General features: G+C 70.2%; 209 protein-coding genes, 4 tRNA genes and 4 pseudogenes (2 of these 217 only partly in view). 131 read left to right on the forward strand and 86 right to left on the reverse strand.

The genetic code is table 11. From position 1 onward, the window contains the following. Together RT2_RS00535 and RT2_RS00540 are read left to right on the forward strand one after the other, a co-directional pair. Positions 1-720, forward strand: partial view of an ESX secretion-associated protein EspG gene (locus tag RT2_RS00535; protein ID WP_072842568.1) — the 3' portion only. It extends 45 nt beyond the left edge of the window; the window shows 720 of its 765 coding nt (coding positions 46-765); the start codon falls outside the window, past its left edge; it ends in the stop codon at positions 718-720. A gap of 5 nt (positions 721-725) precedes the next feature. Continuing rightward, positions 726-1406, forward strand: coding sequence for a helix-turn-helix domain-containing protein (locus tag RT2_RS00540; protein WP_072842569.1), 681 nt, complete (start codon positions 726-728; stop codon positions 1404-1406). A gap of 37 nt (positions 1407-1443) precedes the next feature. Here RT2_RS00540 and RT2_RS00545 read toward each other — a convergent pair whose 3' ends face one another. The 6 genes from RT2_RS00545 to RT2_RS00570 all read right to left on the reverse strand — a co-directional run bounded on the left by RT2_RS00545 (position 1444) and on the right by RT2_RS00570 (position 9011). Then, entirely contained in the window at positions 1444-1836 is a 393-nt protein-coding gene (locus RT2_RS00545; RefSeq protein ID WP_072842570.1) for a VOC family protein, read from the reverse strand. Positions 1837-1928: 92 nt separating this feature from the next. Continuing rightward, positions 1929-2984, reverse strand: coding sequence for a DUF2804 domain-containing protein (locus RT2_RS00550; RefSeq protein WP_072842571.1), 1056 nt, complete (start codon positions 2982-2984; stop codon positions 1929-1931). Continuing rightward, the gene (locus RT2_RS00555; protein WP_072842572.1) at positions 2984-3733 is read right to left on the reverse strand and encodes an SDR family NAD(P)-dependent oxidoreductase; all 750 of its coding nucleotides are present in this window, start codon (positions 3731-3733) and stop codon (positions 2984-2986) included. The genes RT2_RS00550 and RT2_RS00555 overlap by 1 nt, the downstream gene beginning before the upstream one ends. A gap of 109 nt (positions 3734-3842) precedes the next feature. Beyond that, positions 3843-5018, reverse strand: a complete 1176-nt coding sequence (locus tag RT2_RS00560) for an Ig-like domain-containing protein (RefSeq protein WP_169888092.1) — start codon at positions 5016-5018, stop codon at positions 3843-3845. 724 nt (positions 5019-5742) lie between these two features. Further along, entirely contained in the window at positions 5743-8055 is a 2313-nt protein-coding gene (locus tag RT2_RS00565) for an arylsulfatase (protein WP_072842574.1), read from the reverse strand. Further along, positions 8055-9011: a TauD/TfdA dioxygenase family protein gene (locus RT2_RS00570; protein ID WP_072842575.1), complete on the reverse strand. Its 957-nt coding sequence runs from the start codon at positions 9009-9011 to the stop codon at positions 8055-8057. The genes RT2_RS00565 and RT2_RS00570 overlap by 1 nt, the downstream gene beginning before the upstream one ends. 588 nt (positions 9012-9599) lie before the next feature. On the opposite strand from RT2_RS00570, the gene RT2_RS00575 reads away from it, so the two are divergent. From RT2_RS00575 to RT2_RS00595, 5 genes are read left to right on the forward strand one after another with little or no spacing between them, the layout of a single operon-like run. After that, positions 9600-10793, forward strand: a complete 1194-nt coding sequence (locus RT2_RS00575; protein WP_245709337.1) for an ROK family transcriptional regulator — start codon at positions 9600-9602, stop codon at positions 10791-10793. Then, positions 10790-12388 carry an ABC transporter substrate-binding protein gene (locus RT2_RS00580; protein WP_072842576.1) on the forward strand — a complete coding sequence of 533 codons (1599 nt, stop codon included), beginning with the start codon at positions 10790-10792 and terminating at the stop codon, positions 12386-12388. Before RT2_RS00575 ends, RT2_RS00580 begins: the two co-directional genes overlap by 4 nt. A 25-nt stretch (positions 12389-12413) precedes the next feature. Then, positions 12414-13373 carry an ABC transporter permease gene (locus RT2_RS00585; protein ID WP_072842577.1) on the forward strand — a complete coding sequence of 320 codons (960 nt, stop codon included), beginning with the start codon at positions 12414-12416 and terminating at the stop codon, positions 13371-13373. After that, the gene (locus RT2_RS00590; protein ID WP_083576982.1) at positions 13370-14299 is read left to right on the forward strand and encodes an ABC transporter permease; all 930 of its coding nucleotides are present in this window, start codon (positions 13370-13372) and stop codon (positions 14297-14299) included. Before RT2_RS00585 ends, RT2_RS00590 begins: the two co-directional genes overlap by 4 nt. A gap of 28 nt (positions 14300-14327) precedes the next feature. Continuing rightward, positions 14328-16001 (forward strand): dipeptide ABC transporter ATP-binding protein, encoded by a 1674-nt coding sequence (locus RT2_RS00595; RefSeq protein ID WP_072842578.1) that lies wholly within the window; start codon positions 14328-14330, stop codon positions 15999-16001. Positions 16002-16294: 293 nt separating this feature from the next. On the opposite strand, the gene RT2_RS00600 is transcribed toward RT2_RS00595, so the two are convergent. From RT2_RS00600 to RT2_RS00625, 5 genes are all read right to left on the reverse strand, one after another. Continuing rightward, entirely contained in the window at positions 16295-17155 is an 861-nt protein-coding gene (locus RT2_RS00600) for an Ig-like domain-containing protein (RefSeq protein WP_169888095.1), read from the reverse strand. 104 nt (positions 17156-17259) lie between these two features. Further along, positions 17260-18132, reverse strand: a complete 873-nt coding sequence (locus RT2_RS00605) for an Ig-like domain-containing protein (protein WP_072842580.1) — start codon at positions 18130-18132, stop codon at positions 17260-17262. Between the two features lie 116 nt (positions 18133-18248). Beyond that, positions 18249-18833, reverse strand: coding sequence for a hypothetical protein (locus RT2_RS00610; RefSeq protein WP_072842581.1), 585 nt, complete (start codon positions 18831-18833; stop codon positions 18249-18251). Positions 18834-18939: 106 nt separating this feature from the next. After that, positions 18940-19662, reverse strand: coding sequence for a hypothetical protein (locus RT2_RS00615; protein WP_072842582.1), 723 nt, complete (start codon positions 19660-19662; stop codon positions 18940-18942). A gap of 1955 nt (positions 19663-21617) precedes the next feature. After that, positions 21618-22574 (reverse strand): LysR family transcriptional regulator, encoded by a 957-nt coding sequence (locus RT2_RS00625; RefSeq protein ID WP_072842584.1) that lies wholly within the window; start codon positions 22572-22574, stop codon positions 21618-21620. Between the two features lie 98 nt (positions 22575-22672). Between RT2_RS00625 and RT2_RS00630 the strand changes: the two are divergent. Next, positions 22673-22963, forward strand: a pseudogene (locus RT2_RS00630) (RNA polymerase subunit sigma-24); the annotation flags it as partial. An 86-nt stretch (positions 22964-23049) separates the two neighbouring features. Here the strand turns inward: RT2_RS00630 and RT2_RS00635 are convergent. From RT2_RS00635 to RT2_RS00670, 9 genes and pseudogenes are all read right to left on the reverse strand, one after another. Further along, positions 23050-24516 (reverse strand): Ig-like domain-containing protein, encoded by a 1467-nt coding sequence (locus RT2_RS00635; protein ID WP_072842585.1) that lies wholly within the window; start codon positions 24514-24516, stop codon positions 23050-23052. Between the two features lie 163 nt (positions 24517-24679). Continuing rightward, on the reverse strand, positions 24680-25561 hold the full coding sequence (locus tag RT2_RS00640) for an Ig-like domain-containing protein (RefSeq protein ID WP_072842586.1): 882 nt from the start codon (positions 25559-25561) through the stop codon (positions 24680-24682). A gap of 161 nt (positions 25562-25722) precedes the next feature. Continuing rightward, positions 25723-26325 (reverse strand): hypothetical protein, encoded by a 603-nt coding sequence (locus RT2_RS00645; RefSeq protein ID WP_072842587.1) that lies wholly within the window; start codon positions 26323-26325, stop codon positions 25723-25725. 143 nt (positions 26326-26468) lie between these two features. Further along, a complete protein-coding gene (locus RT2_RS00650; protein WP_072842588.1) occupies positions 26469-27182 on the reverse strand; it encodes a hypothetical protein in 714 nt (237 codons plus the stop codon). Positions 27183-27836: 654 nt separating this feature from the next. Continuing rightward, the gene (locus RT2_RS00655) at positions 27837-28058 is read right to left on the reverse strand and encodes a LysR substrate-binding domain-containing protein (protein WP_072842589.1); all 222 of its coding nucleotides are present in this window, start codon (positions 28056-28058) and stop codon (positions 27837-27839) included. Between the two features lie 24 nt (positions 28059-28082). Continuing rightward, positions 28083-28148: pseudogene (locus RT2_RS26775) on the reverse strand (hypothetical protein); the annotation flags it as partial. A gap of 33 nt (positions 28149-28181) precedes the next feature. Then, the gene (locus RT2_RS00660; RefSeq protein WP_072842590.1) at positions 28182-29225 is read right to left on the reverse strand and encodes a tocopherol cyclase family protein; all 1044 of its coding nucleotides are present in this window, start codon (positions 29223-29225) and stop codon (positions 28182-28184) included. Positions 29226-29330: 105 nt separating this feature from the next. Beyond that, a complete protein-coding gene (locus tag RT2_RS00665; RefSeq protein ID WP_072842591.1) occupies positions 29331-29738 on the reverse strand; it encodes a PaaI family thioesterase in 408 nt (135 codons plus the stop codon). 60 nt (positions 29739-29798) lie between these two features. Continuing rightward, on the reverse strand, positions 29799-30200 hold the full coding sequence (locus tag RT2_RS00670; RefSeq protein ID WP_072842592.1) for a PaaI family thioesterase: 402 nt from the start codon (positions 30198-30200) through the stop codon (positions 29799-29801). Positions 30201-30253: 53 nt separating this feature from the next. On the opposite strand from RT2_RS00670, the gene RT2_RS00675 reads away from it, so the two are divergent. The 3 genes from RT2_RS00675 (at position 30254) to RT2_RS00685 (ending at position 32461) form a co-directional block, all read left to right on the forward strand. Next, positions 30254-30895 (forward strand): cysteine hydrolase family protein, encoded by a 642-nt coding sequence (locus RT2_RS00675; protein ID WP_072842593.1) that lies wholly within the window; start codon positions 30254-30256, stop codon positions 30893-30895. A gap of 227 nt (positions 30896-31122) precedes the next feature. Beyond that, complete coding sequence (locus RT2_RS00680) at positions 31123-31497, forward strand: VOC family protein (protein ID WP_072842594.1); 375 nt, start codon at positions 31123-31125, stop codon at positions 31495-31497. A gap of 136 nt (positions 31498-31633) precedes the next feature. Beyond that, positions 31634-32461 carry an alpha/beta fold hydrolase gene (locus RT2_RS00685; RefSeq protein WP_072842595.1) on the forward strand — a complete coding sequence of 276 codons (828 nt, stop codon included), beginning with the start codon at positions 31634-31636 and terminating at the stop codon, positions 32459-32461. 84 nt (positions 32462-32545) lie between these two features. On the opposite strand, the gene RT2_RS00690 is transcribed toward RT2_RS00685, so the two are convergent. After that, the gene (locus tag RT2_RS00690; protein ID WP_072842596.1) at positions 32546-33421 is read right to left on the reverse strand and encodes an RNA polymerase sigma-70 factor; all 876 of its coding nucleotides are present in this window, start codon (positions 33419-33421) and stop codon (positions 32546-32548) included. Continuing rightward, positions 33418-34608 (reverse strand): NAD(P)/FAD-dependent oxidoreductase, encoded by a 1191-nt coding sequence (locus RT2_RS00695; protein WP_072842597.1) that lies wholly within the window; start codon positions 34606-34608, stop codon positions 33418-33420. The genes RT2_RS00690 and RT2_RS00695 overlap by 4 nt, the downstream gene beginning before the upstream one ends. Before the next feature lie 175 nt (positions 34609-34783). Between RT2_RS00695 and mshA the strand changes: the two genes are divergently transcribed. Further along, a complete protein-coding gene (gene mshA / locus RT2_RS00700; protein ID WP_072842598.1) occupies positions 34784-36109 on the forward strand; it encodes a D-inositol-3-phosphate glycosyltransferase in 1326 nt (441 codons plus the stop codon). Next, positions 36106-36663, forward strand: a complete 558-nt coding sequence (locus RT2_RS00705) for a type III secretion system chaperone family protein (protein WP_083576984.1) — start codon at positions 36106-36108, stop codon at positions 36661-36663. The genes mshA and RT2_RS00705 overlap by 4 nt, the downstream gene beginning before the upstream one ends. A 32-nt stretch (positions 36664-36695) precedes the next feature. Here the strand turns inward: RT2_RS00705 and RT2_RS00710 are convergent, their stop codons facing one another. The 3 genes from RT2_RS00710 to RT2_RS00720 form a co-directional block, all read right to left on the reverse strand. Further along, the gene (locus tag RT2_RS00710; protein ID WP_072842599.1) at positions 36696-37763 is read right to left on the reverse strand and encodes a DNA polymerase IV; all 1068 of its coding nucleotides are present in this window, start codon (positions 37761-37763) and stop codon (positions 36696-36698) included. A 76-nt stretch (positions 37764-37839) separates the two neighbouring features. Next, positions 37840-39522 carry a 3-oxosteroid 1-dehydrogenase gene (gene kstD, locus RT2_RS00715; RefSeq protein ID WP_072842600.1) on the reverse strand — a complete coding sequence of 561 codons (1683 nt, stop codon included), beginning with the start codon at positions 39520-39522 and terminating at the stop codon, positions 37840-37842. Positions 39523-39592: 70 nt separating this feature from the next. Then, positions 39593-40219: a TetR/AcrR family transcriptional regulator gene (locus RT2_RS00720; protein WP_072842601.1), complete on the reverse strand. Its 627-nt coding sequence runs from the start codon at positions 40217-40219 to the stop codon at positions 39593-39595. Positions 40220-40438: 219 nt separating this feature from the next. Between RT2_RS00720 and RT2_RS00725 the strand changes: the two genes are divergently transcribed. From RT2_RS00725 to RT2_RS00745, 5 genes are all read left to right on the forward strand, one after another. Further along, the gene (locus RT2_RS00725) at positions 40439-41185 is read left to right on the forward strand and encodes a phosphoglyceromutase (protein ID WP_072842602.1); all 747 of its coding nucleotides are present in this window, start codon (positions 40439-40441) and stop codon (positions 41183-41185) included. Between the two features lie 157 nt (positions 41186-41342). Further along, the gene (locus RT2_RS00730) at positions 41343-42617 is read left to right on the forward strand and encodes a sensor histidine kinase (RefSeq protein WP_083576985.1); all 1275 of its coding nucleotides are present in this window, start codon (positions 41343-41345) and stop codon (positions 42615-42617) included. Next, on the forward strand, positions 42614-43303 hold the full coding sequence (locus RT2_RS00735) for a winged helix-turn-helix domain-containing protein (protein ID WP_072842603.1): 690 nt from the start codon (positions 42614-42616) through the stop codon (positions 43301-43303). Before RT2_RS00730 ends, RT2_RS00735 begins: the two co-directional genes overlap by 4 nt. 167 nt (positions 43304-43470) lie before the next feature. After that, positions 43471-44802: an MFS transporter gene (locus RT2_RS00740; protein WP_072842604.1), complete on the forward strand. Its 1332-nt coding sequence runs from the start codon at positions 43471-43473 to the stop codon at positions 44800-44802. A gap of 82 nt (positions 44803-44884) precedes the next feature. Then, positions 44885-46570 carry a class I adenylate-forming enzyme family protein gene (locus RT2_RS00745; protein WP_072842605.1) on the forward strand — a complete coding sequence of 562 codons (1686 nt, stop codon included), beginning with the start codon at positions 44885-44887 and terminating at the stop codon, positions 46568-46570. A gap of 46 nt (positions 46571-46616) precedes the next feature. Here the strand turns inward: RT2_RS00745 and RT2_RS00750 are convergent, their stop codons facing one another. Further along, positions 46617-47513: a LysR family transcriptional regulator gene (locus tag RT2_RS00750; protein ID WP_072842606.1), complete on the reverse strand. Its 897-nt coding sequence runs from the start codon at positions 47511-47513 to the stop codon at positions 46617-46619. Between the two features lies 1 nt (position 47514). Further along, positions 47515-48390, reverse strand: coding sequence for a LysR family transcriptional regulator (locus RT2_RS00755; RefSeq protein ID WP_072842607.1), 876 nt, complete (start codon positions 48388-48390; stop codon positions 47515-47517). Between the two features lie 397 nt (positions 48391-48787). Here RT2_RS00755 and RT2_RS00760 point away from each other — a divergent pair, with 397 nt between their 5' ends. Further along, positions 48788-65452 carry a non-ribosomal peptide synthetase gene (locus RT2_RS00760; protein ID WP_425439069.1) on the forward strand — a complete coding sequence of 5555 codons (16665 nt, stop codon included), beginning with the start codon at positions 48788-48790 and terminating at the stop codon, positions 65450-65452. A 136-nt stretch (positions 65453-65588) separates the two neighbouring features. On the opposite strand, the gene RT2_RS00765 is transcribed toward RT2_RS00760, so the two are convergent. Both RT2_RS00765 and RT2_RS00770 read right to left on the reverse strand, forming a co-directional pair. Next, positions 65589-65948 (reverse strand): hypothetical protein, encoded by a 360-nt coding sequence (locus RT2_RS00765; RefSeq protein WP_072842609.1) that lies wholly within the window; start codon positions 65946-65948, stop codon positions 65589-65591. Between the two features lie 105 nt (positions 65949-66053). Then, entirely contained in the window at positions 66054-66839 is a 786-nt protein-coding gene (locus RT2_RS00770; protein WP_072842610.1) for a DUF3109 family protein, read from the reverse strand. Between the two features lie 66 nt (positions 66840-66905). Between RT2_RS00770 and RT2_RS00775 the strand changes: the two genes are divergently transcribed. The 3 genes from RT2_RS00775 to RT2_RS00785 are packed head-to-tail and all read left to right on the forward strand — an operon-like array spanning position 66906 to position 70088. Continuing rightward, on the forward strand, positions 66906-67856 hold the full coding sequence (locus RT2_RS00775) for a Ppx/GppA family phosphatase (protein ID WP_072842611.1): 951 nt from the start codon (positions 66906-66908) through the stop codon (positions 67854-67856). Continuing rightward, positions 67853-69196, forward strand: a complete 1344-nt coding sequence (locus tag RT2_RS00780) for an Rv0497 family membrane protein (RefSeq protein ID WP_072842612.1) — start codon at positions 67853-67855, stop codon at positions 69194-69196. Before RT2_RS00775 ends, RT2_RS00780 begins: the two co-directional genes overlap by 4 nt. 10 nt (positions 69197-69206) lie before the next feature. Continuing rightward, on the forward strand, positions 69207-70088 hold the full coding sequence (locus RT2_RS00785; RefSeq protein WP_072842613.1) for a sugar phosphate isomerase/epimerase family protein: 882 nt from the start codon (positions 69207-69209) through the stop codon (positions 70086-70088). Positions 70089-70201: 113 nt separating this feature from the next. Here RT2_RS00785 and RT2_RS00790 read toward each other — a convergent pair whose 3' ends face one another. Beyond that, positions 70202-70621: a hypothetical protein gene (locus RT2_RS00790; RefSeq protein WP_072842614.1), complete on the reverse strand. Its 420-nt coding sequence runs from the start codon at positions 70619-70621 to the stop codon at positions 70202-70204. 132 nt (positions 70622-70753) lie between these two features. On the opposite strand from RT2_RS00790, the gene RT2_RS00795 reads away from it, so the two are divergent. The 7 genes from RT2_RS00795 (at position 70754) to RT2_RS00825 (ending at position 76372) form a co-directional block, all read left to right on the forward strand. Next, a complete protein-coding gene (locus RT2_RS00795; protein WP_072842615.1) occupies positions 70754-71401 on the forward strand; it encodes a MerR family transcriptional regulator in 648 nt (215 codons plus the stop codon). Continuing rightward, a complete protein-coding gene (locus RT2_RS00800; protein ID WP_072842616.1) occupies positions 71398-72258 on the forward strand; it encodes a thioesterase family protein in 861 nt (286 codons plus the stop codon). The genes RT2_RS00795 and RT2_RS00800 overlap by 4 nt, the downstream gene beginning before the upstream one ends. A gap of 51 nt (positions 72259-72309) precedes the next feature. Then, positions 72310-73146: a pyrroline-5-carboxylate reductase gene (gene proC / locus RT2_RS00805; RefSeq protein WP_072842617.1), complete on the forward strand. Its 837-nt coding sequence runs from the start codon at positions 72310-72312 to the stop codon at positions 73144-73146. 190 nt (positions 73147-73336) lie between these two features. Further along, complete coding sequence (locus RT2_RS00810) at positions 73337-73570, forward strand: helix-turn-helix domain-containing protein (protein WP_072842822.1); 234 nt, start codon at positions 73337-73339, stop codon at positions 73568-73570. A gap of 186 nt (positions 73571-73756) precedes the next feature. Continuing rightward, positions 73757-73858: a 30S ribosomal protein bS22 gene (locus tag RT2_RS00815; RefSeq protein ID WP_003402602.1), complete on the forward strand. Its 102-nt coding sequence runs from the start codon at positions 73757-73759 to the stop codon at positions 73856-73858. A gap of 403 nt (positions 73859-74261) precedes the next feature. Continuing rightward, positions 74262-75332, forward strand: coding sequence for an NAD-dependent epimerase/dehydratase family protein (locus tag RT2_RS00820; protein WP_371851131.1), 1071 nt, complete (start codon positions 74262-74264; stop codon positions 75330-75332). Continuing rightward, positions 75329-76372: a lysophospholipid acyltransferase family protein gene (locus RT2_RS00825; RefSeq protein WP_072842619.1), complete on the forward strand. Its 1044-nt coding sequence runs from the start codon at positions 75329-75331 to the stop codon at positions 76370-76372. Before RT2_RS00820 ends, RT2_RS00825 begins: the two co-directional genes overlap by 4 nt. A 60-nt stretch (positions 76373-76432) precedes the next feature. Here RT2_RS00825 and RT2_RS00830 read toward each other — a convergent pair whose 3' ends face one another. Then, positions 76433-77434, reverse strand: coding sequence for an HAD family hydrolase (locus tag RT2_RS00830; RefSeq protein WP_072842620.1), 1002 nt, complete (start codon positions 77432-77434; stop codon positions 76433-76435). 149 nt (positions 77435-77583) lie between these two features. Between RT2_RS00830 and RT2_RS00835 the strand changes: the two genes are divergently transcribed. The 13 genes from RT2_RS00835 (at position 77584) to RT2_RS00895 (ending at position 86960) form a co-directional block, all read left to right on the forward strand. Beyond that, positions 77584-77844 (forward strand): glutaredoxin family protein, encoded by a 261-nt coding sequence (locus tag RT2_RS00835; RefSeq protein WP_072842621.1) that lies wholly within the window; start codon positions 77584-77586, stop codon positions 77842-77844. Between the two features lie 168 nt (positions 77845-78012). Beyond that, on the forward strand, positions 78013-78819 hold the full coding sequence (locus RT2_RS00840; RefSeq protein ID WP_371851126.1) for a redox-sensing transcriptional repressor Rex: 807 nt from the start codon (positions 78013-78015) through the stop codon (positions 78817-78819). After that, entirely contained in the window at positions 78816-80219 is a 1404-nt protein-coding gene (locus RT2_RS00845; protein WP_072842623.1) for a glutamyl-tRNA reductase, read from the forward strand. The genes RT2_RS00840 and RT2_RS00845 overlap by 4 nt, the downstream gene beginning before the upstream one ends. Further along, positions 80216-81187 (forward strand): hydroxymethylbilane synthase, encoded by a 972-nt coding sequence (gene hemC, locus RT2_RS00850; protein WP_072842624.1) that lies wholly within the window; start codon positions 80216-80218, stop codon positions 81185-81187. Before RT2_RS00845 ends, hemC begins: the two co-directional genes overlap by 4 nt. Positions 81188-81301: 114 nt before the next feature. Beyond that, a complete protein-coding gene (locus tag RT2_RS00855) occupies positions 81302-82873 on the forward strand; it encodes a bifunctional uroporphyrinogen-III C-methyltransferase/uroporphyrinogen-III synthase (RefSeq protein ID WP_072842625.1) in 1572 nt (523 codons plus the stop codon). Positions 82874-82949: 76 nt separating this feature from the next. Continuing rightward, positions 82950-83924, forward strand: coding sequence for a porphobilinogen synthase (gene hemB, locus RT2_RS00860; protein ID WP_072842823.1), 975 nt, complete (start codon positions 82950-82952; stop codon positions 83922-83924). Next, positions 83921-84577, forward strand: a complete 657-nt coding sequence (locus tag RT2_RS00865; protein WP_245709323.1) for a hypothetical protein — start codon at positions 83921-83923, stop codon at positions 84575-84577. Before hemB ends, RT2_RS00865 begins: the two co-directional genes overlap by 4 nt. Then, the gene (locus RT2_RS00870) at positions 84574-85005 is read left to right on the forward strand and encodes a hypothetical protein (protein WP_072842626.1); all 432 of its coding nucleotides are present in this window, start codon (positions 84574-84576) and stop codon (positions 85003-85005) included. The genes RT2_RS00865 and RT2_RS00870 overlap by 4 nt, the downstream gene beginning before the upstream one ends. Next, complete coding sequence (gene mce1N / locus RT2_RS00875; RefSeq protein WP_072842627.1) at positions 84998-85483, forward strand: transport-regulating membrane protein Mce1N; 486 nt, start codon at positions 84998-85000, stop codon at positions 85481-85483. The genes RT2_RS00870 and mce1N overlap by 8 nt, the downstream gene beginning before the upstream one ends. Continuing rightward, on the forward strand, positions 85480-85707 hold the full coding sequence (locus RT2_RS00880) for a hypothetical protein (RefSeq protein WP_245709324.1): 228 nt from the start codon (positions 85480-85482) through the stop codon (positions 85705-85707). Before mce1N ends, RT2_RS00880 begins: the two co-directional genes overlap by 4 nt. A gap of 32 nt (positions 85708-85739) precedes the next feature. Further along, complete coding sequence (locus RT2_RS00885) at positions 85740-86021, forward strand: metal-sensitive transcriptional regulator (RefSeq protein ID WP_072842629.1); 282 nt, start codon at positions 85740-85742, stop codon at positions 86019-86021. 13 nt (positions 86022-86034) lie between these two features. After that, complete coding sequence (locus tag RT2_RS00890; RefSeq protein ID WP_072842825.1) at positions 86035-86238, forward strand: heavy-metal-associated domain-containing protein; 204 nt, start codon at positions 86035-86037, stop codon at positions 86236-86238. A 239-nt stretch (positions 86239-86477) separates the two neighbouring features. Then, on the forward strand, positions 86478-86960 hold the full coding sequence (locus RT2_RS00895) for a His/Gly/Thr/Pro-type tRNA ligase C-terminal domain-containing protein (RefSeq protein WP_245709326.1): 483 nt from the start codon (positions 86478-86480) through the stop codon (positions 86958-86960). 28 nt (positions 86961-86988) lie between these two features. Here the strand turns inward: RT2_RS00895 and RT2_RS00900 are convergent, their stop codons facing one another. Continuing rightward, positions 86989-88908 (reverse strand): acyl-CoA dehydrogenase family protein, encoded by a 1920-nt coding sequence (locus RT2_RS00900; RefSeq protein WP_072842631.1) that lies wholly within the window; start codon positions 88906-88908, stop codon positions 86989-86991. 145 nt (positions 88909-89053) lie between these two features. On the opposite strand from RT2_RS00900, the gene RT2_RS00905 reads away from it, so the two are divergent. Next, positions 89054-90532, forward strand: a complete 1479-nt coding sequence (locus RT2_RS00905; protein WP_072842632.1) for a flavin-containing monooxygenase — start codon at positions 89054-89056, stop codon at positions 90530-90532. 13 nt (positions 90533-90545) lie between these two features. Here RT2_RS00905 and RT2_RS00910 read toward each other — a convergent pair whose 3' ends face one another. Genes RT2_RS00910 through RT2_RS00925 form a run of 4 tightly spaced genes read right to left on the reverse strand, consistent with a single transcriptional unit; the run spans position 90546 to position 93678 of the window. After that, the gene (locus tag RT2_RS00910) at positions 90546-91646 is read right to left on the reverse strand and encodes a sulfate/molybdate ABC transporter ATP-binding protein (RefSeq protein ID WP_072842633.1); all 1101 of its coding nucleotides are present in this window, start codon (positions 91644-91646) and stop codon (positions 90546-90548) included. A 10-nt stretch (positions 91647-91656) separates the two neighbouring features. Further along, entirely contained in the window at positions 91657-92469 is an 813-nt protein-coding gene (locus RT2_RS00915) for an ABC transporter permease (protein ID WP_072842634.1), read from the reverse strand. 25 nt (positions 92470-92494) lie between these two features. Next, positions 92495-93280 (reverse strand): molybdate ABC transporter substrate-binding protein, encoded by a 786-nt coding sequence (gene modA, locus RT2_RS00920; RefSeq protein ID WP_174556644.1) that lies wholly within the window; start codon positions 93278-93280, stop codon positions 92495-92497. After that, positions 93277-93678: a TOBE domain-containing protein gene (locus tag RT2_RS00925; protein WP_072842635.1), complete on the reverse strand. Its 402-nt coding sequence runs from the start codon at positions 93676-93678 to the stop codon at positions 93277-93279. The genes modA and RT2_RS00925 overlap by 4 nt, the downstream gene beginning before the upstream one ends. A 265-nt stretch (positions 93679-93943) precedes the next feature. On the opposite strand from RT2_RS00925, the gene RT2_RS00930 reads away from it, so the two are divergent. Then, complete coding sequence (locus RT2_RS00930) at positions 93944-95266, forward strand: class I SAM-dependent methyltransferase (protein WP_245709327.1); 1323 nt, start codon at positions 93944-93946, stop codon at positions 95264-95266. A gap of 170 nt (positions 95267-95436) precedes the next feature. Here RT2_RS00930 and RT2_RS00935 read toward each other — a convergent pair whose 3' ends face one another. Further along, on the reverse strand, positions 95437-95916 hold the full coding sequence (locus tag RT2_RS00935; protein WP_072842827.1) for an Lrp/AsnC family transcriptional regulator: 480 nt from the start codon (positions 95914-95916) through the stop codon (positions 95437-95439). A 141-nt stretch (positions 95917-96057) separates the two neighbouring features. Between RT2_RS00935 and hppD the strand changes: the two genes are divergently transcribed. From hppD to RT2_RS00980, 9 genes are all read left to right on the forward strand, one after another. Further along, positions 96058-97266 (forward strand): 4-hydroxyphenylpyruvate dioxygenase, encoded by a 1209-nt coding sequence (gene hppD, locus RT2_RS00940; protein ID WP_072842637.1) that lies wholly within the window; start codon positions 96058-96060, stop codon positions 97264-97266. A 140-nt stretch (positions 97267-97406) separates the two neighbouring features. Next, positions 97407-97760, forward strand: coding sequence for a hypothetical protein (locus RT2_RS00945; RefSeq protein ID WP_072842638.1), 354 nt, complete (start codon positions 97407-97409; stop codon positions 97758-97760). 157 nt (positions 97761-97917) lie between these two features. Further along, positions 97918-99243, forward strand: coding sequence for a glutamate-1-semialdehyde 2,1-aminomutase (gene hemL, locus RT2_RS00950; protein WP_072842639.1), 1326 nt, complete (start codon positions 97918-97920; stop codon positions 99241-99243). Positions 99244-99325: 82 nt separating this feature from the next. Beyond that, a complete protein-coding gene (locus RT2_RS00955) occupies positions 99326-99994 on the forward strand; it encodes a histidine phosphatase family protein (protein WP_072842640.1) in 669 nt (222 codons plus the stop codon). Continuing rightward, positions 99991-100596 carry a TlpA disulfide reductase family protein gene (locus RT2_RS00960; protein ID WP_072842641.1) on the forward strand — a complete coding sequence of 202 codons (606 nt, stop codon included), beginning with the start codon at positions 99991-99993 and terminating at the stop codon, positions 100594-100596. The genes RT2_RS00955 and RT2_RS00960 overlap by 4 nt, the downstream gene beginning before the upstream one ends. Before the next feature lie 2 nt (positions 100597-100598). Next, positions 100599-101456 (forward strand): cytochrome c biogenesis CcdA family protein, encoded by an 858-nt coding sequence (locus tag RT2_RS00965; protein ID WP_072842642.1) that lies wholly within the window; start codon positions 100599-100601, stop codon positions 101454-101456. Between the two features lie 20 nt (positions 101457-101476). Further along, positions 101477-103156, forward strand: coding sequence for a cytochrome c biogenesis protein ResB (gene resB, locus RT2_RS00970; RefSeq protein WP_371851127.1), 1680 nt, complete (start codon positions 101477-101479; stop codon positions 103154-103156). Positions 103157-103172: 16 nt separating this feature from the next. Next, complete coding sequence (ccsB, locus tag RT2_RS00975; RefSeq protein WP_072842644.1) at positions 103173-104156, forward strand: c-type cytochrome biogenesis protein CcsB; 984 nt, start codon at positions 103173-103175, stop codon at positions 104154-104156. A 169-nt stretch (positions 104157-104325) separates the two neighbouring features. Then, on the forward strand, positions 104326-105972 hold the full coding sequence (locus tag RT2_RS00980) for an NTF2-like N-terminal transpeptidase domain-containing protein (protein ID WP_072842645.1): 1647 nt from the start codon (positions 104326-104328) through the stop codon (positions 105970-105972). Between the two features lie 57 nt (positions 105973-106029). Here the strand turns inward: RT2_RS00980 and RT2_RS00985 are convergent, their stop codons facing one another. From RT2_RS00985 to RT2_RS01000, 4 genes are all read right to left on the reverse strand, one after another. Continuing rightward, a complete protein-coding gene (locus tag RT2_RS00985) occupies positions 106030-106230 on the reverse strand; it encodes a hypothetical protein (RefSeq protein ID WP_072842646.1) in 201 nt (66 codons plus the stop codon). 104 nt (positions 106231-106334) lie between these two features. Next, positions 106335-107525 carry a lipid-transfer protein gene (locus RT2_RS00990; RefSeq protein WP_072842647.1) on the reverse strand — a complete coding sequence of 397 codons (1191 nt, stop codon included), beginning with the start codon at positions 107523-107525 and terminating at the stop codon, positions 106335-106337. After that, positions 107522-107995 (reverse strand): Zn-ribbon domain-containing OB-fold protein, encoded by a 474-nt coding sequence (locus tag RT2_RS00995; RefSeq protein ID WP_072842648.1) that lies wholly within the window; start codon positions 107993-107995, stop codon positions 107522-107524. The genes RT2_RS00990 and RT2_RS00995 overlap by 4 nt, the downstream gene beginning before the upstream one ends. A 208-nt stretch (positions 107996-108203) precedes the next feature. Next, positions 108204-108422, reverse strand: a complete 219-nt coding sequence (locus tag RT2_RS01000) for a BldC family transcriptional regulator (RefSeq protein WP_072842649.1) — start codon at positions 108420-108422, stop codon at positions 108204-108206. Positions 108423-108594: 172 nt separating this feature from the next. On the opposite strand from RT2_RS01000, the gene RT2_RS01005 reads away from it, so the two are divergent. Both RT2_RS01005 and cds1 read left to right on the forward strand, forming a co-directional pair. Then, positions 108595-108915 carry a DUF4229 domain-containing protein gene (locus RT2_RS01005; protein WP_072842650.1) on the forward strand — a complete coding sequence of 107 codons (321 nt, stop codon included), beginning with the start codon at positions 108595-108597 and terminating at the stop codon, positions 108913-108915. Continuing rightward, positions 108912-110003, forward strand: a complete 1092-nt coding sequence (gene cds1, locus RT2_RS01010) for an L-cysteine desulfhydrase Cds1 (protein ID WP_072842651.1) — start codon at positions 108912-108914, stop codon at positions 110001-110003. The genes RT2_RS01005 and cds1 overlap by 4 nt, the downstream gene beginning before the upstream one ends. Positions 110004-110115: 112 nt before the next feature. Here cds1 and RT2_RS01015 read toward each other — a convergent pair whose 3' ends face one another. The 3 genes from RT2_RS01015 to RT2_RS01020 all read right to left on the reverse strand — a co-directional run bounded on the left by RT2_RS01015 (position 110116) and on the right by RT2_RS01020 (position 112848). Then, entirely contained in the window at positions 110116-112005 is a 1890-nt protein-coding gene (locus tag RT2_RS01015) for an ABC transporter ATP-binding protein (RefSeq protein WP_072842652.1), read from the reverse strand. 108 nt (positions 112006-112113) lie between these two features. Then, the gene (locus RT2_RS26250; RefSeq protein ID WP_255312487.1) at positions 112114-112248 is read right to left on the reverse strand and encodes a hypothetical protein; all 135 of its coding nucleotides are present in this window, start codon (positions 112246-112248) and stop codon (positions 112114-112116) included. A gap of 129 nt (positions 112249-112377) precedes the next feature. Further along, complete coding sequence (locus RT2_RS01020) at positions 112378-112848, reverse strand: cupin domain-containing protein (RefSeq protein ID WP_083576988.1); 471 nt, start codon at positions 112846-112848, stop codon at positions 112378-112380. A gap of 243 nt (positions 112849-113091) precedes the next feature. Between RT2_RS01020 and RT2_RS01025 the strand changes: the two genes are divergently transcribed. Beyond that, positions 113092-113580 carry a DUF8021 domain-containing protein gene (locus tag RT2_RS01025; RefSeq protein WP_072842654.1) on the forward strand — a complete coding sequence of 163 codons (489 nt, stop codon included), beginning with the start codon at positions 113092-113094 and terminating at the stop codon, positions 113578-113580. 18 nt (positions 113581-113598) lie between these two features. On the opposite strand, the gene RT2_RS01030 is transcribed toward RT2_RS01025, so the two are convergent. Beyond that, complete coding sequence (locus RT2_RS01030) at positions 113599-113916, reverse strand: hypothetical protein (RefSeq protein ID WP_072842655.1); 318 nt, start codon at positions 113914-113916, stop codon at positions 113599-113601. Between the two features lie 118 nt (positions 113917-114034). On the opposite strand from RT2_RS01030, the gene RT2_RS01035 reads away from it, so the two are divergent. Both RT2_RS01035 and RT2_RS01040 read left to right on the forward strand, forming a co-directional pair. Next, a complete protein-coding gene (locus RT2_RS01035; RefSeq protein ID WP_072842656.1) occupies positions 114035-114250 on the forward strand; it encodes a helix-turn-helix domain-containing protein in 216 nt (71 codons plus the stop codon). Between the two features lie 4 nt (positions 114251-114254). Then, a complete protein-coding gene (locus RT2_RS01040; RefSeq protein WP_072842657.1) occupies positions 114255-114839 on the forward strand; it encodes a Clp protease N-terminal domain-containing protein in 585 nt (194 codons plus the stop codon). Between the two features lie 17 nt (positions 114840-114856). Here RT2_RS01040 and RT2_RS01045 read toward each other — a convergent pair whose 3' ends face one another. The 9 genes from RT2_RS01045 to RT2_RS01085 form a co-directional block, all read right to left on the reverse strand. Further along, on the reverse strand, positions 114857-115162 hold the full coding sequence (locus RT2_RS01045; RefSeq protein WP_139191196.1) for a hypothetical protein: 306 nt from the start codon (positions 115160-115162) through the stop codon (positions 114857-114859). A 125-nt stretch (positions 115163-115287) separates the two neighbouring features. Continuing rightward, positions 115288-115806 (reverse strand): GNAT family N-acetyltransferase, encoded by a 519-nt coding sequence (locus RT2_RS01050; RefSeq protein ID WP_072842659.1) that lies wholly within the window; start codon positions 115804-115806, stop codon positions 115288-115290. Between the two features lie 249 nt (positions 115807-116055). Further along, a complete protein-coding gene (locus tag RT2_RS01055) occupies positions 116056-117144 on the reverse strand; it encodes an ABC transporter ATP-binding protein (protein ID WP_072842660.1) in 1089 nt (362 codons plus the stop codon). Beyond that, entirely contained in the window at positions 117141-118103 is a 963-nt protein-coding gene (locus tag RT2_RS01060; protein ID WP_139191197.1) for an ABC transporter permease, read from the reverse strand. The genes RT2_RS01055 and RT2_RS01060 overlap by 4 nt, the downstream gene beginning before the upstream one ends. Next, positions 118091-118969, reverse strand: coding sequence for an ABC transporter permease (locus tag RT2_RS01065; protein WP_072842662.1), 879 nt, complete (start codon positions 118967-118969; stop codon positions 118091-118093). Before RT2_RS01065 ends, RT2_RS01060 begins: the two co-directional genes overlap by 13 nt. Then, entirely contained in the window at positions 118966-120102 is a 1137-nt protein-coding gene (locus tag RT2_RS01070; RefSeq protein ID WP_072842663.1) for an ABC transporter substrate-binding protein, read from the reverse strand. Before RT2_RS01070 ends, RT2_RS01065 begins: the two co-directional genes overlap by 4 nt. 39 nt (positions 120103-120141) lie before the next feature. Continuing rightward, entirely contained in the window at positions 120142-121269 is a 1128-nt protein-coding gene (locus tag RT2_RS01075; protein ID WP_072842664.1) for a TIGR03364 family FAD-dependent oxidoreductase, read from the reverse strand. Positions 121270-121313: 44 nt separating this feature from the next. Beyond that, entirely contained in the window at positions 121314-121997 is a 684-nt protein-coding gene (locus RT2_RS01080) for a phosphonatase-like hydrolase (protein WP_083576990.1), read from the reverse strand. Between the two features lie 146 nt (positions 121998-122143). Beyond that, positions 122144-122953 (reverse strand): alkaline phosphatase family protein, encoded by an 810-nt coding sequence (locus RT2_RS01085; protein WP_072842828.1) that lies wholly within the window; start codon positions 122951-122953, stop codon positions 122144-122146. 231 nt (positions 122954-123184) lie between these two features. Between RT2_RS01085 and RT2_RS01090 the strand changes: the two genes are divergently transcribed. Together RT2_RS01090 and RT2_RS01095 are read left to right on the forward strand one after the other, a co-directional pair. Further along, positions 123185-123565, forward strand: a complete 381-nt coding sequence (locus RT2_RS01090) for a phage holin family protein (RefSeq protein WP_072842666.1) — start codon at positions 123185-123187, stop codon at positions 123563-123565. Positions 123566-123620: 55 nt separating this feature from the next. After that, on the forward strand, positions 123621-124064 hold the full coding sequence (locus RT2_RS01095) for a hypothetical protein (RefSeq protein WP_139191198.1): 444 nt from the start codon (positions 123621-123623) through the stop codon (positions 124062-124064). A 13-nt stretch (positions 124065-124077) separates the two neighbouring features. Here RT2_RS01095 and RT2_RS01100 read toward each other — a convergent pair whose 3' ends face one another. Continuing rightward, positions 124078-124947, reverse strand: a complete 870-nt coding sequence (locus tag RT2_RS01100; protein WP_072842668.1) for a 1,4-dihydroxy-2-naphthoate polyprenyltransferase — start codon at positions 124945-124947, stop codon at positions 124078-124080. 92 nt (positions 124948-125039) lie between these two features. On the opposite strand from RT2_RS01100, the gene RT2_RS01105 reads away from it, so the two are divergent. Then, positions 125040-128375: an AfsR/SARP family transcriptional regulator gene (locus tag RT2_RS01105; protein ID WP_072842669.1), complete on the forward strand. Its 3336-nt coding sequence runs from the start codon at positions 125040-125042 to the stop codon at positions 128373-128375. Positions 128376-128429: 54 nt separating this feature from the next. On the opposite strand, the gene RT2_RS01110 is transcribed toward RT2_RS01105, so the two are convergent. The 8 genes from RT2_RS01110 to RT2_RS01145 form a co-directional block, all read right to left on the reverse strand. Then, on the reverse strand, positions 128430-129266 hold the full coding sequence (locus tag RT2_RS01110) for an ABC transporter permease (RefSeq protein ID WP_072842670.1): 837 nt from the start codon (positions 129264-129266) through the stop codon (positions 128430-128432). Continuing rightward, positions 129263-130258, reverse strand: a complete 996-nt coding sequence (locus RT2_RS01115; protein ID WP_072842671.1) for an ATP-binding cassette domain-containing protein — start codon at positions 130256-130258, stop codon at positions 129263-129265. Before RT2_RS01115 ends, RT2_RS01110 begins: the two co-directional genes overlap by 4 nt. A gap of 112 nt (positions 130259-130370) precedes the next feature. Beyond that, the gene (menE, locus tag RT2_RS01120) at positions 130371-131522 is read right to left on the reverse strand and encodes an o-succinylbenzoate--CoA ligase (protein ID WP_072842672.1); all 1152 of its coding nucleotides are present in this window, start codon (positions 131520-131522) and stop codon (positions 130371-130373) included. 67 nt (positions 131523-131589) lie between these two features. Next, positions 131590-132963 carry an NAD(P)/FAD-dependent oxidoreductase gene (locus RT2_RS01125; protein WP_072842673.1) on the reverse strand — a complete coding sequence of 458 codons (1374 nt, stop codon included), beginning with the start codon at positions 132961-132963 and terminating at the stop codon, positions 131590-131592. 149 nt (positions 132964-133112) lie between these two features. Then, on the reverse strand, positions 133113-133418 hold the full coding sequence (locus tag RT2_RS01130; protein ID WP_072842674.1) for a DUF3349 domain-containing protein: 306 nt from the start codon (positions 133416-133418) through the stop codon (positions 133113-133115). Further along, positions 133415-133834 (reverse strand): DUF3349 domain-containing protein, encoded by a 420-nt coding sequence (locus RT2_RS01135; protein WP_072842675.1) that lies wholly within the window; start codon positions 133832-133834, stop codon positions 133415-133417. The genes RT2_RS01130 and RT2_RS01135 overlap by 4 nt, the downstream gene beginning before the upstream one ends. 34 nt (positions 133835-133868) lie before the next feature. Beyond that, positions 133869-134141 carry a hypothetical protein gene (locus tag RT2_RS01140; protein WP_072842676.1) on the reverse strand — a complete coding sequence of 91 codons (273 nt, stop codon included), beginning with the start codon at positions 134139-134141 and terminating at the stop codon, positions 133869-133871. Position 134142: 1 nt separating this feature from the next. Continuing rightward, positions 134143-135432 carry an inorganic phosphate transporter gene (locus RT2_RS01145; RefSeq protein WP_083576991.1) on the reverse strand — a complete coding sequence of 430 codons (1290 nt, stop codon included), beginning with the start codon at positions 135430-135432 and terminating at the stop codon, positions 134143-134145. A gap of 396 nt (positions 135433-135828) precedes the next feature. Here RT2_RS01145 and RT2_RS01150 point away from each other — a divergent pair, with 396 nt between their 5' ends. From RT2_RS01150 to RT2_RS01170, 5 genes are all read left to right on the forward strand, one after another. Then, complete coding sequence (locus RT2_RS01150) at positions 135829-137223, forward strand: ABC transporter substrate-binding protein (protein WP_072842829.1); 1395 nt, start codon at positions 135829-135831, stop codon at positions 137221-137223. 71 nt (positions 137224-137294) lie between these two features. Then, positions 137295-139619: a branched-chain amino acid ABC transporter permease gene (locus tag RT2_RS01155; protein WP_083576992.1), complete on the forward strand. Its 2325-nt coding sequence runs from the start codon at positions 137295-137297 to the stop codon at positions 139617-139619. Next, positions 139606-140367, forward strand: coding sequence for an ABC transporter ATP-binding protein (locus RT2_RS01160; protein ID WP_072842677.1), 762 nt, complete (start codon positions 139606-139608; stop codon positions 140365-140367). The genes RT2_RS01155 and RT2_RS01160 overlap by 14 nt, the downstream gene beginning before the upstream one ends. Beyond that, entirely contained in the window at positions 140364-141107 is a 744-nt protein-coding gene (locus RT2_RS01165; RefSeq protein ID WP_072842678.1) for an ABC transporter ATP-binding protein, read from the forward strand. The genes RT2_RS01160 and RT2_RS01165 overlap by 4 nt, the downstream gene beginning before the upstream one ends. A gap of 2 nt (positions 141108-141109) precedes the next feature. Continuing rightward, entirely contained in the window at positions 141110-141463 is a 354-nt protein-coding gene (locus RT2_RS01170) for a hypothetical protein (RefSeq protein WP_072842830.1), read from the forward strand. A gap of 62 nt (positions 141464-141525) precedes the next feature. Here RT2_RS01170 and RT2_RS01175 read toward each other — a convergent pair whose 3' ends face one another. Further along, positions 141526-143127, reverse strand: coding sequence for an MFS transporter (locus tag RT2_RS01175; protein ID WP_072842679.1), 1602 nt, complete (start codon positions 143125-143127; stop codon positions 141526-141528). 233 nt (positions 143128-143360) lie between these two features. Between RT2_RS01175 and gad the strand changes: the two genes are divergently transcribed. Further along, complete coding sequence (gene gad / locus RT2_RS01180; RefSeq protein WP_072842680.1) at positions 143361-144746, forward strand: glutamate decarboxylase; 1386 nt, start codon at positions 143361-143363, stop codon at positions 144744-144746. 17 nt (positions 144747-144763) lie between these two features. Here gad and RT2_RS01185 read toward each other — a convergent pair whose 3' ends face one another. After that, positions 144764-145144, reverse strand: a complete 381-nt coding sequence (locus tag RT2_RS01185; RefSeq protein WP_072842831.1) for a VOC family protein — start codon at positions 145142-145144, stop codon at positions 144764-144766. Between the two features lie 2 nt (positions 145145-145146). Continuing rightward, the gene (locus RT2_RS01190) at positions 145147-145596 is read right to left on the reverse strand and encodes a hypothetical protein (RefSeq protein WP_092776118.1); all 450 of its coding nucleotides are present in this window, start codon (positions 145594-145596) and stop codon (positions 145147-145149) included. A 75-nt stretch (positions 145597-145671) separates the two neighbouring features. Between RT2_RS01190 and RT2_RS01195 the strand changes: the two genes are divergently transcribed. After that, positions 145672-147996, forward strand: a complete 2325-nt coding sequence (locus RT2_RS01195; RefSeq protein WP_072842682.1) for an arylsulfatase — start codon at positions 145672-145674, stop codon at positions 147994-147996. Between the two features lie 162 nt (positions 147997-148158). On the opposite strand, the pseudogene RT2_RS01200 reads toward RT2_RS01195, so the two are convergent. Then, positions 148159-148646: pseudogene (locus RT2_RS01200) on the reverse strand (FBP domain-containing protein). 438 nt (positions 148647-149084) lie between these two features. Between RT2_RS01200 and RT2_RS01205 the strand changes: the two are divergent. From RT2_RS01205 to RT2_RS01215, 3 genes and pseudogenes are all read left to right on the forward strand, one after another. Next, positions 149085-150592, forward strand: a pseudogene (locus RT2_RS01205) (HNH endonuclease signature motif containing protein). 118 nt (positions 150593-150710) lie between these two features. Continuing rightward, positions 150711-152180 (forward strand): FAD-dependent oxidoreductase, encoded by a 1470-nt coding sequence (locus RT2_RS01210; protein ID WP_072842684.1) that lies wholly within the window; start codon positions 150711-150713, stop codon positions 152178-152180. A gap of 98 nt (positions 152181-152278) precedes the next feature. After that, positions 152279-153073 carry an IclR family transcriptional regulator gene (locus tag RT2_RS01215; protein ID WP_139191234.1) on the forward strand — a complete coding sequence of 265 codons (795 nt, stop codon included), beginning with the start codon at positions 152279-152281 and terminating at the stop codon, positions 153071-153073. Positions 153074-153169: 96 nt separating this feature from the next. On the opposite strand, the gene RT2_RS01220 is transcribed toward RT2_RS01215, so the two are convergent. Then, complete coding sequence (locus RT2_RS01220; protein WP_072842832.1) at positions 153170-154063, reverse strand: 1,4-dihydroxy-2-naphthoyl-CoA synthase; 894 nt, start codon at positions 154061-154063, stop codon at positions 153170-153172. A 116-nt stretch (positions 154064-154179) separates the two neighbouring features. On the opposite strand from RT2_RS01220, the gene RT2_RS01225 reads away from it, so the two are divergent. From RT2_RS01225 to RT2_RS01240, 4 genes are all read left to right on the forward strand, one after another. After that, entirely contained in the window at positions 154180-154818 is a 639-nt protein-coding gene (locus tag RT2_RS01225) for a PaaI family thioesterase (protein WP_072842686.1), read from the forward strand. Positions 154819-154894: 76 nt separating this feature from the next. Beyond that, a complete protein-coding gene (locus RT2_RS01230) occupies positions 154895-155653 on the forward strand; it encodes a 2-phosphosulfolactate phosphatase (protein ID WP_072842687.1) in 759 nt (252 codons plus the stop codon). Next, a complete protein-coding gene (locus RT2_RS01235) occupies positions 155650-156687 on the forward strand; it encodes an o-succinylbenzoate synthase (RefSeq protein ID WP_072842688.1) in 1038 nt (345 codons plus the stop codon). Before RT2_RS01230 ends, RT2_RS01235 begins: the two co-directional genes overlap by 4 nt. Positions 156688-156758: 71 nt before the next feature. After that, the gene (locus RT2_RS01240; protein WP_072842689.1) at positions 156759-157205 is read left to right on the forward strand and encodes a DUF6918 family protein; all 447 of its coding nucleotides are present in this window, start codon (positions 156759-156761) and stop codon (positions 157203-157205) included. Positions 157206-157276: 71 nt separating this feature from the next. Here the strand turns inward: RT2_RS01240 and RT2_RS01245 are convergent, their stop codons facing one another. Further along, positions 157277-158167, reverse strand: coding sequence for a siderophore-interacting protein (locus RT2_RS01245; RefSeq protein WP_072842833.1), 891 nt, complete (start codon positions 158165-158167; stop codon positions 157277-157279). 102 nt (positions 158168-158269) lie between these two features. Further along, positions 158270-158875, reverse strand: coding sequence for a flavin reductase family protein (locus tag RT2_RS01250; RefSeq protein WP_371851128.1), 606 nt, complete (start codon positions 158873-158875; stop codon positions 158270-158272). A gap of 49 nt (positions 158876-158924) precedes the next feature. Between RT2_RS01250 and menD the strand changes: the two genes are divergently transcribed. The 7 genes from menD (at position 158925) to RT2_RS01285 (ending at position 167083) form a co-directional block, all read left to right on the forward strand. Continuing rightward, positions 158925-160604, forward strand: coding sequence for a 2-succinyl-5-enolpyruvyl-6-hydroxy-3-cyclohexene-1-carboxylic-acid synthase (gene menD, locus RT2_RS01255; protein ID WP_072842690.1), 1680 nt, complete (start codon positions 158925-158927; stop codon positions 160602-160604). Positions 160605-160666: 62 nt separating this feature from the next. Beyond that, positions 160667-161098, forward strand: coding sequence for a DUF3592 domain-containing protein (locus RT2_RS01260; protein WP_072842691.1), 432 nt, complete (start codon positions 160667-160669; stop codon positions 161096-161098). Between the two features lie 89 nt (positions 161099-161187). Further along, complete coding sequence (locus RT2_RS01265; RefSeq protein ID WP_174556645.1) at positions 161188-162348, forward strand: glycosyltransferase family 4 protein; 1161 nt, start codon at positions 161188-161190, stop codon at positions 162346-162348. Between the two features lie 35 nt (positions 162349-162383). Continuing rightward, positions 162384-163082, forward strand: a complete 699-nt coding sequence (locus tag RT2_RS01270) for a demethylmenaquinone methyltransferase (RefSeq protein WP_072842692.1) — start codon at positions 162384-162386, stop codon at positions 163080-163082. Positions 163083-163211: 129 nt separating this feature from the next. After that, the gene (locus RT2_RS01275; protein ID WP_072842693.1) at positions 163212-165569 is read left to right on the forward strand and encodes an ATP-binding protein; all 2358 of its coding nucleotides are present in this window, start codon (positions 163212-163214) and stop codon (positions 165567-165569) included. A 309-nt stretch (positions 165570-165878) separates the two neighbouring features. Then, entirely contained in the window at positions 165879-166715 is an 837-nt protein-coding gene (locus RT2_RS01280; RefSeq protein ID WP_072842836.1) for an alpha/beta fold hydrolase, read from the forward strand. Then, positions 166712-167083: a Zn-ribbon domain-containing OB-fold protein gene (locus RT2_RS01285; protein WP_139191232.1), complete on the forward strand. Its 372-nt coding sequence runs from the start codon at positions 166712-166714 to the stop codon at positions 167081-167083. Before RT2_RS01280 ends, RT2_RS01285 begins: the two co-directional genes overlap by 4 nt. Before the next feature lie 54 nt (positions 167084-167137). Here RT2_RS01285 and RT2_RS01290 read toward each other — a convergent pair whose 3' ends face one another. Next, on the reverse strand, positions 167138-168364 hold the full coding sequence (locus tag RT2_RS01290) for a geranylgeranyl reductase family protein (RefSeq protein WP_072842837.1): 1227 nt from the start codon (positions 168362-168364) through the stop codon (positions 167138-167140). Between the two features lie 222 nt (positions 168365-168586). Here RT2_RS01290 and RT2_RS01295 point away from each other — a divergent pair, with 222 nt between their 5' ends. Continuing rightward, positions 168587-169618, forward strand: coding sequence for a polyprenyl synthetase family protein (locus RT2_RS01295; RefSeq protein WP_072842695.1), 1032 nt, complete (start codon positions 168587-168589; stop codon positions 169616-169618). Between the two features lie 99 nt (positions 169619-169717). Next, entirely contained in the window at positions 169718-170590 is an 873-nt protein-coding gene (gene htpX, locus RT2_RS01300; protein WP_072842696.1) for a zinc metalloprotease HtpX, read from the forward strand. An 84-nt stretch (positions 170591-170674) separates the two neighbouring features. Here htpX and RT2_RS01305 read toward each other — a convergent pair whose 3' ends face one another. Beyond that, positions 170675-171166, reverse strand: a complete 492-nt coding sequence (locus RT2_RS01305) for a YajQ family cyclic di-GMP-binding protein (protein WP_072842697.1) — start codon at positions 171164-171166, stop codon at positions 170675-170677. Between the two features lie 168 nt (positions 171167-171334). Between RT2_RS01305 and RT2_RS01310 the strand changes: the two genes are divergently transcribed. From RT2_RS01310 to RT2_RS01445, 28 genes are all read left to right on the forward strand, one after another. After that, positions 171335-171417: transfer RNA gene (locus RT2_RS01310), tRNA-Tyr, on the forward strand. 147 nt (positions 171418-171564) lie between these two features. Beyond that, positions 171565-171637 (forward strand) — tRNA-Thr (locus tag RT2_RS01315). Between the two features lie 41 nt (positions 171638-171678). Further along, a tRNA-Met gene (locus RT2_RS01320) sits at positions 171679-171751 on the forward strand. Positions 171752-171817: 66 nt separating this feature from the next. Next, a complete protein-coding gene (rpmG, locus tag RT2_RS01325; RefSeq protein WP_072842698.1) occupies positions 171818-171982 on the forward strand; it encodes a 50S ribosomal protein L33 in 165 nt (54 codons plus the stop codon). A gap of 159 nt (positions 171983-172141) precedes the next feature. Next, positions 172142-172597: a (3R)-hydroxyacyl-ACP dehydratase subunit HadA gene (gene hadA / locus RT2_RS01330; RefSeq protein WP_072842699.1), complete on the forward strand. Its 456-nt coding sequence runs from the start codon at positions 172142-172144 to the stop codon at positions 172595-172597. Then, entirely contained in the window at positions 172597-173025 is a 429-nt protein-coding gene (gene hadB, locus RT2_RS01335; protein WP_072842700.1) for a (3R)-hydroxyacyl-ACP dehydratase subunit HadB, read from the forward strand. Before hadA ends, hadB begins: the two co-directional genes overlap by 1 nt. A 197-nt stretch (positions 173026-173222) precedes the next feature. Continuing rightward, positions 173223-173295 (forward strand) — tRNA-Trp (locus RT2_RS01340). Between the two features lie 32 nt (positions 173296-173327). Beyond that, positions 173328-173747 (forward strand): preprotein translocase subunit SecE, encoded by a 420-nt coding sequence (secE, locus tag RT2_RS01345; RefSeq protein ID WP_072842701.1) that lies wholly within the window; start codon positions 173328-173330, stop codon positions 173745-173747. 41 nt (positions 173748-173788) lie between these two features. Then, positions 173789-174625, forward strand: coding sequence for a transcription termination/antitermination protein NusG (gene nusG / locus RT2_RS01350; RefSeq protein WP_072842702.1), 837 nt, complete (start codon positions 173789-173791; stop codon positions 174623-174625). A 73-nt stretch (positions 174626-174698) separates the two neighbouring features. Continuing rightward, a complete protein-coding gene (gene rplK, locus RT2_RS01355; RefSeq protein WP_072842703.1) occupies positions 174699-175133 on the forward strand; it encodes a 50S ribosomal protein L11 in 435 nt (144 codons plus the stop codon). A 104-nt stretch (positions 175134-175237) separates the two neighbouring features. Then, complete coding sequence (rplA, locus tag RT2_RS01360) at positions 175238-175954, forward strand: 50S ribosomal protein L1 (RefSeq protein ID WP_072842704.1); 717 nt, start codon at positions 175238-175240, stop codon at positions 175952-175954. 519 nt (positions 175955-176473) lie between these two features. Beyond that, positions 176474-177034 (forward strand): 50S ribosomal protein L10, encoded by a 561-nt coding sequence (rplJ, locus tag RT2_RS01365; RefSeq protein ID WP_072842705.1) that lies wholly within the window; start codon positions 176474-176476, stop codon positions 177032-177034. A gap of 78 nt (positions 177035-177112) precedes the next feature. Then, positions 177113-177502, forward strand: coding sequence for a 50S ribosomal protein L7/L12 (gene rplL / locus RT2_RS01370; protein WP_072842706.1), 390 nt, complete (start codon positions 177113-177115; stop codon positions 177500-177502). A 281-nt stretch (positions 177503-177783) separates the two neighbouring features. Next, positions 177784-178827 carry an ABC transporter ATP-binding protein gene (locus RT2_RS01375; protein ID WP_072842707.1) on the forward strand — a complete coding sequence of 348 codons (1044 nt, stop codon included), beginning with the start codon at positions 177784-177786 and terminating at the stop codon, positions 178825-178827. Positions 178828-178836: 9 nt separating this feature from the next. Next, the gene (locus RT2_RS01380; protein ID WP_072842708.1) at positions 178837-179631 is read left to right on the forward strand and encodes an MlaE family ABC transporter permease; all 795 of its coding nucleotides are present in this window, start codon (positions 178837-178839) and stop codon (positions 179629-179631) included. Between the two features lie 3 nt (positions 179632-179634). Beyond that, positions 179635-180495: an MlaE family ABC transporter permease gene (locus RT2_RS01385; protein WP_072842709.1), complete on the forward strand. Its 861-nt coding sequence runs from the start codon at positions 179635-179637 to the stop codon at positions 180493-180495. Then, positions 180492-181853, forward strand: coding sequence for an MCE family protein (locus RT2_RS01390; protein ID WP_072842710.1), 1362 nt, complete (start codon positions 180492-180494; stop codon positions 181851-181853). The genes RT2_RS01385 and RT2_RS01390 overlap by 4 nt, the downstream gene beginning before the upstream one ends. Next, positions 181850-182917 (forward strand): MCE family protein, encoded by a 1068-nt coding sequence (locus RT2_RS01395; RefSeq protein WP_072842711.1) that lies wholly within the window; start codon positions 181850-181852, stop codon positions 182915-182917. Before RT2_RS01390 ends, RT2_RS01395 begins: the two co-directional genes overlap by 4 nt. Beyond that, positions 182914-183909 carry an MCE family protein gene (locus RT2_RS01400; RefSeq protein WP_072842712.1) on the forward strand — a complete coding sequence of 332 codons (996 nt, stop codon included), beginning with the start codon at positions 182914-182916 and terminating at the stop codon, positions 183907-183909. The genes RT2_RS01395 and RT2_RS01400 overlap by 4 nt, the downstream gene beginning before the upstream one ends. Beyond that, complete coding sequence (locus RT2_RS01405; RefSeq protein ID WP_072842713.1) at positions 183909-185195, forward strand: MCE family protein; 1287 nt, start codon at positions 183909-183911, stop codon at positions 185193-185195. Before RT2_RS01400 ends, RT2_RS01405 begins: the two co-directional genes overlap by 1 nt. 32 nt (positions 185196-185227) lie before the next feature. Next, a complete protein-coding gene (locus tag RT2_RS01410; RefSeq protein WP_174556646.1) occupies positions 185228-186499 on the forward strand; it encodes an MCE family protein in 1272 nt (423 codons plus the stop codon). Continuing rightward, positions 186496-187743: an MCE family protein gene (locus RT2_RS01415; RefSeq protein WP_072842715.1), complete on the forward strand. Its 1248-nt coding sequence runs from the start codon at positions 186496-186498 to the stop codon at positions 187741-187743. Before RT2_RS01410 ends, RT2_RS01415 begins: the two co-directional genes overlap by 4 nt. 56 nt (positions 187744-187799) lie before the next feature. Continuing rightward, complete coding sequence (locus RT2_RS01420; protein ID WP_072842716.1) at positions 187800-188390, forward strand: hypothetical protein; 591 nt, start codon at positions 187800-187802, stop codon at positions 188388-188390. Positions 188391-188465: 75 nt separating this feature from the next. Beyond that, positions 188466-189332, forward strand: coding sequence for a hypothetical protein (locus RT2_RS01425; protein ID WP_083576994.1), 867 nt, complete (start codon positions 188466-188468; stop codon positions 189330-189332). 404 nt (positions 189333-189736) lie between these two features. Beyond that, positions 189737-193237, forward strand: coding sequence for a DNA-directed RNA polymerase subunit beta (gene rpoB, locus RT2_RS01430; protein WP_072842718.1), 3501 nt, complete (start codon positions 189737-189739; stop codon positions 193235-193237). A gap of 117 nt (positions 193238-193354) precedes the next feature. After that, complete coding sequence (locus RT2_RS01435; RefSeq protein ID WP_072842719.1) at positions 193355-197311, forward strand: DNA-directed RNA polymerase subunit beta'; 3957 nt, start codon at positions 193355-193357, stop codon at positions 197309-197311. Positions 197312-197470: 159 nt separating this feature from the next. After that, positions 197471-197674, forward strand: coding sequence for a hypothetical protein (locus RT2_RS01440; RefSeq protein ID WP_072842720.1), 204 nt, complete (start codon positions 197471-197473; stop codon positions 197672-197674). A gap of 126 nt (positions 197675-197800) precedes the next feature. Further along, positions 197801-199474: a 4Fe-4S binding protein gene (locus tag RT2_RS01445; protein ID WP_072842721.1), complete on the forward strand. Its 1674-nt coding sequence runs from the start codon at positions 197801-197803 to the stop codon at positions 199472-199474. Here the strand turns inward: RT2_RS01445 and RT2_RS01450 are convergent. Further along, positions 199455-200348 (reverse strand): acyl-[acyl-carrier-protein] thioesterase, encoded by an 894-nt coding sequence (locus tag RT2_RS01450; protein ID WP_072842722.1) that lies wholly within the window; start codon positions 200346-200348, stop codon positions 199455-199457. The two genes, RT2_RS01445 and RT2_RS01450, sit on opposite strands and share 20 nt — an antisense overlap. Before the next feature lie 199 nt (positions 200349-200547). Here RT2_RS01450 and RT2_RS01455 point away from each other — a divergent pair, with 199 nt between their 5' ends. Further along, on the forward strand, positions 200548-201513 hold the full coding sequence (locus RT2_RS01455) for an NADPH:quinone oxidoreductase family protein (RefSeq protein ID WP_072842838.1): 966 nt from the start codon (positions 200548-200550) through the stop codon (positions 201511-201513). 75 nt (positions 201514-201588) lie between these two features. Here the strand turns inward: RT2_RS01455 and RT2_RS01460 are convergent, their stop codons facing one another. Next, positions 201589-202095, reverse strand: coding sequence for a SixA phosphatase family protein (locus RT2_RS01460; protein WP_072842839.1), 507 nt, complete (start codon positions 202093-202095; stop codon positions 201589-201591). Between the two features lie 203 nt (positions 202096-202298). Here RT2_RS01460 and RT2_RS01465 point away from each other — a divergent pair, with 203 nt between their 5' ends. Both RT2_RS01465 and RT2_RS01470 read left to right on the forward strand, forming a co-directional pair. Continuing rightward, a complete protein-coding gene (locus RT2_RS01465; RefSeq protein ID WP_072842840.1) occupies positions 202299-202715 on the forward strand; it encodes a MarR family winged helix-turn-helix transcriptional regulator in 417 nt (138 codons plus the stop codon). Then, on the forward strand, positions 202712-204247 hold the full coding sequence (locus RT2_RS01470; RefSeq protein WP_072842723.1) for a DHA2 family efflux MFS transporter permease subunit: 1536 nt from the start codon (positions 202712-202714) through the stop codon (positions 204245-204247). The genes RT2_RS01465 and RT2_RS01470 overlap by 4 nt, the downstream gene beginning before the upstream one ends. A 73-nt stretch (positions 204248-204320) precedes the next feature. Here the strand turns inward: RT2_RS01470 and RT2_RS01475 are convergent, their stop codons facing one another. The 3 genes from RT2_RS01475 to RT2_RS01485 are packed head-to-tail and all read right to left on the reverse strand — an operon-like array spanning position 204321 to position 206125. Then, on the reverse strand, positions 204321-205328 hold the full coding sequence (locus RT2_RS01475; protein ID WP_072842841.1) for an FAD-dependent oxidoreductase: 1008 nt from the start codon (positions 205326-205328) through the stop codon (positions 204321-204323). Then, complete coding sequence (locus tag RT2_RS01480; protein WP_072842842.1) at positions 205256-205468, reverse strand: PLDc N-terminal domain-containing protein; 213 nt, start codon at positions 205466-205468, stop codon at positions 205256-205258. Before RT2_RS01480 ends, RT2_RS01475 begins: the two co-directional genes overlap by 73 nt. Positions 205469-205489: 21 nt before the next feature. After that, positions 205490-206125, reverse strand: a complete 636-nt coding sequence (locus RT2_RS01485; protein ID WP_072842724.1) for a class I SAM-dependent methyltransferase — start codon at positions 206123-206125, stop codon at positions 205490-205492. 145 nt (positions 206126-206270) lie between these two features. Between RT2_RS01485 and RT2_RS01490 the strand changes: the two genes are divergently transcribed. After that, entirely contained in the window at positions 206271-207512 is a 1242-nt protein-coding gene (locus RT2_RS01490) for an acyl-CoA dehydrogenase family protein (protein ID WP_072842725.1), read from the forward strand. Between the two features lie 73 nt (positions 207513-207585). Here the strand turns inward: RT2_RS01490 and RT2_RS01495 are convergent, their stop codons facing one another. Next, positions 207586-208038: an SRPBCC family protein gene (locus RT2_RS01495; protein WP_072842726.1), complete on the reverse strand. Its 453-nt coding sequence runs from the start codon at positions 208036-208038 to the stop codon at positions 207586-207588. 113 nt (positions 208039-208151) lie between these two features. Between RT2_RS01495 and RT2_RS01500 the strand changes: the two genes are divergently transcribed. Continuing rightward, positions 208152-208640, forward strand: a complete 489-nt coding sequence (locus tag RT2_RS01500) for a DUF309 domain-containing protein (protein ID WP_072842727.1) — start codon at positions 208152-208154, stop codon at positions 208638-208640. Positions 208641-209093: 453 nt separating this feature from the next. Here the strand turns inward: RT2_RS01500 and RT2_RS25720 are convergent, their stop codons facing one another. Both RT2_RS25720 and RT2_RS25725 read right to left on the reverse strand, forming a co-directional pair. Further along, a complete protein-coding gene (locus RT2_RS25720; protein WP_169888103.1) occupies positions 209094-209231 on the reverse strand; it encodes a hypothetical protein in 138 nt (45 codons plus the stop codon). 185 nt (positions 209232-209416) lie between these two features. Continuing rightward, on the reverse strand, positions 209417-209560 hold the full coding sequence (locus tag RT2_RS25725; protein ID WP_169888107.1) for a hypothetical protein: 144 nt from the start codon (positions 209558-209560) through the stop codon (positions 209417-209419). Positions 209561-209973: 413 nt separating this feature from the next. On the opposite strand from RT2_RS25725, the gene RT2_RS01505 reads away from it, so the two are divergent. From RT2_RS01505 to RT2_RS01540, 8 genes are all read left to right on the forward strand, one after another. After that, the gene (locus RT2_RS01505; RefSeq protein WP_072842728.1) at positions 209974-210768 is read left to right on the forward strand and encodes a TIGR03084 family metal-binding protein; all 795 of its coding nucleotides are present in this window, start codon (positions 209974-209976) and stop codon (positions 210766-210768) included. Further along, a complete protein-coding gene (locus tag RT2_RS01510; RefSeq protein ID WP_072842729.1) occupies positions 210765-212483 on the forward strand; it encodes an acyclic terpene utilization AtuA family protein in 1719 nt (572 codons plus the stop codon). Before RT2_RS01505 ends, RT2_RS01510 begins: the two co-directional genes overlap by 4 nt. After that, positions 212480-213628, forward strand: coding sequence for an acyl-CoA dehydrogenase family protein (locus tag RT2_RS01515; protein WP_072842730.1), 1149 nt, complete (start codon positions 212480-212482; stop codon positions 213626-213628). Before RT2_RS01510 ends, RT2_RS01515 begins: the two co-directional genes overlap by 4 nt. Beyond that, a complete protein-coding gene (locus RT2_RS01520) occupies positions 213625-215223 on the forward strand; it encodes an acyl-CoA carboxylase subunit beta (protein WP_072842731.1) in 1599 nt (532 codons plus the stop codon). The genes RT2_RS01515 and RT2_RS01520 overlap by 4 nt, the downstream gene beginning before the upstream one ends. 7 nt (positions 215224-215230) lie before the next feature. Further along, the gene (locus RT2_RS01525) at positions 215231-217222 is read left to right on the forward strand and encodes an ATP-binding protein (protein ID WP_371851129.1); all 1992 of its coding nucleotides are present in this window, start codon (positions 215231-215233) and stop codon (positions 217220-217222) included. Next, positions 217223-218398, forward strand: coding sequence for an acyl-CoA dehydrogenase family protein (locus tag RT2_RS01530; RefSeq protein ID WP_072842732.1), 1176 nt, complete (start codon positions 217223-217225; stop codon positions 218396-218398). 2 nt (positions 218399-218400) lie between these two features. Further along, positions 218401-219198, forward strand: a complete 798-nt coding sequence (locus RT2_RS01535) for an enoyl-CoA hydratase family protein (RefSeq protein ID WP_072842733.1) — start codon at positions 218401-218403, stop codon at positions 219196-219198. A gap of 372 nt (positions 219199-219570) precedes the next feature. Then, positions 219571-220188 carry a TetR/AcrR family transcriptional regulator gene (locus RT2_RS01540; RefSeq protein ID WP_072842734.1) on the forward strand — a complete coding sequence of 206 codons (618 nt, stop codon included), beginning with the start codon at positions 219571-219573 and terminating at the stop codon, positions 220186-220188. Positions 220189-220313: 125 nt separating this feature from the next. Here the strand turns inward: RT2_RS01540 and RT2_RS26255 are convergent, their stop codons facing one another. Next, positions 220314-220442, reverse strand: a complete 129-nt coding sequence (locus tag RT2_RS26255; RefSeq protein WP_255312488.1) for a hypothetical protein — start codon at positions 220440-220442, stop codon at positions 220314-220316. A 789-nt stretch (positions 220443-221231) separates the two neighbouring features. Here RT2_RS26255 and RT2_RS01545 point away from each other — a divergent pair. From RT2_RS01545 to tuf, 5 genes are all read left to right on the forward strand, one after another. Continuing rightward, entirely contained in the window at positions 221232-222770 is a 1539-nt protein-coding gene (locus RT2_RS01545; RefSeq protein ID WP_245709450.1) for a sulfatase family protein, read from the forward strand. A 335-nt stretch (positions 222771-223105) separates the two neighbouring features. Continuing rightward, entirely contained in the window at positions 223106-223480 is a 375-nt protein-coding gene (gene rpsL / locus RT2_RS01550) for a 30S ribosomal protein S12 (protein WP_072842735.1), read from the forward strand. Beyond that, the gene (rpsG, locus tag RT2_RS01555) at positions 223480-223950 is read left to right on the forward strand and encodes a 30S ribosomal protein S7 (protein WP_003941856.1); all 471 of its coding nucleotides are present in this window, start codon (positions 223480-223482) and stop codon (positions 223948-223950) included. Before rpsL ends, rpsG begins: the two co-directional genes overlap by 1 nt. Positions 223951-224083: 133 nt before the next feature. After that, positions 224084-226186: an elongation factor G gene (fusA, locus tag RT2_RS01560; RefSeq protein WP_072842736.1), complete on the forward strand. Its 2103-nt coding sequence runs from the start codon at positions 224084-224086 to the stop codon at positions 226184-226186. Between the two features lie 112 nt (positions 226187-226298). Beyond that, a complete protein-coding gene (gene tuf, locus RT2_RS01565) occupies positions 226299-227489 on the forward strand; it encodes an elongation factor Tu (protein ID WP_072842737.1) in 1191 nt (396 codons plus the stop codon). 147 nt (positions 227490-227636) lie between these two features. On the opposite strand, the gene RT2_RS01570 is transcribed toward tuf, so the two are convergent. From RT2_RS01570 to RT2_RS01590, 5 genes are read right to left on the reverse strand one after another with little or no spacing between them, the layout of a single operon-like run. After that, the gene (locus RT2_RS01570; protein ID WP_072842738.1) at positions 227637-228215 is read right to left on the reverse strand and encodes an Asp23/Gls24 family envelope stress response protein; all 579 of its coding nucleotides are present in this window, start codon (positions 228213-228215) and stop codon (positions 227637-227639) included. Continuing rightward, the gene (locus RT2_RS01575) at positions 228212-229219 is read right to left on the reverse strand and encodes a DUF6286 domain-containing Asp23/Gls24 family envelope stress response protein (RefSeq protein ID WP_083576996.1); all 1008 of its coding nucleotides are present in this window, start codon (positions 229217-229219) and stop codon (positions 228212-228214) included. The genes RT2_RS01570 and RT2_RS01575 overlap by 4 nt, the downstream gene beginning before the upstream one ends. Next, complete coding sequence (locus tag RT2_RS01580; RefSeq protein WP_072842739.1) at positions 229212-229391, reverse strand: DUF2273 domain-containing protein; 180 nt, start codon at positions 229389-229391, stop codon at positions 229212-229214. The genes RT2_RS01575 and RT2_RS01580 overlap by 8 nt, the downstream gene beginning before the upstream one ends. After that, the gene (locus RT2_RS01585; protein ID WP_072842740.1) at positions 229388-229684 is read right to left on the reverse strand and encodes a hypothetical protein; all 297 of its coding nucleotides are present in this window, start codon (positions 229682-229684) and stop codon (positions 229388-229390) included. The genes RT2_RS01580 and RT2_RS01585 overlap by 4 nt, the downstream gene beginning before the upstream one ends. Beyond that, positions 229681-230169, reverse strand: coding sequence for an Asp23/Gls24 family envelope stress response protein (locus RT2_RS01590; RefSeq protein ID WP_072842741.1), 489 nt, complete (start codon positions 230167-230169; stop codon positions 229681-229683). Before RT2_RS01590 ends, RT2_RS01585 begins: the two co-directional genes overlap by 4 nt. 95 nt (positions 230170-230264) lie before the next feature. Between RT2_RS01590 and RT2_RS01595 the strand changes: the two genes are divergently transcribed. Beyond that, a protein-coding gene (locus RT2_RS01595; RefSeq protein ID WP_072842742.1) for an Rv1363c family protein crosses the window boundary here: on the forward strand, positions 230265-230686 show its 5' portion. 121 nt of this gene lie beyond the right edge of the window; 422 of the gene's 543 nt are visible here — the first part of the coding sequence; its start codon is at positions 230265-230267; its stop codon lies off the right edge, out of view.

The following is a 230686-nucleotide window of genomic DNA, read 5'->3' on the forward strand; positions in this document are numbered from 1 at the left end:
TTGTGGGAGCGACTCGGCCGGGACCGGTTGCCGTACCCGTTCGGGTTCCGGGGCACCGCCGAGACGGACGCGCAGTTCCGCACCCAGTGCGCCGACGCCGCGCGGCGGGTGCTGGCCCAGGTCGACGCGCCGATGTACGAGGCGCTCGCCGCGCTCGCCGAGCCCGCCGTGCGGATCGAACTGTGCGGCCTCCACCGAGTCGGCCCCGGCAGCTCGATGGTCAGGGTGCATGCCGGAATCCGTCATGCCCGCGCCACGGTCGCGGTCCAACAACCGGGCGCCGACCTGTACACGGGTGCCGACGTGGTGCTGACCGCGGTGGCGCCGGCGGAGGTGGGAGCGGCCCTGGCCCAGGCGATCCCGCAGGTCGAGGCCGGGCGAGGTCGCGGGGTGTCGGTACCGCGGTCGACCGTTCCCGGGGCCTCCGTCATGCGGCCCGCGGGTCGCAGACGGGCGAGCGAGCAGCGGGACGAGTTCTTCGCCCGCCCGCGGACCGGTTTCGGTGAGGTCGGTGTCGTCGCGGGTCCGGCGTACGACAGCACGCCCCGCGGCGAGGACCGGGGCTTCCACTGGGTCGACTTCGCCGGGGACGGGCGCTATCTGGTGCGGGGCGCGGGGACCGTCCACGCGCGGCCCGCCGACGGGGCGGACATCGCGTCGCAGGTGCAGCGGCTCGTCGCCGAGGCCGACACGACGCGGGCGGTCCAGCTGCCACACTGAACGGCGTGTATCGGGAGCGGGCGTCGAGGATCTCCGGGGCGGTGCTGTGGACCAGCGAGTCCGTGGCCGACGCCGAGCACCGGATCCTGCCCGACGGCAGCATGGACGTGATCTGGCTCGGTGGCCGGCTGGTGGTGGCCGGACCCGACACCATCGCGCACATGTCGACGCCGGCGGAGACCGCGCGCATCGTGGGGCTTCGGTTCGCCCCCGGCCAGGGGCCGGCGGCGCTTGGTGCGCCCGCCGACGGGCTGGTGAACACGCGGGTCCCGCTCGCCGAGTTGTGGAATCCCGTACGGGTCCGGCGGTGGGAATCGAGGCTGTCCGGATCGCCCGCGCCCGGCCGACTGCTCGAGCAGCTGGCCGGGGAACGGCTCGACGAGGCCGCCCCGGACCTCCGGCTGCTGGCGACGGCGACCGGGCTGCTGCGGGCGGGCGCCCCCGTCGCGTCGGTCGGCGCCCGGGTGGGACTGAGCGAACGGCAACTGCACCGCCGGTCCGTGCGGGCCTACGGCTACGGGCCGAAGACCCTGAGTCGGATCCTGCGGTTCGGGCGTGCGGTGGAGATGGTGCGCGCGGGGACGTCCCCGGCCGCGGTGGCCGCGCGGCTGGCATACGCCGACCAGGCCCACCTCGCCCGCGAGGTGAGGCAACTGGCCGGCGTCCCACTGGGCGCGCTCGGCTGAACCGGACGGACCGGACTGGTCTGGCCGGCCCACGGGGTCAGGTCAGGGTGGCGAACAGGTCCACGGAGTTGCCGTCGGGGTCGTGGACGGTGGCGTACCGCTGCCCCCAGAATGCGTCCCAGGGGGCCAGCTTCCCCTCGTACCCGGCGGCGACCAGTCCGGCGTAGCAGGAGTCGACCTCTGTGGGGTCGGCGCAGGCGAACGCCATGCTCAGGCGCTGGCCGCCGGACCCCGGCGTCCAGTCCGGGTCGAAGGACCGGATGGTGGCCTCGGTGTCCCAGGCCACCCGCAGCCCCTGCGGCAGGACCGCCTCCACGTGCGGTTCGGTGTCCGCGGCGGCGGGCAGGTCGAAGCCCAGTCGCCGGTAGAAGGCCAGCGAGCGAGCCATGTCGGCGACAACGATTCCCACGAGATCAAGGCGAGGTGTCATGGGTTCACCCTAGGAAGCGCGGGTCCCGTCCGTCTTGTACAAATCGGACGGGTCCCGCGCGCCGACCCCGGTCCCACCCGCCGGCCGCCGTGTCACCAGCGGTTCTTCACCTGCTCCGCGAACCCCAGCAGGTCCCGGACGGCGAGGCGGCTGCCGTCGTCGAGTACCACGTGGCCCGAGTACCGGCCGAACACCTGGTGCTGAATCGAGCGGAGCGCGACCAGGTCCGTCGCGGCGGCGCGGTCGAGGATCGGCTCGAAGGTCATCTCGAACCGGCCGTCGTTGCTGGTGAAGGTCCACGGCGCGGCGTCGAACGGGCCCGGCGGCCGGCCGGAGGTGCCGTCGGGCAGGTGGAAGGTGACCTCGTCGAGTTTGTGCGCGCGACCGTCGACGAAGACCATGTTCTCGGTGCCGGCCGAGGTGTCGCCGAAGCCGTGGCCGATGTTGAACCCGAACGGCCTGCCGTCGAGGGTGCCCGACGCAGAACCCCAGTACCAGGTGTTGTCGTAGGTCCACACGCCGCGGCCCCAGTCGAAGACGCCGAATGCGCTCGCCGGGTCGAACGCGAACGACTCGCCGCCGACCACCACCTCACCGCGCGCGGGCAGGCAGTTGATCTTCTGGTTGTAATAGAAGGCCTTGGGGGCCTTGGGGAACGGTGTGGCGACCACCATCCGGTCCATCTCCGGCTGGTCGAGCAGCAGCTCGCCGCGCAGGCCGCGGCCACCGTCGAATCCCGGGTGGTCGACGGTGAGCAGTCGGCCGCCGTCGGTGTGCCGGAACTCGATCCGCAGCTCACGTCCCCGCCCCGCCCGTCGGGAGACCAGCACGTCGCCGGCGTCGGCGCTGGCCGGCAGGCCCATCGAACCCATCGGGAACGGCAGCATGACGTTCTCGGTCACCTCGGTGCGCGCGGTGAGGTCCAGCCAGGACACCCCGAGCAGTCCCATGTAGCCGTTGTCCGCCACCGTCAGCGCGAGCCCGACCTCCTCGGTGAGCACGCAGTAGTAGTCCCACTCCTTGACCCGGAGCCGGGACGCGGCGACGGCGGCGCGGTCGTAGCGTCGCAGTTCCGCTGTGGCCCAGCCGGGCTCGGCCAGGCGACCGTGCCCGTCGAGCAGGTCGCCGGGGGTCAGGCGGTGGCGCATCAGTCCTGCTTGCGGGCGAACCGGCCCGGGCTCGCCTGGTCGCGGGGCTTGATGATGATCTGGTCGAGGTTCACGTGCGAGGGCCGTGACGCGACGAAACCGATCACCTCCGCGACGTCGGCGGCCACCAGCGGGCTGATGCCCTCGTACACCTTGGCCGCGCGCTCCTCGTCGCCGTCGAAGCGCACCAGGGAGAACTCGGTCTCCACCGCGCCCGGCGCGATCTCGGTGAGCCGGACGGGCTGCCCGAGCAGTTCGCCGCGCAGGGTCCGGTGCAGCACGGCCTGCGCGTGCTTGGCGCTGGTGTAGCCCGAGCCGTTGTCGTAGGCCTCGAACGCGGCCACCGAGGTGATGGTGACGATCAGGCCGTTGCCCGAATCGATCAGCTTGGGCAGCAGGGCCTTGGTCACCCGCAACGTGCCGAGGACGTTGGTCTCCCACATCCAGCGCCAGTCGTCCAGGTCGGCCTCCATCACGGTTGCCAGGCCCTTGGCCCCGCCGGCGTTGTTCACCAGCACGTCCACCCTCGGCAGCACCGCGGCGAACGCGTCCACCGAATCCTCGTCGGTGACGTCGAGTTCGAGCGCGGTGCCGCCGATGTCGCGGGCCAGGTGCTCGAGGCGGTCCAGGCGGCGGGCGCCGACCACCACGTGGAACCCCTGCGCGGCGAGGGTTCGTGCGGTGGCCTCCCCGATGCCGGAGCTCGCTCCGGTGACGACGGCAACATGTTCATCAGGCGAGATGGTCATGGCCTCAGCCTAGGCGCAGACGCCCCGGCCCGGCAGCAGGGTTGAGTGCCGGAAAGGGTCTGTCCCCGGCCGATCTGGCCGGGGACAGACCTTCACGGCGAGCTGGCTGTCAGTTGCTGGAGCCGAATCCGCCGAGGCTGCCGAGACTGCCGGTTCCGCCTTCGTCGGCGGGTGCGACGGTCACCGATTCCTGGACGGAGGATGCGGTGACGGTGCCGTTGCCCGAGTACTCGGCGGTGATCGTGCTCTGCCCCGCTGCCGCCGGGGTCCACTCGGTGGTGGCGGTGCCGTCGGCCCCGACCTGCGCGGTGCCGATGACGATGTCGCCGTCCTTGAAGGTCACGGTGCCACCTGCTCCGGCCGGGGTCACCGTGACCGTGATGGTGGAGGCGCGGCCGACCTGGGCATCGGTGACCGGGGCCAGGGCGATCGTGGAGGGGGTGTTCCGCGCGGCGACCTGCACCGTGACCGTCGAGGACTGGGACGCCGCGGCGAACCCGGTGCCGACGAAGTGCGCGGTGACGGCGCGGCTGCCCGCGGTGGCGGGGGTCCAGGCGAGGGTCGCCCTTCCGCTGCCGTCGAGCGCGGCCTGGCCGACCTTGGTTCCGGCGTCGCGGAATTCGACGGTGTTGCCCGCCTCGCCGCCGGTGACGGTGGCGGTCAGGGTGCTCGGCACGCCGACGCGGGCACCGGTGACGGCGGCGAGGGCGGTGGCGGTGCCGGTCTTGCTCATGGTGATGGACGGGCCCCGGAGGGAGTTGGTGCCGCCCAGTGATCCGCCGTACTCCATGCCGGTGAGCAGGGCGGTGTCACGGGCGCAGTTCTTGCCCGCCGTGTAACTGACGCTGAAGACCGGGGTCTGGACGAAGCCGGGGCGATTCTGGATGACCCAGTCGGTGACGCCCCAGGCGCCGCGGACGTAGCCTCTCCCGTTGCCCTCGTCGACGACGACCTCGGGGTTGGCGACAGGCTGGGCCGCGCCGTTGCCGGTCATCTTCGCCGAGCCGGGGATGTAGGTCAGGCAGGACGGGTGACGGTCCTTGACGTTGTAGATGAACTCGTCCACCCAGCTGGTCCGGTCGAACTTCGTTGTCACGGTAACCGTTTCGCCGACCGCAGGAGTGGTGTTGCTGACTGTCCGGGTGAAACGGGCAGCTCCTTCGTCCCAGGTGACCGAGCCCGAGGCGGCGCCGGCGATGCCGGTGCCGAGGAGGGCGAGTGCTCCGACCGCGAGGGTGGTGGCCGCGCCGGCGGCGATGCCGCGTGTCATCGCATCTTTTGTCATGGTGCTCCTTGTTCGCTGTGGTGCGACCGTCGACATCGAGGCCGCAGGGTGAACCCGGCGGTCGCAGGGTCGCCGGAGTTGACGAACCAACAGGTGCTGCCCGAGTTCCACCTGTAACTCGCCACCTGTGGCGCGGCGACAAACCGCGACCGAACAGCGCCGGGCCGATGCATGTCGACTGTGCACCAGCCCGGATCCGTCAATTGGGGGACTGCAGCAACTTCGCCTTCGCCGCGGAGCGGCCGTCCTCGATGGTGTCGAGGGCCGAGGTCTACGGCAGACAGCGCGGGCCCATTCTCTCGGTATCTGTTGTGGGAGAATGGGTCCGCGGATCTGTGAGGTTCTGTTGTGTGCGTTAGTACTATCACGCAGACCCCGGACTGCGGACGCGGAATTCGAAAATTCGGCGGCCCGCTGTGCGGGGGCCGCCGAGCGCCGAAACATGTTTGGCGAAAATGGTATTCGAATGCCGGTCGGCCGGTGTTCGGATCAGCTCACACGCAGGTTCTATGACTATGTATTCACCAGCCGACTGCCCCGGCCGAAGGCGCGCCGCCACGCCAGTGCCGCAAGGTCGCCAGCTCTCGCGGTCGCGGGCCGCATCGGATGCCGATGTGGCACAGACCGTTACGTGTGAGGTGGTCAATCCATGTGCACAGTTCTCCGAGGACGGCCTTCGGCCGGGCCACCTGAGACGTGGCCTCGGGTCAGGCGCCACGGCCGCCTAGTCGGCGGCGTACTCGGCCTCGAGCTCGATCTGCGCCACGGCGACTCCCGGCACCCGTACGGCGCCCGGCGTGTAGGTGACCGCATGCAGCTCGCCGGTGTATCGGAACGGCCCGCGACGCCGGCGCAGATCCCACGAGACCGGGCCGCGGGCGTCCACCCCCACCGAGATGCCGGTCCAGGGGGCCATGCCGACCAGCTGTACCTGGTCGGGCAGCTTCGCGGCGGGAGCGCCATCGACCCGGAGTTCGAAGTCCCAGCGCAGGCCGGGGCGCACGCTCGCGGACACCTCGATCCGGCGGGCGCCTGTCGGCAACGGCCCGGCGTCGACATGGAGGTAGCGGCCGTAGGCGTTGAAGCCGAACACCAGGTGCCCGTCCTCGATGTAGAGCAGGTAGCCGCCCTGGACGTCGCCGTGTGCCACCAGGACGCCCTCGCCCTGGGCGTAGCCGGATCCGCCCAGGTCCACACCGATCTCGAAGTCGCGGAACGCGATCAGCTTCGAGGACCGGTAACGCTCCAGGGTGGGTGTGCCCGCGAGGATCCGGACCGGCCGCGACAGCTTCTCCTCCGCGGGCCGGCGGACGGCGAGGGCGTTCCCGGTGGCCAGGGGGAAGACGGTGTTCGCCCATGCCGCGTCGTCCCACGCCCGCGCCAGTTCGCGCACCTTCTCCGGGTACCGGTCGGCGACGTCGCGCAGTTCGGTGGGGTCCTCGCGCACGTCGAACAGCTGCCAACGGGGCGCGTCCACGTCGGTCTCGGGGCGGTGCGCGAGCAGCTTCCAACCGTCCCGGTAGTAGCCGCGGTTGCCGGTCATCTCGGTGTACTGCTCGGTGTGGGCGGACTCCGCGGTCGCGTCGAGCAGCAGCGCGGTCGCGTCCACGCCGTCGAACGTCTTGGCGGGCAGTCCGTTCCGTGTGCCGGGTGGCTGAATTCCGGCCAGCGCGAGCAGGGTGGGGGCGAGGTCGGTGACGTAGGTGAACTGATTGCGGACACCGTTGTCCTCCTGCGTCTTTCGGAGACCGGCCGGCCAGGACAGGACGAACGGCACCCGGATGCCACCCGCGAAGGACTGGCCCTTGTAGAACCGGAACGGGGTGTTGGACGCCTGTCCCCAGCCGCGCGGGTAGTGCACTCCCAGCGCGGCGGTGCCGATCAGGTCCTCGTCGTGCGGCACGTCGCCGACCCAGTCCGGGCCCCCTACACGGGCGAACTGCGCGAAGTAGCTGCGGGTGCCCTCCGGTCCGCCCTCCGCGGTGCCGCCGTTGTCGGAGGTGAACACCACGATGGTGTTGTCCAGTTCGCCCAGTTCGGCGACGGTGTCCAGGACCCGGCCGACGCTCTGGTCGACGCTGTCGACCATCGCCGCGTACACCTCCATGTATCGGGCGTACCGGCGCTGTTCCTGCGGCGTGAGCGAGTCCCATTCGGGTACATCGAATCCCGGCTCGCTGTTGCGGGGCGCCTGCTCGGTGCCGGCCGGGAACAGACCCTGCTCGAGCTGGGCGGCGAACCTGCGTTCGCGCATCACGTCCCAGCCCTGCGCGTACTTCCCGCGGTACTTGTCGATGTCCTCGTCCTTGGCCTGCAGGGGGCCGTGCATCGCCACGTGCGCGAAGTACAGGAAGAACGGCTTGTCCTGATCGTGCGCCCGCAGTTCCTCGAGGTACCCGACGGCCTTGTCGGTGAGGTCATCTGTGAGGTAGTAGTTTTCGGGGTACTCCTCGACGTCGACCACCGAGTTGTCCGAGACAAGCTGGTTCGGGTGGAAGAAGGAGTTCAGGCCCTCCAGGGACCCGTAGTAGCGGTCGAATCCGCGTTGGGTGGGCCAGGAGTCGCGGACGGCACCCGGACGGAGGTTGGCGTCGCGCACCAGGTGCCACTTGCCCACGCCGTAGGTGGCGTAGCCGCCCTTCCTCAGGATCTCCGGCAGCGTGAGCACGTCCTCGGCGAGCTCGAGGCGCAGGCCCGGGAAACCGGGATCCGCGTTGGCGACGAAGCCGTATCCCGCACGATGTGGGTTGATGCCGGTGAGCAGCGCCGCGCGCGACGGCGAGCAGAGCGGCGTGGTGTGGTAGTTGGTGAGCCGCACGCCGGAGGCGGCGAGCCGGTCGAGGTTGGGGGTGTCGATCTCCGAACCGAACGGCCCGATGTCGCTGAACCCCATGTCGTCGACCAGCACCACGACGATGTTCGGCGAACCCGGCGCGGCCGTCGGAGCGGTCGTCCAGGCGGGGGTCGAGTCGTCGGTGGTCCTGCCGATGTGGCCGGCGAAACCGTCGTAGCCCCTGGCGTGCGGCGGCAGCGTCATCAGCTCGCGGCCCGGACCGGCTCGTCGATGGGGGAGTAGTGCGACGCGTCGCCCGCGACGACGCGGCTGCGCTCGCCGCGGATGCTGACGGGGACGTCGCCGGCCAGGGTGACCCGGCCGAGGCGTCGCCGCTGGCCGTCGTAGTCGTCGACGGCGTAGTGCTGGGTGGCGCGGTTGTCCCAGATGGCGACGTCGCCGTCCTCCCAGTTCCAGCGGGTGGTGTGCTCGAGCTTGGTCACCCGCGCCTGCAGCAGGTTGAGCAGGGCGTGCGACTCGTTGGTGCCCAGGCCGACGAAGCCCTTGACGAAGTGGCCCAGCAGCAGTGCACGCTCCCCGGTCTCGGGGTGCACCCGCACCACGGGGTGCTCGGTCTCGTAGTACGTGGACTGGAACTCCTTGCGGTACTCCTCGGAGTTGGCGTCGAGGTGGGCGGCACTGGTGGCCGCGTAGTCGTAGACGTTGGTGTGGGTGGCCCACAGGTTCTCCACCAGCGTCTTGAGCGGGTCGGGCAGCGTGGCGTAGGCGGCCACCGTCGACGCCCAGGTGGTGGAGCCGCCGTAGCTGGGCAGCACCTCCGCACGCAGGATCGACGCCTTGGGGATCCGGTCGACGAAGCTGACGTCGGTGTGCCAGCTGTTGGCCCGGCCGTACTCGGAGTCGATGGGCAGGATGCGCTCCCCGCGCGAGGTGACGGTGGGGTGTGCGGTGGTGGGCTCGCCGAGCAGCTGCGCGAACGCGTACTGGCCGGCGTCGTCGAGCTGGTGCTGGCCGCGGAAGAAGATCACCTTGTGCTCGAGCAGGGCCTGACGGATCAGGCCTACGGTCGCCGGGTCGAGCTCGGCGCCGAGGGTGACGCCGTCGATGCGGGCGCCGATGTGCGAGCCGAGACGGACCACCGCGGGTGCGGCGTCTGTGACGGTTGCGTCGGCCCGGTCGGTAGCGAAATCGATGGACATGGAAGGCCTTTCGTCGAAGTCGTGCCGAATCTGACGGGACCGAGATTTCCACCGGCGGTGCTGCGGGCCAAGGGTTTCCGTCACCGTGATCGCAAGGCCGCCACGGTATGTCCGATTGGACAAATGCCCGGGAGGTGCTAGTTTTCTGCCCATGTCTTCCGGCCGGCTCACCGCCCTGCGGGTCACCTACGTGACCTCCGCGCTGGGCTCCCGCCTGCCCCTGGCGCGCGAACTCTGTTGTTCGCCTCGCGGTCTCTCTCGCTAACTCGCGCTGCTTCCTCCCACACGTCGACGTTTCGCCTCGCCATGGCCCTTCTGGCCGTGTCGCCGGGTGACGTCTCGACGTCTCTGCAGGTCAGCGCGCTTCCATCCGCCGTGTAGGTCTGTCCCGCCAGGGACGAAGCGCAAGGAAACCACGTGCTCACCTCTGCTGTGCCGGCCTCGGCCGGCCGGACCAGGTCACCCCTGAGTCCCTCCAACCGTCCCAGTCCCGCGAACCACTTCAGTCCCTCGAGTCATCCCGGTCCCTCGAATCGGCCCCGTGCCTTCGGCGCGCCGAACCGTCCGTCCTCCAGGGGCCACGTCCAGATCGTCCCGCCCGACCTCCGGGTCGTCGACACCCCGGTCGCCGCGGTGCTCCGCGTCGCCTGCGAGCGTGGACCCATCGCCCGAGACGCGGCGGCGAAGGCCACCGGCCTGAGTGTCGCCACGGTGAACCGCCAGGTCACCGCGCTGCTCGGGGATGGACTGCTGCGCGAGCGCGCCGATCTCACCGCGTCCGGCGCGGTGGGCAGGCCCCGGGTCCCGTTCGAGGTCAACCACGAGCCCTACCTCACCGTCGGCATCCACATCGGTGCGGTGGTCACCGGCATTGTCGCCGTCGACCTCCGCGGCAGAGTGCTTGGCGCGGTGGAGATCCCGACTCCGGCGACCGACCAGGCCGCGGCCCTGGCGCAGATCGCGCGGAGCGCGAGGCAGTTCGCCTCGCGCTGGCACCGTCGGCGGGCGCTGTGGGTGGGGGTGGCCATCGGCGGGCGGGTCGACGCCGCCACCGGCCGCGCGGACCACCCGCGGCTCGGCTGGCGGGAGGCTCCCGTCGGCGAGATCGTCGGGGAGGGTCTCGGACTCCCGGTCTCGGTCGCCGCCCACGTCGAGGCGATGGCGGCCTCGGAACTGTTGCTCGCCTCGCAGCGTCCGGGTGCCGCGGGCACCGCCGGGACCAGCCTGTACTTCTACGCCCGGGAGACCGCCGGGGTCGCGGTCACCATCGACGGGCGAGTGCACACGCCGTCGAGCGGTCCCGGCTCGATCGTGCACCTGCCCACCGGCTCCTCGGCGCGTTGCTCCTGCGGAGCCCTCGGATGCCTCGAGGCCACCGTCAGCGACCGTGCGGTGATCACGGCCGCGACGGCTGCAGGAATCCTCTCCGGCACTGACGAGCGGCCCTCCGTCGCGGCCGTGTACCGGGCCGCGCAGTCGGGATCGATTCCGGCACACGAACTTCTGGTGGAGCGGGCGCAGGTGCTCGGCCGGACCGTGGCCGTGCTCCGGGACCTGTTCAACCCCGACCGGGTGATCCTGGGCGGCCAGGCCTTCACCGAGTACCCGGCCGGTATCCCGCACGTCGCGGAGGCCTTCGCCCAGGCCTCGACGCTGGCGCGCAAGGACATCCGGATCACCGGATTCGGCAACCGCGTCCAGGAGCACGCCGCCGCCGTCGTCTCGCTCAGCTCCCTCTACTCCGATCCGCTCACCTCCATTCGAAGGGCAACCTCCCGATGAGCTCCTCCTCTGTCACCAGCCTCGACCGCCGGACGTTCTTCCGGGGCGCCGGACTGACCGCCGCGGCGATTCTCGGGACCGGGCTGCTGGGTGCGTGCTCCTCGGCGGTGCAGGCCCAGAAGTCCGGGCCGGACGGGGCGTCGGGCACTCCGGTGCGCGGCGGCACCCTGAAGACCGGCATCACCGCCGACGTCATCCCGGCGACCTTCCTGACCAACACCGCCGGGTCCACCACGGTGATCGGCCTGGCCTACGACAGCCTCGTCCGGTACCCGCACGACAAGGTGGAACCCACACCGCGACTGGCGAAGTCGTGGGCCCTGGCCCCGGACGGCCGGTCGTTGACGCTTGACCTGCGCGACGACGTCACCTTCCACAGCGGCCGGCCGTTCACCTCCAAGGACGCGGAGTTCTCGATCCGCACCTACGCGGACCCGAAGTGGACCGCGCAGTTGCGGAGCACGGCGGCGGCCGTCACCGGGTTCGACACCAGCGACCCGCACCGGTTGGTGCTCACCTTCGCGCATCCGCTCGGCAACATCTTCGACCTGCTCGACACGGTCCCGATCCTCGACAGTGAGTCGATCGACAAGCTCACCGCCGGTGAGGCGTTCGTCGGGACCGGGCCGTTCAAGCTGGTCTCCCGGACCCCCAACAGCTCGCTGACCTTCGAGCGCAACGAGCGGTACTGGATCCCGGAGCGGCCGTACCTGGACCGCGTGGAGGTGTCGATCATCCCGGACGCGCAGGCGCTGCTGAGCTCGCTGCGGTCCGGTCAGGTCTCCCTGGTCAGCGGGCTGAGCTACCGGGACAACGAGGTGCTCGGCAACACCTCCGGCTTCCAGTCGATCGCGCTGGACGGCGCCGAGCTGCAGGTGTACGTCGGCACCAATGTCACCCATCCGGCGCTGGCCGACGTGCGGGTGCGCCAGGCGATCGCGTACGCGCTGGACCGGGACCGCATCATTGCCGAGGTGTTCCGGGGCTCCGGCTACCCGGTGAACCTGCCGTGGCCGAAGACCTCGCCCGCCTACGACGAGGCGCGGAACCGGACCTTCGGCCTCGACCCGGCCCGGGCCCGCTCGATCCTCGCCGACGCCGGCGTGGCCGTGCCGACGCTGCCCCTGACGTACCAGGCCGGGAACCCCTTCTTCGAGGCGTCCGCGCAGATCGTGCAGGCCAACCTCGCGACCGTCGGGATCGAGGTCAAGTTGGACCCGCAGGAGGGCGCGACCTTCGTGAAGTCGCTGATCGGCGCGCAGTTGCCGGGGCTGTGGCTGACCTTCCACTCGTGGGCGCAGTACGTGCCGTCGACGCTGAACGTCAGCGCCTATCCCTTCAACGCGCTCAAGAACTCCTCACACTTCGAGAGCCCGGCGTACATCGCCGCCGCCGACGCGGCGTGGCAGGTCACCGACGGCACCGGCGCGGAGGCGGTGGCCCGGTACCGGGCGGTGAGCGACCAGCTCCTCGAGAGCCTGTTCCTGATCGAGATCGGCGTGGTCCTGAATGAACTGGGCGCCGCGCAGCAGGTGCGCGGCGTCGACTGGACCAAGCGTTCGGAGATCCTGCACACCGACACCTACCTGGCCTGACGGTGAAGACGAGAGGAGTCTCGCGATGGTGAAGTACCTCGCGCGCCGGCTGCCGTCCGCGGTGGTGGTGCTGTTCCTGGCCTCGCTGCTGATCTTCTTCGTGCTGCGGCTGGTTCCCGGCGACCCGGCAACCAGCCTGGCCGGACCGGATGCGAGCGCGGAATCGGTTGCCGCGATCAGACATTCGCTCGGCCTGGACCGATCGGTGCCGGCGCAGTACCTGAGCTGGATCACCGATGTGGCGACCCTGGACCTCGGGCGGTCGTACGTGATCGGCGGCCAGATCTCGGACCTGGTCGCCGACGGGTTGGTCAACACCGTGGTGCTGGCGTCCGCCGCACTGCTGCTCGCGGTGGTGGTGAGCGTGGCGCTCAGCGTGGCCGTGGTGGTCTGGCCGAAGCGGTGGCTGACCGGGCTGGTGGCCGGCGCGAACACGCTCGCGGTCGCGTTGCCGCCGTTCGTCACCGGTGTCCTGCTGGTGCTGGTGTTCTCGGTGCTGCTGCCGGTGCTGCCGTCCGGCGGGGTGCCGCCGGACGGGTTCTGGGCGCGGCCGGACATCTCCGTGCAGTACCTGCTGCTGCCCGCCGTGTGCCTGGCCCTGCCGGTGGCGGCGGCCCTGACCCGGTTCCTCACCGAGTCGCTGCGCACCCAGATGGAACAGCCGTACGTGCTCACCGCCCGTGCCCTCGGCGTCTCACGGTGGAACCTGGTGAGCCGCAGCGCATTGCGCAATGCGCTGCCGTCGATGCTGACGGCGCTGGGACTGCAGGCCGGGCAGCTGCTCGGCGGCGCGGTGCTGGTGGAGGCGATCTTCGCGTGGCCGGGGATCGGGCAGCTGATCGAGCAGGGCATCAGCCGCCGCGACTACCCGGTGGTGCAGGTGCTGCTGTTGATCTCGGTGTCGGTGTTCGTGATCGTCCAGCTGCTCACTGACGTCGCGCACGCCTACCTGGACCCGCGCATCCGGATCGGGGGCGCGGCATGAGCGCCCCGCGCACGGGAGGGACGGCCACTCGGGCGCCGGGTGTGGCGTCGGTCCTGGAGATCGAGGACCCGGCGATCGCGGGCCGGGCGCCGGCGCAGCCGGACCCGCCGCGGCGTCGGCCGGTGCTGCGGGCGCTGACGCACGGTCAGGGCCTGGTCGGGGTGGTGCTGCTGGCGGTCGTGCTGCTCGCCGGCCTGCTGGCGCCGTGGCTGGCGCCCTTCGACCCCACCGCCCAGATTCCGGGGGCGAACCTGTCGGGGCCCGGCGCCGAGCACTGGTTCGGCACCGACCAGGTGAACCGGGACGTGTATTCCCGAGTGCTGCACGGCATCCGGATCAACCTGGAGATCATCGCGATCGCGGTCCCGATCGGGGCGGTGGTCGGGTCACTGGCCGGGCTGCTGTCGAGCCTGCACCCGGTGGCCGACGTGATCGCCCAGCGGGTGTTCGACGTGGTGCTGGCGTTCCCCGCGCTGATCCTGGCGATCGCGCTGGCGGCCATTGTCGGGCCGGGAGCGTCGACGGTGATCCTGGTGATCGTCGCGGCGGAGATCCCGATCTTCGGCCGGATGGTGCGGGGGCAGGTGCTGGCCGTCCGGGAACTGCCGTACGTGGAGTCGGCGCAGGTGATCGGCGCCGGTCCGTGGTGGGTGCTGCGCACCCACGTGCTGCCGAATGCGCTCGAGCCGCTCGGCGTGCAGGTCGCGCTGTCCATGTCGGTCGCGGTGTTCGTCGAGAGCGCCATGAGTTTCGTGGGCATCGGGGTGCGGCCACCCGAGCCGTCGCTGGGGTCGATCATCGCCGACGCCGTCCCGAACCTGGACGCCAACCCGGCCTTCGCGATCGGCCCGCTGGTCGTGGTCGCGGCGCTGGTGCTGGGCTTCCTGCTCGTCGCCCAGGCGCTTGGCCGGGCCCGCCGGTCCTGACCGCCCCGACAACCGTGAAGAGGAAGAGATGACCGAAACGATTCTCGAGATCGACGCGCTCTCCGTCAGTTTCGGCGCCGGCGCGTCCGGCGTGCAGGATGTCGTGTCCGACCTCGAGCTGACCGTGGCCCGAGGCGAGATCGTCGCGCTGGTCGGCGAATCCGGATCCGGCAAGTCGATGACCGCCAAGGCGGTCCTGGGCCTGCTGCCCGACGGGGCCCGCGCCCGCGGCTCGATCCGGCTCGGCGGCGAGGAGGTGGTGGGCGCCGACGAGCAGACGCTGGCGCGGCTGCGCGGCACCCGGGCCGCCATGGTGTTCCAGGAGCCGCAGACCGCGCTGAACCCGGTGCAGACGGTGGGATGGCAGCTGGCGCAGGCGCTCCGGGCGCACGGCAGGATCGGCCGCGCCGCTGCCCGGGGTCGGGCGGTGGAGTTGCTCCGGCTGGTCGAGATCCCGGAACCCGAGCGCCGGGTGGACTGGTACCCGCACCAGCTCTCCGGCGGGCAGAAGCAGCGGGTGGTGATCGCGCTCGCGCTCTCGGGCGCGCCGGACCTGCTGATCGCGGACGAGCCGACGACCGCTCTGGACGTGACGGTGCAGGCGGAGATCCTGGACCTGCTGCGGTTGCTGCGCGACCGCGACGGCACCGCGATCCTGCTGATCACCCACAACATGGGGGTGGTGGCCGACGTCGCGGACCGGGTCGCGGTGCTGCGCCGGGGCGTCCTGGTCGAGCAGCGGGGGGTGCTCGAACTGTTCGCCGCGCCGCAGGCCCGGTACACCGCCCAGTTGCTGTCCGCGGTGCCGCGGCTGCCCGAAGTCGGCCAGGGCTCGGACGGATCCCCGACACAGCCGGATGTCGTTGCCGCCGAACCGGTCCTGTCGGTACGCGGCCTGGACGTGGTGTACCCGGCCCGCCACGGCAACGCGGCATTTGCCGCGCTGCGCGGGATCACGCTGGGTGTCGAGGCGGGCGAGGTGCTGGGGCTGGTCGGCGAGTCCGGGTCCGGCAAGACGACGCTGGGCCGCACTGCGCTCGGGGTGATCCGGCCCAGCGCCGGGTCCGTGGTGTTCGACGGGGTCGACCTCGGCACGGTCTCGGGGCGGGAGTTGCGCGGCCTGCGCAAGGGGGTCGCGCTGGTCCATCAGGACCCGGCGGCGTCGCTGGACCCGCGGCGGAGCGTCGGCGAGAGCGTGGGCGAGCCGCTGCGGGTGCACCGGGTGGCGTCCGGGGCGCTGCTCCGGTCCCGGGTGGGGGACCTGCTCGACTCGGTGCGACTGCCTCGCTCGTTCGCGGACCGGAGGCCGGGTGAACTGTCGGGCGGCCAGCGGCAGCGGGTCGCCCTGGCGCGGGCGTTGGTGTTGGCGCCGCGGCTGCTGGTCGCCGACGAGCCGACCAGCGCCCTGGACGTGTCGGTCCAGGCCGAGGTGCTGGATCTGTTCGCGGACCTGCGCGAGGAGTACCGCTTCGCCTGCCTGTTCATCAGCCACGACCTGGCGGTGGTGCACCAGGTCGCGGACCGGGTCGCGGTGCTGCGAGGCGGGGAGCTCGTCGAGACAGGTTCCACCGCAGCGGTGTTCGGGGACCCGCGCGCCGACTACACCCGCGCGTTGCTCGCCGCGGTCCCGGTCCCGGATCCTGTCGAGCAGCGGTTGCGGCGCGACGACCGGCCCGAGGCATGGTTGGCCGCGGTCGGCTGACGGGAGGGCGGGCGTTGCCCGGCGGGGCGCGCAATCGGCGGGTGCCACTCGCCCGGCCGCGCGGCGTCGAGGAAGTTGCGGAAGCTCGTGCGGCGGCGTGCCCGTGCAATGAAGTCGGCCCACGATTCGATGCCGCCGGCTGCTGCCGGTTGACGGTCACCTGGTAGCTGGTGACCGTGAAGTCGCCGGCGGCTCGTTGCGGCCATCAGCGTCGCCGGGGGCTGTGGGACCGGGGCTTCGGCGCCCGCGAGGGCTGGACGCCGAAGCCCGGTGTCAGGGGTGGGTTTTGCCGTCTAGGAGCCGAAGCCGAAGAGGGAGCCGATGCTGCCGGCGCCGCCGGGGTTGGTGCCGCCTTCGGGTGCGACGGTCACGGTGGCGGTCGTGGTGGAAGCGCTGGCGTCCGCCGAGCCGGAGAAGTCGGCGATGATGGTGCGCTGGCCGTGGGCGGCGGGGGCCCACTGGGCGGTGGCGGTGCCGTCGGCGCCGACGTAGACGGTGCCGATTACCTTCTTGTCGTCCTTGAAGGTGATGGTGCCGCCGGCCGCTGCAGGGGTGACCTTCGCGGTCAGCGTCGTGGTCTTGCCGACGGTGGCTCCGGTGATCGGGCTCAGGGCGATGCTGCTGGCGGCCTTGGCGACGGTGAGGGAGGGGCCGTTGGTGGTGTAGGTTCCGGTGCCGAGGGATCCGCTGTAGCTCATGCCGGTCTGGAGGGCGATGCCGCGGGAGCAGTCCGCGCCGACCTGGTACTGGGCGGTGAAGACTGCGGGTTTGCCTTCATTGACGATCACCTTGTCGCTGGTGAAGGCGCCCGCGTTGAGGTCGCCCGCGATGTAGTCGGGCTTGATGTCGAGGTGGGGCTCGACCGGTTTGCCGTTCATCTTGGCCGAGTCGTAGACGTAGGTCAGGCAGGTGGGGTGGTGGTCCTTGACCCAGTCGAGTTTTTCCTCGCTGCCTCGTTCGAACTTGGTGGTGACGGTGAGGGTCTCGCCGACGGCGGGGGTTTCGTTGCTGATGGTGCGGGTGAAGTGGGAGTTTCCGTCCCACCAGTCGAGTGTCCTGGGGTCAGCGTTGGCGGTGCCGGCGCTCAGCAGGGCAAGTGTTCCGACCGCGAGTGCGGTTGCGGCGACGGTGCGGGTGGTTGCTCGATGTGTCATGGGTGTTCCTTTGATCTGTGCGGCCATGAGCATCGCCGCGGGCGGTGGGACCGGGCTTCGGCGCCCGCGAGGGCTGGGCGCCGAAGCCCGGTGTCATGGGTGTTCTAGGAGCCGAAGCCGCCGAGGAGGGAGCCGAGGCTGCCGGTGCCGCCGGGGTTGGTGCCGTCGGCGGGCGCGACGGTCACGGTGGCGGTGGTGGTGGATCCGCTGGCGCCTGCCCGTCCGGAGAAGTCGGCGGTGAGGGTGCGCTGGCCGGCGGTGGCCGGGGTCCAGGCGACGGTGGCGGTGCCGTCGGCGCCGACCTGCCCGGTGCCGATGACGGTGGTGCCGTCCTTGAAGGTGATGGTGCCGCCGGCCGCTGCCGGGTTGACCTTCGCCTTCAGCGTGCTGGCCGCGCCCACCTTGGCGCCGGTGACCGGGTCGAGGGTGGTGGTGGTGCTGATGTTGGCGCTGACGGTGATCGCGGGGCCCTTGCCGGCGAAGTTGGCGGCCCCGAGGTTGCTGAGGTAGCTCATTCCGCTGTTCAGTGCTGTTCCGAGGGCGCAGTCGGCGCCGACCTTGTACTGCGCGGTGAGGGTGGCAGATGCGGTCTTCGTGACGGTCACCCCGTAGCTGGTGGCCATGAAGTCGCCGGCGATGAAGTCGGGCTTGATCTCGAGGTAGGGCTCGACGGCGTTGCCGTTCATCTTGGCCGAGTCGAAGACGTAGGTCAGGCAGGCGTCGTGGTGGTCCTTCACCACGTTGATCGTCTCGTCACTGGCGTTGGGGCGCTCGAACTTGGTGGTGACCGTGATGGTCTCGCCCACGGCGGGGGTCGCGTTGCTCACGGTGCGGGTGAATCTGGAGCCGGAATCCTCCCAGGTGGAGGAGGCGGGGGCGGCGCCGGCGATGCCGGCGCCGAGGAGGGCCAGCGCGCCGATCGCGAGTGTGGTTGCGGCGCCGGCAGCGGCGCCGCGGGTGGTTGCTCGATGTGCCATGAGTCTTCCTTCGATCGGTGCGGCGGTCACTGTCGCCGCAGGCTGTGGGGGTCGGGCTTCGGCGCCCGCGAGGCTGGGCGCCGAAGCCGGGAATCGTGCCTCTGTCGGGAAACGGCTCAGGAGCCGAACAGGGAGCCGAGGCTGCCTGCACCCGGATCTCCGCCCCCGAGATAGCCGACCGTGACCTGGGGACCCTTGTCGGCGTAGTTGCCGGAGCCGCGGGATCCGAGGTAGTCCATGCCGGCGGTGAGATTGGCGCCGCGCAGGCAGTTTTCGCCGACTTTGTACTGGACGCTGAAGATGGGGGTCTGGGTCTGCGTGACCCACACCCGGTAGCTGGTGGACATGAAGTCGCCGACGACGTATCCGGGTTTGATTTCGAGGTAGGGCTCGACGGCCTGGTCGTTCACCTTGGCCGAGTCGGGCACGTAGGTCAGGCAGGTGTTGTGGAAGTCCCTGACCCAGTTGAGCCGTTCCTCGGTCGAGTTGGTTCGCTCGAACTTCGTGGTGACCGTGATGGTGTCGCCCGCGTTGGGGGTGGCGTTGCTGGAGGTGCGGGTGAAGCGGGTGGCCCCGTCGTCCCAGGTGACCGACGCGGTGGCAGCGCCGGCGACGCCGCCACCGAAGAGGGCCAATGCGCCTGCCGCGAATACGGTTGCCGCGCCGGCGGCGACGCCGCGCGTGAGTGCTCGATGTGCCATGGGTGTTCCCTTTCGGTGGCGCGGCGCGATCACGCCTACGCCTTTGGGTTTCAGGGTGGTACTCCGGCGCCGCGTTCGACTGCGGCGCCGGAGCGGGAGAGCGGCGCTAGCTGCCGCCGAGGTTCTTGATGATCTTGGTGATGGTGTCGGCGGTGAAGTCCGACAGCGAACCGGTGGAGCTGAGCTGGCCCTCGGTGGAGCCGAGGCCGGCGCCGTCAGCGCTGCCGAGGGTGGACTCGCCCGTGTTCTTCTCCCGCACGGTGAAGCAGGCGCTCAGTTCGGGAATGGTTGTCCCGACGCCGACGGTGCCGCCGAAAGCAGCACCGCCACTGAGGATGGACACGCCGGTCTGGGCCCGGTCCGGGACACGGTAGGTGAACTCGGCGGTCACCGGGTTGCCCGAGTTGACGAACCATCCGGTGCTGCTCACCCGCCAGCTGCCGTCCTCGTTCGGCTCCGGGGTGACGTCCTCGGTCTTCTGTCCCCCCGGGAAGTGGTAGGCGGTGACCTTCGCCGAGACGGGCTTGCCGAAGCCGACCGGCGGGTAGTCCCAGATGGTGTTGACGTACGGGTTCCCGATGCTGGTGGTCCCGACGACAACCTTGTAGGTGATGTTGGTCCCGGCGGCGGCCTCGGCCACCGTGCTCTTGTCGTAGGTGTGGCTGATCCCGACGGTGCTCCAGTCGTTCTTCTCCCAGTGCATGGACTGCTTGCAGTCCGGGTTGGCGGCGTTCGCGGCACCGGCGCCGACGCCGACGCCGAGGAGGGTGGAGGGCAGTGCGGCGACCGCAGCGAGAGCTGCGATACGACGGGCGGTTTTCGGCTGCATGGGGTTTCCTGACTTCTTCTGGTGGGTCGAGCCGGCGGCCGACCGGGGTGGTTGTCACGGCGGCCCGGGCGGTCCAGGCCACCGTGTTCAACGGGTTCTCGACCGCTCCGTGTCGCCCATGGAGGCGATGGCGATCGATCAAGAGAGGGGATGGCGGGCGCCGGTGCACCTCGGGGTGGCGCCGGCGCCGAACCGTCAGCTGAGGGACTGCAGCGTCTTGAATATCTCGAGAACGGTGGCGATCGTGTTGATCGTCGCGGACAACGTGGCCATGGTCTCTCCTTGGATTTGCCGATTGGACTTTCGTGGCGGGCGATTCACCCCGGCGGGCTAATTCCTATCATGATTCTCCCGCACTATGGGGGCAGGATTGAAAAGTCGGATGCATCATGGGGGATCCCGAAAGGCGTTGTAACGTATTTATGGCGAACGGCTCGTCGACGGTTTGTCCGACTCGCGTGCTGGTTCAAAAAGACCAGGTAGACGCATGGTTTTGGTCAAATTGCGCCGCGGATCACCGCCCCGGATGGGCTCCGAAATTCGCGCCACGGGTCGGTTCGGCCGCCGAGTGAAGAATCTACTCGCGGTGAATGTTGCCCTGTGGAATTTATTGCAAATGATGCAATTGTGCCCTGCGGTCGGGCGTGGGTCTTTTGTATCTTCTTTCGGCGTCGGTCGAAGATTGATTTTCAGGAGAGTGTGCGAGTTCCTGTCTATTGAATGGGTGGGTGGTTTTTTTGAATCTGCTGTCTCGCTGCCGGGTGATTGCGCTCAGTGCTGCTGCATTCGGTAGACACCTGCCGTGTCGCCGGTCAGCCGCAGCCGCCCTGGATTCGGGTCGGGGTGACGTCGGAGACGTTGGTGGTGTCGAGGTGTGGGCGGTCGGGTCGCAGAACCCGACGTCGGTGATGTTGGGCGGCTGTTGCGGCGAACAGCAGCGCGACTGCAGCGAGGCGGGTGAGGACTCGGCCTCGTGACGACATGGTGAACCTCTCGGCGGGCGACTGCCTGGACGTGATCCGCGGGTGGGGCTGTGGCTGTGGTTCGGTGGACGGCGTCCGGGCTGGGTGTGGGCCGGGTCGGTTCGGTCGGCAACGCGCGATTCGCGCGGGTCAACGCGCGTCCGCCGGCGCCGGTCTGGTGTGACCGGCACGTACATCGGTGTGGCGCGTCGGGGGACGGCCATGTGCAGGAAAGCCTAGGGCGGAGCGGATCGGAACAGAAACATCCGTTTCCGGATGAATTGACAAGGTTCTGTTGTCAGTGGGGGATCAGGGTGGGCATCGTCGAGCATCGTGATCGCCAAACGCAGTGCCAAGCACCTGAATCGGCGACGCAGGTCACGTGCAGGCGCCTTCGCCTCGCGTGAACCGTCGCTTCGACGACCGAGTTTGCCCGCGGAGGCCTGAGACCGCTTGGCGCTTACGGCGATCGCCCGCGAAAGTGGATCGCCGGTGCCTGTGTCTGTGCCTGGGCGGGCATGAACAATATGAACGCACCACCATCGTCACGATGGGCCTGTCATGTTCTAGCGGGGAGTTTCGACGCGCGAATCCGTCTAAGCGAGAAAGACGTTCGATGGCGACCGTCCTGAAGGGCCACCCCGGAGAACCTGCCGGTGGAGCTGACTCGGGCTACCAGGTCAGCCGGGCCGTTCGTCGTCTCATCTGCTGGTCGATCACCTCGCCGCCAGGCATACGTTGGTGGTGCTGGATGGTTGCGAGCACCTGCTCAGGGCCGCCGATCCACAGCGGGGCAACTCAATTCAGGTGGGTGGGTGGGTGGGTGCGCACCAGCCGCTCGCCGACCGTGCTCGGAGAGTCCTTCACCGTCACCCAGTTCGAAAGTCCGAGCGGGATGGCGGCGCAGCACGCCGGGACGTCAGGCCCTCGTCGTCCGCGCGGTAGGACGTGCGACGGTGACGTCCGTTTCCGGATGATCGACAAGATTGTCTGTCAGTAGGGGATCAGGGTTGGCATCGTGCGTTCGTTGAGGTCCGGCTCCTGCAGCCTCTTGACCAGGTCCGGGCGCGCGTCGCGGACGCGGCGCGCGGCGTCGATGAACGAGCGCACCAATACCGAGTCGTTCTCTCGGGGCCACGCCACCGTGACCTCGTTGGGCTCGGCGTCGGTGATCGGCAGCAGCGTGACACCGGGGTAGGGGACCCAGCGCGAGCAGGCCACCGTCACCCCGATGCCGACCCCGGCCGCGACCTTCTGATACTCCTCGAGCAGCGTGGTCGAACGGGACACGATCGGCGCACGCGTTCCGCTGCGGTGCTCGTCGAGTTCCCAGTACTCGTTCCATGCCGAGTCGGTGCAGGCCGCGCCGAACATCGGCTCCTCGAGCAGCTCCGCGGCGCGCACCGACTCTTTGCGTGCGAGGGGGTGATCGGCCCGCACCATCGCCACGAGCGGCTCGTTGAACAAATGCTCGAATTCGACACCGTCGGTCGTGAGCGGGCGCCGGACGAACGCCACGTCCACCGACCGATCGTTCAGCCCGGCGGACGGATTGTCGTAGTTGAACTGACGCATCTCGATCGTGACGCCGGGGTGGCGGTCGCGGAAGGCCGACATGATCGGCTCGGTGAGGATCAGTGCCGCACCCTCGGTGAAGCCCAGCACCAGCCGTTCGTTCTCGCTGCGGTCCATCGAGCGGGCGCGCTCGGCTGCGTCGTCCAGGGCGGCAAGCAGTGCACTCGTGTCGTCGAGGAAGGCGGCGCCGGCCGGCGTCAGGGTCACGCTGCGCGTGGTGCGGGTCAACAGCACCACGCCGAGGCTCTGTTCCAACTGCTTGATCTGCGCGCTCAGCGCCTGCTGCGCGATATGCAGCCGCTGTGCGGCGCGGGTGAAGCTCAGCTCCTCGGCGACGGCGACGAAATAGCGAAGTTGACGGGTCTGGAGCTCCATGGCGCGAGTGTATGTCGACAGAGTGCCTCGGGGTGGGGGTCCGAGGGGATCACTGCGGCCAGGGCGGCAGGGGTGGGGCGTCAGCGGCATCGGGCGGCGCGCCGTCGCCGGTGGTCGAGCTCAACCGGGCGGTCGCGGTGTCGATGGCACAGGGGCCGGCGGCGGCGCTGCGGATCGTGGACGAGCTGGCGGCCGCGGGTGCGCTGTCGACCTCGCACCTGCTGCCGACGGTCCGCGGCGAGCTGCTCACCCGAGTGGGGCGCACGGACGAGGCGCGCACGGAGCTGGAGCGGTCAGTTAGGTTGTGCGGCAACGAACGCGAGCGGGTGGTGCTGGTCAGCAAGCTTGCAGTCAGCGACTCGCCCTCGAGGCCGTGGCGGCCGAGCTGATCCCGACTGCCGGAGATCGAGTGCTGAAAGGGGTCTGTCCCCGGCCGCGGTGGCCGGGGACAGACCCCTTCACGGTGCGTCAGTTGTCAGCTGCTGGAGCCGAAGCCGTCGAGGCTGCCGTTTCCGCCGGTTCCGCCGTCACCGTCGGCGGGCGCGACGATCACCGATTCCCGGTCGGAGGAGGCGTTGACGGTGCCGTTGCCCGAGTACTCGGCGGTGACGGTGATCTGGCCCGCCGTCGCCGGGGTCCACTCGGTGGTGGCGGTGCCGTCGGCTCCGACCTGCGCGGTGCCGACGACGGTGTTGCCGTCCTTGAAGGTGACGGTGCCGCCGGCGTCGGCGGGGGTGACCTTCGCCGTCAGGGTGGTGGCCTGGCCGACGGTGGCGCCGCCGACCGGACTGAGGGTGGTGGTCGAGTCGGTGTTCGACGCGGGTGCCTCGGCCACGGTCACCTGCCCGGTGGTGGTCGACCCGATGACGCCGTCACGGCCGGAGAAGGTGGCGGTGAGCGTGTGGGCGCCGGCCGCGGCGGGGACCCACTGGTAGGTGACCTTCCCGTCGTTGCCGACCGGCAGCGTCGCCAGTGAGACGGCGCCGTCGCGGAGTTCGACGGTGCCACCTGCCGCGGCCGGGCTGACCGTGGCGGTGACGGTGGAGGCGCGGCCGACCTGGGCATCGGTGACCGGTGCGAGCGCGATCGTCGAGGTGCCGTTCTGCTCGGCGACCTGCACGGTGATCACCGCAGACTGGGACGTGGTGGCGAATGCGGTCCCGGCGAACTGCGCGGAGAGGGCGTGGCTGCCCCGGATGGAGGGGGTCCAGGGGAGGGTCGCGGTCCCGCCGGCATCGAGGGTGGCCTGGCCGATCGGGGTTGCGGCGTCGAGGAATTCGACGGTGTCGCCCGGCGCGCCGCCGGTGACGGTGGCGGTCAGGGTGCTCGGCACGCCGACGCGGGCGCCGGTGACGTCGGCGAGGGTGGTGGTGGTACCGGTCTTGGCCATGGTGATCGACGGACCCTTGGTGCCGTAGCCGCCGCTGCCGAGCGACCCGCCGTAGTCCATGCCGGTGGCCAGGGCGGTGCCGCGGGGGCAGTTCTGGCCGACCTTGTAGCTGACGCTGAAGGTGGGGGACCGGTGGAAGCCGGGCCGATTCTGGACCACCCAGTCGGTGACGCCCCAGGAGGCGCGGACGTAGCCGGTCCCGTTGCCCTCGTCGGCGACCACCTCGGGGTTGGAGACGGGGTATTCGCTCTGACCGATCATCTTGGCGGAGCCGGGGACGTAGGTCAGGCAGGACGGGTGGCGGTCCTTGACGTTGTAGATGAACTCGTCCACCCAGCTGGTCCGGTCGAAATTCGTTGTCACGGTGACGGTGTCGCCGACCGCGGGGGCGGTGTTGCTGACGGTCCGGGTGAAGCGGGAGCTGCCGTCGTCCCAGGTGATCGAGCCGGGGGCGGCGCCGGCGACGCCGGCGCCCAGGAATGCGAGTGCTCCGACCGCGAGTGTGGTGGCCGCGGTGGCGGCGACGCCGCGTGTGGTTGCTCGTTGTGTCATCGGTGTCTCCCGTGTGATCGGTGCGGCCGTGGGTGTCGCCGCAGTCTTTGCGTGTGACCGGGGTCCGGGGCCGCGAGGGCGCGGCCCCGGAGGTTCGAGTGCGGGGAGGGCCCGTCCCGGGCGCGTCGGCCCGGGAGAAGCCCCCTCGTCGTGCGGTGGGTTGCTAGCTGGAGCCGAAGAGGGAGCCGAGGCTGCCGGCGCCGTCGTTGCCGCCACCGGTGCCTTCGGGTGCGACCGACACCGACGCCTGGTTGGAGGATGCGGTGACGGTGGCGGTGCCGGAGTAGTCGGCGATGATGGTGCGCGTGCCCGCGGTGGCGGGGGACCACTGGGCGGTGGCGGTGCCGTCGGCGCCGACGGGGGCAGTGCCTACGACATCGGCCCCGTCCTTGAAGGTGACGGTGCCGCCCGCGTTGGCGGGGGTGACGTTCGCCGTCAGGATGGTGGTCTTGCCGATGGCGGCACCGGTGATCGGGGCCAGGGTGGTGGTGGAGGTGGCCTTGGCGACCGTGACGGCGGGGCCCTGGGTGTAGTAGCCGCCGAATCCGAGTGATCCGTTGTAGTCCATGCCGGTGGCGAGGGCCGCGCCCTGGGCGCAGTCGGCGCCGACCGTGTAGCTGATGCTCAGGACGGGATTGAACGCGGGCTGGTTCTTGACGATCCAGTCGTTGGGACCGAAGTCGACGCTGACGAGAGGATCGCGGCTCGGGTCCGAGCCGTCGTCGACCTGCGGGTTGAGCGGGGTGTTGTTCATCTTGGCCGAGCCGGGGACGTAGGTCAGGCAGGCCGGGTGCCGGTCCTTGATGTTGTAGAGGTGTTCCTCGGTGCCGTTGGTTCGTTCGAACTTCGTGGTGATCGTGATGGTTTCGCCCACCGCGGGGGTGGAGTTGCTGACGGTGCGGGTGAAGTGGGAGTAGTAGTCGTCCCAGGTGACCGTGGCGGTGGCGGCGCCGGCGGTGCCGGTGCCGAGGAGGGCGAGTGCTCCGGCCGCGAGTGCGGTGGCCGCGGTGGCGGCGACGCCGCGGGTGGTTGCTCGTCGTGTCATGGTGGTCCTTCGGTCGCGGAAGGTGCGACCATCGACAGCGCGGTCGCAGCTTCGGGTTGGTGGTCGTGCCGCGGCGGCCGCGGCGGTCGGACGTCGAGCGCTGGAAGGGCCTGCCCCCGGCCGGTTGCCCGGGGAACCGGCCCTTCACCGTGCGGTGGCTACTAGCTGGAGCCGAAGAGCGAGCCGATGCTGCCGCCGGCGCCACCACCACCGCCGAGGTAGCTGACCGTGACGGCGGGGCCCTGGGTGTAGTAGCCGCCGAAGCCGAGTGATCCGTTGTAGTCCATGCCCGTGGCGAGGGCGGCGCCACGGGTGCAGTCGGCGCCGACCTTGTAGCTGACGCTGAAGATTGGGGAAAAGCCGGGCTGGTTCTTGACGATCCAGTCGTTGGGACCGAAGTCGACGCTGACGAGCGGATCGCGGCCGTTGATCGAGCCGTCGTCGACCTGCGGGTTGAGCGGGGTGTTGTTCATCTTGGCCGAGCCGGGGACGTAGGTCAGGCAGGCCGGGTGCCGGTCCTTGATGTTGAGGAGGTGTTCCTCGGTGCCGTTGGTTCGTTCGAACTTCGTGGTGATCGTGATGACTTCGTCCGCCGCCGGGGTGGAATTGCTCACGGTGCGGGTGAAGTGGGAGTAGTAGTCGTCCCAGGTGATCGAGGCGGTGGCGGCGCCAGCGGTGCCGGTGCCGAGGAGGGCGAGTGCTCCGGCCGCGAGTGCGGTGGCCGCGGTGGCGGCGACGCCGCGGGTGGTTGCTCGTTTTGCCATGGTGGTCCTTCGGTCGCGGAAAGTGCGACCATCGGCATCGAGGTCGCAGCTTTGGGTTGGTGGCCGTGTGCTCGCCCCTTCGCGGCAGTCGCGACGGGCGAGCACAGCGCCCGGCCGCCGGTGTCGGCGGCCGGGCGCTGGGTCTAGCTGCCGTTCTGGAGGACTCGGGTGATGGTGTCGCCGAGGACGTCGCTGACCGAGCCGGTGGAGCTCATCTGGCCCTCGGCGGAGCCGAGGCCGTTGTCGTCGAGGCTGCCGAGGGCGGCCTCACCCGGGTTCTGGCCCCGAACGGTGAAGCACGCGGTGAGATTCGGTCGGTAGGCCCCGACGCCGACGGTGCCGCTGACGTCGATGCCGCCGCTGGTGATGGTCACGCCGGGCGCGGCGCGGTCCGGGACCCGGTAGGTGAACTCGGCGGTCACCGTGTTGCCGGCGTTGACGAACCAGCCGGTGCCGCTCACGCGCCAGGCGCCGTCGCCGTTCGGCACGGCCTGCACTTCCTCGGTGACCTGTCCCTGACCGAAGTGGTAGGCGGTGATCTTCGTGGACACGGGGGCGCCGAAGCCGGCGGGGGCGTAGTCACGGAAGGTGTTGACGTACGGGTTACCGATGCCGGTGGTACCGACCACGATCTTGTAGGTGACGTTTGTCCCGGCGGCGGCCTCGGCCACCGTGACGCTCTTGTCGTAGGTGTGGGTCACCCACACGGTGCTGGCGTCGTTCTTGGTGGTGTGGCTGGACTGTTCGCAGGGGGCGGCGTTCGCGACGCCGGCTCCGACTCCGGCCACGAGCAGGGCTGCGGGGAGAGCGGACACTGCCGCGAGAGCGGCGATGCGGCGGACTGTGTTCGAAGACATGTGTTCCTAACTGTTCGCTGTTGCGGTCACGCCGGAGTGCTGACCGCGTACTCGCCGCGTGACAGGGTCGGATCCCCTGTCAGCGTTCGAACCTGTCACCCGACGCCTGTGGCGCGGCGACAAACCACGACCGAACAGAGCCGGGCGGATGCACGCCGTCTGTGCACCAGCCCGGACCAGTCAGCTGGGGACTGCAGTGATTTCGCCGCCGAGGACGGCCCCCGATGGTGCCGGGGATCGAGACGACGGCGGACAGCGCGGCCGTATTTCTCCTGGCATCTGTTTTGGGAGAAATGGCTCGCGGGGAGGAGTGATTCCGTTGTGTGGGTCAGTCCTATCACGCACACTCCGCTTCTTGGACGCGAAACTGGAAATCCCGGCGCCCTGCCGGACGGAGATCGTTACGTGCCGCAGCGTATTTGACCAGAATGGCATTCGGGTGGCATTCGGCCGGAATTCACCCAAAGTTCGAACCTGCTCGAATTCATGGGCATATGGCCAGGTAGTCGCTGGTTTTCGACATTCGAATTCGGGCTGCGTGTGCCGAGGTCGATCGCGTCCGGGGCAGGTTTCATTTCCGGCCCCAGGAAGCTTGGGTGCGGGCAGATCGGAACAGAGACGCTTTGTTCCGGACTGATTTACAAGGTTCCGTTGTCAGTAGGGGATCCAGCGGCGGAGCATCACCACGCGGGGCTCGGTGAACAGGGTCTCGAACTCGACGCCGTCCGTCGTGAGCGGACGCCGCACGAACGCCACCTCCACCGATCGGTCGGTCAGCCCGGCCGAGGAGTCGTCGTAGTTGAACTGGCACATCTCCACCGTCACGCCGGGGTGACGATCGCGGAAGGCCGACAGGATCGGCTCGGTCAGCAGCATCACGCCGAGGGCCTGCTCGAGCTGCTTGACCTGCGCGCTCAGTGCCTGCTGCGCGATGTGTAGCCGCGGGCGGCGCGGGTGAAGCTCAATTCCTCGGCCACCGCAACGAAGTAGCGAAGCTGGTCACCGCGGCCGGGGCGGCAGGGGAGCGGCATCGGTCGCGTTCGGCGACCCGCCCCGCCGGTCGGTCTCGGCCCTCGCCAGGCCGAGGCCGCCGTGCTCGAGCGCGGCGAGCGTGGACTGTCCCGACCAGACCTCCCGGCCGCGTCGGCGCACCGAGACGCGCATCCGGGCGCCCAGGTGCTCGATCGCGCCCGCGATGTTGCGACGCTCGGTGGGCAGCGGCACCGGCAGCACGTGCGCGTCGCCGACGGGGCCGTGGCCCTCGATGTCCACGCTCCAGTTCGGACTGCGCCCTCGCAGGATCCAGTGCTCGTCGGTGACGGCGGCGCGGACCGGCGAGAGTGCCGGGTGGACGAGCCGCAGCAGCCGGCCGTCCGGCAGGCGCACCACCACGGCGGTGACCTCGGTGCGCAGCGGTCCGGCGCTCACCTGCCCGCCCGCGAACGCCACGCAGGCCTCGGGTTCGGCGAAACCCTGCGCCTGGCCCCACCACCACGATTCCGGGAATCCGCCTCGGCCCCAGTTCTTCTCGGCGTACACCTGGGCTCCGTTGAGGTCCCACTCCTCGCCGTCCAGCACGGCGTGGCCCTCGGCCCGGCCGCCGAGCAACCAGGGGTGCCAGTACTGGTTGAGACCCGGAACCGACTGGAAGACACCGGAACCACCGAACCCTCGGCGCGGCCAGGGCGTCGGATTCGTTATCCGCACGTCGAGTCGGGCGTCGGGCCCGAGGTCCACCCGCAGGCCGCCGCGTTCGCCGTGGAACTTCTCGCCCGCATGCGCGCCGAGACGGTGCGGATCGGCCCACCCGGTGGGGTGGGCGGCGGTGCGCAGGAAGCGGTTCGGATGGCCGGCCAGCCCGAGGGTGGCCCACCCGCCGTCGGCCGCGCGGTTGACCCCGCACAGGGCGATCACCACCCGGCCGGACTCGGGGAGAGTGAACCGCCAGAAGTAGCCCTCCATGGCGACGCCGTGTGCGGGCAGGAGGTCCCCGAAGGGCAGGTCGGCGCCGGTGGCGCGATATCTGTCGAGCAGACGCGACATCGCCCCACGGTAGTCCGCGGCGCGGCGATCGGCAGGGCGTCGAGCGCGAACCGACCCCCGCCGGTCAGTTTCCCGATGTCACACATCGGGTACCGCCCGAGGCACTCACTGTGACATCGGGGAACCGGCGAGGACGGCCTGCGACTGGGTGACCTGGGCGACCAGTCGGTCCTCGTCGTCACGGACCTCGATGACGATCGCGACCGTGCTGCGGCCCACGTGCAGCGGGCGGGCAGTGGCGGTGACGGTGCCCTTGCGGACGCCGCGGGTGAAGACAGTGTTCGAACTGGTCGTGGAGGTGGCGGCGCCCGCCGGGAGGTTGAGGAAGGCGCAGACGGCGCCGACGGTGTCCGCGAGGGTCATCAGCGCGCCGCCGTGCATGCCGGGCCCCGCGGTGGTCCGGTGCTCGCTCCAGTCGAGCGTGCCGACCGTCTCGGCGGGCGTGGCCGCGGTCAGCGTGACGCCGGTGTGCAGCGCGAAGGGCATGGTGGCGAGCAGTTCGTCGGGTGTCATGGTCGCAGGCTACGTCGGATGTCGATGTGGCACAGCCTGTTACACGCGACGTAAGGGAATCTACGGCCCCAGTTCGCCGAGGACGGCGTGCGACTGGGTCACCTGCGAGACCAGCCGGCCTTCCTCGTCCATGATGTCGATCGACACCAGCACGGTCTTGCGGCCGACGTGCAGCGGTCGCGCGGTGCCGGTCACGACGCCGCGGCGCACCTGGCGTGCGAACACGGCATTGGACGCCGTCGTCACCCGGGACGCCCCCGACGGAATGTTGAGGTATGCGGAGACGGCGCCGACCGTGTCGGCGAGGGTGGTGAGGGCGCCGCCGTGCATGATTCGATCCGTCGTGGTGACGTCCTCGCTCCAGGCGAGTCGGCCGACCACCTCGCCGGCGTTCGCCGACACCAGTTCGACTCCGGATTTCGCCGCAAACGGCATGGTCGCCAAGATCTCTTGCAGGTCCATGATTCGATGCTAGACCGGCGCGGATTGCAACCCCGGGTAATACGCTCGATGCCGTGAGTCGCCTGACGCGAGACCTCGACCGCTGGACAGCTCCGCATCTCGAGCGGTCGGCGTTGCTGGTGATCGACACCCAACGTGACTTCGTCGACGGCAGGGCGAGTCCGATCGACGGGACCACCGCGGTCGTGCCCGCGATCGTCCGGCTGGTGACGGCCTACCGCGCCGCGTCGCGCCCGATCGTCCACGTGGTGCGGCTGTACGCGGGCGAAGACGTGGACCTGGTCCGGCGCACCGCGCTGGCGGTGGGTGCGGGATTCGCCCGACCAGGCACGGCGGGGTCACAGGTGGTACCGGAGTTGACGGTGCCGGACCTGGATCCCGCACTGCTGCTCGCCGGCGGTCTGCAGGTGGTTTCGCCGACCGAGTCCGTCCTGTTCAAGCCGCGGTGGAGCGCCTTCCACCGGACCCGCCTCGAGGAGCATCTCGCCGGGCTCGGCATCGACACGGTGGTGGTCGCCGGCTGCAACTACCCGAACTGTCCGCGCGCGACGATCTTCGGGGCGAGCGAGCGCGACCTGCGGGTGCTGATCGCCGCCGACGCTGTCTCTGGCGTCGACGACCGGCACCTCGAGGAGTCCGGGCGGATCGGCGCGGTGCACGCCGACGTGGACGAGATCGTCGCGATGCTCGGCTGAGTTCCACGCTGCCGAAGGTGCCCGAATCACCTTGCCCGCCACCTCTTCGCACTGAGGCCGCGCCGGGCTATCGTTCACTCGTGATGACCGGTCAGGCTTCGAGCCGTACACAGACGGGCGAACCGGTCGATCCCTGACGGCGCAATCGGCGCAGCAGCGCCGATCCCGGGCACCTCCGAAGCGCGTGGATTTCCCTCCGTCCACTGCTCACTGACTTTGGAGACCCCATGCCTGCACGCTTCAACCACACGATCATCGCGGCCAAGAACGCTTCCGAATCGGCCGCCTACTACAAGCACCTGCTCGAGGCCGCGGACGCGCCCTCCTGGGGAGTGTTCACGAATCTGACCATCGCCGACGGCGTGCTGCTTCAGTTCGCGCAGCCGCCGATCGACTTCCCGCCGCAGCACTACGCGTTCCTCGTGACCGACCGTCATTTCGCCGAGGCGCGAGAGTGGCTGGTGGACGCTGATCGGGACTACTGGGCGGACCCCTGGCGCACCAGGGCCAACGAGATCAGCGACGAGGACGGCGGCCAGCGGCTCTACACGCTCGACCCCGCCGGCCATTTCCTGGAGTTGCTGACCAAGCCCTACCTGTGACGTCTTGACGAGGGACCGCGCCGCGTCTCCAGGCACCGCATCGACGGGCCGAGCCCGGTGTCCGATTTGCGACGAATCTGCCCCACGCGCGTGCCGCGTGCCGGGTCTGCCCGCCGACACTCGTAGTGTGCAACGCATGAGCATCCGAGAGGCAGCCGGCATCGACGGCACGTCCATCGTCTACCGCGTCACCGGATCCGAAGACGCCCGCCCGCTCGTGCTGCTGCACGGCTGGGCGCAGTCCCTGGACTGCTGGGGCGACAGGGTCCTCGACGCCCTCGCCCAGCGTTACCGGGTGATCGCCGTCGACCTGCGCGGTCACGGCTACTCGGGCGCGCCCGAGACAGGCTACGACGACTCGAAGGTCTGGGCAGGCGACGTCGCCGCCGTGCTCGCCGCCGAGTCGGTGGACTCCGGCGCGGTCCTGCTCGGCTGGTCGTACGGCGGGCTGGTGATCTGCGACTACCTCGCCGAGTGCGGTGTCGACGCGGTTGCGGGGCTGGTCCTGGTCGGCGCGATCACCAGCATCGGTCCCGGTCAGAAGGGTGGACGCGTCGGGTCGGCGATGCGCGAGGCCATCCCCGCCGCGATGTCTGAGGAGGCAGGGGAGGCCATCCGCGCGCTCGGCAGCTTCGGCACCGCGCTGACCGGCCAGGCCGACGGCAAGGGCGCGCAGTCGCAGGCCCTGTTCGGTGCGAGCCTGTCCACTCGGCCGCGCGTGCGGGCCGCCATGTTCGACCGCGCGGTCGGTCACGACGAACTGCTGGCCGGGCTGGACCTGCCGGTACTGGTCCTGCACGGCACCTCGGACACGGTGGTCGACGTGTCCGCGGCCCGCCACGCCGTCGACCTGCTGCCCCGTGCCACCGCGTCGTTCTGGGAGGGCTGCAACCACGGCCCCTTCGTCGAGGACCCGGAGCGGTTCGTCTCCGAGGTCGGCGCGTTCATCGACGCGTTGGGCTGATCCGCACCCCGGGCGTACGCGTCGCACCCGCAATTGCCGGTGCGACGCGTACAGCCCGGGTGCGGATGCTAGCCCGGGCGGTCCTCAGCGGGTCAGGGCTCGTGACTGCGCCACCCCCGCCAGCTTGTCGGGGTTGCGCACCAGGTAGATCCCCGAGATCAGCGCGTCGGTGACCTCGAACATGGCCACGGTGTCCAGGTGCTCGCCCGAGTAGATCAGCACCGACGGCAGGGAGTTGAACAGTCCCACCTCGAACCTCAGGTCGGCCGGGCCGGTCCGGGCGAGACCGGCCATGAAGCGGGCCACCCGCTCCCGGCCCACGACGGGCCGGCGCGCGGCACTGACCTTCCCGCCGCCGTCCGAGATCTCGACGACGTCCGGTGCCATCAGGTCCATCAGGGCCTGGATGTCGCCGGTGACCGCGGCACTGAGGAACTGACCGGCCACCTCCTGGGCCGCCGTGGAACTCGGCTCGAATCGCCTGCGCCTGGAGTGGACGTGGGACCGGGCGCGGTGCGAGGTCTGTCGCACCGCCGCCTCCGACTTCCCGACCGCCTCGGCCACCTCGCGATGGCTGAACCCGAACACCTCCCGCAGCACGAACACCGCGCGTTCGTCGGGGCTGAGCGTCTCGAGCACCAGCAGCATCGCCATCGACACCGATTCGGCGAGGAGTACGTCCTCGGCGGCGTCGGGCTCGGTGCGGATCGGTTCCGGCAGCCAGCTCCCCACGTAGTCCTCGCGCCGGCGTCCCGCCGACCGCAGCTGGTTCAGCGCCTGCCGGGTGACGACCTGCGCGAGGTAGGCGCGCGGACTGTCGATGCCGGCCCGGTCCACCTCCGACCACCGGAGGTAGCTGTCCTGCAACGCGTCCTCCGCGTCCGCGGCGCTGCCGAGGATCTCGTAGGCGATGGTGAACAGCAGCGGCCGGTACTCGGTGAACTCGTCGGCGGGGCTCACGCCGACGTGTCCTGGGTCTGCCGGGTCGGCGTGGGACCGGGCACCGGCCAACGGACGGCGGACCCGCGGGTGCCCACCCCCCAGCGGGCGGAACGGCAGATCAGTTCCTTGACCACCGCCGCGGTGCGCCCGCCGAGCGCGATGCGGCGGGGGCTGTCGTCGGCGCGGACGAGCTGGACCACGCCCGCCCGCCGGCCCAGGCTGATGCACTGCGACGCGAAGCCGATGGACAGCGGCCGCGGCGCCCGCCCGTCGAGCAGGGCGAGCGCGGTGTCGGCGCCGTGCGCGCCGAGCGGGATGGCGGCCTGGCAGCTCATCCGGATGTGCCCGGCGACCCGCTCCGGCGGTGCGACGGCATCGCCGACGCCGATCACGTTCGGGTGCCCGAGGCACACCAGGTTCTCGTCGGTCTGCAGCCGGCCGGCGCCGTCGACCGGCAGACCGCTGCGCCGGGCCAGGTCCGGCACCCCGAGGGCGCCCGCCCAGATCGTGCAGTCGCTGGCCAGGACCGTGCCGTCCGCCAGCACCACGCGGCCGGGCTCGGCGCGGAGCATCCGGCTGCCCGCGTGCACCTCGACGCCGAGTCGGGCGAGCGTGCGGGTGACGCCGCGTCGGCCGCGCTCGGACAGGCCCTCGGCCACCGGACCCGCGGACACCAGGCGCACCGTCCGGCCGGGGAGCCGTTCGGCGATCTCGGCGGAGGTCTCGATGCCGGTCAGCCCGCCGCCCACGACCACGACGCTCGAGTCGTCGGCCAGTTCCCGCAGCCGTGACCGGAGCCGGTCGGCGTCCTCGAGGTCTCCGACCGTGTGCGTGTGCTCGGCGCCGACCCCGCGGTCGGACCGGCTTCCCACCGCGTAGACGAGGAGGTCGAAGTCGAGCGATCCGCCGTCGTCGAGGACCACCGCGGCGTCGGTGATCCGGTCGACGGTCGCGACCCGGACCCGCACGGCGGGGTCCAGCAGTCCGGAGAGCGCGGTGGTGGCGTCCGCGCCGTCCGCCGCGTGCTGGTGCAGCCGGACGCGTTCGACGAACTCGGACCGCGGGTTGACCACGGTGACGGTGACGCCGGGTCGGCGCGCGGCCTGGATCCGGTTCGCGGCGATCACGCCCGCGTATCCCGCACCGACCACCACGACGTTCCTGGGCGGGACTTCGCTGGATCGGGTTCCTTGTGACGCGTTCATGGCGCTTCCTCCCTCGACGAGTGGCTCTTCACCAACTAGACACCGCAGGGACCGGGAGTGTGACAGCCCCGGCGGAGACCTGGGTCACAGTCGTTCGGCCGGTGCGGCCGCGCCCCGCGCGTGGTCGTGCGGTGCTGGGTGTGGCGGCGCCGCCTGCAGAGGGCAAGATGGGGTCGTGACGCCAGCGCATAACCATCGGTTGAGGAGGGTGGCCGTTCTGTCGGTCCACACCTCCCCATTGGCTCAACCGGGGACCGGGGACGCGGGCGGGATGAACGTCTACGTCCTGCAGAGCGCCCTGCGACTCGCCGAGCGAGGCGTCGAGGTGGAGATCTTCACCCGGGCCACGTCCTCCGCGGACGCCCCGGTGGTCGAGGCCGCGCCCGGCGTCCTGGTGCGCAACGTGGTCGCCGGACCGTTCGAGGGCCTCGACAAGCACGACCTGCCCACGCAGCTGTGCGCGTTCACGGCCGGGGTGCTGCGCGAGGAGGCGCACCACCCGCCGGGCTACTACGACCTGGTGCACTCGCACTACTGGCTCTCCGGGCAGGTGGGCTGGCTCGCCCGCGACCGGTGGGGAGTGCCGCTGGTGCACACCGCGCACACCCTGGCCGCGGTCAAGAACGCGGCGCTCGCCGAGGGCGACACCCCGGAACCGGCCGCCCGGCAGATCGGCGAGCAGCAGGTGGTCGCGGAGGCCGACCGGCTGATCACCAACACCGCCGACGAGGCCGACAAACTGGTCGAGGTCTACGGCGCCGACCCCGGCCGGATCGACGTGGTGGCGCCCGGCGCCGACCTCTCGCGCTACCAGCCGGGCGACCGCGCCGCGGCCCGCGCCGAGGTCGGCCTGGACCCGGACGAGTTGATCGTCACCTTCGTCGGCCGGATCCAGCCGCTGAAGGCTCCCGACGTGCTGCTGCGCGCCGCCGCGGAGCTGATGGCCCGTCAACCGGGGCTGCCGGTGCGGGTGGTGGTGGTCGGCGGGCCGTCGGGCACCGGGCTCGACCGCCCCGACTCGCTGATCGAGCTCGCGGCCACGCTCGGCATCGCCCCACGGGTGACGTTCCTGCCGCCGCAGCCGCCCGACCGGCTCGCGCAGGTCTACCGGGCCTCGGACCTCGTCGCGGTGCCCAGCTACTCGGAGTCCTTCGGTCTGGTGGCCCTCGAGGCCCAGGCCTGTGGGACCCCGGTGGTGGCGGCCGACGTCGGCGGTCTCGGCGTCGCGGTCCGCGGCGGGGAGACCGGACTGCTGGTGCCCGGGCACCGCACCGACGACTGGGCCGACGCGTTGCAGTCGCTGCTAACCGATCCGAGCCGGCTGACGGAGATGGCGCGCCGGGCGCCGCTGCACGCCGCGAACTTCTCCTGGGAGCACACCGCGGACGGGCTGCTGGAGAGCTACCGGCGGGCCGTCGCCGGCTACCGCCCGCAGCCGGACCTCGCGCCGCGCCGCGGCCGCGGACTGTGGAAGCTGCGACGACTGGGAGTGCGCGCGTGAACGAGACCGTCAGCCTGATCGAGGCCGCCCTGGCCGAGCGGGAAATGGACTACACCCGGCAGGGCGAGAACCAGTTCGTCGTCGAACTGCCGGGGGAGCGCAAGCTCAAGACGGCCTGCCTGCTCAGCGTCGGCAACCACGGTGTGCGGGTCGAGGCGTTCGTCTGCCGCAACCCCGACGAGAACTTCGAGGGTGTCTACAAGTACCTGCTGCGGCGCAACCGCCGGCTCTACGGCGTGCACTACACGATCGACCGGTCCGGCGACATCTACCTGGTCGGCCGGATCTCCACCCACGCCGTCACCGGTGACGAACTCGACCGGGTGCTCGGCCAGGTCCTCGAGGCCGCCGACGGCGACTTCAACATCCTGCTCGAGCTGGGGTTCGCCTCCTCGATCCGGCGCGAGTGGGCCTGGCGGGTCTCGCGCGGCGAGTCGCTGGCCAACCTGAAGCCGTTCGAGCACCTGATCGGCGACGGCGTCCAGCCCGACGGCGCACCCGCGGGCGAGGACGCACCTGAACGCGTGCCCGGCACCGTTCCCGGCCTCGACTGACGGCCGCTCCCCGGCTGCCACCGAACGCCCGCTCAGCCGGGTGCGTCGGGCGGCGTCATGTCGAGTCGTACGCCCAGCAGGCGGACCTCGCGGTCGTGGTCCAGCCGCTCGGTCAGCGCGGCGGCGGCGTCCGCAATCACCGCCGGGTCCAGTGTCGGCTCGGCCAGCGGGCGGCCGGTGGTGTGCGTGTCGAACGGCGCGTACCGGACCTTCAGCGTCACCCGCACCGCCGCTCGCCCCTCGGCCCGCAGGTCCTCGGTGACCCGCCCGGCCAGCGAGCGCACCTCGGCCGTCACCTGATCGGGGTCGGTGAGATTGTGCTGAAAGGTCGTCTCCCGGCCGTGGCCGCGGGCCACCCATGGCTCGGCGGTGACCACCTCGCCGCCGATCCCGCGGCCGAGCCGGTGCAGCCACGGCCCGATGGTGGGGCCGAGCGCGTCGGCGAGCTCGCCGTCGGCGGCGTCGGCCAGCTCGCGAACGGTGTGTATGCCGAGGGCGGCAAGCTTCTTCGCCGTCTTGTCGCCGATGCCCCACAGTGCGTCCGTGTCGCGCTCGCCCATCACCTCGAACCAGTTGTCCGCGGTCAGCAGGTACACCCCCCGGGGCTTGCCGAAACCGGTTGCGATCTTGGCGCGCAGCTTGTTGTCGCCGATGCCCACCGAACAGTGCAGCGAGGTCGCCGCGAGCACCGCGGCCTGGGCTTCGCGGGCGAACGCCACCGGGTCCGCGGTGGCGACGCCGAGAAACGCCTCGTCCCAGCCCAGCACCTCGACCACCGCGTCGAGTTCGCGGAGGGTGTCCATCACCAACCGCGACGCCGCCGTGTACGCCTCGCCGTCGACGGGCAGGAACACCGCATCGGTGACGCCGCGGGTGACGAGCCGGCGGGCGGCGACCCGCAGCGGCATCCCCGACCCGATCCCGAACTCGCGGGCCTCGTACGACGCCGTCGAGACCACGCCGCGCTCGGTGGGGTCACCCCGCCCGCCGACGATCACCGGCCGGCCGCGTAGTTCGGGGTGGCGCAGCACCTCGACCGCGGCGACGAACTGGTCGAGGTCGACGTGCAGCACCCAGCGGTCGCGCGGCGAGGCACCCATCCACCCAGTGTGCGGTGCGGGATGGTCGCCGGCCAGCAGGGCGACTCGCCCCGCCTGCCGGCAGCCCGCCCGGCGTCTAGTGCCCCGCGGCGTCGAGGGCGGCGAGATATCCGAAGACGATCGCGGGACCGATGGTCGCTCCGGGGCCGGCGTAGGTGTGGCCCATGACCGGTGAGCTGGTGTTGCCCGCGGCGTACAGACCGGCGATGACGGTGCCGTCCGCACGCAACGCCCGACCCGTGCTGTCGGTGTCGACTCCGCCCTTGGTGCCGAGGTCGCCGGGAACCATCTGCGCGGCATAGAACGGCGCCTTGGTGAGTTCGCCGAGGCTGGGGTTGGGCTTGTTCGAGATGTCCCCGTAGTAGTGCTCGTACCTGCTCTCGCCACGGTGGAAGTCGGGGTCGGTGCCGGCGCGCGCGTGCGCGTTGAACCGTTCGACGGTGGCGGTGAGGGAGTCGGCCGGAACGCCGATCCGCTCGGCGAGTTCGGCGACTGTCCCGGCGGACGTGATGGCCCCGGATCGCATCCAGGAACGGGGGAGCGGTCGACGGGCGGTGACACCGGCGAACAGGTAGCGGTCGCGGTAGGTCTGGTCGAAGATCAGCCACGCGGGGACGTTCTCGGCGGGGCCGTCGCCCTGCCCGTGCGGGCCGCCGAGCATGCGGTGGGTCGCCTCGACGTACGGGAGCGACTCGTTCATGAAGCGGACCCCGCGGTCGTTGACCATCAGGCTGCGGGGCAGCGAGCGTTCGGCGAGGGCGAACCACGGGCCCTTGGGCAGGGGGATGGACGGAGCCCACCAGGCGTCGTCCATGTAGGAGACGGTGGCCCCGACGCGCTGTGCGGCGGTGATCCCGTCGCCGGTGTTGCTCGGGGCGCCGAGGGTCCACGACGCCGAGACCGGCTCGCGCTGGTACTTCTGCCGCATCTCTGGGTTGCTCTCGAATCCGCCGCAGGCCAGCACCACGCCGCGGCGGGCACGGAGGGTGGTTCGGGTTCCGCCACTTTCGAGGACCACACCGACCACCCGGTCACCCTCGGTGACCAGGTCGGTCATCGCGGTGCCCAGCCGAACCGGAACCCCGGCGGCGCGCACACCGAGCAGCAGCTCGGCCATCAACGCGGAGCCCATGCCGATCAGCTTCCTGCCACGGACCCGGCCCGCCATGGTCCGCGCACCGACCTGCAACATTCGCACCGGGCCGCGCCAGGTCCGCAGCCCGGTGCTCAGCCACCGGTAGTCGGACTGCTTGACGACGACACCGAGCGGGGCCTTCGTATAGGACGGGTGCAGGGTGGCGAGATCGTCTCCCAATGCGCGAGCGTCGAACGGCAACGGCTCACACGATCGCCCGGTCGCCCGCCCACCGGGAGCCTCCGGGAAGTAGTCCGAGTAGCCCTTCACCCACTCCAGCTTCAACGGCGAGTTCTCGATCAGGAAATCCAGGGCCTCGGCGCCACGGTCGATGTAGGCGTCGATCCGATCGGCATCGGCGTCCTCGCCGACGATGCTGGTGAGATAGGTTCTCGCGGCCTCGATGTCGTCAGCGGGCGCTTGCCGCCGCAGCACCGAGTTCCCGGGGATCCACACCCCTCCGCCGGAGCGGGCGGACGACCCGCCCCAGTACTGCGACTTCTCGACGATGACGACGGTCAGGCCGTTCCTGGCGGCGGTGATGGCCGCTGCCATCCCGGCGGCGCCGGATCCGACCACGACCAGATCGACGGTGTCGTCGGATCCGCTGGGGTGCTGTGTCACTTCTCGAACCTCCGTGTTGTTCTCTGTCGTCGTTGTTCTCGGTCGTCGACTGGTGTCGTGAATCGGTGGGTCAGTCTTGGGAGTTCGGTTCTCCCGGCGGGACGGCCGTGCCGGCACGCCAGCGGTCGTGGAGGACCGCGCTGACGGCGCCTTCGACGCAGACGGGGAGCGAGCCACCCCGGTTCTGCGAGCCGCGCAGCCACTGCCGGTAGCCGAACTCGGCGGCGGCGAGCATCAGGTGCACCAGCAGTCCCGGGTTGCTGTCGGTGTCGGGATCACACGCCATGCGTCGCGCGACGAGTTCGATCAGCCTGGACCGGTGTTCCGGCGTGATCAGCGCGACGCGGTCCATCAGGTGCGGCGCGGTGCAGAACGCAGTGCGCCACTGCTCGGTCTCGGTGGCCGCGAGCGTGGTGGAGCGCTCGAGGATCGCCCGCGCGAGCGCCACGTCGGCCGGTTCCGACACCGGCCGCTCCTCGACCAGCGCGACGATGCCCGCGCCGCCCTCGCGCACCGGATCCAGCAGCAGGTCGTCCTTGCTGCGCACGTGCCGGAAGTACGTGCTCGGCGAGATGCCCGCGGCGTCCGCGATCTGCTCCGTCGTCACCGCGTCGTAGCCGTCGCGGGCGAACAGGGTGAAGGCGGCGCGCTGAATGTCCGCGCGGACCTGACGTCGTTGCCGTTCACGAAGGGACATCCCGGGCTCCTCCCGATGGTGTGGGTCTGCGACGACGGACGCGCCGCGCTCTCCACCCGATTTGGTGAGAGTATCTCCACACTTGATAGTCACTGTCAATATTCGAGTTAATGTCACCTTCGGGTCCGCAGACTCTGGTCGGCGGCTCGGATAGTGCGTCGGGTCGGCTCCGGCCGACGCTCGTCGCGGGGGCGTCGGCGGGCGTGTCAGGATTGACACATGAGTACTGGAACACTTGTGCTGCTCCGCCACGGCGAGAGCGAATGGAACGCCCTCAACCTGTTCACCGGCTGGGTGGACGTTCACCTCACCGACAAGGGCATCGGGGAGGGCAAGCGGGCCGGCGAGCTCCTCAAGGAGCACGACCTGCTGCCGGACGTGCTGTACACGTCGCTGCTGCGTCGCGCGATCAACACCGCCAACCTGGCCCTCGACGCCGCCGACCGGCACTGGATCCCGGTCGTTCGCGACTGGCGTCTGAACGAGCGGCACTACGGCGCCCTGCAGGGCAAGAACAAGGCCCAGACCAAGGCGGAGTACGGCGACGACCAGTTCATGCTCTGGCGTCGCAGCTACGACACCCCGCCGCCGGCCATCGAGGCCGGCAGCGAGTACAGCCAGGACACCGACCCGCAGTACGCCGACATCGGCGAGGTCCCGCTGACCGAGTGCCTGCTCGACGTGGTCAAGCGGCTCATCCCGTACTGGGAGGACACCATCTCCCAGGACCTCAGGGCCGGTAAGACCGTCCTGGTCACCGCCCACGGCAACTCGCTGCGCGCGCTGGTCAAGCACCTGGACGGCATCTCCGACGAGGACATCGCCAGCGTGAACATCCCCACCGGGATCCCGCTGCGCTACGACCTCGACGAGAACCTGAAGCCGATCAACAAGGGCGGCACCTACCTCGATCCCGAGGCCGCCGCGGCCGGTGCCGCGGCCGTCGCCAGCCAGGGCGCGAAGTAGCCGACGATGTTGCTGACCCGGACCCTCCCGTCACGGCGGAGGGTCCGGGCGAACGCCAGGTGAACAGCCGGGAAACGGGGCTCGGCATGCCCGTGACGTGCGGAGAAATGCCCGCACCCGGGTTCGGTGGGGGTTCACCGAACCGTACGATTCAATTGTGAACATCGTTCAGGCCGTGTTGCTGGCCGTGGCCGCCGCTGTCGGTGGCTATCTGGTCGGTGGCGTCCTGGTCCCGTGGCTGCGGCGGCGCTTCGCCCGCCGGGAGGCGGAACAGTCCGGCCTCACCATGTCCCAGGTGCTCGACCTGATCGTCCTCGCCTCCCACAGCGGCATCGCGGTGGTCGACGCCTTCCAGGACGTGGTCCTGTTCAACCCGCGTGCCGAGGAACTCGGACTGGTCCGCAACCGGCTGGTCGACGAGCGGGCCTGGGTCGCCGCGAACCGGGTCCTCGACACCGGCGAGACCGTGGAGATCGACCTGAGCCTGCGCGGTTCCGGCCGTGGACGCGGCAAGATCGCCGTCCGCGGGATCGCGCGCCTGCTCAGCGAGGAGGACCGCCGCTTCGTGGTGCTCTTCGCCGACGACGACTCCGAGCAGGTCCGGATGGAGGCCACCCGCCGCGATTTCGTGGCGAACGTCAGCCACGAACTGAAGACCCCGGTCGGGGCGATGGGCCTGTTGGCCGAGGCGCTGCTCGAGTCCGCCGACGATCCCGAGTCGGTGCGACACTTCGGCGAGCGCGTCCTCACCGAGTCGAAGCGGCTCGGCAACATGGTCGGCGAACTGATCGCGCTGTCCCGGCTGCAGGGCGCCGAGAAGCTGCCGGACCTCGACGTCGTCGACGTCGACGAGGTGGTCGAGGAGGCGATGCGCCGCTCGCGGGTGACGGCCGAGGCCGCCGGCATCGAGGTGACCGCGGACCGGCCGAGCGGGCTCGAGGTGCTGGGCGATCGCACCCTGCTGATCACCGCGCTGTCGAACCTGGTGGAGAACGCCATCGCCTACTCGCCCAAGGGATCCCCGGTGTCGGTCAGCCGCACCCGCCGCGGCGACGAGGTGGCGATCGCCGTCACCGACCGCGGCATCGGCATCGCCAAGGAGGACCAGGAGCGGGTCTTCGAACGCTTCTTCCGGGTGGACAAGGCGCGGGCCCGGGCCACCGGCGGCACCGGTCTGGGCCTGGCGATCGCCAAGCACGTCGCGGCCAACCACAACGGCTCGATCACGCTGTGGAGCAAGCCGGGCACCGGTTCCACGTTCACCCTGTTCATCCCGGGCCACCAGGAGACCGCTGTCGACGACGAACTCCTCGACGACGAGCCGCCGGTGCATCCCGCGATCCCCGAACCCACCGTTACACCAGGCAAGACCGTATCGATCGACAACACTGTGCGGCCGCAGGCCGCAACGAATTTGGAGGCCAACCGGTGACGAACGTGCTGATTGTGGAGGACGAGGAGTCGCTGGCCGACCCGTTGGCGTTCCTGCTCCGGCGGGAGGGCTTCGAGGCGACGGTGGTCGGCGACGGCCCGTCCGCGCTGGCCGAGTTCGACCGGGCCGGTGCCGACATCGTCCTGCTCGACCTGATGCTGCCGGGCATGAGCGGCACCGACGTCTGCAAGCAGTTGCGGGCCCGGTCCGGGGTGCCGGTCATCATGGTCACCGCCCGCGACAGCGAGATCGACAAGGTGGTCGGGCTGGAGCTGGGCGCCGACGACTACGTCACCAAGCCCTACTCGGCGCGCGAGCTGATCGCGCGGATCCGTGCGGTGCTGCGCCGCGGCGCCGACAACGACGTGGACGGGGCGCTCGCCGACGGCGTGCTCGAGGCCGGTCCGGTGCGGATGGACGTGGACCGGCACACCGTGCTGGTCAACGGGGACGCCGTCACCCTGCCGCTCAAGGAGTTCGACCTGCTCGAGTACCTGCTGCGCAACTCCGGCCGGGTGCTCACCCGTGGTCAGCTGATCGACCGGGTGTGGGGCTCGGACTACGTGGGCGACACCAAGACCCTCGACGTGCACGTCAAGCGCCTGCGCTCGAAGATCGAGGCGGACCCCGCCAAGCCGGAACACCTGGTCACGGTGCGCGGGCTGGGGTACAAGCTCGAGGGCTGATCCGACGGAGCCGTCCGCCGCGGATCCATAGGCAGACGTGTTCGGTCGCTTCGTCGACTGCGTATTGATCGGGCGTGAAACGGGCCGTTGAATGGAACGTGATGTGATCCACGGCACTACGGGGTGGGTCGGGCGATTGGCTCACCCCGCGACCGAAGAGGGGCAACATGACGTCTATCCCGGCGCTCGACAAGTCGGAGGCAACTCCGGCCGAGCAGGACTTCCGGCCAGGTAAGGCCGGTGGCCTGTTCACACGACGCCGGGCCTGGGGCCTGACCGGGCTCCTGGTCACGCTCGGCACGATCAACAACGCCGACAAGGCGGTGCTGGGCATCATCGCGCAGCCGCTGGCGAAGGACCTGGGCCTCACCGCGTCCCAGATCGGCCTCGCCGGCAGCCTCTTCTTCCTGACCTTCGCCATCGGCGGGTTCTTCGCGGGTACCGTCAATCGCCTTGTCTCGCTGCGCTGGGCGCTGGTGATCCTCGCGCTGGGCTGGTCCCTGACGGTACTGCCCCTGATCGTCTCCGCTTCGTTCGCGGTTCTCATCGTCAGTCGGCTGGTGCTGGGACTGTTCGAGGGTCCTGCCGCCGCGCTGAGCCTCACCGCGGCGTACTCCTGGCACGAGCCGTCCAAGCGTGGCCTGCCGGGCGCGCTGATCGCGGGGGCGCAGTCCATCGCGAAGATCGCGATCGCGCCGGCGCTGGCCGTGGTCACCGCGACATTGGGGTGGCGCGCCGCGCTGAGCGTCCTGGCCGTGGCCGGCCTGATCTGGTGCGTCGTGTGGATATTCACCTGGCGCGAGGGTCCGTACATCCGACGGGAGTCGGCGAAGGCCGAGCCGGTGGGGACCGAGGCGAGCGAACCCACCGTCCCGTGGCGCAAGATCTTCCTCAACCGGACGTTCATCTCTGCGGCGGTCCTCATCACCAGTTGCTACGCAATGGTCGCGGTGGTCCTCACCTGGCTGCCGTCGTACTTCGAGCTGGGTCTCGGTTTCAGCCGGCTGCAGGCGGGCCTGATGTTCGCGATCCCGAGCGCCGTCGGCCTGGTCCTGATGCTCTCGATCTCCACGATCAGCGACCGGCTGCTGGTCCGCGGCGCCTCCCTCCGCACGGTTCGCATCGTGATGCCCGTCGTCGGCGTCTTCATCTGCGGACTGCTGCTGTTCCTGTTGCCCTCGATCGGTTCGGCGCCGCTGGCGGTTCTTGTGGTCTCCGTCGGGTACGGCTTCTGCACCCCGGTGATGCCGCTGTTCAGCGCGATGATCTCGGACCTGTGCCCGCCGCGCCAGACGGCAGGCACGCTCGGCTTCTTCCTGGCGATCATGGCGACCGGTGGCCTGGTTGCGCCGTACGCCACCGGCGTCATCGTCGACCACGCCCCGACCGCGGCACAGGGGTACGCCCTCTCGTTCCAGATCCTCGGCGCGATCGCCGCGGCCTGTGCGGTGCTCGTCCTGATCCTGGCGAATCCGGCCCGGGACCGCCAGCGCGCCTGACCGGTTCGCCGCGGCGGCCGCCGACGTGCGGCGGCCGCGGCCGCCGTGTTCGCCGAGTTCCCCGGGTGATTGGAGAGCAACAATGCTGATTACGAGATCCGACTTCTTCGCCGGGTCCATCGACTACCCGGAGCTCACCACGGCCCGGCTGCCGGAGACCGCGGCCCGGCGCTACGGGGACCGGGTCGCATTCGTGCTCGGCGACACGACCCTGACCTACGCGGAGTTCGGTTCGCGTACCGGATGTTTCGCCGCCGCGTTGCACGGCGCCGGGATCGGCCGAGGCGACGTGGTGCTGATCCACCTGACCAACGGCATCGAGTTCGTCGTCGCGTACTACGGCTCGCTGCGGGCCGGCGCGACGGTGTCCCTGGTCAACCCGATCCAGCCGGTCGCCGGGCTGCGGCACCAGCTGTGCGACACCGCCGCCCGCGCCGTGGTGACGCAGGCCGCGCAGTACGAGGACGCCGCCGCGGCCGCCGCGGGCACCGCGGTGGAGTTGACGATCGTGCATCGGCCGGCCGGTGCGTCCGCGGCCCGGTCCCCGCATTCGGGCGGCGTCGTCGACTACGACGAGTTCGTGTCCGGGGCGCCTGTGGAGTACACCTGCCTCGACGTGACGGGCGACGAGGTCGCGCACCTCGCCTACACCGGCGGCACCACCGGCGTCTCGAAGGGCGTGCGGGTGCTGCATCGCAACATCGTCGCGAACCTGGCCCAGACGATGATGGCGAGGTCGGGTCTGACACTGGTGCGTGAGCCCGACGGGCTGATCGGGTTCGCGGACCGGGTTCGCGAACCGTCCTGGGACTTCGGCCTCGGTACCGACGTGTCGATCGTGGTGTCCCCGCTCTTCCACGCGCATGCGCTGATCGGGATGAACACCCAGTTGCTGGCGGGGGCCACCAACGTCTTCGCCGGCAGGTTCACCCCTGCCGGGATGCTCGAGCTGATCGAGCGGCACCGGGTCACTGCGATCGCCGGCAGCCCGGCGATGTGGCACGCGCTGACCGCACATCCGGACGCCGTCCGCCGCGACCTGACCTCCGTGCGGCTGGTCACCTCCGGAGCGGCACCGATCGACCTGTCGACTCTCGCGGCGCTGCGTGCCACCTTCCCCCGGGCTCGGGTGGGCGAGGGGTACGGGATGACCGAGGCGACCGCGCTGGTGACGGGGTCGCCGATGATCGGGCGGTACCCGGCCAAGGACGGCAGCGTCGGGGTCCCGATGTTCGACACCGAGGTCCGGGTCCGGGCCCTGGACGGCTCGGGAGCGGTGCTGGGCGCGAACGAGCCTGGCACGCTGTGGGTCCGGGGACCACAGGTGGCCGCCGGCTACCTGAACCGGCCGGACGAGACCGCCCAGCAGTTCGTGGACGGCTGGCTCGACACCGGCGACGTCGGGCACATCGACGAGGACGGATTCGTCTTCATCTCCGACCGGATCAAGGACATGCTGATCTACAAGGGGTACAACGTCTATCCCCGCGAGATCGAAGAGGTGCTTCTCGCCCATCCGGGTGTGCACTCGGTCGCTGTGGTGGGCCGCGCGACGGCAGGGGTCGGGGAAGAGCCGGTCGGCTTCGTCGTACCGGCACCCGGCTCACGGGTGGCACCCGAAGAGCTGATGGACTTTATTGCCGCACAGGTGCTTCCGTACAAGAAGCTCCGCGAGGTGGTGCTGCTGGACGAGCTTCCGATCACGCCCACGGGCAAGATCGTCAAGGCTGCGCTGCGCGAGCGACTGCGCGAGCAGGTCGCGGTCTGACCCGGGGGCCGTCCGGCCGGCAGCAACCGGCGGCCGGGGGCGCCGGCTAACCGGGTGGGCCGGAGAACGGCGAACGCTCCCGGACCACCGTCAGGAACTCTCGGGCGACGACGGAGAGTCGGTCCGGGTCGAACGTGAGGCCCATGGCCCGGTTCAGCGGCGGCGCGATGGGCCGCACGACCGCCTGCTCGGCCATCGACTCGGCGGTCGACCGTTCGACCACGGCGCCACCGACTCCCGCGACGACAAGGGGAAGCCGGGACTCGCGGTGCTCGACCATCGCGGCGCTCGGCGGCGCCTCACCGACCTTCTGGATCTCGTGCTGGACCCGTCGGGCGACGACGGTACGGTCGTCCGACAGCCAGACCATCGGGATCCGGGGGAGCACCGCGAGTGGAACCGGGCCCGGCGGCAGCACGGTGCCGGGCGGGTACGCCAACCAGTACTCGTGCACGGTCAACGTGAGGGACTGCAGGGCCTCGGCCTCGGGCAGCGGGATGTGGCTCGCAACGAACTCGCAGTGGCCGTCCCGGATCAGTTCGACCGGCGCGGTGTCGTCGCGAAATTCCTTGATGTGCACGATGACCCGCGGGTGCAGGGCGCGGAACGCGGCGATCGCCTCGGCCAGCGCGGTCAGGCCCAGCATCGGCATCGCCATGATGTCGAGGCGTCCGACCAGCGACGCACTGGTCGAGGCGAGGTTGTACTTGGCCGCGGCCGTGTCACGCAGGATCTGTCGCCCGGGTCCGAGCAGCGCACGACCGGCGGAGCTGAGGACCATGCCCCGGCCCAGTCGGTGAAACAGCGGGACGCCGAGGGCCCGCTCGAGGCTCCGGATGCCGGTCGAGATCGTCGGCTGTGCGACGCCCAGGGTCAGCGCCGCGCCCGCGATCCCGCCGTGGTCGACGACGGCCAGGAAGTACTCGATCTGTTTCAGGTCCACGTCATTCGCCCCAGTCCTGGGCGCCGGCCAGTTGCAGGAACGCCTCCGCGGCCGGCGACAGCGGCGGTTTGCGCGTCAGCAGTGCGACCGTCTGGGTCAGCGGAGGGTCCACGGATCGCACTGTGACGGCGGGCAACTGGCTGGCGGCCACCGCGCGCGAGACGATGGTGGCGCCGGCGCCGAGGCGGACCAGGTCCCAGGTCAGGCTGGGGCGGGTGGAGTCCACCACGACGTTCTCCGCGTTCTCGGCCAGCAGGTCGGGGGTGACTCCGTTGCCGGGCACGCTGCCCAGGTCGACGATCAGGGGTACCGACCGGACCGCTTCTCGCGAAACGGGATCCGGCAGTGTTGCGGCGAGGGCCTCGGGCAGTGCGAGCATCAGTTCCTGTTCGCCGAGCGACACCGCGTGCAGGGGGCTGTGGTCGCCGACGAGGCTGCTGATGCCGACCTCGGCCCGCCCCTGTCGGAGCGCGGTGAACACGCCCTCGGGCCCGGCGGTGTCGAAGATGGTCACTGTGATGCGGGGATGCCGCTCGCGGAAGCGTCGCACCAGGTCCACCGTCGGGTCGATGGCGAAGGTCGAGTACGTCACCAGTTCCAGTGAACCCGCACGCAATTCGCGGACGGCGTCGACCTTGTCGCGGGCGGCACCGAGGTCGGCGAGCAGGCGGCGGGCGGCGGCGTCGAAGTCCCGGCCCGCGGGAGTGAGCACGAGCCGCCTGCCGACCCGTTCGAAGAGGGGGCTGCCGAGGTTCCTCTCCAGGGTGCGGATGGCCTGCGAGAGCGACGGCTGCGTGATGTAGAGCGACCGCGCCGCCGCGGTGACGCTGCCATGGTCTACCACCGCTACGAAGTAGTTGACCAGGTGAAGTTCCACCGGTCGAGCATAGTGCGGCGGGCGGTCCGCCCGGCCCTGCCCGGCCCCCGCCCGACCCGATTCGGGCGAGCGCTACGAGGGGCCGCAGGGCAGTACCGTTTGACGTTACGTGAGTGTTATGTAACCCTACCCTAATCCAGGGGAAGTTTGTCTGGTGTTGGAGCTGTGAGTGTCGGACCCGGTGTCTGCATGAACCACCGGACCCGATCATGCGAGTGGGGGTTCGCGCGCCAACGGTTGTCCGCTCCGCATGGTGACTCGCGTTCGACGTGACGTCGGCATGCGTGCCCCACACGTGAGGACTGAGATCTTGGAATCGTCACCGCTGCAGGCTGCCGTCGACGGCAGCGCCGCCGACCTCCTCCCTTCCGAGATCCAGCCTTCCGAGATCGCGGCCATGTCCGCCACCCGGGCGTTCCCGCTCTCCGCGGCCCAGCGTGGGATGTGGTTCGCCCAGCACCTCACGTCCGACGTGCCGCTCACGATCGCCCAGTACGTGGAGGTGCGCGGCGCACTCGACGTCGACGCGCTGCGCCGCGCGGGCCTGGCAGCGGCCCACGAGTTCGGCACCGGCATGTTGCGGATCGTCGAACTCGACGGTGAGCCGCACCAGGTCGTCGACCTCACCCTCGGCGACGAGGTCGGGTACCTGGACTTCGCCGCGGACCCGGACCCGGAACGGGCCGCCCACGATTGGATGCGCGCCGAGCACACGGCGCCCCTGAACCTGCTCACGGACCGGCTGATCAACGCCGTCGTCCTGCGCGTGGGGCCGGACCTGCACTACTGGTACAGCCGTATCCACCACATCGCCCTCGACGGTTTCGGCGCGATGACCTTCATGAACCGGGCGGCCGAGCTGTACACGGCCGCGGTGCTCGCCGCCGAGCCGCCGAAGGCCCTGGCCGGCGATCTGACGGCGGTCTACGACGCCGAGCTGCAGTACCGCGGCTCCACCCGATTCGCCGCCGACCGTGACTACTGGGCGGCCAAGACCGGCGCCCTGCCGCCGGCGCGGAGCCTCGCCGGGCGGTCCGCGCCCGTCGCCGCGTGTTCGAGGGTGGTCGGCGGTGTGCTGCCGGGGGAGTCTCCGGACCCGCGGTTCACTCCCGCCGCGGTCGCCGCGATGGCGGCCTACCTCGCCCACCTCACCGGCGAGACGGACATCGTGCTGAGCCTGCCGGTGTCCGCGCGCACCAACGCCGTGCTCCGACGTTCGGGCGGCATGGTGTCGAACGTGGTGCCGCTCCGGGTGTCGATCACCCCCGAGACCACCGTCGCCGAGCTCGTCGCGGCGATGTCGCTCGAGCTGACGGGGGCGCTGCGCCACCAGCGCTACCGGCACGAGGACATCCGCCGTGACGCGGGCGCCGCCGCCGAACGCGGCTTCTTCGGGCCGGCGGTCAACGTCATGAACTTCCACTCCGAGATCCGGCTCGGCGAGCTGACCGGCCACTTCCACGTGCTGAGCACCGGGCCCGTGGAGGACCTCTCGGTCAACATCTACCCGGCCGTCGCGGGCCGCAGCTCGCGGATCGACTTCGAGGCCAACCCGAACCTCTACGGCGAGGCCGAGCTGGCCGCGCACCGGGACCGCTTCGTCGGCCTGCTCGCCGAGTTCCGGGCCGGCGACCCCGACCGGCCGGTGTTCGGCCTGAGCGTGCTGACCGCGGCCGAGCGGGCCGCACTGGTGCCCGCACGCGGCCCGGCGGCGCTCGCTCCCCGGCTGCTGCCCGACCTGCTGGCCGCGGGGGTGAGGGCGAATCCGGACGGCGCCGCGCTGCTCGACGGATTCGGGTCGCCGGCGGGGGAGACCGAGACCAGTTACCGAGAACTCGACGCCCGAGCCAACCGGCTGGCCCGCGTGCTGCTGGCCCGCGGCGTCGGGCCAGGGACGTTCGTCGGGGTGTCGCTGCCCCGGTCGGCGGAGTCGGTGCTGGCGGTCTGGGCGGTCGCGAAGGCGGGCGGCGCCTTCGTCCCGGTAGACCCGGCCTACCCCGCCCAGCGAATCGCCCACATGGTCGACGACTCCGGGGTCGCGCTGGGCCTGACCGACCTGGCGCACCGGGCGGGTCTGCCCGCCGGCACGCATTGGCTCGCACTCGACGATCCCGAGTTCGCACGCGCCTGCGCGGGGTTCTCGGACGCACCGGTGACGCCGGCCGAGCGTGGCGGCGCACTGACCCCGGCGCACCCGGCCTACATGATCTACACCTCCGGTTCGACGGGCCTGCCCAAGGGCGTGGTGGTGACCCACACGGGCCTGGCCGACTTCGCCGCCGAGGCCCGTCCCGAACTGGGCGTGAGCGCGCAGTCGCGGGTACTGCGCTTCTCCTCGTCGAGTTTCGACGCGTCCGTGTTCGAGATGGTGCAGGCCTTCAGCGCGGGCGCCGCGATGGTGATCGCCCCGCCCGAGGTGCACGTCGGCGCCGACCTGACCGCGCTGCTGCGGACCGCACGGGTCACCCACATCCTCTGCGCGCCGGCGTTGCTCGGCACCGTGGACCCGAGTGCGCTCGACCACCTCGAGGCCGTCGTCGTCGGCGGCGACGTGTGCCCGCCGGACCTGGTCGCACGCTTCGGCGACCGCTGCCGGTTCGTCAACAGCTACGGCCCCACCGAGACCACCATCGTCATCACCGCGACGCCGCCGCTGACCGCGGCCTCGCTCGGTCTCGGTGCGTCGGCGTCGGGCACCGTCGGCATCGGTGCGCCGATCCAGGGCGCCCGTGCACTGGTGCTGGACCGGTGGCTGCGGCCGGTGCCCGTGGGTACCACGGGTGAGCTGTACCTCGGCGGCCCGGGACTGGCCCGCGGCTACCACCGGCGGCCCGCTCTGACGGCATCCCGCTTCGTCGCGGACCCGCACGGCGGCCCGGGCGAACTGCTGTACCGGACCGGCGACCTGGTGCGCTGGCAGCGTGACGAGCGCGGTGGCCACGCCCTGGAGTACGTGGGGCGCAGCGACTTCCAGGTGCAAGTCCGCGGCTTCCGGATCGAACTCGGCGAGATCGATGCGGTGCTGTCCGGGCACCCGGGCGTCGAGTTCGCGGTCACCACGGCACACCGGATGCCGGACGGTGGGACGGTGCCGGCGGCGTACGTGCTGCCCCGAGCCCCGGGGCGCGACGGCGCCGACGCCGGTGGACTCGACAGTCTCACCACGTACCTCGCCGCGCGGCTGCCGTCGTACATGGTGCCCGCGTCGATCACCGTGCTGGACGCGGTCCCGACCACCCCGGCGGGCAAGCTGGACCGGCGCGCGCTGCCCGCGCCGGTGTTCGCGACCGCCGAGTTCGTGGCTCCGTCGTCGGCGCTCGAACTGCTGGTCGCGGAGGTCTTCGCCGAGGTCCTCGGGACGGTGGAACCGGTCGGGGCGGGCGACAACTTCTTCGGCCTCGGTGGCACCTCGCTCAGCGCCACCCGGGTGATCGGCCGGCTCAACGAGGCCGCCGGTGTCTCGCTGGCGGTGCGGGCACTGTTCGAGGCGCCGACCGTCGTCGGCCTGGCCTCCGCGGTCGAGTCCGCCGAGCGGTCCGACCGTCCCGCTCTGGACGCGGGGTCGCGACCGGATCGGATCCCGTTGTCCCCGGCCCAGACCCGGGTGTGGTTCCTCAACTCCTTCGACCCGGAGTCCGCCGCCGACAACCTGCCGCTGGCACTGCGGCTGACCGGCGCCCTCGACGTCGCGGCGCTGGCCGCCGCGCTCTCGGACGTGGTGGCGCGACACGAGTCGCTGCGCACCGTGTACCCGGATTCGGCCGACGGCCCGCACCAGGTGGTGCTGCCGGCGTCGGAGGCGGCTCCGGCGCTGGCCCCGGTCCGGGTTCCTGCGGCCGACGCGGCCGCCCGGGTGGCGGCCCTGGCCACCACGGGATTCGACGTCTCGGGCGAGGTACCGCTGCGGGCGGCACTGTTCGAAGTCGGCTCAGACGACCACGTGCTGGCGGTGGTGGTGCACCACATCGCGGCCGACGGCTACTCGCTCGGCCCGCTCGCGCGGGACGTGATGCTCGCCTACGCCGCGCGCGCCGCGGGCGAAGCCCCCGGGTGGCCCGCGCTGGCCGTCCACTATGCCGACTACAGCCTGTGGCACCGCGCGCTGCTCGGCAGCGAGACGGACGCCCGTTCGCTCGTCACCCGCCAGATCGACTACTGGCGAGGCGTTCTCGCGGACCTTCCGGATCAGCTCTCGCTGCCCACCGACCGTCCCCGGCCGACCCGGCAGAGCCATCGCGGCGGCGAGGTGGCCTTCACCATCGACGCCGACACCCATCGTCGGTTGCACGAGTTTGCGTCCGCGCACGGCGCCAGCCTGTTCATGGCCGTCCACGCGGCATACGCGGTGCTGCTCGGCCGGCTCGCCGGAACCGGTGACGTCGCGATCGGTGCACCGGTCGCCGGGCGCGGCGAGCGGGCGCTCGACGACGTCGTCGGGATGTTCGTCAACACCCTGGTGCTGCGTACCCGGTTCACGGCGTCGGACACCTTCGAGGACCTGCTGCTGCGCACTCGCGGTAGCGATCTCGATGCGTTCTCGCACGCGGACCTGCCGTTCGAGCGACTGGTGGAGATCCTCAACCCGAACCGGTCCAACGCGCGGCACCCGCTCTTCCAGGTGGCGCTCTCGTTCCAGAACCTCACGCCCACCGCGTTCACGCTGCCCGGGCTGGAGGTCTCGCAACTCGACGCCGCCGCGACGGTCGCGAAGTTCGACCTGCACCTGACCCTGGTGCACCGTGCCGACGGGGCCGTCGACGCGACCTTCACCTACGCGGCCGACCTTTTCGACGAGGCCACGGTCGTCTCGTTCGGCGACCGTCTCCTCCGGATCATGCGGGCCGCGGTACTCGACCCCACCACGCCGGTCGGGGACCTGGACATGCTTTCCGGTGCCGAGCGGCGCGAGCTGGTGCGGGCCCGGGGCCAGGCAGAGCGATTCGTCGCGGACGAGTACCTGTTCGACGGCTTCGCCGACCGCGTTCGCCGCGCCCCGGACGCGGTGGCCCTGGTGTTCGAACGCGAGTCGTTGACGTACGCGGAGTTCGCCGCCCGGGTGAACCGGTTGGCCCGGTTCCTGATCGGCGAGGGTGTCGGCCCGGAGTCGTTGGTGGCGTTGGGGATGCGCCGTTCGCTGGACCTGGTGGTGGGCATGTACGCGGTGCTGACCGCCGGCGGCGGCTACGTCCCCGTGGACCCGGACCACCCGGCCGAACGGATCGGATACATCCTTCGTGCGTCCGATCCGGTGTGCGTGCTCACCACCGAGCGCGACGGCTTCGAGGCCGCGGGGGAGAGGTCTGTCCTCCGGATCGACACCCTCGACCTCTCCGCGATGTCGGACGCGCCGGTGACGGACGTCGATCGGTTGTCTGCACTTCGCTCGGACGATGTGGCGTACGTGATCTTCACGTCCGGTTCCACGGGCCGCCCGAAGGGCGTCACGGTCTCGCACCGGGCGATCGTCAACCAGATGGCCTGGATGGCCCACGAATACGGTCTCGGCCCCTCGGACGTGTACCTGCAGAAGACCGCGACGACATTCGACGTGTCGCTGTGGGGCTACTTTCTGCCGCTGCGCGTCGGCGCGACGCTGATCCTCGCGACCGCCGACGGGCATGGTGACCCGGGGTACCTCGCCGACATCATTCGCGAGCACTCGGTGACGGCGACGGACTTCGTGCCGTCGATGCTGTCGGTGTTCGCCGCGGCCGTCTCCCACGCGGACCTCGCCACGCTGCGGCACCTGTTCGTCATCGGCGAGGCACTGCCGTCGGCCACGGTGGGCGAGTTCACTCGCGTCTCGGGTGCCCGCGTGCACAACCTGTACGGCCCGACGGAGGCGGCGGTGTCGATCACCTACGCCGACGTCACCGACACCGCCACGGATGGTTCGGTGTCGATCGGTGTGCCGGAGTGGAACTCGCGGGTTCACGTGCTGGACTCGCGGCTGCACCCGGTGCCCGCCGGGGTGCCCGGCGAGCTGTACCTGGCGGGGGTGCAGCTGGCCCGCGGCTACCTCGGCCGGGTGGATCTGACGAGCGACCGGTTCGTGGCGGACCCGTTCTCCGTGTCCGGTGAGCGGATGTACCGCACCGGTGACCTGGCGCGCCGGAGCGGTGACGGGTCGCTCGAGTACCTGGGCCGCACCGACTTCCAGGTGAAGTTCCGCGGCCAGCGGATCGAGCTCGGCGAGATCGAGACGGCGCTGCTCTCGCACGAGGGGGTGCTCGGCGCCGCGGTCCTGGTGGTCCCGACGGCGACCGGCGACCGGCTGGTCGCGTACGTGGTTCCCGTGCCGGGCGCGGACCTCGACACCGAGGCTCTGCGTACCTTCGGGGGCGGGCTGTTGCCGAGCTACATGCTGCCCGAGGCGATCGTCGCGCTCGACGCGTTCCCACTGAACACCTCCGGCAAGTTGGACCGGAAGGCGTTGCCGGCGCCGGAGTTCGAGGCAAAGGTGTTCCGTGCGCCCGCCACCTCGACCGAGCGGGTCGTGGCGACGGTGTTCGCTGAGGTCCTGGGCGTCGAGCGGGTCGGCGCCGACGACGACTTCTTCGCACTCGGCGGCAACTCGCTGGTCGCGACGCAGGTCGCCGCGAGGCTGGGCCGGGCCCTCGACACCCGGATCCCGGTCCGGGAGCTGTTCGACGCACCGACGGTGACGGCCCTGGCCGCCCGGGTGGCCGGGCTCGCCGGAACCGGCGGCCGGGTTGTGCTGGCACCGCAGCCCCGACCCGACCGGGTCCCGTTGTCCCCGGCGCAGTCCCGCATGTGGTTCCTCAACCGGTTCGACCCCGAGTCCGACGCCTACCACCTCCCCGCGGTGCTCCGACTGTCCGGCGAACTCGACACGGCGGCGCTGCAGGCCGCCGTCGGCGACGTGCTGGCCCGCCACGAGGTGCTGCGCACGGTGTACCCCGAGGCCGACGGCGCTCCGCACCAGCAGGTGCTCGATCCGCAGGCGAGCGTGCCGGACCTCGGGCCCGTCGACATCGACGAGGCGCACCTGCACGGCGCCGTGACCGAGCTGGTCCTGACACCGTTCGACGTGACCGTCGAGGTGCCGCTGCGCGCGCGCCTGCTGCGACTCGGAGACGCCGACTTCGTCCTGGCCATGGTGGTACACCACATTGCGGCGGACGGGTTCTCGCTCGGACCGCTGACTCGGGACGTGATGCTCGCCTACGCCGCCCGGGTCAACGGCCAGGCACCGTCCTGGGCGCCGCTGCCGGTGCAGTACGCCGACTACACGATCTGGCAGCGAGCCGTCCTGGGTTCCGAGACCGACCCGTCGAGCGTGGCGGCCGGCCAGCTCGCGTACTGGCGCACCGAGCTCGACGGCCTGCCCGCGGTGCTCGACCTGCCGCTGGACCGGCCGCGTCCCGCGGTGGCGTCGAACCGAGGTGGCAGTGAGTCGTTCACCATCGACGCGCGGCTGCACGCCGCCGTCGAGGCACTGGCCGCGGCCCACGGCGCCAGCCCGTTCATGGTGGTGCACACCGCGCTCGCGGTGCTGCTGTCGAGGTTCGGCGGCGGCGACGACATCGCGATCGGAACCCCCGTCGCGGGCCGCGGCGAGCAGGCACTCGACGACCTCGTGGGCATGTTCGTCGGCACCCTGGTGCTGCGCACCCGCACAGACCGGCAGGACAGCTTCGCCGATCTCCTCGGCCGGGTCCGGGAGACGGACCTGCGGGCCTTCGGCAATGCCGACCTGCCGTTCGAGCGGATCGTGGAGGCCGTGGATCCCGTTCGCTCGCAGTCGTACTCGCCGCTGTTCCAGGTGAGCCTGGCATTCCAGAACCTGGCGCAGCGGGGCCTGGAACTGGGTGGCCTGCGGATCGAGCCGGTGACTCTGCCGGTCACCACCACACAGTTCGACCTCGACTTCGTGTGCGTCGACCACCACGACGAGTCCGGCGCAGCCGCCGGCATCGAGGTGCAGCTCACCTACGCCGCCGACCTCTTCGACACCGCCACCGCGCACCGGTTGGCGGACGGACTGGCGCGGATCCTGGCCGACGCCGTCGCCGAGCCCGCGTCCGCGGTCGCCGACCTCGCGGTGGCCGCGCCCGCGGAACGTCGCGCGATGCTGGAGTCCTGGAACGAGACCGGGCGCGCGGTCGAGTCGGCGACCCTCGCCGACCTGCTCGCCGCACAGGCCGCCGTCCGCCCCGACGACGTCGCCGTGGTGTTCGAGGGACGCTCCCTGACGTACCGGGAGTTCGACGGCCGGGTGAGCCGGCTGGCACGGCTGCTGATCGCGGCCGGCGTCGGGCCGGAGACCCTGGTCGCGGTGGCCCTCGAGAGGTCCTTCGAGATGCTCGTTGCGATGCAGGCGGTTGTCCGGGCGGGCGGCGCCTACGTGCCGATCGACCCCGAACATCCCGCCGAACGCATTGCCTACGTGCTGGACTCGGCCGCTCCCGAGCTGGTGCTGGCCACCGCGGCCGTCGCCACGGAGCTACCTGGCGACGCCCGTGTGGTCGAGGTCGACACCGTCGACCTCGACGGCTTCTCCGACGCGCCGGTCACAGACGCGGAGCGGCCGTGTCCGCTGCGGCCGGCGAACACGGCCTACGTGATCTACACGTCCGGCTCGACCGGGCGTCCCAAGGGCGTCGCCGTCGACCACGCGGCGATCGTGAACCAGTTGCGCTGGCTGGCAGCCGAGTACGGCGTCGACGCCGCCGACCGGATCATGCAGCGGGCCCCGATCACCTTCGACGTGTCCGTCTGGGAGTGCTTCCTGCCTGCCGCCGTCGGCGCCCGGCTGGTGATCACCCGGCCGGGCGGGCACCGGGAACTGGACTACCTCGCCGCCGTGATGCGCGAGCACCGGATCACCGTGGCCGAGTTCGTCCCGTCCGTCCTGGCGGCGCTGCTGGCGGAGGGGCACGCGGACGCGCTCGGGTCGCTGCGGCACCTGTTCGCCGGCGGCGAGGAACTCACTGCGGAGCTGGCGCAGTCGCTGCGCGGGGGCTGCGCGGGCGCGATCCACAACACCTACGGTCCCACCGAGGCCGCGATCACCACCACGTTCCACGAGCTGACCGACGCGCAGGACGCCGGCGTGCCGATCGGCAGGCCGGTGTGGAACACCCGCGCCTACGTGCTCGACCCGCAGCTGCGCCCGGTCCCGGTCGGCGTCGCCGGTGAGCTGTACCTGGCCGGCGACCAGCTGGCCCGCGGATACCAGGGGCGGGTGGACCTGACCGCGGACCGGTTCGTGGCCAACCCGTTCACCCCGGGCACCCGGATGTACCGCACCGGCGACCTGGTGAGGTGGGCCACGGCGGCCGGACCGGACGCCGCGGGTGAGCTGGTCTACCTGGGGCGCACCGACTTCCAGGTGAAGATCCGCGGCCTGCGGATCGAGCTGGGCGAGATCGAGTCCGCGTTGACCGCCCAACCGGGCGTCAGTCAGGCGGTCGTCCTCGAGTCCCGCGGCCGCCTGGTGGCGTACGTGGTGGGCGCCGGTCTGGTGGCGAGCGAGCTGCAGGCCGCGTTGGCCAGGCTGCTGCCGTCGTACATGGTGCCGACCGCGATCGTCGAACTCGCGGAGTTCCCACTGAGCTCGGCGGGCAAGCTGGACCGCCGCGCGCTGCCGGACCCGGAACCGGCGGCGCGCGAGTTCCGCGCACCGGCGACGCCGACGGAGGTCCTCGTCGCCGGGGTGTACGCGGACGTGCTCGGCGCGGACCGCGTCGGCGCCGACGACAGCTTCTTCGACCTCGGTGGCAACTCGCTCAGCGCGACCCGGGTGCTCGGCCGCCTCAACGAGGCCGCGGGCACGGCGGTCGCGCTCCGGTCGCTGTTCGAGACGCCCGCCGTCTCGGAGCTGGCCGCTGCCCTCGACTCGGCCGAACGCCGGAACCGGACGGCCCTGGTTGGCCGGCCGCGACCGGAGCGGATTCCGTTGTCGTTGGCCCAGAACCGGGTCTGGTTCCTCAACCAGTTCGACCCGGAGTCGGCCGCCTACAACATCCCGCTGGCGATCCGGCTGTCCGGTGAGCTCGACGCGGCGTCGCTGAGCGCGGCGGTCCACGACGTGCTGGAACGGCACGAGTCGCTGCGCACCGTGTTCCCGGACGACGGCGACGGCCCCGTGCAGGTGGTGCTCCCGGCACGCGAGGTGGAACTCGACCTGACACCGGTCGAGGTGACGGAGCAGGAACTGCCCGCCCGGGTGCAGGAGATCCTCGGCGGCGGCTTCGACGTCACCGCGTCGGTGCCGATCCGCGGCCGGTTGTTGCGCACCGGTGCGGCCGAGTACGCACTGGTGCTGGCGGTCCACCACATCAGTGCCGACGGCGTCTCGATGGGGCCGCTGGCGCGAGACGTGATGGCGGCGTACGCCTCCCGCAGTGCGGGGCAGGTGCCGGTGTGGGAGCCGTTGGCCGTGCAGTACGCGGACTTCGCGTTGTGGCAGCGGGAGGCGCTGGGGTCCGAGGAGGATCCGGAGTCGGTGGCGTCGGGGCAGATTCGGTACTGGCGCGACGCGCTCGACGGGCTGCCGGACGTGCTGGCGTTGCCGACGGACCGGCCGCGGCCGGCGGTGGCCTCGCAGCGCGGGGACACGGTGCGTTTCGAGTTGGACGCGCAGACGGTGGTGCGGCTGGAGCGGACGGCCCGCGAGCACGGGGCGTCGGTGTTCATGGTGCTGCACGCGGCGTTCGCGGTGGTGCTGGCGCGGCTGGCGTCGACGGCGGATGTGGCCGTGGGTACGCCGGTGGGCGGTCGTGGGGAGGCGGCGCTCGACGATCTGGTCGGCATGTTCGTCAACACCCTCGTCCTGCGTACCAGGGTGAGTGCGGCGGAATCCTTCGGCGACCTGCTCGGCCGTGTCCGGGAGACCGACCTCGCCGCCTTCGGTCACGCAGACGTCCCGTTCGAGGGGCTGGTCGACGTGCTCGAACCGACACGCTCGCAGTCGTACTCGCCGCTGTTCCAGGTGGCGCTGGCGCTCGAGCATCGCGGCGACACCACCTTCGAGCTGCCGGGTCTGACGGTGTCCGAGTTCCCCTTCGACGCCCAGGTCAGCCACTTCGACCTGGCGATGACCCTGGCGGAGAGCGACGACCCGGACGCCGGGATGGGCGGTGCGCTGCGCTACGCGAGCGACCTGTTCGACCGGTCGTCCGCGCAGGCGATCGCCGACCGGTTCGTCCGGGTACTCGGCGTCGTGGCCTCGGACCCGGCCGTCACCGTCGGGGACATCGACCTGCTCGACGAGTCCGAGACCGCGGCACTCGCCCCGGTCCGGGGCCTCCCCACCGCCGAACCGACAACCCTTGCCGCACTGATCGACTCGGCCGTCTCCGCGAACCCCGACGGGGTCGCCCTGGTGTGGAACGAGCGCGAGTACTCCTACCGCGACGCCGATGCCCGCGCCGCCCTCCTGGCCCGGATGCTGCTCGGTCACGGCGTCGGGCCGGAGGACTTCGTCGCCCTCGCGCTGCCGCGTTCCCTCGACTCGGTGCTGGCGGTGTGGGCGGTCGCGAAGACCGGTGCCGCGTACCTGCCGGTGGACCCGACGTACCCGACCGATCGCATCGAGCACATGCTCGGCGATTCCGGGGCGGTCATCGGGGTGACGGTGTCCGCGGAGCGGGACTCGTTGCCGGACAACGTGAACTGGCTCGTCCTCGACGCGACCTCCACCGTTGCCGCCGAGGGTGCCGCCACCCCGGTCACCGCCGCCGACCGTCACGGCACGGTCCGCGTCGACAACCCCGCCTACATGATCTACACCTCGGGTTCGACGGGCCTGCCGAAGGGCGTCGTCGTCACCAACAGCGGCATCGCGAACCTGGCAGCGGAGCGGCGCGAGCACTACCGCATCGATGCCGCCGCCCGGTTCCTGCACAAGGCGTCGCCGAGCTTCGACATGGCGGTCGGCGAGATGGTCTCGGCCCTCAGCGCCGCGGCCACCCTGGTGATCGCCCCGACCACGGTGGTCGCCGGCGAGGAACTCGCGGACCTGCTGGACCGCCAACGCGTCACCCACGCGCTGATCACCCCCGCGGTGCTCGCGACGATGGATCCCGGCGGGCATCCGCTGCTGCGCGTCCTCGGCGTGGGCGGCGAGGCCTGCACCTCGGAACTGGTCGCCCGCTGGCAACCCGGTCGCGTCATGCTCAACGGCTACGGGCCGACCGAGGCCACCGACATCTCGACGGTCGGGGACCTCGTCGCGGGCGCTCCGATCACCATCGGGGTGCCGGTGCGCGGATTCGAGGTCGTGGTGCTCGACACCCGGCTGCGGCCGGTGCCCGCCGGGGTGACGGGTGAGCTGTACGTCGCGGGTCCGGCCCTCGCCCGTGGCTACCACGCGAGGCACGCGCTGACCGCCGACCGCTTCGTCGCGAATCCGTACGGCGGCCCCGGCGACCGCATGTACCGAACCGGCGACGTGGTCCGGTGGAACGCGGCCGGGGAACTCGAGTACTTCGGCCGCGGCGACAGCCAGGTCAAGTTGCGCGGCAACCGGATCGAGCTCGGCGAGATCGAGGCCGCCGCGATGCACTGCGACGGCGTCGGGCAGGCCGCCGCCGTCGTCGTCGACACCCCGGCCGGGCAGCGGCTGGCGGCGTACCTGGCGCCGGCGGCCGGCCACACGGTCATCGCCGCGGAGGTCGCGGCCGCGCTGGCCGCCGCGCTGCCGGGTCCGATGGTCCCGGACGCCTACGTGGTGGTCGAGTCGTTGCCGGTGACGGTGAACGGGAAGCTCGACCGGCGAGCCCTGCCCGAACCAGTGTTCGTGGCACGCCGCTCCGAGTACCGGGAACCGTCCGGCGAACTGGAGGTTCTGGTCGCGTCGGTGTTCGAGGAGGTGCTCGGCGTCGACACCGTCGGCGCGGACGATCACTTCTTCGACCTCGGTGGCAACTCGCTGTCCGCGACGAGGGTCGTCTCCCGGGTGAACCGGGTCGCCGGCACGTCGCTGACGGTGCGCGCGCTGTTCCAGGACCCGACGGTCGCCGGGGTGGCGGCGTGGGCCGCCGCCGGTGCGCAACGCGCCGGGCGCCCGGCGCTGCCCGAACTCGTGGCCGGCCCGCGTCCGGAGCGGATTCCGTTGTCGTTGGCCCAGAACCGAATGTGGTTCCTGAACCAGATGGTGCCGGACTCGGCGGCCTACAACATCCCGCTGGCCATCGGACTGTCCGGTGACCTCGACGTCGCGGCGCTGCAGGAGGCCGTCCGGGACGTGCTGGAACGGCACGAGTCGCTGCGCACCGCCTACCCGGACGACGGCGACGGACCGGTGCAGACGATCCTGCCCGCCGACCTCGTCGACCTGGACCTGTCCCCGATCGCGGTGACCGCCGACGAGCTTCCCGGGCTGGTCCTCGAGACGTTGAGCCGGGGCTTCGACGTCACCACGGGCCCGCCGGTCCGGGGTCGGCTGCTTCGCGCGGAGCCTGGGTCCACCGGCTCCGACGAACACGTGCTGGTCATGGTCATCCACCACATTGCCGGCGACGGCGTCTCGATGGGGCCGCTGGCGCGAGACGTGATGGCGGCGTACGCCTCCCGCAGTGCGGGGCAGGTGCCGGTGTGGGAGCCGTTGGCCGTGCAGTACGCGGACTTCGCGTTGTGGCAGCGGGAGGCGCTGGGGTCCGAGGAGGATCCGGAGTCGGTGGCGTCGGGGCAGATTCGGTACTGGCGCGACGCGCTCGACGGGCTGCCGGACGTGCTGGCGTTGCCGACGGACCGGCCGCGGCCGGCGGTGGCCTCGCAGCGCGGGGACACGGTGCGTTTCGAGTTGGACGCGCAGACGGTGGTGCGGCTGGAGCGGACGGCCCGCGAGCACGGGGCGTCGGTGTTCATGGTGCTGCACGCGGCGTTCGCGGTGGTGCTGGCGCGGCTGGCGTCGACGGCGGATGTGGCCGTGGGTACGCCGGTGGGCGGTCGTGGGGAGGCGGCGCTCGACGATCTGGTCGGCATGTTCGTCAACACGTTGGTGCTCCGGACCCGGATCGATCCCGGTGCGAGTTTCGCCACGCTCCTCGGCGAGGTCCGGGACGCCGATCTGGGTGCATTCAGCCACGCCGACCTGCCGTTCGAGCGGCTGGTCGACGTGCTCGAACCGACACGCTCGCAGTCGTATTCGCCGTTGTTCCAGGTTGCCCTGGCCTTCGAGCATCGGGGTGACACCGAGTTCGCACTGCCCGGGCTCACGGTCTCCGCGTTGCCGTTCGAGCCGGCCGTCGCGCAGTTCGACCTCGCGCTGACCGTTGCCGAGGCCCCGGGAGATGCGGACGCGCCGACCACCATGTCCGCGAGCCTCAACTACGCGAGCGACCTCTTCGACCGGTCGTCCGCCCAGACGATCGCCGACCGCTTCGTTCGGGTCCTCGCAGCCGCGGTGGCCGAGCCGACGGCGACCGTCGGAGACCTCGACCTCCTCGATGCCGCCGAACAGGCGGAGCTGGCGCCGGTACGCGGGCTGCCCGCCGCCGGGCCGACCACCCTGGCGGGCCTGATCGAGGCGGCGGTCGCGTCGAACCCCGACGGGCTCGCGTTGTGGTGGCAGGGACGTTCCTGGACGTACCGGGAGGCCGACGAGCACTCCACCCGTCTCGCCCGGGTGCTGCTCGGTCGCGGCGTCGGACCCGAGGACTTCGTCGCGGTCGCGCTGACCCGTTCCGCGGAGTCGGTGCTCACGGTGTGGGCGGTCGCCAAGACCGGTGCCGCGTACGTGCCGGTCGACCCGAACTACCCGGCCGACCGGATCGCGCACATGGTGTCCGATTCCGGTGCCGCGCTGGGGATCACCCGGGTGGGGGAGCGGTCCGGACTGCCGGACTCCCTCGACTGGCTGACGCTGGACGAGTTGGACGTCGACGCGAGCCAGGCCGCACCGATCACCGATGCCGAGCGAGATCGGCCGCTGCGGGTGGCCAACCCGGCGTACGTGATCTACACGTCCGGCTCGACCGGGAGGCCGAAGGGCGTCGTGGTCACCCATGGTGGGCTGGCGAATCTGGCGGCGGAGCGCCGCGAGCACTACCGGGTCACCCCGGACGCGCGGTTCCTGCACAACACGTCGCCGAGCTTCGACATGGCGGTCGGCGAGATGGTCTCGGCGTTGTCGGCGGCGGCGACGCTGGTGATCACCCCGCCGTCGGTGCTCGGCGGCGAGGACCTGGCAGAACTTCTTGTCGCGCAGCGGGTCACGCATGCGCTGATCACCCCGGCGATGCTGTCGTCCGTGGATCCGGCCGGGCTCGACGATCTGCGGGTCCTCGGTGTCGGCGGCGAGGCGTGCACCGCGGAGTTGGTGGCGCGGTGGGCGCCGGGCCGGACGATGCTCAACGGCTACGGTCCGACGGAGGCCACCGACATCTCGACCGTCGGCGACCTGGCGGCGGGGGCACCGGTCACGATCGGCGGACCGGTGCGCGGGTTCGAGGTGATGGTCCTCGACGCTCGCCTGCGGCCGGTGCCGGTCGGGGTGGCGGGCGAGCTGTACGTGGCGGGTCCGGCGTTGGCACGGGGATACCACGCCCGGTTCGGGTTGACAGCGGAGCGTTTCGTGGCGAATCCGTTTGGCGGCCCGGGTGATCGGATGTACCGGACGGGTGACGTGGTCCGGTGGCGCGCCCTCGGGCAGTTGGAGTACAGCGGTCGCAGCGACCATCAGGTGAAGGTCCGGGGCCACCGGATCGAGCTCGGCGAGATCGACGCTGCGGTGGCGAACCATCCCGACGTCGAGTTCGCGGTGACCCTGGGCCGGCAGACGCCGGCGGGGGAGACCGCGCTGGTCTCGTACGTGGTGCCCGTCGCCGGAGCCGAGCCGCAGGCCGCGAAGGTCGTGGCCTTCGTCTCCGAGTTCCTGCCCCGGCACATGGTGCCCGCCGCGGTCGTCGTCATCGAGGCCCTGCCGATGACCCCGACCGGCAAGCTGGACGAGAAGGCACTGCCGACACCGGCATTCCAGGCACGCCGGACCGAGTACCGGGCCCCGGGCACGGACTCGGAGCGCCTGGTCGCGGCGGTGTTCGCGGAGGTCCTCGGCGTCGACGCCGTCGGCGCGGACGACCACTTCTTCGACCTCGGCGGCAACTCGCTGTCCGCGATGCGGGCACTGTCCAGGCTGCGGGCGGGCGCCGACGTGCCGGTGTCGTTGCAGTGGCTGATGACCGATCCCACCCCGGCGTCCATCGCCGCCCGAATGGATTCGGCGGGTGTGGACGGTGACTCGGCGCTCGAGGTGGTGCTGCCCATTCGTACGGCGGGACGCGCGCACCCCGTCTTCTTCGTCCACCCGATCGTCGGGCTGTCCTGGTGCTACACCGGATTCGCGGCGTACCTGGACCGGGACCGGCCCGTGTACGGCATCCAGTCCCCGGCGGCGGTGGGCGGGGAGGAGCCTGCCGGTTCGATCGACGAACTCGCCGCCCGGTACCTGCGCGAGATCCGCCGGATCCAGCCGGAAGGGCCGTACCACCTGGTCGGCTGGTCGCTGGGCGGGGTGATCGCGCACGCCATGGCCGTTCAGTTGCAGGAGGCCGGCCAGCAGGTCGGTGCCCTGGCGCTGCTCGACAGCTACGCGACGCCGCAGGAGCAGGACACAGCGGACGAGTTGCCAGTCGACGACCTGCTGGCCGGGTTCGGCGTGGAAGCAGCGCTCGGGGAGCTGAGGGACTTGGGCGATCTGGGGGACCCGGGGAACCCGGACCCGCTGGCGATGTTCGACGACCTCGCGGCGCTCGGCGGTCCGCTGTCGGTACTCACCCGGGAGCGGGCGCAGCGCCTGCTCGACGCGGCCACCCACAACGGGGATCTGATGGCGCGGCACCGGCCGGGTGTCTTCGACGGGGACGTCCTGTTCTTCAGCGCCGTGGTCGAGGATCCTGCGCTGACGCGGGCAGTGGGTACCTGGCAGCCCTTCGTCGCCGGCCGCATCGCCAACCACGCGGTCGAGAGCACCCACTGGCAGATGACCTCGCCCGCGGCGCTCGAGGTGGCGGGCCCGGTGCTCGGCGACTACCTCGACGCCGCGGCGGGCGAGGCGACACGGCTCACCGACAGGACGGAGGCCGACCGATGAAGCTCTCGACGCGAGCGTGGCGACCTTTCCGGCGTCGCGTGGTCGGCCGCGGCCGGCAAAACCCCATGCCGCGCACCACCGTCACGGCCGGTCGGGGCCCACGCGCTGGGTCTGGCGGGCCAGGACCGGCAGGCGGTCAGCTGCTGGGGGCGCCGAACGGGTTGTAGACCCACACCGCGCGCATCGGGGCCTTCATCACCGGGACCAGGTCGTGTTGGACGCCGGCGGGGTCCGACTGCCGGCAGGCGACGCCCACGTAGTGGCCGTCGCCCTTGCACTCGATGGTCCGGGTGGTGCCGAACGGGCTCAGCACGATCGCCTTGTCTGCCTTGTCGGTGAAGGCACCGGGATCCAGCGGCGCGACGAAGGCGCTGGTCTTGTCGTTGTAGGTGTTCCAGCCGTACGGGTCGTCCGGACTGGCCGCGGAGGCGGCGGGCACCAGCGTCAGTGCGGCGCCTGCGGCCAGGGCCGCGACGGCGACTACGTGCTTGAACATGATGTCCCCTCACCGGGAACACCGGCGTGCCCCTCGCAGGGTATGTCGGACGGGGACGAGGTGGGCGTTACCGGCTCGGTGCCGGCTGCGCGCGGGTCTGCCGGCTCAGCGACCGCGGGCCTCGCGGGCGGCCGTCGTCGCGGGGTGCACCGCGATCAACCCGAGGCCGGCCCGGCGGCGGCAGTGCTTGGCCAGTTCCTGGTACACCTCGTCGCCGAGCAGTTCGGTCAGCTCCGGGGCGTAGGACTGCCACACCGGCTTCGCGCCCACGTGTGCGTCGGGCGAACCGGAGCAGTACCAGCTCAGGTCCTCGCCGCCCTCGCCCCAGCCGCGTCGGTCGTACTCCGTGATGGTGGTCTTGAGCACCTGCTCGCCGTTCGGCCGGTCCACCCACTCCTGGGTGCGGCGGATCGGGAGCTGCCAGCACACGTCCGGCTTCACCTCGAGCGGCTCGATGCCCTTGCGCAGCGCCATCGAGTGCAGCGCGCAGCCGATACCGCCGTCGAAGCCGGGTCGGTTGAGGAAGATGCAGGCGCCCTTGTAGCGCCGGGTCCGCACGGCCGGCTCGTCGTCGAGGTCGTCCTCTTCGACGTAGCCCTTCTTGCCCAGGCCCTTGTCGATGAGCTGCCAGTCCTGCGCGGTGAGCAACTTCACTGACTTGTCGAGCTTGTCCCGGTCCTCGGCGTCGGAGAGGAAGGCGCCGTGCGAGCAGCAACCGTCGTCCGGCCGGTCGGCCACCGTGCCCTGGCACGCGGGGGTGCCGAAGACGCAGGTCCAGCGGGAAAGTAGCCAGGTCAGGTCCGCGACGACGACGTGCTCCGCGTTCGACGGGTCGACGAACTCGATCCACTCGCGGGGGAAGTCGAGGTCGACTTCGGGGGTCGGCACCATCTTGTCCGAGGGCGCGGTATTGCCTGCTGTCACAGTGCCCGACGGTAGACCCAGTACCGTGGTCACGTGCGTTTAGGGGTGCTCGACGTCGGAAGCAACACAGTTCACCTGCTCGTGGTGGATGCCCACAGGGGCGCCCATCCCACGCCGATGAGCTCAACCAAGTCCACGCTGCGGCTCGCGGAGAACACCGACGACCGCGGCGACATCACCGAGGCCGGTGCCGACCGCCTGGTCGCCGCGGTCGGCGACTTCGCCAGCATCGCGTCCACCTCGGGGTGCGGCGAGCTGATGGCCTTTGCCACCTCGGCGGTGCGGGACGCGAACAACTCGGAGGCCGTGCTGGCGCGGGTCCGGGAGGAAACCGGGGTGCGGCTCGAGGTGCTCTCGGGCGTCGACGAGGCCCGGTTGACCTTCCTCGCGGTGCGCCGCTGGTACGGCTGGAGCGCCGGCCGGATCATGAACTTCGACATCGGCGGCGGTTCGCTCGAGCTCACCAGCGGCGGCGACGAGGACCCGGACGTCGCCTTCTCGCTGCAGCTCGGTGCCGGCCGGCTGACCCGGGACTGGCTGTCCGCCGACCCGCCGGGCAAGCGTCGGATCGCGGTGCTGCGGGACTGGCTGGACGCGGAACTGGTGGAGCCGGCGAAGGTGCTGCGGGCCGCGGGGACGCCGGACCGCGTGGTCGGGACGTCCAAGACCTTCCGGTCGCTGGCCCGACTCACCGGCGCCGCGCCCTCCGCCGCCGGACCGCGTGTGCGTAGGACACTGACTTCGAGTGGTTTGCGGCAGCTGATCGCGTTCATCTCGCGGATGACGACCGCCGACCGCGCCGAACTGGAGGGAGTGAGCGCCGACAGGTCGCAGCAGATCGTGGCCGGCGCACTGATCGCGGAGGCGAGCATGCGGGCACTGTCGGTGGACGAACTGGAGATTTGTCCGTGGGCGCTGCGCGAAGGACTGATCCTGCGCAAACTGGATACTGAGATGGGCGGCGAACTGGTGGTGGCGCGATGAGCGAGGGTTCGGAGAACACGGGCCAGATCTCCGTTGCGGAACTTCTTGCCCGCAACGGACAGCAGGTCGAGTCTCGTGGCGGTCGGCGGCGTCGAGGCGTCGCCGGTGGCATCACTGTGGCGGAACTGACCGGCGAGATCCCGGTGGTGCGGGACCGCCCGGAGCCTCCCGAACCGCCGGCCCCCGCGCCCGTGCCGGAGCCGGCTCCCGCGCCGGCAGTGGTCGAGCCTGCCTCGCCGGTCGCGGTCGAGTTGCCGGCCACGCCCGAGGCGGCCCCGAAGCCGGTGGCGGCCCCGAAGTCCGAGTCGGCTCTGAAGTTCGAGGCGGCGCTGAGGTCCGGCGCGGCCCCGAAAGCGGAGCCGACGGCGCCCGCGGTGCCGGCCCCGCCCGTGGCGGCCCCGAAGCCGGAGGTGGTCGCGAAGCCGGTGGCGGCCCCGAAGTCCGAGTCGGCCCTGAAGTTCGAAGCGGCGCTGAACTCGAAGGCGGCGCCCAAGGTCGAGACGCCGGCCAAGACCGAGACGGCGGCCAGGCGCGAGGCGGCGGCCAGGCCCGAGACGGCGGCCATGCCGCTGACGGCGGCCATGCCGCAGATGCGGACGATCACGCCCGCGGCGTCCCGCGCGGCCGCCCCGACGGCGCCGGCCGAGGAAGACCACACGCAGGCGATCCCGGCTCTGGACAAGGCGGTACTGGCCAAGGCTGATGCCGCGCGCAAGTCCGGCCCGGCCAAGAGCGGGGCGGCGACAGAGAAGCCGGCGGCGAAGGCGCTCGGGAACTCCGCCCGCACGGCGGGCGCGTTCACGCCGTTCGCCGGCAGCGAGCCGGCCCTGCTGTCCGGGGCCTCGCCCCAGGACGAACCGCTGCGGAAATCCGGGGCAGGGCGCACCGCGCGCAACGAGACGCTCGACGACGCCCGGGCGCAGGTCCACACCACCGGCGAGTTCCCGCGAATCACCGACGCGGACGGGGGCCGCAGGTCACGACGCGGCAAGTCTGCCGACGACGCCGCACCGGAGGCCGAAGCGGACAGCGCGGCGGACGACCCCGGGTTCGACGACAGCGAGGCGGCCGAGGGCAGCCCGGCTCGCCAGTGGGCGGTGCTGGCCGGGCAGGCGCTGGTCGCGGTCGTCGCGGGCGGACTGCTGTTCAAGGGCTTCGAGACGCTGTGGGAGATGCTGCCCTGGGTGGCGCTGGTGCTCGCAGTGCTGGTGATCGCAGGACTGGTCGCGGTGGTCCGGATCCTGCGCCAGACCGACGACATGGTGAGCCTGCTCATCGCGGTGATCGTCGGGGTGTTCGTGACGATCGGCCCACTGGCCTTCGTACTCAGCTCGAGTTGACGGGGTAGACATGGCGACAGACGGCAGCCGGAACGGTAACAGGCAAATTCTGGTGGGGCTGTCGACCGCCTCTGCCTACCCGCAGAACACCGAGGCCGCCTTCGAGTTCGCGGCCGAGCTCGGCTACGACGGTATCGAGCTGATGGTCTGGGCGGAGTCCGTCAGCCAGGACATGAACGCGGTCAAGCGACTGGTCCGCAAGTACGCGGTCCCGGTGCAGGCCATCCACGCGCCCTGCCTGCTCATCTCGCAGCGGGTGTGGGGAGCGGACCCGGTCGCCAAGCTCGAGCGTTCGGTGCGGGCAGCGGAGGCGCTCGGCGCGCGGACCGTGGTGGTGCACCCGCCGTTCCGGTGGCAGCGGCGTTACGCGGACGGCTTCGCGGACCAGGTGCGTGACCTGGAGGAGCGCAGCGACGTGGTGGTCGCGGTGGAGAACATGTTCCCGATGCGCACGGACCGGTTCTGGGGCACCAAGACGGCCTCGGCGCAGCGTCTGGAGAAGCGCGGCGGCCCCGGTCGCGGGGTGTCCGCCTTCGCGCCGTCGTACGACCCCACCGACACCGGGCACGCCCACTACACGCTGGACCTCTCGCACACCGCGACCGCGGGCATGGACGCGCTGGAGTTGGCCGGGCGGATGGGGAGCGGCCTCAAGCACCTGCACCTCGCCGACGGTCGCGGCGCGTCAGCGGACGAACACCTCATCCCAGGGCACGGGACCCAGCCGTGCGCACAGGTGTGCCGGCACCTGACCGAGAGCGGGTTCGACGGTCAGGTGGTGCTCGAGATCAACACCCAGAACGCGCGGACCCGCGCCGAGCGGGCGTCCATGCTGGGTCAGTCGTTGAGCTTCGCCCGCGAACACCTTGCGGTGCGGCCCGCCACCGCCTGACGCACCCTCGCGGTACCCCGGTCTCGCGTCGGCCCCGCCTCGGTCAGTCGTGCGGGGAGGCCATTCGGTCAACCCTGCGCGAGGGCCTACGGTCGACCCGGCGGGGTATCGGCTCAACCCAGTGCGCTGACGCCGGCGACGGTTGTCGCGACGCCCGCGACGACCAGTCCCGCCACCAGCACCGCGAATCCGGCCCACACCGAGCGGATCCACGCGTTGGGGCGCTGCGGGTCCTCGCCGAGCACGGACAGGAAGAACCCCGCCGGCACCAGGATCGCGGCGGAGAGCACCAGGATCGAGCCGACGGCGGACCACGTCGCGGCCACGCCGGCGGCCTGGGTGAGCAGTGCGACCACCAGGCCGAGGGTCACCAGCACACCCGCGTGCGCGTGGCCGGCCCGGAACATCGTCTTCTGCAGGGCGTTCGCGCCCCGGCTTCCGGTGACGATGCGGAGCATGAACGTGCCGCCGAAGGCGATGCCCACGACGGTGAGGACGGTGACACCCGCGACGACGGTGAGAACGGGATCCATGACAGGGCTCCTCGATCGGTGGCAGATTGACCCGGGGTGGAAATGGATAGCTCCGGTATCTAGTATTGGATACTAGAACTGTCCAATAGGGTCGTCAACGGCCGACGATCCGACCACCCGTCCGGAGGTTCGATGCGTGTATCCGAGCTGGTCGAGCGGTCCGGACTGCCGCTCGCGACGATCAAGTACTACCTCCGCGAGGGCGTCCTGATGCCCGGCGAGGCGACCAGCGTGACCCAGTCCCGGTACGACGAGAGGCACTTGCGCCGCCTGGCGCTGATCAAGGCGCTGGCCGGCGCCGGTCTGCCGATCCACAAGATCCGCGTCATCGTCCGGCTGACCGAGAATCCGGGAGACGACCTGTTCGAGACGCTCGGCCGGGCCGTCGCGGCGCTTCCGCCGTACCCCGACCCGGACGTCCCGGCCCCGCGAGAGAACCCCCGGGCGCAGTGGGCGCTCGAGCACCTCGGCCAGGTCTACGACCCGCGCTTCCCGGCAGTCGGGCAGCTCGACCGGGCGCTCGAGGCGGTCGAGGCGGTCGGCATCCCGATGACCGTCGAACGTCTCGACAACTACGGCCGGCACGTTCAGGCGATCGCCGAGTTCGACCTCGCGCACATGCCGGTCGGGTCCACGGAGGCCGCGGTCGAGTACGCGGTGCTCGGGACCGCGGTCTACGAACCCGTGCTCGCCGCCATGCGCCGCCTCGCCCACCAGGACATCGCGTCCCGAACCCTGACGGCTGAGCCGTCGCAACAGCTCCGAGAGGACACCCCATGAGCGCTCCCTCCATCCTCACCTCCACCCGGCCGTTCGCGGACCTGACCACGCTCACCGACCTCGGGGAGGGCAACTTCGGCGCCGTCGTCGACGCGGTCTGGACGATCGGCCCCAAGGTCCACGGCGGCTGCATGATGGCCGTGTGCGCCGCCGCCGCCCGCGACGCGATCCGTGCGTCGGGCGACGACGCCGGCGCGATGCAGCCGATCTCGGTCAGCGCCAGCTACGTCAGCGCGCCGGACCCGGGCGAGGTGCGCCTGGCCACCACCGTCCGCAAGCGCGGCCGGCAGGTCTGCCTGGTCGACGTGGACCTGTACCAGGGGGACCGACTCGCGGTCTCGGCCGCCGTGACCCTCGGCGTCCTGGACGTCGGTGAGCCCCGGCACCAGGTGCCGCTCGCGGTGGCGGACCTGTCCGCCGAGCCGCCCGCCGACGCCGTCCACATCGTCCCGGACCACCCGATGGGTCAGATCGTGCACGTGGCCAAGGGATGCGACCTGCGGGTGGACCCGTCCGCCGCGCGGTTCCTGGCGGGCGAGCAGGGCGACCCGGTGAACCGGATGTGGGTCCGGCCCTTCGCCGAGGACGAGGCCGATCCCGACGTCGCGCTGCTGTTCGCGCTGATGACCGGCGACATCAGCGCCCCGGTGACGATGAACCGGGGCATGTTCGGCTGGGCGCCGACCGTCCAGCTCACCACCTACCTGCGCCGGCGCCCGGCACCCGGATGGCTGCGGGTGATGGCCAGCGCCACCGTCCTCGGCGACACCTGGTTCGAGGAGGACCACGTGGTGCTCGACCAGACCGGGCAGACCGTCGTTCAGAGCCGTCAGCTCGCGATGATCCCGAAGGGCTGACGGGCGGACCTGCGTGGCCACACCCGTGGGTGGGCTGGCAGGCTGGCGGGCATGACGAGAATTGCAGTGATCGGTGGCGGCCGGATCGGCGAGGCGCTGATCTCGGGGCTGTTGAAGGCCGGGCGCGCGGCTCGGGACCTGGTTGTCGCGGAGTCGTTCCCGGCCCGCGCAGCCGAGCTGGCGGAGCAGTACGCGATCCGGGTGACGACCGTCGCGGACGCGGCCGAGGGCGCCGACGTGGTGGTCATCGCGGTCAAGCCGGGCGACGTCGACCCGGTGGTCGCGCAGCTGGCGGCTGGTGATCTCGACGGCGAGCGCGAGCAGCTCATCGTGACGCTGGCCGCCGGCCTGCCGACCTGGCGGTACGAGAACAAGCTGCCCGCCGGCGTCCCGGTGGTCCGGGTGATGCCGAATACCCCAATGTTGGTGGGTGAGGGTGTCAGTGCGATCGCCGCGGGCCGCTTCGCCAAGGCCGAGCACCTGGAGACAGTGCGGGAGCTGCTCGGGTCCGTGGGCAAGGTGGTCACCGTGTCGGAGGCGCAGATCGACGCCGTCACCGCGGTCTCGGGTTCCGGCCCGGCCTACTTCTTCCTGGTCGCGGAGGCGATGGTCGACGCGGGCGTGAGCCTCGGACTCACCCGGGCGACGGCGTCCGAGCTCGTGGTGCAGACGATGGTGGGCTCGGCGGCCATGCTGGCGGAGTCCGGGGAGTCGGCGACCGAGCTGCGCGCGGCGGTCACCTCGCCCGGCGGCACCACCGCCGCCGCGGTGCGTGAACTCGAGCGGGGTGGGCTGCGTACGGCGTTCTACGACGCGCTCACGGCCGCGAAGGTGAAGTCGGCGGCCCTGGGTGCCCCGACGGAGAAGGCGGGCGTGTCGGCCGAATAGGGCCGCGGCCTCCCGTGGCTCGCCGAGATGCGGGAGGCCGGCCGGTGTCGAATCCGGAATTCACACCCGTTTTCGCTCACACCCGTCGCATCAACACCATCTGTCCCGGTAAACTGCGGTTAGCACGTGCGTGTCTGTACCGCCGGAGGGGAAGCCGGCGGCGCGACATGTGCCGGAGGTATACAAGTTAATGGTGTCTACAAGTAAGTCGAAGGGATCGGCCGGAGACGGTCAGCCTGTCCTCGGTGGCACGCAGTTCCTCACGGTCGCCGAGGTGGCGACCCTGATGCGGGTTTCGAAGATGACGGTGTATAGGTTGGTGCACAGCGGCGAACTGCCTGCGGTTCGGGTCGGTCGCTCGTTTCGGGTACATGCGAAGGCAGTGCACGACTACCTGCAGACGTCGTATTTCGACGCGGGCTGAAGTCTCGTAAGCCACGCTCGGTTTCGGCGGAGCAGGGCGACACCGGTACGATGACTAATCGTCGTGCCAGCCGGTGTCGTCAGGCGCTGGGCTAGTGGATAGTGGCTACAGCGCCAGATTCGTAACGCACGCGTACGTAACCGGCGTGCGCAGGAACGCTAGAGAAGAACGTGAGGGACACCCGCCATGGGTTCAGTTATCAAGAAGCGACGCAAGCGCATGTCGAAGAAGAAGCACCGCAAGCTGCTTCGTAGGACGCGAGTGCAGCGTAGGAAGCTCGGTAAGTAGTTCGCCGAGCTGCAGGCACGCCGATCCGGCGTGTGGGCCGAGTGCCCAATCGATGCCCGTCACCGTAAGGTGGCGGGCATCGCTGCGTTCGGGGTGCGGCGTTTCTGCGGTACTGCGTTTTCTGGGGTACTGGGTTTCTGGGCTCCTGCGTTTCGGGGGTGCCCGGCCGCGGTGTGACGGGTCTCGGGGTGGGTCTGCCGGAATCGTCGTATTCGTCTCGATCGAATTTGACCGGCCTTGGAAATAATGCGTCTTCGTCAGTAAAACAGCAGGTGGATGGCGTGTTTCAGTAGCGTTAATCTTTCTCGGACCCGGCGTTGTCGGGGTTAGGCTCGCAGGGGAGCGGGTGAGCGGGTCGTGGCGTCAGCCACAGTTGGTCGATCACGAACGGGGTGTGGGAGTGGTGGCAGGCGGCGATCGAGGGGTGCAGCCCCCCGGGGTAGTGCTGGTGACAGGGGCGAGCAGGTTCTTCGGCGGCTACCTGGTGACCAGGCTCGCGCAGGATCCGAGCATCGAACGAGTCATCGCGGTCGACGCCGTCTCCCCGAGCAAGGACATGCTCCGCCGGATGGGGCGCGCCGAGTTCGTCCGCGCGGACATTCGCAACCCGCTCATCGGCAAGGTGATCCGCGGCGCCAAGGTCGACACCGTCGTCCACGCGGCGACCATCGACAAGGCGCCCAAGTCCGGCAACCGGACCGCGATGAAGGACATGAACGTCCTCGGCGCCATGCAGCTGTTCGCGGTGTGCCAGAAGTCCCCGGACGTCCGCAAGGTGGTGGTGCGGTCCTCGAGCGCGGTCTACGGCTGCAGCGCGAAGGACCCCGCCAGGTTCACCGAGGAGATGAGCGCCCGGACGCCGCCGCGGGGTGCCTTCGCCCAGGACACCATCGAGATCGAGGGGTACGCGCGCGGGCTGGGCCGGCGGCGCCCGGAGATCGCGGTGTCACTGTTGCGGATGGCACCGCTGGTGGGCCCGCGACTGCACGGCGCGGTCTCGCAGTTCCTGAACTCGCCGGTCGTCCCGATCATCATGGGGCGCGACGCCCGGATGCAGTTGCTGCACGAGGAGGATGCGCTGGCGGCCCTGGAACGGGCCACGGTGGCCGGGCCGGCCGGCACCTTCAACGTGGCCGCCGACGGCGTGGTGATGCTCTCCCAGGCGATCCGCCGCGCGGGCGGCGTCGCGGTGCCGGTGCCGTACCCGCTGTTCCGGACCCTCGGCCGCGCGATGATGGGATCGGTGATGCGCGACTTCACCAACGAGCAGCTGGACTACTACCACTTCGGCTGTGGCCTCGACACCCACCGGATGCGTGCGGAGCTGGGATTCGAGCCGCGCTGGACGTCGCTGCAGGCGATGGACGACACGATCCGGGGCGCAGGCTTCAGTCCCGTCATCAGCAAGGAATGGCTGCGCTCGGTGGAATCCGGCGTGGGCCGGCTGGTCGGGGCTACGGGGGCGACGCGATGAGTGACGCGGCGAACGAGGCGAACGAGGTGGCGAAGGTCATCCCGCTGCACAGCGAGTCCGGGCCGCGTCGGGTGCGTGCCCGGCACAGCGGCGGACCGGTCATCCCCTCCGAGCCGACCGAACTGTTCACGGTTCCGCCGGCGTCGGCCGACACGGATGCACCGGGGCTGGCCGGCGCGCTGCTCGACTCCGCGCGGGGGATGGTCGCGGACCAGGTGGTGGCGACGGCCGAGTTCATCCGCCGCCGGCTCACCGGCGACTACCAGGTCGACGAGTTCGGTTTCGACCCGCACTTCACGGAGAACGTGTGGCTGCCGCTGCTGCGCCCACTGTTCGACTCGTGGTTCCGGGTGGAGGTCCGCGGCATCGAGAACGTGCCCGCCGAGGGCGGCGCGCTGGTGGTGGCCAACCACGCGGGCGTGGTGCCGATCGACGGGTTGATGACTTCGGTGGCGATGTTCGACCACCACCCGGCGCACCGGCCGTTGCGGATGCTGGCCGCGGACATGGCCTTCGAGATGCCGGTGGTCGGCAACATCGCCCGCAAGGCTGGCCACACCCTGGCCTGCAACCCGGACGCCGAGCGACTGCTGCGCGGCGGCGAGGTGGCGGCGGTGTTCCCGGAGGGTTTCAAGGGGATCGGGAAGCCGTTCAGCGAGCGCTACAAGCTGCAGCGCTTCGGCCGGGGCGGCTTCGTCAGCGCCGCGATCCGGACCGGCGCCCCGATCATCCCCTGCTCCATCGTCGGGTCGGAGGAGATCTACCCGAAGATCGGCGACATCAAGTCGCTGGCCCGGCTGCTGGGGATGCCGTACTTCCCGGTGACGCCGTTCTTCCCGCACCTCGGTCCGCTCGGGCTGATCCCGCTGCCGTCGAAGTGGTACATCGAGTTCGGTGAGCCGATCGTCACGGACTCCTACGACACGGTCGCCGCGGAGGACCCGATGGTGCTCTTCGAGGTCACCGACCACGTCCGCGAGAACATCCAGCAGACGCTGTACAGGTTGCTCGCCAAGCGTCGCAACGTGTTCATGGGCTGACCCGGCCACGCCGCCCGTGGCGACCCCGCCCTGCGGGGGAGGGATCGCCACGGGTCCAGGTCAGTGCTTGCGACGACCGATCACCGAGGCCAGGGCTCCGCCGAGCGCACCGAGTGCCAGCGCGGTCGGCACGCCGACCTTCGCGGCCTTGCGTCCGGTGCGGTAGTCCCGGATCTCCCAGCCGCGGGTCTTGGCGACTTCCTTGAGATCGGTGTCGGGATTGATGGCGACCGCGGTGCCGACCAGCGAGAGCATCGGCACGTCGTTGTGACTGTCCGAGTAGGCCGTGCACCGCTTGAGGTTCAGGCCCTCGCGCACGGCCAGGGTGCGCACGGCGTGCGCCTTGCCGGGTCCGTGCAGGATGTCGCCGACCAGGCGGCCGGTGAACTTGCCCTGCTCGCTCTCGACGACGGTGCCCAGCGCGCCTGTCAGGCCGAGTCGCTTCGCGATCACCTGCGCCAACTCGACCGGGGTGGCGGTGACCAGCCAGACCTGCTGCCCGGCGTCGAGGTGCATCTGGGCCAGCGCCCGGGTGCCCGGCCAGATCTTGTCGGCGATCAGTTCGTCGTAGATGTCCTCGCCGAGCCGGGTGAACTCCGCGGTCTCGCGTCCGGCGATGAAGGCCAGCGCCTTCTCCTTGCCGCTCGCGACGTCGCCGCTGTTCTCCTTGCCGGTGACCCGGAACTTGACCTGCTGCCAGCCGAACCGGGCCATGTCGCCGTAGGAGATGTACTTGCGGGCGGCCAGGCCGCGGGCGAAGTGGATGATCGACGCGCCCTGGACCATGGTGTTGTCGACGTCGAAGAATGCGGCGGCGGTCAGGTCCAGCGGCACCGCGGGCGCGGTGTCCGGGGTCCCGGCGCCCGCCTCGGCGGCGACGGCCTCGGTCTCGGCGGCGTGCAGCGCGATCGCGGCGTCCGCGCTCGCCTCGCCGGCTCGGTTGGCCCTTAGTTGTGCGTCGCTGGGACCGAGCGGGAGCCTGCCGCGCTTGCGGAACGGCACCGCTCCGCCGAGCCAGCCGGCGCTCACCCCCGATCCCGTCGGCCGTGATAGCCCAGGCACTCGCACCTCCTGTGATCGCCGATTCTGCGGTAACCCTATCCCCAGCACCGAGGGTGCACCGGGCGGAACGCACCGGCAACCGACGGCTGTGATATCCGTCTCCGCAGATCGGTGCAGGAGGTGCCCGCGGCCGGTGGCACAGTGGACGCATGACCGCCGTGGCACACACCATCACTCTGCTCACCCGGGCCGGTTGCGGCTCCTGCGAGACCGCGCGGGAGCAACTGCTGCCGTTGTGTGAGGAATTCGGCATTGTCCTCGAATCCGTCGACGTCGACGAGGCGGCCGCGACGGATCCCGAGCTGCGGGCGGAGTACGGGGATCGGCTGCCGGTGGTGCTGCTCGACGATCGGGAGCACAGCTACTGGGAGGTCGACGAGGTCAGGCTCCGCTCGGATTTGACAATCTGAGGCCGACCTGCGAACCCCGGTGGGCGGTCGCTGCGCAGGTCGCAGCGGGTGTTGCCGGGATCCGGCGACTTTGTGCAGAGCTTCACAAGCAGTTACCGTGGTGTCACCAGTCCCCCCGGATCAACCTGATGACCGGCCGTGTGCATGGCCGGACGAGGAGCCATCGAAGTGACCGAACAGCACCAGCCGCATGGGTTCGCTGCCCGTGGTGTCGCGGGAGCTGACGGTGGCACTCGACTCGGTGCCGACAGGGCGGCCCGGCCGGCCGACGCGGCACGCTCGGACGCCACTGTGCGCGACCTGCCGCAGGCCACCGTCACCAGGCTCGCGACCTACCTCCGGGTGCTCGGCCAGATGGCCGACGACGGCACGCTGATCGTCTCCAGCGAAGAACTCTCGACGGCCGCGGGCGTCGGTTCGGCGAAGCTGCGCAAGGACCTTTCCTTCCTGGGCCCCAACGGGGTCCGCGGAGTCGGCTACGACGTGTCCCGGCTGCGTGCCCGCATCGAGGAAGCACTCGGGCTCGACCGCGGCCACCGGGTGGTGCTCGTCGGCGTCGGCAGTCTCGGTCAGGCGCTGGCCCGGTACGGCGGATTCGGACGCCGCGGTTTCACGATGGCGGGCCTGTTCGACCGGGATCCGGAGCGGATCGGCAGTACCGTCGACGGACTCGTCGTGCGCGACGTCGCCGAACTGGAGTCGGCGTGCCGCGCCCTCGGCGCGACGATCGGGGTCATCGCGACCCCGGACGACTCGGCCCAGGAGGTGTGCGACCAGCTGGTGAAGGCCGGTCTGCGATGCATCCTCAGCTTCGCCTCGTCGCCGCTGGAGGTGCCCCGACACGTCGAGATCCGTCGGGTGGACCTGGCCGTCGAGATGCAGGTTCTCTCGTTCCACAGCGCCCGCAACGCCGAGACGGACCCGGACGCGACAAGCTCGACTTCGACAACGAATGGATCGGTGGCTGCTCCGTGAGTGTTCTCCTGGTCGGGATTTCGCATAGAAGCGCTCCCGTGTCCGTCCTCGAGCGGGTTGCAATCGGCGACACGGATCGGCCCAAGCTGATCGACAAGATGCTCGAGTCGTCGCACGTCTCCGAGGTGATGATCGTCTCGACCTGCAACCGGGTCGAGGTCTACGCGGTGGTCGACGCGTTCCACGGAGCCCTCGGCGCCGTCGGCGAACTGCTGGCCGAGCACGCCGGACTGGACCTGACGGACCTGACCAAGCACGCCTACGTCCGCTACAGCGAGGCCGCGGCCGAGCACCTGTTCGCGGTTGCCAGCGGCCTGGACTCGATGGTGATCGGCGAGCAGCAGATCCTCGGCCAGATCCGCACGGCCTACGCCACTTCCGACGGCCAGCAGGCCGCGGGCCGCACGCTGCACGAGCTGGCCCAGCAGGCGCTGCGCGTCGGCAAGCGGGTGCACTCCGAGACCGGTATCGACCGGGCCGGCGCGTCGGTGGTGTCGGTGGCGCTGGACCGGGCCGCCGAGCTGCTCGGCGGCGCGCTGACCGGCCGGACCGCGGTCGTGCTCGGCGCGGGCGCGATGGGCGGGCTGTCCGTCGCGCACCTGACCCGGGCCGGCATCGGACGCATCCTCGTGGTCAACCGCACCCGCGACCGCGCCGAGCGCCTCGCCGAGACCGCCCGCGGAAACGGCATCGAGGCGGAGACGGTGGAGCTGAGCGAGCTGCCGTCGGCGATGGCGCAGTCGGACGTGCTGGTGACCTGTACCGGCGCGGTCGGCGCCGTGGTGACCCTCGCGGACACCCACCGCGCGCTGGCCCAGCTCGGCCGCGAGGCGGACCGCCCGCTGGTGATCTGCGACCTCGGCCTGCCGCGCGATGTGGAGTCACCCGTGGCCGGGCTGCCGGGCGTCACCGTGTTCGACATGGAGTCGCTGCAGCGGGACCCGGCCGCCGGGGCCGCGGCCTCCGACGCCGACGCCGCACGCGAGATCGTCGCGGGCGAGCTCGCCACCTACCTGGCCGGTCAGCGGCTCGCGGAGGTCACCCCGACGGTGACGGCGCTGCGTCAGCGCGCTGCCGACGTCGTCGAGGCGGAGCTGCTCCGGCTCGAGTCCCGGCTGCCGGGCCTCGACGACCCGCAGCGCGACGAGGTCGCGCGCACCGTGCGGCGCGTCGTGGACAAGCTGCTGCACGCCCCGACAGTGCGAGTCAAGCAGCTCGCCGCCGCGCCCGGCGGAGACCAGTACGCGGCCGCGCTGCGGGAGCTGTTCGAGCTGGCGCCGGGTTCGGCGGAGGCCGTGGCCGCGCCGATGGAGATCCGGGCCGTCGAGCTCGCGGACGATTTCACCGCCGGCCACGAGGCCGACAGTGCAGAGATTTGGCGTAAGGGGATGCAGGCATGACCGCGACCGCCCAGCCGGCCGGCGAGACCAGGGTGCGGACCCTGCGCATCGGCACCCGCGGCAGCCTGCTCGCGACCACCCAGGCGGGCACCGTCCGGGACGCGCTGATCGCCGCCGGCCATCCCGCCGAACTGGTGATCGTCAAGACCAAGGGCGACGTCACGCCGGGTCCGGTGCAGCGCATCGGCGTCGGCGTGTTCACCGCGGAACTGCGCGAGGAGCTCGCCGCCGGTCGCGTGGATGTCGCCGTGCACTCGTACAAGGACCTGCCCACCGCGCCCGACGAGCGGCTGGTCATCGCCGCGGTGCCGGGCCGCGAGGACCCGCGCGACGCGCTGGTGGCCCGCGACGGTCTGGTGCTCGGTGAGCTGCCCGCCGGCTCGAAGGTGGGGACGTCGGCGCCGCGCCGTCGGGCCCAGCTGCGCGCGCTCGGGCTGGGACTCGACATCCAGGAGTTGCGCGGCAACATCGACACCCGCATCGGCAAGGTCCAGTCCGGCGAACTCGACGCGATCGTCATCGCGCGTGCCGGGCTGTCCCGGATCGGTCGCCTCGACGTGATCACCGAGACGCTCGACCCGGTGCAGATGCTGCCGGCTCCGTCCCAGGGCGCGCTGGCCGTCGAGTGCCGGGCGGACAACCCGGAACTGATCGCGATCCTGGCCCGGCTCGACGACGCCCATGCCCGTGCGGCCGTCGTCGCCGAGCGCAGCCTGCTCGCCGAACTCGAGGCAGGCTGCACCGCGCCGGTCGGCGCGATCGCCGAGGTCGTCGAGTCCATCGACGACGACGGCCGGGTCTTCGACGAGTTGTCGGTCCGCGGCTGCGCGGCCGCACTGGACGGCTCGGACTCGATCCGGGCATCGGTGGTGGGCCCGCCCGACCGTGCCGAGGAGCTGGGCCGGGCCTTGGCCCGCGAACTGCTCGACCTCGGCGCCCGCGAGTTGATGGGTGTCGCCGATGTGTAGATCGTCGAAACCCAGGCGGGCCAGGTACCACCCCGGTCCGCAGCACCCCGTCACAGCACCTGACATCGCACGACCCCACACTGCTCGACACTTGAACGCACTGGAGAACAACCGATGAGCCGAGTCCGAAAGAACACTCCCGGACGGATCCTGTTCGTGGGCTCCGGGCCCGGCGATCCCGCGCTGCTCACCGTCCGCGCCAGGGACGTCCTGGCCAACGCGACGCTCGCGTTCACCGATCCCGACGTCGACAAGGGCGTCGCCGCGCTGGTCGGCACGGCGCTGCTGGTCAAGGGCGTCGAGGTCGATCCGGAGCACCCCCTCTCCGAGGTGCGGCCCGCCCTCGGCGAGCCCGCCGAGGTCGCGAAGACCCTGGTCGCCGAGGCCAAGAACGGCCACGACGTGGTCCGCCTGGTCTCCGGCGATCCGCTGACCACCGACTCGGTGATCGCCGAGGTCACCGCGGTGGCCCGCACCCAGGTGGTCTTCGAGGTGCTGCCCGGGCTGCCCGCCGGTTCGGCGGTGCCCAGCTACGCCGGCATGGCGCTGGGCTCCGGCCACACCGAGGCCGACGTCCGCGGTGAGGTCGACTGGGCGGCGCTGGCCGCCGCGCCCGGCCCGCTGGTGCTGCACGCCGGTGCCGCCCACCTCGCGGAGACCGCGAGCGCACTGGTCGAGCACGGCCTGGCACCGCAGACCCCGGCCGCGATCACCGTCCGCGGCACCACCCGCCAGCAGCGCACCGTCGAGGCCACCCTTGCCACCCTGAACGAGGCGGGCTCCGAACTGGTCGGCTCGCTGATCGTCACGGTCGGCAAGGTCGTCGCGCAGCGCAACAAGATGTCCTGGTGGGAGTCGCGGGCGCTGTACGGCTGGACCGTGCTGGTGCCGCGCACCAAGGACCAGGCCGGCGAGATGAGCGAGCGGCTGGTCACCCACGGTGCCATCCCGATCGAGGTGCCGACCATCGCCGTCGAGCCGCCGCGCAGCCCCGCGCAGATGGAGCGCTCGGTCAAGGGCCTGGTGGACGGCCGCTACCAGTGGGTGGTGTTCACCTCCACCAACGCGGTCCGCGCGGTGTGGGAGAAGTTCGAGGAGTTCGGTCTCGACGCCCGCGCCTTCTCCGGCGTGAAGATCGCCTGTGTCGGCCAGGCCACCGCCGACAAGGTGCGCTCGTTCGGCATCAACCCCGAGCTGGTGCCGTCCGGTGAGCAGTCCAGCGAGGGCCTGCTGGCCGAGTTCGCCCCGTACGACGACGTTTTCGACCCGGTCAACCGGGTGCTGCTGCCGCGCGCGGACATCGCCACCGAGACCCTCGCCGAGGGCCTGCGTCAGCGCGGCTGGGAGATCGACGACGTCACGGCCTACCGGACCGTCCGGGCGGCGCCGCCGCCGGCCGAGACCCGCGAGATGATCAAGACCGGCGGGTTCGACGCGGTGTGCTTCACCTCGTCGTCCACCGTCCGGAACCTGGTCGGTATCGCGGGCAAGCCGCACGCGCGCACCCTGGTGGCGTGCATCGGGCCGAAGACCGCGGAGACCGCGATCGAGTTCGGCCTGCGGGTGGACGTGCAGCCGGAGACCGCCCAGGCGGGACCGCTGGTGGAGGCCCTCGCGGAGCACGCGGCCCGGCTGCGCGCCGAGGGTGCACTGCCGCCCCCGCGCAAGAAGTCCCGCAGGCGCTAGGCGCTGACGCGCTCGTGCGCGGTTGACGGGTCGGTTGACTCGTCAACCGCGCACGAGCCCGACGAAGGAGGGCATGATCTTTCCCGCCGAGCGGCCCCGCCGCCTGCGCAGCACCGCGGCGATGCGCCGCCTGGTTGCCGAAACCTCGCTGGAGCCACGGCATCTGGTACTGCCGATGTTCGTCGCCGACGGCATCGACGCGCCGCGTGAGATCTCCTCGATGCCCGGCGTCTTCCAGCACACGCTGGACTCGCTGCGCGTCGCCGCCACCGAGGCGGTGGCCGCGGGCGTCGGCGGTCTGATGCTGTTCGGTGTGCCGCGGCCCGAGGACAAGGACGCGACCGGGTCCGGGGCCAGCGATCCCGACGGCATCCTCAACCGCGGTCTGCGGGCGCTGCGCACCGAACTCGGTGACGACACCGTCATCATGGCCGACACCTGCCTCGACGAGTTCACCGCGCACGGCCACTGCGGGGTCCTCACCGCGGACGGCGCCGTGGACAACGACGCGACCCTGGTCCGCTACGTCGACATGGCGCTGTCGCAGGCCGAGGCGGGCGCGCACCTGCTCGGCCCGAGCGGGATGATGGATGGCCAGATCGCGACGATCCGTGCGGGACTCGACGCCGCGGGCCACCTCGACACCGGCATGCTCGCGTACGCGGCGAAGTACGCCTCCGCCTTCTACGGCCCGTTCCGGGAGGCCGTCGGGTCGTCGTTGAGCGGCGACCGGCGCACCTACCAGCAGGACGCCGCGAACCGCCGCGAGTCGCTTCGCGAGGTGGACCTGGACCTGGCCGAGGGCGCGGACATGGTGATGGTCAAGCCGGCCATGTCCTACCTCGACGTGCTGCGGGAGACTGCCGACCGTTCCGCGGTTCCCGTTGCGGCGTACCAGATCTCGGGGGAGTACTCGATGATCACCGCGGCGGCGCAGAACGGCTGGATCGACCGGGACGCCGCCATCGACGAGTCGCTGCTGTGCATCCGCCGGGCCGGGGCGGACATCGTGCTCACCTACTGGGCCGCCGAAGTGGCGGCCCGGTTGTGACGACGCCCTCGCCGCAGGACCCGCAGCAGTCGCCGCGGCCGTCGCAGGATCCGCAGCCGCCGTACCCGGCGCAGCAGCCGTACCCGGCGCAGCAGCCGTACCCGCAGCAGCAGTACCCGTATCCCCAGTCGCCGCCGGTGCCGCCGAAGCCGCAGCCGCCCGTGGACGTGGTCACCGCATTCCAGTTGCTCTGTGGCGTCGCCGGTCTCGGCGTGGTGAACCTCTTCGCGACGCTGGCGACCGCGCTGGGTGACCGGGCGAACTTCGCCGACCAGTTGGTGCGCGACGTCCGTGCCCAGGACGAGACGGTGGAGATCACCCGTTCGACCGCGGAGGGCCTGCTGCTGATCGGTTTCGGGCTGACCGCGGTGCTCGGGCTGATCCTGACCGGGGTCTACCTGCTCTTCGTGTTCAAGATGCGCGCCGGCCGAAACTGGGCGAGGATGCTCGTCACCATGATCGGTGTGATGACGGTGTTCGTCGCGATCCCGACGGTGTTCGGGCTCGGCGCGGTGGGCGGCGCGGCCGCCGTCGTCGCGGGCGGCGCCGGCATCCTGCAGGCGGTGCTGTCGGTGGGCGCGGTGGTGCTGATGCACCGGGCCGACTCCAACCGGTACTTCATGCCGGGTGTGAAGGCGCAGCAGCAGCGGTGACCGACGAGCGCACCCGGCCGCGGCCGGTCACCGTGGCGTACTGGCTGTGGCTGGCCTGCTCGGCGCTGCTGGTGCTCTTCGGGTTGCTGGCCGTCACCAGTTCCGGTGCGGCGCTGCGCGATCAGCTGCTCGGAAACGGCGCGGCGCCCGGCGACCTCGACTCGCTGGTCCTGCTGCTGCGCGGCTCCGGGGCGGTCGCGCTGCTGGTGGGCCTCGCGGTCGGGCTGATGGCCGGTCCCGCCCGCGCAGGCGACGGACGCTTCCGCCGGGCGCTGGTGGCGCTGTCGGCGGTGTTCACGGTCCTCGAACTCGCGCTGCTGCCCACCGGGGTGGGCCAGGCGCCGGTGCTGCTGGTGGCGGTGGTGACGCTGGCGGCGGGCATGCTGGTGTACCTGCCGTCGGCGACCGCGTGGTTCGACCGTGGCTGAGCCGGCGGTGTTCGCCGAGCCCGGCGGGAGTTGGCGGCTGGTCGCGGTCGGGCCCGTGCTGTGCCTGGTGGTCCTGATCGGCGACCTCTTCTTCGGTGCCGGGGTGCACTGGCTGGCACTGACGGTGTGCGCGGCGCTGCTCGCGGGTCTGGTCGCGCTGCAGGTGGCCGCGGCCCGGCAGCACGCGAGCGTCACGCTGACCGACACCGACCTGCGGTGCGGGACCGAGACGTTGGCGCTCGCCGAGATCGAGGAGATCCTGCCCGCGGGTGACCCGTTTGCCGCGGACCTGGAACCCTGGGAGACAGCGCGCGCGCTCGGCGAGCTGTCCGGGGTGCCCAAGCGGCGGACCGGGATCGGGCTGCGACTACGCGACGGCGGAATCGTCCGGGCCTGGGCCCGGGACGGCGACGGGTTGCGGGCGGCGCTGGAGCGTGCGGTGCCTGGCGCCGCCGCGGACGAGGGGAGCGGACGGTGACCGGACGCATGCTGCGGGTCGCGGAGGGGTTCCTGGCCGTGCTGGCGCTGGCGCTGGCGGTGTGGTGCTGGACCCGGGGGGTGAGCACCACGGAGTTCGGGCCGCTGGTCGAGGGGGCGCCCGCGTTCACGGGCACCCGCTATTCCGGGTCGTGGATCGGCGGCGCGACGGCGCTGGTGATCGCCGCGGGACTGCTGGTCCTCGACGTGGTCCGCCGCCGGTAGCGGACAATACCCTTGGGGGGTACCCTGGGGGAATGAACGGTTACTCCCCCGAGAAGGACGACCTCCTCAAGCGACTGCGTCGCATCGAGGGGCAGGTCGCCGGGATCTCGCGCATGGTCGACGACGACCGGTACTGCATCGACATCCTCACCCAGGTGTCGGCGGCAACCAAGGCGCTGCAGTCGGTTTCGCTGAAGCTGATGGATGCGCACCTGGCCGGCTGCGTCGTCGAGGCCGCCAAGAAGGGTGGGCCCGAGGCCGACGCCAAGGTCAAGGAGGCGTCCGACGCCATCGCCCGGCTGGTCCGGTCGTAGGGGAGGGGTGACGATGCAGAGCACTTTCGCCGTCGTCGGCATGACCTGTGGGCACTGCGTCGCCGCGGTCACCGAGGAGGTCGGCGCGATCGCCGGCGTCACCGACGTCCGGGTGGACCTGGCGTCTGGTGCGCTCGAGGTGACCAGTGACTCGCCGGTTGCACGGCAGGCGGTCGCCGAGGCGGTCGAGGAGGCGGGCTACCAGCTGGCCCCCTGAGTCGGGATTTCCTCCCTGTTGTCACCTGAACAGCCGTATCGACTCGCATCAAAGCGGGTGATGCGGCTGTTTTTGTAATCTCGACGGGAGTCATGGCGCAGGAGTTGTTCACCGCGGACGAGGTCGCCGACCGGCTGGGGTCTGCACGTGCGGACGGTCCGCGGATACATCCGGGACGGCGGCCTCGGTGCCGTCCGGATCGGCAAGCAGGCCAGGGCCGCGAGGAGACCCTGTCGACGGTGCAACTCGACTTCAACCAACCCGATCGTTTCCGGCTCGAGTACACCGGCGAGGACGGCGCCAGGCACCGCCCGGTCATGATCCATCGGGGCCTGCTCGGGTCCATGGAGCGGATGGTGGCGCTGCTGGTCGAGCGCTTCGAGGGCCGGATGCCGCCGTGGCTGGCGCCCAGACAGGTGGTCGTCCTGCCGGTGTCCGAGCGGCACCGTGACGAAGCGGACAAGCTGCGGGTCGAGTTGCGGGAGAACGAGATCCGCGCCGAGGTCCTCGGTGCGGGCTCGCTGGGCGCGCGCATCCGCGAGTCTCGTAGACGCCGCGACCCGTACACAGCGGTCGTCGGCGACGCGGAACTGGAGAACCGCACGGTCAGTGCCGTGGTCCCCGCGTCCGGACAGCGGGGCAGCGTCGACCGGGAGGTGTTCGTCCGGTGCGTGCTCTTCGACGTCCGGACCCGGGCGCTGCGGCCGGGCGAGCTTGGGTGAACCCCGCCCGCGCCCGGCCGGTCCACGGTCAGCCCTCGAGCATCGCCGCGCCCAGCGTGGACTCCGGCACCGCGAACCCCTCGACCAGTTCCAGCGCGTGCGGGCGCAGGGTGCGGCAGCGCTCGTTGACGCCGCGGGTGACGGCCTTGGCCCGCTCGACGGACAGGTGCCGGTGCTCCATGAACCAGGCCTTGTCCTCCTCGATCACCGTCAGGGCGTAGAGGTCGCACAGCTCGCCGAGCAGGTCCGCCGCGGCCTCGTCGGGGCACGAGTCGATGCCCGCCACGAACGCCTCGAGCACCACCCGGTCGATGTGCGCCTCGGCGGCCCGGAGCACGTGGTCCTGGACGAAGTTGAACGCGTCGAACGGGTCGCCCTCGCGCTTCTGAGCGCCCTGCAGTCGCTTAGCGGCGGTGGAGAGCAGGTACTCCTCGCGGTCGGAGAACATCCTCAGCTGGGTGCCGCGGTTGAACAGGCTGCCGTCCTCCTCGTTGTCCTGCCGGGTGTCGAGGATGGTCTGGATGATCTGTTGCGCCGCGGTGCGCTTCTTGACCACGTCGCCGACGGTGGTGGCGGCGAACCGCATCCAGTCCACCGGACCCATCCCGCGCACCTCGTCGGCGTAGGCGGTGAGCAGTTCCTTCGCCACCAGCTGCGTGAGCACGTGGTTGTCGCCCTCGAAGGTGGTGAACACGTCGGTGTCGGCCTTGAGCGCGACGAGCCGGTTCTCGGTGAGGTAGCCGGCGCCGCCGCAGGCCTCGCGGCACTCCTGGATCGCCCGGGTGGCGTGCCAGGTGTTCGCGGCCTTGAGCCCGGCGGCGCGGGCCTCGAGCTCGCGCTGTTCCTGCGGGTCCACCTCCCGCGCGCTCTGGATCTCGTGCAGCCTGGTGACCAACTCGTTCTGCGCGAAGTGCAGGGCGTAGGACTTCGCGATCAGCGGCAGCAGTCGGCGTTGGTGTACGAGGTAGTCCATGATGAGGACCTCCTCGCTACTATTGGGTTTGTCGAACTGCCTGCGCTGCAACGCATACCGGGTGGCGATGGACAGGGCGACGCGGGCCGCCGCGCCGGCCGCCCCGCCGACGGTGACGCGGCCCCGCACCAGGGTGCCGACCATGGTGAAGAACCGCCGGTTCGGGTGCTCGATCGGCGAGCTGTAGCTGCCGTCCGCGGCGACGTCGCCGTACCGGTTGAGCAGGTTCGCCCGCGGTACCCGCACCCGGTCGAAGACGATCCGGCCGTTGTCGACGCCGGGCAGGCCGCCCTTGTGCCCGCAGTCCGAGGTGGTGATGCCGGGCAGGTCGTCGCCCCGCTCGTCCCGGATCGGGACCAGGAAGCAGTGCACGCCCTTCGATTCCGGTTCCTCGCCGGGGCCGGCGGTGACGAGCTGCGCGAACACGGCCGCCATCCGGGCGTGCCGGGCCGCGCCACCGATGTAGTCCTTGCGGGCCGACGGGGTGGGGGAGTCGATCACGAACTCCCCGGACGCGGCGTCGTAGGTGGCGGTGGTCTCGAGTTCCTGCACGTCGCTGCCGTGCCCGGTCTCGGTCATCGCGAAGCAGCCGAGCAGGTCCAGGTCGATCAGCGGCCGGACGTACGCCTCGTGGTGGGCGGCGGTGCCCAGGTTCTCGACGGCGCCACCGAACAGGCCCCACTGCACCCCGGCCTTGACCATCAGCGACAGGTCCGACATCGCGAGCATCTCGATGCTTGTGACCGCCGCGCCAACGTCGCCGGTGCCGCCGTGCTCGACGCTGAAACCGTTGGCAGCGTAACCGGATTCGGCGAGAAACTGCATCTGCTCGAGCGTCTTGGCTCGGGCGGCGTCGAGGTCCGGCGTGAAGTGCGGCGCGAACTCGGGGCGGGTGAGGTCCACCCGGACCTTCTCCCGCACCTCTCGCCACCGGCCGTCGAGGGCGGTCCGCAGGTGATCCGCTGTGGTTGCCATGCCTCGACGGTAGCGACCTCGCGGTGCGCCTGCCGGGTACGGCGCGGTCGCCCGCTCCGCCGTCACCTCTGCGAACAGGGCAATTTGCGTTAAACGGTACCCAACTTGAACACTGTTCAAGTTGGTGGGTGAGAGGTGGAGTTCGATGACACAGGCAGACGAGGCAGGGCTCGGCGCGGGGACGGTCCGGCACACCCGGGTGCTGGTCATCGGTGCGGGATTCGCCGGGCTCGGCATGGCGGTGGGCCTGGCCCGAGCCGGTGAGGGCGACTTCGTGGTGCTCGAGAAGGCCGCCGAGGTCGGTGGCACCTGGCGGGAGAACACCTATCCGGGCTGCGAGTGCGACGTGCCGTCGGTCCTGTACTCGTACTCGTTCGCGCCGCACCGTCGCCGCGGCGGCGACCGGGCCTCACAGCCCGAGATCCTGGACTACCTCCGGCGGGTGAGCGACGAGTACGGCGTCCGCGCGAAGATCGAATTCGGCGCCGAGGTCGGCGGCGGACGATGGGACGAGGCCGCCCGGCGTTGGCACGTCCGGACCGTGGACGGCCGCGAGTACGTCGCGCAGTTCCTGGTCGTCGGGACGGGCGCCCTGCACCAGCCCGCGCTGCCCCGGATCTCCGGCGCCGGGACCTTCGGCGGACCTTCCTTCCACTCGGCGCAGTGGGACCACACCGTCGACCTCACCGGCAAGACGGTGGCGGTGATCGGCACCGGCGCGAGCGCGGTCCAGCTGGTGCCCGAGCTCGCCGCTCGCGCCGGCGCGCTGCAGCTCTACCAGCGCACGCCGCCGTGGGTGCTGCCGCGACGCAGGTCCCGCCTGTCAGCCGTGCGGGTGCCTGCGACCGGGCGGATCGCCCGAGCACTGACCTACTGGAACGCGGAGCTGCTGGCGCTCGGGCTCAACGGACCGCCCGCGCTGACCCGGCCCCTCGAACGTCGGGCACGGGGGCATCTGCGCCGTCAGGTCCCGGACCCCGAACTCCGACGGGCGCTGACGCCGGACTACCGCATCGGCTGCAAGCGGATCCTCCGGTCCGACGACTACTACCCGGCCCTGAGCCGGCCGGGCACGGAGGTGGTCACCGACCCGATCGCCGAGATCCGCCCGGACGCCGTCGTGACCGCCGACGGGACGGTGCGCCCGGTGGACGTGATCGTCTACGCCACCGGATTCCGGGTGGCGGGCCCGCTGGCCCGGCTGCCGCTCGCCGGGCGGGGCGGCGTCACCCTGCAGGAGCTGTGGTGGCGGGACGGGATCGCGACGCACCTCGGCATCACGGTCTCGGGCCTGCCCAACGCGTTCCTGCTCACCGGGCCGAACACCGGCCTGGGGCACAGCTCCCTGGTGTTCATGATCGAGTCGCAGGTCCGGCACGTGCTCGCGGCGATGGCCCTGGTGGATCGGGACGGGGCGCGTGCGGTCGACGTCCGCGCGGACGCGCAGGCCGACTACCACGCTGACCTGCACGACCGGCTCGCGTCCGCCGTCTGGAGTACCGGTGGATGCGCGAGTTGGTATGTCACAGCGGACGGCACCAATCACTCACTGTGGCCGGGCTTCTCGTGGCGGTACCGGCTGCGTACGCGCAGGGTGCGGCGGCGCGACCACGAGCTGTTCTGACGGTTGCCGCGGCTCAGCCGGCGGGTGCCGGCAGCGCCGGGTGCAGCTCCACCTCCTGGGTCTTGACCACGAAGTACACCTGCCGCCCCGGTGCGAGGTCGAGGTCGGCGACGGCCGCGGCGGTGACGTCCGCCGCGAGACCGGCGCTGCCGTCCGGGTTCTCGGCGCCGCGCACCCGTACGGTCGTCCCGTGCACCTCCATCTCGGCGATGGTCACGGGGAGCGCGTTGCGGGGGCTGGCATGCGGCGGTTCGAGGTGCACCGCCACCGCGGCCGGCCGGAACAGGGCGACCGCCGCCGCGCCGGGGTGGAGGTCGCCGCCAGGCTCCTCGATCCCGGAAACGGTGGTGCCCCAGGGCGTCTCGAGCGAACCGGTTGCGGCCATGGTGCCGGCGAGCAGGTCGACCCCGGCGATCCGGGCGCCGAAGGCGCTGCGCGGCGAGGTGAGGACCGAGCGCACGGTGCCGGACTCGACGATCCGGCCCGCGTCGACGATCGCCACCCGGTCGGCCAGGGCGAGCGCGTCGAGGAGGTCGTGGGTGACGATCACCGCGGTCCGCGACTGCTCACGCAGGACGGTCCGCAACAGCCGGCGCACCACGGGCGCGGCGGTCACGTCCAGCGCGGACATCGGCTCGTCCAGCAGCAGCAGTCGCGGCTCGGCGGCGAGGGCCCGCGCGATCGCGACCCGCTGGGCCTGGCCGCCCGAGAGTCGGGCGGGCCGGCGGCGGGCCAGGTCTTCGGCGTCGACGGCCTGCAGCCACTGCCGGGCCAGCACGCGGGACGCCGCCCGGCCCGTCCCGCGGCTGCGGGGTGCGAAGGCGACGTTCGCGGCGGCGCTGAGGTGTGGGAACAGCAGCGGCCGCTGGGACAGCAGCGCCACGCCGCGCGCGTGCGGCGGGACGAACACGCCGGCGGCCGTGTCGGTGAGGGTCGCGTCGCCGAGCATGACGGTGCCGTGGTCGGGTCGCACCAGCCCCGCGATCAGCGACAGCAGCGTGGACTTGCCGGCCCCGTTGGGGCCGAGGACGGCCAGCACCTCGCCGTCCGCCAGGTCGAGGTCGAGGTCGACGCCGCGCCGCTCGATCCGGGCCCGCACCGACAGCGCGCTCACCGCGGGCCCCTCACGGCGCGCCTCTGGTGAGACGCCGGCCGTGGACCGCGACCACGATCACGGCCGCGGCCACGATGAGCAGCAGTGACAACGCGACCGCGGCGTCCGGGTCGGTCTCGCGTTGCAGGTAGATCTCCAGTGGCAGCGTGCGGGTGACGCCCTGCAGCGAGCCGGCGAAGGTGATGGTGGCGCCGAACTCGCCGAGTGCCCGGGCGAAGGCGAGCACCGCCCCGGAGAGCAGGCCGGGCAGCACCAACGGCAGCGTCACCCGGCGCAGCACCGTGGTGGGGCGGGCGCCGAGGGTGGCGGCGACCCGCTCGAAGTCGCGGCCGGCCACGCGCAGTGCGCCCTCGAGGCTGACGACGAGGAACGGCAGCGAGACGAAGGTCTGCGCCAGCACGACGGCGGTGGTGGAGAACGCGATCCGGACGCCGAAGGCCTCGAGGTGCTGGCCCAGCAGGCCGTTGCGTCCGAAGGTGTACAGCAGTGCGATGCCGCCGACCACCGGCGGCAGCACCAGCGGCAGCAGCACGAGGGCGTGCAGCAGCGAGCGCCCGCGGAAGTGGCCGCGGGCCAGCACCAGGGCCATCGGCACCCCGAACACAATGCACAGCAGCGTGCTCGCGGCGGCGGTCTTCAGGCTCAACGTCAGTGCGGTGCGGGAGGATTCGGAGGTGACCAGCGGGACGAAGTTCGCCCAGTCGATCTCGACCAGCACCGCGACCAGCGGCAGCAGCAGGAAGGCCGCGCCGATCGCGGCGGGCAGGTAGGCCCACGCGGGCAGGCCCACCCCCGCCGCGGTGCCCTGGCGCAGGCCGGTCACCGAACCGGTCCGGACTGCCGACAGGTCACGGCGCCGCGAACCCCGCCTCGGCCAGCACCTGCCGACCCTCCGGTCCGGTGACGAGTTCGACGAATTCCGCTGCGGCGGAATGGTTCTGTGACTCGTTCAGGACGGCGATCGGGTAGGTGTTCACCGCGCGGGACGCCTCCGGGAAGGCCACGGCGGTCACCTTCTCGCCCGCGTTGGCGGCGTCGGTGACGTAGACCAGGCCCGCGTCGGCCTGTCCGGAGGTGACCTTCCCGAGGACGTCGGTGACCGAGGACTCCTCGCTGACCGGCGCGAGGTCCACGCCGGTGGCCTGCTCCACCTTGACGGTCGCCGCGCCGCAGGGCACCTGCGGCGCGCACACCACCACCTGGTTGCCGGGCTCGGTCAGGTCGGCGAACGATGTTATGCCCCGGGGGTTTCCGGGAGCGGTGACGATGGTGAGGGTGTTGGTGGCGAAGTTGACGGGGACTCCGGCGACGAGCCCGCCGTCGGTGGCCTTGGTCATGTTCGCGGTGTCGGCGGAGGCGAACACGTCGGCGGGCGCGCCCTGGCTCAGCTGTGCCACCAGGTCGGAGGAGCCGGCGAAGTTGAACCGCACCCGGCTGCCGGGGTGCGCCTCCTCGAACTGCGTGCCGAGTTCGGTGAACGTGGGCTTCAGCGAGGCCGCGGCGAAGACGGTGACGTCGCCGGTTACCGCCGCACCGGTGGTCGGGGCGGCCGGGTCGTCGGACGAGCCCCCGCAGCCGGCCACCAGGGCCGTGGCGGCCAGCACGGCCAGCAGGCCGGGAACGGTGCGGGTCACGATGTACCTCCGGGTGTTTCGACGACGACAGTGGTGGCCTTGACCATCGCGACGGCGACCTTGCCGGGCGCCAGCCCGAGTTCGGCGGCCGACGTGCTGCTCATCAGCGAGACGACGGTGAAGGGCCCGCACTGCATCTGCACCTCGGCCATCACCTTGTCGGTCGTCACCTTGGTCACGAGCCCGACGAACCGGTTGCGGGCGGAGCTGCCGGTGCCGAGGGGGTCCGGTGGTGGCGTGGCGTGCTCGCGGGCGAACTCGGCGAGCACCTCGCCGTCGATGACCTTGCGTCCCGACTCGTCCTTGCCGGCGACCAGCGTGCCGGCGTCGATCCAGCGCCGCACCGTGTCGTCGCTGACGCCGAGCAGTGCCGCGGCGTCCTTCACGCGAATTGACATGTGACCCCTCCGTCATCCGCATATGCGGTTGATTCGAGATGTTAGACCAGTGGATGCCGGTAGTGCGAGGCGAAGGATCCGCGTTCGCGATTCTGTCGCCGTCGCGGTTCCCCGGCCCGGTCCTGCCATCCGGAGGTACCGTGAGGTGGTCACCTGCAGGCGCGGCGCGGCTCCTGCCGACGCCGCTCGGCTTCGCCCCGGAAACGGAGGCCGATTCGTGTTGTCGTCGACGGTGTTCGCATCGAGAAGTGCAGCACCGCAACTGTTGTCGGTCTTCGAGTCCGTCGCGGGCGCACCGCTGCCGGTACGGGTCCGCTGCTGGGACGGGTCGGTGGCGGGGCCCGAGTCCGCCGCCGTGACCGTGACCTTCCGCAACCGGCGGGCGCTGCGGCGAATCCTCTGGTCGCCGAACGAGCTGGGGCTGGGCCGCGCGTACGTCGCGGGCGACCTCGAGATCACCGGCGACCTGTTCGCCCTGCTGGAGGACCCGGACGTCATCGGGCGGGTGGCCCGACGGGACCTGCGCACGCTCGGGTGGCGCGAGCTGGCGGGTCACACGGGTACCTTCGTGCGGCTCGGCGCGCTCGGCCCCCGTCCGAAACCTCCCGCCGAGGAGCTGATCCGGCGCCGCGGTGCCAAGCACAGCAAGGCGCGTGACGCGGAGGTCGTCTCCCGGCACTACGACGTCGGCAACGACTTCTACCGGTTGCTGCTCGGCCCGAGCATGGTCTACTCCTGCGGCTACTGGGAGCGCGGCACCGCCGGGACGCTCGAGGACGCTCAGCACGACAAGCTGGACCTGGTCTGCCGAAAGCTGGGGCTGCAGCCGGGCATGCGCCTGCTCGACGTCGGCTGCGGCTGGGGGTCGATGGCCATCCACGCCGCCCGGCACTACGGCGTCCGTGCGGTGGGGGTGACGGTGAGCGGGCAGCAGTGCACGCTGGCGCGGGCCCGCGTCGCCGCGGCCGGGGTCGCGGACCGCGTCGAGATCCGGCTGCAGGACTACCGCGACGTGACCGACGGCCCCTACGACGCGATCGCGAGCATCGGCATGTCGGAGCACGTGGGCGACGCCCAGTTCGACACCTACCTGGCGGGCATGGCGCGACTGCTCCGGCCGGAGGGGCGGTTGCTCAACCAGGCGATCGCATCCGTTGCGCCACTGGCGGATCCATCCCACGAGCCGCCGAACTTCGTGGACCGGTACGTGTTCCCGGACGGGGAACTGCTGCCGCTGAGCCGGGTGCAGGGCGCGGTCGAACGCGCGGGGCTCGAGACCCGGGACTGCGAGTCGTTGCGCGAGCACTACGGCCTCACGTTGCGGCACTGGGTGGACAACCTGCGCGGGTCCTGGGCCGAGGCGACCGCGTTGGCAGGGCCGGAGCAGGCCCGGATCTGGCTGCTCTACCTGGCGGCCAGCGCCGTGTCCTTCGAACGGGGGCGGATCACCGTCAACCAGGTGCTCGCGGTGCGCCCCGGCGACCGCGGCGGCAGCGGGATGCCGAGCACCCGCGAGGAGTGGCTCGGCACCGTCGGGCACGCGCCGTTCGACCCGGCGGCGGGGTCCGCCGGCAACGCCGCGGCTTAACTTACCTTTGGGTAGACTTACCGAGCAGTCAGTACTACCCTGACAGCGTCTGTGACGGTCGCTTCGAGGGGTGTGGCCGTCCGGAGTGCGCGCCAGGATCGGCAAGGGCAGTTGCCTGTCCGGCTCGGCTCGGCGCCCCACCGACCTGCGGACCCCGGGTGATCCCGGGCTCAGCGGTCCCGGGCGCCGGCCGCGGCCTGCGCCAGCTGCAGCAGGCGCAGCGGGATCTGGGTCTGCAGCGCGATCGCGGTCGACGAGCGCAGCACGTGCTGGCCGTCGACGATCTGGTTGATCACCCGCTGCAGGTCCGCGTGCGTGCGGGCGACCACCCGCACCAGCACGTCGCCGGCGCCGGTGATGGTGAGGGCCTCGAGCACTTCCGGGATCGCGGTCAGGTGCTCGACCACGGCCTCGTGGCCCTGGCCCTGGACGATCTCGAGGGTGGCGAAGGCCGTGACGGGAAATCCGAGCGCCTCGGGGTCGAGGGTGGGGGAGAGGTCGGCGATCACGCCGCTGCGTTCGAGGCGCTCGAGCCGGGCCTGTACCGTGCCACGGGCAACGCCGAGCCGGCGGGAGGCCTCGAGCACCCCGACCCGGGGCTCGGCGTGCAGCAGCGCCAACAGGTCCGCGTCGAGTCGGTCGATACTCATCCCGGCACCTCGCTCACGCACGGCCACTCGCCCTGGTCAACTTGTCCGGTCGCAGTCGGACAACTCTCAGCATTCTGTACAGAATGGTCAGCGTCAATCGCGGTCGTTGCCCGCCGTCCCGGCACGGATCACAGTGAAGGCATGACCCTCGCGGACCGCATGCTGACCCCGCACGAACGCGCCGCGCGTCTCGGTGCCGACCAACTCCGTCAGCTGGTCGGGTTGGTGGACCACGACGACGCCGCGGACCCGTTCCCGGTCGTCGGCGTCGACGCGGTGGTGTTCGCGTGCGGCAACGCCACCCAGAGCGCGCAGTACTTCGTCGCCACCTGGGGCATGACGCTCGTCGCCTACGCCGGCCCGGAGACCGGCAGCCGCGACCACAAGTCCTTCGTCCTCGAGGCCGGTTCGGTGCGCTTCGTGCTCGAGGGCGCGGTGGATCCGGCGAGCCCGCTCGCGGACCACCACCGCAGGCACGGCGACGGCGTGACCGACCTGGCCCTCGAGGTCCTCGACGTGGACCGCTGCGTCGCGCACGCCCGCGCGCACGGGGCGACCGTCCTGCTCGAACCCCACGACGAGGCAGACGAGTTCGGCGTGGTGCGGGTCGCCGCGCTCGCGACCTACGGCAGCACCCGGCACACCCTCGTCGACCGCAGCCGCTACGACGGGCCGTACCGGCCCGGGTTCGTCGCGCGCCGCAGCGGATTCGTGTCCCGCCCCGGTGTCCCGGTGCCGCTGTTCCAGGCCCTCGACCACGCCGTCGGGAATGTCGAGATGGGTCGGATGGACCACTGGGTCCGGTTCTACAACGAGGTCATGGGCTTCACGAACATGGCCGAGTTCGTCGGCGACGACATCGCCACGGAGTACTCGGCGCTGATGAGCAAGGTCGTCGCGAACGGCAACCACCGCGTGAAGTTCCCGCTCAACGAGCCCGCGGTGGGACGTCGGCGCTCCCAGATCGACGAGTACCTCCAGTTCTACGGAGAACCCGGCTGCCAGCACCTGGCCCTGGCCACGGCCGACATCCTCGGCGCCGTCGACGCGCTGCGCGCCGCGGGCGTGGAGTTCCTCGACACCCCCGACGCCTACTACGACGACCCGCAGTTGCGGGCCAGGATCGGTGCCGTGCGGGTGCCCGTCGACGATCTCAAGCGTCGCGGTGTCCTGGTCGACCGCGACGAGGACGGCTACCTGCTGCAGATCTTCACCAAGCCGCTGGGCGACCGGCCGACCGTGTTCTTCGAACTGATCGAACGGCACGGCTCCCTGGGCTTCGGGAAGGGCAACTTCCGGGCCCTCTTCGAGTCCATCGAACGGGAGCAGGCGGCGCGCGGGAACCTGTGACCCGCGCGCGCCGAGTGTGCAGATCCTGTCGGGCGCACTCGGGCGATGCCCCGGCAGATGCACACTCGGGCCGGGCCGTGACCCGATCGGTACTCGTTGCGCTGGCGAATGGTGCCCCGGTCGTGTTCTATCTGTGAACTATGAGCTCAGTCACCCGCATCGTCGCCGCCACTGCCGGATCCGTCGCGATCCTCGCCGCGTCCGCCGCGATCGCGACCGCCGCCCCCGCCGTCGCGAAGTACACCCCGCTCGCCGACGGTGGCCACACCGAGTACCTGGTCAACCCGGTCCTCGACCAGGACGACCTGCTCAGCACCGACAAGGACATCACCACGATGCCGGACGTGCGGGCACACAGCATCGACGGCCGCACCTTCTCCTTCTACCGGGTCGTCGACGGCACCCGGATCGGCATGGTCCGGATCAACGAGTTCTGCCTGCCCACCGGCGCCTGCCACGGCGTCATCGTCGACGGCCCCACCTCGGTCTTCTGACGCGGGACCTCCTTCGCCTGACGACGAACGGGCGGTTACCGGGACGGCCTCACGGCCGTTGCCCCGGTAACCGCCCGTTCGCGTTGCGGCGGCGGCCGCGTGTGGCGTCCCACACCCTGCCTTTGTCAAGATCGCAACAACTGGGACACTGGGGGTCGTGACTGTTTCCCCCGGCGCTTCGGCGCGGCCCGCCACCACCTCCGCCCAACTCTTCGAGCGGGCCGGCGCGGTCATCCCGGGCGGCGTCAACTCGCCGGTCCGCGCGTTCCAGTCGGTCGGCGGCACCCCGCGCTTCATCACGAAGGCGTCCGGCTGCACCCTCACCGACGTGGACGGCAACGACTACGTCGACCTGATCTGTTCGTGGGGTCCGATGATCCTCGGCCACGCGCACCCGGCCGTGGTCGAGGCCGTCCAGAAGGCCGCCACCACCGGGCTGTCCTTCGGCGCCCCCACGGAGGGCGAGATCGAGCTGGCCGAGCTGATCGTGGACCGGGTCGGGTCCGTCGACCAGGTGCGGCTGGTCAACTCCGGCACCGAGGCCACCATGAGCGCGGTCCGGTTGGCCCGCGGCTTCACCGGCCGCAGCAAGATCGTCAAGTTCTCCGGCTGCTACCACGGTCACGTCGACGCGCTGCTCGCCGACGCCGGCTCTGGCGTCGCCACCCTCGGGCTGCCCACCTCGCCCGGCGTCACCGGCGCGCAGGCCTCGGACACCATCGTGCTGCCCTACAACAACCTCGAGGCCGTCGCCCAGGTGTTCGCCGCGAACCCCGGCCAGATCGCCTGCGTGATCACCGAGGCCGCCGCCGGCAACATGGGCGCCGTCGCGCCGCTGCCCGGTTTCAACGAGGGCCTGCGCCGGTTGTGCACCGCGCACGACGCCCTGCTGATCATGGACGAGGTGATGACCGGGTTCCGGGTCAGCTCCGCCGGTTGGTACGGCCTCGACGGCGTCGCCGGGGACCTCACCACCTTCGGCAAGGTGATGAGCGGCGGCCTGCCCGCCGCCGCGTTCGGCGGTCGCGCCGACGTGATGAACCACCTCGCCCCGGCCGGTCCGGTCTACCAGGCCGGCACCCTGTCCGGGAACCCGGTGGCCGTGGCCGCCGGCCTGGCCAGCCTGCGCGCGGCCGACGACGCCGTGTACGACGCCCTCGAGCGCAACTCTGCGACCCTCGGCCGACTGCTCGGCGAGGCGCTCACCGAGGCCGGGGTCCGGCACCAGGTCCAGTTTGCAGGCACCATGGTGAGCGTGTTCTTCGCCGACCGTCCCGTGACCAACTACGCGGAGGCCAAGGCGAGCGACACCTGGCGCTTCCCGGCCTTCTTCCACGCACTGCTCTCTCGGGGTGTGTACGCGCCGCCGAGTGCCTTCGAGGCGTGGTTCGTCTCGTCGGCCCTCGACGATGCTGCGTTCGACCGGATCGCGGCCGCGCTGCCGGCCGCCGCAAAGGCCGCGGCCGCGGCCACCGCCCCGTAGCTCCGCCCGCCAGACGCCTCACCGGCAGCTGTTCCACGGCCGCCGCCAGCCACCCCGCCACTGAAGATCACGGAGCAACCACGTGACCAGCCCGAACCAGACGCCGTCGAGCGACCATGCCGCGACCCGCACGATCGTGCACGTGCTTCGGCACGGCGAGGTCCACAACCCGAAGGGGATCCTCTACGGCCGCCTCCCCGGGTACCGGCTGTCGGTGACGGGGGAGGCGCAGGCCCGCACCGTCGCGTCGGTGCTGGCGAACCACGACATCACCCACGTGGTGGCGTCGCCGCTGCAGCGCGCCCAGCAGACCGCCACCCCGATCGCGGACAAGCACGGACTGACGCTGGCCACCGACGACAACCTGATCGAGGCGGCCAACGACTTCGAGGGTCTCAAGGTCTCCGTCGGCGACGGCGCGCTGAGCCGGCCCCGGCACTGGTGGAAGCTGCGCGACCCCTTCACCCCGTCCTGGGGCGAGCCCTACCTGCAGATCGCGCACCGCATGCTGGCCGCGGTCAACACCGCGCGCGTCGCCGCCGTCGGGCACGAGGCCGTGTGCGTCAGCCACCAGCTTCCGGTGTGGACGCTGCGCCGGTTCCTGCAGGGTGAGCGGCTCTGGCACGACCCGCGGAACCGGCAGTGCGCGCTGGCCTCGCTGACCTCCTTGGTCTACGAGGGCGACACCCTCGTCGACATCGTCTACTCGGAGCCCGCGGGGGCGTCCGATCCGAGGGTGACCGGGGCATGACTCGCTTTCGCGCCGCGCCGGTCCTGCGTGCTCTCGTGACGCTCGCCGTGCTCGGGTCGGTCGCGGCCTGCGGCACCGGGACCGACGCGGTGGTCCAGGGCGGCACCTTCGACTTCGTCACCCCCGGCGGCAAGACCGAGATCTTCTACGACCCGCCGAGCGAGCGCGGCACCATCGGCAACATCTCCGGTCCGGACCTGATGGTCGACGGCAAGACCACCTCGCTCTCCGACTTCGCCGGCCAGCCCGTCGTGGTCAACCTGTGGGGCCAGTGGTGCGGGCCGTGCCGGGGCGAGGCCGACGACCTCGAGACGGTGTACGAGAACACCAAGGACCTCGGCGTCGCCTTCCTGGGCATCAACGTCAAGGACCCGCAGCAGGACAAGGCGCAGGACTTCGTCACCGACAACAACGTGAGCTACCCCTCCGTGTACGACCCCGCGATGCGCACCCTCACCGCGCTCGGCGGCAAGTTCCCCACCAGCGTCATCCCCTCCACCCTGGTCCTGGACCGGGAGCACCGGGTGGCGGCGGTGTTCCTCAAGGCCCTGCTGGCCGAGGACCTGCAACCGGTGGTCGAAAGGGTCGCGCGAGAGCAGTGAACATGACAGATCTGACCGCTCCCCACCAGGCCGTCCTGGCCGCCGGAATCGGCGAGACCTTCCAGAGCACCGCGGCCTCCGGACCGCTGCTGCTGGCGATGGCCGTCTGCGTGCTCGCCGGCCTGGTGTCCTTCGCCTCGCCGTGCGTGGTGCCGCTGGTGCCCGGCTACCTCTCCTACCTGGCGGGCATCGTCGGCGCCGACGCCCCGGCGGTGACGGCCGCCGAGGCGTCCGCCCGCAGCGAGGGGTCGGTCCGCACCGAGGTCCGGGCCGCGAGGCTCCGCATCGCCGGCGCGGTCGGGCTGTTCGTGCTCGGCTTCACCGTGGTGTTCGTGCTCGCCACCGCCTCGGTGTTCGGGCTGATCTCGACGCTGATGATCAACCGTGAGGTGCTGCAACGGGTCGGTGGTGTGGTCACCATCGCCATGGGCCTGGTGTTCATCGGCCTGGTGCCCGCGCTGCAACGCGACGTCCGTTTCGAGCCGCGGCGGGTCTCCGGCCTGATCGGCGCCCCGATGCTCGGCGCGGTCTTCGGTCTCGGGTGGACGCCGTGCCTGGGCCCGACCCTCGCCGGGGTGCTGTCCGTGGCGGCAGGCACCGAGGGCGCGACCGCGGCCCGTGGCGTGCTGCTGATCGTCGCGTACTGCCTCGGCCTGGGGCTGCCCTTCGTGATCCTGGCGTTCGGTTCGGTGAGCGCGCTGCGCGGGGTGGGCTGGTTGCGGCGCAACGCGCGGGTGATCCAGATCTTCGGCGGCGTGATGCTGGTGGCGGTGGGCCTGGCCCTGGTCACCGGCGCCTGGGACGTCTTTGTCAGTTGGGTACGCGATGCGTTCATCTCGGAGGTGACGTTGCCGATATGACGGTGAACGAGGAGCAGGTTGTGACGGAACAACAGCCGGCGGGCACCCCGCCGCGGCGGCAGTCGGCGTTCGGCCGCGTGGTAGCCCTGGTGCGCAACACCTGGCGTGGGCTGACCTCGATGCGGACGGCGCTGGTGCTGCTGTTCCTGCTGGCCTTCGCGGCCATCCCCGGCGCGCTGCTGCCGCAGCGCAGCCTCAACGCGGGCAAGGTCGACGAGTACATCGCCAACCGCGGCAGCCTGGGCACCCTGATGGACAAGCTCGAGCTGTTCGACGTGTTCGGCAGCTTCTGGTTCACCGCGGTGTACGTGTTGCTGTTCATCTCGCTGGTCGGCTGCATCCTGCCGCGCTGCTGGGAGCACTACCGGGCGCTGCGGACCCAGCCGGTGGCCGCGCCGCGCCGGCTGAACCGGCTGCCGCATCACCTGACCACCGGCACCGACGCCGACCCGGAGGCCGTGGTCGAGCTCGTCGGCGCCCGGCTGCGGGGCTGGCGGAAGGTCACCCGCACCGGCGGCGACCTGCGCGCGGGCCGCCCCGGCGAGATCACCCTCTCCGCGGAGAAGGGCTACCTGCGTGAGGCGGGCAACCTGGTCTTCCACCTGTCGCTGGTGGGCCTGCTGGTGGCCATCGCCGCGGGCAAGCTCTTCAGCTACGAGGGCAACGTCGTGGTGGTCGCCAACGGCGGTCCGGGCTTCTGCACCACCTCGCCGGCGGTGTTCGACGCGTTCCGGGCAGGAAACAACGAGGACGGCACCGGGCTGACCCCGCTGTGCGTCAAGGTCAACGACTTCACGGCCGACTACCTGGAGAACGGCCAGGCCGAGATGTTCACCTCGAACATCGAGTACCAGGCCGGCGACGACATTGCCAGCAACACCTGGCGCTCGCAGCAGCTCCAGGTGAACCACCCGCTGCGGGTCGCGGGCGACCGCGTCTACCTGCAGGGACACGGCTACGCGCCCACGTTCACGGTGACCTTCCCGAACGGGGAGACCCGCACCGAGACGCTGCAGTGGCGTCCCGACGACGCGACGACCTTCCTCTCCAGCGGGGCGCTGCGGATCGACCCGCCGGGTGGCATGTACCCCGACTCCGAGGAACGCCGCAAGAACCAGATCGGCATCGAGGGTCTGTTCGCGCCGACCGCGCTCTTCCACGGGAACCTGCTCTCGTCGAGCTTCCCCGCGATGAACGACCCGGCGGTGGCGATCGACATCTACAAGGGCGACACCGGGCTCGACACCGGCAACCCGCAGTCGATCTTCTCGCTGAGCAAGGAACTGGTGAACCAGGGCCGGATGGTCAAGCAGGACCGGGTGAACCTGCGGCCGGGCGAGAGTTCGACGCTCGCGGACGGCACCGTCGTCCGGTTCGACGGGGCCACGGACTTCGTGAACCTGCAGGTCTCGCACGACCCCGGGCAGCAGTGGGTGCTGGTGTTCGCGCTGTCGATGATGGCGGGTCTGCTCGTCTCACTGGTGGTCAAGCGACGCCGGATCTGGGTGCGTGTCTACCCGGCGCCGGAAGATGCCGACGCAGTGTCGGCTACATTGGGTTCGCAACGACGTACCGTAGTAGAGCTGGGTGGGCTCGCCCGCACCGACCAGGCCGGTTGGGGCGACGAGTTCGACCGGCTCGGTAGCCGTCTGCTCGACGATCTCGAACCCGCACAGACCACATCGCAGAACCGCGCCTGAGGCGCAGGAGACAACCATGCCGATCAACGAGACGATTGCCCACTACAGCGACTGGGCGTTCGAGTCTGCGTTCGCGATCTACGTGCTCGCCTTCGTGCTGCTGATCGCGCAGTACGCCACCACCCGAGCCGACGTGGTCGCCGAACGGGAGGCCCGTGAGCTGATCGCGGCGGGCGGGGCGCCCGCGCCCGTGGACACCACGGTGCCCGGCAAGCTCGTCGAGCAGCCGCGCAAGCCGTGGTCCGAGCGGCTCGGCAACATGGCGCTGTCCATCCTGGTCGTCGGTGTGGCGCTGCACGTGGCCTCGATCGTGCTGCGCGGATTCGCGACCGACCGGTTCCCGCTGGGCAACATGTACGAGTTCGTGACGATGGCCACGGCCGCGGCGATGCTCGTCGGCCTGATCGCGCTGCGCGGGCAGGCCTACCGCTCGATGTGGGTGTACGTGCTGGTCGTGGTCATCCCGCTGATGTTCCTCTCCGCCACCGTGCTCTACGCCGACGCCGCCCCCGTCGTCCCGGCGCTGCGCTCGTTCTGGCTGCCCATCCACGTCACCATCGTGGCCACCGGCAGCGGCATCTTCCTGGTCTCGGGCGTCGCCAGCCTGCTGTTCCTGCTGCGGATCCGGCAGCCGAAGGGCGAGGAGACGGCCGGCATCTGGGGCAAGGTGGCGGCGCAACTGCCCGACGCGCAGACGCTGGACCGGTTGGCCTACAAGACCACGATCATCGCGTTCCCACTCTTCGGTGCCGGCGTCATCCTCGGCGCGATCTGGGCCGAGGCGGCCTGGGGCCGGTTCTGGGGCTGGGACCCCAAGGAGACCGTGTCCTTCATCGCCTGGGTCATCTACGCCGCATACCTGCATGCCCGGGCCACCTCGGGCTGGCGCGACACGCGCGCCGCGTGGATCAATGTCGCCGGCTTCGTGGCGATGTTGTTCAACCTCTTCATCATCAACATGGTCGTCTCTGGCCTGCATTCGTACGCCGGCCTGAACTGATTTGCCGCGCCGTCCCAACGAAGTCGCAGGTTGCAGCGATCCGGTTACCTGGACGGTCACAGAATGGTTGCGGTGAGCACGAGGTGCTTCACGGAACTGTGTTCCAGTTGTGACCACTTCGGTTGGCGGCCTGCGAGCGGACCGGCCGTACATGCACAATGATCGACTCATGCGCACGGTTCGGGCGAAGCTTCGGGTCTGGAACGGTATCGCGCTGGGTGCGGTGCTGCTGCTGAGTGTGGGCGTGGTCTCAGGGGTGCTGGACAGACCCAAGACCGACGCCGAAACGGTCGTCGCGACCTTCGTCGACGCGCTCAACTCCGGCGACGTGGACACCGCCGCGAGTGTCACCTCGTACCCGGCGGCGGCCAAGGCGACCATGTCGCAGATGTTCGACGCGCTCGACCCCGAGCATGTCGAGTACGACGTCAACCAGGTGATCGACCTCGGCGACGGCTCCGGGATGTTCAATGCGGCCGCGTCGTGGGACCTCGGCGACGGGCGGCACTGGGACTACAACGTCAACGGCTGGGTCCGGCAGCTGTCCATCGGCTGGCGGGTGTCGTGGAACCCGCAGACGCTGGCGCCCGGTCTCGGGAACGGACGCATCCTGCGGCTGGACCGGACGGACGCGGCGGCCCCCAGGGTGTTCGACCTCGTCGGCACGCCGCTGATGACCGAGCAGCGGATCAACGCGGTGAACCTGGACCCGGCCACCATCACGGACCCGGTCCGGACCACCGACATGCTCGCGAAGGCGATCGAGCCGGTCGCGCCGCTGATCACCGCGGAGTCGATGCGGCAGGACCTCGCGAAGGCGAACGGCCAGCAGGTCACCGCGGTGAGCCTGCGCGACGCCGACTTCGAGATCCTCGAACCCGACCTGCGGGCGGTCCCGGGCGTGGTGATCGTCCAACGCCCCAAGCTCATCACCGTCGACCGCCGGATCTCGACGCCGTTGACGGACTCGCTCAAGAACGTCTGGCAGGCGAACCGCGACGAGACGGCCGGCTGGGCGGTCAACGCCGTGGACCCGGACGGCACCGTCACCCAGCTGACCGGCTACCAGGGCCCGCCCGGGCCGGACATCCGGGCGTCGCTCGACTCACGCCTGCAGCTGGCGGCGGAGGATGCGGTGGTCAGCGTCGGCACGCCGGCCGCGATCGTGGCGCTGCAGCCCTCGTCGGGGGCCGTGATTGCGGCCGCGCAGAACAACCAGGCCAGCGACCTCGGCCCGATCGCGTTCAACGGACTCTTCCCGTCCGGTTCGGCCATCGACCTGGTCCGCACCGCGGCCAGCGCGCAGAACAGCGACCTCGAGCACACCGCCCGGCAGTTGGGGCTGGGGCTGGACGTGGACATCCCGGGTCTGGACCAGCGGACGGCGGCGTTCCCCGGCGGCGGACCGAAGCTGATGCGTGCGGCCACGGACGGCCGCGCCGACGACGAGGTGCGGGTCAGCCCGCTCGGGATGGCGCTGGTGGCGTCGTCGATCGCCCGCGGGACCCCGACGATTCCGGTCATCTCGTCCGGACGGCCGCCGGTGGCCAACCAAGGTGCGGCGCCGCTGCCCCCGGCGGTGACCGAGCAGCTTCGCACGATCATGCGTGACACCGTGCAGCGTGGCGACGCGTCCCAGCTCAAGGGCTACGGCGACCTGATCGGCGCCACCGGCGCGTCCGGCCAGGACCGGTGGTTCTACGGGACGAAGGGTGACCTGGCGTTCGCTGTCTACGTGCAGGACGCGGACGGCGGCGATCAGGCGGTCAAGATGACCGACCGGATGTTCACCGCGCTGGCAAAGCCGCCCGCGTAGCCAGTAGGTCTTCGGCGCGGCCGCCCGGAGCGGTCGACTGTGCCCGCGTGGCGGCGCTCAGCCCGGCAGGTCGTTGGGGCCGGACTCCGGGGCGTCACCGTTCGTCGGCCGGTTCGGCCGCGACATCCGCCACAGGAACTCGGGATCGTCGTCGGGCCCGACGACTCGACCCGCCGGACGTGTGGTGTCCGGTCCGAATGCCTTCCACAACAGCACCGCGAGCGTCACCAGCCCGATCAGCGCCAACAGGTAGATCACGACGCACCTCCTTGTCTCGAGCGTAGCCGCCCCAAACGCCTCGGCACCATCGGCCGGAGCCGATGGTGCCGAGACACTGTGGTGCGGGTGCGCGGGTGGGGACGTCAGACGGAGACGATCACCGACGAGCCGTGGCCGAAGAGGCCCTGGTTCGCGGTGATGCCCACTCGGGCGCCCTCGACCTGACGGCCCTCGGCCTGGCCGCGCAGCTGCCAGGTGAGCTCGCAGACCTGCGCGAGCGCCTGCGCCGGGACGGCCTCGCCGAAGCAGGCCAGGCCGCCGGACGGGTTGACCGGGATCCGGCCGCCGATGGTGGTCTCGCCCGCACGCAGCAGGTGCTCGGCCTCGCCGCGCTTGCACAGCGCGAGGTCCTCGATCCAGTCCAGTTCGACCGAGGTGGCGAGGTCGTAGACCTCGGCGACGTCGACGTCCTCCGGCGAGATGCCGGCCTCCTCGTAGGCCGCGTGACCGATGGACTCCTTGAACGTGAGTTCCGGAGCGGGCACCGCCGACGCGGAGTCGGTGGAGAAGTTCGGCATGTCCATGATGGTCTGCGGGAACGTCGGCGTGACGGTGGAGATCGCGCTGATCCGTACCGGCTCGGCGATGCCCATCTTGCGGGCGTACTCCATCGAGGTGAGGATGATCGCCGCGCCGCCGTCGGAGGTGGCGCAGATGTCGAGCAGGTGCAGCGGGTTGGACACCACGGGGGAGGCCAGCACGTCCGCGGCCGAGACCTCCTTGCGGTACCGCGCGTTGGGGTTGTTGAGCCCGTGTCGCGCGTTCTTGACCTTGACCGCGGCGAAGTCCTCGGACGTCGCGCCGTACAGGTCGATTCGGCGCCGCGCGTTGAGCGCGAAGTACGCCGGGTTGGTCATGCCCATGAGGCGGAACCGCAGCCAGTCCGGGTCGTCCCAGCGCTCGCCGGCGACCGGGGCCAGGAAGCCCTTCGGGGTGGTGTCGGCACCGACGACCAGGGCGACCTCGCTCAGGCCCGCGAGGATCCGCGCGCGGGCGGTGTCCAGGGCCTGGGCGCCGGTGGCGCACGCCGCGTACGAGGTGGCGACGCGGGCGCCGTTCCAGCCCAGTGCCTGGGCGAAGGTGGCGCCTGCGACGTATCCGCCGTAGCCGTTGCGGACGGTCTCACCGCCGACGATGAAGTCGACGTCCTGCCAGTTCACACCGGAGTCGGTGAGGGCGGCCCGGGCCGCGGCGACGCCGTACTTGACGAACGACTGGCCCCACTTGCCCCAGGGGTGCATCCCCACGCCGAGGATGGCGACGTCGTTGCTCATGCCTGCTCCTCGTTGTTCGTTGCGGTGGCGCTGTTCGTTGCGGCGGCGACGGGCTTCCATCGCCAGATGGTGCGCTCGCCGGTCTCGTCGGTGTACAGGGTCTCGACGACCAGGTCGACGGGGTCCCCGACCTTCAGGTCGTCGACGCCGTAGCCCTCGGCCACCTGCCCGAGCACCACGAGGCCCTCGGGCAGCTCGACCGCGGCCAGCGCGAACGGCACGTACGGGTCGGTGACCGGGATGTACGGGGCCGGCGGCTGGTACTGGGCGTCCGTGTAGGACCACACGGTGCCGCGGCGGGAGAGTTCGGTGTCGACGAACTCCTCGCCGGAGCAGGCCGGGTTCTTGCAGAAGGTGGTCTCCCGCGGGAAGGAGATGGTGCCGCAGGACCGGCACTCGGTACCGATCAGGGCCGGCGCCGGCCCGGTGGTGAACCAGCCCTGCACCGCTGGCGTCGCGATGTCGCTCATGCAATCCTCATCTGCTGGTCGGGCCAGTTCGCCGTGGCCGACTCACGCGTGACGACGTGACCGGAAACGGCACCGTGCCCGGAAATGAAACGTGTTGCAGTATTACACGAGGTCGCATCGGGTTGCCGAAGATTTCCCACTGACCGGACTCGTCGGGCGGGTTCCGTGGCAGCGGGTCTCGGAGACGTTGGTCTCGGAGATGTCTGTCTCAGAGATGTCGGGGGGTGGCCTCGGTGGTGAGTGACTCGAGCAGGGCCAGCACCTCGGACTCGCGGAAGCGTCGGTGGCCGCCGGGGGTGCGCAGCGAGCCGAGTCGGCCCGCATGCGCCCAGCGCGTCACCGTCTTCGGATCCACATGGAACATCGCCGCCACCTGGCCGGGGGTCAGCAGTGAGTCGTTGGCTTGCTGGAATGCGGGGATGCTCATCGAGATCCTTACGGGTCGTGCCGGTGGGTTCAGCGTCATGGTGGCATCGGGACCCCCGGGTACTCGAACCGCCTAATTCGAGTAAAGCGGAGGTAATGGACATAACGGACAGGTCCGGCAACCGGGACGTGCGCGACTGCGCCGCCTGAACGGGGGTCGGTAGCCTGGGAGGGTGACTGACGCATCCCAGAACCCCGCCCCCTCCGCCAAGGGCAAGCTCGCCCGTGACCTGGCTCTCTACACCGTCGCGCGGCTGGGTCTGGTCATCCTGGTCGCGGCGCTCATCGTGGGCGTGAGCAAGCTGGTCGGCGTGGAGGTCCCGCTGCTCGTCGCGGCCATCTTCTCCGTGATCATCGCGCTGCCGCTGTCGCTGGTGCTGTTCGCGAAGCTGCGTACCCGGGTCAACGTGCAGATCGCCGCGGTGGACGAGCAACGCCGTCGCGACCGCGACGACCTGCGGTCCAAGCTGCGTGGCGACGACGGCACCAAGTGAGCGACACGACGGTCGACCACAGTGCCGCGCGGGACTGGGTGGACAACGCGGTCCGGCTGATCGATGCGGACACCCAGCGCAGCGCGGACACCCACCTGCTGCGCTACCCGCTGCCGTCGGAATGGAACGTCGCGCTCTACCTCAAGGACGAGTCAACTCACATCACCGGCAGCCTCAAGCACCGGCTGGCGCGCTCGCTGTTCCTGTACTCGATCTGCAACGGCTGGGTCACCGAGGACACCACGGTGATCGAGGCGTCGTCGGGGTCGACGGCGGTCAGCGAGGCCTACTTCGCCAAGCTGCTCGGCCTGGACTTCGTCGCGGTGATGCCGCGCAGCACGAGTCCGGCGAAGATCGCGCTGATCGAGGCGCAGGGCGGCAGCTGCCACTTCATCGACACCCCGTCGGAGATCTACGCGGAGGCCGGCCGTCTCGCGGCCGAGTGCAACGGGCACTACATGGACCAGTTCACGCACGCCGAGCGGGCCACCGACTGGCGCGGGAACAACAACATCGCCGAGTCGATCTTCCAGCAGATGACGCTCGAGCAGCATCCGGTCCCGGAGTGGGTGGTGGTCGGTGCCGGCACCGGCGGCACCAGCGCGACCATCGGCCGGTACGTCAGGTACCGCAGGCACGCGACGCGGCTGCTGGTGGTGGACCCGGAGAACTCGGCGTTCATCGGCGGCTACCGGACCGCCAGCGCCGACTTCGAGACCGGGATGCCGTCCCGGATCGAGGGGATCGGCCGTCCGCGCGTCGAGCCGTCGTTCGTGGGCCAGGTGGTGGACCGGATGGTGACGGTGCCCGACGCCGGTTCGATTGCCGCCGCGCGGCACGCCAGCCGGGCGCTGGGCCGCCGGGTCGGCGGTTCCACCGGGACCAACCTGTGGGGCGCGTTCGGGGTGATCGCGCAGATGCTCGCGGACGGACGCAGCGGCAGCGTGGTGACGCTGCTGTGCGACGGCGGCGAGCGGTACGCGGACACCTACTTCGACGACGAGTGGGTGCGCGGTGAGGGCCTGGACCTGACCGGCCCGACGGCGGTCCTCGACACCTTCGTGGCCACCGGGCGCTGGCAGGCCTGACCCGGCCCGTGGCCCGCCCGGTCCCGACCTGCCCGGCCGTGGTCCGACAACCCGACGACCGTCGCCCGGGTCGAAACCCGGGCGACGGCAGCAGGCGGGTGCGGACCCGCGGTCAGCGGGCGGGCACCTGGACCTCGGCGTCGCCGTCCGCGAACTGGGTGCGGTAGAGCTCCTCGTACCGGCCGCGGGCCGCGAGCAGTTCGGTGTGGCTGCCCCGCTCGACCACCCGGCCGTCCTCGACGACCAGGATGAGGTCGGCGGCCCGGATCGTGGAGAGACGGTGCGCGATCACCACCGAGGTCCGCCCGGCCAGCGCCTCGGCGAGGGCGGCTTGCACGGCCGCCTCCGAGGTGGAGTCCAGGTGTGCGGTGGCCTCGTCGAGGATCACCACCCGCGGGTGGGCGAGCAGCAGTCGCGCGATGGTCAGGCGCTGGCGTTCGCCGCCGGAGAGCCGGTAGCCGCGCTCGCCGACGACGGTGGACAGCCCCTCCGGCAAGGACTCGACGAGATCGGTCAGGCGGGCCCGGCCGAGCACCTCCCACAGCTCCTCGTCGGTGGCCCCGGGCTTGGCCAGCACGAGGTTCGCCCGCACCGACTCGTGGAAGAGGTGGCCGTCCTGGGTGACCATCCCCACCGACTGGCGGATCGACGCCGCGGACAGGTCCCGTACGTCCACCCCGGACAGCCGGACGGCGCCGGAGTCGGTGTCGTAGAGGCGTGGCAACAGCTGCGCGATCGTCGACTTGCCTGCCCCGGAGGAGCCGACCAGCGCCACCATCTGCCCGGGCTCGACGCGGAACGAGACGTCGTGCAGCACCTGCACCCCGCCCCGGGTGTCCAGCCCGGCGACCTCCTCGAGGGATGCCAGCGACACCTTGTCCGCCGACGGATAGGCGAAGTCGACGCCGTCGAACTCGACGGCGACCGGGCCGTCGGGCAGCGGCCTCGGGTGCTCGGGCTCGGCGATCAGCGGCGGCAGGTCCAGCACCTCGAAGACCCGCTCGAAGCTGACCAGCGCGCTCATCACGTCGACGCGGGCGCTGGCCAGCGACGTCAGGGGCGCATACAGCCGGGTCAGCAGCAGCGCCAGCGAGACCACCGAACCGGCATCCAGCGTGCCCGCCAGCGCGAACCAGCCGCCCAGGCCGTACACCAGGGCCAGCGCGAGCGCGGAGACCAGCGTCAGGGCCGTCACGAACGCGGACTGCGTCATCGCGGTGCGGACGCCGATGTCGCGGACCCGCCGGGCCCGCAGCTCGAACTGGGCGGACTCGTCGGCAGGCCGGCCGAAGAGCTTGACCAGCGTGGCGCCCGGTGCGGAGAAGCGCTCGGTCATCTGGGTGCTCATCGAGGCGTTCAGGTTGGCGGCCTCACGCTGCATCCCCGCCATCCGCCGGCCGATCCGCCGCGCGGGCAGCACGAACACCGGCAGCAGCAGCAGTGAGAGCAGGGTGATCTGCCAGGAGATTCCGAGCATCACCACCAGCGTCAGGGTCAGCGTCACCAGGTTCGCGACCACTCCGGAGAGGGTGTTGCTGAAGGCCCGCTGGGCGCCGATGACGTCGTTGTTGAGCCGGCTGACCAGCGCGCCGGTGCGGGTGCGGGTGAAGAACGCGACCGGCATCTTCTGGACGTGGTCGAAGACGGCCGTCCGCAGGTCCAGGATCAGGCCCTCGCCGATGCTCGACGAGAGGAACCGGTTGTAGAGCCCCAGCGCGGCCTCGACGATCGCGATCACCGCGATCAGCAGCGCGAGCCGCACCACGACGCCGGTGTCGGAGCCGGAGACGATGGCGTCGACGACGCGGCCGGCCAGCACCGGGGTGGCGACCGCCAGCGCCGCGGTCGCGACGCTGATCACGAGGAACAGCACCAGCCGACGTCGGTGCGGCTGCGCGAATCCGAGGATCCGGCGCAGCGTCGCGCGGGAGAAGGGACGTTTTTCGTCCTGTGCGGTCATCATCTGGTGCATCGAGGACCAGGCAACCGATTCCATGCTCATGGGGGGTGGACCTCTCGGTGTTCGTTGTTGACCGGTGCAACGCTACGAGGGGGGTGTGACATCCCGTTCCACGCCTCGCCTGCCCGACGGTAGGACCTCAAGTGCACTTCAGGTCAAATCCGCCGCGAACTCGACCCCGCTCAGCCCGGCGACGAAGGCCCGGATGTCGCCGGCCGTCAGCTCCGGCTCCTCGAAGTCGGGCCGGCGGGTGTGCTCGAGCCGGCGCCGTAGGTCGTCGAGCACGTCCAGGGGCGCGACGATGGTGAAGGGGTCGTTCCATGGGTCCTCCGTCGGGGACGATTCGTGGTCTCCGACGGACCCTGGGAGCGATCGCGGACAGTCACGGTCCGCAATCGGATGTGCTGCGTCGGGTCAGGGGCAGTGGGCCGGCGCGTCCTGCGAGAAGGGTTCGCCGTCGGGCAGCGCGTAGGTCACCAGCAGCACGACGGGCGTGGTGCCGAGGTTGCGCCCGACGTGGTCACCGGTGGGTTCCTCGGTGACCCAGGACCCCGCGGGCGACGCCTGCTGCGAGCAGTCGGCGAACACCCGGGTGAGCGTCCCCTCGGCGACCAGTCCCTGGACGTGGCCGCGGTGGTGGTGCCATCCGGTACTGCCGCCGGGCGCGATCACGATCCGCCGCAGCGTCGTCGACACCTGTTCGGGCACCGCGGGGTGGCCGGCCGGCGGCCCGGGCAGCCAGGACCCGGGGATCTCGAACTGGGTGAGGGTCTCGGCGGTGACCCCCTGCGACGGCGTCGCGTGTGCGGGGGCGACGGCGCCGAGTAGGGCCGAGGCGAGGGCGGCGGGGGCGGCGAGCTTGGCAAACGTGGTCATGGCAGGCATGTCCGGGTCCGTTCGGTCCGGAGATCCTCGGGGCGCCGCGGGTCGCGGACCCTGGGCGAGGCGCTCTCCCCCTCGATGGTGACGCAGAGGCGGGCGCTCGCGCCGTCGAATGCCCCAGAACGTCCTGCACGAAGTGGAGCGGCACGCCGCGGAGCCGACTCGGCGTTCCTGGCTCGACCGCGTCCCCTTCGGCTGATCGACCGAACGTCGGACCGCGCGGGTGGCGCTCACTAGGATCGCGGCATGCGCACCCGTCGAGTTCTCACCCTGTCCGTCACGGCCGCCGTCGTCGCCCTGGTCGCCGCCGGGCGGACCTCCGGCCGCGCGGGCGGAGGCCCCGCGATCTCCGCGGACCCGTCACGCATCGACTCCGCCCGGGAGGCGGTGGCCCGCGCCTACATCGACGCGCTGATCTCCCACGACTCGAGCGCCGTCCGGTTCGCCCCCCGCGCCACCCGCGTCGAGGCGGGCCTCAAGACCGGGTTCTCCGGCTCGCAGATGACGTGGGACCTCGCGCACGGCCCGCAGTACCGGGTCATCCAGGGCATCCGGGACCTCGAGATGTCCGAGTCCGGGGACGTGGTGTCGACCCGCTACCTGCTCGACGCGGGGATCGCGGGCGCCCGGCTGATGACCGTCGAGATCGTCGAGACCTTCGAGGTCCGGGACGGCTCGATCCACGCGATCGTCGCGCGCATCACCCCGAAGTCTCTCGGCAACTCGGGCTCGTAGGACGGGCCCGGGGCGCCGTCAGCCCTTGCTGACCAGCTGCGCGACGAGCGCGGTACCGACGGCGACGGCGCCGACGGACGGCCAGGCGCCGATCTTCTTCGCCAGTGGGTGGGACGCGCTGAACGCCCCGACGTAGGTGCCCAGCAGAGCCGCCCCGCGGGCCGCGCCGGAGGTCCGCACCCAGTTGGTGGTGCACACGGCGCCGACGACGGCGAGGACCGCGCCGCCGAGCTGCCGGTTCTCGGTCTGCCGGGCCACGGCGTAACCGCCGACGAGTCCCGCCGCGGCAAGCGCGGAGGTGGCGGTCTTGGGCAGGGTGGCGTCGAACACGGACATCGGCTGGGCTCCTCGGGGTCGGTCGGGTGGGCTGGACACCACCGTAGCCGCGGTCCCACCCGACCCCGATCTGTCAACCTCTCTTGACGTCCCCATGTTGTCAATTTAAATTGACAACATGACCGAGGCAACGTCACTCGCGGCGGCGGCAGGCAGTCCCGACCCGAAGGTCGGGCTCCGGGCCGTCCTTGCCCTTCGCCGACTGCTCGAACGGCTCGAGGCCATCCAGGTCCAGAACGCCCGCGACCAGGGCTGGTCCTGGCAGGCCATCGCGGAGTCGCTCGAGGTCAGCAGGCAGGCGGTCCACCAGAAGCACAACCGGAGAGGGCGGTAGTCCCATGTTCGAACGGTTCACGACGCAGGCCCGCGAGGCCGTGATCGACGCGCAGGCAGAGGCCAAGGCGTTGAAGGCGCCCCGGATCGAGGTCGTGCACCTCCTGCTCGGCGTGCTGGTCGGCGCCGCGGGCACTCCGCTCGGGGCGGTCCTCTCCGACGCCGGACTCACGATCGCGGACACCCGCGCGGAGGTCGCGCGCCGACGCGGCGGGCAGGCCCTCGGTGAGGAGGACGCGGCGGCGCTGCGGTCGATCGGCATCGACCTCGACGCGGTGCGGGAGAGCCTCGACGCCACCTTCGGCGAGGACGCGCTCGACCGCGCGGAGTCGGCGGAGACCACGGAGCGGCGCGGCTGGTTCGGGCTGAAGGGGAGCGGGCACATCCCGTTCACCCCGGGTGCGAAGAAGGCGATCGAGCTGTCACTGCGAGAGGCGTTGGCCCGCAAGGACGGTCACATCGGCGCCGAGCACCTGCTGCTGGGCGTCGTCCGTGGGGGCGACGACGACGCGGCCGCGGTGATCGCCCGACACCTGACACCCGCCGAGCTGCGGGGCCGGGTACTCGCGCTGCTCGACCGCGCGGCCTAGGTAGCGGGCCCGCCCGGTCAGAAGGTGCCCGCGGCCTCGACGCCGGCGAGGAACTCCAGGGACGGCGGCATCTGGGCGCCGGCTTTCTTGGTGACGGTGGCGATCTTCGGGTTGTCGTCGAAGAAGTTCTGGAAGGCCTCGACGGAGTCCCATTCGTCGATCGCGACGAGTTCGCCGATGCCCTCCGCGAACCGGTGGTGCCGGGCGCCGCTCTTCTTGGCCTCGGTACCGATTTCTTCGAGCAGTGCCGCGTTGTCGGCGAGGGTCTTCTTGGCCGCCGACATGTCCGCAACGAGGAATCGCACGATGACGAGTGTGCTCATGATGGGCTCCTTGCCCTCGGTGATCACACGCCCGGACTCCCGTGCGCTCGAACTCCGGTGCCGGACGACCCTCCCAGTATTACGCGCCCGCGCCGGTCGGTACCACCTGGGCAATCCCGGCCCGCCTACCCCGTGCCGCCGACCGCGCGCCGCATGGTGACCCGCGGCCAGGCGTCGAGACCGTGCGCGCGCTCGTGCTCGCGGATCGACCGCAACCCGGCCGGCAACGTCTCCGCCGCCATCGCCCGGAACCCGAGTCGGTCGTAGTACGGCGCATTCCAGGGGACGTCGACGAAGGTGGTCAGGGTCAGCCACGCCAGCCCGTGCCCGGCCGCCCAGCGGTCCACCTCGTCGATCAGGGCCGAGCCGATCCGGTGCCCGGCCGCCGCAGGGTGCACCGTGACCTGCTCGAGGTGGGCACCGCCGTCGACCTCCAGGGCCAGCGCGTAGCCGACGGGTCGGTCCGCGGCGTCGACCGCGACCCAGGCCCGGCCGTCGACCTGGTACGCCGCCAGTTCCTCGACGGTCGGGGGTGCGTCGTCGGCCACGGCGTCCATGCCGAGCGCGCGGAAGGCCTCACCGGCCGCCACCTCGATTTCGGGCAGCAGGGCGAGGTCACTGTCGGTTGCCGGACGGATCAGCATGTGTGGCGCCACCTCTCGGCTGCTCGTCCTGCTGTCGTCGGTCGGCAGGCGCAGTAGCCGACTCGAGTATGGCAGCGCCGGTCGACTAGGACATGCCTCCCAATCCCCGTTTCGGCGCCACCGGCGCTCAATCGCCGCCCCGCGGCGTTGTCGTCGGCGCCGATACAACCCCGGTATCGGCTTCTCCTCCGCCTTGCCGGACGACGATTGTTTCGCCGGGTGCATCCGAGTGGGATTAGGAGACACGTCCTAGCTCACAGCCACGAGTTCCGGTGTGGCGATGGCATTCCCCGCGGCGTCTTCCCTCAGTGCCGGCCGCCTGCGCAGGCGAATGTCGACCCGTTGACCTACCGGGGTTGCCATGGCCAGGTGGGAGGGCAGGTCGATCCGAACCGGGTGCTCGCCGACGCCGGTTCGGACGGTGACGCGGGTGGTCGACCCCATGAACAGATGCCCCACCACCTCTCCCGCTCCGGAGGCGCTGGGTTCGCAGCTCAATGCCTCCGGCCGGACGAACAACTTGTCAGGCGACTGCGACCGCCGCGGCTGCCACACGCTCGGAATCGGTGCGCCGCGAGGAATCTCCAGAACATTGGTGGTCCCCACGAAGGTGGCGACGAACTCGGTGGCGGGATCGTTGTACAGAGTTGTGGGGTTCGCGATCTGCTCGATCCGGCCGGCGCGCATCACGGCCACTCGGTCGGCCATCGCCAGTGCCTCCTCCTGGTCGTGGGTCACGAACAGCACAGTCACCCCCAGCCGTAGCTGGATCTGTCGGATTTCCTCGCGAAGCGAAGCGCGCACCTGGGCGTCCAGGGCCGAGAGAGGCTCGTCCAGCAGCAGGATTCCCGGGCTCGTGGCCAGTGCCCGCGCCAGTGCCACCCGCTGCTGCTGTCCGCCGGAGAGCTGGGCTGGGTACCGGTCGTCGAAGCCGCGCATGCCGATGACGTCGAGCAACTCGCGTACCCGCGCGGTTCTCTCGGCACGCGGTGCCTTCCGCAGCGCGAGCCCGTACGCGATGTTCTGTGCGACGGTCAGGTGTGGGAACAGGCTGTAGGACTGGAACACCATCCCGACGCCGCGGCGGTGTGCGGGCACGTCGGTCATCGGCGCGCCGGCGATCTTCACGATTCCGGTGGTCGGCGTCTCGAACCCGCCGAGGATGCGCAGCGCGGTGGTCTTCCCGCATCCCGACGGGCCGAGCAGTGCGACGAACTCGCCCGGCTCGATCCGCAGGTCGAGGCTGTCGAGGACGGTGTTGTCTCCGAATTTCTTGGTGACGCCGACGTATTCGACCTCGGCGCCGGCCCCGTGGTGTGGGCTGAAGTGGTTTCTCACGGCTGTACCTTCCTGGCCTTGGTGGCACGGGTGGCGCTGAGCATGACGACGATCATCAGGGCCCAGCTGAGCAGGGTGACGAGCAGCGACAGCGAGATGGAGCTGCGGAAGTTGTTGCCGGCCAGCGTCAGTAGCTCGACGGACAGTGTGTGGTAGCCCAGGGTGGCGGAGACGGTGTACTCCGCCATCCCGGCGGACAGCCCGAAGAACAGGCAGAACCACAGCGCCGGAACGATGTTCGGCAGCAGGACGGTGACCATGGCGGTCCGGGTCGGGGCGCCGAGGCTGCGTGCGCCCTCCATCAGGGTGCGCAGCGGGACGGCGGTCAACGCGGCGTCGAGGACCCGATAGGTGAAGGGCAGCAGCATCACGATGTAGGTGCCGACCAGAACGATCGGGAAGCTCGGGTGCTGGAGGAACTGGCTGACGGCGGCCGGGGCTGACCCGCGTCCGAAGCTCGAGCCGTACTTGAGCGTTGCGGTGATTCCGGCAACCAGGGCGATCCCCGGGATCACCAGCGGCAGCGTGCAGATCACCTCGACGAGGGTGCGAAACCGCTGTGCCCGCAGGTGGACGTAGACCATCGTCGGCACCAGCAGCCCGACCAGGCCCGCGACCGAGACCAGTGCCAGCCCGACGGAGAACACCAGAGCCGTCATCACCCCGTTCGAGGAGAACGCGTCGAGGTACGCGGCGAACGTCCAGCCCCGGTTCGGCAACCACACGCTGTACTGCAGCGAGGCGATCATCGGTACCGCGAAGTAGAGCGCGACGACGGCGATCAGTCCCCACGCCGCCGCCCGCGGTACCCGCACGATCCGCGGTAACCGCACGATCCGCGGTAACCGAGGCAGCCGTGGCCGACGGGAGGCCGTGGCGTCCGGCACCGGCCGGGGGACCGGGGATACCACACCGGCGTCGAGGAGGCTCGGGGCCGGCCGCTCGTCTACGACAGCCATGCCCGGCTCCTTCGTTGCAGCGGCAGGTACGCCAGCAGCGTCACCGCCGCGATGAGCACCAGGTTCACGCTCATGGCCATCGCCACGTTCTCGAGGCCCGCGGCGTTGCCGCCGGACAGGGCGCCGGCGATCTTGAGGGTGATCAGCGAGAAGCCCGCGCCCCCGACCAGGGCCGCGGCCGAGACGTGGGTGGCCAGCGAGGCGCCGAAGAGCAGCACGAAGCCACTGGTCACCGCCGGCAGCACGATCGGGACGCCCACGGTGCGCCAGAACTGCCGCGGCGTCGCGCCCAGGGCGGCGGCCGCGTCCTTCCACTCCTGGCGCAGCGCGGCCATGGTCGGGTAGCTGACCATGACCATGGTCGGGATCAGGAAGTACTGGTACATCAGCACCAGTCCGGCCGCGCTGTACAGGCTGAAGGAGGTCTCGTCCAGGCTGAACAGACTGGTGAGCACGCCGGTGCTGCCCAGCACGACGATGAACGAGAATGCCAGGCTGACCCCACCGGAGTTGGCGAGCACGCTCGAGAGCACCGTGGTGACCTTCTGCAGGCGTTCGGAGCCGGTGTACACGATCGCCTGGGTGAGCAGGACACCGAGGACGGTGGCGATGGTAGCGGCAACCAGGCTGACACCGAGGCTGGTGAGCATTGCGTCACCCGCCGAGCCGGTGAAGCTGGCCCGGAAGTTGTCCAGCGAGAACACCTTCGACCGCGGGTTGTCGGGGTCGGTGATCAGGAAGGCCGAGACGACAAGGCCGATGAGGGGCAGCCCCAGGAAGACGGCGGTGAAGGCGAGGAAGGGGATCAGGCCCGAGATCCCCTGCAGAGCGGCCGGCAGCCGGCCCACCCGAGGCTGCGGACTCATCTGTTGACCGTCTCGTCCCAGTTGGCGTTCAGGGTCTTCTTGGCGGCCTCCCGCTGGGCTGCGGAGGCCAGCGTCGCGGCACCGGTGACCGGCGGCAGCGCCGCCTCGGCGGTCGGGTCCAGGGTGCCCGACGCCCGCATCTCCTCCATCCGGGCCGGACGGGTCTTGCCGGCGAGGAAGATGTTCTGGCCCTCGTCGCTGAAGATGTACTCCATCCAGAGCCGCGCGGCAGCCGGGTTCGGGGCGTCGGCGTTGATCGAGGCCGCGTAGTACTCCGACCACAGGGCATCGGTGGGTACGTGTACCTCGAACGGGATGCCGGCGGCCTTCAGCTCTTCCGCGGAGGCGATGTTCGTGTAGTCCCATGCCACCACGATCGGGGTCTCGCCGCGCTCGATGGTGCCGGTGTTCGGCGTCACCGGGGCCTGGTTGCCGTTGCGCACGAGCGAGCCGATGAACTCGATGCCGGGGGTGATGTCGTCGAGGGAACCGCCGTTGGCCAGCGACATTGCCCAGACTGCGTTGAACTGCATGTTCCCGGTCTGGGGGTCCTCCAGTGCGGCCACCTGGCCCCGGTATTGCGGATCGGCGAGTGCGGCGAAGGACGTCGGGCAGGTACGCACCCGGGAGGCGTCGCAGCCGATGCTCATGTAGCCGCCGTACTGGCTCGTCCACTGCCGGTCCTGCTGGTGCATGGCGGCCGGCAGACGAGCTGCGCCGACGGGGGTGTAGGAGGCCAGCAGGCCCTTGGCCGCGGCGGCGTCGGCGAACGGGATGCCGGTGTCGAGGTAGTCCAGCGAGCGGTCCTGGCCGATGCGCTGTTCGATCGCGTTGACCTGGTCCTGGCTGGTGCCCTGCGAGGTGTCGTTGACGACCTCGATGCCGTACTTCGCCGAGAACGCGTCGAGCAGTTCGCCGTAGTTGGCCCAGGTCGGGTACAGCCCCATCACATTCAACTTGCCCTCGGCCTGGGCAGCCTCGACCAGGGCGTCCATGCCGCCACCGGCCGCCGCGGACTCGGCGGTGCGCCATCCGTCCGAGGACGTGTCACCGGTGGCGGAACAACCGGTCAGGGACAGGGTCACGGCCGCGGCGAGCGCGACGAGGACCGATCTCGAATTGGGACGCTTCATAGTGCTTTCTCTCGTCTGTGAAGGTTGTGGGCGTGGTGTTCAGCGGGCCGCGGCAGGTGTGAGCGCGGCCTCGAGCACGTGCTCTGCGAGCCCGAACGCGGTGGTCATGCCGGTGCCGTTGGTGACGCTGACGTAGCGGACCCGAGGAGTGGGCTCGGCGATCAGGAAGTCGACCTGCGTCGACGAGGCGTACTCGCCGGTCCAACGTCGGCGCACGGTCAGGTCCGCGCCCAGCAGCTGCCGGAACTCGCGCAGCAGCACGTCGTCGATGGCCTCGTCGCGGAACGGGTCGTGGGTGTGTCCGTAGACGTGGGTGTCGCCGACGACGAGCCGGCCGTTGGGGCGTTGTGACATCTTGAGGTTCACCAGGAGTTCGAACAGGTCGGGTGTTGTTCGTTCGATCCGGGACCGGACCTCCTGTGCCGCAGCGCATCCGCTCAGTCCCTTGTAGCGCAGCACGGACAGCCCGGTGAGCAGCACAGGGTCGAAGTGCGAGCCGGTCGGGCAGTCGAGTTCGAGCATGTGCAGGGAGCAGCGCTGCAGGTCGATCTCTTCGGCCGTGCTCGGGCTGAGCATGTCGGTGTCGTGTCCGACGGCAACCACGATCTCGGTGGCCCGGATCTCGCCCCTGCTGGTGTGCACCACCCCCTCGTCGAGGCCGGTGACGTTGGTCCGGAAGCGGAACTCGACGCCTTCCTCGGACAGGTAGCGGGCCAGCGCGGGGATGGCCTCGGGGGAGCTGACCCGGACGTCCTCGGTGAACAGGGCGCCGCCCCGCAATGCCGGGTCCTTGATCGAGGCATGCCGTGAAACCGCGTCGCGGTCCAGCAGCGCGACCTCCCCGTCACGCTGGGATGCGAACTCCCGCAACAGTTCCACCTCGTCGTCTGCCCGGGCCACCACCAGCGTGCCCAGCTCGCCGACCCAGAACCCCGCGCGGGCACCGAAGTTCAGCCAGTGCCTGCGCCCGGCCTTCGCGTACGCGAGGCCCTCCCCGCTCTGCGCGGTGATGCCAACATGCCCGAAATTCCGGACTGACGCGCCCACCGGACGGTCGTGACGCTCGACGACCACGACGCGGAGCCCCCGGTCCAGGGCGAGGGCCGCATGGGCGAGGCCGACGATGCCCGACCCGACCACCGCCAGGTCGAACTGATCTTGTGACATTGATCGAGACATGACGATTCCCGTGTTCGGTGCTGACGCCGGCGTCAGACGCCGAGGAGCTCGGGCAGGTCCTGCACGTCGCAGACGTCCGTGTGGGGGAAGGTCTGCAGCAACTCGACGGACTGCGCACCGGTGCTGACGGCGACCACGAAGCGCGCGCCTGCCTTCGTGCCGGAGACCAGGTCCAGCTCGGTGTCACCGGCCGAGAGCACCTGCTGCGGGTCCTCGATGCCGAAGACCTTCATCGCGTGCAGGACCAGGTCCGGCGCGGGCCTGCCCGCGGCGACGTCGTCGGCCGTCACCACGAGGTCCACGGTGTGCTCCGGGCCCTCGCCGACCGTCCAGCCGATGTTGTCGAGGATCAGTGCCGCGATCGAGCGGCTGAAGCCGGTGGTCAGCGCGACCCGAATGCCGTTGGCGCGAAGGCGGGCCAACGCGTCCTCGACACCCGGCAGTGCCTTCGGCGGATGGGCGACGTACGCCGACACCAGTTCGACCCGGAAGTCCTGGTACATCTGTTCCACGGTCGCCGTCGAGGAGTCCATGCCGAACTCGTCGAGGAAGGCCCGGATGGCGTCGCGCTTGTTCGCGCCCATCGCCGACCGCAACTGCTCCTCACTGAGGGTCGTGCGGGTCACGGCCTCGACGGTCTTCTTCAGCGATGCGTACACGGCACCGCCCTCGTCGATGGTGGTGCCGGCCATGTCGAGTGCTACGAGCGAGAGCAAGGGGTACTCCTCAGTCAATGGAAAAGCCGCACAACGGACTTTTCGGGTACCCGGAAAAATTAGCCGACAGAGGTGGACCGAATGTGGTGCCGTGGTTGAGGATTGCTGTCCGCCAGGTGAATAGGGAGCGAAATGGCGGACAGGACTTACTGATTGAGGTAGTCGAGGATCAGTGGCGTCAGTTCGGCCGGCTCGACACGGTCCGGCCACTCGACATCGGGACGCCCGAACCGGTGGGTGACGACGAATGATGCTCGCTCCTCGTCACTTGCGCCGCCGTGCCCCCCGGAGTCGAGGTGGCCGTGATCGGTGGTGACGACCAAGAGCCAGTCCTCGTCCCGGGATTCGGCCCGGGCCGCGATGCATTCCGTCAGGGTCCGCAGGTGCGAGTCCACGAGCGCAAGGGCGACGCCGTACTCGTCGGACCGGGCGCCGTGCAGGTGCCCGGCATCGTCGGCCGAGCAGAAGTAGACGAAGTTGACGTCCGGCCCCTCGTTGACGAGCATCCACCGAGCCTGGGCCATGATCTGGCCGTCGGCCTCCGGGTACCCGTTGGTCTCGCCGTCGCGCACCACCACGCGATGCAGGCCGGCGACCGCCTGCTCGCGCCGCTCGTGGACGACCGGCCCGAGCCCGCCGGCGGCGACGAGCGGCGGCCAGCTCGCGGCCGCGAATGTGGTCGTCGTCTGATCGGCGTAGAAGGCCCGACTCAGCAGGTCGGGGTGGGCGGCCAGGCGCTTGCCGACGAAGCTGTTGTCGAGCACCCCGTGTTCCGGGTAAGAGGCACCCGTCAGGATCGTGGACCAGCTCGGGCCCGACAGGGTGGGCGGCTCGACGGTCATCTCGTGCCGACGACCCGCGTCGGCAAGCTCCGCGAGCCACGGCATGCCGCGCTCCGTGAGCGCGATGTCCGCGCGCACTCCGTCGACACCGAACAGACACACCTTGCGACGCACCGGTACCACCACTCATCTCAGAAGGGCTCCGGGACGCTGGTCGTCCCGAAACGTGATCAATCGCCCGAATAGGCTCAAACGAGGCTCACACTTCCGGTTGTCCGATTCCGCGCAGAGTGGTGGCGAGACGGTGAACATCGGTAGGACAACAGCTCGGTGGCGACTGTGATTTGGGACGGGCGGTGACTCTGCACACCGGGGATACGTCGACGGCGGATTAGCATCCTGGTCATGAGCTTTCTGATACGTCTGGTGATCAACGCTGTCGCGATCTGGCTGGCCGCGCAGTGGGTGAGCGGCATCGACATCGCCACCCCGTCGGGTGACTACTCGGGGCTGTGGGTGGTGCTGTTCATCGCGCTGGTGTTCACCGTCGTCAACGCCTTCGTCAAGCCGTTGGTGCAGTTGCTGTCGCTGCCGCTGCTGATCCTCACCCTCGGCCTGTTCACGCTGGTGATCAACGCGCTGATGCTGTTGCTGACCTCGTGGATCACCGAATCCACCGACTGGGGCATCTCCGTCGAGGGCTTCTGGACGGCGGTGTGGGGTGCCCTGATCATCTCCGTCGTGAACTTCGTGCTCACCGCGGTGTTCCCGTCCGCGAAACGCTGACCGGCCCGGCGACGACACACCAGTAGGAAAGGTCGCCAACCGCGCGGAGGTCGCCGTGCAGGCTCGAGGAGCAATTGCCGTCGCGGCGGCGATGGCGGCCGTCACCCTCACGGTGGGCGCCGGGAGAGCCGCCGCGTCGAGCGCCGGCAGCGTCGGGATCGGGGACCTCGCGGTGTCGGTCGGCTACCGCTGCACGACGACGGGGACCGGCCCGGCCGACTGGCGCACCACCGCACACGTCCTCACGACGGTGACGAACATCGGCTCGGCGCCGGTGCGCGGCGTGGGCACCCTGGTACAGATCCCGCTGACCTTCGGTGCGCGCGAGTTCGCGCCGGAGATCGCGCCCGGGCGCAGCGTGGTCTACGACCACGACACCCGGTCCAACGCGTTGATCCTCAACCCCGTCGGGGTCGCCGCGTTCGGGGCGGGCGTGGACGCCAACCCGTTCGACAACATGTACGCCGGGGTGGCGCCGTTCGTCTGCTCGGCGCTGTGACCGCGCCGAGGGACTAGCCCAGCCCGAGCGCCAGCCCGGTGACCGCGCCCCAGACCAGCATGGTCAGCCCGGTGCCGGCCAGTGCCGGGATCAGCGCCATGCCGTGGCCGCCCGAACGCACCGGCGCGTTCGCCTTGACCGCCAGCGGCAGCGCGAGCAGTCCGACCAGTGCCCAGGGGGTGCGGGCGACAAGCACCAGTGTCATCACGAACGGCACCGCCAGCAGCACCAGGTGCAGGGTCCGGGTGCGGGCGTCGCCGAGTCGCACCGCGAGGGTGTTCTTGCCGGACTCGGTGTCGGTGGGGATGTCGCGCAGGTTGTTCGCGACCAGCACCGCACTGGAGAACGACCCGACGGCGACGGCCGCGACCAGGCCGGCCCAGTCCACCCGGCCGGCCTGCACGAACTGGGTGCCGCACACCGCGACCAGCCCGAAGAACACGAACACGGCGATCTCGCCGAACCCGCTGTACCCGTAGGGGTTCCGGCCGCCGGTGTAGTACCAGGCGCCGAGGATGCAGACCGCGCCCACCAGGATCAGCCACCAGGCCGAGGTCAGTGCCAGCACGACGCCGACCACCGCGGCGACGGCGAAGCAGCCGAAGGCGGCACCCTTCACCGCCGCGGGGGAGGCCACCTTCGAGCCGACCAGGCGCAGCGGCCCCACCCGCTCGTCGTCGGTGCCGCGGATGCCGTCGGAGTAGTCGTTCGCGAAGTTGACGCCGACGATCAGCGACATCGAGACCACCAATGCCAGCACGGCTTTCCACCACACGGCACCGCCGATCGAGGCGGCCGCGCCGGTCCCCACCAGTACCGGGGCGATCGCATTCGGCAGGGTGCGCGGGCGGGCACCTTCGATCCATTCGGAGACAGAAGCCATGCGTCGATCCTCGCACCCGCTCGTATGGGTCGCGGCACGGACCGTCGATCACCGGGTGCCCGCGCTCCGGCGGGGCACTAGCATGGGCGCCGGTGAATCCGGATACGAGTGTCGCCGCGACCAGGTCGCCCGCAGACATCGAGGTGGCACTGCTGGGCGAGGTCTCGACGCGCCGCGACGGCGGCCTGGTTCCACTGCCGGGAGCGCGGGCCCGCAGCCTGTTGGTGGCGCTGGCCTGTCGGCCCGGCCGCGCGCGGACCGCGCAGGCACTGATCGAGGACGTCTGGGGCGATGACCCGCCGCGCTCGCCGAGCAACGCCCTGCACACCCAGATCTCCCGGCTGCGGGCGGCGTTGCCCGAGGGCGCGATCGAGATGGGTCCCGCCGGCTACCGACTCGAGCTCGCCCGAACCCAGGTCGACCTGACACTGGCCCGGATATGGGAACAGCAGGCGCAGCAGCAGCTCGCCGAGCGCGCACCCCGCGAGGCGGTCGACACGGTTCGCCGGGCCATGGCCCTGTGGCGAGGCGAGCCCGGTGCGGACCTGCCCGACGGTGACCTGGCGCGCGACCTCGGCGCGGAGGCCGCCGCGCGGTTGACCGCGCTGGCGGCGGTCGAGCTGGCCGCGCTCGTGGCGGCGGGGGAACTGGACGAGGCGCTGCCGCTGGCGCGCGAGCGAGCCGAACGCGCCCCGCTGGACGAGAACGCGCACGAGCAGCTGATGACCGTGCTCTACCGGCTCGGCCGCACCGGCGACGCGCTGGACGTGTTCGCCGGTCTGCGCGGCCGGCTGGTGGACCAACTCGGCGCCGACCCGTCTCCGCGGCTCGTCGAGCTGAACCGGGCCGTGCTCACCGGCGAGCTGGGGGCAGCGGTCCGGGTGCGGCCAGGCCCGGACGCGCCCGGCGCCGGCGGCGCGAGGCCGGTTCCGAACTCCGTCGGGTTGCGGGCCGCGCCGAACCTGCTGCTCGGCCGCGACGCAGACCTGGCCGCGATCGAGGACCTGATGGAGGTCGCGCGGGTGGTAACCGTCCTCGGGCCGGGCGGGACGGGCAAGACCCGGGTCGCGCACGCACTCGGTTCACGTGCCGCGGAGCGGATTCCGGTCGCACTTATCGAGCTGGCCTCGCTGCGCAGCGGCGAGGACCTGGTCGCGGCGATCAGCGGCACGCTCGGGCTCAGCGAGGTGGAGGTCACGCCGGGTGCCGGACTGACGCGGGCCCGGCTGCACGGTGCCCGCGACCGGCTTCGCGACGCGCTGTCGGCGCGGCCGTCGTTGCTGATCCTCGACAACTGCGAGCACCTGGTCGACGACGTCGCGGACGTGGTGGCCGACCTGGTGTCGGCCGGCGAGCACCTGACCGTGCTGGCAACCAGCCGGGCGCCGATGGCGATCACGGCGGAGTCGGTGTACCCGTTGCCGCCGTTGACGATCGACGAGTCCGGATCGCCCGCCACCGATCTGTTCCGGACCCGCGCGCAGGCGGTCCGGCCGTCGGTGCGACTCGACCCGGTCGAGGTGGCCCAGCTGTGCCGGACCCTGGACGGGCTGCCCCTGGCCATCGAGCTCGCGGCGGCCCGGGTGCGCACGATGAGCGTGCCCGAGATCAACGCCCGGCTCGTCGACCGGTTCGCGCTGCTGCGTTCCGGCGACCGGACCTCGCCCGAACGCCATCGCACGCTGCACGCGGTGATCGAGTGGAGCTGGAACCTGCTCGAACCCGACCAGCGGGCGGCGCTGCGCCGGTTGTGCCGGTTCCCAGCGGGTTTCACCCTCGACGGGGCCGCCGCCGTGGCGGAATGGGGCGAGGTGGCCGACCTCGCCGCGGCCCTCGAGGGCCTGGTGAACCAGTCGATGCTGTCCGTGGTCGAGGGCCCCGGCTCGCTCGGTCTGCGCTACCACATGCTCGAGACGGTCCGTGAGTTCGGCGACGAGCAACTGACGCGGGCGGAGGAGGCGGACCAGGTGGCGGCACACACCTCGGCCTGGGCTGAGGAGTTCTGCCTCGCCGCGGTACGTGAGTTCCTCAGCGGAGCGCAGGTTTCCGCCTCGCATCGAGTCGAGGCCGAGCACGACAACCTGCTCGCGGTGCTGCGGCACGCGTTGTCCGTCGGCGACGGGCGGACGGCCCTGACGGTGTTCCCGGTGCTCGGCGCGCTGTGGTCCTCGCGGGGTGCGCACTCGGAGGTGATCGCGTTGGCGCCGCGGATCATCGACATCGACCCCCGCGCCTACGGCCCAGAGGACGTGCCGGGGAACCTCCTCGTGCTGACCTACCTGATGGCAGGGGCGCACATGGCATTCGGCGGGGTCAGCAGGCAGCTGGCGGTGGCGCGGTTCCTGCTGCGCCGGATCCTCGCGACGCGCACGGACATCGACCCGGCGCTGCGGCTGGACGGTTCGTTGATGGTGATGCCGCCGTCGGGAAAGGGGATGGCGCGCAGGCTTGCTCACGCGGTGCGGTCACCGGATCCGTCGACCCGGAGCGCGGCGTTCATGGCTCGGGCAAACCTGCGGGAGAACAACGGCGACCTGTACGGATCGCAGGCGGACGGCCTGGCCGCGCTGGAACTCGCGCGGGCCGAGAGCGACGTCTGGGGCCTGGCGATGGTCTGCCAGCACCTCGGCAGCCTGGCCGGTCAGTCCGCGCGCTACGGGGAGGCGGTCGGCTACTACCGACAGGCCGCCGAGATCCTCTGGGACCTGCATGCATTCGAGGAGAGCACCACACTGCGCAGCTACATCGGGGCCGCCCTGGTCGGTGCGGGACGAGTCGAGGAGGCCCGTCGCGAACTCGACGGCGCGCAGCCGCCTGGCGCCTCGTCCGGTACGGGAGCGGCGTCCCGCGGAGCCCCGGCGTCTGGTGGGGCCGCGGCGTCCGGTGACCACCAGAGCGCAGCCTCGATCGCCGCCGCGTTTGCCGAGGCGGACCTCGCCGACGGCGCGGTCGACGCCGGCCTGCGTGGGTACCGCCGTGCCCTCGACCTGGCGGGGTGGCCGGCGATGACGGGGAGCCCCGATCCGTTCACCTTCATGGTGGCCGCCGCCGCGGTGGCCGCGCACGTGCTCGCCGGCCGCGCCGCGGAGATCTCGGAGCTGGTCGATCTGTGCGCGCGCCTGGTGGCGCAGCGCCTCGGGGCCGACGGCTATCCGGACCTGCCGCAGACCGGTGGGGTCGCGTGCGCCGTTGGTAGCTTCGACATCGCGACCGGACGGGACCCGGAGGCGGGGCTGAGGTTGCTCGTCCTGTCCGCCAGAGTCGCTGCCCGTCAGGACTTCCCGTCCATGCAACAAGTGCGGCACCTGGACGCGGCGCGCACGGTCCTCGGCGCGGAGCGGGTCGACGCGGAACTCGCCGCCGTCGCCCGGCGGGCGCGCCACGGCGCGCGCGCCGAGATCCTGGAGCTGCTGGCCGCCCGCGGCTGACCGGGTGGAACGCCGCGGTGGCCGGTGCCCACCCGGGCACCGGCCACCGTGTTGCTAGGTCTTGCGCATGTACATCCGCACGGTCAGCGGGGCCATCACCGCGACGACGGCCGCGGCGCCGAGCAGTGCCCACACCACGTGGATGCCGGCATGCCCGTCGTTGACCAGTTCCCGGACGGCGGTCACCACGTGCGAGACCGGGTTGACATTCACGAACGCCTGCATCCAGCCGGGCATGGTGTCGGCGGGTACGAAAGCGTTGGACATGAACGTCAGCGGGAACAGGACGAGCATCGAGATGCCCTGCACCGAGGAGGCCTTGCTCATCAGCACGCCCATCAGGGCGAAGATCCAGCTGATCGAGAACGCGCACACCATCACCAGCAGACCGGCCGCGACCACTCCGACCACGCCACCACCCGGCCGGTAGCCCATCGCGATTCCCACCACGAATGTGATCGTGGTGGCGATGCCGTAGCGGACGACGTCGGCGAGCAGCGCACCCGCGAGCGGCGAGATGCGGGCGATGGGAAGAGATTTGAATCTGTCGAAGACGCCCTTGTCCATGTCCTCACGCAGCTGGGTGCCGGTGACGATGGAGGCGGTGATGACGGTCTGCACGAGGATTCCGGGGATGATGATCGGCAGGTACGACGCCACGTCACCGGAGATCGCGCCGCCGAAGATGTAGGTGAACATCACCGTGAAGATCACCGGCTGGATGACCACGTCGAAGAGCTGCTCGGGGTTGTGCTTCACCTTGAGCAGGCCGCGGTAGGCCATGGTCAGCGAGTTCGCGACGGACTGGCCGAGGCTGATCGACCGAGCCCTGGGCGGTGTCGGGGGACGGGTGTCGGTGCGCCCGGTGCCGGGTGCGAGGGTGGTGGTCATGCGACGCTCCGTTCGGTGCCGGACTCCGCTGCGGGGTCGACCTGGTCCGCGCCGTGTCCGGTGATGGTGAGGAAGACCTCGTCGAGGCTCGGCTTGCTGACGGTGATCTCGTCGACCGCGATTCCGTGCTCGCGCAACCGGATCAGCAGTTCGGGGGTGACGGAGGGATCGGTCAGCGGGGCGGTGAGCCGGCCCGCCTCGGGGGTGACGGCGACCTCGACCCCGAGCGACTCGGCCAGCAGCACCCGGGTCCGTTCGGTGTGGGCCCGGTCGACCACCTTGAGCTGCAGCGAGGACACGCCGACCGAGGCCTTGAGCTCGTCGGCGGTACCGTCCGCGATCACCTCGCCGCGGTCGATCACCGCGATCCGGTCGGCCAACTGGTCGGCCTCGTCGAGGTACTGGGTGGTCAGCAGGACCGTCGAACCCTCGGCGACGAGACGGCGGATGGTCTCCCACATCTGGGCGCGGGTGCGCGGGTCCAGCCCGGTGGTCGGCTCGTCGAGGAACAGCAGTGGCGGGTGCGCGATCAGGCTGGCCGCCAGGTCCAGTCGCCTGCGCATGCCGCCGGAGAAGTACTTGAGCGCCTTGGTCGCGGCCTCGGTGAGGTCGAACTCCTCGAGCAGTTCCGCCGACTTGCGGCGGGCATCGGCGCGGGAGAGCCCGAGCAGTCGGGAGAAGATCATCAGGTTCTCGGTGGCAGTGAGGTCCTCGTCAACCGAGGCGTACTGGCCGGTGACGCCGACCAGTGAGCGGACTGCGTTGGGCTCGCGGACCACGTCGTGGCCGAAGATGCGGGCCTCGCCCGCGTCGGGGCGCAGCAGGGTGGCGAGCATGCGGATCGTGGTGGTCTTGCCGGCGCCGTTCGGCCCGAGCACGCCGTAGACGGCGCCGGTGGGGACGATGAGGCTGACGCCGTCGACCGCGGTGTGGTCGCCGAATCGCTTGACCAGCCCCACCGCCTCGATGGCGGGGGGAGCGGAGAGGTTCATGGGTGTCCTTACGTCGAAGGGTTCCTTCGGTGTCGGGACCACTGTGCGGGGCGGGCCTTGCGCGGCACTTGCGTCGCGCATGCGGCCGCCGTCGCCGGGGAGAGCTCCCCGTTCAGGGCGCGGCGGGACCGCCGAACCGGGCGACGAGCCCCCGCCGGTCCACCTTGCCCGGTCCCCGCAGGGGCAGGACGTCGACCAGGTGCAGCTCGCGCGGGGCGGCGGTGGCGTCGAGTGTGGTCTCGACGTGGGCGCGCAACTGCTCGAGAGTCGGTGCGGCACCCGCGGTCGGTACCACGACGGCCGCAACCCGCTGGCCCAGACGCGAATCCGGCAGGCCGATCACCGCGCACTCGGCGACCGCGGGATGACTGGCCAGCGCGGCCTCGACCACCTGCGGGACCACCGTCAGGCCGCCGGTGGAGATGGCGTCGTCGAGTCGTCCGGTCACGGTCAGCACGCCGTCGGTCAGCGTGCCCGCGTCGTCGGTGCGGAACCAGCCCGGCTCGGCGAAGGCTGGGTGATCCGGCAGGCCGCGGTAGCCCGACGCCAGCGTCGGGCCGCCGAGCAGCACCCGGCCGTCCTCGATGCGCACCTCCACCCCGTCGAGGGCGACGCCGTCGTACACGCAGCCGCCGCAGGTCTCGCTCATCCCGTAGGTGCGCACCACGGTGATGCCCGCGGCCTCTGCCCGAGCCCGCACGGGAGCCGGGGTGGCGGCGCCGCCGAGCAGCACGGCGTCCAGTTCGGCCAGCGCCGCGCAGGCCTCGGGTACCTCGAGCGCCTTGATCAGTTGGGTGGGCACCAGCGAGGTGTACCGTCTGGGCCCGGCCATCCGCGTGACCGCGGCAGGCAGTGCGGCCGGGTCGAAACCCCCTGTCACGTCCATGATCACGGGCTCGGTGCCGGCCAGCACCGACCGGGCGAGCACCTGCATCCCGGCGATGTGGTGCGCGGGCAGCGCCAGCAGCCACCCGCCCCGGCCGCCGATCCGCGCATGGGTGGCCTCACCGCTCGCCCGCAGTGCGGCCGCGCTCAGGAGGGCGCCCTTGGGGACGCCGGTGGATCCGGAGGTGGCCACGACCAGCGCGACCGACTCGTCGACGGGTTCGCCGGGGCGCAGGCTCTCGGTCAGACGCGCGCGCTCGAGGGCGTCGTCGGCCGGTACCGGCAGCAGTGCGGGGCCGACGCCGTCGAGCGCCCGGGCCAGCCGGGGGAGCACCTCGGCGGCCCGGGCGCCGGACGGGACGGGCAGGGTCTGCAGCATCGAACTCACCGGCTCAATGCTGCCAGAGCGGGGGGCGCGACAGCGGGGGTGGTGCGCGGCGCCGCGGTCAGGCCCGGAGCCCGTCCGGCACCGGGACCGGGACGTCGCGGGTTCGGGTCGACGGACGGTTCTCCCGGAGCACCCGAGCCAGTATCTGCGGCCGCAGCAACGACGTGGGCCGCTCGAGCAGGTTGACGACCCGCAGGAACGCGGCGCCGACCTCGGGATCGGCCGCGGCCGCCCGGTGCACGCGGGCCGCGTACGCGTTGGCCATCCGCGTTCGCCGGGTGCGAGTGCCCGCGACCGTCGGGATGCGCAGATCGGTGTCGCAGGACATCTGCCAGGCATCGTCGAGCAGCGGGGCCGCCGCCCGCAGGAACGACCTGACCGGCCGCGTCCGGCTCGTCTCGAGACTCTCGCGCAGCATGAGCGACTCGGTCGCCGCGACACTCATGCCCTGGCCGTAGACGGGATCGAAGCAGCAGATCGTGTCGCCGAACGGAACGTAGTGCGCGGGCAGCCTCGCGGCGTCGAAGTGGCGGCGCACCGCGGTGGGGATCCGATAGCGGACCGGGTCGTCGAGAGGTTCGGCACTGGCGATCAGAGCGCCGAAGTCGGGAGCGGAGAGCGACGCGGCGAACTCGGCGAATCCGGCCGGGTCCAGCGGTGGTTCGTCGGCGCCGTACCCGGCGAGGGTCACGATCCAGCCGTCGTCCTCCTGCGCGATGATCGCGCCACCCCGCGGCGCCTCGGGTGTCGCGCCGACGCCGATTCCGAGATCGCCGCCGAGGTCGGTGCGCCGGCGCCGGTAGTGGCGGGTGGCGTACGCGAGCTCGATCGTGAGACTGTCCTGGTCCGGTCTCGGGTACCCGAGCGACTCGAGCCAGGCCTGGGTCTGTGAGCTGCGCCCGGAGGCATCGACGAGGAGGTCGCAGTCGACGACGTCGTCGACGGTCCGGCCGGCGGTGCGGCTCACCATCAGTCCGGTGACGGTCCGGCGCCTCTGGTCGGTGATGACACCGAGCGCAGCGCACCGGTCGGTGATGGTGACCCCGGGCAGCGCCCGCACCCGGTTGCGCAGCTGCCACTCGACCAGCGGTCGGCTCCCACAGACACTCCGAATGCCGGAGCGGCCCGCAGCCAGCCGGTGCCCGCTCAGCGTCCACCGGAAGTTTGCGAGCATATCGCCGGTGACGGCTCCGCACTGGACCAGCTCGGCGATGAACCCGGGGAACAGCTCCTCCATCACGGCCCCGCCCCGGGCGAGCAGCGCATGGGCATGGCGGCCCTGCGGCACACACCGCCGGGCGGTCGGCTCGGTGACGGGCTGGTCCCGCTCGACGACGGTCACCCTGGCGTAGAGGTCGCTGAGCACCCGGGCCGCCAGCAACCCGCCCACGCCGGCGCCGATCACCACGGCATGCTCGTTGCGGACAGTCATGACGACTCCTCTGCAGACCCGACGAGATTGGATGACTCCAGTCTCGGCGGGCTCCGCAGGACCGACGCGAGTAGTCGACCACTTGCTTCGGTCGCGGGACTACTCGGATGCCGAAGGGTCCGACGGCGGTGCAGGGACACGTTGCCCTGTCAGGACGGGATCGAGGGGTCCTCGTGCGGCCAGCCGCCCGTCGTCAGGTGCTCGCTGACCCTGGCGATGTCGGACTCGAGCGGCATCTCGTCGGTGAGCCGGGTGATCAGCACGCCGATCTCGACGCGGTCGATCGGCGCCTGACCCTGCTCGATGAGCGCATCCGTCACCGCGACCACCTCCTCGTCCGAGAGCCGGCGGCACAGCAGCGCGATCAGCGGGACGTAGTCCTGTTCCGGAACCCCGTTCGGGTAGCCCTTCCGCAGCCACCCGATGATCGAGGTGAGGAACTGCGGCCGATTCACGGACCGGCGTCCGGGGCGGCGGCATCCGTTTCCGCGGCCGCGTCCGCGACGGACGTCTCGTCGGGGCCGAATCCGGTCGCCAGGCGATGCTCGTCGGCCAGCGGCCAGCCCGCCGCGGCCAGTACCCGGCCGACTCGGATGACGTCGACCTCGGAGGGGACGGTCCGGGTCAGGTCGGCGATGTGGGAGGCGATCTCCGCCTCGGTGATGTGGGCGGCGGCCGCGTCCGGGTCGGCCAACTCGGCGCGTGCCTCAGCCAGTTCGACGGCGACCTCGCCGATCTGTTCGGCGGTCAGCTTGCGGGCCAGCAGCGCCACCAGCGGGATGCGGTCCTTGGGCGGGATGCCATGCGGGTAGCCGGCGCGAAGCCACTTGACCACAGACATGGGGAAGGTCGGCTTGACCGGGGTACTCACGGGAGGACTTCCTCTCGACTCGCGGTGATCGGCGTCAGAACAGCTCGATACCGAAGGTGTGATTCAGGAAATCGGACATCACGAACAGGATGCCGACGACGATCGCGATCACGATGATTGCAAAACATGCCACAGCCCCGGCCACTGCGAGCGGGCGGCGGGTCACGGTGCCGTCCGCGGCGACGTCGGAACCGGCGGCCAGGGAGCGCAGACCGAGGGCGAACAGGGCGGGCAGACCGGCGCCGAGCAGCAGCCCGACCAGGATGACCTGCCACAGGGAGTTGGCGGTGGTGACGAGGAGATCCATGTCAGTTTCCTCGGATCGCGGAGTCGGTCACGGAGTCGGTGACGGAGTCGGGGACCGTGTCGGGCACGACCGGCGGCGCCGGGATGTCGGCGAAGTCGACGGCGGCCAGGTCGCCGGCGGCGAGGCCGGCGGCCAGGTCGGTCTCGGCCTTGGTCGGGACCGCGCCCTCCTCCCAGTCGGCGTTGACGTTGCTCGGATCCACCGGCTGCTTGCGCGAGTGCAGGAACATCCAGGCGGAGAGCGAGATCAGGGCCACGAACACCACCAGCACGCCGGGCAGGCCGCCGATGTAGTGGGCGACAGCCCAGCAGGCGGCACCCATCAGCGCGGCCGACGGCAGCGTGATCAGCCAGGCGACGCCCATCCGGCCGGCCACGCCCCAGCGCACGGCGGCACCGCGGCGGCCGACGCCGCTGCCCATGATCGAGCCGGTCGCGACGTGCGTCGTCGACAGGGGCAGGCCCAGGTGGCTCGAGGTGAGGATGATCGCGGCGGAGGAAGCCTCGGCGGCCATGCCCTGCGGCGCGGCGATCTCCACCAGCCCCTTGCCGAGGGTGCGGATGACCCGCCAGCCACCGAGGTAGGTGCCCAGGGCGATGGCGACGGCGCAGCTGGCCTTGACCCAGAACGGCATCGCGGTGTCGGCGGTGATGGTCCCGTGTGCGACCAGCGCCAGGAAGATCACGCCCATCGTCTTCTGCGCGTCGTTGGTGCCGTGCGCCAGCGAGACCAGGGAGGCCGAGCCGACCTGGCCGAGCCGGAACCCGGTGTTCTTCTGGCCGTCGGGGACGTTGGCGGTGATCCGGTAGATCAGCCAGGTGCCGACGGTCGCGATCAGTCCGGCCACCACCGGGGCCAGGATCGCGGGCACCACGACCTTGCTGAGCACGCCGTCCCACACCACCCCGTTCACCCCGAGCGAGGCGATCGAGGCGCCGATCAGGCCGCCGAACAGTGCGTGCGACGAGCTGGACGGAATGCCGAACAGCCAGGTGAGCAGGTTCCAGAGGATGCCGCCGACGAGTCCGGCGAAGACGATGATCAGCAGGGCCTCGCCGCTGACCGTGTCGAGGTTGACGACGCCCTTCGCGACGGTGGCGGCGACCTCGACGGAGAGGAACGCGCCGACCAGGTTCAGGGTTGCGGAAAGCGCCACCGCGACCTTGGGTCTCAGTGCCCCGGTGGCGATGGACGTTGCCATCGCGTTGCCGGTGTCGTGGAAGCCGTTGGTGAAGTCGAACCCGAGGGCTGTGACGACCACGACGAGAAGAACGATGAGTTCCGCGTTCACGGGCTAGATCCTCCGTTACGAAACCGTAAAAGTCGAGCCAGTAGGCGCCGTCTGGGAGTGCGCTTCCGCACACGGAGCGGGTATCGTCCTGGCCCTTTTTCCATAACCGGTGTACAGGCCGCTGTCGACCCGGACGGGAGTGTGGATCGTCACAGCCCGAGCTGGCGTGTGGGCGGGCTCACTCGGATGTCTCACTCACCGGGACCTGCCCCGGGCTGGGGGTTCGCGCTGGCTACCTTCCTCGAATCGAGTGACGCAGAACACGTTGCCCGACGGCTGATTCGACGGGCCGGCATGGCCACCGGCCGAGAGTTCGCCAGTCCAGACCAGTGCGGCCCCACCCGGGCAGGCGAGAAGGAGACACCGAACGTGAAACGAAAGAACACGGCCAAGCTGATGGCCGCGCTGGCCTTGTCGGCGACGCTTGTCACGGGCTGCGCGACGGACCGGGGTGGGGATGCCGGCGTGCCGGTCGCCGGGGGCAGTGCGGCGGGCACCGAGGCGGCGGCGTCGTCTGACACGAAGTTCGGCACCCTGGACTCGCCGTGTGGCACGGGCGACGCGAAGGGCGCGACCGAGCAGGGCGTCACCGACACCGAGATCAAGATCGGATACGGCGACGACCGCGGCTACGCGCAGAGCCCCGGTCTGAACAAGGAGATGTCCGACGCCGTCGCCGCGATGATCGACTGGTGCAACGATCAGGGCGGCATCAACGGCCGCAAGATCGTAGGCACCGACTACGACGCCGCCATGACGCAGGCCAACACCGTCATGCAGGAGGCCTGCCGCTCCGAGTTCATGCTGGTCGGTCACGGCTTCGCGATGGACCAGACCGCCGAGCAGACCCGCGTCGCCTGCAACCTCGCGGCGGTGCCCGGGTTCACCGTCTCGCCGGAGGCCGCCAACGGCCCGATGTCCTTCCAGGGTGTGCCGTTCCCGGTCGACTACGCGAACGGCTCGGCGTGGTTCCAGATGGGCGAGCTGCGCCCCGACCTCAAGACCGAGTTCGACCTGGTCGGCTCCACCATGCCCACGATCATCACCTCGCTGACCAAGGTGCGCTCGATCGCGGAGGCGGCCGGGTTCAAGCTCAAGGACTGCGGCGTCACGCTCAACTACCAGGGCGAGCCCAGCTACGTGCCGTTCGCCGAGAAGTACAAGCAGTGCGGCGTCAAGGGCCTGTGGACCTCCCGCTCGCCGGTCCCCAACGAGTTCAACTTCTTCAAGGCGATCGACCAGGCCGGCATCGACCCGGTGATCCTCGGCGAGGCCACCTGGTACGGCAACTCCGCGCAGACCTTCAACTCCGGCAGCGGCGTCCTGGACAACCTCAACGCCGGCATGACCTTCCAGATGCTCGAGAACGCGGACAAGGTCCCGGCCGTCAAGAAGTACCTGGACCTGGTCTCCGCCGAGGGCGGCAAGACCGCGCTGCTGGGCATGCAGTCCACTTCCTCGTTCCTGCTCTGGGCCACCGCGGCCAAGGAGTGCGGCTCGGACCTGACCCGTCAGTGCATGGTCGACGAGCTCGCCAAGATCCACGACTGGGACGGCGGCGGACTGCACGCGGCCACCGACCCCGGCAAGAACATCCCGGCCAAGTGCGGCCTGATGGTCGAGCTGACCGGTGACAAGTACACCCAGGCGTTCCCCAGCGTGACGGGCGAGTTCAAGTGCGACGACGCGTACCTGGTCAAGACCGACCAGTCGACCTGGGGCACGGACCTCGGGCCCGACCGGGTCGCTACGAAGTTCCTCGGACCGAATGTGATCAAGCCGCAGGCCTGACCCACAGTTCGCTCCTCTCGACGGAGGGCGGCGGATTCCGCCGCCCTCCGTCCTAGAACAAGGGTTCTCACATGGACACTTTCGTGACGTTCACGATCCTGGGCCTCGTGCTCGGGTCCGTGTACGCGATCGCAGCCTCCGGGCTGGTGCTCACCTACAACACCTCAGGCATCTTCAACTTCGCGCACGGCGCCCAGGCGATGCTCGGCGCGTTCCTCTACTGGCAGCTGCGCGTCGGCTGGAACCTGCCCACCCCGCTCGCCCTGCTGATCGTGCTCGGTGTCTTCGGTCCGCTCATGGGACTGGCGCTGTACTTCCTCATCATGCGGGGCCTGCGGGACACCGCGGAGGTCACCAAGATCGTGGTGACCGTCTCGATCATGCTCGGCATGCTGTTCCTCTCGCAGTGGTTCTGGCACCCCGAGGAGCCGCGCACCCTGACGATGTTCTTCGGCGACAACAGCAAGGTCTCCTTCTTCGGCGCCACCGTCCGCTACCACGAGATCCTCTGCCTCGTCGCGGCCGTCGCCATCGCGGTGGGCCTGCGGCTGCTCTTCACCCGCACCCGGATGGGCGCGACCATGCGCGGCGTCGTGGACGACCCGGACCTGCTGCGGCTGAGCGGGCACAACCCCGAGCGGATCGCCGGCTTCTCCTGGGCACTGAGCTCGATGCTGGCCGTCCTCGCCGGCATCCTCGTCACCCCGATCAGCGGCGGCACCCTCGAGGCAAACCTGTTGACCCTGTTGGTGATCGACGCCTTCGCGGCCGCGATGTTCGGTCGGTTGCGCAGCATCCCGCGCACCTTCGTCGGCGCCGTGGTGCTCGGACTGGCCGGCACCTACCTGCTGGGGTACGCGCCGACCACCTGGACGTGGACGTCGAACCTGCGGGTCTCGCTGCCGATGATCGCGCTGTTCGTGGTGCTGATCGTGCTGCCGCAGGACCGGTTGCGCGGCGCCGCCGTCCGCACCCGGGAGCGGTACCACGTGCCCAGCGTGCGCAAGGCCGTCGCGTGGGGCGCGGCCCTGATCGTGATCGTGTACCTGATCCGCCTGCTCATGGTGGAGTCCGCGATCTCGACGCTCACGATCGGCATCACCTTCGCGATCGTCGCGCTGTCACTGACCGTGCTCACCGGGTACGCGGGCGAGATGAATCTGGCGCCACTGTCGTTCGGCGCGGTCGCCACGATCGTGGTGTACCACTTCGGGATCTCCGGCTCGGGCCTGGCGCAGCGCCTCACCGTGCTGGGTGTGGTGCTCGGCGTCCTGGTGGCGGCACTGGTCGGCGGCCTGGTCGCGCTGCCCGCACTGCGTCTGCGTGGCCTGTACCTGGCGCTCGCGACCATGGCGTTCGGCGTGTTCCTGTCCAACATGGTGCTGCGTGACACCACCGAGCACGAGCTGTTCGGGGTGAAGTTCTCCATCTTCACCGGTGGCTCCCTGGTGATCCCGCCGCTGAAGGTGGGCCCGCTTGACCTGGACAACGAGACCACCTTCCTGATGACCGCGACGGTGCTGTTCGCCGTGCTCGGCGTCGCGGTGGTGGCGCTGCGCAACAGTGGCTACGGCCGGCGGCTGGCCGCGATGAAGGACAGCCCGGCCGCGTCCGCGATGCTCGGCCAGAACCTGGTCAAGCTCAAGCTCAGCGTGTTCATGATCTCCGCCGCCATCGCGGGCCTCGGCGGCATCCTGATGTCGAGTGCGATGGGCGCGGTCTCCGGCGACAGCTTCACCATCATCATCAGCCTGTCGCTGCTGATGCTGACCGTCGTCGCGGGCATCGGCTACGTCAGCGGCGCCTTCTTCGGCGGCGTCATGGCCGGCGTCGGTTTCGCGATCATCATGGTCTCGTTCAACAACCTCGCGAAGGCGCAGCCCGAACTCGAGGGGCTGTACCTGCTGCTCGGCAACATCGCCGCGGTCAGCCCCGCGCTGATCGGTATCGGCGTCGGGCACAACCCGTCCGGCAGCGTGCACCAGGTGGTCGAGGGCTACCGCACCCTGCGCAACGCCAAGCCCGTGCTGTTCGGCGGCGCCGCGTTCGTGGCAGTGCTGTACGTGCTGGCGCTGACCGGGATGCTCGACAACTGGTGGTTCGCGTCGCTGACCATCGCGACGGTGTTCCTGCTCCCGGTGATCGGCCAGATGGTGATGCCCGCCGCGGTCCTGGGCGAGGAGGAGCTGGCCCGGCGGCGCACCACGCCGCCGGAACTGGTCGGTATCGACGAGCCCTACACCGAGGAGGGCCGGATCCGGCTGGACAACGAACTCGGCCTGCCCGCAGTGACGGTTCCGCCCGTCCGGGCGCTGCCCGCGGCGAGCCCGGTCGTCCAGCCCGCCGTCAACGTGACGGAAACGGTGAAGGAGTTGACTGTCAATGGGGTCTCGTGAGTTGCCGGATCCGGCCACCCCGCTGCTCGAAACACGGGGCATCACCGTCCGATTCGGTGGGCACACCGCGGTGGACGAGGCCAGCATCGCGGTGCACCGCGGCACCGTCACCGGCCTGATCGGACCCAACGGCGCCGGCAAGACGACACTGTTCAACACCGTCACCGGTCTGCAGAAGCCGACCAGTGGTCAGGTGTTGATCGACGGCGTCGACGTCACCCGGAAGGCGCCGTACAAGCGGGCGCACATGGGCCTGGCCCGGACCTTCCAGCGGCTGGAACTGTTCCTGTCGCTGTCGGTGCGGGACAACCTTCGGGTCGCCGGCGACATCCACCGCAGCGGCACCCGGCGCAGGTACGACGTCGAGGCGGAGACCGACCGGCTGCTCGAGCTCACGGGTCTGGCGGACGTTGCGCACCAGGATGTCTCGGACATCCCCACCGGCCGGGCTCGCGTCGTCGAGGTGGCCCGCGCGTTGATGACGGACCCGCGGGTACTGCTCCTCGACGAGCCGGCGTCCGGGCAGACGGAGAAGGAGACGGACGACTTCGCCGAGCTGTTGGTGCGGCTGGCGTCGGACGGTCTCGCCATCTGCCTCGTCGAGCACGACCTGCCGCTGGTGATGCGGGTGTGCTCGCAGATCCACGTGCTGGACTACGGCGCCCTGATCGCGTCGGGAACCCCGCAGCAGGTGCAGAAGGATCCCGCGGTGATCGCCGCGTACATCGGAACGGAGGCGGTGGCATGACGGCACCGGCGATCGACACGTCGAATCCCTCGGCAGCGCACCCGGAACCGTTGCTGGAGCTGGTCGGGGTGCGGGCCGCCTACGGTCCCATCGAGGTGCTGCGCGGGGTGGACCTCGCGCTGTACCCGGGAACCGTCGTCGCGTTGCTCGGGCCCAACGGCGGCGGCAAGACGACGACGTTGAAGGTGTGCTCGGGGATCATGCCCGTGTCCGCAGGCGAGTTCCGGCTCGCGGGCCGGTGCGTCAACGGCGTCGACGCCTCCGAGCTCGCCCGACTGGGCATCTGCACCATCCCCGAGGGCCGCGGGGTGTTCGCCAACCTCACGGTGCGTGAGAACCTCTGGGTGGCAACGGGTACCGGCGCCAGCCTCAAGGACCTCGAGGCCGCCGCGTACGAGCGCTTCCCGATCCTCGGCAAGCGTCGCCACCAGATCGCCGGCTCGATGTCCGGCGGCGAGCAGCAGATGCTCGCGCTGTCCCGCGCACTGGGGACGGCACCGACCGTGCTGTTGCTCGACGAGCTCTCGATGGGCCTGGCACCTCGGGTGGTCACCGAGATGTACGACATCGTCGGACAACTCGTCGAGGAGGGACTGTCGATCCTCGTCGCCGAGCAGTTCGCCCGTGCCGTGCTGCCGATCGCAACCTCCGCGGCGCTGATGCTGCAGGGCCGGGTGGTCCGCAGCGGGGACCCGCAGGAAATCGACCGTGAACTATCTACCAGTTACCTAGGAGGATGACGATGACCGCACTCGCGCAGGACCGTCGTGAGCAGTTCAAGAAGGACGTGTCCGAGTTGAAGTTGAAGTCCGGCGGCAGTGGCGGCGACGGCGCGACCCGGATCGTGGGCCTGGCGTTGATGGTGGTCGGGGCGGTGGCCGCGTTCATCGTCTACCTGTCCTCGCTCACCCAGTCCGACCTGCGCAACATCGCGTCCTACCAGATCCTGGCGACCGCGTTCCTCGCGGTGACCGTGATCGGCGCGGCGTTGTACCTGGCCGGCGCGGTCGCGAAGGTGCTGCGGCTGTGGCTGCTGCGTCAGCTCTACGAGGCGCAGGCGCAGACCGACCAGATCGCCGAGGCACTGCGCAAGTAGTCGCTCGTCGATGCCCGGCCCGGGACCCTGTCGGTCTGACATGTACCGACAGGGTCCCGGGGTCAGCGCCGGATCCGGCCGCTGGCGAAAAACGCCCCGGCGGTGATCAACGCGGCTACGGCGAAGGCCATGCGCAGCGCCTCGAGTCGTGCGTCGGTGTTGACGGCGACTATGGCGTCCGCGGTGGACTCGCTGACCGAGGCTTCGGCGAGCGCCGACCGGAGTTGGGTGTCGGACAGGAAAGGCACGCCCGCAACCAGTTCGGTGCTCGCCTGCTGTTGCACCGACGGCGGCACCTGCGGGTTGGCCGCGATGCCCGCCGCCACCGATGCGCTGAGGGTGCCGATCAGGACCGAACCGATCAGGGCGGTGCCCAGCGAGGCGCCGAGATTGGTCGCCGTGTTCTGCAGTCCGCCGACCTCCGGGCTCTGCTCGTCCGGCACCGCGGAGACCGTCACCGCGCCCAGCTGGGAGGACAGGGCGCCGAGCCCGAAGCCCATCAGCAGCATCGGCACGGCCACCACCGCGGCGTTCGCGCCCGGGTCCATGCCCGCCGCCAGCATCAGGATTCCCAACAGCATCGACGTCAGCCCGAACCGGACCACGCGACGGGGACTGGCGTGCGGCCACACCTTGGGAATGCCCGCGGCGGCCACCAGCAGCGACACCGACAGCGGGAACAGCCGGACACCGGTCTCGAGCGCGTTGAGCTCGAGCACCACCGACAGGAAGAGCGGCACGACGAAGAACACGCCCGCCTGAATCATGAACTGGGCGAGGAACATCGTCAGCCCGCCGGTGAGCTGGTCGTTGCGCAGCAGTCGGACGTCGAGCAGCGGCTCGCCGCCGGTCTCGGTCAGGTGCGATTCCCACCGCAGGAACCCGTAGACCACCAGCATGCCGGCGAGGATCAGCCAGAACGTCGGGGACAGGCCCAGCACCGCGGTCCCGCCGGGATACGGGCGCAGCCACCCCCACTCGCTCGACCGCAGGACGCCGTAGACCAGCATGCCCAGGCCCGCCACCGACAGCGCGGAGCCCACCAGGTCGAGCCGTACCCGGCGCGGCGCCACGTCCTCGATTCGTTTGAGCACCAACAGGATCGCCGCCACCAGGACGACCTCGCCGAGGAAGACGTACCGCCAGGACGCGAACGTGGTGACCGCCCCGCCGATGAGTGGGCCGGCGGCGACGGCCATGGCGCCCGCCGCGGCGATCAGGCCGTAGGCCCCGGGCCTGCGCTCGGGCGCGAAGTTGGCCGCGACCAGGGCGACGATGGCCGGCATGATCAGTGCCGCGCCGAGACCCTCGAGCAGGGACCAGCCGATCAGCAGCACCGCCAGGTTCGGTGCCACCGCGGTGGTGAACGATCCGATCCCGTACACGACCAGACCGATGCCGAATGCGCGTCGACGACCCAGGATCGTGCCCACCTTGCCGCCGGTGATCATCATCGTCGCCATCACCAGGGTGTAGAGCGTGATGGCGGTCTGGATGCCGGTGATGGTCGTGCCGATGTCCGACGCCACGGTGGCCATGGACACATTCATCACCGAACTGTCCAGGGTCATCAGGAACTGGCCGGCGGCGAGTACCGCCAGCACCAGGCGTGAACCTGAGTGGCCGGTGGCGCTCCCGGCGGGGACCGGTGCCGGGGAACTCATGATCGCTCAACAGTCACTTTTGTCGCCTCGCCGTCCTCGGTCGCCGCGTGATCGCCGGACGCCCTGGTCTGGAGCGGTGCGCCGGTCAGCTTCGTCGATTGTCGCCCCGCGCGGCCAACGGCGGATTCATCCGGCTCGGGTGAATCGGCAGCCAGGCCGTGACTGCTGCCCTTAGGCTGACAGAGCGGCGCTGGTCGTGTTCGCGTCGCTACCCGGACCTGACCGGAGGCACCGTGAGCACTCATCCGTCCGCGCGTCGAGAAGTCATCACCCCCGCCTACACAGGCAGGCTCGCCACCGATCCCGTACCAGCCCTCCGGATGCCCGAGGAGGACATGGACCCGGCGGCCGCCTACCGGTTCATCCACGACGAGCTGATGCTCGACGGCAGTTCCCGGCTCAACCTCGCGACCTTCGTGACCACCTGGATGGATCCCGAGGCAGAGCAGCTGATGGCCGAGACCTTCGACAAGAACATGATCGACAAGGACGAGTACCCGGCGACCGCGGCGATGGAGTTGCGCTGCGTTGCCATGGTCGCGGACCTGTTCAACGCCCCGGACCTGTCCTCGACGGACCCGGCGTCGGCCACCGGGGTGTCCACGATCGGGTCGAGTGAGGCAGTGATGCTCGCCGGCCTGGCACTGAAGTGGCGGTGGCGGGCGGCGCGGCAGGCGGCGGGCAAGGACGCGTCCCGGCCGAACCTGGTGCTGGGCAGCAATGTGCAGGTGGTGTGGGAGAAGTTCTGCAGGTACTTCGAGGTGGAGCCGAAGTACCTGCCGATGGCGCCCGGACGCTACTCCATCACTCCGGACCAGGTGCGCGACGCGGTCGACGAGAACACCATCGGGGTGGTCGCGATCCTCGGGACCACATTCACCGGAGAGTACGAGCCGGTCAGGGAGATCGCGCAGATGCTCGACGAGGTGGCCGCGTCGGGTGGTCCCGACGTGCCGGTCCATGTCGACGCGGCCAGCGGCGGCTTCGTGGCCCCGTTCCTGCACCCCGACCTGCATTGGGATTTCCGGCTCCCGCGGGTGGCGTCGATCAATGTCAGCGGCCACAAGTACGGCCTCACCTACCCGGGCATCGGCTTCGTGATCTGGCGCGACCGCGAGGCTCTGCCGGAGGACCTGGTGTTCCGGGTCAACTACCTGGGCGGGGACATGCCGACGTTCACGTTGAACTTCTCCCGGCCCGGCAGCCAGGTGGTGGGCCAGTACTACAACTTCCTGCGCCTTGGCCGCGCCGGATACCTGTCGATCATGCAGTCGCTGCGCGCGACGGCGGTGCAGATATCCGACCGGATCTCCAGGATCGAGGGGCTCCGCCTGATCACCGACGGCACCGCGATCCCGGTGATCGCGTTCGAGCTGACCGGGGATCCCGGGTACACGGTGTTCGACATCTCGCACGAGCTGCGGGCGCGAGGCTGGCAGGTGCCCGCGTACACGATGCCCGCCGACGCCGAGGACGTCGCGGTGCTGCGGGTCGTCGTCCGCGAGGGCTTCAGCGCCGACCTCGGTCACTACCTGTGCGACGACCTCGAGGCGGTGTGTGCGGACCTACGCGAAAATGGCACCCGGCGACATTTCCATGAACAACATTTCGCGCACTGACGGCGGGGTACCGGGTGTCAGCGGGTGTCGCGGCGCAGCGGGTGGTCCGCGGGCACCTGCACCAGGACGATGGGGACGCCGTCGGGGTCGGCGATCCACATCTCGTGCAGGCCCCACGGTTCCTGCTGCGACGCCCGCACGATTGGGACCCCGGCCCGGGTCAGCTCCGCCTGCACGTCCTGCAGGTCGCGGACCTGTAGCCACAGCGCGCCGTGGAACGTCGACGGACCGGCCGAACCACCGTGCGCGGCAAGCTCGACCATCGACTGTCCCGCAAAGAACACCGTGCCGCCCGGGTACTCGCGGGCAATCGCCAGTCCGAGGGCGTCGCGGTAGAACCGCAGGGTCGTCGGGTAGTCCGCCGGCCGCAGGATCAGCCGGCTGCTCAGGATCTCCACCGTCATGCCTCCTCGGGTGGGGTGGACTCGTGACCCGGACGGCCGTGGGTGCGCCGGGCCTCCTTCATCAACGCCTCGTACAGGTGCCGGCGGCCGTCGAGGACCGCCTCGCGCACCTCCCGTTCCCAGTCCCGGAACTCCGTCCAGTAGCCGTCGTCGAATTCCTCGACCACCTGGAAGGTCCAGCGCCCGCGGAGCACGTTGCGCCCGACCAGCTCCTCCTCCAGCCGGTCGGCGAGCCCGCGGTGTCCGGCCGCCCGCAGCGCCTCCACCGCCTCGCCGAGCTGACGGTCGGCATGCCCGATCAGCTGGTGGAAGCCGTACAGGTGGCCGCGCGCGCGTTCGACCGTTTCCAGTGCCTCCGACAGCTTTCCGGCCGCCGCGACCTCGGCGTCGGTGACGCGGTCGGGTCGGCGGTGCTGTGGCGCGGGCTGCTCGGGATCGGCCATCAGTTCAGTGTGCCTGACATCGGTCACGGCACGCCGTGATCTCGACACCGGATTCGTGACACGAAAGGGACAACGCACATGACCTCGAACGTGATCGCAGACCCGATACCCGGCGGCGACACCCTGCCGTTCCCGCCGACGCCCTCGGGGAGTATCGCCGGTCGCACCATGCAGGAGTCGGTGTACAGCCCGCGGCCGAAACCGCGGCGGCTGCCCGACGACGCCCCGAACATCCTGGTCGTGCTGATCGACGACGCCGGGCCCGGGCTGCCCACCCCGCTCGGCGGCGAGGTCGCCACCCCCACCCTCGAGCGGGTACTCACCGAGGGCGTCGGGTACAACCGCTTCCACACCACCGCGATGTGCTCGCCGACCAGGGCCGCGCTGCTGACCGGGCGAAACCACCATCGCGTCGGCTACGGGCAGATCGCCGAGTTCGCGAACGACTGGGACGGCTACTCCGGACACATCCCGAGGTCCAGCGCGACCATGGCCGAGGTGCTGCGGCACTACGGCTACAGCACGGCCGCCTTCGGCAAATGGCACAACACCCCGGCCGTGGAGACCACCGCGGCCGGTCCGTTCGACAACTGGCCCACCGGGGTCGGATTCGAGTACTTCTACGGCTTCCTCGCCGGGGAGGCCTCGCAGTACGAGCCGAACCTGGTGCGGAACACCACCGTCGTGCTGCCGCCGAAGACACCGGAGCAGGGCTACCACCTCAGCGAGGACCTCGCCGACGACGCCATCGGCTGGCTGCGCCGGCACCAGGCCTTCGACGCCGACAAGCCGTTCTTCATGTACTGGGCGAGTGGCTGCCTGCACGGCCCGCACCACGTGACGAAGCCGTGGGCCGACCGGTACGCGGGCAGGTTCGACGACGGCTGGGATGCCTACCGGGAGCGGGTGTTCCTGCGCGCCAAGGAGGCAGGCTGGATCCCGCCGGAGGCCGAACTCACCGCGCGGGACGCGACGATGGCGGCCTGGGACGACATCCCCGAGGAGGAGAAGCCGTTCCAACGGCGGCTGATGGAGGTGGCGGCCGGCTACGCCGAGCACTGCGACGTCCAGGTGGGACGGCTGCTGGACGAGGCGGAGCGGCTCGGGTACCTCGAGAACACCCTCGTCGTGTACATCTGGGGCGACAACGGCTCGTCGGGGGAGGGGCAGGGCGGGACGATCAGCGAGTTGTTGGCGCAGAACGGGATTCCCACGACGGCCGCGCAGCACATCGCCGCGCTCGACCAGCTTGGCGGCCTTGACGTGCTGGGCTCGCCGGTGACCGACAACATGTACCACGCGGGCTGGGGGTGGGCGGGCAGCGCGCCGTACAAGGGCATGAAGCTGTTGGCCTCGCACCTGGGCGGTACCCGGAACCCGATGGCGGTGCGATGGCCTCGGAAGGTGGCGCCCGACCCGACGCCGCGGTCGCAGTTCCTGCACTGCAACGACCTGGCGCCGACCGTCTACGAGCTCGTCGGGATCACCCCGCCGCGGATGGTCGACGGCTTCCCACAGGACCCGATCGACGGCGCCAGCTTCGCGCAGTCGCTGGTCGATCGAGAGGCGAAGGCGGGCAAGCTCACCCAGTACTTCGAGATCATGGGCAGCCGGGCGATCTACCACGACGGCTGGATGGCCTCGGCCTTCGGTCCGCGGGCGCCGTGGCTGCCGGGCATGCCGCCCGGGATCATGGACTGGAGCCCGGACGACGACGTCTGGGAGCTGTACAACCTGGACGAGGACTGGACGCAGAACCACGACCTCGCGGCGGAGCAGCCGCAGAAGCTGGCGCAACTGCGCGAGCTGTTCGCCATGGAGGCGGCGCGCAACGACGTGCTGCCCGTCGGCGGCGGACTGTACGTGCTCACGCATCCGGGGTTGCGGGTCGCGACTCAGCAGCGTCGGTGGGACTTCTCCGGCGACATCACCCGGATGCCCGAATTCTGTGCTCCCGCACTGGGAAACAAGAACAACCGGGTGACCCTCGAGCTGACGGCCCCGGACCGGGCCAGTGGGGTGCTGTACGCGCTCGGCGCCAACTCGGGCGGGCTGACGTGCTACGTCGACGACGGGTACCTCTGCTACGAGTACAACCTCTTCATCCTGATGCGGACGAAGATCCGGTCGTCGGAGCGGTTGCCGTCGGGCGGCCGTGTCGTCACGGTGGAGACGTCGTACGTGCAGGAGCGGTTGGGCGGGTCGCTCCGGGTGGTGATCTCGGTGGACGGGGAGACGTTCGCGGAGGGGGTGGTCCCGGTGAGTGCGCCGTTGCTGTTCACCGCCAACGACTGCCTGGACGTGGGCACCTGCCTGGGTTCGCCGGTGTCACTGGACTACCGCGACCGGGCCCCGTTCCCGTTCGAGGGGCAGATCGAGCGCATGCGGGTGGAGTACACGTGAGGTGGATTCGGTAGCAGGCTCCGGGGTGCTCCGAGTTCTGTCGGGTGTGGCTGAACCCGGGGTACGTCGGGGGTGGGGCCTCGAGTGTCGGCGCATGGCATCTGCCTCCGTTCGGGTCGGGCAGCCGGCGCGGGCTGCGTCCGGGTCAGTGCTTGGCTGTGGTCAGGCGTAGAGCCGTGCGACGAAGGCGCTCATGTTCTCGCGGACCCGCTCGACCTTCTCCTCGATGCTGAGGTGTTCGCGGTACCGGTTGCCGAGTGCGGGCCGCTTCTTGTTGCGTGCGTACAGCGAGCAGGCGAGGTCCGTGCACATGTACGTGCCGGTGGTGTTGCCCCGGCGCCCGGAGTCGCCCGCCCTGAGCGCGGCCATCAGCGAGACGCCCCGCCGGTGTGCGTGGTCTTGCAGATCGCGCACATCTGGGCTCGGCCGGACCCGGGGGTCGGGTAACGCAGCGCGACACCGACCAGACGATCGTCGTGCGGGACGACCAGGTAGCCGCGGCCGGGTAGCGACGGGGCACGCCAGCCGAGGAAGTCCAGGTCGTCCCACGGCAGATCGTCGAGGTCTCGGGGGACCGGTAGTCGCTTGGCGTCGCCCTTCGAACAGTTGACGAAGGACTCCCTGATGTCACTTTCGGTGACGGGTTCCATGACGGATCGGCTCCTTCTCGTTGATTGTTGCCAAACCGAGGTGACGTTACGACCGGTCATTGTGTTGGGCAAAGGGTTTTCTGTGCGGGGTTCTTCCGTGCTCGGGGCGACCTGCGTGGGCCGTGGGTCGGCCGGCGCGTATGCATTCCGACCCTCCGCTTCATGGCCCGGGTTCGAGGCGGTCCAGCAAGAATTCGGTCGGGTGGTGGATCGTTCGGCTGGCGCCACGGGTGAGCTGTCGGTGCTCAGGAAAGCCGGTCCTGTCAGGTGTCTTCTCGTTGCCGCAGACTTGTCGTACCCCCTCGCTACACTTCGAACAGAACGTCGAATCGGGGCCCGGGGGGGGTGACAACGATGACCGCAGTTCACGACCACGCCGACGAGCATGTCATCGACAACGCCCCGCTCGCCGCCGCCCTCCGCACCGTCGAGACCGGCATGCAGTCGCTGCGCGGACTCGACACCGCCGCCGTCTCCAACCGGGACCGACTCGCCCTGCTGGTGCGACTCGAACGCATCGCCCGCACCGTCCCCGCCCTCGGCCACACCGTGGTCAACCAGCTCCTCGAACAACGCGCCGCCGACGAGTTCGGCGGCACCACGGTGCGGGAGCTGCTGGCGGACACCCTGCGCATCAGCCCCGCCAAGGCCGGGGAAAGGATCCACGCGGCGACCGAACTCGGCGCCGCCACCACCCTCGGCGGGCAGCCCCTGGAACCGAAGCTCGCCGCGACCGCCGCCGCCGCACACCACGGCGACCTCGACCCCGCGCACGTGGACGTGATCCGCGAGTTCCTGCACCAACTGCCCGCCGCCGTCGACGCCGGCACCCGGCATCAGGCCGAGGCCCAGTTGGCCGGGCAGGCGCTGATCCTGCGGCCCGACGAACTGCGTGCGGTGGCCCGCCGGCTCGCGTCGGTCCTCGATCCGGACGGGACCCTCGACGACGAGACGGACCGGGCCCGCAAGCGGTACTTCCGGATGGGACCGCAGGGCCGGGACAAGATGACCAACGGTTCGTTCTGCACGGACCCGGAGGGCCGCGCCTATCTCGAGGCGATCATGGCCAAGCTCGCCAAGCCGGGTATGTGCAACCCCGAGGGGGAGGGGCGGGACGAGACGCAGCCGGGCAGCGAACCACACACCTCGTCCGAGGTACCCGAAAGCAGCTCCCCAGCAACACCAACCGCAGACACCCAACCCACCCCCAGCGCCGCCGCCCGCGACCACCGCACCCAGGGCCAACGCCAACACGACGCCCTCAAGGCCGTCCTGCGCTCCGTCCTCGCCTCCGGCGAACTCGGCCGACACCGCGGCGTCCCCGTCACCGTCGTCGCCACCATGACCGCCCGCGACCTCCAGGACTCGACCGGCCACGCCGTCACCGGCGGCGGCACCCTCGTCCCCATGCCCGAGATGATCCGCATGGCCGCCCGCGGCGCCCGCCACTACCTCGCGATCTTCGACGACGACGGCCGACCCCTCTACCTCGGCCGTAGCAAACGCCTCGGCACCACCGACCAGCGAATCGTGCTCTACGCCAAGGACCGCGGCTGCACCTTCCCCGGCTGCAGCAGTCCCGGCTACTGGTCCCAAACCCACCACGTCAACGACTGGGCCGACGGCGGCGACACCAACGCCGACGACCTTCCCCCGAGCACTTCGTGCAGGGAGGTGCCCCCACCTTCGGCTGCGAGACCCACCACGCCCTCGTCGGACCCCGCCCGGACCAGTGGGCGACCACCCGCACCGGACCCGACCACCGGTTCCCTGGCCGGACCCTGTGGCATCCCCCGACACACATCGACCCCACCCGCGCCGGGCGGCTGAACCACTACCACCACCCGATGGAGTACCTGCTCCGTGACAGCGACGGCGGCGACGGCGGGCCGGGGAGTGACGACGAATCCCGAAAACCCGGCGCTGCACAGCCGGATCGACGGTGAACAGCCTTCCCACTCAATTCTTCCCGCTGGACGGGACGGTTCGCGGGCACGCCGCCGAGGCCTGCCTACGGTCCTGGGACCAGCCGTTCCCGGCTCTGCATCCGAGAGGACCCGACACTTGAACACCACTCCGATCCGTCCAGTCGCCGCCGCCGACATCGAATCCTGGGACTTCGAGGCCGACGTGGTCATTGCCGGCTACGGCATCGCGGGCGTCTCCGCGGCCATCGAGGCAGCCGATGCGGGCGCCGAGGTGCTGGTACTCGAGCGGACCGGCGGATGGGGCGGAGCGGCCGCACTGGCCGGCGGCTTCGTCTACCTCGGCGGCGGCACCGCCGTCCAGAAGTCCTGTGGCTTCACCGATTCCGTCGAAGAGATGAAGAACTTCCTGAGGGCGGCGCTCGGCCCGGGGGTGGACGAGGCCAAGCTCACGGACTACTGCGAGGGCAGCGTCGCGCACTTCGACTGGCTGGTCGAGTGCGGGGTGCCGTTCAAGCACACCTTCTGGGGTGAGCCGGGCTGGAAACCGCCCGCCGACGACGGACTGCAGTACACCGGCGGCGAGAACTCCGCCCCGTTCAACACGCTCGCCGTCCCCGCGCCCCGCGGCCACGTGCCGCAGATGGACAACAAGAAGAGCGGCGAGAAGGGCGGCGGCTACATGCTGATGAAGCCGCTGTCCGAGAAGGCCGAATCCCTCGGGGTCAGGGCCGAGTACGACATGCGGGTGCAGACCCTCGTCACGGATGCCGACGGGCGGGTGGTCGGACTGGTCGCCAAGCAGTACGGCAAGGAGGTCACGGTGCGGGCCCGCCGCGGCGTGGTCCTCGCGACCGGCAGCTTCGCCTACAACGACGCGATGATCGAGGCGTACGTGCCGCGGCTGATCGGTCGGCCCGCCGCCTCCATCGAGGAGCACGACGGTGCGTCGATCCGGATGGCCCAGGCACTCGGCGCGGACCTGGCCCACATGGACGCCAGCGAGGTCGCGTTCTTCTGCGACCCGCAGCTGTTCGTCCGGGGCATCCTCGTCAACGGTCGCGGCCAGCGCTACGTGCCGGAGGACACCTACCCGGGTCGGGTCGGCCAGCTGACCCTGCTGCAGAACGACAACCAGGCCTTCCTGGTGATCGACGAGGCGGCCTACGAGGAGGGCATGGCAGCCCCGACCGCGACCGAGCAACTGCGCCGCACGCCGACCTGGGTCTGCGAGACGGTGGAGGAGCTCGAGGCCGAGATGGGTCTGCCCGAGGGCGCACTCACCGCGACGGTCGCGATGTACAACCGGCACGCCGCGAACGGCGCCGACCCGCTGCTCGGGAAGAAGTCCGAGTGGGTCAAGCCCATCGGCAGCCCGGTCGCGGCCATCGACCTGCGGGGCATGACCGGCGGCTTCACCCTGGGCGGGCTGAAGACGTCGGTCGACTCCGAGGTCCTGCACGTGACGGGCGAGCCGATCCCGGGGCTCTTCGCCGCCGGACGTTGCACCTCCGGCCTGTCTGCCTGGGGTTACTGCAGTGGGATCTCGCTCGGCGACGGCAGCTTCTTCGGCCGTCGGGCGGGGAAGGCGGCGGCCGCCGAAGGATGACCAGGCTTGAATGTGGCGCCGATCACTGATAAAAAGAATTGATTCTAATTCTGGCTCGGTCGGTGATCCCGGGCTGCGACCACAAGGGACGTGCAGCGATGACTGTTGTCGACATCAACGCGCACAGGACGTGCGGAACCGGACGACGGCCGGCGCGGGAGTCGATGCTCGAACGCATGACGTTCATCGTCGACGCGTTCGACGATCCCAACGAGGTGCTCATGCTCGAGGACGTCACGGTCCGGGCCGGCCTGCCCCGATCGACCACCCATCGGATCGTCACCGAGCTGGTCGACCTGGGCTGGCTCGCCCGGACCGGCCGCGGCTACGCCCTGGGGACCCGTGCGCTCGGTGCGCTCGGGCCGCAGGCCTCGCACGCCCGGATCCGGATCGCCGCGAGCGACATCGTGCAGGAGCTCTACCTGCGCACCGGGATGGTGGTCCACCTCGGCGTCCTCGACGGCTCCCAGGAGTACTTCCTGGACAAGGTCGGCGGTCCCTTTGCCCGTGCCCTGCGGTCCCGGGTGGGGTCGCGACTGGCCGCCTACCGCGGCACCGGCGGACGCTCGATGCTGGCGCTGCTCACCCCGGAGCGGGTGGACCAGCTGGTCGGCGACGAGCTGGCCCGCGACGACGCCCGCGGCAAGTGGACGCTGCCCCGACTGCACACCGAGCTCAACCGTATCCGCGGCGCGCAGGGTGTCGCCTACGAGCTGACCGAGAACGTCTCCGGCATCGGGGCGGGCGGCATCGGCAGCCTCGCGGCCGCGATCCGGACCAGTGACGGCACCGTGGCGTCGCTGTGTGTCGCGGGCGAGGCGCACAAGGTACGGCCCGAGCGGGTCGCCCCGCTGGTCCGGGAGGCTTCGGTCAGGCTCGCGATGGCGCTCTGAGGGCGCCGCGGCACCGCTGCCCGCACAAACGGCCCGGGGCGTGATCGGCGACTGCCGCTCACGCCCCGGGCCGTTTGTGCGCGGAGATCCGGTTGCTCAGAAGTACCAGGGGTACGGCGACCAGTCGGGGTCGCGCTTCTCGAGGAACGAGTCCCGTCCCTCGACCGCCTCATCCGTCATGTAGGCCATCCGGGTGGCCTCGCCCGCGAACAGCTGCTGCCCGACCAGTCCGTCGTCCTGCAGGTTGAAGGCGTACTTGAGCATCCGCTGGGCCTGCGGGGACTTGCCGTTGATCTTCCCGGCCCACTCGATCGCGACGTCCTCGAGCTCGGCGTGGTCGACGACCTTGTTCACCGCGCCCATCCGGTGCATCTCCTCGGCGGTGTAGGTCTCGCCGAGGAAGAAGATCTCGCGGGCGAACTTCTGGCCGACCATCTTCGCCAGGTACGCGCTGCCGTAACCACCGTCGAAGCTGCCCACGTCCGCGTCGGTCTGCTTGAAGCGGGCGTGCTCGCGGCTGGCCAGGGTCAGGTCGCACACCACGTGCAGGGAGTGTCCGCCGCCGGCCGCCCAGCCGTTGACCAGGCAGATGACCACCTTGGGCATGAACCGGATCAGGCGCTGGACCTCGAGGATGTGCAGCCGACCGGAGCGGGCCTTGTCCACGGTGTCCGCGGTCTCGCCCTCGGCGTACTGGTAGCCGCTGCGGCCCCGGATGCGCTGGTCGCCGCCGGAGCAGAAGGCCCAGCCGCCGTCCTTGCTGCTCGGGCCGTTGCCGGTCAGCAGCACCGCGCCCACGTCGGAGGTCATCCGGGCGTGGTCGAGCGCCTGGTAGAGCTCGTCGACGGTGTGCGGGCGGAAGGCGTTTCGCACCTCCGGGCGGTTGAAGGCCACGCGCACGGTGCCCTGCGTGATGTGCCGGTGATAGGTGATGTCCGTGAGGTTCTCGAACCCGGGGACCGGACGCCACAACTGCGGATTGAAGGTCACGGTGCCCAAGGTTATCCCCCCGACCGTGAACTCCCGCCGGACCCCGGGGGCACGCTGGCCGGACCCCGGCACGGGCCCTGACCGGACCCCCGGCCGTGCGGGTTACCGTGCAGGACATGAGTGAGCGCGTGGAACGAGGCGGCGAGTACGAGAAGCACGGGGGATTCCCCGTCTACCGGGCCGTCGAGGACAACGGCGGACCCGACTTCGGTCGATTCGTGGAGGGCATGCGCACCGTGCAGGACCTCGCGGTGTCCACCGCGCCGCCGCCGGAGGTGCTCGCACAGGCCGCGGAGCAGGCCGAGGCCCTCGCCGCACTGCTCGCGCCGTACCAGGTTCCCGAGGGGGAGCAGACCGGCGGACGCTCGATCGGGCTGCCCGGCCGCGGCAGCCTGCTGATGCTCCCGTGGACCGTCGAGAAGTTCGACGCGACCGGCGTGCGCAGCACCGGCGTGTTCCGCCGATTCCACATGGGCGGCAACGGCGCCGCGCACGGCGGCACGCTGCCGTTGCTCTTCGACGACATGTTCGGGATGATCACCCACGCGTACGGACGCCCGATCAGCCGCACCGCGTACCTGCACGTCAACTACCGCAAGATCACCCCGATCGACACCCCGCTCGTCATCGAGGGGCAGGTCGACCGGGTCGACGGGCGCAAGACCTTCATCACCGCCAAGCTCATGGACTCCGAGGGCACGGTGCTCGCGGACGGTGAGGCGCTGATGCTGGTGCTGCTCGCCGGCCAGCCCTGACTCCGGCGGCGCTGACTCCGTCCAACTCCGACCGCGCGCCACTCGGCCGCCGCCCGCCGGGTGAAAGGATGACCGCATGCTGCCCGCACACCGTCAGGGCGCCTACCGGGTCCGGTTCGACTGGGGCCCGGTGGGAGCGGCGGCGGTCGTCGCGGACTGCGACGTCGCTGTCGTCGTCGACGTGCTGTCCTTCACCACCACGCTGACCGTGGCGCTCGACGCCGGCACCGTTGTCCACCCGTTCCGCTGGGATCCCGATTCGGCCGCGACCTATGCCGCCGAGCTGGGTGCGGCGGTGGCCGTCGGCCGCTCGCGCGGGGGTGCGGGCAAGGTGAGCCTCTCGCCCCTGTCGGTGCGCGGCGCCGCGGGCGGCGGGCGGCTGGTCCTGCCCTCGCCCAACGGTTCCGCCCTGTGCTTCGGTCTGGCCGAGACGGGGGTGACGGTGTTGGGCGCCTCCCTGCGCAACGCCTCGGCGGTCGCGCGCTGGGTGCGAAGGCGCGAAGGCGCGAGGGTGGCGGTGATCGCGGCGGGGGAGCGATGGCCCGACGGTTCGCTGCGGCCGGCCGCGGAGGACCTGTGGGGCGCGGGGGCGGTCCTGCACGCACTCGGCCCGCTCGACCCGGCGGAAGCCTCGCCGGAGTCGCGTTCGGCGGCAGAGGCATTCGTCGCCGCCTCCGGAGACCTCACCGGACGGCTGCGGGAGTGCGCCAGCGGGCGCGAACTGATCGACAAGGGCTTCGCCGAGGACGTGGCGATCGCCGCCGAGTTCGACGCCACCGCGGTGGTACCGGTGCTGCGGGGCGACGCCTTCGAGGACGGGAGCGAATCGACATGACCGAGAATTCGTCGGCCGCAACGGAGCTGGCGGTGCCGACGCTCGGCGAACTGCTCGACGGCGCGGTGGTGGTGAGCCTGCCGATGCGGGTCCGGTTCCGCGGCATCACCAGCCGAGAGGTACTGCTGCTGCGCGGGCCCGCCGGTTACGGGGAGTTCGCGCCGTTCCCCGAGTACGACGATGCCGAGTCGGCTGCATGGCTGCGGTCGGCAGTCGAGGCCGCCTGGCTCGGCCCGCCGACCGCGCTGCGTGCGACCGTGCCGATCAACGCCACGGTGCCCGCGGTGGACGCGGCCCGGGTCCCCGAGATCCTCGCGCGGTTCCCGGGTGCACGGACCGCGAAGGTGAAGGTCGCCGAGCGCGGCCAGGCCCTGGCCGACGACCTCGCCCGCGTCGCCGCGGTCCGCGAACACGTCGAACACGTCCGGGTCGACGCGAACGGCGGGTGGACGGTCGGGGAGGCCACCGCGGCGCTGGCGGCGCTGACCGCCGACGGTCCGCTGCAGTACGCCGAACAGCCTTGCGCCACAGTGCCCGAGTTGGTCGAGGTGCGACGGCGCCTGGCGCAGCAGGCGGCCGCCTCGGGTGGCCTGCCGGTGCCCGTCGCCGCGGACGAGAGCATCCGCCGGGCCGAGGACCCGCTGCGGGTGGTCCGGGCCGGCGGAGCGGACGTCGCGGTGGTGAAGGTCGCGCCGCTGGGGGGCATGCGGGCATTGCTGCGCCTGGCCGACGAACTGTCCCGGCACGGGGTGCCGGTGGTGGTCTCGAGCGCCCTCGACTCCGCGGTGGGGATCGGCGCCGGCCTGGCCGCGGCGGCCGCGCTGCCGGACTCGGGGTACGCCTCCGGGCTCGGCACCGGCGGCTTCTTCGAAGCGGATGTCGCCCCGCCCCGCGTCGTAACTGGCGGGTCGCTGGCCGCCGCCGTCGTGGCGCCGGACCCCGAACGACTGGCCGCGTTGCGGGCCACGCCGGAGCGTGCTCACTGGTGGCTGGCCCGGCTCGCGCGCTGTCACGAACTCCTGCGGACCAGTTGACGGAACTCGAAGTGCCCTGCGTCGTATAGGGTTCGGCGTCGACACCCAAGTCAACATCGGAGGAATTGAAAGTGGTTGCAGCGCTGCACGAAACCCTGCTCGACCCGTCGCGGCTGTCCGCCGTCGTCGCGGACGCGCAGGAACTGATCGACGCCGAGGTCTCGGACAAGGGCGGTGCCTCGGGACTGGCCGTCAAGGCGGGCTACGGCGCGGTCAAGAAGGTCGGGCCGTCGATCGTGCCGGACGCGGTGGAGGGCCTGCTGCCCGGCTTCCTCGAGCGGCTCGAGCCGTTCTGGGCGGACTTCGCGGCGAACGATGGCACCGGCTTCGGTGACTACCTGGCCGCCCGCGGCGAGGAGGTGGCGGACGCACTGCTGGGTGTGACCGACGAGAAGATCGAGGGCTCGGACAAGTCCGCGATCAAGAAGGTCTACTCGACCATGCGTCCCTCGGCGAAGAAGAACGTCGTCGAGGCACTGCCGCGCCTGGGCGCGCTGGTCCAGAAGCACGCCGGCTAGAAACGTTCGAACGGAGCCCGTGTGCCCCTCCGGTTGCCACCGCAGCCTGGAGGGGCACGCGGGCGTTGTGCTCAGTAGGCGGCGCGGCCGTGGCGCCAGTACCCGGTGAACGAGATGTCGGACTTGGGCACCTTGCGGTCGTTGACCAGGTGTCGGCGCAGCCCGGTCGGCAGCTCGCTCTCGCCGGCGACGAACGTGTACGACGGCCCGGCGGGCAACTGCGCCGCCCGCACCGTCTCCAGCGCCAGCACCCCCGGTCGGTCGTGCGGGTCCGAGCGCACCAGCCAGTGCAGGTTCACCCCGGCCGGCGCGGCCAGTTCCTGGGCGTCCGCGGCGTCAGGGATCTCGAGGTACACCTCCGCCCGCAGGTCTGCGGGCGACGACGCCAGGATGCCGGCGATCGCGGGCAGCGCGCTCTCGTCGCCGACCAGCAGCTGCCAGGCGGCGTCCGGCGTCGGGTTGTAGATCAGGCCCTCGTCGAGCAGTGCCAGACGGTCGCCCGCGACCGCGGTCCGGGCCCACTCCGAAGCCGGGCCGCTGCCGTCTCCCGCCGAGTCCTCGGCGTCCCCTGCGTGCTCCGGGATCTCCGCGCCGTCGAGGGCGGCATGCAGCACCATGTCGATGTCGATCTCCGGGACGGCCTCGCCGAAGGTGGCGTGCTCCGCGTCCCGGTATGCGCGGACCGTGTAGTTGCGGACCACGGGCCGGGTGCTCTTCGACATCGCCAGGTACTGGGCGTACCAGAGGTTGCTCGCCTTGGACGGCAGCCGCAGCTCGCTGTGCCCGGGCTGCGGGAGGAACAGCCGGAACCACTGGTCGAAGCCCATCGGGGTGAAACCGCGCAGGTCCTCGCCGCCGACCGTGACGCGGATGAAGTGGGGGCTGACCTGTTTGCTGCCGAGCACCCGCGCGGTGGTGACGTGCCGGTTCTCGGGTTTGACGAACTTGCTGCGCTTGGCCATGTCCTCGGTTCCTCGGTGCTGGGTCATGTCAGATCGGGGTCATGTCAGATCGGGGTCATGTCACGATCGGGCTGAGTCAGGCAAGCCTAACCGAAGGCTGGCTCAGGACGGTCGGCCCGGCCGCCGCAGCACCCGGACCTCGGGAGGCAGCCCCCACTCGGCACGGCCGAGCCGGCTGACCGGGGCCAGCGCGGCGAAGTCCGGCAGGCCGTCCTCGGCGAGCGCGCCGGTGCGCACCGAGATCGCGCGCACCGCGCCCATCACCACGAAGCTGTTGCCGACCTCCACCACCCGGTGCAGGCCGCATTCGATGGCGATCGGCGACTGCGCAACCCGCGGAGGCCCGACCGTCTCGCTCGGCTCCGCCGTCACGCCCACCGCATCGAACTCGCTGACCCCGGACTCGAACGTCGCCGAGCTGGCGTTGACCCGGTCGATCAGCGCGGCCGTCGCCAGGTTCACCACGAATTCGCCGGTCTCCTCGATGTTGCGCAGGCTGTCCTTGCGGGTCACCGAGGTGAACTGCACCACCGGCGGTGCCGAGCTCGACACGGTGAAGAAGCTGTACGGCGCGAGGTTGGTGACACCGTCGGCGGAGCGGGTGGAGACCCACGCGATCGGACGTGGCACCACCGAGGCGGTCAGGAGCCGGTACATCTGCTCGTCGGCGAGGTCGGCGGATTCGAAGAGCGTGCGCACCCGGACCATGCTGCCAGCCGCCGCCGGTGGGCTCCGGCGGGTCTGACACCCTGGAACTGTGAATCCGTCCACCGCCCAGGCCACCGCTGTCGTCGACGAGCTGATTCGCGGCGGCGTCCGCGACGTGGTGCTTTGCCCGGGTTCGCGCAACGCCCCCCTCGCATTCGCGCTGCAGGCCGCCGACAACGCGGGGCGCCTGCGCCTGCACATGCGGATCGACGAGCGCACCGCGGGATTCCTCGCGGTGGGTCTGGCGGTCTCGGACGGCCGCCCGGTGCCGATCGTGATGACCTCCGGGACGGCCGTGGCCAACCTCGGTCCGGCGGTGCTGGAGGCGAACTACGCCCGGGTGCCGTTGGTGGTGCTCAGCGCCAACCGGCCCTACGAGATGCTCGGCACCGGCGCCAACCAGACCATCGAGCAGCTGGGCATGTTCGGCAGCCAGGTACGCGCCACGATCAGCCTGGGGCTGGCCGAGGACGGCGGTGAGCCCGGGTCGTCGCGCGGGCTCCGTTCCCACGAGCAGAACAGTCAGTGGCGCTCGGCGGTGTGCCGGGTGCTCGCCGCCGCCCGCGGAACCCGTTCCGGCAACGCCGGTCCGGTGCACTTCGACATGCCGCTGCGCGAGCCGTTGGTGCCCGACGTGCACCCGCAGGGCCCGGTGCCGCAGGGCCGGCCCGGCGACGCGGCGTGGACGACCACCGCACAGGCCACCCTGGACGTCCCGGTGGAACTGGACCTGACCGCGGACACGGTGGTGATCTCCGGCCACGGTTCCGGTCACCACCCCGAACTGGCCGGACTGCCCACCGTCGCCGAGCCGACCGCGCCGATGCACGGCGTGCCGCTGCACCCACTGGCGCTGCCGCAGCTCGCCCCGCGGCAGGCGGTGATCACCGGCAGGCCGACGCTGCACCGCCCGGTCTCCGCGCTGCTCGCGGACCCGCGGGTGGCGGTCTACGCGCTCACCACCGGGCCGCGCTGGCCCGACGTCTCCGGCAACGTGCTGGCCACCGGCACCCGCGCCGTGGTGTCCGGCACCCCCGACCAGGCCTGGCTCGAGCGTTGCCGGCACCTGACAGAGCATGCGGACAAGGCGGTGCGGCAACAGCTTTCGGTACACCAGCAGCCGACCGGGCTGCACGTGGCCCGGGTGGTGATGGACGCGCTCGTCGACGGCGACCAGCTGGTGCTGGGTGCGTCGAACCCGGTGCGGGACGCCGCGCTGGTCAGCTACCCGCGACCGGGCGTGCGGGTGCTCTCGAACCGCGGCGTCGCCGGCATCGACGGCACCGTGTCCACCGCGGTCGGCGCGGCGATGGCCGCGGACCGCCGCGGACCCGACCCGCGGACCGGCGCCGGCATCCGCACCATCGCGTTGATGGGCGACCTGACCTTCCTGCACGACGCGTCCGGCCTGTTGATCGGCAGCGGCGAGCCCCGGCCCCGCGACCTCACCGTGGTGGTCGCCAACGACGACGGCGGCGGCATCTTCGAGCTGCTCGAGCAGGGCGATCCGCAGTACGCCGGGGTCTTCGAGCGGGTGTTCGGGACGCCGCACGGGATGGACCTGTCCGCGCTGTGCGCCGCCTACCGGGTCGCGCACCGGGCGCTGGACCCGGACCAGCTCTCGGTGGCACTGGGCGAGCCGAACACCTCGGGCATCAGGGTGCTGGAGGTCGCGACCGAACGGTCGGGGCTGCGTGAGCTGCACGCCTCGGTGCGGGCACAGCTGTGAGCGCTGCGCCGATGAGCGCTGGAGGGCCGATGAGCGCTGGAGGGCGGGGGAGCCAGCCGCGGATGAGCGGGAAGGTCGCGCGGCGGGTCCAGGTCGGGGTCCTGGTGGTCGCGATCGGGATCTCCTCGCTCGCGGTGCTGCTGGTGCTGGCGGCCTGGCGCAACGACCACACCATCGCCTCGGACAAGGGCGTCGCGACCGCTGAGGTGCTCTCCGCGGGCGCCCGTCGATCGGCGATCAGCTTCGTCACCCCGGACGGGGTGACCCACAACCCGAAGCTCGGGGTGCTCTACCCCACCAAGCTGACCGTCGGGCAGCGGATCGACGTCGAGTACGCGAAGTCGGACCCGGACCTGGTCCGGGTGGCCGGCCGCGACGCCCGGGTGGCGCTGGTGCCGGCCGGGTCGGTGATCGTGGTGACCTGGCTGTTGGCCGCGCCCGCGTTGTGGTGGGTCCGGCGACCCCGGCCGCCCTCCGACGCTGCCGCCGACTGAACGCCGCCCGGCAGACCGTTCGCCGGAACTTCGCCCACCCGTCACGTTCCGCGCCCCCGGCGGACCGCGGCGGCGCCGACACTGACCTGGTGCGAGTAGCCATCGTTGCGGAGTCGTTCCTGCCCAACATGAACGGTGTGACCCACTCGGTGCTGCGGGTCGCCGAGCATCTCGAACGCCGAGGGCACCGGACGCTGATCGTCGCTCCGGACACCGTCGCCGGCAGGCCGCCGGCCGCCACCGAACACGACGGGGTGACGGTGCACCGAGTGCCCGCGGTGATGGTCCCCGGAGTCAGCTCGCTGCCGCTCGGCCTGCCGAGCCCGGGCCTGACCGCGGCGCTGCGGGGGTTCGCCCCCGACGTGGTGCACCTGGCCTCGCCGTTCCTGCTCGGGGCCGGGGGCCTGGCCGCCGCCCGTCGCCTCGACGTGCCGGCCGTCGCCGTCTACCAGACCGACGTCGCCGGCTTCGCGCAGAGCTACGGACTGGGCCTGGCCAGCCGGGCGGCGTGGCGCTGGACCCGGCGTCTGCACCGCGGCGCGGCCCGCACCCTGGCGCCGTCGACGGCCGCGGTGGACGCGCTCGTCTCGCACGGTGTGCCGCGGGTGTACCGCTGGGGCAGGGGAGTGGACACCATCCGGTTCGCCCCCTCCCGACGCAGCGCGGAGCTGAGGGCGCAGTGGGGTGCGGCAGGCGTCGACGGGCGGGCGGACCGGATCGTGGTGGGCTTCGTGGGCCGGCTCGCGCCGGAGAAGCATGTGGAGCGACTGGCCGCGTTGGCGGCCGATCCGGGACTGCAGTTGGTCGTCGTCGGTGACGGCCCGGAACGGTCGCGCCTGCAGCGACTGCTGCCGACGGCCGTGTTCACCGGCCAACTCGACGGCGCGGAACTCGCCGCGGCGTACGCGAGCCTCGACATCTTCGTCCACCCCGGCGAGCACGAGACCTTCTGTCAGGCGGTCCAGGAGGCGCTGGCCAGCGGCGTGCCGGTGCTGGCCCCGGACGCGGGGGGCCCGAGGGATCTGGTCACCGACTGTCACAACGGGTACCTGCTGCGGGTGGACCGGTTCGCCGAACTGCTCCCGGGGGCGGTCGCGGCGCTTCGGGAGAGGGCGGTGCGGGCCCGGTTCGGCGCCGCAGCCCGCCGCTCGGTGCTGCACCGGACCTGGCCCACGGTGTGCGAGGAACTGCTGAGCCACTACGCGGCGGTGCGGGCGGACGCCCGGTTTGCGGTGACCCGCACCGCGTGAGCACCCGTCCCGGCTGGCCTTGTACCGTCAACGGCGTGGCAACAACACACGGTTCCAGGGCCTCGCTCGAGAAGGATCCGCACGAGGTCGCGTCGATGTTCGACGGCGTCGCGAAGCGGTACGACCTGACCAACACGGTGCTCTCGTTCGGGCAGGACCGCAGTTGGCGCAAGGCGACGCGTGCGGCGCTCGACCTCAAGCCGGGGGAGCGGGTGCTGGACCTGGCGGCCGGCACCGGCGTGTCCACCGTCGAGCTCGGTCGTTCCGGCGCATGGGTGGTGGCCACGGACTTCTCCAAGGGGATGCTGCAGGCCGGCGCCGGCCGCCGGGTGCCGATGGTCGCCGGCGACGCGATGGCCCTGCCGTTCGCGGATGCGGTGTTCGACGCCGCGACCATCTCGTTCGGTCTGCGCAACGTGTCCGACTTCGAGGCCGGTCTGCGGGAGATCGCCCGAGTGACCAAGCCCGGCGGACGGCTGGTGGTCAGTGAGTTCTCCACCCCGACGTTCGGCCCGTTCCGCACGGTCTACATGGAGTACCTGATGAAGGCGTTGCCGATGGTGGCGCGGGCGGTGAGCAGCAACCCCGACGCCTACGTGTATCTCGCGGAGTCGATCCGGGCCTGGCCCACACAGGAGGAGCTGGCCCTCAAGATCGAGGCGGCCGGCTGGAAGAACGTGAAGTGGCGCAACCTGACCGGCGGAGTCGTGGCGTTGCACCGCGGCGAGCGGTAGCGAGGCGCGCGACGTTTCCGCGGCGAGCGGTAGCGAGGCGCATGGTGTTTCTGCGGCGAGAGGTGACGAGCGTCACGCGGGCGTAACCTGGCCGTTGGGGGAACCGTTTAGCGCGAGAGTGACGGTCCGATGGCGACAGCTGTCCGAGTCAAGGTCGGTAACCTGCCCCTCGAACTGACCAGCTTCGTCGGCCGCCGCCACGAGGTGGCCGAGGCGAGGCGACTGCTCGCGTCCGCGCGGCTGGTGACGTTGGCCGGGATCGGCGGCGTCGGCAAGACCCGGCTGGCCCTGCGCGTCGCCGACGACGCACGACGCTCGTTCGAGGACGGGGTGTGGCTGTGCGAACTCGGTGAGCTGCACGACGGGGCACTGACCGCGGACGCCGTCGCCGGCGCGCTCGGGTTCCAGCAGCAGGCCGCGATGACACCCGTCGAGTCGCTGGTCGAGGAGATCGGGGATCGGCGACTGCTGTTGGTGTTGGACAACTGCGAGCACGTGGTGGCGGACGCGGCCGTGCTCGTCGAGACGCTGCTGCGGTCCTGCAGTGAGCTGCGGATCCTGGCCACCAGTCGGGAGGCGCTGGGGATCGGCGGGGAGTCGGTGCTGCGGGTGCCGCCCTTGTCGGTTCCCGATCCGTCCCAGCCGCCGACATTGAAGGGACTGCCCGGGTTCGACGCGGTGACGCTGTTCGAGCAGCGGGCCGCCGCCGCCGTGCCGGAATTCGGGATCAGCGAGGACAACCGGGCCGCGGTCACGGGTATCTGCCAGCAGTTGGACGGTCTCCCGCTGCTCATCGAACTGGCAGCGGTGCGCCTGCGGTCGCTGTCCGCGGAGCAGATCCTTGCCCGGCTGACCGATCGCTACCGGCTGCTCACCGGCGGCAGTCGCGCGGCTCCGAGCCGGCAGCAGACCCTGCGACTGTGTATCGACTGGAGCCACGAGCTGTGCACACCGCGCGAACGGGAACTGTGGAGCCGGCTGTCCGTGTTCGACGGCGGATTCGAACTGGACGCGGTCGAGGGGATCTGTCTCGGTGACCTGCCCGACCGCCTGCACGGCAACGACCTGCACGGTGACGACCTGCTCGACACCCTCGCCTCGCTGGTCGACAAGTCGATCCTGATCAGCGAGCAGCGGGGCACCGTGGTGCGGTTCCGGATACTCGAGACCATCCGCGAGTACGGCCGGGAGCGGTTGGAGGAGGCAGGCGGGGGCGAGGTGCTGCGGCGGCGGCACCGGGACTGGTACGCGGAGTTGGCGGTGCGCGCGGAGGCCGAGTGGATCGGCCCGCGGCAGCTGGAGTGGATCGACCGCCTCTGCAGCGAACAGCCGAACGTGCGCGCGGCGCTGGACTTCTGTCTCGACGACCCGGAAGCCGGCGAGATCGGCCTGCGGACGGCCGACGCGATGTTCCAGTTCTGGCTGAGCCGGGGCCAGTACGGCGAGGGAAGGCGCTGGCTGGATCGGTTGCTGGCAGCGCAGGGCGGTCGACCCACCCTCGAACGGGTCAGGGCGCTGTACGACGCCAGCGTCCTGGTCGGTATGCAGGGCGACGTCCCCGCAGGCACAGAGCTGGTGCAGGAGGCGCGTGAGTTGGCGGGCCGGCTGGGGGACGAGGAGTCTCGGGCGTTCGCCACCTGCGCCGAGGGGAGACTCGCGCTGCGCAGTGGCCGACTCGCGGATGCGCTCGCTGCGTTCGAGGATGCGGCCACCACCTTCCAGACCCTCGACGACCTGCTCATGGAGATCGCCGCGCTGCAGGGACTCGCAATGGCCAGCGGCCTGCTCGGGCTCGCGGACCGGGCCCTGTCCGCGTGTGAGGAGGTGCTCGCCCTCGCCGAGCCTCGTGGCGAGTCCCTCTACCGGGCGCGGGCGCTGTGGACGCTGGGCCTGGTGCTGTGGGACATGGGGGACAACAACGCCCGGTCCGAGGAACTGGTGCGTGAGGGCTTGCACCACACCCGGATGGCCAGTGATGCGGTCAGCGCCGGCTGGTGCCTGCAGATCCTGGCATGGATCAGCGCGACCGAGCACCGTTGGGAGCGGGCCGCCGTGCTGATGGGCGCCACCGAGGTGCTGCGTCGGGGGCTCGGCGGCCCGACGGTGACCGTCCCCACGCTCCTCGGCCGGCACGACGAGCTGGAGCGGCGGACGCGGCAGGCGCTCGGTGTGCGCGGGTACGACGCGGCGTTCCGCCGGGGTCGTGGCCTGACCCCGGCCGAGGCCTTCGCCTTCGCGCTCGACGAGGACGTCCCGACCACGGCACAGCCCGGTGACGACGCGTCGGTGAGCCTGACGCGCCGGGAGCGGCAGGTTGCGGATCTGGTCGCGCAGGGTCTGACCAACCGCGAGATCGCCGAGAAACTGGTGATCGCGCAGCGCACCGCGCAGGGGCACGTGGAGCACGTCCTGGCCAAGCTGGGCTTCACCTCACGTACGCAGATTGCCGCCTGGATGGTCGAGCAGGGGCAGGCGCGCGGCGCCTGACCTGCAAGGAGAGTCCGTACGTGTCGGGTTCTGCAACCGCAACCAGGTATGTCCCCCGCCAGAAAACAGGTATGTCACCCGTCCGTTCGACCGTGGTCTCGGCGCGTCCCGAAGTGGAGTCTGTAATCGTTCCCAGACCACAAGGATGAGGTTCGCCTGATGTCCCCGATGACCCAGACCGTACCGAGGTGCCGGCCCCGGCCCCACCTGCATCACTGGCACCCCCGTCCGCTGACGGCGGCGGCACTCCCGTCCCCGTCGTCCCCGCCGGTGGCGGAGAGCGGGGACGGCGCTGACGCCGAGGATGTCGTGGCTGCCGCCGAGCTCCGCTGGCACGAGGCGCGCGTCGACGGGGAGTCGGTTTCCTACGCGGCTGCCGGCTCGGGACGCACGGTGGTCTTCCTGCACGGCTGGGGACTGACCCACCGCACCTACGTCCGAGCCCTCGAACATCTGGCCGACCGCGGCGTCCGGGTCCTCGCGCCGGCACTGCCGGGCCTCGGCGGCACCCCGGAACTCCCGATGGAGCAGCGGAGCCTGCCCGGCTACGCGCACTGGCTGGGACGGTTCCTGGACGCGGTAGGTGTGGCCGGACCGGTGACGCTGGTCGGGCACTCCTTCGGCGGCGGGGTGGCAGCCCAGGCCGCTCACGACCTGCCCGGCCGGGTCGAGGGCCTGACCCTGGTGAACTCGGTCGGCGGCGCGGCCTGGTCCGACGGTCCGGCGGGGGTACGCCCGATCGCGGACCGGCCGCTCTGGTACTGGGGCGCCGCGGCGACCGGGGACGCGCTCTCGGTCCGGCCCTCCGCCGCGGGACTCGCGGCGGTCGCGGTGGACGCGCTGCGGAACGTGGTGCGCAGTCCCGGGGCGTTCTGGCGAACCGCGCACCTGGCCCGCACCGCCGACCTGACCAGCGAACTCGACGAACTTGCGGCCCGGGGCCTGCCGGTGACGCTGCTGTGGGGACGCGGCGACACGGTCATCCCGAGGGCCAGTTTCGAGTCGCTGCGCGCGCGTCTGCACCACGCCGTCGTGGTCACGGTGCCGGGCCATCACGGCTGGCTGATCGACGACCCGGCGCGTTTCGGGGACGCGATGGCGGGAGTGCTCGCGACGACCGGTGTCACTGCGGCGGAGACAGCGTGAGTGCCGTGAGCGTCCTGCACCGAAGCGCGATGGCGGCGCCACTGATGATCCTGCGTTGTCGCACCTGCGACGAACTGCTCTCCCCGGACCGGTCGGCGTGCACGAGCTGCGGCGACGACGACCTGGAACGGGTCCGTTCGTCCGGCGCCGGGACGATCGTGTCCTGGACGGTCGTGGACTGCTCCCAGGCGGGCGAGGCCGCCGGGCTGGTGCCGTGTGCCCTCGCGATCGTCGCGCTCGACGAGGGCCCCTGGATCTACGCCTGGCTCGACGGCGAGACCACGCCGCCGGGTCCGGGCCGTCGCGCGGTCTTCCGGTGCATCGAATCGGGGGAGCGGTTCCCGCTCTTCGTCACTCGTCGCGTGTAGCGCACGTGGGCCTGCGGGTCCAACCGAACGGCTGGGTACAGCCGAACGGCCGGGTCAGCTGAACGGCGGCCGGGTGTCGATGCGCAGCGAGGCAGTGCCCGCCGCCCGCCACGCCCGCGCGGTCAGGTCCCGGTCGGCCTCGGTCACCAGGTTGCCCATCACCCGGACCGCGACGGTCATCAGCGCCCGTGAGCGCATCGCCACCGGGCCCGACGCGGGCAGCATCCTCGGCACCGTGAGCAGTCCGGCGAGCCGCCGCGCCACGGAGAACGCCTGCCCGTAGTGCTCGCGGAGCAGGGTCGGCCAGAGTTCGGTGAGGTCCGCCTCGCCGAGCACCTCGGCGGCCATCCGCCCGGTCTCGAGTCCGTAGTCGATGCCCTCGCCGTTGAGCGGGTTCACGCAGGCCGCGGCGTCGCCGATGATCATCCAGTTGGCGCCCGCGACACCCGAGACCGCGCCGCCCATCGGCAGCAGCGCGGACGCCACCGACCGCACCGGGCCGTCGAGTTCCCAGTCGGTGCGCCGTTGCCGCGCGTACAGCTCGATCAGCGGCCGGAGCGCGCCCGGCGCGGGCCGTTTGGCGGTGGCCAGCGTGCCGACGCCCAGGTTGACCTCGCCGGTGCCGAGTGGGAACACCCAGCCGTAACCGGGCTGCACGGTGCCCTCGGCGTCGCGCAGCTCCAGGTGCGAGGTGATCCACTCGTCGGTGCTGCGGCCCGAGTCGACGTAGGCGCGGGCCGCGACACCGAAGGCGGTGTCACGGTGCCACTGCCTGCCGAGCCGCTTGCCGAGGGTGGACCGGACGCCGTCCGCGACGATCAGGCGCCGGCACCGGACGGAGACCGGGCCGCCCGCGGTCTGCAACGTCACCGCACGGACCCGGCCGCCGTCGAGCGTCACCTCCACGGCCTTGGCGCCTTGCACCATCGCAGCTCCGGAGTCGACGGCGACCCGGCGGATCCGGTCGTCGAGTTCGGTACGCGGAACGGCGCTGCCGGTGCTGGGCAACGAGCCGCCGGGCCATGGCAACTGCAGCTCCTGCCCGAACCCGGACAGCCGCAGCCCGCGGTTGACGGTGCGTGCGGCGAGCCAGTCGCCGAGACCGAGCCGGGTGAGCTCCGCGACAGCGCGCGGAGTGAGGCCGTCGCCGCAGGTCTTGTCCCGGGGGAAGGCCGCCGCGTCGACGAGCAGTACGTCGTGACCGGCGCGGGCGGCCCACGCGGCGGCGGCAGTCCCGGCCGGACCTGCGCCGACGACCAGTACCTCGGTCTCGGAGGGCACGTCGGCACCGCCCGACGAAGGTTCGGCGGACGGGTTCTGGTCGGCAACGGGGGGCGTCACGGACGTATCTTCTCAGGCACTGCGTCGGCACCCGGCCGGGCCCCGGTGGGCGGCTCGACGGGGCCGGACGGCCGCGGCGATCGGCCCGGCGGGCCGGGCACCGGCTAGGTTCACTACCGTGACAGGAAAGGCATCGGTTGCTGGTCATCGCGGAGATACAGGATGGGTACTGAGATCGTGAGCACGAGCGAAGCGACAAACACCGTCGTTGCCGGCGTCGACCTGGGCGACCAGGCCCTGGCAGAGTCCGTGCGTCAGGGACTCGTCGACGTCGAGGCCCTGCTGGTCGGGGAGCTGTCCGACGGCGAGGACTTCCTCACCGAGGCGGCGCTGCACCTGGCGAAGGCGGGCGGCAAACGGTTCCGCCCGTTGTTCACCCTGCTGACGGCGCAGCTCGGGCCCAACCCGTCCGACCCGGCGACCGTCACCGCGGCCACCGTCGTCGAGCTCGTGCACCTGGCGACGCTCTACCACGACGACGTGATGGACGAGGCGTCCATGCGCCGCGGGGCGCCGAGCGCCAACGCCCAATGGGGAAACAGCATCGCGATCCTGGCCGGGGACTACCTGTTCGCGCACGCCTCCCGGCTGACCTCGACGCTCGGACCGGAGGCAGTGCGCGTCATCGCCGAGACGTTCGCCGAGCTGGTCACCGGGCAGATGCGCGAGACCATCGGCGTCCGCAACCACCAGGACCCGGTCGAGCACTACCTGAAGGTGGTGTGGGAGAAGACGGGGTCGCTGATCGCCGCGTGCGGCCGCTTCGGCGGCACCTTCTCCGGGGCCAGCGCCGAGGACGTCGAGCGGCTCGAGCGGCTCGGCGACGCGGTCGGCACGGCCTTCCAGATCGCCGACGACATCATCGACATCTCCTCGGTGGCCGCACAGTCCGGCAAGACCCCGGGCACCGACCTGCGGGAGGGCGTGCACACCCTGCCGGTGCTGTACGCGCTGCGCGAGCAGGGCCCGGACGCCGACCGGCTGCGGGTGCTGCTCGACGGCCCGGTCACCGACGACGACGCGGTCGACGAGGCGCTCGCCCTCCTGGAGCGGTCGCCGGGCATGGTCGCGGCCAAGGCCAAGCTGCGGGAGTTCGCGGATGCGGCTCAGGTCCAGCTGGCGGAACTGCCGCAGGGACCCGCGAACGAGGCCCTCAAGCGCCTCGTCGATTACACGGTCGAGCGGGTCGGCTGACCGTAGGTTGCACCTTGGTACGGGTCCGCGTTCCGCAGGGAACGAGTCCCGGGGTTCCTTCGTTGATTTCGTGAGAGTTCCACGAGAGAAGAGGCGACGGTGCATCGGTATTCGAACGGGCTGAAGACGGCCGGACTGCTGATCGGCATGTCGGCGCTGATCGTGTTCATCGGGGCGTTGTTCCGAAACCCGACGATCCTGCTCTTCTCGGTGCTGCTGGCCGTCGGCATGAACGCCTACGCGTACTTCAACAGCGACAAGCTGGCGCTCAAGGCCATGCACGCGCAGCCGATCACCGAGGTCGAGGCACCGGTCATCTACAAGATCGTGCGGGAGCTGGCCACCACCGCGCACCAGCCGATGCCCCGGCTCTACATCAGCCCCACCGCGGCGCCGAACGCGTTCGCCACCGGCCGCAACCCGCGCAATGCGGCGGTCTGCTGCACCAGTGGCATCCTGCAGATCCTCGACGAGCGGGAGTTGCGTGCGGTGCTCGGGCACGAGCTCTCACATGTCTACAACCGCGACATCCTGATCTCGTCGGTGGCGGGTGCGATGGCCGCGGTGATCTCCGGCCTCGCCAACATGGCGATGTTCGCGTCGATGTTCGGTGGGCGCGGCGAGAACCGGCCGAACCCGCTCGCGCTGCTGCTGGTCTCGCTGCTCGGCCCGATCGCCGCGTCGGTCGTCAAGATGGCGGTCTCGCGTTCGCGGGAGTACCAGGCCGACCAGTCCGGCGCCGAGCTCTGTGGCGACCCGCTCGCCCTGGCCTCCGCGCTGCGAAAGCTCGAGCGTGGCGTGGCGGCGGCCCCGCTGGCCCCCGAGCCGAAGATCGCGGCGCAGTCGCACATGATGATCGCGAACCCGTTCCGGGCCGGCGACAAGATGAGCCGCATGTTCGCGACCCACCCGCCGATGGCCGAGCGCATCGCCCGGCTCGAGGAGATGGCGGGTCGGCGGTTGCCCGACTGACGCCTGACGCAGACAGGTCCGCCCGGACCCCCGAGGGGTCCGGGCGGACCTGTCTGCAACCGCCGTGCCGGCGCGTCGGGCGGGCTAGCGGTAGTTGACGAACTGCAGCGCGATGCCGAAGTCCTCACCCTTGAGCAGGGAGATGATCGCCTGCAGGTCGTCACGCTTCTTGCTGCTCACGCGCAGCTCCTCGCCCTGGATCTGGGCCTTGACGCCCTTGGGGCCCTCGTCGCGGATCTTCTTCGAGATCTTCTTCGCGTTCTCGGAGCTGATGCCCTGCACGAGGGTGCCGGTCAGCTTGTAGATCTTCCCGGACTGCGCGGGCTCGCCGGCGTCGAACGCCTTGAGCGAGATGTCCCGCCGGATCAGCTTCTCCTTGAACACGTCGAGGGCCGCGACCAGTCGCTCCTCCGTGTCCGCGGTGATGGTGATGGCCTCCTCGCCGGACCAGTCGATGCTCGCACCGGTGTTGCGGAAGTCGAATCGCGTCGACAGCTCCTTTCCGGCCTGGTGCAGCGCGTTGTCAACTTCCTGCCGGTCAACCTTGCTCACCACATCGAAGGACGAATCCGCCACGACAACTCCTAGTTCTCGAACAACCCCCGGACCCGACGCCGGGGCGTGAGAACCCACGATATCCACCCGGTTTGCATTTACCCTCCCCGGTCGTTGTATTCTTCTCAACGCGTCAGGGAAGACCAGCGGGCCGGCAACGGTCAGCAGGTACTACCCTGGATGACACCAGGCAGGTTGCCCGAGCGGCCAATGGGAGCGGACTGTAAATCCGTCGGCTTATGCCTACGTAGGTTCGAATCCTACACCTGCCACACCTGGGTCCCGGTGAGCGCAAGCTCGCCGGGGCTCGGTGGTTAGACAGTTTGAAAATGGCTCCTCACCAGCCGATTTGGTACTCGGAGCCGAGACTGTGTAACCTCTTGGAGGCTTCAACGCACAGACAAAGTGCAGCGAAGCACGCCCCCTTAGCTCAGTCGGCAGAGCGTTTCCATGGTAAGGAAAAGGTCAACGGTTCGATTCCGTTAGGGGGCTCGCTGGATTGGGTGCCTATTAGACTGGCATCGATGCACCGAGGCGGTGTAGCTCAGTTGGTAGAGCAAACGACTCATAATCGTTGTGTCGCCGGTTCAAGTCCGGCCATCGCTACACAAATGACACAAGGCAACACACCCTGATTGATCCCGATCAGATTCACCCGAAAGAAGGCATACCGTGGCCTCGACTGACGTTCGACCCAAGATCACCTTGGCCTGCGACGTATGCAAGCACCGCAACTACATCACGAAGAAGAACCGGCGCAACGATCCGGATCGCCTCGAGATCAAGAAGTTCTGCCCCAACTGCGGAACGCATCAGGCGCATCGCGAATCCAAGTAGTCTTCATCGCGTGCCCCGCAGATTTCATCGCGGGGCACGCGATTTTTTTTGGGGTGTCGACGCAGGCGCGACGGTGACACCGCGACCCGATCCGATTCTGTTGGGGGTCGCCGGTCACCGTCGCGTTCCTGCGTCCAGTGCAGATAGGGTGCTAATTCGGTGAAACTGACTCCTGATCTCGTTGGCCTGCACCACAGGTTCAGCGACTACTACGAGGTCGGCCGCGAGAAGGTCCGCGAGTACGCGCGTGCAGTCAAGAGCGACGACCCGGCGTACCGGGACGAGTCCGCGGCCGCCGAACTCGGCTACGACGGACTGGTCGCGCCGCTGACCTTCATCTCGGTGTTCGGGTTCCTCGCTCAGGAGGAGTTCTTCAAGGCGATGGAGGTCGAGCTCGACCTCAGCCGCATCCTGCACACCGACCAGCGCCTGGTGTTCCACCGTCCGATCAAGGTCGGTGACCGGCTGTACTGCGACGTGTACGTCGACTCGCTCCGCACGATGGGCGGCAGCGACATCATCGTCACCCGCAATGACATCACCGACCAGAACGGTGAACTGGTGCAGACCACGTACACGACCCTGATGGGCCGGCACGTCGAGGAGGGCGAGTGATGGCGGTACGCACGTTCGGCGAGATCGCGGCCGGCGAGGAGTTGCCGGAGAAGTCCGTCAAGCTCACCCGGTCCGACCTGGTGCAGTACGCGGGCGTGTCCGGTGACCCGAACCCGATCCACTGGGACGACGCCGTCGCACAGGCGGTCGGCCTGCCGACCGCGGTCGCGCACGGCATGCTCACCATGGGCATCGGGGCCGGCTACGTGACCGAGTGGGTCGGCGACCCCGGCGCCGTCGTCGAGTACAACGTGCGCTTCACCAGCCCCGTTTTCGTGCCCAACGACGGCGTTGGCGCGGAGATCCTCCTGACGGGTAAGGTTCGTTCGGTAGATGACGACACGCAGACAGCCGTCATTGCTATCGTGGCTAAGGTAGACGAGAAGAAGATCTTCGGACGGGCCACTGCGACCGTGCGATTTGGCTGAGTATCCAGCCGATTGGGTTGTTCGGCTACCGTGAAGTACACTGAGATTTCTGGGATTACTCAGCACTGCGCGCTGCCCTACGGTGCCGGTTCGGGCCGATGAGGGTGGCGCGCGCGTTGTGTGGTCACAGAGTGGTTGACCGGTTCGGATCGTGACGGCTCGAATGCCGTGACGATGCGAATGCGCCGGCCAACCAAAGGGGCGTAGCTCAACTGGCAGAGCAGCGGTCTCCAAAACCGCAGGTTGCAGGTTCAAGTCCTGTCGCCCCTGCCCTGGATGCCAGCAACTGAGAGGATCTACGGGTGAGCGAAGATCGCGGAAAGGCCGATAGTGCGGCGGGGTCCTCGGACCGCGAAGCCAGTGTCGACGCGAACGCTCACGCACCGGAGACCTCGAAGCCGACTGGCAAGCGTCCGGGACGACGTAGCCGCGCCGCGGGCGCAGCAACGGACACCGTCGCCGTGACGACCGGCTCCGCGGCCGCACACAAGCCCGCCGCGAAGAAGTCGAAGGCTGACGCACCGCGCAAGGAGAATCTCTTCAAGCGCCTGCGTAAGTTCCTGCGCGAGGTCATGTCGGAGCTCCGCAAGGTGATCTGGCCGAACCGCAAGCAGATGATCACCTACACCACGATTGTCCTGGTCTTCGTCTCCTTCATGGTGGCGTATGTCTTCGGATTGGACCTGGCGTTCATCAGGGGCGTCAGGTGGCTGTTCGGCTGACCCCGGACACAGAAATGCAATGAGAGGAAGCGAGTGCGCCAGTGAGCACCCCCGAGAACGACGCAATTGAGGCCGCAGCGCAAGAGCATGTAGCCGATGACGCGGTCGCTGCGGAGTCCGCTGACAGCGCAGTCGCCGACGACCTGGTTGTCGACGAGAACGCTGACGACGTGGTCGTCGACGAGAACGCCGACGACGAGGGCGCTCCCGAGTCCGACGACGCGGCAGCCGACGAGGCCCCCGCGGTCGAGGAGGAGCCCGTCGACCCCGTTGCCGAGATGAAGGCCGCGCTCCGGCGCGCCCCGGGCGACTGGTACGTCATCCACTCCTACGCCGGCTACGAGAACAAGGTCAAGGCCAACCTCGAGACCCGCGTCCAGAACCTCGACGTCGGTGACTACATCTTCCAGGTGGAGGTTCCCACCGAAGAGGTCACCGAGATCAAGAACGGCCAGCGCAAGCAGGTCAACCGCAAGGTCCTGCCGGGCTACATCCTGGTGCGCATGGAGCTGAACGACGAGTCCTGGGGCGCGGTGCGCAACACCCCCGGTGTCACCGGGTTCGTCGGCGCCACCTCGCGGCCCTCGCCGCTGACCATCAACGAGGTCGTCAAGTTCCTGATGCCGCAGCAGGGCGCGAAGAAGCCCGCCGCGGCCGCCGTCGCCGCCGGCGACACCTCCGGTGCCGCTGCCAAGCCGCTCATCGAGGTCGACTTCGAGATCGGCGAGTCGGTCACCGTCATGGACGGCCCGTTCGCCACGCTGCCCGCCTCCATCAGCGAGGTCAACGCGGAGCAGCAGAAGCTCAAGGTCCTGGTTTCGATCTTCGGTCGCGAGACCCCGGTCGAGCTGTCCTTCACCCAGGTCTCGAAGATCTGACGGGTTCGAAGGTCGCGCCCCACACACTTGCACTGCAGCAAGAAACACAACCAGCAAGAAATTAGGAACGAAGATGCCCCCCAAGAAGAAGAAGCTCGCAGGGCTCATCAAGCTCCAGATCCAGGCCGGTCAGGCTAACCCTGCCCCGCCCGTGGGTCCCGCGCTTGGTCAGCACGGCGTGAACATCATGGAGTTCTGCAAGGCCTACAACGCGGCGACCGAGTCGCAGCGCGGCAATGTGATCCCCGTGGAGATCTCCGTCTACGAGGACCGGACCTTCGACTTCAAGTTGAAGACCCCTCCGGCCGCCAAGCTGCTGCTCAAGGCCGCTGGTGTGCAGAAGGGCTCCGGCGAGCCGCACAAGACCAAGGTCGCCACGGTGACCATGGACCAGGTGCGCGAGATCGCGAAGACCAAGGCTGAAGACCTCAACGCGAACGACCTCGACCAGGCCGCGAAGATCATCGCCGGCACCGCCCGCTCCATGGGCATCACGGTCGAAGGTTAAGAACTCCAGCACGCGTGGGAGGGCCTGCCAGGCCCGCTACCACAACTGAACCATTCACCACTGCAGTCGGTCACACACTGTGGTGAGAAGTTAGGACAGAACAAATGGCAAAGCGCAGCAAGGCGTACCTCGCCGCCGCCGAGAAGGTCGACCCGAACAAGCTTTACAGCCCGCTGCAGGCTACGAAGCTTGCGAAGGAGACCTCTTCGTCGAAGATGGACGCGACCGTCGAGGTCGCCGTTCGCCTGGGCGTCGATCCCCGCAAGGCGGACCAGATGGTCCGTGGCACCGTCAACCTCCCGCACGGCACCGGTAAGACCGCCCGTGTGATCGTGTTCGCCGTCGGCGAGAAGGCCGCCGAGGCCGAGGCCGCCGGTGCCGACGCAGTCGGTGCCGAGGACCTGATCGAGCGCATCCAGGGCGGTTGGCTGGACTTCGACGCCGCGATCGCCACCCCCGATCAGATGGCCAAGGTCGGCCGCATCGCCCGCGTCCTCGGACCGCGTGGCCTGATGCCGAACCCGAAGACGGGCACCGTCACGGCCGACGTGACCAAGGCTGTCAACGAGATCAAGGGCGGAAAGATCAACTTCCGCGTCGACAAGCAGGCCAACCTGCACTTCGTGATCGGCAAGGCGTCCTTCGACGACGCCCAGCTGGTGGAGAACTACGGCGCCGCACTGGACGAGATCCTGCGTGCGAAGCCGTCCTCCGCGAAGGGCCGGTACGTCAAGAAGGTCACCGTTTCGACCACCACCGGACCGGGCATCCCGGTGGATCCGAACCGGACCCGCAACCTCCTCGAGGATGCTGCCGAGTAAGTCTCGACATTTCGCCAAGGGCCGGTGGGGTTTCTTCCCACCGGCCCTTCTGGCGTTGTCTGGGCCGTCGGCCACTACCGGCGGTCGGAGCGGCGCGTGTCGTCCCAGCCCGGCACGTCGTCCCAGCCCGGCACCGGCCCGGCCCTTGCGCCGCCGGCGCTTTGTCGCCGCTGATCGTGAGGTGCCTCACATCGGGGCCCGATGGCACCCGGCCGTTTTGGAGTTCGGTTGCGGCGTCGGGTACCGTGACCCGAAGAGTTCGAGAGCTATTTCGAGTTCACCCCAAGAAGTTCTACCCAAGACCGTTGGTCATCGGTGCCGCTCGCGGCATCGGTTGAAGGTTCGGGACATGCCCGACGACCCACGCAGGAGGACGAGGCAGGGGAGTGAGTGTCCGGCGCAAGCCGGTGCGGATCTCCTCGTGTACGCCCCGTGTGCCCTGCACCGGGGCGTTTTGCATGTTGTGGCCACGCCTGCACGGCAGGCGCACCAACACGATGTCACGAGAGGAGGCGAAGTATGGCAAAGCCCGAAAAGGTCACCGCGATCGCGGAGATCGCTGAGCAGTTCAAGGGTTCGACTGCCGCCGTGATCACGGAATACCGTGGTCTGTCGGTGACCAGTCTGACGCAGCTGCGTCGTGCGCTCGGAGCAGGCGCTACCTACTCCGTCGCCAAGAACACCCTGGTCAAGCGTGCCGCCGCTGAGGCGGGCGTCGAGGGCCTTGACGACCTGTTCGTCGGACCGACCGCCATTGCATTCATCAAGGGCGAGCCGGTCGACGCTGCGAAGGCCATTAAGGCCTTCGCGAAGGACAACAAGGCGCTCGTCATCAAGGGCGGCTACATGGACGGCGCTGCGCTGTCCGTGGACGAGGTCAACAGGATCGCGGACCTCGAGTCCCGCGAGATCCTGCTGGCCAAGCTTGCCGGCGCAATGAAGGGCAACTTGGCAAAGGCCGCTGGCCTGTTCAACGCCCCCGCATCGCAGATGGCCCGTCTGGCCGCCGCGCTGCAGGAGAAGAAGGCGGCCGAAGGCGGAGCTGTCGAAGCTCCCGCCGAGGCTGCTGCCGAAAGCTGATCCGCACCCGCGCATCACTGCTGCAAACCCGCCCGGTCGCGGATCAGCGACATGGGACTTACAGGAAGGACCGCCATCATGGCGAAGCTCACCACCGAAGAGTTGCTGGACCAGTTCAAGGAGCTCACCCTCCTCGAGCTCTCTGAGTTCGTGAAGGCGTTCGAGGAGACCTTCGAGGTCACCGCCGCTGCGCCGGTCGCCGTTGCCGTTGCCGGTGCCCCGGCCGCTGGTGGCGCCGACGCCGCTGAGGAGCAGGACGAGTTCGACGTCGTCCTCGAGTCGGCTGGCGACAAGAAGATCCAGGTCATCAAGGTCGTCCGTGAGGTCGTCTCCGGTCTGGGTCTGAAGGAGGCCAAGGACCTCGTCGAGGGCGCGCCGAAGGCCATCCTGGAGAAGGTTGCCAAGGACGCCGCTGAGGCCGCCAAGGAGAAGCTCGAGGCTGCCGGCGCCACCATCACCGTCAAGTAAGACGGTTTTGTAGCGCCTTGGTTCCAAGGCTTTGAAGAGGGCCGTTCCCCGTTCGTCGGGGAGCGGCCCTCTTTTGTCGTCTCAGTTGACGTACCGCCTGTTGACGTGACGTCAACATGGCGCTGTTTCGCCGGCCGGCGCCGCGGGTCTGTCGAAACGACGGTCTTGTGGGGTGACCTTACTCGTGAGTAGTATCGCGAGTCTTGGTTGCCACATCGATGCGATACAGTGACCCAACCCACAATGGGTCCGGTGTGCCGAAATAAGCGTGGAGGTTAGCGGTGGGAGTAGAGGTCTCGGTCGAGGGGCTTACCAAGTCCTTTGGAACTCAGAAGATCTGGCAGGACGTCTCGTTGACGTTGCCGGCCGGTGAGGTCAGCGCGCTGCTGGGTCCCTCAGGTACCGGTAAGTCGGTCTTCCTGAAGTCGCTGATCGGTCTGCTCCGACCGGAAGAGGGCTCGATTGTCATCGACGGCACGGACATCCTCCAGTGCAGTTCGAAGGAGCTCTACGAGATCCGGAAGATGTTCGGCGTCCTGTTCCAGGACGGCGCGCTGTTCGGGTCGATGAACCTGTTCGACAACGTCGCCTTCCCGCTGCGTGAGCACACGAGGAAGTCCGAGTCCGAGATCCGCAAGATCGTCATGGAGAAGCTGGATCTCAACGGCTTGATCGGCGCCGAGACGAAGCTCCCCGGCGAGATCTCCGGTGGTATGCGCAAGCGCGCCGGCCTGGCGAGGGCGTTGGTCCTCGATCCGGAGATCATCCTGGTCGACGAGCCGGACTCCGGCCTGGACCCGGTCCGCACCACCTACCTCTCGCAGCTGTTGATCGACATCAACGCGCAGATCGACGCGACGATTCTGATCGTCACGCACAACATCAACCTGGCCCGGACGGTGCCCGACAACCTCGGCATGCTCTTCCGCAAGCACCTGGTGATGTTCGGCCCCCGCGAGGTGCTGCTGACCAGTGAGGAGCCGGTGGTCAAGCAGTTCCTCAACGGCAGCAAGATCGGCCCCATCGGCATGTCGGAGGAGAAGGACGACGCGCAGATGGCCCAGGAGCAGGCCCTCGTCGACGCCGGCCACCACCACGGCGGCACCGAGGACGTCAGTGGCGTGGTCCGCCAGATGCAGGCGACCCCCGGGCTCCCTGTTCGCCAGGCCGTCGGCCGTCGGCAGGCGCGGGTGCGGGAGATCCTGCACACGCTGCCGCCCGAGGCGCAGCAGGAGATCCTGGTGAGCCTGAACGAGGACCAGACCGTGGTGATGCCCGCGTACGACGGCTACGGTGCGCAGTCGCCGGCCGGGTACAACGGGTAGCACGCATCGATGGGGGGAACCACGAGCCGGCTGCTCGGACCGATCGCAGCCGCGCTGACTCAGGCCGGTCTGATTGTTCAGCTTTTCATCGACGTCGTCCGTAATCTCTTCCGCCGTCCGTTCCAGTTCCGCGAGTTCATCGAGCAGGCCTGGTTCATCGCGAGCGTGACGATCCTGCCGACGGCACTCGTGGCGATCCCGTTCGGCGCGGTGGTCTCGCTGCAGACGGGTTCCCTGATCAAGCAGCTCGGTGCGGAGTCGTTCACCGGTGCGGCCAGCGTGCTGGCGGTGATCCAGCAGGGCAGTCCGATCGTGACCGCACTGCTGATCGCCGGCGCCGCCGGTTCCGCGGTGACGGCCGACCTCGGTTCCCGGACCATTCGGGAGGAGATCGACGCGATGGAGGTGCTGGGCATCAATCCGGTCCAGCGTCTCGTGGTGCCCCGCGTGCTCGCCATGGTGCTGGTCGCGGTGCTGCTCAACGGTCTGGTGTCGGTGGTCGGCATCGCGGGTGGTTACTTCTTCAACGTGATCCTGCAGGGCGGCACGCCCGGCGCGTACCTGGCATCGTTCTCGGCTCTCGCGCAGCTTCCGGACCTGTACATCGCCGAGGCCAAGGCTGCCATCTTCGGTGTGATCGCCGGCATCGTCGCCGCCTACAAGGGGTTGCACCCGAACCCCGGTCCGAAGGGAGTCGGGGAGGCCGTCAACCAGACGGTTGTCATCACCTTCCTGCTGCTCTTCTTTGCCAACCTGATCCTGACCATGGTGTACCTGCAGGTCGTTCCTGCAAAGGGGGGCTGACCCATGACCATCGCGAAGGGCCGTGGTGACCGCACGCTGATGCGCGTGCGCCGGGCCGGGCGCGCGCCGCTCAACGTCCTCGACCGGGCCGGCGACCAGATGTCGTTCTACGGCCGTGCGATCGGCTGGATCCCGAAGACCGCCACGCACTACAGCCGCGAGGTGCTCCGACTTCTCGCCGAGGTGACCTTCGGCAGTGGCGCGTTGGCGGTGATCGGCGGCACCATCGGCGTGATCGTGATGATGTCCGGGTTCACCGGCGTCGTCGTCGGCCTGCAGGGTTACGCCGCGCTGGACCAGTTGGGCAGCTCCGTACTCACCGGCTTCCTGTCCGCGTACGTCAACACCCGCGAGATCGCGCCGATCGTGGCGGCGCTGGCCCTCTCCGCGACGGTCGGTTGTGGGTTCACGGCGCAGCTGGGAGCGATGCGGATCTCGGAGGAGATCGACGCCCTCGAGGTGATGGCGGTGCCCAGCATCCCGTTCCTGGTCACCACCCGGATGATCGCCGGATTCGTCGCGGTGATCCCGCTGTACATCGTCGGCCTGCTGGCGTCGTACTTCGCGTCCCGGCTCATCAGCACGGTCTTCAACGGACAGTCGAGTGGCTCCTACGACCACTACTTCAACCTGTTCCTACCGCCGGTCGACGTGTTGTGGTCGTTCGGCAAGGTGCTGGTCTTCGCCTTCGTGCTGATCATGATCCACTGCTACTACGGCTACAACGCCACCGGCGGGCCGGCCGGCGTGGGCGTGGCAGTGGGCCGCGCCGTCCGTACGGCGCTCGTCACGATCGCGGTGCTCGACTTCTTCCTCAGCCTCGCCATCTGGGGCACGACAACCACAGTGAGGGTTGCGGGATGACCAACGGTGGTTCGGTCGTGCGCCGTCGGGTGCTCGGCCTGGTGTTCTTCCTTGTGCTGGCGCTGTTCGTGGCGTTCACGATCGGGATGTACCAGAAGTCCTTCAAGAAGGTCGTCGAGATCAACCTGGTCACCGACACGGTCGGCAACTCGTTGCCCGACCACGCGGACGTGAAGGTGCGCGGCCTGATCGTCGGCGAGGTGCGGTCCGCGTCGACGGAGAACGGCAAGGTGACCTCGGTCCTCGCGATCGATCCGGACAAGGCCGACCTGATCCCGTCGAACACGACCGCGCGGCTGCTGCCGAAGACGTTGTTCGGCGAGCGGTACGTCGCGCTGATCGTGCCGCCGGGGGACACCGCGCCGCCGATAAGCGAGGGCGACACCCTGCAGCAGGACTCGAGCGGTCACGCGGTCGAGATCGGTGAGCTGCTCGACGGGCTGCTCCCGCTGTTGCAGGCCGTGCCCCCGCAGGACCTGGCGAACACGCTGGGCGCGCTGAATCAGGCGCTCAGTGGTCGCGGCCAGGACATCGGTCTGGGCATCGACCGGCTCGAGGAGATCTTCCGGGGCGTCAACACCGAGCTGCCGAACCTGCAGCAGGGCCTGCGTGGTCTCGCGGACTTCTCGCGGACCTACGCCGAGGCCGCGCCCGAACTGGTCAACGCGCTGGACAGCCTGCGCACCACCGGTGCGACCGTGGTCTCGCAGCAGAACCAGATCCGTGCCCTGATGTCGTCGGTGACGGCGACCGCGGGCAGTACGGCGGACTTCCTGGCCGCCAACCAGGAATCGCTGATCTCGATCGCGGCCGACTCGCGGGAGGCGCTGGAGGTTCTGGCGGACGCCTCGCCGACCTTCGGCTGCATGTTCTCGCAGTTCGTCCCGATCGTGCAGAGCGCGACCGCGATCCTCGGTCTCAACGAGGACGGCAGCCTGCAGGACCATCCCGGTGCCCGCGCGGCGACCGTGTTCGTGAACCCGAAGGGCCGGTACCTGCCCAACCAGGACGAGCCACGGCTGTTCGAGGAGCGCGGCCCCAAGTGCTATACCCCCGCCGCGCCGGGGGAGAAGTTCGGGCAGTACCCGGGCGGGTCGTTCAACGACGGCTCGTACCAGGTGCCCTCGCGCAACCCCGGACCGCAGAACGTGCCCGACATGCCGGCCGCGCAGTACTCGGTGGTGCCCACCGCGGGCGGCGCGCCGACCCCGGTCAGTTACACCGGCTCCGCGCTGGAACAGGACACGCTGGCCGTCATCTACGGCGAGGGCACCGGAACGTTGCCGGAGGACGTGCCCGGCTGGACGACACTGCTGGGCGCACCGGCACTGAGGGGGACGGAGGTGAGCGTCCGATGAGAGGGCTCGCAGCGCCATTGACCAAGCTCATCGTGTTCGCCGTCGTCACGGTGATCGCGACCGCCATGTTGGCCTTCACCATCGCGAATACCAGCGGTGGCGGCGGTACCAAGTTCAACGCGATCTTCAGCGACGTCGCCTCGCTCAACAAGGGTGACGAGGTGCGGATCGCGGGTGTCCGCGTCGGTCAGGTCGACAAGATCGCCATCGTCAACGAACGCGAGGCCGAGGTCCAGTTCTCGTTGACCGACCGTGACTGGCTGCCCGCCGGGTCCACGGCGACCATCCGCTACCGGAATCTGGTGGGACAGCGCTACATCGCGCTGGAACAGGGCCAGGGGCAGCAGGGGATGAAGCTGACCGCGGGCGAGACCATCCCGCTGGACCACACCAATCCGGCCGTCAACCTGACCACGCTGTTCAACGGCTTCCGTCCGCTGTTCCAGACGCTCAGCGCCGACGACGTGAACAAGCTGTCGTACCAGATCATCCAGGTGTTCCAGGGCGAGAGCGGCACGATCACGGAGCTGGTGCGCAACACCGCCTCGCTGACCAACACCATCGCCGACAAGGACCGGGTGATCGGCGACGTGATCAACAACCTCAACGTCGTGCTCGAGACAGTGAACGAGCACGACGACGAGTTGGGCTCGCTGATCACCAACACCGAGAAGCTCGTCACCGGTCTCGCCAACGAGCGGGAGGTGGTCGGCGGCGCGGTGACGTCGCTGGCCGGCCTCGCCGACGCGACCGCCGACGTGCTCGAGCCGACCCGCCCGTCCATCCAGGGTTCGGTGTCCGCACTGAACACCCTGACGGGCACGTTGAACGCGCAGAGCGACAAGCTGGACAAGATCTTCACGACCCTGCCGGTCAAGTTGGACAAGCTGATCCGGATCGCCAGCTTCGGCTCGTGGTTCCAGTTCTACCTCTGCGGCCTCGACGTGGTCGCCGGCCCGGGTGAGTCGAACTACCTGAACCTGCCGACCGGTTTGCCGACGGTGAACCAGCCCCTGTACACCAACGCCGCGGCGCGGTGCAGCGCAGACGGGAGTGGACAGTGAAGCAACGTCGCAGTCCCGCCACCATCGGGGCGCTGGGCATCGTCGTGGTGCTGCTCGCCACCATGTCCGCCTTCTTCCTCGACGACCTGCCGTTGATCGGCGCCGGCGCCACCTACCGGGCCGAGTTCACGGAGGCCGCGGGCCTCAAGCCGAACAACGAGGTGCGCATCGCCGGTGTCAAGGTAGGCAAGGTCACGGACGTCTCGCTCGAGGGGGACCGGGTCGAGGTCGCCTTCAAGGTCAAGGACGCCTGGGTCGGTGACCAGACCACGGCATCGATCCAGATCAAGACGATCCTGGGTCAGAAGTACCTGGCGCTGGACCCGCGCGGGTCGTCCACGCTGCGCGCGAGCGACACGATCCCGTTGGAGCGCACCGCCTCCCCGTACGACGTTCTCGACGCGTTCTCCAGCGCGGCGACCACGCTCGGGGAGATCGACACGCCGAAACTCGCCGAGGGCATGCAGACGCTCGCCGACGCCTTCGCCGGCACCCCGGCGGACGTGCGGGCCTCGCTCGACGGCGTCACCCGGTTGTCGAGGACCATCGAGAGCCGGGACAAGGAGTTGAACAAGTTGTTCGGGGCCACCGCGCAGACCACCAAGGTGCTGGCCGACCGGAACGCCGAGTTCACCAGGCTGATCGGCAGCGCGGGACTGCTGCTCGAGGAGCTCAACAGCCGCCAGCAGTCGATTCAGACCCTGCTGGACGGCACCAAGCGACTCTCCGCGCAGTTGACCGGCCTGGTCAAGGACAACGAGGAGCAGATCGGCCCGGCCCTGGAACAGTTGCGCGGGGTGGTGCAGATCCTGCAGGACAACAACGACAATCTCGACCGCTCGATCAAGCTGTACGCGCCGTTCACCCGCTTGTACGCGAACATCGTCGGCAACGGCCGATGGTTCGACCAGGTGGTCGTCAACCTGACACCGCCGGGCCTCCCGCTCATCCCGGGATACCGCGAGCCGTTGCGCACTCTGGGGGGTAACTGATGACCGGGGTGAGTTCGGGCAAGCGGCAGCAGTTCAGCCGGAACCAGGTCGTGGTCACGTCACTCGTGCTGGTCGGCGCGCTGATCCTCGGTTTCGGCGGGTGGTGGCTGCTCACCCGCGCCGGCACCACGAAGATCACCGCGTACTTCGACAAGTCCGTCGGCATCTACTCCGGCTCGGACGTGCGGGTGCTCGGTGTGAAGGTCGGGTCGGTCAGCTCGGTGGAGCCGCTCGGCGACCAGGTCCGGGTCGAGATGCGCGTCGACCGTGGCGTGGAGATCCCGGCCGAGGCCAAGGCAGCGCAGGTGACGCCGTCGGTGGTCTCCGACCGGTACATCCAGCTGGCGCCCGCGTACACCGGTGGTGAGGTGATGGCGTCCGGCGCGACGATCCCACGCGAGCGCACCGCGACCCCCGTCGAGGTGGACCAGTTGTACGCGAGCATCGAGGGGCTGTCCGAGGCGCTGGGGCCGAACGGCGCGAACAAGGACGGTGCGCTCTCGAACCTGGTGGACACCGCCTCGAAGAACCTCGACGGCAACGGCGAGGCGCTCGGCGAGACGATCACCGAGCTGTCGAAGGCCACTGCCACCCTCAACTACTACCGCGGCGACCTGTTCGACACGGTGCGGAACCTGCAGACCTTCGTCAGCGCGCTGGCGGCGAACGACGCGCAGGTGCGCCAGTTCAACACCCAGCTCGCGGACCTCAGCGGCTTCCTCGCGGGGGAGCGGCAGAGCCTCGGTGAGGCGCTCAACCAACTGTCGTTCGCGCTCGGCGACGTCGCGACGTTCGTCCAGGACAACAAGGACCTGGTCGCGAGCAACGCGGAGGGCCTCGTCCAGGTGACCCAGACGCTGGCCGACAACCGTCAGGACCTGGTGGACGCGTTGACCACGCTGCCGTTGGCCCTGAGCAACGTCGTGAACTCGTACGACGCGGAGTCCGGCACCCTGGCCTCACGGGTCAACCTGCCCGAGACCCAGGACCCGTTCGGTGCCGTGTGCAAGCTGATGGACCTGGGCAAGCTGATGCCCGGCGACCCGAACTTCGACGCGCTGGGGCGGCAGATGCGCCCGCTCCTGGACAACTGCGCGGCGATCATGGGCCAGGTGACAGCGGGCGTGAAGACGCCGACGCTGAACCTGCCCTTCGGCATCCTCAGCGGCGACAACCTGCAGCGGCCGTCGGTTCCCGGCACCCAGCCCGGTGTCATCTCGCCGCGGTTGGGCAACTCGCAGGCCCCCGGCATCAGCGACCAGAACATTCCCCGAGGTGGGCAGTGATGCGGGGCAGCGCAGTGAAGAGGGGGTGGGCGGTGAAGCGCACTGTCGCGATCGGTTCCGGGGCCTGTGCGATCGCGTTGGTCGTCTCGGGCTGCGGTCAGGGCATCTACAGCGTGCCGCTGCCCGGTGGCGCCGACGTCGGCAGCAACCCGATGCACCTGAACGTTGAGTTCGACGACGTGCTGGACCTGGTGCCGCAGTCCACCGTGAAGGTGGACGGCGTCCCGGTCGGCCGCGTCCAGGAGATCACCGTGCCGAACGACGGTTGGACCGCGACCGTGCGGACCGTGCTGGACTCCTCGGTGAACCTGCCCGCGAACGCGGTGGCCTCGGTGCAGCAGACCAGCCTGCTGGGTGAGAAGTTCATCGAGCTGAAGGCGCCGGCGGACAACCCGTCCGTCGCCCGGCTCGAGGACGGCGCGACGATCCCGGTGGATCGGACCCGGCACGCGACCGACATCGAGCAGGTGCTCGGTGCGCTGTCGCTGCTGCTCAACGGCGGCGGCGTAGCCCAACTCCAGCCGATCATCCACGAGCTGACCACGGCCCTGGACGGCCGGGAGGCCAAGGCGCGGGGCCTGCTCGAGCAGGCGAACACGCTGATCGACGGGCTGAACCAGCAGCGCGACGACATCACCCGGGCGCTCGACGGCCTCGACACCCTCAACGGTCGGGTGGCCGCGCAGACCGGTCAGATCGACAAGATCCTCGCGGAGATCCCGCCCGCAGTTCAGGTGCTGGCGGACCAGCAGCCGCAGTTCGTGCAGATGCTCGGCCAGCTGGACCGGCTGGGCGCGGTCGGCACGGACGTGCTCACCCAGTCCAAGGACAACCTGATCGCCGACCTGCGCGCGCTGCGTCCCACCCTGCAGGCCCTCGCCGACTCAGGGGACGACCTGGTGACCGTGCTGCCGCTGATCCCGACCTTCCCGTTCCCGGACGGGGCGGAGAAGGTCATCCACGGCAACTCGCTGAATCTGTTCCTGTCAATCGACATGCGGTTGGGCCAGCAGTTCGAGGCCCTCGGTGTCGGGATGCCGGATCCGGTGTACATCGCGCCGAAGCCGGGCTACGGCGGCTACGTGCCGACGGTCGATCCGTCGAACCCGTACTACAACGGGAACGGCCCGCGCCCGGGATGGCCGACGGTCTCGGTGCTGCCGCTGCCGCCGATCGTGCCCGCGCCGGCTCCGCCGCCGGGTGCGCCGGTCGCGCCGGGCACCGAACCGGTGGCCGGCAAGAAGGACGCGCCGCAGAACCCGTTGAGCGGGCTGCTCGAGAAGTTTGGGGTGGGTGGCCGATGAGATCGAAGTTGGTGCGCTTTCAGCTGGTGGCGTTCGTCCTCGTCGCGATCGTCGGTCTGCTGTACGTCGGCGCCAAGTACGTGCGGTTGGACAACCTGCTCGGCTTCGGTCAGTACACGGTGAAGGCCGACTTCGCCGACTCCGGCGGGATCTTCACCAACGCCGAGGTCACCTACCGGGGAGTCCCGGTTGGCACGGTCGGCGACCTGCACCTGACCGACGACGGCGTACTGGTGGACCTCGAGCTCAACGACGGCGCCCCGCAGGTGCCCTCCTCGGCGCGCGCGGTGGTGGCGAACCGTTCCGCGATCGGTGAGCAGTACGTGGACCTGCAGCCGAGCAGCGACCAGGGCCCGTTCCTCGAGGACGGATCGCTGATCGCCCGCCAGGACACCGCCGTCCCGGTACCGGTCGAGGACTTGCTCGCGAGCACCAACGCCCTGGTCCGGTCGGTGCCGTTGGACGCGCTGAACACGACGGTCACCGAGCTGGGCAAGGCGTTCGACGGCCGGGGCGACGACCTGCAGGTGCTGGTCGATTCCGTGAACTCGTTCACCGAGACGGGCCTGGAGAACCTGCCGCAGACGCTGCAACTGATCCGGGACAGCCGGACCGTGCTGGACACCCAGTCCGCGCAGTCCTCCTCGATCCGGCAGTTCAGCGCCGACGTGGACCTGATCTCGCAGCAGCTCCGGTCCAGCGACCCCGACATCCGGCGGCTGATCGAGACCGGCACCGCGGCCAGCACCGAGGTGGGCTCGCTGGTCGACATGGCGGGCCCCGCGCTCACCACGGACCTGACCAACCTGGCGCAGGTCTCGGCGGCACTCGGCCCGCGCACCCTGGCGCTGGACATCCTGCTCAAGTTCCTGCCCGGGCTCGCGGCCGGTGCGAGTACCGCCGCACCCGGCGACGGCACCCTGCACCAGGGCCTGCTGCTGGAGACGAACAACCCGCCGCCGTGCACCCAGGGTTACGAGGGCACCTACGAGATCCTGGCGCAGATGAAGCGGGACAACCCGAACTTCGACCCGACCCGGGACGAGTTCCCGTTGAACACGAAGGCCAACTGCACCACCCCGCTCGGTAGCGTGTCGGGTGTCCGCAGCGCCAACAGGATGGCGTACGCGGATCCGGCCGATCCCCAGCCGTGGGACAACAAGCCGAAGGTGGACCCCGACAGGCTCAACCTCAACCCGATTGCCACGCAGTTGGCGCCGCTGCTCGGCATCACGCCCAAGTAGTGGCCGTCGTCACAGGGCAGGGACCAGAAGTTACTAGGCAGTAGGGTAGAAGAGTGATGCGTAGCACGAAACTGCAGAAGCCCGCGTTGGCGGCGGTGAGTGTGCTCGCGCTCGTCGCCCTCGGATTCGCGGTCTGGTTCGGTTACGGATGGGGCCGCGCCCTGTTCGTCGACCGGCCGGCCGCGGCCGCCCGGGACGACGCGCTGACGGGGGCTCGTCAGGCCGCGATCAACCTCAACACGGTGGACTCGGCGAACCTGGACGAGACCTTCGCGAACATGGCGTCCTCGATCACCGGCGACGAGCTGACCAACTCGCTCAACGACACCAAGGGCCAGATGGCCGACCAGGTGAAGCAGACGGGCGCGAAGAGTGAGGCGGCCGTCATCGACGCCGCGCTCACCGAGTTCAGTCGGGACGAGGGTACCGCCACCTCGCTGGTGGTGCTCTCGACCACCACGACGTGGCCGGACCGGCCGGCCAGCAAGGTCAAGGTCACCATGCGGCTGGGGATGACGGACGTCGACGGCGTGTGGAAGGCCGAGAAGGTGGAGAACGTCGGGGCGCCCATCGCCATGGACCCGGGCACGCCGCCCGCCGTGGCCCCCGTGCCGGCCGCGCCCGAGGCAAACTCCGGCGGCCAGTAGGCGCTCGAGCCCTCCCGTCGAAGATCTAGGCCGTCGAAGATCCAAGGAGTATCGAAAGTGCCGCCAACTCGTCGCATGAGCAACACGCCGCAGCCGCGCGGCCGCAGGCCCAAGGTGGCCGGGACCGGAAAGGCGCCCGGACGCCCGACCTCGCCGGTCGAGGGCATGGCGGCGGTACCGGTCGAGGACACGGCGGTGGCGCCGGTCGAGAACACCGCGCCGGCGCAGGTCGAGGGTCCCGCCGCGGAGTCGGTCGCGGTGGCTGCGGCCAAGCCGGTAGCGACCCCCCAGGTTCCCGAGGTTCCCGAGAGCGAGCCTGTCGAGAACCCCACTCCGGCCGGGGCGGCAAGTTCGGACGTCGAGGTCGACGACGCCGACGGGGCCGCCGAGGCGGCCGCCGCCGGCGCCGATGCGCCCGACGAGAGCGTGTCGGCGGGCGACACGGACGCCGCGCGGGCGGGTTGGCGCCGTGTCGCAGTGGTGGGGGTGGTGGCACTGGTGCTGGCGGGGTTCGCGATCGTCGCGGCCGTCAAGCCGGGCGCAGGCGTCGCAAACCAGGCGTGGGTGGACACCGCCGCGACCTCGCGGGTGACCGCGGACGCCCGGCATGCCATCGAGACCCTCTACACCTACAAGTTCGACACCGTGGACCAGGACTTCGACAACGCCCGCGCGGTCCTCGCCGACAACATGCGGACCGAGTTCGACAAGACCGCGCAGGTCACCCGCGACGCCGTCGTGCAGACGAAAACGGCGACATCGGCGCAGGTCAGCGACATCGGCGTCAAGATTCTCTCGGACGAGAACGCCGAGCTCGTCGGCAGCATGACCGTCAGTGCCACCAACGACGGTGCGGCGCAGGGAAGTGCGCAGGGGCCGCTGTCGGTGACCATGACGAAGGTCGACGGCACCTGGCTGCTCGCGGACATCCGCGACCGCTGAACGCGCCCGACGGCCTGCCTTGCGGGGCGGTTCCGCGATGAATCGCCGCGTCAAGCCTTGACGCGGAGGGGATCAGGCGTCAGTCTATTGGTCGAGACATGCGAGAGATCGCGGTTCGTGCAGGTTCGCGCCGGCGCAAATGGAGGCACCGGGCGCGCGAAGGTTGTGCGGACGACGCGCTCGGATGTTAGTTTCGATCCTTACGCCGGTTGTATTCTGGGCGTTCTTCGGGTACCTTTGGACGTTGCGCTGGCTGCCTCCTGTCCACCCTCTCGGCCGTACTGCTTGTGAAGCGTTTGCTTCCTGCATGGTTGTGGGCTTCGTTCGGGTTGTGACCAGCGAATTCGCCCCACAGAAGAAGCAGATACAGCGGCGGTCGCGACAGCACGAGCGGCCCGCGTGAGGTGCTGGAAGGACGCATCTTGGCAGTCTCTAGCCAGACCAAGGCAGGAATCCCCGGAGCCCCGAAGAGGGTCTCGTTCGCGAAAATTCGCGAACCTCTCGACGTTCCTGGGCTACTTGATCTACAGACGGATTCCTTTGAGTGGTTGATCGGTACGCCGGCCTCCCGTGCCCGGGCCGAGGCCCGCGGCGATGGCGGCACCACCGGCGGTCTGGAGGACATCCTCACTGAGCTGTCCCCGATCGAGGACTTCTCGGGTTCGATGTCCCTGTCCTTCTCCGACCCACGCTTCGACGAGGTCAAGGCCTCGACCGATGAGTGCAAAGACAAGGACATGACCTACGCGGCGCCGTTGTTCGTCACCGCGGAGTTCATCAACAACAACACCGGCGAGATCAAGAGCCAGACGGTCTTCATGGGTGACTTCCCGATGATGACCGACAAGGGCACCTTCATCATCAACGGCACCGAGCGCGTCGTCGTGTCGCAGCTGGTGCGTTCGCCCGGCGTCTACTTCGACCACAGTGTCGACAAGGGCACCGAGAAGGACCTGCACAGCGTCAAGGTCATCCCGGGCCGCGGCGCGTGGCTCGAGTTCGACGTCGACAAGCGCGACACCGTCGGTGTCCGCATCGACCGCAAGCGTCGCCAGCCGGTCACCGTCCTGCTCAAGGCCCTCGGCTGGACCACCGAGCAGATCACCGAGCGCTTCGGCTTCTCGGAGATCCTGATGGCCACCCTGGAGAAGGACAACACCGCCGGCTCCGACGAGGCGCTGCTCGACATCTACCGCAAGCTGCGCCCGGGCGAGCCGCCGACCAAGGAGTCCGCGCAGACCCTGCTGGAGAACCTGTTCTTCAAGGAGAAGCGCTACGACCTCGCCCGCGTGGGTCGTTACAAGATCAACAAGAAGCTGGGCCTGAACCATGGCCTGCCGATCACCGCGTCGACCCTCACCGAGGAAGACATCGTCGCGACGATCGAGTACCTGGTGCGCCTGCACGCCGGTGACACGTCGATGACCGCCCCCGGCGGCGTCGAGGTGCCCGTCGAGGTCGACGACATCGACCACTTCGGCAACCGTCGCCTGCGTACCGTCGGCGAGCTCATCCAGAACCAGATCCGGGTGGGCCTGTCCCGCATGGAGCGCGTCGTGCGCGAGCGGATGACGACCCAGGACGTCGAGGCGATCACGCCGCAGACCCTGATCAACATCCGTCCCGTCGTGGCCGCGATCAAGGAGTTCTTCGGAACCTCCCAGCTCTCGCAGTTCATGGACCAGAACAACCCGCTCTCGGGCCTGACCCACAAGCGTCGTCTGTCGGCGCTGGGCCCCGGTGGTCTGTCCCGTGAGCGTGCCGGCCTCGAGGTGCGAGACGTGCACCCGTCGCACTACGGCCGCATGTGCCCGATCGAGACCCCTGAGGGCCCGAACATCGGCCTGATCGGTTCGCTGTCGGTGTACGCACGGGTCAACCCGTTCGGCTTCATCGAGACCCCGTACCGCAAGGTCGTCGACGGCCAGGTCACCGACGAGGTGGACTACCTGACCGCCGACGAGGAGGACCGCCACGTCGTGGCGCAGGCCAACTCGCCGGTCGACAAGGACGGCTACTTCACCGACGACCGCGTCACCGTCCGCCGTAAGGGCGGCGAGGTGGAGTTCGTCTCCTCGACGGACGTCGACTACATGGACGTCTCGCCGCGGCAGATGGTCTCCGTCGCGACCGCGATGATCCCGTTCCTCGAGCACGACGACGCCAACCGTGCCCTGATGGGCGCGAACATGCAGCGCCAGGCCGTGCCGCTGGTCCGTTCCGAGTCGCCGCTGGTCGGCACCGGCATGGAGCTGCGCGCCGCGGTCGACGCCGGCGACGTCGTAGTCACCGAGAAGACCGGTGTCATCGAGGAGGTCTCGGCCGACTACGTCACCGTGATGGCGGACGACGGCACCCGCCGGACCTACCAGATGCGCAAGTTCGCGCGCTCGAACCAGGGCACCTGCGCCAACCAGCGTCCGATCGTGGACGAGGGCGACCGCGTGGAGGCCGGACAGGTCCTCGCCGACGGCCCCTGCACCGAGAACGGTGAGATGGCGCTGGGCAAGAACCTGCTCGTCGCGATCATGCCGTGGGAGGGCCACAACTACGAGGACGCGATCATCCTGTCGCAGCGCCTCGTGGAGGAGGACGTCCTCACCTCGATCCACATCGAGGAGCACGAGATCGATGCCCGCGACACCAAGCTCGGTGCCGAGGAGATCACTCGCGACATCCCGAACGTCTCGGACGAGGTCCTCGCGGACCTCGACGAGCGCGGCATCATCCGGATCGGTGCCGAGGTTCGTGACGGCGACGTGCTGGTCGGAAAGGTCACGCCGAAGGGCGAGACCGAGCTGACCCCGGAGGAGCGCCTGCTGCGCGCGATCTTCGGCGAGAAGGCCCGCGAGGTCCGCGACACGTCGCTCAAGGTTCCGCACGGCGAGTCCGGCAAGGTCATCGGCATCCGCGTGTTCTCTCGCGACGACGACGACGACCTGCCCCCCGGCGTCAACGAGCTGGTCCGCGTGTACGTGGCGCAGAAGCGCAAGATCCAGGACGGCGACAAGCTCGCCGGCCGGCACGGGAACAAGGGCGTCATCGGCAAGATCCTCCCGCAGGAGGACATGCCGTTCCTGCCCGACGGCACCCCGGTCGACATCATCCTGAACACGCACGGTGTCCCGCGTCGTATGAACATCGGTCAGGTTCTGGAGACCCACCTCGGGTGGATCGGCAAGACCGGCTGGAACATCCAGATCGCGGCTGACGGCACCCGTCCGGACTGGGCCGCGACCCTGCCGGAAGAGATGCTCTCCGCCCCGGCCGACTCGAACATCGCCACCCCGGTGTTCGACGGTGCCAAGGAAGACGAGCTGACCGGTCTGCTGGGCGCGACCCTGCCGAACCGCGACGGCGAGCAGATGGTGGGCCCCGACGGAAAGGCCACCCTGTTCGACGGCCGCTCCGGCGAGCCGTTCCCGTACCCGGTCTCGGTCGGCTACATGTACATCATCAAGCTGCATCACCTGGTCGACGACAAGATCCACGCCCGTTCGACCGGTCCGTACTCGATGATCACCCAGCAGCCGCTCGGCGGTAAGGCCCAGTTCGGTGGCCAGCGCTTCGGTGAGATGGAGTGCTGGGCGATGCAGGCCTACGGCGCGGCATACACGCTGCAGGAACTGCTCACCATCAAGTCTGACGACGTGGTGGGTCGAGTCAAGGTGTACGAGGCCATCGTCAAGGGCGAGAACATCCCCGAGCCGGGCATCCCCGAGTCGTTCAAGGTGCTCCTCAAGGAGCTCCAGTCGCTCTGCCTCAACGTGGAGGTGCTGTCCTCGGACGGCGCTGCCATCGAGATGCGCGACGGCGACGACGAGGACCTGGAGCGGGCGGCGGCGAACCTGGGCATCAACCTGTCCAGGAACGAAGCCGCGACGGTCGACGACCTCGCGAACTAGGAGCCGACCCGGAGGAGGTGCACCGCAGCGGTCACGTACCGCGGTGCCCTCCTCCGGGGCCCGGCAGCGATAGCGACAACTAGCAGCGACAAACCCGAACAGGGGAAAGGAAGTTACGTGCTCGACGTCAACTTCTTCGATGAACTCCGCATCGGCCTGGCCACCGCTGAGGACATCCGTCAGTGGTCCTACGGCGAGGTCAAGAAGCCGGAGACCATCAACTACCGCACGCTCAAGCCCGAGAAGGACGGCCTCTTCTGCGAGAAGATCTTCGGCCCCACCCGGGACTGGGAGTGCTACTGCGGTAAGTACAAGCGCGTCCGTTTCAAGGGCATCATCTGTGAGCGCTGCGGCGTCGAGGTGACCCGTGCCAAGGTGCGCCGTGAGCGCATGGGCCACATCGAGCTCGCCGCTCCGGTGACCCACATCTGGTACTTCAAGGGCGTGCCGAGCCGCCTCGGCTACCTGCTGGACCTGGCGCCGAAGGATCTCGAGAAGATCATCTACTTCGCCGCCTACGTCATCGTCGCGGTCGACGAGGAGCTCCGCCACAACGAGCTGTCCACGCTCGAGGCGGAGATGGAGGTCGAGAAGAAGTCGGTCGCCGACCAGCGCGACGCCGACCTCGAGGCTCGTGCCCAGAAGCTCGAGGCGGACATCGCCGAGCTCGAGGCCGAGGGTGCCAAGTCCGACGTGCGCCGCAAGGTCAAGGACGGCGGCGAGCGCGAGATGCGTCAGCTCCGTGACCGTGCCCAGCGCGAGCTGGACCGTCTCGACGAGATCTGGTCGACCTTCACCAAGCTGAGCGTCAAGCAGCTCATCGTGGACGAGGGCCTGTACCGCGAGCTCGTCGACCGTTACGGCGAGTACTTCACCGGTGCGATGGGCGCGGAGTCCATCCAGATCCTCATGCGCAACTTCGACATCCACGCCGAGGCGGAGATCCTCCGGGAGACCATCCGCAGCGGCAAGGGCCAGAAGAAGCTGCGTGCGCTCAAGCGGCTCAAGGTCGTCGCGGCATTCCAGATGTCCGGCAACTCGCCGATGGGCATGGTCCTCGACGCCGTGCCGGTGATCCCGCCGGAGCTGCGTCCGATGGTTCAGCTCGACGGTGGCCGTTTCGCCACCTCCGACCTGAACGACCTGTACCGCCGCGTGATCAACCGCAACAACCGCCTCAAGCGACTGATCGACCTCGGTGCCCCCGAGATCATCGTCAACAACGAGAAGCGGATGCTGCAGGAGTCCGTGGACGCCCTGTTCGACAACGGCCGTCGTGGCCGGCCGGTCACCGGTCCGGGCAACCGTCCGCTGAAGTCCCTGAGCGACCTGCTCAAGGGCAAGCAGGGTCGATTCCGTCAGAACCTCCTCGGCAAGCGAGTCGACTACTCGGGCCGTTCGGTCATCGTCGTCGGCCCGCAGCTCAAGCTGCACCAGTGCGGTCTGCCGAAGCTGATGGCGCTCGAGCTGTTCAAGCCGTTCGTGATGAAGCGCCTGGTCGATCTCAACCACGCGCAGAACATCAAGTCGGCCAAGCGGATGGTCGAGCGTCAGCGCGCCCAGGTGTGGGACGTCCTCGAAGAGGTCATCGCCGAGCACCCCGTGCTGCTCAACCGTGCGCCCACCCTGCACCGCCTGGGCATCCAGGCCTTCGAGCCGCAGCTGGTCGAGGGCAAGGCCATTCAGCTCCACCCGCTGGTGTGTGAGGCCTTCAACGCCGACTTCGACGGTGATCAGATGGCAGTGCACCTGCCGCTGTCCGCCGAGGCGCAGGCCGAGGCCCGCATCCTGATGCTGTCCTCGAACAACATCCTGTCTCCCGCGTCGGGCCGCCCGTTGGCCATGCCGCGTCTGGACATGGTGACCGGGCTCTACCACCTGACCCGTCTGGACGAGGGCGTGGAGGGCGAGCTCGTCGAGGCCGGCACGGACCGCCCCGAGGTCGGCGCGTACTCCTCGCCCGCCGAGGCGCAGATGGCCGTCGATCGTGGCGCGCTCAAGGTGCAGGCGAAGATCAAGGTGCGCCTGACCCAGCAGCGTCCGCCGCGCGACCTCGAGGACCAGCTGTTCCCCGAGGGCTGGAACTACGGTGAGGGCTGGGTCGCCGAGACCACCCTCGGCCGGGTGCTCTTCAACGAACTGCTCCCCGCGGACTACCCGTTCGTCAACGAGCAGATGCCGAAGAAGCGTCAGGCGACGATCATCAACGATCTCGCCGAGCGCTACCCGATGATCGTGGTCGCGCAGACCGTGGACAAGCTCAAGGACGCCGGTTTCTACTGGGCGACCCGTTCGGGCGTCACGGTGTCGATCTCCGACGTGCTCGTGCCGCCGAACAAGGCGGAGATCATGGACGCGTTCGAGGCGCAGGCCGACCAGATCGAGAAGAAGTACCAGCGCGGTGCCCTCAACCACACCGAGCGCAACAGCGCCCTGGTGAAGATCTGGTCCGAGGCCACCGACGAGGTCGGTAAGGCCATGGAGGCCCACTTCCCCGACGACAACCCGATCCCGATGATCGTGAAGTCCGGCGCCGCCGGCAACATGACTCAGGTTCGCTCGCTCGCCGGCATGAAGGGTCTGGTGACGAACCCGAAGGGTGAGTTCATCCCGCGGCCGATCAAGTCTTCCTTCAAGGAAGGCCTGACCGTTCTCGAGTACTTCATCAACACGCACGGTGCCCGTAAGGGTCTGGCCGACACCGCCCTGCGTACCGCCGACTCGGGTTACCTGACCCGTCGTCTGGTGGACGTCTCGCAGGACGTCATCGTTCGCGAGACCGACTGTGGCACCGAGCGCGGCATCGTCACCACCATCGCGGAGAAGCAGCCCGACGGCACGCTGATCCGGGACGCGCACGTGGAGACCAGCACCTACGCCCGCACGCTGGCCGCGGACGCGGTCGACGCCAACGGCACGGTCATCGTCGAGCGTGGACACGACCTGGGCGACCCGGCCATCGACGCGCTGCTGGCGGCCGGCATCACCGAGGTCAAGGTGCGCTCCGTGCTCACCTGCACCACCGGCACCGGCGTCTGCGCCACCTGCTACGGCCGCTCCATGGCGACCGGCAAGCTGGTGGACATCGGCGAGGCCGTGGGCATCGTCGCGGCCCAGTCCATCGGTGAGCCCGGTACCCAGCTGACCATGCGTACCTTCCACCAGGGTGGTGTCGCCGGAGACGACATCACCGGTGGTCTGCCGCGTGTCCAGGAGCTGTTCGAGGCCCGCGTCCCCAAGGGCAAAGCCCCGATCGCGGACGTCACCGGCCGGGTGCAGCTCGAGGACGGCGACCGCTTCTACAAGATCACCATCGTCCCGGACGACGGCGGCGAAGAGGTCGTGTACGACAAGCTCTCGAAGCGTCAGCGTCTGCGTGTGTTCAAGCACGAGGACGGCTCCGAGCGCCTGCTGGCCGACGGTGACCACGTCGAGGTCGGACAGCAGCTCATGGAGGGTGCAGCCGACCCGCACGAGGTGCTGCGAGTGATGGGCCCGCGCCAGGTGCAGATCCACCTGGTCAACGAGGTTCAGGAGGTGTACCGGAGCCAGGGTGTGTCGATCCACGACAAGCACATCGAGGTGATCGTGCGCCAGATGCTGCGTCGCGTGACGATCATCGACTCCGGCGCCACCGAGTTCCTGCCCGGTTCGCTCACCGAGCGGGCCGAGTTCGAGGCGTCCAACCGTCGCGTCGTCGCCGAGGGTGGTGAGCCCGCAGCCGGTCGTCCGGTGCTCATGGGTATCACCAAGGCCTCGCTGGCGACCGACTCGTGGCTGTCGGCGGCGTCGTTCCAGGAGACCACTCGTGTGCTGACCGATGCGGCGATCAACTGCCGCTCGGACAAGCTGATCGGTCTCAAGGAGAACGTGATCATCGGAAAGCTGATCCCGGCCGGAACCGGCATCAACCGGTACCGGAACATCCAGGTGCAGCCGACCGAGGAGGCGCGCGCCGCGGCGTACGCCGTGCCGTCCTACGACGACCAGTACTACAGCCCGGAAGGCTTCGGCACCGGGACTGGAGCTGCGGTCCCGCTGGACGACTACGGCTTCAGCAACGACTACCGCTAGTCGGGTAGTCGCATCGGCAACGACTACCGCCAGGTAGCCGGGTCCACCGGAACGGCCCCCACGCCCTGCACTGGGTGGGGGGGCCGTTCCGCGTCTACCGTGGGGGACGAACCGGACACACAGCGCCGGCGCTGCAACAACACACCCCCGGAGGCGGAAATGGCTGGCAAGGGAATCGATCGGACCAAGGCACAGACAGCACTCGAGGTGGTCCGCGAGAGCCCGGCCATCACGGCGATCGTGGTGGCGCCCGCGGTCGTGGTGTTCGGTCTGCTGTGGTGGTTGACCGGGTTCGGCACGGCACTGCTGGTGACCGTGCTGCTCGGGGTGGTCGTGGTGGCGGGGAAGAAGTTCCTCGGCTGAGCCTCCCGGGGCCCGTTTTCAGCCGGGCCGGGGGCGAGGAACGGGCAAACGGTCCATCCGCTGTGACGTGTACTGTACGGCCGCGTAATGTGAGCAGGAACATGTTCTAGTTTCGAGGAGGCCACAGTGGCGTTCGTGATCACCCAGCCGTGCTGCAACGATGCCAGCTGTACCGAGGTGTGCCCGGTGGACTGCATCCACCCGACGCCCGACGAGCGTGACTTCAAGTCCACGGAGATGCTCTACATCGACCCGGAGACCTGCATCGACTGCGGACTCTGCGTCGACGCCTGCCCGGTGGACGCGATCTTCCGCGACGACGACCTGCCGGAGGCGATGACCCGTTACTCGACGATCAACGCCGACTACTTCGCCGACAACGAGCCCGAGTACGCGGATCCCGCGCCTGCGCTCAAGTTCCCGAAGACCGACCAGGACCCGTTCCGGGTGGCGATCGTCGGTTCGGGCCCCTCGGCCTTCTACGCGGCCGGGGAACTGCTGGCGTTCAAGCGCTCCGGCATCGAGGTCGACATGTTCGACCGGCTGCCCACCCCGTGGGGCCTCGTCCGCGCAGGCGTGGCACCCGACCACCCGGAGACGAAGTCCGTCACCGACGTGTTCGCGGAGGTCGCGCGGCGGCCCGGGTTCCGGCTGCACCTGAACGTCGAGGTGGGCAAGCACCTCACCCACGAGGACCTGCTCGCGCACCACCACGCCGTGATCTACGCGGTCGGCGCGCCCAGCGACCGGCACCTCGGCATCCCCGGGGAGGACCTGCCGGGCAGCCTCGCGGCCACCGAGTTCGTGGCCTGGTACAACGGCCACCCGGACTACGCGGATCGCACCTTCGACCTGTCCGGCACCCGCGCGGTGATCGTCGGCAACGGCAACGTCGCGCTCGACGTGGCACGACTGCTCGTCCTCGACCCGGACGTCCTCGACAAGACGGACATGGCCCCGCACGCCGTCGAGGCGCTTCGGCAGAGCTCGATCGAGGAGGTTGTGCTGCTCGGGCGCCGTGGCCCGGCGCAGGCGGCCTTCACCAGCCCCGAACTGCTGGCCCTCGGCCAGCTGCCGGACGTGGACATCGTGGTCTCCGCCGCGGACCTCGAGCTCGACGACTCCAGCGCCGCGGAGGTCGACACGAGCCCGGCGAAGCGGCTCAAGATGACGCTCCTGCGCGAGTACGCCGCGCGTCCGCTCGCCGGCCACCGGAAGCGGATCGTCCTGCGGTTCCTGACCTCGCCGGTGCAGGTGCAGGGCACCGACCACGTCACCGGCCTGCTGGTGGCGCGCAACGAGATGGTCGTCGGCGAGGACGGCACGATGCGTGCCCGCGCCACCGAGCAGACCGAACTGCTCGAGACGGGCATGGTGCTGCGGTCCGTCGGGTACCGGGGAGTGCCCGTTGCGGGTCTGCCGTTCGACGAGGCCCGCGGCACCATCAACAACGTCGGCGGACGGGTCACCGAACTCGACGGCGAACCGGTGCCCGGAACCTACACGGCCGGCTGGATCAAGCGTGGCCCGTCGGGTGTCATCGGCACCAACCGGCAGTGCGCGCACGACACCATTGCGCTCATCCTCGAGGACCTGGCGGCAGACCGGCTGGACCCGCCGAAGGGCGACCGGGAGGCGTTCGCGGCGCTGGTGGCCGAGCGTCAGCCCGACGCGGTCGACTGGACGGGCTGGAAGGCGATCGACGCCCGCGAGCGCGAACTCGGCAAGGCCGCGGGCCGGTCCCGCGTCAAGCTCCTCGACCTCGACGAGATGGTCGCGCTCAGCCGCCCGAAGGGGTGACGCGGTCCGGGGGACGGTCGTCGGCGCTGTCCGGGGTCCGGTCGTCAATGCGGTAGTGGTCGACGACCGCCACCCGGGCGATCGCCCGGACCTCGTCGTCGACCAGGAACCACAGGGTCATCGAGCCGGGGGCGTGGCGGGCCCGGATCCGCACGTTCTCGCCCTCGGTGATCGGTGCCCGGTACTCGAGCACCGCTCGGTGCGGGCCGGCCAGCAGGTCGGCCCGTCCGGGCGCCGCGGCCCAGCCCTGCAGGTGCTGTTCGACGGCATGCCAGTAGGCCGCGTTGTTCACGTGGTCGAGCGGGTCGAGATCGGTCGAACGCAGGGGGAACGGGACGTCGGCGGGGGAGCCCGCAGACCGGCCACGGGCGTCGTCGTCCGGGGCCCGCTCGTCCAGCCAGGCGCGCCACCTGAGTCGGTGCTCGTCGGTGGTCCGGCCGAGGTGTTCGAGTCCGCGGTCGCTGATTCGTGCCGGCATGCCGCTGTCGGGGTTGATGTTGATCCAGAACCCCTCGGTCTCGATCAGCGCGCCCTTGTCGCTGGTGACCCGGACCCGCATTGCGGACCACCGGGTGGACAGGCCCGCACACCAGCGCCGCAGGTGCACCCGGTCCGGCCATGACACGGGCCGGACCACGTCGATCACGGTGCGTCGGACGATCCAGACCGGGTCGCTGTCGGCGAGTTCGCTGGCGTCGAGGTTGTCGGACCCCACGTCCTGCAGGTACCGGGAAACCCCGTCGAGCCGGAGCCGGTGGCCCGGGTCCACGTCGCCGGTGCGCACCGGCCAGGAAGCCGTGAAGCCGAGGCCGTCCGGCGGCGCCGGGGCGAGCGGCCGGTAGAGGTCCGATTCCGTTCTCGTGCTGATGTCCACGTCGGTGGTCCTTGCCGAGGGGGCGGGAGTGCGCACCCCACACGGTAGTCCCGGCCCGGGTCTCCCGCGGCGCGGCCGGGGCTCGTTCCGGATTGCGGTCGGCTCCCGGCGGCTAGCGTCGGGGGAGACCCGTCGCCCGCCCCGCCGCGCACCGGGTGGCCGGCGGGAACAGTGACGGAACGAGAGATGGAGGTCAGTGGTGCAGGCAGTTGTGGTCACGGAGTTGACGGGTCCGGCGGGGATGGCGATGCAGGAGGTGCCGGACCCCGACGCCGAGGGCAAGGTCCTGATCGACGTCCGGGCCTCCGGGGTGTGCTTCCCGGACCTGCTGATCAGCTACGGCAAGTACCAGTTGCGACCCGAGCCGCCGTTCGTGCCGGGCGCGGAGGTCGCGGGGGTGGTCGTGTCCGCACCCGCCGACAGCGGGCTCGCGCCGGGTGACCGAGTGCTCGCGATGTCGGACCTCGGCGGCTATGCCGAGCGGGTTGCGATCCCGGCCGCCCGGGTGATGCGCATTCCCGAGGGGCTCGACTTCTGCGAGGCGGCCTCGCTGATCATCAACTACCAGACGATGGAGTTCGCCCTGGCGCGGCGGGCCGGGCTGGTGCCGGGGGAGACGGTGGTGGTGCTCGGTGCTGCCGGCGGTGTCGGTACCGCGGCGATCCAGTTGGCGAAGGCCCACGGGGCCCGGGTCATCGCGGTGGTTCGCCGGGCCGGTGCCGAGGAGTTCCTGCGCGAGCTCGGCGCGGACGAGGTGGTCGCGCTGGAGGACGGCTGGGCCGCGCGCGTCAGTGAGCTCACCGAGAACGTCGGTGCCCAGGTCGTCGTCGACCCGGTCGGCGGCGACGCCTTCGACGACGCGGTGCGGGTGCTGGCGCCGGAGGGCCGGCTGGTGGTGATCGGGTTCGCCGGCGGCGGGATTCCGTCGGTGAAGGTCAACCGCGTGCTGTTCCGCAACATCAGCATCGTCGGCGCGGCCTGGGGTGAGTTCCTCCGCTCGCATCCGGAGGCGATGGCGCAGACGCACGAGGCGCTGACCAGGCTGGTCGCACAGGGGCTGCGCCCGCTGGTCAAGGCGCGGTACCCGCTGGCGGAGGCGCCCCGGGCGCTCGCCGACCTCGAGGCCGGGAAGGTGCTCGGCAAGGCGGTACTGGTCCGGGACTGAGGTCCCTCCGGTCCACGGCCGGGTCGGCCCCGTACTCGTGGCCGGGCCGGCCGCGGCACTCGTGGCCGGTCGGCCTCAGCGGGGGACGTGGAAGTTGACGAGGGTGGCGCCGGAGCGTGGCAGGTCGCACCAGGAGGCGGGGACCGTCAGCACGGCTATCGCCGACGTCGGGAACTTGTCCGCGATGCCCTCGGCCAGCGGGGACGCCGGGTCGAGGGCGACGGCCGCTCCGGGAACTCCCGGCTCGTGTCCAACGACGAGCAGGGTTCGCACCTCGTCCGCGGTGCGGGCGATCTCCCCGATCACCTCGGCGGGGGTGGCCCCGTAGAGCTCGTCGGCCAGCCTGGTCGGCGCGCCGATCCGCGCGGCCGCGAGCGTGAGCCGGGCGCGGGTGGCGGTCGAGCAGAGCGTCACGTCGACCGGCGGCTGGGTCCGCCGGATCCAGTCGCCGGCCATCCCGGCCTGACGTTCGCCGCGCGGGGCCAGGGGCCGTCGGTGGTCTGCGACCTCTGGCGGGTAGGCAGACTTGCCGTGTCTGAGCAGGATCAGCGTCCGGGGTGGGAGATGCGGACCGGGGGGCATGCTGCCGACCGTAGCCGCTCCGAGCGACGGCGGGGTGTACGGGAAAATTCCGTTGCGCGGCGCGTCGTCGACGTGGTCGGATGGGCGGGTCGCGGTGACGGCATTCACATTGCTAGCAATTGAGCAATAGTTGCACGAACGCTAGTATCTCCGGAGTGACTGCCTCGCCCGACGATCTCTACCTCGCCCTGGACGAGTTCCTCATGCGACTGATGGGCATGGGCGAGGGCGAGGCGATGGACAACCTCGTCGCAATGGACCTGTCCTTCACCCAGGTGCGTGCGCTGTTCGTGCTCGCGCAGTGCGGTGCGCCGGTGGCAATCCACGAGGTGGCCGAGCGGTTGGGTCTTTCCGTCGCCGCGACCGGTCGCAGTGTCGACCAGTTGGTGAACCAGGGCCTGCTGGAACGTCGGGAGGACCTTCGCGACCGGCGGATCAAGCGAATTTCGTTGTCGGAGGCCGGTCGTACCATCGCGTCGGGACATCTCGAGACCAAACGCAACGAGCTGCGGGCCTTCGCCGCACGGTTGCCGGAGTCGGACCGCAACCAGCTGTTCGACTCGTTGAAATCCATCCTTGCGGGCGACACCCTGCGAGCCCACTGTCAGGAGAGCAGATGACATCGCCGACACCCCCGGGAGCGCCAGCGGCGGTCCCGGACAAGCTCGACGGCGCGGTGCTGAAGGTTGCCAGCGTGGTGGTGCTCGGCGCCATCATGTCGATCCTCGACGTGACCGTCGTGTCCGTCGCGCTGCCGACGTTCATGAGCGAGTTCAACGCGACCTACGCCACGGTCGCCTGGACGATGACGGCCTACACGCTGGCCCTGGCGACGGTGATCCCGGTGACCGGCTGGGCCGCCGACCGTTTCGGCACCAAGCGCCTGTACATGACCGCGCTGGTGCTGTTCGTGGCCGGCTCGGTCCTGTGCAGCATGGCCTGGGACATCCAGTCGCTGATCGGCTTCCGGGTGCTGCAGGGTCTCGGCGGCGGCATGCTGATGCCGTTGGGCATGACGATCATGACCCGCGCCGCGGGACCGCAGCGCATCGGTCGCCTCATGGCCGTGCTGGGCATCCCGATGCTGCTCGGCCCGATCGCCGGCCCCATCCTCGGCGGCTGGCTGATCGAGGCGGCCAGCTGGCACTGGATCTTCCTGATCAACCTGCCGATCGGCATCATCGCGCTGTTCGCCGCCTTCAAGCTGCTGCCCTCGGACCAGCCGAGCCCGTCGGAGTCGTTCGACTTCCTCGGCATGCTGCTGCTCTCGCCGGGCCTGGCGCTGTTCCTGTTCGGCGTCTCGTCGATCCCGGAGACCCAGACCGTGGCGTCGTCCCGGGTGCTGGTCCCGGCCGTGGTCGGTCTCGCGCTGGTGATCGGTTTCGTCTTCCACGCGCTTCGGGCGAAGCACCCGCTGATCGACCTGCGCCTGTTCCTGAACCGCAAGCTCACCATCGCCGTCGTGACCTCGACGCTGTTCGCGATCGCGTTCATGGGCGCCGGCCTGCTGTTTCCGAGCTACTTCCTGCAGGTGCGCGGTGAAAGCACCCTGGCGGCCGGACTGCTGCTCGCGCCGCAGGGCATCGGTGCAATGGTCACCATGCCGCTCGCCGGCTTCCTGGTCGACAAGATCGGCCCCGGCAAGATCGTGCTGACCGGCATCACGGTGATCTCGGTCGGCATGGGAGTGTTCACCCAGGTCGGGGCCGACACCCCCTACCCGCTGCTGCTCGGCGCGCTGTTCGTCATGGGCCTGGGCATGGGCTGCACGATGATGCCGATCATGACCGCGGCAATGCAGACGCTGACCGATCACACGGTGGCGCGCGGTTCGACGCTGATGAACATCGTTCAGCAGGTCGCCGGGTCCGTCGGAACCGCGGTCATGTCCGTGGTGCTGACCAACCAGATGCTGTCGCGGCCGCTGGCCGGTCCGGCCACCGCGGCCCAGCACGATCCGTCGATCGCCGCGCAGCTGCCGCCGGGCGCCGTCGAACAGGGCCTGGACCAGGCCGCGGACGCCTTCGGCAACACCTTCATGGTCGCGCTGGTGCTCATCCTGCTGACGCTGATTCCGGCGATGCTGCTGCCCCGGCGCAAGGCCGCCGCACCGGAGGGCGAGCAGACCGCCGCCCCGGCGATGATGCACTGACCGGGAACCACCGGATCCACGACGGCCCGCACCCACTTCGGGGGCGGGCCGTCGCCGTTCCCGGTTCCGCGGGTCACCCGGCGAGCCGGGCGACCTCCCGGGCGCAGCCCCACGACATGGTGACCCCGGCGCCGCCGTGGCCGTAACAGCAGATCACCGGTCGCTCACCCGGCAGCCACTCCAACCGCACCTCTGGTCGCGACGGCCGCAGCCCCACCGCCCGCGAGAGGATCGGCGCGTCCCTCAGCGCCGGGACCAGCGCGCGAGCGCGGGCCAGGATGGCGTGTTCGACGTCCGGGTCGACGCGGGTGTCGAACGCGCCGAGGTCCGCCGTGCCCCCGCAGACCACGTCCTCGAAACGCGGCACGACGTAGGTCATGCCAGCGGGGTTGTCGTCGTCGATCACCCAGTCGGTCAGGCCGGGGTTGGCCAACCGGACCACCTGCCCGCGCAATGGGGCGAGGGTGTCGTCGCCGACGAGGGCGCGCGAGCGCAGTCCCGCCGCGACCACCACCAGATCGCCGTCGACCTCGGCGAGATCGGCGACCTCCGTCCTGCTCAGTCGCACGCCGGCGCTCACACACTGGGCAGTCAGCCAGCCGAGGTAGACGCCCATGTCGATGATCGGCACCGTGACGCGGGCGGCGCTGGTGACGCCGTTCGGCAGTTCGGCGGCGGGTACCTCGGCAAGGCCGGTCACGGCGGATGCCCACCACCTGTCGGATTCTGTGCGTTCGAGCAGCCGCCCGGTGCGCATCGACACCCCGGCATCGGGGTTCGCGGCCAGGTCCGCGAAGACCTCGGCGCTCTCCGCGGACCAGCGCAGCACCGGCCCGGGCGGGGCGGCGGCGTACGGAAACCAGATGGCCGCGGCGACCGCGGAGGTGGTGCGCTCCGCGGGGTCCGCGGACAGCACCGTGACGAGGTGGCCCGCCCGGGCGAGTTCCAGCGCGCAGGTCAGGCCGATGACACCCCCGCCGACGACCGTCGCGGTGCGTCCACCGCGGGTCACGACCGCCTGCGCCCGAGCGCGAAGTAGGCGATCGGCCCGACGAAGTTCACGAACGACGCGGCGGCCCAGGCCTTCCGCGAGCCCCGGATCTCGTCGGGGCCGCGGTGGCGGAGGTCGAGCAGGGCGGCGGCGGTCAGTGCCACCTGCACGACGCCGACGACGATGACGGGCACGCGGTAGCGCGGGTCGAGAGTCTTCTTGCGATTCATGTGATGATTGTCCACCAGGAGTCACATGGTGCGGGTGAGGTGGAACCAGCGGGGATTCGACCGGCGCACCATCGGCGGCATCCCGCTGGTGTCGCCGGGATCGTCGGTGTCGAGTTGCCACTGCGCGAGGGTGCGCTCGAGCTCCGCGCGGCTGACGCCGCGCGGCAACGGCCCCCGCCGCCCCGGTCCGAACGCGAACATCAACAGCGTCGCCCCGGGTTCCGTGATGCCGGTGATCTCGCGGGCGTAGGCGCGACGCTGTGCGGGAGTGAGCCCGTGGAAGCAGCCGACGTCGAGCACGAACCGGTAGCCCGAGCCGACCGAGTAGCCGAGGGCGGTGACGTCGCCGACGCGGAACTCGACGCTCACGTTCTCGGCGGCGGCCTTGCGCCGGGCCCGGTCGATCGCCAGCGGCACCGCGTCGATCGCGGTGACGTGCCAGCCGCGTCCGGCCATCTCGATGGAGTGGTCTCCGGTGCCACAACCCGCGTCCAGGGCCTTGCCCAGCGGGCCGCCCGCGCGCTCCTCGTGGTCGAGGTAGGTGGCCAGCTGGGCGCGCAGACCGGTGCCGGGGTGCTCCCAGGGGGTGACCCGGAGCCGGTAGGCCAGGGTGTAGCCGAGGTTGGTGATTCCGAGACTCGTGAACGAGAGGCTCATCGTCGCTCCTGGGGCGTCTTCGGTGCGAGGCTCGCTGACGCCGTGCTCCCAGTGTGCGCCGGCCGGGGCGGAATGCCACCCGGAATAGGAACGTGTTCTATATTTGCGAATATCCCGAAACCCGCCGATCTCTGGAGTTCACGACATGTACGAGTGGTCCGATACCGATCTGATGTTCCGCGACGCCCTGCGTGGGTTCATCGAGAAGGAAATCAAGCCGCACGTCGACAAGCTGGAGAGCGGCGAACTGCCCCCGTTCGACATCATCCGCAAGCTGTACTCGACCTTCGGCATCGACGAGATGGCCCGTGAGGGACTCGAGCGGGCATTTGCCAAGGAGGAGGCAAAGGAGCGCGGCGAGACCCTGCCCGAGTCGGGTGAGGGCTCCGGCGGTTTCAGCGGTGCCGGCAGCATGGGCGTCATCCTCAACAGCGAGATCGCCGGTGTGAGCCTCGGCCTGATCACGTCGATGGGTGTGAGCACCGGCCTCGCCGCGGGCACCCTCCGCAGCCGGGGCACCCTGGCGCAGAAGAAGCGCTGGCTGCCGGAACTGGTCACCATGGAGAAGGTGGGTGCATGGGCGATCACCGAGCCCGACTCCGGCTCGGATGCGTTCGGCGGCATGAAGTCCTACGTCCGTCGCGACGGTGACGACTACATCCTCAACGGCCAGAAGACCTTCATCACCAACGGTCCCTACGCCGACGTCACCATCGTCTACGCCAAGCTCGACGAGGGTGACGCGTCCGTCGACCGACGCGACCGCAAGGTTCTCGGCTTCGTCCTCGACAAGGGGATGGAGGGCTTCACGCAGAGCCCGCCGTTCAAGAAGATGGGCATGAACTCCTCGCCCACCGGTGAGCTGTTCTTCGACAACGTCCGCATCAGCAAGGACCGACTGCTCGGCGAGACCGAGAACCCGGCCAAGGGTGACGGCAAGTCGAGCGCGAAGGAGTCGTTCGCGGCCGAGCGCATCGGCATCGCCTCGATCGCGCTCGGCATCATCAACGAGTGCCAGCGGCTGTCGATCGACTACGCCAAGACCCGCAAGCTGTGGGGAAAGGAGATCGGGCAGTTCCAGCTCATCCAGCTCAAGCTGGCCGAGATGGAGGTCGCCCGCCTCAACGTGCAGAACATGGTGTTCAACGCGGTCGAGCGCACCGCGGCCGGGAACAAGGTGACCCTGGCGGAGGCGTCGGCGATGAAGCTGTACTCCTCGCGTGCGGCCACCGAGGTGGCGATGGAGGCCGTCCAGCTGTTCGGCGGCAACGGCTACATGGCCGAGTACAAGGTGGAGCAGCTCGCGCGTGACGCGAAGTCGCTGATGATCTACGCCGGCAGCAACGAGATCCAGGTGACGCACATCGCGAAGGGCCTGCTGGCCTGACCTGGCTCGGACCCGAGAACGCCGGGCCCACCTGCCGACGGCAGGTGGGCCCGGCGTTCTCGTCGTGGTGCCGTCAGGCGGCGCTGCCGAGCTCCTCGGCCCGCGCCCGCAGCGTGGACTCGGTGTGCTTGATCGCGGTCCCCACGATGGGCTCGACGATCTTCGACAGGGCCTTGCCGATGATCCCGCCCGGCAGCGTGTAGTCGAAGTCGACCGTGAGTTCCGTGTGGCCGTCGGCGGTCGGTGCGAACCGCCAGGAGGAGCTGTTGCTGATGCCGTCGACCGACTCCAGGGTGATCAGGCGGTTCTCCTCCCACTGCGTGATCCGGACCTTCGAGTGCAGGGCCTTGGGGCCGAGCTGCATGGTGGCGTCGAAGGTGGCGCCGAGTCCCTGCGTCTGCGCCCCGATGGGCGTGAACCGGGTGACTCCGAACATCCAGGCGGGCACGTTGCGGTAGTCGTCGACGTAGGCGAAACCCGCCTCGACGGGCACCCGAGCAATCGCGGTGCGGTGGATCTTGCCCATTTCTCTCCTCGGTGTCCCGGCGACCTCCGTGCGCGCCTCCACTCGACGGTAATGCGCCGGACCAGAGTCGGGTGAAGGTTAGGGTATGAATTGTCAACCGCTACAGTCGATTCATGGACGGTCGGGAGCGGGACGCGAGTGGACGGCCGCTGAACGCACGACCCCGTGACGGCCTGGGCAGGCTGTTGCCGCGGGGCGCGACCGGGGTCCCGCGGGTCCCCGAGGGACTGGGGCTGACCCCGGTGGAGGCCGTGGCGCGAGCTCAGGAGCTACTCGACGCCGGAATGCCGTTCCATGCGCACGAGGTGTTCGAGGAGGTTTGGAAGTCGGCGCCCGAGGCCGAGCGGGAGCTGTGGCAGGGACTGGCGCAGCTGGCGGTCGGGCTGACACATCTGCTGCGGGGGAATGCGGTGGGGGCGAGGTCGTTGCTCGAGCGCGGCGCGGGTCGGGTCCGTCCCTATGCGGCGGAGCCGCCGTACGGCCTCGATGTGGCCGGCCTGTTGGGGTGGGCATCCGGCCTGGTCGGTGAGCTCGACGGCGGTCCGGACGCGCAGCGGATACCGAGGCTCACCGGTCCGACAGGGAGCACGAGGCGGTCGTAGCCCCGAGGGCTACGACCGCCTCGAGCAGCTTGACGGGCCGGATCCTCAGTCGTGCGGAACCGGACTGAGGATCACGGAAAAGTGCTGCCGATGTTGCCGGTGCTGCTCGAGGTGGGGGTGGAGGTGAATCCGGGGTACAGCAGGGTGATGAGGTCAGTCAGGTCCATGGTCGCTCCTAGGTGCTTGTGTCTTGACGGGGTACCCGCGAATGCGGCGCCGTCAATTTCTATCGCATTTGCCGCCTGCCGGCGGCGTTTTCGGGTGCCTGCCTGCCAGTCGAGATTGATGCGAATGACGCTGCGACATAAGGGAAAACGGAACCTGCTGGATCGGAGATCCGACTGCGTCCGGCGAGATGCGGGCAATTTCCGGAATGCCTGGATGTCCCGGAAAGCACTGTGGGGGTCACCGACGAATGTCGGTGACCCCCACAGTGCGATGGGTCTTCGGCTACTACTGGCCCGAAGCCGACATCGAGGACAGCGAACCGGTGCTGCTGCTGCCGCCGTCGCTGCTGCCCGACGAGATCTTGTCGAGAGCTGCGAAGACCGTGCTCAGTCCGCCGAACAGGTCAGAGAAATCAGACGACATGTGCGCTCCTGTGGTTACTTTACTGCTGCGGATTCTTTACTGATTCGTGATACGCCTGGACATGCGTTCGTTATTTGTACCTGATTAGCCGACAGTTCGCGGGGGCTTGCCATCTGTGACATATGTCACATCGCGAGCGGCTGGAACGCAACCGGCGCTGCGTGGGCGCGATCGGGCTCCGCGGGTCAGCTGCCGATGGTGATGGTGGGCAGGAAGGGGATGCCGAGACTGCTGCCGACGTTGGCGTCGGGGCTTGCGCCGAAATTGAAGGTGCCAAAGGTGTTGATGAGGTTGGTCCATGCGGCGAACAGTGCGTCGAACGGGGGCATGCGCACTCCTGTGTTGTCGTGAGCTCAGGCTGTGGCGCCCGGGCTGGACGCCGGACCAGTTCTACCGCACCGCGGGGCCGAATCTCCGATCTCGGGCAAACCGCTGAAAATGTTGTAGCGCAGCATAATTTGTGCCCGTAGTGATTAACGCCAATGGGTGATTTGCGGTGCTTGGTAGTGATGGTGGGCAGGTCTGCGCGGCGACCGGGTCGGAGGCTCGGTGGTGCAGGGGCCTGCCATGCGCGGGCTCCGGTGGGTGGGTCGGGGACTCTTCGTCCGGCGGAGGGTCTCCCTGTTCGTGGGTACGCCGTCTCGACTGCCGGCGGCCGGGTCCCACCAAGTAACAAGCATTCGTGCTTGCTTTTTTTGTCCGCCGGTGTGATGCTGCTCTCAGTCCAGTCGAGGGAGTATGCATGGCCGATCTGAGCACCGTCATCGATGACCTGTGCGCCGAGGGTGACGCGCTGGACGCGCTGGTTGCGGCCCTGCCGCCCGAACAGTGGTCGTTGCCCACCCCTGCCGACCGGTGGACCGTCGCGCACCAGGTGGGACACCTGGCGTGGACCGACCGCGCCGCCCTGACGGCGGTCACCGACCCCGACGCCTTCGCGGAGGGCCTGGTCGAGGCCTGGCAGAACCCGGCCGGATTTGTCGACGCGGCCGCCGAGGTGGAGGCGGCCCGGCCGCCCGCCGAACTGCTCGCGGACTGGCGCGACGGCCGGGACCGGCTGGCCGAGGTGCTCGCCGCGGTGCCCGCCGGCACGAAGATCCCGTGGTACGGGCCGCCGATGAGTGCGATGTCGATGGCCACGGCCAGGCTGATGGAGACCTGGGCGCACGGGCAGGACGTCGCGCAGGCGCTCGGCGCCGCGTCCGCGCCCACCAACCGGCTCCGGGCGATCGCGCACCTCGGCGTCCGGACCCGCGACTTCGCCTATGCCGTCAACTCTCTCGCCCCGCCCGCGGAGGAGTTCCGGTTCGAGTTGACCGCACCCGAGGGCGACGAGCTCTGGACCTGGGGGCCCGAGGACGCGGCCCAGCGGGTGACCGGACCTGCCCACGACTTCTGCCTGCTGGTGACCCAGCGCGCGCACCCCGACGACCTCGCCCTGGTGGCGGTCGGCCAGGACGCCGCCACCTGGCTCGGCATCGCGCAGGTCTTCGCCGGTCCGTCCGGCGGCGGCCGTGAACGAAAGGCCGACGCATGAGCGTCCGGATCGGCAACTGCTCCGGCTTCTACGGCGACCGCATCTCCGCGATGCGCGAGATGCTCGAGGGTGGCGAACTCGACTACCTCACCGGGGACTACCTGGCCGAACTGACGATGCTCATCCTCGGCCGGGACCGGATGAAGGACCCGGCGCTCGGGTACGCCAAGACCTTCCTGCGGCAGGTCGAGGACACCCTCGGCCTCGCGATGGACAAGGGCGTCAAGATCGTCGCGAACGCCGGCGGGCTCAACCCGGCCGGCCTGGCCGCCGCGCTGCGCCGGGTCAACGACAAGCTCGGGCTCGGCGCCACCGTCGCGCACGTCGAGGGTGACGACCTGGTCGCCCGGGCCGCGGAACTCGGGCTCGGTAGCCCGCTGACCGCGAACGCCTACCTCGGCGGGTGGGGGATAGTCGAGTGCCTGGCCTCCGGTGCGGACGTCGTCGTCACCGGCCGGGTCACCGACGCCTCCGTGATCGTGGCCCCGGCCGCGTACCACTTCGGCTGGCGCCCCGACGATTTCGACCAGCTCGCCGGTGCGGTGGCCGCCGGGCACGTCATCGAGTGCAGTACCCAGGCGACCGGTGGCAACTACGCGTTCTTCACCGAGGTGGCGAACCTGGACCGCCCCGGATTCCCTATCGCGGAGATCCGCGAGGACGGCTCGTCGGTGATCACCAAGCACGATGGCACGGGCGGCGAGGTCAGCGTCGGCACCGTCACCGCGCAACTGCTCTACGAGATCACGGGCGCCCGGTATGCCGGCCCGGACGTCACGACGCGCATCGACACCGCGACGCTCACCCAGCTCGGCCCCGACCGCGTCCTCATCAGCGGAGTGACCGGCGAAGCGCCGCCGCCGCAGCTCAAGGTCTCGCTCAACACGCTCGCCGGCTTCCGAAACGAGGCGACGTTCCTGCTGACCGGCCTGGACGTGGAGGCGAAGGCCGATCTGGCCAAGCGGCAGCTCGAGGCCTGGCTGCCGACCCGGCCCGCCGAGCTCGAGTGGACCCTCGCCCGCACCGACCATCCCGACGCCGACACCGAGGAGGCAGCAACGGCGTTGCTGCGCTGCGTGGTTCGCGATCCGGATGCCGCGGTGATCGGCCGGCCGTTCTCCTCGGTCGCCGTCGAGATGGCGCTGGCCAGCTACCCCGGGTTCGCGCTCACGGCGCCGCCGAGCAACGGCCAGCCGTACGGCGTCTTCACCCCCGGTTACGTCGACGCCGCCGCGGTGCCGCATGTCGCGGTGCTGCCCGACGGGACTCGGGTGGACGTGGCGCCGTCCGAGCTCACCCTGGACCTGGCCCCGGCCGCCGACCCGGAACTTCCGAAACCACTGCCGTCGCAGCCGGGCAGCCGGGTGCCGCTCGGCCGCATCGCGGGCGCCCGCAGCGGCGACAAGGGGGGCAACGCCAACGTCGGGGTCTGGGTGCGCACCGACGACCAGTGGCGTTGGCTGGCGCACGCACTCACCGTCGACGAGCTCAAGCGGTTGCTGCCCGAGGCGGCACCCTTGACCGTCACCCGGCACCTGTTCCCGCACCTGCGCGCCGTGAACTTCGTGATCGAGGGCATCCTCGGCCAGGGGGTGGCCTCGCAGGCGCGGTTCGACCCGCAGGCCAAGGGGATCGGTGAGTGGTTGCGGGCCCGGTACATCGAGATCCCGAACTCCCTTCTCCCCGAAGCAGAACAGGAAGGTTCCCGACTGTGAGCGTGTGGACCACACCGGAACGGCTCGCCCTGCGCGAGACGGTCCGCGGATTCGTCGACCAGGAGGTGCTGCCCTACCTCGGCGACTGGGAGCGGGAGGGACAGATCCCTCGGGAGTTGCACCGCAAGGCGGGCGCGCTGGGCCTGCTCGGCGCCGGTGCGCCGGAGAGTGCCGGCGGCGAGGGTGGGGACGCGGTCGACGCCATCGTCATCTGCGAGGAGATGCACCAGGCGGGTGCCTCCGGCGGGTTGTTCGCTTCGCTGTTCACCTGTGGAATCTCCCTGCCGCACCTGATCGCCGCGGGCGACCGCGAACAGATCGACAAGTGGGTGCGGCCGACACTGCGCGGCGAGATGATCGGTTCGCTCGCCATCACGGAACCCGGCGGCGGGTCGGACGTCGGCCACCTGCGGACCACCGCCGTGCGGGACGGCGACCACTACATCGTCAACGGGTCCAAGACGTTCATCACCTCCGGCGTCCGCGCCGACTTCGTGGTCACCGCGGTGCGCACCGGTGGTCCGGGGGCCGGCGGCGTCTCGTTGCTCGTCGTCGAGAGGGACACGCCGGGCTTCGAGGTCTCGCGCCGACTGGAGAAGATGGGCTGGCGGGCCTCGGACACCGCGGAGTTGTCGTTCGTCGACGCCCGGGTGCCCGCAGCGAACCTGGTCGGCGCCGAGAACACGGGCTTCCAGCAGATCGCGCAGGCCTTCGTCAGCGAGCGGGTCGCCCTTGCGGCGCAGGCGTACTCGAGCGCCCAGCGGTGTCTCGACCTGACCCTGCAGTGGTGCCGCGACCGCGAGACCTTCGGGCGCCCGCTGATCACCCGTCAGGCCGTGCAGAACACGGTGACCGAGATGGCACGCAAGATCGACGTCGCGCGCGTCTACACCCGCTCGGTGGTCGAACGGCACCAGGCCGGCGACGGCGACCTGATCGCCGAGGTCTGCTTCGCCAAGAACACGGCCGTCGAGGCGGGCGAGTGGGTGGCGAACCAGGCTGTGCAACTCTTCGGCGGCCTCGGCTACATGCAGGAAAGCGAAGTGGAACGACAGTACCGCGACATGCGGATCCTGGGCATCGGCGGCGGGACCACCGAGATCCTGACCGGGTTGGCGGCAAAGCGATTGGGGTATCAGTCATGACGGTCATCAGGTCCACGCTCGACACCCGGTCGGAGGTGTACGCGACCGCGGTCGAGACGATGAACACCAAGCTCGCCGAGCTCGACGTCGAGCATGCGAAGGCGCTCGGCGGTGGCGGCGAGAAGTACGTGGCGCGGCACCACGAGCGGGGCAAGCTGCTCGCCCGTGAGCGCATCGAGCTGCTGGTCGACCCGGACTCGCCCTTCCTCGAGCTGTGCCCGCTGGCGGCCTGGGGCAGCGACTTCCCGGTCGGTGCCAGCACCGTGGTGGGCATCGGCGTGGTCGAGGGGGTCGAGTGCCTCATCGTCGCCAACGACCCGACCGTCCGCGGCGGCACCAGTAACCCCTGGACCTTGCGGAAGGGGTTCCGCGCCAACGACATCGCAATGCAGAACCGGCTTCCGGTGATCTCGCTGGTGGAGTCGGGCGGCGCGGACCTGCCCACCCAGAAGGAGGTCTTCATCCCCGGTGGACGGATGTTCCGCGACCTCACTCAGCTCTCGGCAGCAGGGATCCCCACCATCGCGCTTGTCTTCGGCAACTCGACCGCCGGCGGCGCGTACATCCCCGGCATGTCCGACCACGTGGTGATGATCAAGGAACGCTCCAAGGTGTTCCTCGCGGGACCGCCCCTGGTCAAGATGGCCACCGGTGAGGAGTCCGACGACGAGGCGCTCGGCGGTGCCGAGATGCATGCCCGCACATCGGGTCTGGCGGACTACTTCGCCGCCGACGAGCAGGACGCCATCCGCATCGGCCGCAGCATCGTCAAGCGGCTCAACTGGACCAAGAAGGGGCCCGCGCCGCGGGCCGAGGTGATCGAGCCGCTGGAGGATCCCGAGGAACTGCTCGGCATCGTGCCGGCCGACCTGAAGATCCCGTTCGACCCTCGCGAGGTCATCGCCCGGATCGTCGACGGCTCCGACTTCGACGAGTTCAAGCCGCTCTACGGCTCGTCGCTGGTGACCGGCTGGGCCGAGCTGCACGGCTACCCGATCGGCATCCTCGCCAACGCCCGCGGCGTGCTCTTCAGCGAGGAGTCGCAGAAGGCCACCCAGTTCATCCAGCTGGCCAATCGCTCCAACACCCCGTTGCTGTTCCTGCACAACACCACCGGGTACATGGTGGGCAAGGAGTACGAGGAGGGAGGCATGATCAAGCACGGCTCGATGATGATCAATGCCGTTGCCAACTCCAAGGTTCCGCACATCTCGATCCTGCTCGGTGCGTCCTACGGGGCCGGCCACTACGGCATGTGCGGCCGCGCCTTCGACCCGCGTTTCCTGTTCGCCTGGCCGAGTTCGAAGTCCGCCGTGATGGGCGGCGCCCAGCTGGCGGGCGTCATCTCCATCGTCGGCCGCGCCTCCGCGCAGGCCCGGGGGCAGGCCTTCGACGAGGCCGCCGACGCCGGGATGCGCGCCATGATCGAGAACCAGATCGAGGCCGAGTCGTTGCCGATGTTCCTCTCCGGCCGGCTGTACGACGACGGCGTCATCGACCCGCGAGACACCCGAACCGTGGTGGGAATGTGCCTGTCGGCCATCGCCACCGCCCCGATCGAAGGCACCGAGAACTTCGGTGTCTTCCGGATGTGAGGCAGCAGTGACCATCGACAGCGGGACCATCACCAGCGTCCTGGTGGCCAACCGGGGCGAGATCGCCCGCCGGGTGTTCGCCACCTGCCGTCGCGCCGGGGTCGGCACCGTCGCCGTGTTCTCCGACGCCGACGCCGCCAGCCCACACGTCGCGGAGGCGGACGGGGCGATCCGGTTGCCCGGCAACACCCCGGCGGAGACCTACTTGCGGGGCGAGGCGATCATCGCGGCTGCCAAGGCGGCCGGCGCCGACGCCATCCACCCCGGCTACGGGTTCCTCTCGGAGAACGCGGACTTCGCGCGGGCCGTGGTGGACGCGGGCCTGACCTGGATCGGCCCGCCCGCCAAGTCGATCGAGCTGATGGGCTCGAAGGTCGAGTCCAAGAAGATCATGGACGCGGCCGGAGTGCCGGTGCTGACCGAACTCGATCCCGACTCGGTCACGCAGGCGCAGCTACCGGTGCTGATCAAGGCGTCCGCGGGTGGCGGCGGACGTGGCATGCGTGTGGTGCGCGAACTGTCCGCACTGCCCGGTGAGCTGGAGGCGGCCAGGCGCGAGGCGCAGTCCGCCTTCGGCGACCCGACGGTCTTCTGCGAGCGCTACCTCGAGACCGGCCGCCACATCGAGGTGCAGGTGATGGCCGACCGGCACGGCACGGTGTGGGCGGTGGGGGAGCGTGAGTGCTCCATCCAGCGTCGCCACCAGAAGGTCGTGGAGGAGGCGCCGTCGCCGCTCGTCGAGCGGCTCCCGGCCATGCGCCCCAGGCTGTTCGAGGCGGCGCGCCTGGCCGCCGACGCCATCGGCTACGAGGGCGCCGGCACGGTGGAGTTCCTGGCCGACGAGCAGGGCGAGTTCTTCTTCCTGGAGATGAACACCCGGCTCCAGGTGGAGCACCCGGTCACCGAGTGCACCACCGGTCTGGACCTGGTGGACCTGCAGCTGCAGGTGGCGAACGGGGCCGCGCTGGCGGCCGATCCGCCCGAGCTGCGCGGGCACTCGATCGAGGTCCGGCTCTACGCGGAGGACCCGGCCCAGGACTGGCAGCCGCAGAGCGGCGTGGTGCACCGTCTCGAGCTGCCCGGGGCGGTGGAAGAGTTCACGGTCCTGGACCGTGTCGGGGTCCGGCTGGACTCCGGCGTCGTCGACGGCTCGGTGGTCGGCGTGCACTACGACCCGATGCTGGCGAAGGTCATCTCGTTCGCCCCGACCCGTGGCCAGGCGGCGCAGTTGCTGGCCTCGACCTTGGCGCGCACCAGGATTCACGGCCTGCGGACCAACCGTGACCTGCTGGTCGCCATCCTGCGGCACCCCGCGTTCCTCGCCGGGGACACCGACACCGCGTTCTTCGCCACCCACGGCCTGGACACCCTGGCGCGCCCGCTCGCCGATCCGGAGACCGAGGCGCTGTCCGCACTCGCGGCCGCGCTCGCCGACGCCGCGGCGAACCGCGCCGCGGCACGGGTGGTCGGCGGGCTGCCCAGCGGCTGGCGAAACCTGCCCTCCCAACCGCACCGCAAGCAGTACACCGGCACCTCCGGTGAGCACGACATCCGGTACCTGCTCACCCGCGGCGGGCTGCGGGCCGACGGCTTCGACGGCGTCACCCTGGTGTCGGCCACGCCGGACACCGTCGTGCTCGAGAGCGGCGGACTGCGGCGTACGTACGAGGTCGCCCGTCACGGCGACGAGGTGTTCGTCGACTCAGCCCTCGGCCCGGTCGCACTGACCGTGACGCCGCGGTTCGTCGACCCCTCGACCGAGGTGGCCGCGGGCTCGTTGCTCGCCCCGATGCCCGGTGCGGTGATCCGGCTCGGTGCGGTCCAGGGCGACACCGTCGTCGCGGGTCAGCCGATCCTGTGGCTCGAGGCGATGAAGATGGAACACACGGTCACCGCGCCCGTGTCAGGTGTGCTCGCCGAGCTGCCGGTCGTCGTGGGTCAACAGGTCGAGGTCGGTTCGGTTCTGGCAGTTGTCGAAGCAACAGAGGAGGACGAGTAGATGAGTGTGAACGCGAGCAGCTTCATCGAGACCGACGAGCAGAAGGAACTGCGCGCCGCGGTGTCCAAGCTCGGCGAGCGGTACAGCTACGTCGACTACGTGCTGCCGAAGGCGCGCCGGGGAGAGCCGCTGACCGAGCTGTGGAACGAGGCGGGCAAGCTCGGCTTCCTCGGGGTCAACCTGCCGGAGGAGTACGGCGGCGGGGGCGCAGGGATCTACGAACTGGCGCTGGTCCAGGAGGAGTTGGCAGCCCAGGGCGCCGGTCTGCTGCTGGTGGTGGTCTCCCCGGCCATCTGCGGCACCATCATCGGCAAGTACGGCACCGAGGAGCAGAAGGCCGAGTGGATCCCCGGCCTGGCCGACGGCTCCAAGATCATGGCCTTCGGGATCACCGAGGCGGACGCCGGCTCCAACTCGCATCAGATCGGCACCACCGCGCGTCGCGACGGTGCGGACTGGATCCTGCGTGGCAACAAGATCTTCATCTCCGGTGTGGACCAGGCGGACGCGGTGCTCATCGTCGCGCGCACCGAGGACCACAAGACCGGCCGGCTCAAGCCGGCGTTGTTCATCGTCCCCGCCGATGCGGAGGGCTTCGTCAAGCAGCCGATGGAGATGGACATCGTCGAGCCCGACCACCAGTTCACGCTGTTCCTCGACGACGTGCGGCTTCCCGCCGAGGCACTGGTCGGCTCGGAGGACGCGGCGCTGATGCAGCTGTTCTCGGGTCTCAACCCGGAACGGATTCTCGGCGCGGCGATGGCGATCGGCATGGGCCGGTACGCGGTGAACGCCGCAGTCGCCTACGCGAAGGAACGCACGGTGTGGAAGACGCCGATCGGCGCCCACCAGGGCATCGCGCACCCGCTCGCGCAGGTGAAGATCGAGCTCGAGCTGGCCAAGTTGATGATGCAGAAGGCCGCGGCCCTCTACGACAGCGGCGACGACTTCGGCGCCGCCGAGGCCGCCAACATGGCCAAGTACGCGGCAGCGGAGGCCAGCATCAAGGCGCTCGACCAGGCGATCCAGACGCACGGCGGCGCCGGACTGACCAAGGAGTACGGCCTCGCCGCGATGCTCGGCGCGGCGCGGATCGCTCGGGTGGCGCCGGTCAGCCGGGAGATGATCCTCAACTTCGTCTCCCAGCACTCGCTCGGTCTGCCGAGGTCGTACTGACCATGACGATTCCGGAGACGAGCGCGCCGTACGTCCGCTACGAGGTCGTGGGCGGATTCGCCACCGTGACCCTCGACTCGCCGCACAACCGCAACGCGATCTCGGCGCGGTTGGTCGGAGAACTCCGGCAGGCGCTGGCCGACGCGGCGGCCGACGACGGTGTCCGAGCTGTGGTGCTCACCCACACCGGCAACACGTTCTGCGCCGGCGCGGACCTTTCCGAGGCATCGGCAAGCGCGGCTGACCCGGCGGTAGCGGCGTCCCAGCGGACCCAGGGCATGGTCGACCTGCTGCGGGCCTTCCTGGAACTGCCCAAGCCGATCGTCGCGCGCATCGACGGGCACGTGCGGGCGGGGGGCATGGGCATCGTCGGCGCCTGCGACCTGGTGGTCGCGGGGCCCAGGTCGACCTTCGCGCTGACCGAGGTCCGTCTCGGCCTGGCCGCGTCGATCATCTCGTTGACGTTGCTGCCGCGGATGGACCCGCGGTCGGTCAGCCGGTACTTCCTGACCGGCGAGAAGTTCGGTACGGAGGAAGCCGCGCGGGTCGGGCTGATCACGGTGGCCGCACAGGACGCCGCCGCCTCGACCGCGGAACTGCTGGCCGAACTCCGGAAGGGGTCGCCGCAGGGCCTGGCGGAGTCGAAGGCGATGGTCAACGCCGCGGTGCTGGCCGACTTCGACGAGTCGGCAGACCGGATGGCCGCACAGTCCGCCCGGCTCTTCGGCACCCCTGAGGCGATGGAGGGCATGATGGCGTTTCTGCAGAAACGGCCTGCGAACTGGGCGGTGACGGGCTGATCGCGGCCGTCTCGGGCCGAGATACGGCGAACGGGGCCCCTCCATGTGGAAGGGCCCCGCTCACCGAGATCGACTGTCGATCAGGCCTTCGGGGTGGGGAGGGCGTCGGCCGAGCCCGAGAAGAAGCTCAGCGCGCTGAACAGGTCGGAGAATGCGCCGGTGAAGTCGCTGGCGAAGTCGAAGATGTCCGAGGAACCCATGTGAATACTCCTGTTGTGTCTTGCGGCAGTGATCTCTGGCGGATCGACGGAGGGAAATTCCCTTACCGCCGCTAACCTTCCTACCGGCGGGTGGAGGCCGTGACAAACCAAGGTGAGTGAGCTAACAACGTCGCTCTTTCGTGACGCTGACAAGAGGGGACCGGTGAGGCGAGTGCGCGAGCCGCAGCAGGACCGAAGTCGTCTGACGCGCCAGCGACTGTTGGAAGCCACCGTCGACTGCCTCGCCGAACTCGGCTGGTCGGCCACGACGGTGGCCGTGGTCGCCAAGCGTGCCGGGGTCTCCCGCGGCGCCACTCAGCACCATTTCCCGACCCGCGAGGACCTGATCACCGCGTCGTTGGACTACATGTTCGACAGCCGGATGGAGAGCGTGCGACTCGAGGCGACCGGGCTGCCGCCGGGTCCGGGCCGAACCGAGGCGGTGGTTAGCCGGCTCGTCGACCACTACACCGGAACGCTGTTCAAGGCGGCCCTGCAGGTGTGGACGGCGGCGGCCGCGGACCCCGTCCTGCGGGCTCGGGTGCTGCCGCTCGAGGACAAGTTCGGGCGGGTCGCCCACCGCACCACGGTGGCGCTGCTCGGAGTCGACGAGGGTGACCCGGTTGCGCACCGCTGGGTCCAGTTGACCCTCGACCTGGCCCGCGGCCTGGGCCTGGCCGACGTGCTCACCGACGACTCGGTCCGGCGGGCCGAGATCGTGCGGCAGTGGGCGGCAACGCTCGAGATGGTGCTCGAACAACCTGCTCTGGGGGCGACGCAACGGTCATGACATTCGCGAATGGCTGTGGCGGACAGTCGATGTGCGCTGGGTGGCGACACTTCGCCCGGCCGAATTGCGACAGGGCCCGCACCTGAAGTAGGTGCGGGCCCTGTCGCGTTTCGGTGGAGAGGTGATCAGGCCTCGGGGTTGACGAGCCCGTCGACGGAACCAACGAGGGTTCCCAGCCCGCCGGTGAGGTCGCCAATGGCGCCGGCGAAGGTGCTGATGGCGTCGAAGGCGGAAGCGAACTCAGCAGAACCCATGATGTGCTCCTTTGTGGTGATCGGTGATTCCGGTAAGGCGCACCGGGTGCGCCGCGGTCCTTTCGTACCGGCGAATCCGACTCCACCGCAATGGAATTGTGGCGCAGGCAACGCGAATGTCGCTGGAATTTACGAGGAAGTAGACGGAATTTACGTGGAATTAGCGCCAGTTAACTTGACGGTCGGCGGCGTGCCGAGCGGGTGAGCGCCGACCTTCGGGAGAGTCGGTCCGGAAACCAGGTCTCGGTGTTGCCGGTGGATCTGCACACGGATGTCGCGGATCCGGTCCGGCGACCGCCGGCAATCCAGGTTCCTCAGCGCTGAGCCGGCGGTTCGACCGACTTGCACCGAATCGGGATGTGGGCGGTCGCAGGGGGCCAGAATGAGCGAGGTCAGCTCGCTTCCTCGCTCGAACCCATCCGCGGGAGGTGGCCAGGCATGGCCCTTGAAGAACTGGTGACATCGGAGATCGTGACCACGCCGTCGGTGGTGTGCACGTGCGGCCCCCACCAGACGAGCGGCCTCGCCGGCGTACGGGGCCCAGCCCATGTGCACAGTCCCGGAGCGGAGCCCGCGGAGCGATCCAGTCCCGGAGCGGAGCCCGCGGAGCGATCCAGTCCCGGAGCGGAGCCCGCGGAGCGATCCAGTCCCGGAGCGGAGCCCGCGGAGCGATCCAGTCCCGGAGCGGAGCCCGCGGAGCGATCCAGTCCCGGAGCGGAGCCCGCGGAGCGATCCAGTCCACATCCGTTCCCACGACGCACCTTCCTCGGCGGAGCGGGAGCGCTGGTGGTGGCCGGCCTGGCAGCCTCGGCGGCGACGACCTCGCGTGCGGCTCCCGCGGGGGCCACCCCGGCCCTCCCGGACCGCCCGAACATCGTGCTCGTCGTCACCGACCAGGAGCGGCCGTCGATGCACTGGCCGCCGGGCTGGGCGGAGCGGAACCTTCCCAACCGGCAGCGGCTGGTGAACCAGGGGCTGAGCTTCACGCAGGCGTTCTGCAACAGCGCGATGTGTTCGCCCAGCCGCAGCACCTTCTTCACCGGTCTGTATCCCGCTCAGCACGGCGTGACGGCCACCCTGACCGAGGGCGGCACCGTCTCGCCCACGGAACCGCAGCTGCAGGCCGGGGAGCAGAACATGGCGAAGCTGCTGGCGTCGGCCGGGTACAACGTCCACTACCGCGGCAAGTGGCACATGAGCAAGGGTGCCGACGGCGGCGACCCGTCCAGTGCGGACATCGCGGCCTTCGGGTTCCGGGGATGGATACCGCCGGAGGCGGGACAGGACACCAATCCGGACCACTTCGGCGGCGGCTGCGCGGACCACGACCGGCGCGTCGCGGCCGAGGCGGTGGAGTTCCTCGACGGACTGGACCCGAACGACGACGCCCCCTTCGCGCTGATCGTCTCGTTCGTCAACCCGCACGACGTGCTCGCCTACCCGCAGACCTGGGACGAGCGGGACGGCGCGTGCGACAACTACGGGTCCGCGGCCCCCGGCTCGTTCCAACAGGGCATCGAGCTGCCGCCGACCGTCGACGAGGACCTGGCGCTCAACTTCAAGCCGACCGCGCAGGTCCAGTCCAAGCTGCTGCTGGCGGCGGGCCTGGGGCCGCTGGTGGGACCGCAGGCGGCGAAGAACTACGTGAACTTCTACGCCTACATGCACAAGGTGGTCGACGAACACATCGGAGCGGTGCTCGATGCGTTGGAGGCCCGGCCCGGGCGGCGCGACGAGACTGTCGTGATCCGGATGTCGGACCACGGCGAGATGGGACTCTCGCACGGGGGACTGCGCCAGAAGGTGTTCAACGCGTACGAGGAGACCCTGCGGGTGCCGCTGGTGATCAGCAACCCGGTGTTGTTCCCGGCTCCGGTCGAGACCAACTCGCTGGCGACGCTCATCGACGTGATGCCCACCCTGGCGACTCTCGCGCGAGTACCCGACCGCGCGGCCTGGCGGTTCCTCGGCACCGACCTGACCCCGGTCCTCACCAACCCGGGCGCGCAGGTGCAGGACGTCGTCCACTTCACCTACGACGACCAGAACTGCGCCACTCCCGACGGGCAGAGCATCGTCACCCAGCCGAACCACATGCGGACGGTCCGCGATGCCCGGTGGAAGTACACCGTCTACTTCGACCCGGCCGGCGTGGCGCCGCAGCAGGCCGAGCTCTACGACCTCCTCGGCGACCCGCTGGAGCTGCACAACCGGGCGGATCCGCGCAATCTCGGCTACTTCGCGCCGTTGCAGACGGCGACGATGCACGCGACGTTGCTGCGGGTGATGGCGGAGAAGGGGACCGCCCCGGCACGGGGACTGGTCTGATGGCGACGGCCTCGCGGGCGACGGGATCGGCTGCGAGGGTGGACAACTGGCTTCCGACCTGCGTGAATTGTCTGATGGGGGGTCCGTCCCGGCAGCGGCGAAGGGCGGTCCGCTTTGACCGCGAACCCCGCTGGCGGGTACCGTGGAACGCTGTGCCCGGAGCATGCGGGCAGATTGTGTGCAAGGTGAAGGCCAGCGAAAGCGGCCGATGCGAGTCGGCGTGCCCTGAAAATGGCCGCTCACCGGCATGCGACAGCCCCTCCTCGGGTCATAGAGGCGGGACGCAGAGCTCGACTACAAGACGTTTTTAGTAACAACACGAGGAAAGCCGGTCTATGCCAACCATCAACCAGCTGGTCCGCAAGGGTCGCCGCGACAAGCCCGCGAAGCAGAAGACCGCGGCCCTGAAGGGCAGCCCCCAGCGTCGCGGTGTGTGCACCCGCGTGTACACCACCACGCCCAAGAAGCCGAACTCCGCGCTGCGTAAGGTCGCGCGTGTTCGCCTGACCAGCTCGGTCGAGGTCACGGCCTACATCCCCGGCGAGGGTCACAACCTGCAGGAGCACTCGATGGTGCTCGTCCGCGGCGGTCGAGTGAAGGACCTCCCGGGTGTGCGCTACAAGATCATCCGCGGCTCGCTCGACACCCAGGGTGTCAAGAACCGCAAGCAGGCTCGTAGCCGCTACGGCGCCAAGAAGGAGAAGAGCTAATGCCACGCAAGGGCCCCGCACCCAAGCGTCCGTTGATCAACGACCCGGTCTACGGGTCGCCTCTGGTCACGCAGCTGGTCAACAAGATCCTGCTCGACGGCAAGAAGTCGACCGCTGAGCGGATCGTGTACCAGGCGCTCGAGCAGGCGCGCGAGAAGACCGGCACCGATCCGGTCGTCACCCTCAAGCGTGCGCTCGACAACGTCAAGCCCGCCCTCGAGGTTCGCAGCCGCCGTGTCGGTGGCGCGACCTACCAGGTCCCGGTCGAGGTTCGCCCCGGCCGCTCCACCACCCTCGCGCTGCGTTGGCTGGTGACGTTCTCTCGCGCACGTCGTGAGAAGACGATGGTCGAGCGTCTGGCCAACGAGCTCCTGGATGCCAGCAATGGTCTGGGTGCGGCTGTGAAGCGTCGCGAGGACACTCACAAGATGGCCGAAGCCAACAAGGCGTTCGCGCACTACCGCTGGTGAATCGACGCCGGGCGGCACGTAATGTGCCGCTCCGGCGTTGCCACTATGTGTCGGTTCCTCCAGGGCCGGCTGACAACACAAATAGCATTGGTCCCGAAGGGGCCGACACGAGCAACGAGCGGGGAAGAGTCCTGTGGCACAGGAAGTGCTGACCGACCTGAACAAGGTCCGCAACATCGGCATCATGGCGCACATCGATGCCGGCAAGACCACCACCACCGAGCGCATCCTCTTCTACACCGGTGTGAACTACAAGATCGGTGAGACGCACGACGGCGCCTCGACGACCGACTGGATGGAGCAGGAGAAGGAGCGCGGCATCACGATCACGTCTGCCGCCGTGACCTGCTTCTGGAACAACAACCAGATCAACATCATCGACACCCCGGGCCACGTCGACTTCACCGTCGAGGTCGAGCGCTCGCTGCGCGTCCTCGACGGCGCTGTCGCAGTGTTCGACGGCAAGGAGGGCGTCGAGCCCCAGTCCGAGCAGGTCTGGCGTCAGGCCGCCAAGTACGACGTTCCGCGCATCTGTTTCGTCAACAAGATGGACAAGATGGGCGCGGACTTCTACTTCACCGTGCAGACGATCATCGACCGTCTCGGTGCGAAGCCGTTGGTCCTGCAGCTGCCGATCGGCGCCGAGGACGACTTCGACGGCGTCGTCGACCTCGTCGAGATGCGCGCGATCACCTGGCGTGGCGTGGTGCCGACCGGTACCGAGCCGACCATCGAGGAGATCCCCGCGGATCTGGCCGACAAGGCCGCCGAGTACCGCGAGAAGCTGCTCGAGACCGTTGCCGAGTCCGACGAAGCTCTCATGGAGAAGTACTTCGGCGGCGAGGAGCTCACGGTCGAGGAGATCAAGGGCGCCATCCGCAAGATGACGGTCAACTCCGAGCTGTACCCGGTGCTGTGTGGTTCCGCGTTCAAGAACAAGGGCGTTCAGCCCATGCTCGACGCGGTCATCGACTACCTGCCGAACCCGCTGGACATCGGCGAGGTGCACGGTCACGCGCTGAACAACGAGGAAGAAGACCTCACGCGTAAGCCGAGCAAGGACGAGCCGTTTGCGGCTCTGGCCTTCAAGATCGCTGCGCACCCGTTCTTCGGCAAGCTGACCTTCGTGCGTGTCTACTCCGGACGCCTCGATCCCGGCCAGCAGGTGCTCAACGCCACCAAGGGCAAGAAGGAGCGCATCGGAAAGCTCTTCCAGATGCACGCCAACAAGGAGAACCCGGTCGACGAGGCCGTCGCGGGCCACATCTACGCGATGATCGGCCTGAAGGACACCACGACCGGTGACACCCTGTGCGACCAGGCGAACCCGATCGTGCTCGAGTCGATGAGCTTCCCGGACCCGGTCATCCAGGTCTCGATCGAGCCCAAGACCAAGTCCGACCAGGAGAAGCTGGGCACCGCGATCCAGAAGCTGGCCGAAGAGGACCCGACCTTCTCGGTCGAGCTCGACGAGGAGACCGGCCAGACCGTCATCGGCGGCATGGGCGAGCTCCACCTCGACATCCTCGTCGACCGCATGCGTCGCGAGTTCAAGGTCGAGGCCAACGTCGGCAAGCCGCAGGTCGCGTACCGTGAGACCATCACCAAGAAGGTCGAGAAGCACGAGTTCACCCACAAGAAGCAGACCGGTGGTTCGGGTCAGTTCGCAAAGGTGATCATCGCGCTCGAGCCCTACATCGGCGAGGACGGCGAGTCCTACACGTTCGAGAACAAGGTCTCCGGTGGCCGCGTTCCGCGTGAGTACATCCCCTCCGTCGACCACGGCGCCCAGGACGCGATGCAGTACGGCGTGCTCGCCGGCTACCCGCTCGTGAACCTCAAGCTGACGCTGCTCGACGGCGCGTACCACGACGTCGACTCGTCCGAAATGGCCTTCAAGGTTGCCGGTTCGCAGGCACTGAAGGAAGCCGCCCGCAAGGCCGGTCCGGTCATCCTCGAGCCGATCATGGCTGTCGAGGTGACCACGCCCGAGGAGTACATGGGCGACGTGATCGGCGACCTCAACTCCCGCCGTGGCCAGATCCAGGCCATGGAGGAACGCAGTGGTGCCCGTGTCGTGAAGGCGCTGGTTCCGCTCTCGGAGATGTTCGGCTACATCGGTGACCTGCGGTCGAAGACCCAGGGTCGAGCGAACTTCTCCATGGTGTTTGATTCCTACGCAGAGGTTCCCGCGAACGTCTCGAAGGAAATCATCGCCAAGGCAACCGGCGAGTAACACCAGCTGGGAGCAAGACCGCTGGAGAGTTTTCACCAGCTGAGCACGACAGAAGTACCAACCAAACCCACCACTGCTGCATATCGCAAGCAACACAACAGGAGGCCATCAAGTGGCGAAGGCGAAGTTCGAGCGGACGAAGCCGCACGTCAACATCGGGACCATCGGTCACGTTGACCACGGCAAGACCACCACCACCGCAGCTATCACCAAGGTGCTTGCCGATGCCTACCCCGACCTGAACGAGGCCTCGGCCTTCGATCAGATCGACAAGGCGCCCGAGGAGAAGGCTCGCGGCATCACGATCAACATCTCGCATGTTGAGTACCAGACGGAGAAGCGCCACTACGCGCACGTCGATGCCCCGGGCCACGCCGACTACATCAAGAACATGATCACCGGTGCTGCGCAGATGGACGGCGCGATCCTGGTCGTGGCGGCCACCGACGGCCCGATGCCCCAGACGCGTGAGCACGTGCTGCTCGCCCGCCAGGTCGGCGTGCCGTACATCCTCGTCGCGCTGAACAAGGCCGACATGGTCGACGACGAGGAGATCCTCGAGCTCGTCGAGATGGAGGTCCGCGAACTGCTGGCCGCCCAGGAGTTCGACGAGGAAGCGCCGGTCATCCCGATCTCGGCTCTGAAGGCGCTCGAGGGCGACCCGAAGTGGGTCCAGAGCATCGTCGACCTCATGAAGGCCGTCGACGAGTCCATCCCGGACCCGGTCCGTGAGACCGAGAAGCCGTTCCTCATGCCCGTCGAGGACGTCTTCACGATCACCGGTCGTGGCACCGTCGTCACCGGTCGTATCGAGCGCGGCATCGTGAACGTGAACGAGGAGGTGGAGATCGTCGGCATCAAGGAGACCTCCACCAAGACCACGGTCACCGGCATCGAGATGTTCCGCAAGCTGCTCGACCAGGGTCAGGCCGGCGACAACGTCGGTCTGCTGGTCCGTGGCATCAAGCGCGAGGACGTCGAGCGTGGCCAGGTTGTGGTCAAGCCCGGCACCACCACCCCGCACACCGAGTTCGAGGGCAACGCCTACATCCTGTCCAAGGACGAGGGCGGCCGCCACACGCCGTTCTTCAACAACTACCGCCCGCAGTTCTACTTCCGTACCACGGACGTTACGGGCGTCGTGACCCTGCCCGAGGGCACCGAGATGGTCATGCCCGGTGACAACACCGAGATGTCCGTCGTGCTGATCCAGCCGATCGCGATGGACGAGGGCCTGCGCTTCGCCATCCGTGAGGGTGGCCGCACCGTTGGCGCCGGTCGCGTCACCAAGATCATCAAGTGATCTAGCTCCACAACGCCGAACGGCGCTCACTCCGCAAGGGGGTGGGCGCCGTTCGGCGTTTCAGCGTGTGCCAGCGCAGGTGGGTGAGCGCAGGTGTGTCAGGCACGGTTGCCGGCCGGGCGGGCAGTTCGGCCCGGCCCGGCCGACTCAGGAGGGTGAGTCGGCCGGGTCGAGGTGCAGCAGCACCTGGGTCGCGACCGGCGCACCGGGCAGGGCGGCGGCCATGGACAGCGCCATGGCCTCGGCGTCCCTGTTGAACTCCACCAGGTCGACGGTGGGGTCCGCGGTCACCGTGACGCGCAGGGTCGGGCGGCCGCGGTCGTCTACGGCCGCGGAGCGTACCGAGCGCACCCCGGGCAGCGCGGAGAGCTCGGCGGCGAGCCCGACGGCCATCGGACTCAGGTCCACCGACAGCTCCGAGCCCGCGTTGTCGACACCGAGCGCAGCGGTGCGGACCTGCACGGTCGAGGTGCGTCCGCGGCGAAGGTTGATCGTCAGCAGGCTCACCCCGACCAGCACGCACACGACGCAGGTGACGGCCAGAGCCGTCGGCCACCAGTCGGCGTCGGGCGCGGCGGCGACGCGAGCCCGGTCGAACCGGCGCACCAGTTCGACGGACGCGTCGAGCCCGGCCCTCCAGGTCACCGCCAGTACGCCGCCGGCGAGCAGCAGGCACCCCGTGGTCAGCACCACGAGCCGGTCCGCGAGGACGGTCCTCCGCTTCACGGGCGCACCCGGCCGATCCGGACGCGCAGCTCGGGCGTCGCGGTCAGCGTCGCCAGGCGCGGCGCGACCGCGTCCCGCACGTCGGCCTGCAGCGAGGCATCGTCGACGTCGCCGTTCGGGACGACGTGCACGGTGGCGCGGCGCCGGTCGACGGTGGTGTGAACCGAGTGCACACCGGCGACCGTGCCCGCGTGCGCACTGCACATCCGGGCCACGTCGGTCGGCCGCAGCCACACCACCGGGAGGTCGGGGCGGCCCAGCGCCAGGTGGGTGCGGGCGGTGGGGGCGAGCGCGAGGTAGACCAGCACCAGCCCACAGACCGCCGCGGCCACACCGGCCGGCAGCATCCAGCCCTGCCAGTGCAGCCCGGCCAGCCAGGTCGCCGAGTTCCGCAGCCAGGCGGCGGGCGCGATGACCTCCTGCGCGATCAGGAACTCGCGGCCCGTCAGGCCCGCGAGCGCCAGCAGCAGGGCCGCCACCAGCAGCGTGACGAATGCCGCGGCGGGCCGGCTGACGGGAGGACGTGCGGCGGGCGGGAGCGCGTCGACGTGGCCGTCCGCGACCAGTTGGCGGGCGTCGACCTCGGCGGGCGACTGCGGGCCGCCGGGCACCGCCGCCGCGACCACGATGTGCAGGGATTCCATCGGAATGCCGCCGAGCGTCCGGATCTGCTCGCCCACCTGCCGGTGGACCTCACGCGAGAGCACCGCGACGGGGCAGGGCCAGGTCACCGCGACGTACAGGGCGACGGCCACCGAGTCGGCACCCATGGCGACCTCGGCGCGCGGCAGGTCCCGGCCGCCGAGCAGGAAGAGCCCGCCGCTGTGCCGGACCACGCCGGGCACCTGCAGCGCGGCGGCCACGGCGATCTTCGCGATCGCCTTGTCCTTGACGATGAGCCGGCCGCGGGCGCCACGCTCCCGGTCGAGTGCGCTGGGTTCGTCCGGCTGGTGCCCGGTGGCGGCGTCGAGTGCGGCGTCGCCGGCGTTCGGGGCGTCAGCCACGGCCCCGGCCCCGCAGCAGGGCGCCGAGGTCCACGTGGCCGTCCCGGTGGGCGCCGATCGCCAGGCCGAGCCCGCCGAGCAGCACCGCGAAGACGAAGCCGCCGAAGCCGCCGATGATGCCGGCCAGCGCCAGCAGTAGGCCCGTGACCAGGCCGATGACAGTGTTGTTCATCGCGGGTGTCCTTCGCTTCGTACGTCCTCGACCGTGACGTGCACCGGTACGGCCAGCTCGGCGGCGAGCGCGGCCCGCACCCGGGCCGCGACCTCGACGACGTTCGCGGGGTAGCGGACGCTGATGTGTACCGCGCAGGCGTCCTCGGTCAACGAGATGCCCGAAACGCGTCGGCCGGGCAGGTAGGTGGCCACCTCGCCGAACTGGCCGCCATGCAGGTCGGCGACGTCGGGAACGGCCAGCACCAGTGCGGCCAGCCGCTCGGCGCGATCGGGCTCCGGCGCGGAGGTCACTGAACCCTCGGCCGGCTGTCGGCTTCCGAGGCGGGCGCGTTCTCGTCGAACAGCACCACGTCGTAGACGGTGATGTTGACCTCGGTGACCTCGAGGCCGGTCATCCGTTCCACCGCCGCGATCACGTTGCGGCGGATCCCGGCCGCCAGTTCGTGCAGCGCCACGCCGTACTCGGCGACGATGCCGATGTCGATGGCGGCCTGCTTGGCGCCGACCTCCACGGCCACGCCCTGGCCGTGGTTGACGCGGGCCCCGGGGATCCGGTCCCGCAGGGCGCCCACCGCGCGGGCCGTGCCGCCGCCGACGTCGAACACCCCGCTGATCTCACGGGTTGCGATGCCGGCGATCTTCGCGACCACCGCGTCCGCGATGATCGTGCGGCCCTGGGCACTCACCAACTCGGTGGAGCCGGCGGTCCCGAACTGTACCGGGCTGTACTGCGTTGGCTGGGATGGTGATTCGGCTCTGCTCGGATCGGTGGTCACAGTGTCAACTGTAGTGAGTACGGGAGCGCCACGACGCCCCTGAGGCGGAATCACCTACCGTGGAGCCGACCGGCGAGAGGTAAGGAAGTTCGAAGATGGGTCAGACCCAGTCGCAGGCCGCGACACCGGCCGCGCCCGAGGCATCGGCGAGCGGTCACGGACGGGGCAAGGTGGTGACGGCGCTGCTCGCGCTGGCGTGCCTGGTGCTGGCCGGGCTCAGCGGGGCGATGTTGTGGCAGCACCGTACGGCCACCGACCGGGAGGCGGACCGAGAGGCGTTCCTGCGGGCCGCCCGCGACGGCGCGATCGCGGTCTCCACGATCGACCACGACCATGCGGAGGCGGACGTGCAACGCGTCCTGGACCTGTCCACCGGTCAGTTCCGGGACGACTTCCAGGAGCGCTCCGAGGCCTACGTCTCGGTGGTGCAGCGCGCGGAGGTGAGCACCACGGGCGCGGAGGCGTCGGCGGGCATCGAGTCGCAGGATGCCGACCGCGCGACGGTCCTCGTGCAGCT

This window comes from Rhodococcus tukisamuensis NBRC 100609 (genome assembly GCF_001894985.1).
GTDB lineage: Bacteria > Actinomycetota > Actinomycetes > Mycobacteriales > Mycobacteriaceae > Rhodococcus_G > Rhodococcus_G tukisamuensis.

Excerpts from the sequence above, each read along its gene's own strand:
- RT2_RS00545 (WP_072842570.1), bottom strand. The coding sequence starts at position 1,836 with ATGACACCTCGCCTTGATCTCGTGGGAATCGTTGTCGCCGACATGGCT.
- RT2_RS00550 (WP_072842571.1), bottom strand. The coding sequence starts at position 2,984 with ATGCGCCACCGCCTGACCCCCGGCGACCTGCTCGACGGGCACGGTCGC.
- RT2_RS00555 (WP_072842572.1), bottom strand. The coding sequence starts at position 3,733 with ATGACCATCTCGCCTGATGAACATGTTGCCGTCGTCACCGGAGCGAGC.
- RT2_RS00560 (WP_169888092.1), bottom strand. The coding sequence starts at position 5,018 with ATGACAAAAGATGCGATGACACGCGGCATCGCCGCCGGCGCGGCCACC.
- RT2_RS00565 (WP_072842574.1), bottom strand. The coding sequence starts at position 8,055 with ATGACGCTGCCGCCGCACGCCAGGGGCTACGACGGTTTCGCCGGCCAC.
- RT2_RS00570 (WP_072842575.1), bottom strand. The coding sequence starts at position 9,011 with ATGTCCATCGATTTCGCTACCGACCGGGCCGACGCAACCGTCACAGAC.
- RT2_RS00580 (WP_072842576.1), top strand. The coding sequence starts at position 10,790 with ATGAGCTCCTCCTCTGTCACCAGCCTCGACCGCCGGACGTTCTTCCGG.
- RT2_RS00585 (WP_072842577.1), top strand. The coding sequence starts at position 12,414 with ATGGTGAAGTACCTCGCGCGCCGGCTGCCGTCCGCGGTGGTGGTGCTG.
- RT2_RS00590 (WP_083576982.1), top strand. The coding sequence starts at position 13,370 with ATGAGCGCCCCGCGCACGGGAGGGACGGCCACTCGGGCGCCGGGTGTG.
- RT2_RS00595 (WP_072842578.1), top strand. The coding sequence starts at position 14,328 with ATGACCGAAACGATTCTCGAGATCGACGCGCTCTCCGTCAGTTTCGGC.
- RT2_RS00600 (WP_169888095.1), bottom strand. The coding sequence starts at position 17,155 with ATGACACATCGAGCAACCACCCGCACCGTCGCCGCAACCGCACTCGCG.
- RT2_RS00605 (WP_072842580.1), bottom strand. The coding sequence starts at position 18,132 with ATGGCACATCGAGCAACCACCCGCGGCGCCGCTGCCGGCGCCGCAACC.
- RT2_RS00610 (WP_072842581.1), bottom strand. The coding sequence starts at position 18,833 with ATGGCACATCGAGCACTCACGCGCGGCGTCGCCGCCGGCGCGGCAACC.
- RT2_RS00615 (WP_072842582.1), bottom strand. The coding sequence starts at position 19,662 with ATGCAGCCGAAAACCGCCCGTCGTATCGCAGCTCTCGCTGCGGTCGCC.
- RT2_RS00625 (WP_072842584.1), bottom strand. The coding sequence starts at position 22,574 with ATGGAGCTCCAGACCCGTCAACTTCGCTATTTCGTCGCCGTCGCCGAG.
- RT2_RS00635 (WP_072842585.1), bottom strand. The coding sequence starts at position 24,516 with ATGACACAACGAGCAACCACACGCGGCGTCGCCGCCACCGCGGCCACC.
- RT2_RS00640 (WP_072842586.1), bottom strand. The coding sequence starts at position 25,561 with ATGACACGACGAGCAACCACCCGCGGCGTCGCCGCCACCGCGGCCACC.
- RT2_RS00645 (WP_072842587.1), bottom strand. The coding sequence starts at position 26,325 with ATGGCAAAACGAGCAACCACCCGCGGCGTCGCCGCCACCGCGGCCACC.
- RT2_RS00650 (WP_072842588.1), bottom strand. The coding sequence starts at position 27,182 with ATGTCTTCGAACACAGTCCGCCGCATCGCCGCTCTCGCGGCAGTGTCC.
- RT2_RS00655 (WP_072842589.1), bottom strand. The coding sequence starts at position 28,058 with ATGCTGCTGACCGAGCCGATCCTGTCGGCCTTCCGCGATCGTCACCCC.
- RT2_RS00660 (WP_072842590.1), bottom strand. The coding sequence starts at position 29,225 with ATGTCGCGTCTGCTCGACAGATATCGCGCCACCGGCGCCGACCTGCCC.
- RT2_RS00665 (WP_072842591.1), bottom strand. The coding sequence starts at position 29,738 with ATGACACCCGACGAACTGCTCGCCACCATGCCCTTCGCGCTGCACACC.
- RT2_RS00670 (WP_072842592.1), bottom strand. The coding sequence starts at position 30,200 with ATGGACCTGCAAGAGATCTTGGCGACCATGCCGTTTGCGGCGAAATCC.
- RT2_RS00680 (WP_072842594.1), top strand. The coding sequence starts at position 31,123 with ATGCCTGCACGCTTCAACCACACGATCATCGCGGCCAAGAACGCTTCC.
- RT2_RS00685 (WP_072842595.1), top strand. The coding sequence starts at position 31,634 with ATGAGCATCCGAGAGGCAGCCGGCATCGACGGCACGTCCATCGTCTAC.
- RT2_RS00695 (WP_072842597.1), bottom strand. The coding sequence starts at position 34,608 with ATGAACGCGTCACAAGGAACCCGATCCAGCGAAGTCCCGCCCAGGAAC.
- RT2_RS00710 (WP_072842599.1), bottom strand. The coding sequence starts at position 37,763 with ATGGGTGCCTCGCCGCGCGACCGCTGGGTGCTGCACGTCGACCTCGAC.
- RT2_RS00720 (WP_072842601.1), bottom strand. The coding sequence starts at position 40,219 with ATGTCCCTTCGTGAACGGCAACGACGTCAGGTCCGCGCGGACATTCAG.
- RT2_RS00725 (WP_072842602.1), top strand. The coding sequence starts at position 40,439 with ATGAGTACTGGAACACTTGTGCTGCTCCGCCACGGCGAGAGCGAATGG.
- RT2_RS00740 (WP_072842604.1), top strand. The coding sequence starts at position 43,471 with ATGACGTCTATCCCGGCGCTCGACAAGTCGGAGGCAACTCCGGCCGAG.
- RT2_RS00745 (WP_072842605.1), top strand. The coding sequence starts at position 44,885 with ATGCTGATTACGAGATCCGACTTCTTCGCCGGGTCCATCGACTACCCG.
- RT2_RS00760 (WP_425439069.1), top strand. The coding sequence starts at position 48,788 with ATGTCCGCCACCCGGGCGTTCCCGCTCTCCGCGGCCCAGCGTGGGATG.
- RT2_RS00765 (WP_072842609.1), bottom strand. The coding sequence starts at position 65,948 with ATGTTCAAGCACGTAGTCGCCGTCGCGGCCCTGGCCGCAGGCGCCGCA.
- RT2_RS00770 (WP_072842610.1), bottom strand. The coding sequence starts at position 66,839 with ATGGTGCCGACCCCCGAAGTCGACCTCGACTTCCCCCGCGAGTGGATC.
- RT2_RS00780 (WP_072842612.1), top strand. The coding sequence starts at position 67,853 with ATGAGCGAGGGTTCGGAGAACACGGGCCAGATCTCCGTTGCGGAACTT.
- RT2_RS00785 (WP_072842613.1), top strand. The coding sequence starts at position 69,207 with ATGGCGACAGACGGCAGCCGGAACGGTAACAGGCAAATTCTGGTGGGG.
- RT2_RS00790 (WP_072842614.1), bottom strand. The coding sequence starts at position 70,621 with ATGGATCCCGTTCTCACCGTCGTCGCGGGTGTCACCGTCCTCACCGTC.
- RT2_RS00795 (WP_072842615.1), top strand. The coding sequence starts at position 70,754 with ATGCGTGTATCCGAGCTGGTCGAGCGGTCCGGACTGCCGCTCGCGACG.
- RT2_RS00800 (WP_072842616.1), top strand. The coding sequence starts at position 71,398 with ATGAGCGCTCCCTCCATCCTCACCTCCACCCGGCCGTTCGCGGACCTG.
- proC (WP_072842617.1), top strand. The coding sequence starts at position 72,310 with ATGACGAGAATTGCAGTGATCGGTGGCGGCCGGATCGGCGAGGCGCTG.
- RT2_RS00810 (WP_072842822.1), top strand. The coding sequence starts at position 73,337 with ATGGTGTCTACAAGTAAGTCGAAGGGATCGGCCGGAGACGGTCAGCCT.
- RT2_RS00815 (WP_003402602.1), top strand. The coding sequence starts at position 73,757 with ATGGGTTCAGTTATCAAGAAGCGACGCAAGCGCATGTCGAAGAAGAAG.
- RT2_RS00825 (WP_072842619.1), top strand. The coding sequence starts at position 75,329 with ATGAGTGACGCGGCGAACGAGGCGAACGAGGTGGCGAAGGTCATCCCG.
- RT2_RS00835 (WP_072842621.1), top strand. The coding sequence starts at position 77,584 with ATGACCGCCGTGGCACACACCATCACTCTGCTCACCCGGGCCGGTTGC.
- hemC (WP_072842624.1), top strand. The coding sequence starts at position 80,216 with ATGACCGCGACCGCCCAGCCGGCCGGCGAGACCAGGGTGCGGACCCTG.
- RT2_RS00855 (WP_072842625.1), top strand. The coding sequence starts at position 81,302 with ATGAGCCGAGTCCGAAAGAACACTCCCGGACGGATCCTGTTCGTGGGC.
- RT2_RS00885 (WP_072842629.1), top strand. The coding sequence starts at position 85,740 with ATGAACGGTTACTCCCCCGAGAAGGACGACCTCCTCAAGCGACTGCGT.
- RT2_RS00890 (WP_072842825.1), top strand. The coding sequence starts at position 86,035 with ATGCAGAGCACTTTCGCCGTCGTCGGCATGACCTGTGGGCACTGCGTC.
- RT2_RS00900 (WP_072842631.1), bottom strand. The coding sequence starts at position 88,908 with ATGGCAACCACAGCGGATCACCTGCGGACCGCCCTCGACGGCCGGTGG.
- RT2_RS00905 (WP_072842632.1), top strand. The coding sequence starts at position 89,054 with ATGACACAGGCAGACGAGGCAGGGCTCGGCGCGGGGACGGTCCGGCAC.
- RT2_RS00925 (WP_072842635.1), bottom strand. The coding sequence starts at position 93,678 with ATGTCAATTCGCGTGAAGGACGCCGCGGCACTGCTCGGCGTCAGCGAC.
- RT2_RS00935 (WP_072842827.1), bottom strand. The coding sequence starts at position 95,916 with ATGAGTATCGACCGACTCGACGCGGACCTGTTGGCGCTGCTGCACGCC.
- hppD (WP_072842637.1), top strand. The coding sequence starts at position 96,058 with ATGACCCTCGCGGACCGCATGCTGACCCCGCACGAACGCGCCGCGCGT.
- RT2_RS00945 (WP_072842638.1), top strand. The coding sequence starts at position 97,407 with ATGAGCTCAGTCACCCGCATCGTCGCCGCCACTGCCGGATCCGTCGCG.
- RT2_RS00960 (WP_072842641.1), top strand. The coding sequence starts at position 99,991 with ATGACTCGCTTTCGCGCCGCGCCGGTCCTGCGTGCTCTCGTGACGCTC.
- RT2_RS00965 (WP_072842642.1), top strand. The coding sequence starts at position 100,599 with ATGACAGATCTGACCGCTCCCCACCAGGCCGTCCTGGCCGCCGGAATC.
- ccsB (WP_072842644.1), top strand. The coding sequence starts at position 103,173 with ATGCCGATCAACGAGACGATTGCCCACTACAGCGACTGGGCGTTCGAG.
- RT2_RS00980 (WP_072842645.1), top strand. The coding sequence starts at position 104,326 with ATGCGCACGGTTCGGGCGAAGCTTCGGGTCTGGAACGGTATCGCGCTG.
- RT2_RS00990 (WP_072842647.1), bottom strand. The coding sequence starts at position 107,525 with ATGAGCAACGACGTCGCCATCCTCGGCGTGGGGATGCACCCCTGGGGC.
- RT2_RS00995 (WP_072842648.1), bottom strand. The coding sequence starts at position 107,995 with ATGAGCGACATCGCGACGCCAGCGGTGCAGGGCTGGTTCACCACCGGG.
- RT2_RS01000 (WP_072842649.1), bottom strand. The coding sequence starts at position 108,422 with ATGAGCATCCCCGCATTCCAGCAAGCCAACGACTCACTGCTGACCCCC.
- RT2_RS01015 (WP_072842652.1), bottom strand. The coding sequence starts at position 112,005 with ATGAGCATGGAATCGGTTGCCTGGTCCTCGATGCACCAGATGATGACC.
- RT2_RS01020 (WP_083576988.1), bottom strand. The coding sequence starts at position 112,848 with ATGCCTGCCATGACCACGTTTGCCAAGCTCGCCGCCCCCGCCGCCCTC.
- RT2_RS01025 (WP_072842654.1), top strand. The coding sequence starts at position 113,092 with ATGCGCACCCGTCGAGTTCTCACCCTGTCCGTCACGGCCGCCGTCGTC.
- RT2_RS01030 (WP_072842655.1), bottom strand. The coding sequence starts at position 113,916 with ATGTCCGTGTTCGACGCCACCCTGCCCAAGACCGCCACCTCCGCGCTT.
- RT2_RS01035 (WP_072842656.1), top strand. The coding sequence starts at position 114,035 with ATGACCGAGGCAACGTCACTCGCGGCGGCGGCAGGCAGTCCCGACCCG.
- RT2_RS01040 (WP_072842657.1), top strand. The coding sequence starts at position 114,255 with ATGTTCGAACGGTTCACGACGCAGGCCCGCGAGGCCGTGATCGACGCG.
- RT2_RS01045 (WP_139191196.1), bottom strand. The coding sequence starts at position 115,162 with ATGAGCACACTCGTCATCGTGCGATTCCTCGTTGCGGACATGTCGGCG.
- RT2_RS01050 (WP_072842659.1), bottom strand. The coding sequence starts at position 115,806 with ATGCTGATCCGTCCGGCAACCGACAGTGACCTCGCCCTGCTGCCCGAA.
- RT2_RS01060 (WP_139191197.1), bottom strand. The coding sequence starts at position 118,103 with ATGGCTGTCGTAGACGAGCGGCCGGCCCCGAGCCTCCTCGACGCCGGT.
- RT2_RS01065 (WP_072842662.1), bottom strand. The coding sequence starts at position 118,969 with ATGAGTCCGCAGCCTCGGGTGGGCCGGCTGCCGGCCGCTCTGCAGGGG.
- RT2_RS01070 (WP_072842663.1), bottom strand. The coding sequence starts at position 120,102 with ATGAAGCGTCCCAATTCGAGATCGGTCCTCGTCGCGCTCGCCGCGGCC.
- RT2_RS01075 (WP_072842664.1), bottom strand. The coding sequence starts at position 121,269 with ATGTCACAAGATCAGTTCGACCTGGCGGTGGTCGGGTCGGGCATCGTC.
- RT2_RS01090 (WP_072842666.1), top strand. The coding sequence starts at position 123,185 with ATGAGCTTTCTGATACGTCTGGTGATCAACGCTGTCGCGATCTGGCTG.
- RT2_RS01100 (WP_072842668.1), bottom strand. The coding sequence starts at position 124,947 with ATGGCTTCTGTCTCCGAATGGATCGAAGGTGCCCGCCCGCGCACCCTG.
- RT2_RS01110 (WP_072842670.1), bottom strand. The coding sequence starts at position 129,266 with ATGACCACCACCCTCGCACCCGGCACCGGGCGCACCGACACCCGTCCC.
- RT2_RS01115 (WP_072842671.1), bottom strand. The coding sequence starts at position 130,258 with ATGAACCTCTCCGCTCCCCCCGCCATCGAGGCGGTGGGGCTGGTCAAG.
- menE (WP_072842672.1), bottom strand. The coding sequence starts at position 131,522 with ATGCTGCAGACCCTGCCCGTCCCGTCCGGCGCCCGGGCCGCCGAGGTG.
- RT2_RS01125 (WP_072842673.1), bottom strand. The coding sequence starts at position 132,963 with ATGACTGTCCGCAACGAGCATGCCGTGGTGATCGGCGCCGGCGTGGGC.
- RT2_RS01140 (WP_072842676.1), bottom strand. The coding sequence starts at position 134,141 with ATGGATCTCCTCGTCACCACCGCCAACTCCCTGTGGCAGGTCATCCTG.
- RT2_RS01150 (WP_072842829.1), top strand. The coding sequence starts at position 135,829 with ATGGCCGCGCTGGCCTTGTCGGCGACGCTTGTCACGGGCTGCGCGACG.
- RT2_RS01155 (WP_083576992.1), top strand. The coding sequence starts at position 137,295 with ATGGACACTTTCGTGACGTTCACGATCCTGGGCCTCGTGCTCGGGTCC.
- RT2_RS01160 (WP_072842677.1), top strand. The coding sequence starts at position 139,606 with ATGGGGTCTCGTGAGTTGCCGGATCCGGCCACCCCGCTGCTCGAAACA.
- RT2_RS01165 (WP_072842678.1), top strand. The coding sequence starts at position 140,364 with ATGACGGCACCGGCGATCGACACGTCGAATCCCTCGGCAGCGCACCCG.
- RT2_RS01170 (WP_072842830.1), top strand. The coding sequence starts at position 141,110 with ATGACCGCACTCGCGCAGGACCGTCGTGAGCAGTTCAAGAAGGACGTG.
- RT2_RS01175 (WP_072842679.1), bottom strand. The coding sequence starts at position 143,127 with ATGAGTTCCCCGGCACCGGTCCCCGCCGGGAGCGCCACCGGCCACTCA.
- RT2_RS01195 (WP_072842682.1), top strand. The coding sequence starts at position 145,672 with ATGACCTCGAACGTGATCGCAGACCCGATACCCGGCGGCGACACCCTG.
- RT2_RS01215 (WP_139191234.1), top strand. The coding sequence starts at position 152,279 with ATGACTGTTGTCGACATCAACGCGCACAGGACGTGCGGAACCGGACGA.
- RT2_RS01225 (WP_072842686.1), top strand. The coding sequence starts at position 154,180 with ATGAGTGAGCGCGTGGAACGAGGCGGCGAGTACGAGAAGCACGGGGGA.
- RT2_RS01230 (WP_072842687.1), top strand. The coding sequence starts at position 154,895 with ATGCTGCCCGCACACCGTCAGGGCGCCTACCGGGTCCGGTTCGACTGG.
- RT2_RS01235 (WP_072842688.1), top strand. The coding sequence starts at position 155,650 with ATGACCGAGAATTCGTCGGCCGCAACGGAGCTGGCGGTGCCGACGCTC.
- RT2_RS01245 (WP_072842833.1), bottom strand. The coding sequence starts at position 158,167 with ATGGCCAAGCGCAGCAAGTTCGTCAAACCCGAGAACCGGCACGTCACC.
- RT2_RS01250 (WP_371851128.1), bottom strand. The coding sequence starts at position 158,875 with ATGGTCCGGGTGCGCACGCTCTTCGAATCCGCCGACCTCGCCGACGAG.
- RT2_RS01260 (WP_072842691.1), top strand. The coding sequence starts at position 160,667 with ATGAGCGGGAAGGTCGCGCGGCGGGTCCAGGTCGGGGTCCTGGTGGTC.
- RT2_RS01275 (WP_072842693.1), top strand. The coding sequence starts at position 163,212 with ATGGCGACAGCTGTCCGAGTCAAGGTCGGTAACCTGCCCCTCGAACTG.
- RT2_RS01295 (WP_072842695.1), top strand. The coding sequence starts at position 168,587 with ATGGGTACTGAGATCGTGAGCACGAGCGAAGCGACAAACACCGTCGTT.
- hadB (WP_072842700.1), top strand. The coding sequence starts at position 172,597 with ATGGCGGTACGCACGTTCGGCGAGATCGCGGCCGGCGAGGAGTTGCCG.
- rplK (WP_072842703.1), top strand. The coding sequence starts at position 174,699 with ATGCCCCCCAAGAAGAAGAAGCTCGCAGGGCTCATCAAGCTCCAGATC.
- rplA (WP_072842704.1), top strand. The coding sequence starts at position 175,238 with ATGGCAAAGCGCAGCAAGGCGTACCTCGCCGCCGCCGAGAAGGTCGAC.
- rplJ (WP_072842705.1), top strand. The coding sequence starts at position 176,474 with ATGGCAAAGCCCGAAAAGGTCACCGCGATCGCGGAGATCGCTGAGCAG.
- rplL (WP_072842706.1), top strand. The coding sequence starts at position 177,113 with ATGGCGAAGCTCACCACCGAAGAGTTGCTGGACCAGTTCAAGGAGCTC.
- RT2_RS01380 (WP_072842708.1), top strand. The coding sequence starts at position 178,837 with ATGGGGGGAACCACGAGCCGGCTGCTCGGACCGATCGCAGCCGCGCTG.
- RT2_RS01385 (WP_072842709.1), top strand. The coding sequence starts at position 179,635 with ATGACCATCGCGAAGGGCCGTGGTGACCGCACGCTGATGCGCGTGCGC.
- RT2_RS01390 (WP_072842710.1), top strand. The coding sequence starts at position 180,492 with ATGACCAACGGTGGTTCGGTCGTGCGCCGTCGGGTGCTCGGCCTGGTG.
- RT2_RS01395 (WP_072842711.1), top strand. The coding sequence starts at position 181,850 with ATGAGAGGGCTCGCAGCGCCATTGACCAAGCTCATCGTGTTCGCCGTC.
- RT2_RS01405 (WP_072842713.1), top strand. The coding sequence starts at position 183,909 with ATGACCGGGGTGAGTTCGGGCAAGCGGCAGCAGTTCAGCCGGAACCAG.
- RT2_RS01415 (WP_072842715.1), top strand. The coding sequence starts at position 186,496 with ATGAGATCGAAGTTGGTGCGCTTTCAGCTGGTGGCGTTCGTCCTCGTC.
- RT2_RS01420 (WP_072842716.1), top strand. The coding sequence starts at position 187,800 with ATGCGTAGCACGAAACTGCAGAAGCCCGCGTTGGCGGCGGTGAGTGTG.
- RT2_RS01425 (WP_083576994.1), top strand. The coding sequence starts at position 188,466 with ATGAGCAACACGCCGCAGCCGCGCGGCCGCAGGCCCAAGGTGGCCGGG.
- RT2_RS01440 (WP_072842720.1), top strand. The coding sequence starts at position 197,471 with ATGGCTGGCAAGGGAATCGATCGGACCAAGGCACAGACAGCACTCGAG.
- RT2_RS01460 (WP_072842839.1), bottom strand. The coding sequence starts at position 202,095 with ATGCCCCCCGGTCCGCATCTCCCACCCCGGACGCTGATCCTGCTCAGA.
- RT2_RS01465 (WP_072842840.1), top strand. The coding sequence starts at position 202,299 with ATGCGACTGATGGGCATGGGCGAGGGCGAGGCGATGGACAACCTCGTC.
- RT2_RS01470 (WP_072842723.1), top strand. The coding sequence starts at position 202,712 with ATGACATCGCCGACACCCCCGGGAGCGCCAGCGGCGGTCCCGGACAAG.
- RT2_RS01480 (WP_072842842.1), bottom strand. The coding sequence starts at position 205,468 with ATGAATCGCAAGAAGACTCTCGACCCGCGCTACCGCGTGCCCGTCATC.
- RT2_RS01485 (WP_072842724.1), bottom strand. The coding sequence starts at position 206,125 with ATGAGCCTCTCGTTCACGAGTCTCGGAATCACCAACCTCGGCTACACC.
- RT2_RS01490 (WP_072842725.1), top strand. The coding sequence starts at position 206,271 with ATGTACGAGTGGTCCGATACCGATCTGATGTTCCGCGACGCCCTGCGT.
- RT2_RS01495 (WP_072842726.1), bottom strand. The coding sequence starts at position 208,038 with ATGGGCAAGATCCACCGCACCGCGATTGCTCGGGTGCCCGTCGAGGCG.
- RT2_RS01500 (WP_072842727.1), top strand. The coding sequence starts at position 208,152 with ATGGACGGTCGGGAGCGGGACGCGAGTGGACGGCCGCTGAACGCACGA.
- RT2_RS25720 (WP_169888103.1), bottom strand. The coding sequence starts at position 209,231 with ATGTCGTCTGATTTCTCTGACCTGTTCGGCGGACTGAGCACGGTCTTC.
- RT2_RS25725 (WP_169888107.1), bottom strand. The coding sequence starts at position 209,560 with ATGCCCCCGTTCGACGCACTGTTCGCCGCATGGACCAACCTCATCAAC.
- RT2_RS01505 (WP_072842728.1), top strand. The coding sequence starts at position 209,974 with ATGGCCGATCTGAGCACCGTCATCGATGACCTGTGCGCCGAGGGTGAC.
- RT2_RS01510 (WP_072842729.1), top strand. The coding sequence starts at position 210,765 with ATGAGCGTCCGGATCGGCAACTGCTCCGGCTTCTACGGCGACCGCATC.
- RT2_RS01520 (WP_072842731.1), top strand. The coding sequence starts at position 213,625 with ATGACGGTCATCAGGTCCACGCTCGACACCCGGTCGGAGGTGTACGCG.
- RT2_RS01530 (WP_072842732.1), top strand. The coding sequence starts at position 217,223 with ATGAGTGTGAACGCGAGCAGCTTCATCGAGACCGACGAGCAGAAGGAA.
- RT2_RS01535 (WP_072842733.1), top strand. The coding sequence starts at position 218,401 with ATGACGATTCCGGAGACGAGCGCGCCGTACGTCCGCTACGAGGTCGTG.
- RT2_RS26255 (WP_255312488.1), bottom strand. The coding sequence starts at position 220,442 with ATGGGTTCTGCTGAGTTCGCTTCCGCCTTCGACGCCATCAGCACCTTC.
- rpsL (WP_072842735.1), top strand. The coding sequence starts at position 223,106 with ATGCCAACCATCAACCAGCTGGTCCGCAAGGGTCGCCGCGACAAGCCC.
- rpsG (WP_003941856.1), top strand. The coding sequence starts at position 223,480 with ATGCCACGCAAGGGCCCCGCACCCAAGCGTCCGTTGATCAACGACCCG.
- RT2_RS01580 (WP_072842739.1), bottom strand. The coding sequence starts at position 229,391 with ATGAACAACACTGTCATCGGCCTGGTCACGGGCCTACTGCTGGCGCTG.